Source organism: Yersinia sp. J1 (assembly GCF_050586585.1).
In the GTDB taxonomy this organism is placed as follows: Bacteria; Pseudomonadota; Gammaproteobacteria; order Enterobacterales; family Enterobacteriaceae; genus Yersinia; species Yersinia entomophaga.
Map to the genome: position 1 here is coordinate 230,687 of NZ_JBOBDP010000002.1, position 230,686 is coordinate 461,372.

Genomic DNA, 230,686 nt, shown 5'->3' on the forward strand with positions numbered 1-230,686 from the left:
TTTTCCGTTAACGTCCGAATTAGCTAAGTTGGCGCTTTTGCCTGTGAGGTATTGCGGTTATCGCTGGAACTGGCGATGGCAGAGGCGGCTGAGATGGTATTCGACATTTCTATTCTTCAAAACAGATAGGGAATAAGGCTTATTAGGGTTTCTGTCTTTAACGGTTGACGCGGCTTTTACACAATCCTTTCACTGACTGAACGCTGGCTTATCACACGGTATTATTGGGTTATATTTGATACCAGAGAATTGAACGTGCAAAAGGGCGGGTAGATGAGCGCGGGGAAAATCCCATAAAGCTGCAGAGTCCAAACGCAATAAAACCAGCCATAAGCTGGTTTACGCGTAAATGGGTGGAAGCGGGCTAATACGGCAGCCAGTCGAATTAAGCCTTAGACATAGATATTAATCTGATTGCCAGCGCGATTTTGCCCATCGTCAGCGCCGACGCGGGTTTTGTTGACGCTATCTACTGCGGTCAGGGCGGGTTTGTTACTCTGCGCATGGGTTGTTTTGATGGCGAGCAGATCGTCCTTACCCTTTTCTGCCTCTTTGGCCTGAATTCTGGCAATTTCTGCATAGAGGGCTTTGATCTGGTTGGAAATCAACTGCTGTTGCTTTTGTATTTCCTCTTTCGATAAGCCGGAGTCTTTTAGCTCGGACAATTTCTCCGTCAGATCCTGTATTTGCTGGTGCAGCGCTTTGATCTGAGATTGGGTGTCGCTACCGGTACCTGAGGTGCTCGCCTTGTTATGTTGGGCTATTTGCGGTAACGGGGCTGCTGTAGTAATAGTATTGGACATCCTTTTCTCCTAATAATCATGTGGGGATTAAGAGGTTTATCGGCATAATCAGCTGATTCTTTAGTCAGTTGTCGGATATTCATATAGCTTGAGACTGGCCGCTGTAGACCAAACGCAGTTTAGGCCAGAGGCTTAGCCAACCTTTATCGGTTACTCGCTGATGAAAGGTCGCCAGATCGCCGTTTTTATCATTGAAAGTAATCGTTGAGGTAAACAAAGCCTGTAAACCCAGAGGCGCAATCAAAGTGAGGCTATCATCCGCTTCCAGCCGCACTCCGATAGCGGTTTCGACCTCGACCCAATAGCTGATTGCGTCCGCGGTGTTCAAATAAGGGGGACGGTTGCTGCGCAAGTGCATACGCGCCTGATTTTTTACCGACCACGGCAGCGGAGATTGCATCAGAAGCTGCGCTTCTAACTCTTTATCGCGCTGTGGGTGAATGTTATAGCGGTCAAAGTAGACCAGATCGATATCATTCAGCGCAGTGCTGTCGGCATAATCCTGCAGCCGGTCCCATACCAGATTACGCACAAAACCGGCAGCCAAACACCATTGGCTTAATCCTAATTGACGGGCATGACGTAGGGCTTCCATGCGTTGGCTATCGGACTGTATCCACTCAATAATTTGCTGTTGCTGAGGCATAGAAATCCAAACTGATTTATCTGATGAATAAGCGAGAAATAGCATACCAGCCCGGAAGGGCGAATAGGTAGCGACCGGATCAGTTGTTTTTTGAATAGCAGAAAGCAAAAGACCGGCCATAGGCCGGTCTTTTAAATGGTGGTGGAGCTAGACGGGATCGAACCGTCGACCTCTTGCATGCCATGCAAGCGCTCTCCCAGCTGAGCTATAGCCCCACAAATGTGGTGTAGTACTGGAATTCATACTGAAAATTATTTGTACCGCCAATCAACCTTAATTGCATTCAATCAAGCGAAGTTTGGTGGAGCTAGACGGGATCGAACCGTCGACCTCTTGCATGCCATGCAAGCGCTCTCCCAGCTGAGCTATAGCCCCAATGTACACATAATAAATCGTGTGAACGGGGCGCATGATATGAAACCGCAGAAACAGTGTCAACGGCTAATTCCATTTCTGTGTTTAAGCGCTGAAAAAGCCGCCAAATCAGCATAAAAAGCACAGAATAATGGATGACGTATCACAGCTTTCACTTTTATAAAGATGAAAAAAAGCGGCCAATTCAGGCCGCTGTGAGACTCGAAAAAACGAAAGTCTTACTGTTGCGCTTCGCGTTGAGCGATAAATGCCAGCGCTTTATCGATACGAGATAGCGAACGTGACTGACCGATAGCATAAACGGTGACGTCCATGCCTGGGGACTGACCTGCACCAGTCACGGCTACACGCAGTGGCATACCGACTTTGCCCATACCTACGCCGAGGTCGTCTGCGGTGCTCTGAATCGCATGATGAACGTTTTCAGCTGTCCAATCGGTAATGGCAGCCAGTTTAGCGCGTACCGCTTCCAATGGCTGACGAGCAACTGGACGCAGGTGTTTTTTAGCCGCATCTGCGTCAAACTCGTCAAACTCTTCATAGAAATAGCGGCAGGATTCGGCCATTTCTTTCAGTGTCTTGCAGCGTTCGCCCAGCAATTTAACGATTTCAACCAACTCAGGGCCGTTGCGGGTATCAAAACCTTGCTGTTCGATATGCCAAGCCAGATGGACTGCCACCTGCTCCGGCGGCAGAGTATTAATGTAATGATGGTTCAGCCACTGTAGTTTTTCCGTATTGAAGGCGCTGGCGGACTTACTGATGGCATCCAGAGTGAAGAGTTCTTTCATTTCTTCAACGGAGAAAATTTCCTGATCGCCATGAGACCAGCCCAAGCGAACCAGATAGTTCAGCAAGGCTTCTGGCAGATAGCCATCATCGCGGTACTGCATAACGCCCACCGCGCCGTGGCGTTTGGACAGTTTTTTACCGTCGTCGCCCAGAATCATGGAAACGTGAGCATAAACTGGAACCGGAGCGCCCAGCGCTTTCAGAATGTTGATCTGGCGTGGTGTATTGTTGATATGGTCTTCACCTCGGATAACGTGGGTGATTTCCATATCCCAGTCATCAATAACAACGCAGAAGTTATAGGTCGGAGAACCATCGGTACGGCGAATGATTAGATCATCCAGTTCCTGGTTGCTGAATTCGATTGGCCCGCGGATTTTGTCATCAAAGATAACGGAACCTTCCTGCGGGTTACGGAAACGCACCACGCATGGCTCATCGGCGCTGTGGGTGCAATGGCTGTCGCGGCAGTGGCCGTCGTAGCGAGGTTTTTCGCCGTTAGCCATTTGGGTTTCACGCAGTTCGTCCAGACGCTCTCTGGAGCAGTAGCAGCGGTAGGCGGTGCCGTTTTCCAGCATTTGATCGATTACCGCGTTGTAGCGGTCAAAACGTTTAGTCTGGAAGTATGGGCCTTCATCCCAATCCAGGTTCAACCAGTTCATCCCGTCCATAATGGCGTCAATGGCTTCCTGAGTAGAGCGCTCCAGATCGGTGTCTTCTATACGCAATACAAATTCACCACCTAAATGACGAGTGAATAACCAGGAATACAAGGCGGTACGTGCGCCACCTACGTGGAGGTAGCCGGTAGGACTGGGTGCAAAACGGGTTTTGATTTTCATTGGGATCAAGTGCCTTATTACGCTACGCCTGTCGGCAGAGGCCGACGATTGCTCGGAATTTGAAAAAAGTAGGCCACATTCTATCACTCTGCCCCAATTCCTCAACGCCGTTCCGGAGTAGACTGATAGTATTCGTGGTGTTTATGGCTAAAGAAACGTCAACGTTGGTGATAAATATCGCATCCTGTTTAAAATTGCGGCGAACGATTGTTTTCGTTCTAAAAAGCGTTGACTCACTTCGAACTATCCCTATAATGCGACTCCAACAACACGGCGGGGCGATTAGCTCAGTTGGTAGAGCATCTCCTTTACACGGAGGGGGTCATCAGTTCGAATCTGGTATCGCCCACCAAACTCGACGTGTTAGCAGTAAGAAATAGAATGAGATAGATGAGGGCGATTAGCTCAGTTGGTAGAGCATCTCCTTTACACGGAGGGGGTCATCAGTTCGAATCTGGTATCGCCCACCACTCATCACTCATTGAGTTGTTCAGCAGTACCGTTGTAAGTAAGAAGTGGGCGATTAGCTCAGTTGGTAGAGCATCTCCTTTACACGGAGGGGGTCATCAGTTCGAATCTGGTATCGCCCACCACTTCTTAAGACTTCGGGTCGTTAGCTCAGTTGGTAGAGCAGTTGACTTTTAATCAATTGGTCGCAGGTTCGAATCCCGCACGACCCACCATCTCCTTCTCGCATCAGTAAACTCCCTAAAAAAATAACATACTGCACGATTCGTGTGGGTGAGACCTGCGTTCAGGCTCGAGCAAAGCACGCACCATTCCTATTTCCATTTTATCTCCGTCAAATTTCCCTAAAACCGCGGTTTTCAGCCATAACGCTTTTGCCTAGGTTCACTTATTGCGCTTCGTATCCTCTAAATAGCTTGCTGAAAAAACCTCGCTTATACGGGTAAATAGATTATTTCATGCGTATAAAGCCAGCAGAGAGGCTGACACAGCGTAGGTTAACGAGGAGTACGGAAATAAGCCGAGCTTTCTCATAAGGCGCAGGGAGCAGTAAGGGCGCTTAATTCAATTTAGGGGAAGTGCTGTGGCGTAGGATGTTACGGCTGCTGGGCGGCTGATAAGATGGCTGGGAAAAACGGCGTGACATGTTACTGATGACTGAAAGATTGAAGAAACTGTGGGCATAAAAAAAGGCGCCGCAGCGCCTTTTTCATCAACCGACTTAGATTAAAGCACCAGACCCGCAATAGAGGCGGACAGCACGCTAACCAGCGTTGAGCCGTACAGCAGTTTCAAGCCGAAGCGTGAAACCACGTTGCCCTGATGCTCATTCAGCCCTTTAATCGCACCGGCAACAATACCGATGGATGAAAAGTTAGCGAAAGAAACCAGGAATACGGACAGGATACCGACGCTGCGCGGAGACAGTTCGGAAGCCACTTTTTGTAAGTCCATCATGGCAACAAATTCGTTAGAAACCAATTTGGTTGCCATGATACTACCGACCTGCAGCGCTTCATGAGTTGGGACGCCCATAACCCAGGCAAACGGGAAGAAGACGTAACCCAGAATACCCTGGAAGCTAATACCAAATGCGAAGGTGAACAGGGCGTTAACTGCAGCGATCAGCGCGATAAAACCAATCAGCATAGCGGCAACGATAATCGCAACCTTGAAACCGGCCAGGATGTATTCACCCAGCATTTCAAAGAAGCTTTGGCCTTCATGCAGCGTACCTAGTTGTAGCTCTTCTTCTTCGCCCACTTTGTATGGGTTAATCAGTGACAGCACGATAAAGGTACTGAACATGTTGAGTACCAGCGCGGCGACAACAAATTTAGCATCCAGCATCGACATATAAGCACCAACGATCGACATGGAAACCGTCGACATCGCAGTGGCAGCCATGGTGTACATGCGTTTTTCAGACATCTTGCCTAAAATGTCTTTATAGGCGATAAAGTTTTCTGATTGACCAAGGATCAGCGAGCTGACGGCGTTGAAAGATTCCAGCTTACCCATGCCGTTCACTTTAGAAAGCAGGGTACCGATCAGACGAATAACCACAGGCAACACTTTGATATGTTGCAAAATACCGATCAACGCGGAAATGAAGACGATAGGGCAAAGCACTCTCAGGAAGAAGAAGGCCAGACCTTTGTCACCCATATTGCCGAAAACAAAATCGGTACCGGTCGCGGCGAATCCGAGTAATTTGTCGAAGAAGGCGGCGAATCCTTTCACAAAACCCAGGCCCACTTCCGAATGAAGGAAGAAGTATGCCAATAGCACTTCAATAACCAATAACTGAATGACAAACCGAATGCGGATGCTCTTGCGGTCTTTACAAATTAGCAGAGCCAAAATGGCTACGACGACCAAGGCCAACGCAAACTGCAGAATATGGGACATGTGTGCTCCAAACTTGAGGCAGGCTAGATTTCGGAGGTCATTTTATGTAACGCCAACATTAAAAACGAGACATTGATTGCAAATATAAAAAGTCACCTGAATATTTGCAATTAAATTAATAGGTTTCGTCACAAAACGACGCATGTTAAAAATTTTCTTTATTTGTAGCGTGATGGTGCTAATTTGTTGAGAATTCTTGCGCAAAAAGCCGCAGGGTTTAGTGAATACAAGCACAGATTTCCAGAAAGTAAAACCCGGCTATTGAAACAGCGATCTTGGCGGGTGGTTATTCAGAAAGATTGGCTATCAGAGAGATAAGTTTTACCAATTCAAATGCGCTTGATAATTATTATCATTTAGATAATATGAGATAGACATAATATCTCTAAGGGCAAAATTGATATGATGAATAGCCGCGCTACCGCTTCAGAGGGTCGTACATCAAGGAAGGTGAAGCTTTCCTTGATGGGGCCAGCATTTATCGCGGCTATCGGTTACATCGATCCCGGTAATTTTGCTACCAATATTCAGGCCGGAGCCTCATTCGGTTACACCCTGCTTTGGGTCGTGGTGTGGGCCAATCTGATGGCAATGCTGATCCAACTCCTCTCCGCAAAACTCGGAATTGCTACCGGTAAAAATTTGGCGGAACATATTCGAGATCGTTTTCCGCGTCCTGCTGTCTGGGCTTATTGGGTTCAGGCAGAAATTATCGCTATGGCAACAGATTTAGCCGAATTTATTGGGGCGGCTATAGGATTTAAATTATTGCTCGGGGTGACGTTATTAGAAGGCGCCATACTCACCGGTATTGCCACTTTCCTCATTCTGATGCTACAAAATCGCGGACAAAAACCCTTGGAGCTGGTCATTGGTGGCCTGCTGGTGTTTGTCGCCGCTGCTTATATTGTCGAACTGATCTTTTCCCAACCTGAAGTTAGCGCCTTGGCGAAGGGAATGCTGATTCCCGATTTACCAAACGGCGATGCCGTATTTTTAGCCGCTGGAGTCCTGGGGGCGACGATTATGCCACACGTTATTTATCTTCATTCCTCCCTAACGCAAACCGGTGGAAAGGAATCAAAAGCCGATCGTTATGCCTCGACCAAACTAGACGTAGCCACCGCCATGACGATCGCAGGCTTCGTGAATTTAGCCATGATGGCAACGGCGGCAGCCGCTTTTCATTTTAACGGTTATGGCAGTATCGCCGAAATTGAACAGGCTTATCTCACGCTGCAACCTTTATTGGGTCACGGGGCGGCGACAATCTTCGGTCTGAGTCTGGTTGCCGCCGGGTTGTCGTCTACCGTGGTAGGCACGTTGGCGGGACAGGTAGTGATGCAAGGCTTCGTCCGTTTCTATATTCCGATTTGGATACGCCGCTGTATCACTATGTTGCCATCATTTGTGGTGATTATGATGGGAATGGATGCAACCCGAATATTGGTGATGAGCCAGGTTTTGCTGAGTTTTGGCATTGCGTTGGCGCTAGTGCCTCTGCTGTCCTTTACTGGCAATCGGGAATTAATGGGAGAAATGGTTAATTCCCGTTTGGTTCAGAACATTGGGAAACTGATCGTCGTGGTTGTGGTGGGGCTAAATCTATATTTACTCATTAGTCTGGCTTAATAAAATTCGGATAACCGGCGGATTGTTAGTGAATACCGCCGGTATTGTTTTTAATCATCGTGGTCGTGATGATGGTGGCGACCATGATGTTTATTCTGTTGTTTTTTGTACTTTTTATACGCGTGCTTATCGTATTTCCAATAACGCCCATCGTGGTAATAGTAGTTTTTCTTCCACCAGTCCTTATCTCGCCAGCGATGGCCGTCCCAGTAATGGCCGCGTCGACTGCGTTCACCTACATCCTGCCCCTGATGCCCTTGCCACCATTGACGATCGCGCCAGTCATAACCATCCCAGTAGTTCCCATTTCTATCCTGTTCGCCGATCTGTAAAGAGACGCCAGGAAGGAGATTGATACTGACGGCCTGCGCCTGCTGTGCCAAAGGTAATGTAGCCAGCACGACAATCAGCAATAGGGGTTTTAACACGATAATTTCCTTCTTTATCTGTCGGTTGTGATAAAAACTGAGCCGACAGCGAGTCACGCAATATTAAGATATTAATAAAATAAATAGAATCTAGCGTTCAGATAAAACTGGAAAACAATGCTTTAGGAATTATCTGCCTGTTCATCATAAAGATGAAGGAGGGCGGATAATTCGCCCTCTGGTGATGTGTAAAGTGGGAAAGCGATTACAGCAGGATGGATTCTATACGCGCTATCTCCTCAACACTAAAGTGAGTATTAGTCAGGGCAGTTACCGCATCCTCAATTTGTGCCGTTTTACTGGCGCCAATCAGCGCGGAGGTCACTTTGCCCTCACGCAGCACCCAAGCCACCGCCATTTGCGATAACTTTTGCCCGCGATCCGCTGCTAGATCGTTGAGTTGGCGTACTTTTGCCAGTTTTTCCTCGGTAATTTGCGCTGGATTAAGGAATTTACTGCCGCTGGCAGCACGGGAATCCTGAGGAATGCCGTTGAGATAGCGATCTGTCAGCAGCCCGCCCGCCAGCGGTGAAAAGGCGATGGAGCCGACGCCAAATTCTGTCAGGACATCCTGCAAACCGTCCTCGATCCAGCGTTCGAACATAGAATATTTTGGCTGATGAATCAGGCAAGGCGTACCAAGGGCTTGCAGAATAGTCAAAGCCTGCTGCGCCTGTTCTGCGGGGTAGTTGGATAGCCCGATATACAGCGCCTTACCCTGTCGTACCAGCAAATCCAGCGCTTTCATTGTCTCCTCTAAAGGCGTCTGCGGATCGGGTCGATGGTGGTAGAAAATATCCACATAGTCTAATCCCATGCGCCGCAAGCTCTGATTCAGGCTGGCCACCAGATACTTCTTCGAACCCCAGTCGCCATAAGGGCCGGGCCACATGGTGTAACCCGCTTTAGAGGAGATAATCAGCTCATCACGATAAGGCTGCAGATCTTGCTGCAAGATTCGGCCAAAATTCTCTTCGGCTGAACCTGGCGGCGGCCCGTAATTATTCGCCAAATCGAAATGGGTAATCCCATGATCGAAGGCACAGTGAATCAGATTTCGGCTGTTTTCAAACAGTGTTGCATCGCCGAAGTTATGCCATAAGCCGAGAGAAATAGCCGATAGTTTTAAACCGCTGTGACCACAGCGCCGATACTCCATGTCTTGATAGCGGATAGGGTTAGCTTGGTAAACCATGACAATCCTTAAGAGGTATAGGGCAGATAAATGAGTGTAAGCCTTTTCACTCATTCGGTTCGCCAGCGGGATCACAAGGCCCATAAAGTCACGAAATATTTACAGTGCAGGATTGCTATTAATTCTAACGCATTAGATAAATTTAATTATTAGCTAATACTTTGCTTATGAACTTTTTATATGTTGGTTTTTTTCCTAAGGATCACGCGCGCTATGAAAAGTAGTGTTTATAAAGTTGCCGATTATTTGCTGGATCGCTTGGCGCAAATTGGAATCAAACACCTGTTTGGCGTACCGGGGGATTACAATCTCCAGTTTTTGGATAATGTCATCGCTCACCCGCAGATTGACTGGGTGGGATGTGCGAACGAACTCAATGCGGCCTATGCTGCAGATGGTTATGCGCGTACTCAGCCTGCTGCCGCGTTGCTCACCACCATGGGCGTGGGCGAATTAAGCGCTATCAACGGCATTGCGGGGAGTTTTGCCGAATTCTTGCCGGTGATCCACATCGTCGGGATGCCGGCACAGCACTCCCAGCAAAAGAAAGAGCTGATACACCACTCTCTCGGTGATGGTGATTTTAGCCACTTTTCGACTATGGCTGAAATGGTTAGCTGCGCTCAGGCCAATCTCACGTTGACCAACGCTGCCAGCGAAATAGATAGAGTAGTGGCAGCTGCGCTTGCTCAACGCAAACCGGTTTATTTACAACTTCCTTCCGATGTGGCAGAGATGCCGATCGACGCCAAACCCAATTCGCTGGCGTTTCAACAAGCGCCGTACTCATCTCAGTCATTGCGGGATTTTATCGACGCGGCGAGAGAGTCACTTGCTTCAGCTCGCCATGTGGCTGTATTGGCAGATTTTTTAGTGGATCGCTTTGGCGCTACCCAGCAATTAAGAAATTGGCTAAGCCAAACTCATTTACCCTATGCGACATTACTGATGGGGAAAGGTATTGTAGATGAATCTCGCGCAGAGTTTATTGGTACTTACAGCGCAGCACCCAGTGATGAGCGGATTAGATTAACGATTGAAGGAGCGGATGTAGTTATTACCGTTGGCGTATGGTTTGTCGACACCATAACCGCCGGATTTAGTCAGCAAATTTGTACGGAAAGACGCATTGATATCTGCCCTTTCGAAGCCAAAGTGGGTTCGCGTGTATTTAGCCAAATCCCGATGACTATAGCCATTGATGCGCTGGCAAAACTGAGCCTGGAATTACAGCATGAATGGATACAGCCCGATGTTTACCATTGCCCGTTGCCGCCTTCTTTAGCACAACATCTGGATCAGCAAACATTTTGGTATCACATTCAGACGTTTTTGCGGCCCTTTGATATTGTGCTGGCCGATCAGGGTACGGCTTGCTTTGGTGCCGCAGCTCTGAGATTGCCCAAGGATGCGATATTTATTACCCAATCGCTGTGGGGTTCCATCGGATTTAGCTTGCCGGCGGCCTATGGCGTGCAAACCGGCAATCCGCAGCGTCGAGTCATTTTACTGATTGGGGACGGTGCCGCTCAGTTAAGCATTCAGGAACTGGGATCAATGCTGCGGGATGGGTTAAAACCCATTATTCTCTTGTTGAATAACAATGGCTATACCGTAGAAAGAGCTATTCACGGCGAAAATCAACCCTATAACGATATATCTACATGGAATTGGACTCAGTTACCGCAGGCGTTTGGGGCGGGTAGCGAAGTCATATCCCTGAAAGTGAGTGAGCCAGAGCAATTACATAAAGCATTGCAATTGGCTGATCAAAACTCGCAGCTAGTATTTATCGAAGTTGTTCTACCGCAGATGGATATATCACCACTGCTGAGGAAAGTTACGGAATCTCTGCGAAACAGAAACGCCTCAACTTGATATCCGTGGTGATTGGCTGCCCGTAAGCTGTTCTAACAGCCAGAAACCGGCTGGTCCCGGCGGGTTTTTTTTCGACCATACCGCATCCAGAGAAATCATTTTTGGCCAACCAACCGCAGAGAGCTCAACCAATTGATTACGGCTGAATTGTTTCACCATCCAACGTGGCAGGATTGCCCAGCCAAAGCCCTGCTCCGCCATTTCTAACAGCATTAAATAGCTTGGCGCTGACCAAACCGGCCCTTGAGCCGTATTTTTATCTGTTTGCGCATAGGTGTTCAGACGCAGTTGCCGCACGGTGGCCAGTTGTTCAGGTTGGATTTGTTGGCACTGAGCTAGCGGATGATTCTGTTGGACAAACAGCGCCATACAGGACTGTTCTGGCAGAAGGCTGACGCCAATATCTGGCGGGTAATCTTTTTGGACTTCAACCATACCCAAATGAGCGCGACCATCTTGCAGTAACCCAATAACATCATCGGCCTCAGCAATCATGCATTCGAATTCAATATCAGGATAGCGCTGCTCAAAACGTTGCATTAGAGCTTCGTGGTGAGTGGGTTGATATATATCTGAGAGTACAAAACTAAGACGAGGCTCTACTTTATCCGCCAAGCGAATAGAAAGATGATCCAAACGCTCGCTGGCAGCCAAAATTTCCTGAACCTGCGCCAGAACGCGACGCCCGTGAGCCGTGAGCACCGGCTGGCGTGCTTGCCGATCGAACAAGACTAACCCCAAATCTGCTTCCAAATTGGCAATTGCAGTGCTGATGGTGGACTGACTTTTACGCAGTTTACGAGCGGCAGCAGAAAAAGATCCCTGAGATGCGGCTTCGACGAATGCAATTAACGCTTCCGGTGAATAGTGCATTATCTATCTACTTAATCGATGGCTTCTATTTTTAATCTATCCCAAAAAGCGATGATAATCACTCGGTAGTTTTTAATTCATCAAAAAAACAGGTCGATTTTATGCAAGCTAATCGTAAATCATTCGTTGAACGTATTATTCACGCCGTGGGGTTCGAAGTTATCGCCGTCGGCATTTGTGCGCCGCTGGGCGCTTGGTTATTAAACCGTTCGGTTCTGCAAATCGGGACATTAGCGGTAATGCTATCGACGGTCGCCATGCTGTGGAACATCATCTATAACAGTATCTTTGACCGAATCTGGCCTGTGAGCCGCGTAGCAAAGACGCTGGCGGTGCGTATCTGGCACGCTTTTGGTTTTGAGGCCGGGTTTGTATTGATCGGCGTGCCTATTGCGGCCTGGCTGCTGGGGATTTCCTGGGGACAGGCTTTTATGCTGGAGATCGGCTTCTTCCTGTTTTTCCTACCTTACACCATGGCATATAACTGGCTTTACGACACGCTGAGAGCGCGAGTGATTGCTTCTCGTCATCAGGCAAAAGAAAAAACGGCTGCGTGTCAGAGTAACGGTCAGGATTAAGGGGCGTAAAATGCGGGAAGCAAATGCGAAATTATGCGGTGTTTCTCCATGCTGAAACGTTTTTTTGTGATCCGTATCGCTAAAGACGCGGTGTTTAGCCCGTGGTGATTGTTGTTTTTCTGCCGTGATTTTACAGTAGGTGCAGTTAACTCAATTAGTTAAATATCCATTTAACGGAGAAGTATTTGATGACGACCTATGCTTTGGTGGGTGATGTTGGCGGGACTAATGCCCGTTTGGCGCTGTGCGCTGTAGCAACGGGCGAAATATCTCAGGCGAAAACCTATTCAGGGCTTGAATTTGACAGTCTCGAAGAAGTTATCCGCCAGTATCTGGCGGAGCATAATGTTGCGGTAGAAGACGCCTGTCTTGCCATTGCTTGCCCGATTACCGGTGATTGGGTGGCCATGACAAATCATACCTGGGCGTTTTCCATTGCCGAAATGCAAAGAAATCTTGATCTGAGTAAGCTGGAAATTATCAATGATTTTACTGCGGTATCAATGGCGATACCTATGCTTTCACCGCAGGATGTTATCCAGTTCGGTGGCAAAGATAAGCAGCCGGGCAAACCGGTAGCGGTATACGGCGCGGGAACAGGCTTAGGTGTGGCTCATTTGGTTCATGTCGATCGCCGTTGGTTGAGCCTGCCGGGAGAAGGCGGCCATGTGGATTTTGCGCCAAACAGCGAAGAAGAAGATTGCATTTTGGCGGTATTGCGGAAGGAATTAGGGCATGTTTCCGTTGAACGCGTGCTTTCCGGGCCGGGTTTGGTGAATTTATATCGCGGAATCGTGATTTCTGACCATCGTGTGCCGGAAAATCTGGCTCCGAAGGATGTCACCGAACGAGCGCTGGCAGATAGCTGTACCGATTGTCGCCGGGCGCTGTCGCTATTTTGCGTGATTATGGGACGTTTTGGCGGCAATCTGGCGCTGAATCTCAGCACCTTTGGCGGCGTTTATATTGCCGGAGGCATAGTTCCACGTTTTATGGAGTTCTTTAAAGCGTCGGGATTCCGCGGAGCGTTTGAAGATAAGGGGCGCTTTAAAGATTTTCTCGTCGATATACCGGTTTATATGATCACCCATCAACAGCCGGGCTTGCTAGGCGCCGGTGCCTATTTGCGCCAGACATTAGGTATGGAACTGTAGTTACATTAACAAACGCCTATTATTTGAAAGGTTAATAAGGCGTTTTTTTTAAAGTTCTGTTTAGCCATATTTTGGATAATGACGGTAACTGTAAAATTTTTTGCAGCTGCCGGTCTAGTTGCTGGCATTAATAACAGGAACTTTATCCATGACAATAAGTAACATAAATACCAGCAGCCCCTCCCCTCTAATGAATCTCCCGACAAAAAATAACTTATATAAAAGGATAGAAACGTTAGGTCAGGAAGTGAAGAAAATTAAAAATGAGTTGTCTACTATTAAAGTGCAGATTAATGAGGGGAAAAGGGCGATTAGGAGTAACAATATCCTGCTAAAAAGCCTCACGGGTATTTCAAACAAGCATGGCGATGATGTGAATGTGCGCTTGAAAAACGGCAGTGTAAAGTTCGGCCAAGGTAGCAATTTTTTGAAAAACTTTGTTTCTGGTAGCCGTTATCAAGCTGAGCGACAAGAAGCCGCTAAATATTTTGGCGCGGAGGGATGCGAAGTCTCTGCTGCTGATGGTATCTCTAAGCTTAACCAAAAAATTAATATTATAAAAAGTGCGCTGCTTGGGCTGGAAGAGAATAAAGGATTACAGGAGGCCAAACTTGAAGGAGTCAATGATAAGAAGCATCGGGTAGATCAACAATTACAACAAATTGTTGCGGCTGAGGCTAAGGTAAGAAAAGCCGATGAAGCTAATCAAAAAATCCGTAATGACTTTTCTATGGTTTATCAAAGTAATGCAGGCTGTAAGGCTTTAAATGTTGAGGCTCGCTACCAGTTCGGCCAAGGGCGCTCGCCCGGTAGTCTAAGCGGTAGTAAAGTCATTGCCGAGTATGAAAGAGTGCATGGTGATAATATCTTCGGCCGAGGCAACAAAAATCTTAAAACTACACTCAAATTTAATTGTTCGGATTTGGCTCAATTAGTCAAAACTGGAGCCAAAGCGTGGTATACGCCAACTAGCAAAAATATTATTACGCATCGTGGACAAGGAATAACCAGCGCAGGGATTAATAAATTAATTAGCCAATTCAATAGTGATAAAACTCAAAATCAAACCACTACTTATTCACTAGGGCAGTTCTTTTCTACCTCCGGTGATAAAAAGGTCGCACAAGATTTTGCCAACCGTAGCCAGGATAGTGAAAGAGTGATGTTTGAAGTTAAGGGCAACAGTGGTAGGGGCATTTTTGTATCCGGTGGTTTAGCATTCGAGAATAACGAGCACGAAGTATTGTATTCGCCATTAGCAAATTTCAAAGTGACGTCTATTACGCAAAATAATATGGGTACTTATCACGTTAAACTTAGCGAAGTTGAGCAAAATAAAAAAGCGAGATTATTACCTTACTAAGCTTGTCACTGATCAACGCTCTGATTCTGATAAACCCAAATGCCTACCAACTCTTAGGCTTTTCGCCAAGTATTGGTAGGCATTGATTTGGTCTCACTTAATTTTTATCAACCTATTAAGCATGGCTGCTGGCGGTAATACCCGTCGTTTCTTCTTTTGGCTCTTCCATCTGTTTTGCCGAACCTTTCGGTGGTTTGATAATGAGAGTTAACAGTAGGGAAAGCACTGACATCAGGGCAATCACGATAAAGGTGGCGTGGAATCCACCCAGACGGGCGGCGATAAATGAACCCGCCAGCGCCCCTAAACCAAAGCCTTGGTAGATAATGCCATAGTTTTTACTGTGGTTTTTCAGTCCGAAGAAGTCACCGACAATGGCCGGGAATACGGTGATGTTGCCGCCGAAACAGAAGGCAATGGCACCTACGCACAGGAAGAAGAGGGCGTGAGTCAAAGGAACGAAGCTTAGAACGCAAACTGCCAGCGTAGTGACTAACAAAGTGAAGGTAATCACTCGCATACGCCCGACTTTATCAGACAGCGCGCCCAGAATAATGCGGCCAGCGGTGTTGAAAATAGCGATGGCAGATACGGTATTAGCCGCGGTGGCTAAATCCATTCCCGCTAATTCGACGCCCAAATCCTTCACGATACCAATCAGATACAATCCACTCATACATGCGGTGAAGAAGATGATGAACAGGAAATAAGATTCTTTCACTGCCAGCATTTCTTTTACGCTGAAATCACGGCCATTCTGGCTGGCTTGCTGCATATTGGTTGGTTGTGGAGCGCTGACTTTTTCTTTCAGCAACAGGGAGCCTACGCCGACCAGAGCCATCACGATAAGACCCCAGTAGAAGAAGGCCAGAGAGACGCCCTGATTGGCAATCAGGCTGGCATTGACGTATTTGAATAGCAGGCTACCGGTACCGAATGCGCCAACGGAAATACCGGCTATCAGGCCCTTACGCTCAGGGAACCATTTAATTAGATTAGAAAGTGTTGTGATATATGCGGTGCCATCGGCAAAACCGACGACGACACCAGCCAGAAGATAAATCATGCCAAGGGAAGTGGCGAAGGAGCTGGCTATCAGCCCCAAACCCAGAATCAGGCCGGATATCAAAGTCAGATTGCGAATGCCGAAACGTTCCTGCAAGCGACCTGCAAATAGCGTGGCAATAGCCAAAGAGAAACTGGTGATTGAAAAGGTGGTGGCAACTGCGCCGAGTGACCAACTGAATTTTTCACCCAGCGGCTGGTTGAATAGGCTCCATGTATAAATAGTGCCCAAACCCATTTGGACAATGATAGTACCTACAACGATTAGCCAACGATTTACCGGTTTGCTGCTCATGCCGGACTCCTTAACATCAATACAACCTGGCCCGAATAATTCGGTCTGCCATAAAATTACGAGCTGATGATTGACGAAGGATTTGGATGTTAAGTCACTATCAGCCCGCCCAATGAAGCCAGTATACGGGCGGGTTTACCATGAAAGATCAAATGAGGAATGAGCTGCATTCAGCACGGAATGAAATGCATCTATAGGCGCATCAACTGCCTGAACTCTTTTACCTTGCTGCGGCTGACGGGCACTTCAAAATCCAAATCACTGAGACGCAGGATGTAAGTATTGTTAAACCAGGGCACGATTTCGCGAATTTTGGACAGGTTAACGCAGTAAGAACGGTGGCAGCGGAAGAAGTACTCCTCTGGCAGTCGGCTGAAGAATTCAGTGATATTCATCGGCATGATGAACTCTTCCCGGCGGGTGTAAACCAGAGTCACTTTTTCCTGCGCTGCGGCGTAATAAATATCGTTGATATCCGTCACTATGATGCGTTCGTCTTTCATCAGATTGATGGTATGAGCGCTGCGCGGTGCCAGACCGGTGGGTTGCTCGTTTTCCTGACGGTTACGCTTATGCAGCGCTTCCAGTTTTTGCAGCATGGTGACAATTCGGGATTCGTGATATGGCTTGAGAATATAATCAAATGCTTCTATTTCAAAAGCTTCCACCGCGTGCTCTTTATAGGCAGTGATAAAGATAATATGCGGTTTATGGGTAAATTTGCTGATATTTTGTGCCAGCAGCACGCCATCCAGCGACGGAATGTTTATATCCAGAAAAATAGCATCAACCTGATGATTTTGGAGATATTTTAATACATCTAATCCGTCATCAAAGGTTGCTTCTATGGTGATACCACTGTGCTGGCGAATGAGATAGCTCAGTTCTTCCTGAGCAAGAAACTCATCTTCCACAATAATGGCTTTCATGAATATTGCTCCGGGTAGACTGGCGGTGAAGTTGAATTATGCATGAACTTTTCCGCCATTTTTGCTGATAAAGAATGAAATCTCGGTGCCTGGCTCTAAACGTCGAATTTGTAAGCCTGCACCGTATAACAATTGCACACGGTGATGCACATTCAGTAGGCCTATTTTGTTACCTGGCATTTCATTATTGGCCACCCTGTCTATGGTCTCCTGATTAATGCCATTACCGGTGTCTTTAACTGAAATTTTAATTTGATCTCCATGATCTTTCACTGCAATAACGACCACGCCTTTGCCTTTGCAAGGCTGAATTCCATGCACAATGGCGTTTTCCACCAGAGGTTGAATTAACAGGCTGGGAATTCGCAGTGAAATATCATCGTCGATATCATAAATAACCGTCAGCTTGCTGCCGAAACGAGCCTGTTCAATAGCAATATAATCCTGTATCTGATGTAGCTCTTTGCGAATATCTATCTGTTCGTCATTCAGTTCGAGGTTATAACGCAAATAACGAGACAGATTGATGATCAACTGTCGAGCGGTATCTGGATTGATCCGAATCGAGGAGGAGATAGCATTCAGCGCATTAAACAGGAAGTGAGGATTGATTTTACTTTGCAATGCGCGCATTTCTGCTTTATTTGCCATTTCCTTCAGCTGTTCAATACGTGAGACTTCCATTTGCGTAGAGATAATTTGCGATAGGCCGACCGCCATCACTTTCAGTGAATAGGTAATTTTATGAGCATGGCAGTAATAAATTTTTAGCGATCCGGTTACTTCACCTTTTTCCCACAGAGGGATGATAATCAGCGAATGAATTTGCGGCGTACGGTGAACCTCATCGTTATTACGAATAGTAATTTTGCCACGCTGAATGCTCTCCTTAGTGATATCGCTAATAATTTCGTGTCCAATATCATAGGTCTCGGCACCGACGCCAACGTAGGCCAGAATATTGTGAGTATTGGTAATGGCTACCGCATCTGCTTTTATATCGGTGCGGATAATTTCACACACGGTGCTCAGTGATTCCCCGTTGATATTTCGGAAGTAGGGCAGCGTTTTATTGGCGATATCCAAAGCCAGTTTCGCCTGCCGAGCGGCAATCACCTCTTTTTCATCCTCAACGCTTTGTACCAGCAACACAATCAGGCCGATACACACTGCGCCTAAAATCATCGGAATCGCGATTTTCGATACAATATCGATACCCAGCGCCGTCGGTTTGGCCCATACCACAACCAAAAGCATAGTGAGCGATTCGCAGATCATGCCGCCGAGAATACCGATGCTCCATTGGCGTTCTTTTTTCACCTTCAAATTGATATAACCAGACATTAACCCGGCAATAATACTGGTGATAAGACAGGGAACAGAAGTAATGCCATCGATATCAATTAAATAGCGATGGCTACCGGCAATAATACCGGTGATGATCCCGACCCAGGGGCCAAATAGAATACCGCCAGACATTACGGCAATAACCCGAACGTTAACTAGCGATCCTTCGACGTTAATACCTGAGTAGGTACCAAAGATGGCGAACAGAGAGAAAATAGCGGTTACCGCGAGCAGTTCCAGCGGCGTGTGTTTCTCTTTTTGTAGTAGCTGACGGAACAGGCGGGTGCGGGTCAGGAAAAACAGGCAGATCAACATTAGCGCGGCGCGATCAAAAACCGCCAGCAACATTTCAAATATTTGGTGCACAACAGGCTCGTTTGCGGGTGAATATCGGCTCACTATAAGGAAAAACGGCTTTTATCGCTACTTTAACCGTGTTTTTTACCGCAGCAGAACTGAAGCAATTCAGTCGGAAAAACGAGTCTTCCGACTGATCATTATCTGGCGGGAGGATTATTGTTCGAAGCAGAGCTGTTGTTTTCCTAATGGCGTCAAATCTTCAACCGTGGCTCTGCCGATGAAATCGACTTCAAAATCATCAGCGGCGAAATCCGGTGGCGATTTACCGTCGATAAAGCTGGCCAGTTGACGCGGTAAATAAGTGGCATTTTTCTCACACCAGGGAGCCGCAGCGATATACATCACATTACTGTCAAATTCACCGTTGTGTTCATTTTCCACTGAGTGAATAACGTCGCAATGCCAGAACACCGTATCACCAGCCTCTAGATCGGGAATAGGGGAAATGGCTTCGAGTAAAAGAGGATGCCATTGTTCCGATGCTGAAAGCGCTCGACCCGGCATTGCACCGCATAAGTCATCTTCTGCGACATCATCTTGTAACGCGCGCAGCAGAATGTAGGCCATGGCGTTGGCAATCGGGATGACATTCAGCGTGCCTGCATGGGTTCGCTGCGGGGTTAACGCCGTCCACCCCTGAAAGGTTCGGAACATAGAGCACACTGCCGGCGATGGAAGCTCACGTACTTCCGGTCTGCCTTCTGCGGCGAAAGGATCATATTTTTGCCATTCGCCGGAAAATACGTGGCGGTAAACGTGGCGGAAATTTTCATCCAGCCAGCGCTCAATGGAGCCGCCGTCAACGTGAGGCGATAAGCCCAGTGAAGATGAATGCGGCGGCCGGCGGCGGGTGCGGTCGGCGTAAGTGACTACGCGGTCAGGATCAAAGTGATGTTTGCCGTTACTTTCGCTGTGCCATAGGTTATTGAGAAACACCTGAACCGCCTGCATCCGATGATCCTGTCGGGCTTCCACCTGAGGTTTGGACCAATAGATCCCATAAATCTGCGGCTTATTGGCCGCTAAAGTGCCGAAATAATTGTCTTCGGCGGCGTTTTTCAAACGCTCAACAAAGTTGTTTCGCTCTAAATACTGGCCGATTTCCCGATTCCAATTCTCGGCTTTTTCTCGTGGGAATACACCGTGAATGGCGCAGGTTCCCCGCTGTTTTATCAGTTTTTTTTGTTGCTCGGTCACGCGGTTATGGATGATATCGTCAGCGTGTAAGCGCGGCACCGGGTTTTCGCCCGCAGCTAAACTTTGACGAATAGTGTTTACCTGTTGACGAATGTTTTCCTCAACGGCGAGAAAAACTTGCTGATAATCAGGTAAATCCTGGCGTAGCTGACGTTTGACTAGCTTGATTGCCGCTGGAATATCATCTATTTGTAATGAAGACATATTTTATCTCTCCGACGTACTGAGACAGGGGAAACGGGGCAATAGGTAAATCTGGGAAAAATAAAGCCACCGAGATGTTCTACATTTGTTAAATTCATGTGGCTATTATTTCGGCAAAATAGAGAAGAATAAAGGGATGATGTTAGGAAAAAATCTCCCCTTTATTTTGTGATTTATCCCGACCAAACAGTTGAGAAAATAATGATTCATATCGCTACCGAACGATTAACGTTGAGCACGATGACAGAACAGGATTGGCCACTTTTTTCACGGCTATATCAGGACCCGGAGGTGATTCGCTATATTTCCGATCCGCAGGATCTCGTCACCATTCAGACGCGTTTTGCTGTTCGCGTGCAGCCTTGGGACAGGACTTCAGACCATTGGCTGTGTTTGGTTATTCGCGAAAAAGCATCGGGGCAACCTGTTGGTATCACGGGATTTTTACCGGAATGGCAGCCTTTTCAGCAAGCGGAGGTCGGCTATGGCTTATTACCTGAATTTACCGGCAAAGGTTATGGTCAGGAATCGCTGGTGGCGGTGCTGGAATTTGCTTTTCAGCAATGTCAGTTTCATAAAGTGAAAGCGACGGTAACGGTAGGTAATCAGCCTTCCCGCGCCTTGCTGGAGCGCTGTGGTTTTCAACTGGAAGGAACCTTAAGAGACAATTTCAGCCTCAGTGGGAAATGGTGCGATGACTGGGTACTGGGATTGCTGGCCGATGAGTTTGCCGCGAGAAAAAATGCGTTGTTACTTTGAGGTAAAATAATTTCGTTAGCCTCTCGACAGTATTTCAGCGCTGCGATATGTTCTTAAAAGACCCGTGATGGTCTGCGTCGCTCGGACGGTCCGGGCGCTAACGTATCCTCGAGGAAATTATGGCTGAATTACCATCCAAACGTCGTTTTACCCGCATTGATCGCCTCCCACCCTATGTTTTTAATATTACTTCTGAGCTAAAGATGGCTGCGCGCCGCCGTGGCGAAGACATTATTGATTTCAGTATGGGTAATCCGGATGGGCCAACGCCGCCGCATATTGTAGAAAAAATGTGTAGCGTTGCTCAACGTGAAGATACTCACGGCTATTCCACTTCGCGCGGTATTCCGCGTTTGCGTCGCGCCATTTCTCGTTGGTACGCCGATCGTTATCAGGTTGATATCGATCCGGAAAGTGAAGCTATCGTGACCATTGGTTCTAAAGAAGGGTTGGCGCATTTGATGCTGGCAACGTTGGATCACGGTGATACCGTTTTGGTACCGAATCCAAGCTATCCCATTCATATTTATGGCGCAGTGATTGCGGGCGCGCAGGTGCGCTCAGTTCCACTGACAGAGGGTATTGATTTCTTCGGTGAATTAGAAAGGGCGATTCGTGAAACCATTCCTAAGCCTAAAATGATGATTTTAGGCTTCCCATCAAATCCCACGGCACAGTGCGTCGAACTGGACTTTTTTGAGCGAGTGGTTGGGTTAGCCAAACAGTATGATGTGCTGGTGGTGCATGACTTAGCCTATGCAGATATTGTTTATGACGGCTGGAAGGCCCCTTCGATCATGCAAGTACCGGGTGCAAAAGACATTGCGGTAGAATTTTTCACCCTATCGAAAAGCTATAACATGGCCGGTTGGCGTATTGGCTTTATGGTCGGAAATCCCGAATTGGTCAGTGCGCTGGCGCGAATCAAAAGTTACCACGATTACGGTACTTTTACTCCGTTGCAGGTAGCTGCCATTGCTGCCCTGGAAGGGGATCAGCAGTGTGTGAAGGACATTGCCGAACAGTACCGTCAGCGCCGTAATGCATTGGTAAAAGGCCTGCATGAAGCTGGCTGGATGGTAGAAAATCCGAAAGCGTCAATGTACGTTTGGGCGAAAATTCCTGAGCCTTATGCGCATCTAGGTTCGCTTGAGTTTGCCAAGCGCTTGTTGTCGGAAGCGAAAGTCTGCGTTTCTCCGGGAATTGGCTTTGGTGATTATGGCGATACCCACGTGCGTTTCGCGCTAATCGAGAATCAGGATCGCATCCGGCAGGCGGTACGCGGGATTAAAAGTATGTTTCGCGTTGATGGCTTAATTAAACCGACTAAACTGGCCAACGGCGAATAAGATTAGCCACTCACTAGCCGGGCTGATTTTATTACCCGGTTAGTGTTTCTTGCTGCAAATATAGCTTTTTCAATAAGCTGAATGAGCCTCTTAAGGTTAACTTCATCAAAATTGCGCCATACTCTTAGCTAAATAGTTTTTGACGTAAGACTTTTGTGGAGCATCACAATGAAGAATCGCTATTCTCTGTCTCAAATTACTCTGCACTGGCTAACGCTATTAATGGTGATTTTGACCTATTCAGCGATATTGCTCAGCGACGTCGTTCCTGATGAAGATCGGACGCTAGTAAAGAATCTGCACTTTAATTTTGGCCTTAGTGTCTGGGTATTGATGTTATTGCGGCTTTGGCTACGCCAACGTAACTCTTCTCCGGTTGTTACTCCGTCATTACCAAAGTGGCAGGCTGTTAGCGCCCATGCATTACATTGGCTGATATACCTGATGTTTTTGTCGTTACCGATATTAGGCGTGCTGGCTCAGGCCTACGGCGGCAAAACCTGGTATTTACTGGGCTGGCAAGTGCCACAGTGGGTTATGCCTAATTCTCAGGCCAGATCGTTAATTAAACAGGCCCATGAGCTTATTGCTACTCTGGGATATTTTGTTATCGGACTGCATACGCTGGCGGCGCTATATCATCACTATATTCGGCGTGATGACACGCTACGTAGAATGATGCCGGGAAAATAAAATGACAAAGGGCGCGGATGCGCCCTTATATGCCGCAAAAGGCGGCGGGGTTACTCTACCATTAACATGAAGGTGCCAATCCAAACCACCAACATGAAAGAGATACCCATAAAGAAATATTTCACTGAACAACTCCCCTTGGAGCTACCTCGCCAGCAATGATCCAACTTGTTGTGCAGAGTCTGAAAAGTAGATAAGTATCGCCCCAGCCTAGTTGAAGCCGTATGGTTACCAAGACAGCTCACTCGCTCGGATCTATCTAAAATGCCGGTCTGTCACTTTGACTACGGCAGGATCGCGCTAATGTAATCCCATAACTAGGGAGATATCAATACTGTATTTTTATGCACCCGATCACAGTTATAGGATTTTTACACAATTTATTAAGGTTATTTATCTGAAACGTGATGGAAATAACGATTTTTTAAATTTTAGATAAATAACAAATTGTTACCTTCTTTCTTTTCAATCACTCTATAGATTCAATTTTTCTGACTACCACATGGGCTTCGTAGCCCAGCAAATACAAAGCCTGCTCCAGTGCCTCGACTTTAGATGCGTAGTCCACGTCTAACAAACGCTCCATCTGAGCAGCATTCAGGCCAAGTTTCCGCGCTAGATCGGCTTTGCGAGTGCCGCTGGCGATCATTCCGTTATGTAACTCGGCTTTTAATGTGACCAATATCGGTAAATGTACCGAAAATTCATTGTCTTCTGGCATTGATGGCGCGGGAATAGAGCGTCTTTCTTCCATTTCCACCGCAATCGCGGTTTTAAGACTATCTTGAGCTTCTAGCTCTACATCCTCAATAGAATAGGTAACGGACTGTACTTCAGGAAAATCGCGAAAATGAATTTGATATTCGCCGCTGGTTTCATCAAAAAGGTAACTGGCTGGATAACTGAACACGGCGCGTACTCCTGTAGAGAGAAGTCTATCTAACATAGAGTAGAAAGACTTCTTTCTTACGGTAATGGGAAAAATGCTATTTAGAATTATATCTTACAATCATCAAATATCTCACATAATGAGATGAGTTCAGATGTTTTTTTGTTAATAAAAAAGTCTAATCGCTCACCGGGTTTGGCTATCACAGTATTTGCTTTACCATTATGCATAACCCCGCCAAATTGTTGCCTAAATCCTACGTTCTCTATATCGCGATTATTCGTTATGTCAGATATTTTACTTAACGGGATACGGCTATTGCAAAATGCAGAGTCATTTGACGAATAAATAATAGTATCGTACTTTTCTTGCAATAAATTTATTCTTTGATCATCAAGTGATTCGTTCTCACATGTATCATAATTTATATTTTCTACTATTTTTTTTGAATTTTTGTCGTAAGCAAAGAATGTAACACCACGAAGTATAGGTGTAGGTGATTTTTCATATTTTATACCGGTTTCTCCCGATGAACTGACCGAAACACCAATGAATTCGTTATTAAATATAATGGACTTTTGCGGTTTTTCTTCTAACTTAATGGAGCCATCATAGCTAATGATTTTCTTCTTAATATTTTTATCTGATAGGATATACAGACATACTTTATTTTTAATGTTATTGACTGCCTCACATTGAGTCACATACATAAGTTTACTATTTTCTTTTACCGCATCGATTACATCGAGAGCAAATGTATTAAAATAAACACTTTTAATGTTATTTTTATTATCCAGACTAGCCAACATTGGCAGTTTGAATGAGCTGTTTGATATATTAATCACATTTCCATCAGAGGAAATACTACTATCTATATTAGGATAGGCCCACATATTTGCTGAATATGCAAGAAATGGATTTATATTATTGTTCTCATCATGATATTGATTAATCTCACTTCGTTCTTTTTTTAATAGGTTCCGACCAAAACCTACATCAGTGTTTTTTTCACCAGACACGGCAAGGATAGTTGGCCATACATCTAGCAATGTGCCCTGGTTAGTGATTTTTCTTCCAGAGATATCTTTTTTAATTATAATAAAATTATTTCTTCTATCGCTATCATGTCTGTTCAATATATGGCTAATATCATTAGCCATCATGTAATGATCTGAAACCAAAACAATAATAGTTTTGTCGGCATACTGGGATGACATAACTCTTTTTATAAATTGGCTTAGTAAATAATCAGAGCAAGATACTGCTTTTAACATGGGTTCAGTTATATTTTCAGAGATTTTCCCATCACATACAGGCAAAAATTGCCCTGACGGAGCATGGGTATTTACTGTTAAGAATGACAACATGAAATTCTGTTTTTCGGCTGAGAGCCTTTCAAACTCATTGTAAGCATGTTCAATAAGTATATCGTCATGAACTCCCCAGCCATTCATGAGTGTTTCGTCTGCAAGCCCGTTCTCTACGAAATATTCTTTATCAAATATGTTGTTCCAACCATGCTGACTCAAGAATTTATCGCCACCTGCGAATTCCTTATCACTCCCGCGAATAAACTCATTAGTATATCCTTTGCTTTGAAGATATTCACCTATGCAGCTTGCTGAGCTAAGAAACTTTGACATTGATGAAGCAGAATTACCTTGAGGCAGTGTGAATGGGATGCCACATTGAGTATTTACTAAACCCGCCATTGTCCAGCCGCTACCTTCATGTTGCCGGATATCGGTGAAATCTAGCGATTCATTGGCTATTTTTGTAATCTCAGGTAGATAATTAATACCATCAAGGTTTCTAAATGTATGTTCTAAGCTTTCAGCGTAAATAAATACAAAGTTGTATTTATTTCTTAATTCTGCATTGGGCTTTTTATAATATGATGTAGCGAATTCACTATCCCCATAATTAAGGTTTTTTAATGAGGATATTACATTTTTCGCAGATGTAGAGTTTGTGATAAAGAGTAATGTTCCAAAAGCAAACGCGACATCAAATAATCTACGTCTTGTTATTTTTCTTTTCTTTGAAATTATTGCAAATGTAATTATGGCTATAGGAGTAAAAGAAAGTAAAATAGCAAAGGCAATGTTTGACTTTATATCATTTAAAGATGTTCCTTTTACACCGCTAAGCAAATGGTAATAAACGGAGTCAGTTACACCGTTGCCAGTAAATCGGTCACAAACAAACCAGAATCCGAATATTATTACACATAACGAAAGTGCTATAGCTTTCGTTACGATGAAATTCTGAGATTTGAACATTAAAATTAGTAATGTAGATAATAAGATATAATCCATGTTGCCCACTAATATATTAAAAAGTCATATAGTAATATTTTTATATAATTTTTTATTTTAATTAATTAATAATAATTAGGCAACAATTAAGTTGTCATTGTTGAAGTTATTCTGATCACGACAATTAGAATCTTGAAATTAATGCCTTTAAAAAGTTATATTTATCAATGTGATAAGCAGGATTTGTTTGTGGTGGGCAGCTTGAGATGAGATTTTATGGCTGATGCTGAATGAATGAAATAAAGAAATGGTGGCCCGATTTTACAGGTTGTTCTCTATCCGAAAAATTGCTGCTCTCTAAGATACGGGGGTATATTGCAATTGCATGATTATTATGGTTTTTTTTGTTTTTTAAGGCAGGTTGTTTTCCCCCTTCGGTCAGGTTGGTTTTCTGTATCGGTAACTCAATTTCTATATTTATTTTTAAGCCTACCGGGGGGAATATAACTCAGAGCACGGCTTTGGAGCGTTCGCGCCCTTGGGTACAGGATAGCGTGGTGATATCGCTATGTTTACCAGCATGATAGATATTTCCTACTGGAAAAATGGCTGCTACAAATATGATTTTTAATCCCTTTCCCCATAGCACTAGAGCAATTGCGTAGAATCTGTATGCATTCTTCACCGTTCCAATCGTGCAGAATATATTTCAGCAAATAGAAGCCATGGCCTGATGGAATAGACTCAAAGAAATTTCCAGCGCCAATCGTGCATTGGGAAGCCATATTTTTGTGTCTGATGATTTTCGCGATTTTCTCAGCTACAGAAGGACTATAAAAAAATAAGCCCGACGGGATTCATGTTAGTTGCCAGGATGGTTAACATTAATGCTCCATTGCCGTCTCCGCTATCTATAATTCTATTGTAATCGTTAAAATTATAGACTGGAGTTACTTTCTGAACGAAATGTTGGGTCAGGTCAGCCATATCATTATTAAATTTCTCTGCCTGCTCGGGATACAGGTCGTAGTGTTACCATATGTCTAATTGATAATGTGGTTCCAGGTTACTTTTCTCTCGGTTATACCTTATTGAAACGAAGAGAAAACAAAGGATAATTCTCCCATCATTGCCAGCAGAAAAGGTTTAATGTTGCCAATAGTATTTTTATCTAAATCCGCCGCTGGGATAAATTAAAAAATTTTCTCGCTCATCATATTCCCGTTAACTTCCCAGAAAATGCCTCCGGCAGCCAGCAGCCTTAATCATCGATATGAATATTCTGATTTCACTCCGGTTATTTTGCCGGTTCGACAACGCTTTTAGGATATTAAAAGAGTCATTCTGCAACATTTAGTTTGGCCGTAACCTGAGCACGTGGGCTAATTGATAACCATATACGATTTCCCAAACCTGTTTGGATGACTCGGGAGAAAATCTTGGTTTCAGCATAATATTTTGGTCGCAGCAAGAGATAACACAAGTATAGTTAATGAATAGAGAGCGCTTCTGTGGGCGCTGCTCAGAATTTAGTTCTTTCAACGGAATATTTTGATCTTCACGTTAGCCCGCATCTTGGCAGTTATGTTCATATTTTGTGGCTTAGTCAGGTTTATCTGAAGCTGATAACATAATTTCATTCATGATTGGCTGATACCCATATGATTCCTGTTTGTTCGCGGCGAACAATGTCTTACCATAGCGATCACTTTTTCTTATATGACTGTGTGGATAACCGATGCGTTATTGGGCTGCTATTTTACCTATGCTTACTTTGCTGACCGCCTGTAGCAATCAACCGACACCTTTAGCCACGGCATCTCAGAAGGGAGGTTTTCTTCTGGAACCAGCGCATACAGGTCATATGCTAAGTGGTGATTTCGCGACTAACCCGGCGGCAAACCGTTTTGTCGATAAAATGGTGCGAGAACATGATTTTGACCGTCAGCAATTACATGATGTATTAGCTCAAGCTCAACAATTGGATTGGGTTATTCGTTTGATGGATAAACAGGCACCCACCAGCCGGCCACCGTCTGGCCCTAATGGTGCTTGGAATCGCTATCGCAACCAGTTTATTACACCGGATAACCTACAAAATGGCATAGCTTTCTGGAATCAATATCAAGATGCGTTGCAGCGAGCTTATGAAGTTTATGGCGTTCCTCCAGAGATCATTGTTGGCATTATCGGGGTGGAAACCCGCTGGGGTCGCGTAATGGGTAAAACCCGCATTATTGATGCTTTGGCTACGTTGTCATTCAGTTATCCGCGCCGCGCAGAATTCTTTAGCGGCGAGCTGGAAACCTTCCTGCTAATGGCGCGTAAAGAGGGTAACGATCCGCTTTCCCTGAAAGGGTCTTACGCCGGAGCCATGGGTTACGGTCAGTTTATGCCGTCATCTTTCAAGAGCTATGCGGTTGATTTTGATGAAAATGGCCATACCAATCTTTGGGATCCCGTTGACGCCATCGGTAGCGTGGCCAACTATTTTAAAGCCCACGGCTGGCAGAAAGGTGGCAAAGTTGCCGTTCAGGCTATCGGGCAGGCTCCTGGGCTAGATAATGGATTTAAAACCCGATATTCCGTTGCTACTTTAGCCGCAGCGGGGCTACAGCCAAGGGATTCTCTCGATGGCTATCAGGAGGCCAGCCTGCTGCGCCTTGATGTTGGCACCGGCTATCAATACTGGTATGGATTACCCAATTTCTACACCATTACTCGTTATAACCATAGCACTCATTATGCGATGGCCGTTTGGCAGTTAGGCGAGGCGGTTGGCCGCGCGCGCCAAGGCTATTAAGCTTATTGCTATCGGTTAACACGTTGAATATTGGGCTATTCATTACGTATTGACGAAGGTTTTATTGACTATTTGTGGGTCGCTTCGGCGACCCATTTTTATCTATTTAGCTCCAAGGTAATATGTATATCCGTACTCTTATTCATGTTTATTCGTGAGTTTGCTGGTCTCCGATAGGATAAAAAGTGTAAAATACAGGCTTACAAAGGTCATAGCCTTTAATTTAACGTATTTTAAAGTTTATTCTATTTAGTATTAAGGGGTTATCGTGACAGCATTACCTAATTGTCCAAAGTGTAGTTCCGAATTTACCTGGCAGAACGGTGAGCAGCTTAACTGCCCTGAGTGCGGCCATGAATGGTCTGAAAATGGCAATGTGGCTGAGGATGAAGAAGGCCTGGTTGTGCGCGATGCCAACGGTAATTTGTTGGCAGATGGCGATGCGGTAACCGTCATTAAAGATTTGAAAGTGAAAGGCAGCTCTTCAACTCTGAAAATCGGTACCAAAGTAAAAAGCATCCGTTTAGTTGAAGGCGATCATAATATTGATTGTAAAATCGATGGCTTTGGTCCGATGAAGTTGAAATCAGAGTTCGTAAAAAAAGCTGATTAACAGAGATTTAGAGTAATACGGCTGATAACGGGCAGTTTTTATGATTTATCGGCCATTTTCTTTAACCATTGGATAAAAACGTTAATTTTTGGCCACTGGCGTTCTGATAACGTCGAAATGTAATAGCGCTGTTCGCATACCACTTCCATCCCTGGGAAGGGCATAATCAACTCCTGATTTGCCAGACGACGCGCTACCAGTTTTTTTCTCCCCATGGCGATACCCACGTGGTTGATTGCTGCGAGAATGGCTAAATCAGAACGATCAAATCCCATACTGCGCTGTGTGGTATCCAGCGTAACTCCGGTTCGTCGGCTCCAATCCTGCCATTCACTGATATCCGAGTCCCGGCTCCATGCCTGTCGATCGTGTAGAAGCGTACATTGGCGTAGATTGATCAAATTTCCATAAAGCTGATGTTTTTCCGCATATTCTGGGCTACACACTGGCACCATTGACTCATCCATCAGGTGTTCATACGACAACTTTTCCGGCGTTTTATCATCGTAGTAAATGGCCAGATCTATGCCACCGCCGAGAAAATTGACGTTGTCATTTCCGGTCATAATATTCAGGTTGATGGCCGGATAATGATGAGCAAAATCAGCGAGTTTAGGCACCAGCCAGCATTGGGCAATCGACGGGCGAGAATAGACTGTAAGAGTGCCGGATAACTCCTGATTTTTAATTTCTAGAACTTCCTGATTAAGGTAATCAAGGGAGGATTTCAGCGCCCAAAATACCCGTTCGCCTTCACTGGTTAACTCAATTCTCCGGTGAAACCGCTGGAATAATTTAAACCCCAATTCATCTTCGAGGCCATTTATACGATGGCTTACGGCGCTGGGACTAATTGATAACTCATTGGCCGCTAAGGCAAAAGATTTATGCCGAGCCGCAACTTCAAACGTATAGAGTTTTGATAGCTGATAGCCATTAAGAAGTTGATTGCGGTGGATATAGGCGTTTTCCGGGTACATAGGGGATCTGCTCACTTTATTTTGTCTAAATATTATACCGATTTACATTTTCACTACATGATAAGGGTTAGTTAATGTGATTCAAATCGTACTTATATCGTAAAATATGACCTATTTGGCATATTTGATCCAATATGGCTCATCTGAAAGCGTTTTTTTATCGTTTGTCAGCCCCTATCAACTCTTATTCAATAAAGCCACAAGAAAACTATTGGTTGAGGTTGGATATGGACTCACAAATATGGGTAGTGGGGACGTTATTAACAAGTATCATCATTATTATATTCGCCATAGTAAAACTAAAGATTCACCCTTTTCTGGCGCTATTGTTAGCCAGTTTTTATGTCGGCCTGTTAATGGGTATGAACCCACTGGAAATGGTTAACTCCATTGAAAGCGGAATCGGCGGCACACTAGGATTTTTAGCAGCTGTTATTGGTTTAGGCACCATCTTAGGCAAGATGATGGAGGTCTCCGGTGCGGCTGAACGTATTGGCATAACTCTGCAACGATGCCGTTGGTTATCACCAGACGTCACTATGGTTCTGGTCGGGTTGGTGTGCGGTATTACCCTGTTTGTTGAAGTTGGGGTGGTATTACTGATTCCGCTGGCATTCTCTATTGCCAGAAAAACCAATACCTCATTGTTTAAATTAGCTATTCCTTTGTGTACGGCATTAATGGCCGTTCACTGTGTGGTTCCACCACATCCAGCAGCTCTTTATGTGACCAATGCATTGGGCGCAGACGTAGGAACGGTCATTGTTTACGGATTATTTGTAGGATTGGTAGCTTCATTAATTGGTGGGCCATTATTCCTGAAGTTCGTGGGTAATCGGTTACCGTTTAAACAAGTACCCGCTGAGTTCTCTGAATTTCAGGTACGTAGAGAAGAAGATCTGCCTTCGCTAAGCGCCACATTATTTACCGTATTACTGCCTATTATTCTGATGTTGATGAAAACTGCGGCAGAACTGAATATGGAAAAAGGTTCTTCGTTATATTCATTTTTAGAGTTTATTGGTAACCCAATAACGGCGATGTTTATTGCAGCTTTTGTGGCCTACTACACTCTAGGTATCAGACAAAATATGGGTATGACTACCCTGCTGAAAAAAACCGAAGACAGTTTTTCATCTATCGCGAATATTTTATTAATTATCGGTGCCGGTGGGGCATTTAATGGAATATTAAAAGCCAGTGGCTTGGCGGATACTCTGGCCGTGATCTTATCTAATATGGATATGCATCCAATTTTACTGGCCTGGCTGGTAGCGATTATATTGCACGCGGCGGTAGGTTCTGCCACCGTGGCGATGATGGGCGCGACGGCGATTGTTTCGCCAATATTGCCGATGTATCCCAATGTCAGCCCTGAAATCATTACGTTGGCGATTGGTTCCGGAGCGATAGGCTGCACTATCGTGACCGACTCATTATTCTGGCTGGTAAAACAATATTGTGGTGCAACGTTGAGTGAAACCTTTAAATATTATACCACGGCAACGTTTATCGCTTCGTTAATTGCCTTGGCGGCGACTTTTTTACTTTCTTACCTTATTTGATCAACAAAGAGATATTCCATGAAAAAGACAGAAATTGATAAATTAATTACCGACTACCCTTTAGTCAAAAATCTTATCAATCTGGAAGAGGTTACTTGGTTTAATCCTTTGTCCACCACGTTGGAACAGGGCTTGCCCTATGTAGGGTTGACGCAAGAAGATGTGGCTGAGGCGGAAGCCCGTTTACAGCGCTTTGCGCCTTATTTTTGCCAGGCGTTTCCTGAAACGCAAAAGACTCAGGGTATTATTGAGTCGGAGATCGTTGCGATTCCAGAAATGCAGAAAACTCTGCAACAGCGCTATAACTGTGAAATTACGGGCCGTTTATTGCTAAAGAAAGATAGCCATTTGCCTATTTCCGGTTCGATTAAGGCGCGCGGCGGTATTTATGAAGTATTAACACATGCGGAAAAATTAGCTAACCAGGCTGGTTTACTATCTGAAACTGATGATTATGCCAAACTGTTTTCCGAGCCTTTCCGCGAGTTTTTTGGCCGCTATAGGATTGCGGTCGGCTCAACCGGTAATTTGGGAATGTCTATTGGCATTATGAGTGCCAAGCTCGGATTTAGTGTCAGTGTGCATATGTCCGCCGATGCTCGGGAATGGAAGAAAAAGAAACTACGAGAACATGGTGTTAACGTAGTGGAATATGAGCAAGACTATGGCGTTGCCGTAGAACAGGGGCGTAAACAGGCAGAATCCGATCCCGATTGTTTCTTTATCGATGATGAGAATTCGCAAACTTTATTCCTCGGATATTCAGTGGCTGGAAATCGTCTGAAGCAGCAATTTGCCGAGCAAAATATCCTGGTTGATGAGGATCACCCGCTGTTTGTTTACCTGCCATGCGGTGTTGGCGGTGGCCCTGGCGGCGTAGCTTTCGGATTGAAATTAGCTTTCGGCGATAATGTACACTGTATTTTTGCCGAACCAACGCATTCTCCATGTATGTTACTGGGCGTGTATACCCAGCTACATGACAATATTTCAGTGCAGGATCTCGGCATTGATAATATAACTGCTGCAGATGGTCTGGCTGTGGGTCGCGCCTCAGGTTTCGTTGGAAGAGCGATGGAGCATCTATTAGATGGCTTCTATACCCTGAGCGATAGCGAAATGTATGACCTGCTCGGATTGCTAGCTCGTGATGAGGGAATCCAGCTAGAGCCTTCTGCTCTCGCAGGTATGCCAGGAGCGGCTCGGGTAACAAGTTCTCCAGATTATCTTAGCAAGCATGGTTTTAGCCCAGAGAAAATGAAAAATGCAATCCATTTGGTCTGGGCGACCGGTGGGGGTATGGTGCCAGCAGCGGAAATGAGTAAATATCTCGCTACCGCGAAAATTTAGGTTAGCTGCATTTAATCTCAGTTGACGTGAATAAATGATATTCAAGGGCCACCTTATTTTAGGTGGCCCCTGTTGTTAATGGTGTTAGCCAATTCATCGGCATCTTCATTGACCGATATATTTTCACACAGAGTTATCAGGCTTCTGGATGTCCGTCTATAGCTGCGGCTAAATCTCGATATTCTTCACATTCAGTACCGCATAGGTCTTTAATTGTCGCCAATTCGGCTTTAGCCAGATCGGGGCGACCTTTAATCATATAAGCCTCACCGAGATATTCGCGAACTTTAGGATAATGAGGATCAAGGGCAATTGAGCGTTGATAATAACTAATTCCTTCGTCTGTACGACCTAATTTTCGGGTGGCATAACCACGATAATTCCATGCTTCACGGGTATTTGGTTGTTTTAACGTATCCAATAGATCCAAAGCTTCCTGATAGCGGCCCGTTTTTGCCAAATGATATGCATACTGTGTTTTATCACTGTCGCTGACCATGCTGGTTTTTTCCACCACACAACTATTGGTTTTGGTGTCATAAACCTGGCCCTTTGGGCAATCCGGCGTTTTATTCGAATCATCTCCCATTGCATGAGTTAGTGTAGGGACCAGTAATAAACTGGCGAGCAAACATATCGACGGTAATTTTTTCATAGTATTAGAAGCCGGATGGCTTTTCATCATGATGTCCTGTTTTGAGGCAACATCGAGTGTCGCTGTTTTCACGGAGAGAGTAGCAACTGATGACCGCAGTGAGGATAAAAACTGGCTCAATAACTAGCCATACCCGCAGGGGCCACTCTCTAAGTAAATACTGAATCGCAGGATAATCAAGGTGGGTATGTTTATAAGAATAGGGGGGATATTCGTATTCTTAGGGCTTAGTGGTTAACGGGTGCTTTAACTAACTATTTAATAAGATTTTTTGGTTGGTTGCTATGATATTAGTTCTCGATCAGATTATTATCAGATACGAATTTGATGACGAAAATTAGCGATGCGGTCAACTCAAAATTGGTTAGGTTAATAAGAAGATAAATATATCTGTAATTATAGAGTACGTAGCCAGATACCGCCGCGTACTCCATTCTGGGGAAAAAACTTTGCAATCATCTATCATAGGCATGATAGGTTTTTGATTAGCGGTTTGGCGTAATATCCGATGCCAAACGGTCTATTAGCTCTACGACTTCATTACTTGCCGTCTCCATATGTTCAAGAGCCGACGTCATTGCATCTATATCGCTGTCAAAAAAAGCACTAAGCGCTAAACGGCCAGAATGATGAACTGCCGCATGAGGTTTTTCTAACAGTTGATAAGCAGAGTAATGGGCAAGATTACGGCCATCACCTGCTGCATACCATTTGCCTAAACGGCATTCCGTGTGCGAATTCACCTGAACACTATCGTTATTATCTAGCAATAGTTTATATATTTGTAATTTCCATATGACATGATCAATTTTAACAATGTTAAGAAACTGTAGGTTGGTAATGAATGCAATAATTGATTGCATATGAGAAGAACGGGTAATAACGATATTGATTGAATCTACGATATTAGAAATATCTTTCTTAATATGCTCAATTAATGGTTTTTGTTCTGATACTATGCTACAAACTTTGACTGTATTATCTTCAATAGATTTTGTTAACTGAAATATATCATCGGTACTTTCTTTGACTTCGCCAGACAATGATTTTATTTCCTTTGCTATCACGCTAAATCCGCGACCTTTGTTCCCTACATGAGCAGCTTCAATTGCTGAGTTTATTGCGATCAGATTAGTCTGGTTTGATAGTTTGTTTATTTCGGATACGCAACCTTTAATTTGGTCGATTGATTTTCTAAACTCAGTTAATGAATCGGTACTATGGTTAGCATTCGTCTCAATATGAACAATAAAGTTGACCAGTTTTTCCAGCGCTTGCTTTGCCTCGTCGTTTCTTTGATTGAGTTCGTCTATTGCATTTTGTTCGCGTTTGAGGTCGTTGCTGGAATTGAGCAGCGAGTCACGAACCATCTCTAGAGTTGAAACCCCGGTTAAAAGTTGCTGGCAAATAATCCTTTCGTAGGGCGTGCGTTGAGAGATACTCTCCGTGTTCGACTCCGTTGAATTTAAGGGGGTAATATCATGCTGTAAATTTGACTTAGTAGAGAATAACATCTGATTTATTTTTTTTAGCATAGTGAATATTCATATTGTTATATTGACGGAATATTTTATACTTTAGGTGTTCTTAAAATGGTGATCCAAGTCATATCAGTTAATATTTAATTTTTATTATAAAAATATGAGCGATTTTATAAAGAAAATGAAGGTTTATTATTGATGTTGATTCTCGGATACATATATGGAGAAAGGTAGGGGGCTGACGGCGATTAACTGTGTTGTTGAAAGGCTTAATGAGGGTGACCAACAAAAGCTATTTAAATTTATTATTGAAGTTATCTATACGGAACGTTAATTTTAAACTTTACATGTAAAAACGATGTTCACCGATTTTTTTATCAGTAAAATTTTCCGTTTGTTACACGGAAAAGAGCAACGGTGGACATGAATAGATTATTATGAGCGCTATTGATAGTAGCGGATTATAATTTCTAAGAATACAGCAGAAGTTAATTCATAATATGTTCGGTATATAATCAATTTAAACTGCGGTTATACTCTTTTTGCCTACTTCTTTATACACACTTTTTGGAATAAACGGCAGCCAGTCAGGTTGGGAGTCGAAGCCGCCGATCAGTTGCCATTGGGTGTTTACGGAAGCAGAGATTTCAATTAAGCGCATGACTATATGCTTACCGCAACGGATAAAGCAGGGAACTCCGCCACAGCTCAGGGTTCAGTCACGATTGATGCAATCGGTCCACACTTGACGTTGCAGATTTATTCGTCCAACGACATTTTTGTAGGAAATATTATCGGTAACGTTCGGCCGACTTTCTCTGGTCAGATGGAGCCGGGTATTCGTATTACCGTTTCTATTGCGGGGGGAACATATAATGTCATAGCGGATGAAGGAGGCGACTGGAGCCGCACAGTACCTGTTTCGCCAAGGATGACTCTTGGGATTACGAGAATATCGCCGCGGATGTTGCCGGTATTACCCGTCTGAACCGCCAATATTTAGAGCCGCTGGAATGAACCAAGAGGTATGGACTTTGTGCGTCGCTAAGTTTGTAGGGTTTGTCTTTTGATTTAGCGCCTCGGATAGCCGTATTGGTTAACGGCATGAGTGTTCCTTACAATGAAGGGGTACATTATTGTTCGAACCGATTATACCCTGTTTAGTACCCCGATAACGTTAGGCTGTAGCGGGTTTGAAAGGTCTGTTATGGGATGTGGTTTTAATTTAACTTGTTGTTTTAAATTGAATAAATTTTTTTTGGGATGTATTGGGAAGGTGTCGTGGTGTCCCCGACTGGAATCGAACCAGTAACTAGCCCTTAGGAGGGGCTTGTTATATCCGTTTAACTACGGGGACATGCCATGATTTTTGCTGTTGATAAAAGTAGCTGGGCGTCATTATACCTATTTTCACTCTGAAAATAAGCAGTTAGCGGTTTGTTTGTTTAAATTGTCGCCAGTTATCGCTTAAAAATGCTTATCTCCCAATGCGCCAGAGAATGCTGGCTCCGATCGGCGGTTAGATTTACTTTTTGTACAAATCCGTTTTTTTCTGGGTATTTCCTTTAGATTTTTTGGGTTTTCTCGTCATATCGCTGCGTATTTGGGCATGGCTTATCAGAGCAAATATAAAGGAACCACCGATGATATTGCCGGCAAGCGTCGGGATAGCGAAGGGGTAAATAAATTCCTGCCATGAAAGATTGCCGCTAAATACCAGATAGAAGATCTCTGCTGAGCCGACGACGATATGAGTGAGATCGCATAAAGCCACCAGATAGGTCATTAAGAAAATCACCCAGATTTTAGCCGCGCCAGCAGAGGGTAGCATCCACACCATGGTGGCGATAATCCAACCGGAGAGAATGCCTTTAGTCAACATTTCTGCTGGCGTATTTTCCATAATATCCTGAGCAATGCTGATAAAAGCGGCGTGCGTCGCGTCATCAAACAAGGGAATATGGATAAATGATCCCGCGGCCAAGGCGGTTCCAATTAAGTTTCCCAGCAACACTAATCCCCAAAGGCGAAATAAAATACTGAAATTCTTAATGCTGGGTTTTTGCATAATTGGCAGTACCGCAGTGACGGTGTTTTCAGTAAACAACTGCTGGCGAGCCATAATGACAATAATAAAGCCGAAGGTATAACCGATATTCTCGATAAAAAAGCTAGCGGGCGCATCGGATAATCTGGCGTGAAAAATGCCTTTCGCCATTAAAGATGCTCCCATAGATAAGCCCGCAGCAATGGCCGATAGCAATAGAGCCAAGCCGTCGCGCTCCAGTTCTTTTTCGCCTTCGACGCGAATTTGCTCGTGTATTGCGGCCGCGCGTGAAGGGAGATTTTTCTCATTAACATCAATCTCTTTTCCCTGCTTTTTCTCATTGCTTTCTACCTGAATATCGCCATCGTTGTTTTTATGGTCATTCATGTTTTTCTCCTGAGGAAACCGGATTAAATTTTCAAAGTTGATAGACGGGAGGTCCTCGATTCCATTATTAAGGATAGTGGCTTTTTTACGGCGAATATTGAGATGGGAAAGAAGCGATTATTGAGAAAGGAACCGAAACAGTCAGCAAAAGTCAGCTTTGGCTGTTTTTTCTACAGAATATTGATCTTATGCCGAATATTAACTCTATAAGGTTAGGTTTCGGGATAGGCCCATGCTACGTAAGGGTTAGGCCTTATGCTATTATTCCGGTTCCCGGTTGTTGAAAATCTTGCGGTTAAAAGACGAATCCCATGTTGGAAGCGAAAAATCTGAGTTGCATACGCGACGAACGAACCTTATTTAAGGGACTGAGTTTCTGTATCAAAGCGGGGGATATCGTGCAGGTGGAAGGCCCCAACGGAGCAGGAAAAACCAGTCTGCTGCGGATTTTGGCCGGTCTGGCGCAGGCCGATGCTGGTGAAGTTCACTGGCAGGGAGCGAATATCCTGCGGGATCGCGCGGGTTATCATCAGGATTTATTATTTCTGGGCCATCAGCCCGGAATAAAATCGGTGCTCACGCCTTTCGAAAACCTGGCTTTTTATCAATCTGCTCAGGGTGATTTTGACGAAAATGCCATCTGGCAGGCGTTAGAAAATGTGGGGTTGGTCGGCTATGAAGATTTGCCGGTTGCCCAGCTTTCTGCCGGTCAGCAGCGCCGCGTAGCGCTGGCTCGCTTATGGTTGAGTCAAGCCCCGCTCTGGATTTTGGACGAGCCGCTGACGGCGATTGATAAACAGGGCGTAAGTGAGTTGATCGCTTTATTTGAGCAACAGGCTGCGGCAGGGGGAATGGTGTTGTTGACAACCCATCAGGAGCTTGGCGGCGTGCGTCAGGGGGTAAGAAAAATCAGCCTGATTGACTCGGGGAAAAACTGATGTTTGTCAGCGTATTACGTCGAGAATTAAAGATTGCGTTCAGAAAAGGTGCGGAGATTGTTAACCCACTGTGGTTTTTTCTTATCGTCATTACCTTGTTTCCATTGGGCGTTGGTCCAGAGCCGCAGTTGCTGGCGCGTATTGCGCCAGGCATAGTCTGGGTCGCTGCTTTGTTGGCTTCATTATTATCGCTGGAACGGCTGTTTCGGGATGATTTTCTCGATGGGTCGTTGGAGCAACTGCTTTTATTACCTTCGCCGCTGCCGCTCACGATGTTAGGCAAAGTGTGTGCTCACTGGGTCGTGACCGGATTGCCGTTGCTAATTCTCTCGCCGCTGGTGGGCATGCTGCTTTCGCTGGATGTGAATACCGGCATCGCCGTAGCGCTGACTTTGCTGCTGGGGACGCCGACGCTGAGTTTTATCGGGGCTATCGGCGTCGCGCTTACGGTGGGATTGCGCAGAGGCGGAGTATTATTAAGTTTGCTGGTTTTACCTTTATATATACCGGTTCTTATCTTCGCCACCGCAGCTATTGATGCCGCCTCAATGGGGATGGCGATTGATGGATATCTGGCGATTCTTGGCGCGATGCTGGCCGGTAGCGCTACGCTGGCTCCTTTTGCCACGGCGGCTGCGTTGAGAGTAAGCATTCATTAATCCTATTTAAATTTACAGATTTTGTCTGATGAATTGGGGCGATATCTGGCGACCATGCAGTGACGCATCAGCTTGAAATAACATATTTTTTATTGAATGTGGTAGCCAACGCCATTTAGAGCAGATTGCGCACCGCAACCCGTATCGGCTTAGTTAGCAGGATAATTACCAAGACGATTACTGTCATTTTTATAGTGAGCAATGACCAACATGTGGAAATGGTTTCATCAATTTGCCCAGCCTGAAAGGCTGTACAGAGTCTGCGGTCGCTTTATTCCGTGGTTCGGCGCAGCGGCCATCATTTGTCTGGCTATCGGTTGGGGGGGAGGCTTTGGCTTCGCACCGGCTGATTATCAGCAAGGTAACAGTTTTAGGATAATGTACCTGCATGTGCCCGCGGCGATTTGGTCGATGGGCATTTATATGTCTATGGCGATAGCCGCCTTTATCGGGCTGGTCTGGCAGATGAAAATGGCGGATTTGGCCGTGGCGGCGATGGCTCCTGTGGGGGCGGTATTTACCTTTATTGCGCTGGCTACCGGTTCTGCCTGGGGAAAACCTATGTGGGGAACCTGGTGGTTGTGGGACGCGCGCCTGACATCCGAGTTGGTACTGCTGTTTCTGTATATCGGCGTGATTGCGCTGTATCACGCATTTGACGATCGAAAACTGGCCGGTCGAGCCGCCGGTATTTTAGTATTGGTTGGCGTGGTGAATATACCTATCATCCATTTTTCCGTGGTGTGGTGGAATACCTTGCATCAAGGCTCTACCGATATGCAGCAAACCATTTATCCGACCATGCGTACTCCGCTGCGTTGGGCAATCTTCGGCTATCTCTTCTTTTTTGCCACTCTTACGTTAATGCGTTTACGTAATCTTATTTTACATCAGGAGCGTCATCGCCCTTGGGTGGCGGAATTGTTAGGTAAGGAGCGCTCGCTATGACACCGGCATTCAACTCTTGGGCGGATTTTTTCGCGATGGGTGGTTACGCCTTTTATGTCTGGCTGGCGGTGGCCGTGACCTTGCTGTCGTTGCTTGGTTTATGGGCGCATACCCTGTGGATGAAACAAGGGTTATTGAAGAGTATTCGCCGCCAACGTAGACGCGATCAGCGAATTCGTCAGGCGCAGCAGCGGGAGAGAAAATAATGAACCCACGTCGAAAAAGCCGTCTGTATCTGGCCTTAGTGGTATTAATCGGCATAGGTTTGACCACCACGCTGGTGCTTTATGCCTTGCGAGCCAATATTGACTTGTTTTATACCCCAGGCGAGATTTTACAGGGGAAGGGGCCTAAGCACGAAAAACCTGAGGTTGGGCAGCGTCTGCGTATTGGTGGAATGGTGATGCCCGGTTCAGTAAAACGCGACCCGCAGAGCCTACAGGTTACTTTTAAGGTGTATGACGCGCGCGGTGCGATCGACGTGACTTACACCGGTATTTTGCCGGATCTGTTCCGCGAGGGGCAGGGTGTGGTAGCTCAGGGCGTTTTTGCTGAAGGGAATCGGGTGGATGCTAAAGAAGTGCTGGCTAAGCATGATGAAAAATATACGCCACCGGAAGTTGCTGAAGCGATGAAAGAAAATCACGTTCGTCCGGCGGCGGCTTATACCAACGGTCAGAACGAGGGGAACGCTTCATGATGCCTGAAATCGGCAATTTCCTGTTATGTCTGGCGCTGGCGATATCGCTGCTGCTGAGCATTTACCCCCAGTGGGGAGCGGCGCGGCAGGACGCGCGAATGATGGCTGTAGCACGACCATTGACCTACGGCATGTTTGTGACCGTCGCGCTATCGTTTATGTGTCTGGTCTATGCCTTTGTAGTGAATGATTTTACCGTTTCCTATGTTGCGGCTAACTCCAATAGCCAGTTGCCGGTGTATTACCGAATCGCTGCTACCTGGGGGGCGCATGAAGGCTCGCTATTACTTTGGGTGTTGTTGTTAAGTTGTTGGTCGCTGGCGGTGGCATTATTCAGCCGTCAAATGCCGCAGGACGCCGTGGCGCGAGTTTTATCCGTATTAGGCATGATTACCGGCGGTTTCCTGCTGTTTATCATCATGACTTCTAACCCTTTCACCCGAACTTTGCCTAATTTCCCGATAGATGGCCAGGATTTGAATCCGTTGCTACAGGATGTCGGGCTGATTTTCCATCCGCCGTTGTTATATATGGGATACGTCGGATTTTCCGTGGCGTTCGCTTTTGCCATCGCATCGTTGATGGCGGGGCGTTTGGATACCGCATGGGCGCGATGGTCACGGCCCTGGACCCAGGCGGCCTGGGTATTCCTCACTCTGGGGATCGTGCTGGGTTCTGCGTGGGCTTATTACGAATTGGGCTGGGGCGGTTGGTGGTTCTGGGATCCGGTAGAAAATGCGTCATTTATGCCGTGGCTGGCCGGAACCGCGCTGATTCACTCTCTGGCGGTGACGGAAAAACGCGGTACTTTCAAAGCGTGGACGGTGCTGCTGGCGATCACGGCTTTCTCCCTGTGCTTAATGGGAACCTTCTTGGTGCGTTCCGGCGTATTGGTTTCGGTGCATTCTTTTGCCTCCGATCCGGCGCGAGGTATGTTTATTCTGGCCTATCTGGTGATTGTGATCGGCGGTTCCTTACTGTTGTACGCGGTGAAAGGGGCGCAGGTACGCAGCCGTACTCAGCATGAAGTGTTCTCTAGAGAGACATTTTTGTTAGGAAACAACGTATTGCTGATCGCAGCCATGCTAGTTGTACTACTGGGGACTTTGCTGCCGCTGGTACATAAACAACTGGGGTTGGGGAGTATTTCCATCGGTGAACCCTTCTTTAATACCATGTTTACTTGGCTGATGGCACCGTTGGCACTGTTGCTGGGGATAGGGCCGTTGGTACGCTGGCGTCGGGATGAACCGAGCAAATTGTGGCGTCGCTTGGGCGTTGCCTTGGTGGCAACCACGTTACTGTCAATTTTAGTGCCTTGGTTAATGCAGGACAGTATCGCCGGAATGACGGTAGTGGGTTTGATGATGGCTTTCTGGGTCATTATTCTGACGCTAATGGAATTGCATGAGCGAGCAACCCATCGCCACGGTTTCTGGCGCGGCCTGACTCACCTTTCCCGCAGTCATTGGGGCATGGTATTAGGGCATCTGGGCGTGGCGGTTACGGTAATTGGCATTGCCTTTAGTCAGAATTATAGTGTTGAGCGCGATGTCCGAATGAAATCGGGAGATGGTATTGATATCCACGATTATCACTTTGTTTTCCGCGATGTTCACGACATTAAAGGACCAAACTACACCGGCGGCGTAGGTATCATCGACGTCACCCGCAACGGCAAACCCGAAGCGACGCTGCACGCAGAGAAACGTTATTACAGCACAGCTCGCTCCATGATGACCGAAGCGGCTATCGACGGTGGCCTGACTCGTGATTTGTATGCGGCGTTGGGGGAAGAGCTAGAGGATGGTTCCTGGGCGGTGAGGTTATATTACAAGCCTTTCGTCCGCTGGATTTGGTACGGCGGAGTATTTATGGCGGTGGGCGGTATTTTGTGTATGTTGGACCCGCGCTATCGGATGAGTAAGAAATTAACGCGCGGTATCGCACCGGAGGTACAGTAATGAAGTCTAAGTTATTGTTTATTCCGCTGGTGTTGTTCCTGCTGCTGGTGGTGGCATTTTTAGTGCAACTGAGCCGCAATGCCGGAGGGGAAGATCCTACGATGCTAGAATCGGCGCTGATTGGTAAACCCGTTCCGACCTTTAAGCTGGAATCTCTGGGTCAGGCAGGAAAAACCTACGATCAGGCGGTACTGCACGATGGTAAACCTATGTTACTTAACGTGTGGGCTACCTGGTGCCCGACCTGCCGCGCCGAGCATGAATATCTGAATAAACTGGCGGCGCAGGGAATTCGCGTGGTCGGGCTGAATTATAAGGATGACCGTGCCAAAGCGGTGAACTGGTTGAATACACTAGGGAATCCTTACGCGCTGAGCTTATATGACGGTGATGGAATGCTGGGATTGGATTTAGGCGTTTACGGCGCTCCGGAAACCTTTCTGATCGACGGACAAGGTATCATTCGTTACCGCCATGCGGGGGATCTTAACGATCGCGTCTGGCAGCAGGAAATTCTACCGTTATATAAAAAGTATCAGGAGGGCGCATGAGGCTAATCAGTCTGGCCCTCGGTATGTTACTGAGCTGGGGCGCGTTCGCAGCCATTGATACTTATCAGTTCAGTTCGGTTCAACAGGAGCAGCAGTATCGGGAATTAACCGAGCAGCTGCGTTGCCCCAAATGCCAGAACAACAGTATTGCGGATTCTAATGCCATTATTGCCGCAGATATGCGCAATAAAGTGTATGAACTGATGCAACAGGGTAAAACCAAACCTGAAATTATCGATTATATGGTGGCGCGTTACGGCAATTTTGTCACTTATGAACCACCGGTGACTGCCGCTACGCTCATTTTGTGGGTGGGGCCAGCGCTGTTTGTGCTGATCGGCGGGGCGGTCGTCATTTTACGCGGGCGTCGCCGTAACCAGATGCTTGCTGAAGACGAGTTACCGGAGCAGGAACGGCAGCGTCTGGCTGCCATACTGGCGCAGAATGAAGCGGAAAACCGGAATGTGGCAAATACTGACGGGAAACAACCATAATGGCTTTTTGGCTAATAGTAATCATTGCGCTGGCCGGAGCGGGTGCCCTGTTAGTGGTTCCTGCAATGAAACAAAGCAATAATAACCGCAAAACTACGCGGGATGATCTGAATAAAGCTTTTTATCAGGATAGATTAAACGAACTGGCAGAAGACGAAGCGCAGGGCGTGGTCACCGAGCGACCGGAACTGATCAAAGAGCTACAGCAGAATCTACTGACAGATATTCCCGAGCAACCGGCGGAACAATCCAGCCCGATCAGTCGTTGGGCTTTGTTGCCCGGCGTGGTGATTTTGGTATTGGTTGCCATAGGATTTTATGTCAAAACCGGTGGTTTAACCCAGTTGCACGCGTGGCGGGAAGTACAGGCGCAAATGCCGGAGTTACGTGCCAGAGTTGCCAATGAACGAGCAGAGCCGCTGACGATGGAAGAAGTGGCGCGCTTGGGTTTAGGGCTGCGCACCGCTTTGCAGCAAGACGATAACAATGTTAACGACTGGATGATGCTGGGCCGAGTGGGTATGGCGCTGAATAATGCGACTACCGCGACGCAGGCGTTTGAAAAAGCCTATCAGCTCGCGCCGGATAATATGGACGTGAAACTAGGCTATGCCGAGGTGTTAACCCGTTCTAACGATCCCCAAGATAACCAGAAAGCCACGCAAATGCTGCGTAGCATGTTGGCGCAGGATCACGGTAACCCGCGAGTGTTGAGTCTATTAGCATTTAATGCCTTTGAGCAGGGAGATTTCAAACAAGCCATTGGCGCGTGGGAAGTTATGCTAAAATTGCTGCCTGCCGGCGATTCCCGTGCTGAAGTAATAAAACGCAGTATTCAGCAGGCAAAAGCACAGTCCGGTCAGGAAACAGCTAAACTGGAAGTGACGGTTTCTTTGTCTCCCGATGCGGCTAAAAAATTACCGCAGCAAGGGACTCTGATTATTTCGGTCACTGACGGAGTGAGTCCGGTGCCTGTGGCCGTTAAACAGCTGCCGCTGAGCCGATTCCCACTGACGTTATCGCTGGATGACAGTAATGCGATGATGCCGGAATCGTTGCTTTCTGCTTTGCATCAGGTAAAAGTTCGGGTGCGTTTATCGCTGGACGGTACGGCAAATCCTCAGCGCGGTGACTGGTTTGGTGAAAGCGTGGTACAGGAATTCAGCGGTAACGGGCAGATTAGCGTCCAGATAAATAGACAGATCCCCTAAGCGCAGGGGCTGAACGTAATTTCATGGAGAAACATATGAATTTTCGCCTGACAGGGCTGGCTTTCGCGAGCGTATTATTGGTGGGTTGCGCCAGTTCTTCACCGGATCAGATGGAACAAGGCCGCTCCGATCCGTTGGAAGGTTTTAACCGGGCGATGTTCAACTTTAACTATGAGGTTCTTGACCCTTATGTAGTTCGCCCCGTTGCCGTAGCCTGGCGTGATTATGTGCCGCAGCCTGCGCGTAACGGCGTGAGTAACTTTATGGGTAACCTGGAAGAACCGGCGAGCATGGTGAACAGCTTCCTGGTCGGTGACCCGTACAAAGCGATGAAGCACTTTAACCGTTTCTTCCTCAACACTTTATTGGGTATGGGCGGTCTGATTGACGTCGCGGGTATGGCTAACCCTAAACTGGCAAAAGAAGTACCGCATCGTTTCGGTAGCACCTTAGGCTACTACGATGTGCCTTACGGGCCTTATGTGGTGTTGCCGGGTTATGGCAGCTTTACCGTGCGTCAGGAAGGCGGCGACTGGGCTGATAACGTCTATCCGGTGCTGAGCTATCTGACATTCTGGATGTCTGCGGGCAAATGGATGATTGAAGGGATTGAAACTCGTGCGCAATTGTTGGATTCCGATGGTCTGTTGCGTAATTCCTCCGATCCGTACCTGATGGTGCGTGAAGCTTACTTCCAGCGTAACGATTTCCTCGCCAGCGGCGGTGTGTTGAAACCGGAAGCAAATCCAAATGCTCAGGCAATTCAGGGCGATCTGGAAAGCATCGACTCAGCCAACTAATCAGTTTGATATATCAAAACGGGTTGATATATAAAAGCGGATTGATATGTGACAGATAAAAAAAGCGCCTTCAGGCGCTTTTTTGTTGCCGCGAATTCGTCAACTTCCCGATTCAGGGCGCACAGTCGGATAATCCACCCTACGGCGCATTATCCGGCTGATTTGGGGTTAGAACGCGTAGTTAAAGTTCACGCCGTACAGCATTGCCGTACCTTTGGAGTTGAACTCGTAGTTCGTGCCGCCCAATGCTGGTGGCGTTTTCTCGTTGATGGTCACGTTCTGGCCGTGCATGTAGGAGATACCCACGTCAACAGATGCGTCTTTGTTGAACGCATAGGTAGTACCGGCACTGATCCAGAAACGGTCCTGATCGGGGATCGAAATGGAGCGGTTTTGAGCTGGAACCGGGCTATCATCGAACGCGATACCGGTACGGAAGGTCCAGTTATCGTCGTAGTAATAGGTTGTACCCAGCGCGATACGGTATGCGTCTCTAAAGCCTTCGTGCTTCTCGAACAGTACCTTACCGTTGTTACCTGTGGCTTTCAGCTCCTGGAATTGGCTCCAGCTGGTGTAGGCCAGGCTATAGTGAATCGCCCACTGCGGTGCCACTTTGTTATAACCGGACACTTCCCAGACTTCTGGCAGGTTCAGTGTCAGAGCACCAGGAACGATTGCACCGCCAGTTCCGCCAAAGGCTACTGGTAGCTGGTTGCTGTAATCGCCATCAAAGTCGATTTTCACTTTAGAACGATAAGTGAAGCTGTAGCGATTTTCTTTATCGATTTCATAAAGCACGCCGGCGTTCCAGCCGTAGCCCCACTCTTTACCTTCCATATTGGCAACTTCGGTACGCGCTGGCAGACCTAAACGGCCACCCGCTTCACCAATGTGACGCACAATTTTCGCATCGGCATAAACGGCGTTGAAGCCCAGACCGAAGCTGAAGTTTTGGTTCAGACGATACGCAGCCGCCAGGTTCAGGTTAGCGGTTTTCAGATCGGTTTTACCGCCTAGTGAGCCGGCGATATAGTCTTCATTAAATTCGGTGGCTAAACCGTAGTTGGAAGTACCGGATGCGCCGATAGCCCATTGTTCATTCAGCGGCATAATGAAGTGGATGTTAGGAATCCACTCAGATGGCGCGATATTTTTAGCGTCGGTGCTGCGGCCTGTCAGCGGAGATTGACCGCTGATATCTACGTTAGGGTCAACGTAGACAAAACCGCCGGAGAATGAAGGACGGTCAAACATCGTCATAGCTGCTGGGTTGCGGCTACCTACGGATGCGTTGTCGGCGACGGCGCCTTCACCAGAGAAAGAACGGCCCAATGCAGCCGCTGAATATTCATTCAGCTGAAAACCGGCCGCAGAAACGTTCGAAGAAATAATTGCCACTGCAGCTGCCAGAGCTGATCGGGTAAACAGGTTTTTCTGGTTCATGACCAAAACCTCATTTTAATGTGTTTATTATTTAAACTATGTTACATAGCGTAACAAGAGAGCGCGGGATTGTAGGGTCCGTTACCAATCTGACAAATCAGACCAGTGGCTGAAGTATAGGTCTGACCTGTAGGAATGTTGCAAGAATGTTTTTGAAATTGATTGAAATTGATTGCAAAAAATAGATCCACTTAACAAAAAACTTACATGCCCATATCAATAAATCTATGACTTATTATTTTTGCGATGCTTTAACTGAGATTTTCGTCACTAAATAGGCACATAAACAGTAAGTTCTAGTGATGCGGGGTTTGCAGGAGTAAAATAGCGGCAGATATCGATTTTTGAGCCAGATCACAAATGGCAATTTGCACCTATTTGAAATGTCCCTTGAGGAGAATTGAAGATGTCAGATGCAATTAAACGCTGTAATGCAGAAGAAACCGCAGCCTGCTGCTGCGTAGATGTCGGTACTGTGATGGATAACACCGATTGTACCGCGTCCTACAGCAAGGTATTCGCCAGCCAGAGCGAAGCCGAAGCAATGCTAAACACCTTGATCGAAAAAGCGCGTTCCGTCGAATCCGACCCTTGCCTGATTGAGCCAAGAATCGAGACGGTAGCAGAAGGTGTTCAACTCAGCGTTGATTTTACCTTTGCCTGTGAAGCAGAAATGCTGATTTTCCAGCTGGGTCTGCGTTAATCTGGCCGTATTTAGCGCGGAGCTTTCGCTCCGCGCTATTTAATCACTGAATCTATTTCCTTATTATTCTTTCTCCCGTCTATTCGTTTTCCTCTTTCCCTATCTCTCTTTTTTATTCTGAAAGTTGCTCCTGCTCGCATTTTTGGCCTCAATAGGTTTGCCAAATGTAAACGTTTGGTTAACAATAATCGGATCAGGTCAGACCTGTTAACCTAGCATCCTAATAAATGCCAATTTATCTCTCAGGAGCCTTTATGAGTAAGCCACTTCCGTTAGTGACGCGTCAGGGCGACCGCATTGCGATTGTTAACGGCCTGCGCACCCCGTTTGCTAAACAAGCTACCGCCTATCATGGGGTTCCCGCTGTTGATTTGGGTAAGATTGTTGTCAGCGAGCTGTTGGCAAAAAGTGGAATTGCACCTGAGTTGATCGATCAACTGGTATTTGGGCAGGTGGTTCAGATGCCGGAAGCGCCGAATATTGCTCGTGAAATCGTATTGGGCACCGGCATGAGCGTACACACTGACGCCTATAGCGTCTCCCGAGCCTGTGCCACCAGTTTTCAGGCGGTGGCGAACGTGGCCGAAAGTCTTATTGCGGGGTCGGTGGGGATAGCCATCGCCGGCGGCGCAGATTCTTCCTCCGTTTTACCTATTGGCGTCAGCAAAGCGCTGGCGCGTACGCTGGTTGACGTCAATAAAGCCCGAACTTTGTCACAGCGTCTAAAACTATTCAGTCGTTTGAAATTCCGTGATTTATTGCCGGTTGCACCTGCAGTGGCGGAGTATTCCACCGGTTTGCGTATGGGAGATACCGCCGAGCAAATGGCTAAAACCTACGGTATCAGCCGGGAAGATCAGGATGCGTTGGCGCTGCGTTCTCACCAGCTGGCGGCGGAAGCCTGGCAAAAAGGCTATTTACAGGATGAGGTGATGACCGCTTATATCCCACCATACCGTGCGGCTATCAGTGAAGATAATAATGTGCGCAAAGATTCCACCATGGCGCAATACGCTAAGCTGCGCCCGGCATTCGATCGCAAGCACGGCAGCGTAACGGCGGCAAACAGCACGCCGCTGACTGATGGTGCCGCAGCAGTTATTATGATGAGCGAAGGGCGAGCCAAAGAATTGGGGCTGCAACCTCTGGGCTATTTACGCAGTTTTGCTTTTTCCGCTATCGACGTCTGGCAGGACATGTTGTTAGGGCCGTCTTATGCCACGCCGTTGGCATTAGATCGCGCTGGTATCACGCTGGCGGATCTGACGTTAATCGATATGCACGAAGCCTTTGCCGCGCAAACGCTCGCTAACCTGAAAATGTTTGCCAGCGATAGTTTTGCTCAACAATATCTGGGGAGAAGTCAGGCGATAGGCGAGGTTGATATGGATAAATTCAACGTCTTGGGCGGTTCTATCGCCTATGGTCATCCTTTTGCGGCAACCGGAGCGCGGATGATCACGCAAACGTTGAATGAGCTGCGTCGTCGCGGTGGTGGATTGGGCTTAACGACCGCCTGTGCCGCCGGTGGTCTGGGTGCAGCCATGATTGTAGAGGTGGAATAATGGAAAATCGCGTAGAACAGGGCAGGGGAGACGCCACAATGCCTTCGACCGAGTCGGTGTTTCAGCTCAGTATTCGGCCGGATAACATCGGGGTCATCACCATCAATGTCCCCAATGAAAAGGTCAACACCTTAAAGGCTGAATTTGCAGAGCAAATTGCCCAAGTGCTGCAACAAGCGCAGTCTTCGCCGCAATTACAGGGGCTGGTGATTGTTTCGGGCAAACCGGATTCATTTATTGCCGGAGCCGATATCACCATGATCGCCGCCTGTCGCACCGCGCAGGATGCCAGGGTTCTGGCGCAAAAAGGCCAGGCAACGTTAGCGCAAATTGCCGCGTTCCCGATCCCCGTTGTGGCGGCTATCCACGGAGCCTGCTTGGGCGGCGGTCTGGAGCTGGCTCTGGCTTGTCATGGCCGCGTGTGCTCATTGGATGATAAAACCGTTTTGGGGCTGCCTGAGGTCCAATTAGGGCTATTGCCGGGTTCCGGTGGCACGCAACGATTACCTCGATTGATCGGCGCGAGCAAAGCGCTGGATATGATGCTGACTGGCCGCCAGATTCGCGCTAGGCAGGCGCTGAAAATAGGGCTGGTGGACGATGCCGTTCCGCAGGATATCTTGCTGGAAGTGGCCGTTAGCCGTGCCAAAGCTGGTTGGGTGGATAAGCCAAGTCTGCCGTGGCAGGAACGCTTGCTGAATGGGCCGCTAGGAAAATCTATATTATTCAATATCGTGCGGAAGAAAACGTTGGCGAAAACCCAAGGCCATTATCCGGCGGCAGAACGCATTATTCATGTCGTTCGCCAGGGGCTGGATAACGGCGGCCCGAGCGGCTACGAAGCGGAAGCTCGGGCATTTGGCGAGCTGGCTATGTCTGCGGAATCAGCGGCGTTACGCAGCTTATTTTTCGCGACAACGTCATTGAAAAAAGAAAGTGGCTCAACGGCACAACCGCGCAAAATTAGTCGGGTTGGCGTGTTGGGCGGAGGTTTAATGGGCGGCGGTATCGCCAATGTCACTGCGACCCGAGCCGGTTTACCGGTGCGAATTAAAGATATTAATCCGCAAGGTATTAATCAGGCGCTGAAATATACCTGGGACGCATTGGGCAAACGGGTACGCAGTAAACGGCTGCGACCAACGGAACGGCAGCGCCAAATGATGCTGATTTCCGGCACTACCGATTACAGCGGCTTCGACAATGTGGATATCGTTGTTGAAGCGGTGTTTGAGGATCTGGCGCTGAAGCAGCAGATGGTGGCCGACATTGAGGCGCACGGAGCGCCTCATACTATTTTTGCCTCCAATACTTCATCTTTGCCTATCAGCCAGATAGCCGCCGAGGCTAAACGTCCAGAACAGGTTATCGGTTTGCATTACTTTAGCCCGGTGGACAAAATGCCGCTGGTGGAAGTGATTCCTCACGCTGGAACCAGCGAAGAAACTATTGCAACCACGGTGGCCTTCGCCCGCAAACAGGGGAAAACGGCAATTGTGGTCGGCGATCGCGCCGGATTCTATGTAAACCGCATTCTTGCTCCCTACATTAACGAAGGGGCGCGCTGCTTGCTGGACGGCGAGCCGATTGAGTCAATCGATAAGGCTTTGGTTGATTTTGGCTTCCCGGTTGGGCCGCTGAATTTACTGGATGAAGTCGGGATCGATGTGGGCACCAAAATCATGCCGATTCTAGTGGAACAGCTCGGCTCGCGCTTTGCCGCTCCGGCTTCTCTGGACGCAATTTTAAAAGATGGCCGTAAAGGGCGTAAAAATGGCCGTGGTTTCTATCTCTATCCGGCCAAAACTTCGGGCTTTAAGCTGAGGAAAAGCCCCGCTAAACAGGCCGATCCGAACGTTTATGGGCTATTAGGCGTCACGCCGAAAGCGCATATACAGCGCGAAGTTATTGCCCAGCGCTGCGTGATGATGATGCTGAACGAAGCGGTACGCTGCCTGGATGAAGGCATCATTCGTAATCCGCGTGATGGCGATATTGGCGCTGTTTTCGGCATCGGTTTTCCTCCTTTCTTAGGTGGGCCGTTCCGTTATCTGGATCGTCTGGGTCTGGATACTGCAGCCAGAACCATGAAGCTACTGGAACAGCAATACGGCGAGCGTTTTGCCCCCTGTGAGCGTCTGGTGGCGATGGCAGAGCAGAAGGCGGTGTTCTACCCGGAAACTGAGGTGCCAGCGGAAGAGTCTACTGCAGCAGAATGAGTGTAAATCCGAAGGCATTCTGCGTTCAGAATGCTTTTTGGTTAGAATGTGAGCGGGATCACCGCCTGTAACTCTGCTGTTTTTACCTGCTGTACAGGTGCCAGTGCTCGCGTTACCTTAGCCTTAATTTACTGGCTAAGATTTAATAAGCTTTTAAGTTAGTAGCTCTACATTGTGTAGAGAATAAATAATGGATTAAACTGTTGAGTAGGCTATTTATTAAACAGTAATGGTTGGCGGTGCGTTTTGTTGGTGTAAAAACAGCCGTTTTATTTACGTGGAGTTTCAGGCAAAATGCCCGGCCGCCATAGAGAGACGGCGCGTTATCGTGATGAAGTTGCTTTGTCTTAGGGCAAAGTTCTCGGCGGTACAGCACGCGTTGCGTTTCTGTATAGCGTTATTTTGTTAACAAAAGCGGTGCAATATGCAAGTTCTAATCATGCGTCATGGCGACGCGGCTCTTGACGCAGCCAGTGATGCACAGAGGCCTCTGACCCAATGTGGCAGTGAAGAATCACGGCAGATAGCCGCCTGGTTAAATAGCCAATCGGTGGATATTGAGCAGATACTGGTCAGCCCTTATCTGCGTGCGGAACAAACCCTTGGCGTGGTAAGAGAAGCGCTGACTCTGCCTGACGGGCAGGAAGTGATGCCGGAACTGACGCCGGGTGGGGATCCTGCGATGGTGGCCTGCTATTTGCAGGCTCTGGCCAAAGAAGGTTGCGCTTCAGTGCTGCTGATTTCGCATCTTCCGCTGGTGGGCTATTTGGTTGCCGAGCTGTGTCCGGGTCAATGTGCGCCGATGTTTGCGACTTCCGCGATGGCCTGTGTCGATTTAGACATGAACAGCGGAATGGGCAAGTTGGATTGGCAAGTGAGTCCCTCTCAGCTGATGGCCAAAGTCTGACGGCTTGTGAGGATGACCTGAAAACAGGTTAGCGGCTGCGGTGTGATACAAACTTCTGCCTTCTGCCCCAAAAGGCCAAAAGCACGATTAACCGGCATCATTAATAAAGGCGTGAACAGTTTTGCTGTCGCGCCTTTATTTTTTTGGCTAATTCATTATTGGGTTAACTTATTCGGCTAATTCGATCAAAACCAGCAAGGCGGCGGTGCCACCCCATTCTTTCGGAGCCTGATGAAACGCCAATACGTCCGGATGCTGCGCTAACCACAGCGGTGTCTGTTGTTTCAGAACGTGCTTACCGTGTCCGTGCATAACGCAGGCGCAGTGTACGTGTTCGCGTTTACAGGCTGCCAGCAAGGCACCCAGCTCTTGTTTGGCCTGCTTTTGCGTGAGCCCATGCAGATCGAGAAACATTTCCGGTGAGTAATCGCCGCGTCGCAGCTTTTTTACTTCAAAATGATCGACTCCGGGGCGCACATAGCGTGTGGGGCCTTCGTTATCGATATGCGGTTGGAATTCATCAGAGAAGTAATAGCTGGCATCGACCTGCTCTTGTAGCAGGCGTACCGGCGTAATTTTATGCGCTTTCTGTGGTGCCTGACGATGCAGGATGGTGTCCTGTTTGAGTTTTTTGGCTCCCGCGATCGATTCCCTGAAAAGTTGCAGCTCCTCATTGCTCAAGTGAAATTTATTTTTCATTATTTATTCTTAGTACCTAATCAATTTTCTCAGTTTACCTGCTGGATGTTATCTGTCTAAATAAATGTCGACAAAGTTTTGCACCCTTTTGGCATATTTTCATCGCTTGCGTATCATTCACATGTGTATAGCTGCTGATTTGTCGCGGGCTTCATGGCAAACTAGGCGCATAAACCTTGATTTTACGCATACCTGTTGGAGAATAAATTGGACAAAATTTTCGTCGATGAAGCAGTGAAAGAACTGCACACCATTCAGGATATGTTGCGCTGGGCTGTCAGCCGTTTTAACGCGGCTAATATTTTTTACGGCCACGGCACGGATAATCCGTGGGACGAAGCCGTTCAACTGGTCTTTCCAACTATCTATCTTCCTATTGATATTCCTGAAGATATGCGCAACGCCCGTCTGACATACAGCGAGCGCCATCGTATTGTTGAGCGGGTTATCCGCCGGGTTAACGAGCGCATTCCGGTCGCTTATCTGACCAATAAAGCCTGGTTCTGCGGGCAGGAATATTACGTAGACGAGCGCGTTCTGGTGCCTCGTTCACCGATTGGTGAACTGATTGAAAACCGTTTTGAAGCGCTGATTTCACATCAGCCAATCCATATTCTGGATATGTGCACCGGTAGCGGCTGTATCGCTATCGCCTGCGCCTACGCTTTCCCGGAAGCGGAAGTGGATGCCGTTGATATTTCAGCGGATGTACTGGCGGTGACCGAGCACAATATTCAGCAGCACAGCGTTGAACATCAGGTTACGCCGATCCGTTCCGATCTTTTCCGCGATTTACCACCGATTAAATACGATTTGATTGTGACAAATCCGCCGTATGTAGATGAAGAAGATATGTCCGATTTGCCGCAGGAATTCCGTTTTGAACCGGAATTGGGCCTGGCGGCAGGCTTTGACGGATTGACGCTGGCGCGCCGGATTCTGGCCTGCGCCCCTGATTTTCTTCAGGATGATGGCGTTCTGATTTGCGAAGTGGGTAACAGCATGGTGCACTTGATGGATCAGTATCCTGACGTGCCCTTTACCTGGCTGGAGTTCCACAACGGCGGTGACGGTGTGTTTATGCTGACAAAACAGCAGCTCATTGATTGTCATCACCATTTCAGCATGTATCGTGACTAAGCAGTAGACACGTTTGTGCCTGCTGTAATACTTGCCGGCGAGATCGCTCTCTGACCGGCAGACGGATTTTGACTCATGGGTAAGGAGCCGTGATGGCTGGGAATAGTATTGGGCAGTTTTTCCGCGTCACCACTTTTGGTGAATCTCACGGCATCGCGTTGGGATGCATAATCGACGGTGTTCCGCCGGGTATTCCAATCACCGAGGCGGATATTCAGCTGGATCTCGACCGGCGTCGTCCGGGGACTTCTCGTTACACTACTCAGCGCCGGGAGCCGGATCAGGTTCGTATTCTGTCCGGGGTGTTTGAAGGGGTAACTACAGGGACCAGTATTGGCCTGATGATCGAAAATACCGATCAACGCTCGCAGGATTACAGTGCGATCAAAGACGTGTTCCGCCCTGGCCACGCCGACTATACCTATGAGCAAAAATACGGCGTGCGTGATTATCGTGGCGGCGGTCGTTCATCGGCGCGGGAAACCGCAATGCGCGTCGCCGCAGGTGCCATAGCGAAGAAATATCTGCATCAGAAATTCGGCGTGACGGTGCGCGGTTATCTTGCACAAATTGGTGATATCAGCTGCGATCTGCTGGATTGGGATTTGGTTGAACAAAACCCGTTCTTCTGTCCGGATGCCAGCAAGCTGGAGCCTTTGGATGCGCTAATGCGCGAATTGAAAAAGGCCGGTGATTCTATCGGCGCGAAAGTGACGGTCGTGGCGGAACATGTGCCGGTTGGTTTAGGCGAGCCGGTATTTGATCGTCTGGATGCCGATCTGGCTCACGCGCTGATGAGCATCAACGCGGTGAAAGGCGTGGAAATAGGCGACGGTTTTGCCGTAGTCACTAAGCGTGGCAGCGAAAACCGCGACGAAATCACTCCGGAAGGTTTTCAGAGCAACCACGCAGGCGGGATTCTCGGCGGTATCAGCAGTGGTCAGCCGGTGGTTGCCCACCTGGCGCTGAAACCGACTTCCAGCATTATGGTGCCGGGGCAGACTATCAACCGTCAGGGAGAAGCCGTGGAAATGGTGACTCGCGGTCGTCACGATCCGTGCGTCGGTATCCGTGCGGTTCCTATTGCCGAAGCCATGATGGCGATTGTTTTAATGGACCACCTGCTGCGTCAACGCGCGCAGTGTGGCGATGTTAACTCTGACGTTCCGCGCTGGTAACTCAATGAAGAAAATAGGGATGTTGGGGGCTGCGGCCTGGTTCGCGTCCTCTTCAGTCATGGCTTTGACGCCGTGGCAACAAATCGATCATCCGGTTAGCGGTACCTCGCAGGCCATTGGCGGTTTCGCTAATGGTTGCGTCATAGGCGCGCAGCCTTTGCCGCTGGAATCGGCAAATTATCAGGTAATGCGTCCCGATCAACGCCGTTATTTTGGTCATCCGGATTTGCTGAATTTTATCCAGCGATTCAGCGAGCAGGCCAAACGGCAACAGTTGGGTTTGGTGTTGATCGGCGATATGGCTATGCCTGCCGGTGGACGCTTTAGCAGTGGCCATGCCAGCCACCAGTCTGGTCTGGATGTGGATATCTGGCTACAGTTGCCAACCCAGCGCTGGACTTCGCAGCAGTTGCTGAAACCTCAGCCGATCGATTTGGTGTCCTCGGATGGCAAACAGGTAGTACCGCGTTTATGGCAGCCACAGGTTGCCAGCATGATAAAACTGGCAGCGAAAGACAGCGAAGTCACGCGGATTTTCGTCAATCCGGCGATTAAGCAGCAGTTATGTATCAGTGCCGGAAGTGATCGTGATTGGTTGCATAAAGTCCGGCCTTGGTTCGGCCATCGGGCGCATATGCACGTGCGTTTGCGTTGCCCGGCGGACAGTTTGGAATGCGAAGATCAGGATTCACCGCCAGCGGGTGATGGCTGTGGTGCCGAGCTGCAAAGCTGGTTCCAGCCTCATCAGCCAAGCGCCAAACCGGGTAAAACTACGCCGCCACCATTACCGCCATCCTGTCAGGCGTTGCTGGATAACCACTTCGCAGGGAGATAGTCATTGGATTGGTTCACTCTTGGCCCTGAGGTTCTCGGGGTCTTGTTTTTAGTGGCGCTGCTGGCGGGATTTATTGATTCCATCGCCGGCGGCGGCGGGCTATTAACCATTCCGGCGCTATTGGCGGTAGGCGTGCCTCCGACCCAAGCGTTGGCCACGAATAAACTCCAGTCTGTGGGCGGTTCTTTCTCGGCCAGCCTGTATTTTATTCGCCGTGGAGCGGTTAATCTCAAAGAGCAAAGGCTGACTATTGCCCTGACTTTGGCCGGTTCAATGCTAGGGGCGATTCTGGTTCAGCATATGCAGGCCGATATCTTGCGACAGATTCTCCCTCTGCTGGTCATCGGCATCGGGGTGTATTTCCTGCTGACGCCGAGATTGGGAGAGTTGGATCGACAACGTCGACTGTCAGCGCTGCCTTTCGCATTAATCGCCGGTGGTGGCATAGGTTTTTACGATGGTTTCTTTGGCCCCGGCGCCGGCTCCTTCTATGCGTTGGCGTTTGTCACTTTATGCGGTTTTAATCTGGCTAAGTCTACTGCTCACGCCAAGGTACTGAACTTCACCTCGAATTTAGGTGGTCTAACCTTCTTTATTCTCGGTGGAAAAGTGTTATGGGGCATCGGCTTGGTGATGCTGGTTGGGCAGGTGCTGGGCGCGCGTTTGGGCGCACATATGGTGCTAACTCGTGGTCAGAAACTTATCCGGCCGATGATCGTTGTCGTGTCTTTGGTGATGAGTTGCAAGCTACTCTATGATAATCACGGCTCAGAAATTCAGGCGTGGCTGGCATTGCAGGGCATCGGCTAATGCTCGCTTGTTACGCGGCTTAATGGGATAATCCCTCTTTTTCCATAAGGGCATTATTGCTCACTGTATTGCCTCTGACGCCAACTTGGCGGAGGCGTAATTTGCGGCTTACCGGGTATACACAGCGTAATCATGTCAGAAAGTTTATCGACTCAAAACCATACTCATCACTATCAAGAACTTATCGATATTTTCAATCGCTGTTTCAGCGAAGAATTCAACACGCGGCTGGTGAAAGGCGATGACGAGCCTATTTATCTGCCGGCTGATGATCAGGTGGATTACAATCGCATTGTGTTCGCCCACGGTTACTATGCCAGCGGTATGCATGAAATTTCTCATTGGTGCATTGCCGGCGAAGAACGGCGCAAGCGGGTAGATTTTGGTTACTGGTACTGCCCGGACGGGCGCGATGCGCTCACCCAAAGCCAGTTTGAGGCGGTAGAAATCAAACCGCAGGCGCTAGAATGGATGTTTTGCGTCGCTGCGGGTTTCCCTTTCAACGTGAGTTGCGACAATCTGGAAGGTGACTGCGAGCCCGATCGCCTTGCTTTTCAACGTAAAGTTCGTGAACAGGTGCTGCGGAATTTGGAACAGGGAATATCCCCACGACCTGCGGGCTTTATTCGGGCGTTGCAATCGTTTTACAATACGCCCCCGCTGGCGGCGGAACACTTCCCTTATCCGGAAGATTTCGACTGATTGCCAGACTGACCAGAAAGTTTATTGAGGAAGAGTAATGATCGCAGAATTTGAATCGCGCATTTTGGCGCAGATTGATGACATGGTAGAGCACGCCAGCGATGATGACCTGTTTGCGGGCGGCTACCTGCGCGGTCACCTAACATTAGCAGTGGCAGAATCGGAAGAGCACGGCGAGCATTCTGCCGAGCAGTTACACGCTCGCGTTCAGCACAGTCTGGATAAAGCTATCAAAGCTGGCGAATTATCGCCGCCGGATCAGGTTTTGGTGTTGGGTCTGTGGGATCGCCTATTAGCAAACGCGCAGATTTCTCACTAGTTTTATCGCTGCCGTGACGCTTTAAGGCATCATGGCAGCTGCCTTTCATTCAGGGCGCGGTGGATTTTGTACCGGTCTGCCTTTCAGCAGTTTTCTAATCCAAAAACGATTCGGGTTTAATGCGGACAGCGTTGAATTATTCAGCGGCAACGGCTCGCCGAACATTTGACCAGCCAGAATCTCTGCTATCAGCGGCGCACTGCATAATCCGCGCGACCCTAAAGCTCCAGCCATAAACAAATCCGGATATACCGGCGCGGCTTCGATCGGATCGCCGTTTTTGATCTGCTGTTGTAACCTCTGGTATTGAGTCAGCGTGGCCTGATAGTCCGGCACTGCACCCACCATCGGTAAATGGTCGCGAATGGCGCAGCGCACGCCACAGCGCGCCTGATTATCTGAAACATTCACCTGCTGTACCCAATCCACCTGCGGTAAACAACGCATCAGACGATCGCGATTTTCTTGTTGCTCAGAGGCACTGAAAAGGGTGGAGGTTTCACCGCGCTGATAACTGGCTCCGATACAATGCTGCTGATTATTCGGATTAACCGGTGTCATATAACCGTCGTAGCAGAGTACGTTTTTCAATTTGCTGAGGGTTGGCGTGGTGGGAATATGGGAAACCTGACCACGTACCGCCGTCAGCGGTAAGAAACGAGTTTGTTCCCACTGGGGTAAGCGATGGCCGGCCGCCAGAATCACCGTGTGATGACGGGTATCTGGCTGATTGGCAAAAGTCAGCTGCCAGCGATTTTCTACCCGCGTCAGCTCGGTGACTTCATGCTGATAGTGGCAGTTCATGCCTTGTTGTTGTGCCAGAGCCATCAGCGCCGTGGTCAGTTCTGAAGGGCAAAGCCAGCCGCCGTTTGGATAATGAATGCCGTCATGCCCACTGTTCACACCCGCTCGCTCAGTTAGCTGGGCATGGCTCATGGATTCAGCAAATTCTTTCGGCCATTGCGTGCCTAAAATCTTATCGATTTTGCTACGGCTTTTTTCATCGTAAGCCAGCTGGCTTACGCCGCACCACTGATGGTCGAAGGCCATGCCTTGTTCGATCAATGCATCGTACTGGCGGCGGGCAAAGGTAAAGGCGCTGGTGTAAAAATCCTCTAACGCATCGCCTTTTCCGTTCAGTAACGGATAAATCGCCCCCTGACGATTGCCGGAAGCTCCTTGCGCCGGTTTTTCATCGGCGCAGTACAGGCTGACGTTGGCTCCGCGTCGCAGCAAAGAAAGCGCGGTTAGGGCGCTGACAATGCCGCCGCCGATAATGGCGATATCCTGAATGTCGCTGGCGACCGGGCGGGCATACCAAGGCGCAGGATGTGGATTCATGTGATTTTCCGGCAAAACCCCGGTCAGCATTTCCCTTTTTTGCCCAAAACCTTTGACTTTAGCAACCTCAAAACCGGCCTGCAGCAAGCCTCTACGCACGAAGCCTGCGGCGGTAAAGGTCGCGAAAGTCCCCCTTGGGCGAGCGAGTCGCGCCATGGCGCTGAACAGCAATTCGTTCCACATATCCGGGTTTTTGGAAGGCGCGAAGCCGTCCAGGAACCAGGCATCAACCTGATTATCCATGCTGGCGTCTAACTGAGGCAGCAGCGTATTCACGTCCCCGAACCATAAATCCAGCGTAATACGACCCTGATCCAACAAAATACGGTGACAACCCGCCAGGGGCATTGGCCACTGGGCGCGTAGCTGTTCGGAAAAAGCAGCCAGCTCAGGCCAGCGGCTGTGGGCGACGGCGAGATCTTTCAGGTTTAACGGATATTTTTCGAAGCTTATATAGTGCAGGTGCTGAAGCGATGCATCAGGTTGTTGCTGACGAAACTGCGCGAAACTTTGCCACAGTGTTAAAAAGTTTAGGCCAGTGCCAAAACCGGTTTCCGCGACCACGCAGCGAGTGGACGAATGCTCGATAAAACGCTGTGGAAAACCGTTTCCCTTGAGAAAAACAAAACGGGTTTCTTCCAGCCCATCCTGATTTGAAAAGTAGACGTCATCAAACTGTTCCGAAACAGGTGTACCCTGATCGTTCCAGCTGAGTGTGGCGGTTTGGATGGGGGTGTTATTCACGTAAGAAGACTCGTATCTCAAGGGGTAGAGGGATTTTAACGAGGTGTTACCTTGGGTGCAAATCGGAAGATAATCTGGTGATATTACGCTGATCGGACTTGTTCGGCGTACAACTGTACGCTAAAGTGCATTGCAAAATCCCGAAAGCTAAAAGTGGAAGAGGTATTAAATGAAGCGTGCAGTGATTACTGGCCTGGGTATCGTCTCCAGCATTGGTAACAATCAGCAGGAGGTCCTGGCATCTCTGCAGGAAGGTCGTTCTGGTATTACTTTCGCTCAGGAATTTAAAGACGCAGGTATGCGCAGCCATGTTTGGGGCGATGTAAAACTCCAGTCTGAGCCGAAAGATCTGATCGATCGCAAGGTGCTGCGTTTTATGAGCGACGCCTCGATCTACGCTTATTTGGCTATGCAGGAAGCAATTTCAGACTCTGGTCTGACCGAAGAGCAGGTTTCTAACTTCCGCAGCGGCTTGGTAGTCGGTTCTGGCGGTGGTTCGCCACGTAACCAGGTTGCTGGTTCCGATGCCATGCGTACTCCGCGCGGCCTGAAAGGCGTTGGCCCGTACATGGTGACCAAAGCTATGGCATCCGGCGTTTCCGCATGTCTGGCTACGCCGTTCAAAATCAAGGGCGTTAACTACTCTATCAGCTCCGCCTGTGCCACCTCTGCTCACTGTATCGGTCATGCGGTTGAACTGATTCAGCTCGGCAAGCAGGACGTAGTTTTTGCTGGCGGCGGCGAAGAGCTGTGCTGGGAAATGGCCTGTGAGTTTGATGCGATGGGCGCCCTGTCCACCAAGTACAACGAAACGCCAGAAAAAGCGTCTCGTACCTACGATAAAGACCGTGACGGTTTCGTTATCGCAGGCGGCGGCGGTATGGTCGTAGTTGAAGAACTCGAGCATGCATTAGCCCGTGGCGCACATATCTATGCTGAAATCGTCGGTTACGGCGCAACTTCAGATGGCGCAGACATGGTTGCTCCATCAGGCGAAGGCGCGGTGCGTTGTATGCAAATGGCGATGCAGGGCGTTGATACTCCTATTGATTATATGAACGTGCACGGTACTTCTACGCCAGTTGGCGATGTGAAAGAACTGGGCGCAATTCGTGAAGTCTTCGGTGACAATACACCGGCAATCTCTTCTACCAAAGCGATGACCGGTCACTCTCTGGGGGCTGCAGGCGTTCATGAGGCTATCTTTAGCTTGCTGATGGTTGAGCACGGTTTTATTGCGCCGAGCATCAACATCGAAAATCTGGACGAGAAAGCCGAAGGGATGAACATCATCACTGAGCCAACCAAACGTGAACTGACGACGGTTATGTCCAACAGCTTCGGTTTTGGTGGTACTAACGCCACTCTGGTGATGCGTAAATACCAGAAATAAGCCGTCCCGAGACTTATTACGCCATCATTTTTACAATGATTAAAATTGAATCCCGAACTGATTGCAGTTCGGGATTTTTTTTATCTCTTTATCTCTTTGGTTATTTTCTTAATCCATATCTATAGTTATTGAGGCTTTAGATCGGGAATGTCTTTTCATTCTAATTATTTGCATTACGGATAATGGAATAAGCCGCCGCTGATGTTACAACGTGCCATCAAGACCTTGTACGTTGCTATCGGGCTTTTTTAGCGATAAGCGCCGTATTCACATTCCTGCCGTAGGCTTAACTGCAAGGATGTATCCGGTGAAAACCCCCGCTGATTTGCCGCTAATGAAACTCGATGCTCAACAAGGGAATTAAGATCTAATCAGTATTTCTTGGGTCAGGCTCTGGTTAAAATTGCGGCGCTTGAAGGGATTCATTTTATTTCGTTATCACAACGCGATTCGCGGTTTTTCGTCTTAAAGCGAGAAGCTTAGGTTTTATAGAGCTCAAACGAACGGGTGCATTACAATGAAATATCTGTTTTTATTGATATTTATACTTTGCGTGCTTTACATTCATTACCGCGGACGAGCTCGCTATCCTTTTTGGCGACAGCTTTCTGATCACTCCACCTTTGTGGCACCGCTCAATGTGTTTATGTACCTTTTTTCTAAAGTACCGAACACGCCATATTTAAAACCCGAAACCTTTCCCGAATTACAGCAGTTACAGGCCAACTGGCAAAAGATTCGCGAAGAAGGTGAATCCTTGATGGCGATACAGCAGATTAAGGCTTCGGATAAATATAATGATGCCGGTTTTAACTCGTTCTTTAAAACCGGCTGGAAACGTTTTTATTTAAAATGGTATGAGGATAATCATCCTTCGGCGATGAGTCTGTGTCCGTTTACGACGGAACTACTGCGTGGATTACCTTCGGTGAAAGCAGCCATGTTTGCGGAATTACCTGATGGCAGCCGTTTGCCTCGCCACCGCGATCCCTATGCTGGTTCTTTGCGCTATCACCTTGGTTTGATTACGCCCAACGACGACCGCTGTTTTATTGAAGTGGACGGCGAACCCTATAGCTGGCGGGATGGGGAAGGGGTATTGTTCGACGAAACCTATCTGCATTTTGCCGAGAATAAAAGCGGCAAGAACCGGCTGATTTTATTTTGTGATATAGAGCGGCCGATGCGTTATCGCTGGGCGCAGCGGGTTAATCATTGGTTTGGTCGGAATTTAATGAGTGCGGCAACCGCGCCAAACAGTGATGAAGATCGTACTGGTGGGGTGAATCGGTTATTTAAATATATTTACGCGATACGTAAAGTGGGTAAACGATTAAAAGCCTGGAATCGACGAGTTTACTATCTGATTAAATGGGTATTATTTGGTGGTATCGCAGGATTGATTTTCTTCTCTTTATAACTGATTTTCGTGATGATAGACCAATAAAGTAAAACTAAGCTGGGGCAATCAGTTGCCCCATCGCTATTATCTTTTGCTTTTAGGGATCTTCGCGGCCAGTTATTAGCTTAACGCATATTTAGCGGCGGTTTGAGCATGAATGGCGGTGGTATCAAATACCGGTACTGAGGCATCTTCAGCGTTTACCAGCAGAGTGATCTCAGTACAGCCCAAAATAATACCCTTGGCGCCTTGTTGTTCCAGTTTGGTAATAATCCGGCGGTATTCTGCTCTGGATGTTTCGTTGATTTCACCTAAACAAAGTTCCTGATAAATAATCCGATTGACGATTTCCCGATCCGCATCGTCAGGCACCACGACCTCGATATTATGCCTTTCGGTTAAGCGCCCACGGTAAAAATCCTGTTCCATCGTATAGCGGGTACCCAGTAACCCAATTTTTTTCAACCCCTGTTGCTTAATCTGCGCCGCAGTAGCGTCGGCAATGTGCAATAACGGCAAGCCGCTGGCCGCCTCAATCTCATCTGCCACTTTGTGCATGGTATTGGTACATACCACGATAGTTTCGGCACCGGCTTTTTTTAAAGCCACTGCAGCATTAGCCAGCAGGCGAGCCGCTGCCTGCCAATCGCCAGATGATTGCATTTGCTCAACTTCATGAAAATCTACGCTATAAAGCACGATTTTTGCCGAATGAAGACCACCTAGATGTTGCTTAACATATTGATTAATCATCCGGTAATAAGGAATAGTGGATTCCCAACTCATTCCCCCGATCAGACCAAGAGTTTTCATCTATTTTCCTGCCAGTAGTAAAAGTGAAGCCGTTGCCAGCCAGATCGAATTTATCTTTTGATAAAGTCGGGCGTAATAAAACCAGGTGGACAGATAGCGCGGAGCAATTCGTAAAACTGTGATTAGGCTCCACCTTTGCCGCAAGTGCCGAACTATGATGGTCGTTGTAATATTTATATATAAATAAATAGCATTATCAAAACTATATAAATTAAACCTCGGAGCCTGGGATGATAAAAGTGAAAACCGCCGCATCGTTAACTTTGCTTGCCCTGTTATTACCAGCTGCAGAAGTGGCCTTAGCACAGGATCGGGGCAATAATGTTCGGTCTGAACAAAACGGTTATCAGTTGGAGCAGGTATTGGTAATGAGCCGCCACGGTATTCGTGCGCCGTTGGTTAACTATGGTGATATTTTGTCTAGCGCGACGCTGTTTCAATGGCCGAAATGGGAAACGCCCGGAGGATTGTTAACGCCAAAAGGCGCGGAAGTTGAGGCTATTTTCGGCGGTTACTTCCGCGAGTGGCTGGTGCAGAATAAATTACTGACAGCGCAGGGTTGCCCGGGAGACGGCAAGGTATTTACCTACGCCAATAGTTTGCCACGTACTATAGATACGGCTCAGCATTTCCTATTTGGGGCTTTTCCCGGCTGTAATGTACCGGTGCATCACCAAAAAGACATTGGCAAGATGGACCCGGTATTTAATCCCATAATTACCTTGGATGTGACGCCCGAATTTAAAGCTCAGGCATTAGCATCAATTAATCAGCACGCTGGCCCCGGTGGTATAGCAGGACTCAATCAGCGTTTGCAGCCAAATTATCAAATACTGTCACGGATATTGGATTTTAAAAACTCGCCGTCCTGTTTGCAGGATAAAAAATGTGATTGGAGCGAGCAACCCAACGTAATTTCACTGGTGCAAAACAAGGAACCGGGAATGACCGGGCCGTTGAAGTTGGGCACCGGCGCGTCTGACGCCTTTATGCTGCAATACTATGAGGGTTTCCCGCTAAAAGACGTGGCTTGGGGGCGAATTGCTTCGCCGGAAGAGTGGAAGCAATTGCAGGAGATAAAAAATCGATATCATGAAACCTTATTTGGTTCACCGGCAATAGCGGATAACGCCGCCGAGAAACTGGTTAATTTTATTCATGCTGCTTTAGATCCGGTGGGAGAGAAAACGCCAAATGAGCAATTGGCGCAGCAAGCTAAATTAGCGGTGCTGGTAGGGCATGATTCTAATATTGCCTCTTTGCTAGCCGCCATGAAAACCAAAGACTATCAATTACCTAATCAGTATGAGAAAACGCCGATCAGCGGAAAAGTAGTATTTGAACGCTGGAAAGACACAAAAAATAATAAAGATCTGATGAAGATTGAATATATCTATCTTTCAACCGAACAGATTCGCAATAAAACGCCGCTGAGTTTGCAAGCGCCGCCTGAGCGCGTCACGTTGGAAATTGAAGGCTGCCCAATTGATGCCCAAGGTTTTTGCTCTATGGACGATTTCCGACAGGCAATGAAGGAAAATACTCATATCTAAACGGCTATTCGCGGCAGGAGAGTAACTCCTGCCGTATTTTACTGCTCCGGCTCTCTCGGTTAAGCTGAGGCTAATTTCTTCTCAATGGTCAACGCTTTCTATGACTGGATCAATTTCTCTGCGTACCGGCCTGAATACGTTATTTAAACCTTTTTTACGCGATCGTCTGCTGCATATTTTACTGCTGGTGGGGATTGGGCTGAGTCTCTGGATGCCAGAGAAAATTCACGCTTTCCCTGATTATATCGATTGGACCACCATCATTACCTTGCTGGGACTTATGCTGTTGACCAAGGGCGTAGAGGTGAGCGGTTATTTTGATTTTATTGGCCGTAAGATAATTAATAAACTCCACACTGAACGGCATATGGCGCTGTTTTTGGTATTATCAGCGGCTTTGCTTTCCTCATTTCTCACCAATGATGTCGCTCTGTTTATCGTGGTGCCGCTGATTCTGACCTTAAAAAAAATGTCATCGCTGCCGGTTAGTCGGTTAATTATTTTTTCAGCCATTGCGGTCAATGCTGGTTCGTTGCTGACGCCGATTGGAAATCCACAAAATATCCTGCTGTGGAGTCAATCTGAGCTGTCATTTTTAACCTTTACGCAGCAAATGCTGCCTTTAGCTGCGGCAATGTTAATGACGTTATTTGGGCTGACTTGGCTGTTTTTCCCCGCTCGTCAAATCAGTAAGCGTCGTGATACTCCAGAATATCCGTATCAATCGGGTTTATTACTGAGTTGTCTGGTGCTGTATATTTTGTTTGTGGTTAGCGTCGATTTAGGCTGGGGTCTTTATGGGTTAATGGCGGTATCAATCGGGCTATTACTGCTGGCCAGACGGGTATTGCTTTATATCGACTGGAGCCTGATTTTTGTGTTTATGGCCATGTTTATCGATATTCGACTATTGACGGAATTACCGGCGCTGCAAAGCCTGTTTGGTGGTATCAGTACATTGCCACCATCGGGTATTTATCTGCTTGGAATCGGTTCTTCGCAGATCATAAGCAATGTGCCCGCGACGATCCTGTTATTAAATTACGTGCCTTCCAGTGCTTTGCTGGCTTATGCGGTCAATATTGGCGGCTTCGGATTAGCAATTGGTTCCATGGCAAATCTTATTGCCTTAAGAATGGCCAAAGAGCCTAGTATCTGGCTGAAGTTTCACGCATTTTCACTGCCGTTATTACTATGGGGAGCGCTGGTGGGCTGGGTGTTGCTGTAGCTGACTCAGGGGTAATCCTGAGCCAACCAATCATCAGATAAACAGTATAAATAATACGACGAAGGCGATAATCAAAGCGATAAAGGCCAACGAGGGCTTTTTCAGCAGTGGTTGCAACGGAGCAGGCAGTGCGGCGATAAACGGATTGTAAATCGGCTGAATCGGGCCTTGTTCGTCGCTGCGCTGTATCGTTATTGCGCGATCCAAGCGGTTGGAAAATAGCACGTTAATGACATCGTTAAGCTGAGCCTGAGTCAACGGCGTGGTTGGGCTGGCCTGAAAACGATGCTGAGCATAATCGGTTAACAGTTTCTGCTCAGTGCTATCTACCGGCTGTTTCAATGCGGCTTGCAGGCTTACTAGCGTTGGCGCGGCCTGCTGACTGAGGGCGACTTTGGTCTGTAAGAACTGGCTCATAAGCTGAAAATGACGAGCGGGAAGCGGATCGGTATGCTTAATACCAATCATCTCAAATAGCCCTTGCCAGATTTTAGCTGGCTGTTCACCGGTTGCAGCGCTGAGTTTGGTGACCAGCGATTGCAGGCTTTGGTGCTCGGCGGGTAATAGCGGGCGATCGGTTACGGCGGCAAGCTGCGGCTGCGGGATGGTCAGCGTACCGGATTGCAGTAGTACGAAGACTTGCTGTAATTGCTGATGGCTTAGCTGGCTGAGCACCGTATGGCCAAAGTTCTGCCGAATAAAGTCGCTGACTGCCTGACGGTTATTCCCTTGAGGTAGTAGTTCGGTCAACTGTTGGCGTAACTGGTGATTAGCGTGATTTTCCTGCGCCTGACCCAAACGGGTTTGCAGCAACTGTTCCGCCGGCTGAAAATGTCGTGCCAGCAGCTCTGCGGTATTAGTTAATGATAAATCGTGGCGTAGGGTAGCCCATATTTCCGCCGACTTTACCGGCGTGAGCGCCATAATTCGTACGATCAGCTTTTCCAGCGTAGTACGCTGAGCCGGAGTTAACGCCTGATCGTCACCGCTGTTCAACGGGCTGGTTTTGTTCGGCACAGCGGTTGTGGTGCGATCGCTGGCTATAGGGGCGCCGGAGCCGTTTAAAGGTTGCATTTCACCCGTCCTTCGCTAGGAATAAAATCATGGTTACCCGGCGATTGGCGCAGGCTGGGGCTATAATACCTGTAAATTTGTCCAATCAATACAGTCCGGCTTGGGTTTTATTAGATGAATGTTTATGTTGTGGGCATTGATAATCTTAATTATGTCGCTAAGATGAGTACACAACGAAAAATAGGGCTTAAATGGTTCATCAACAACGCATTGCAAAATGGTTCCTCTGTCTGGCTTGTCTGGTCGTACTAGTATGTATGACTCAGCGCATGGCTAGCATGCACGCGTTAGAACAAAATTTCGGCCTGACTTCCCTGAGCCAGACGGTTGACGACGAGCAAACGTCACAGGCACCTTGTGAGCTAAGTGCTAAATCTCTCTTGGCCGCGCCAACGGTGCTGTTTGAGCTGACGTATTTTGCTTTGGGATTATTGTTACTGTTATTGGTTCCAATCTCTCCGTGCGTGATGCGGTTTCCGCCGCGGCGCGCCATTTCACCCAGTCGATTAAGGGTGCACCTCCGATTTTGCATTTTCCGGGAATAGCGACTCCGCCAGTTGATTTGGTGTGATTAATCTATTTTTGGAGAAAAGTAATGCGCAATATTTTCAAGACAGCCTTGTTCTGTCTTTCGCTGCTATGGCTGCCCAGTCTGTGGGCTGCGGATAGCGGTTGGCTCATCAGTCCGCTCAATGACCATGCCAAGGTACGGCTGCGCGCTGAACCTACCGCCGAAGGCGATACGCGCCTATTGCTGTCGGTCGCGTTGGAAAAGGGTTGGAAAACCTATTGGCGTTCGCCGGGCGAAGGCGGTATTGCACCGTCGATACGTTGGGATCATGCGCCAGCCCAAGTGACATGGCACTGGCCAACGCCGCAACGCTTTGATGTATCAGGAATCTCTACGCAAGGCTATCAACAGCATGTCTCCTTGCCGATAGTGATTTCGGGTACGTCGGATTCAGTGCTATCGGGAACGCTGACCCTATCAACCTGTAGCAACGTCTGTATTTTGACGGATTATCCTTTCCGTTTGGATCTGAGTAAAACCGGCTCCAATCCGCGTTTTGACTACGATTTCGCGCAAGCCTTAGGGCAGGTGCCGATAACCAGCGGTCTGGTCGATGAGATTTCCGCCGGTTATGGTAACGGTGAAGTGCAGATTTTAGCTCAGCGCCGTGCGGGTTGGCAGCAGCCAGAACTGTTCTTTGACACTCTCGATGATGCTGATTTGGGCAAACCGGTGATTGCCATTTCTGGTGAGCAACTGGTGGTTCGGGTTCCGGCTAGCGATGGCTGGGGTGACAGCGCGCCGGATCTGCGTGGGAAAAATCTAACGCTGGTGATCAGCGACGGCGGCGTGGCGCAGGAAGCCACCGTTAAACTGGGGAATAGCGTTTCGCTGCCTAATACCGCCACCGCCTATTGGCAGTGGATTTTGATGGCGTTGGCCGGCGGGTTGATTCTGAACCTGATGCCTTGCGTACTCCCGGTACTGGCGATGAAGTTAGGCTCGGTTTTGCAGGTTGAAAACCAAAGCCGCGGTAGCGTGCGATTGCAGTTTATTTCCTCGTCGATGGGAATTCTTTTCTCGTTCTGGCTATTGGCGTTGCTGATGACCGCGCTACGTCTTGGCAACCACGCCCTCGGCTGGGGGATTCAGTTCCAAAGCCCGTGGTTTATCGGCTTTATGGTGCTGGTGACGGCGTTATTCAGCGCTAATCTGTTTGGTCTGTTTGAAGTGCGACTTTCTTCCTCGGCGACGACCCGCATTGCGACTCAGGGTGGCAACGGCTTGGGTGGGCATTTCTGGCAAGGCGCATTGGCGACACTGCTGGCGACGCCTTGCTCCGCGCCTTTCCTCGGCACGGCCGTGGCTTTTGCGCTCGCCGCTCCGCTTCCGGCACTTTGGGGCATTTTTACTGCGCTCGGGGTTGGAATGAGTCTGCCTTGGTTGTTGATCGCCGCCTGGCCGAAGTTGGCGTTGTGCCTGCCGCGCCCTGGCCGCTGGATGAACCATCTGCGGGGGATATTGGGACTGTTAATGCTGGCGTCCTGTTTGTGGTTAATCAGCCTGTTGAGCAGCCATATCGGCATCCTGTGGACCGGGATTATTGCCGGTATTTTCCTGTTGGCTTTGTTGCTGGCTATTGGGCGTCATTATGGTGTGCGTATTGCCGCTATTGTCAGTCTAATCAGCCTGTTAGTGATTGGCGTGGCGTTGCTGGTCGGCGCGTTAACCGCGGATCTGTGGCGTAAACCGCTGCACGATCGTGTGCCATGGCAACCGCTCAGTGAAACTGCGATTCAGCAGGCGCTGAAGGAAAACAAGCGGGTTTTCGTCGACGTGACCGCTGACTGGTGTGTGACCTGCAAAGTCAATAAAATCAACGTATTGATGCGCGATGACGTGCAAAAGGCTCTGATGGAGGATGACGTAGTCGCTCTACGCGGTGACTGGACGCGCCCTTCGCCAGAGATGACGGCGTTCTTACGTAAACGCGGCAGCGTTGCCGTGCCTTTCAATCAAATCTACGGCCCAAATAGCCCGCAGGGCGTGGTGCTGTCCCCTCTGCTAAGCCGTGAATCTCTGCTAGACGTTTTAGCCACCGCTAAAGGAAATAAATCATGAAAATCGTCACTCTGTTGGTACTTTCCCTGATAACTGCGCCGGTATTCGCGGCACCTTTTACTCCAGAGCAAGAGCTGCGTATTAAAGAATTGATCGGAGAAACTCTGATTTCTAATCCGGAAATTCTGGAAAAATCGGTTAATGCGTGGCAGCAAAAGGCTAACGATGAGCAAGGTAAGCAACTGAGCGCCTTGATTAAAGCCAATGAAAAAGATCTGTATCAGGACCCAGCTAGCCCGCGTTTGGGAGCGGAAAATCCGAAGTTAACGCTAGTTTCCTTTACCGATTACAACTGTCCGTATTGCAAAACCTTCGATCCACTGTTGGAAAAGATCGTTAAAACCTATCCTCAGGTGGCTTTAGTGATCAAGCCGTTGCCATTTAAAGGCGAAAGTTCAGTACGCAGCGCCCAGGTGGCTCTGACGCTGTGGCAACAGCATCCGGAGCAATTTTTACCGTTTCATCAGCGTTTGATGGCGAAAAAAGGTTTCCATGATGCAGCGAGCATCGCTGCTGCCGAGAAAAAAACCGGCGTAGTTGCGGTGGAACCCACGGAGCAGAGCCTGAACGTATTGCGGACTAACCTGCGTCTGGCCGATCAACAGGGTATTCAAGGGACTCCCGCCACGTTAATCGGCGACCAAATGGTGCCAGGGGCAATATCCTATGATCAACTAGAAGAAATTGTTAAAGCGCAACTGGCGCAGGCGGAAAAATGAGCCGACTGAAACGTTGGAGCCGTGAGCTGCTAATCCTGCTGGCGGTGGTGCTGGCGTTGACCGTTGCTATGGATTGGCTGCGCAGCCCGCAGGCGCCGCCGAGCTGGGCGGAGGAATCACTGGTCACTCTGGATGGGCAGCCGGTGTCTCTGAAAGCGCTGAGTGAGGAAAAACCGCTGTTGGTATATTTCTGGGCCAGCTGGTGTGGCGTATGTAAATTTACTACGCCTAGCGTGAACACCCTGGCTGCTCAAGGGGAAAATGTGATGACCGTAGCGCTGCGCTCCGGAGATAACCAGCAGGTAGAAAAGTGGCTGGCAAAGAAAGGTCAGCGTTTGGCGGTGGTAAACGATCCTTCGGGGCAACTCTCGGCCCAATGGCAGATAGGGGTTACTCCGACCATCGCAATTTTATATCGCGGAGAAATGGTCAGCAGCACCAGCGGCTGGACCAGTTTGTGGGGTATGAAACTGCGGTTGTGGTGGGCCAGTTTCTGATTAAATTAAGATAGTAAAAATCCGATAGTACATTGGACTGCATCTTATTCAGTTGGATATCCACTGAGTAAGGTGCAGTTTTTTATCCAATACTGGCGTAGCCTGAATAGACTTTGGTAACCGCCATTAATTAACAGCCCCCCATTCAGCCAATTTTGTATTCCATGCGGTATATTCTGGTGAGGGGAGTTTGAAGAAACCAATGGAATATCTTTCAGGCGTAGCCTGAAGCAATAGGGTACACACCAGATCCTGAAGCCAGGTCGTATTTTCCACATTTTCAAATTTCTGTATATCTTTAAGCTTATTTATTGATTCATATACATAAATCAATGAATCTCTTATGTTTTGATATTTCTCATTCTGAGCAGCGTGTTTGTTAGGGAAAATAAAACTTGCGACTTTCCACCAAAAACTTTTAGGGGAATTATGTATTTTTAAGTTGTTTACTGCATCTCTGATGATTGGTTGCAATCCTGTTTTACTGCTCAGTAATAGTGGTGGCTGGTTTTTTAATTCTAGCAATGCTACTGAATCAGCATCGAATTTGCTGAAGTGAGCGTTAGTATACTCGTCAATGGTTTTTTTGTTTTTTTCTAGTGTTTGGTAATCACCTTCAAGCATATCTGCTTTAGAAAGGGCTAATGTATGGTTGATTGTGTTGGTGTTTTTTATATCTGATTGGTAATTGCCATTAAGCCTTATGTTTAATAAGGTTTTAAAGATTTTACTGATTTGAGAACATGTTAAGTATAATTTATAACTATTCTCAATATCACTTTTCAATTTTTCAATGTCAGCTTGAGTTGGCACAAATTCTTTAATAATTAACTGCGGTTCTTCAATGGTTGATATTGGTAACGGATGCTTACGTACTTCTATTTTAATATTTCCACCCAGAAGTCTATTAAACGCTTTAGCTATTCTGGTAATTTTGAATATTCTGTTCAGTGCGCCATTTTGGTTTAAGATATCATCTAATTTATTAGAGAGAGTTCCACTACCGTGACCTTTTAATATTTGTTGAATTAGTTCGGCTATTTTTTCCGGTTCTGTCGGTAAATGCCTTACTCTGACTATGCTTTTCCCTGAAATCTCAGGTAGCTCTATATATTTATGAATATCTTTATTTTCATTATTAATTTCGCTTAACAGATAACCGATATGTAATTCTTGATTTTTAGGGGTGTCAATATACTCTTGCAACCAGTTTCTAATGTCGTTTCCTATAGCACTGATGGTTGCATCATCAAGTTTTTCGTTTATTTTTATTCTTGTTGGCAACGCGTCATCTATTGATGAAGTTGATGGTTGTTCAATTCTGTGTTTTTTGGCCAATGCATGGTAGTTATGAATTGACTTACTCATATTCCCAAGCTTGTTTTTCTTTGATGTATTAAATACATTGATTGATTTTATAAATATACTGTCTTTGTTCTTGTTTTGATTCTTTTGGGTTTTACTTAACAAGGAAGGTGTAGATGTTTGATTGATTTTTTGGAGCTTTGAACCAAATCCACTACGCACTTCATCGGAGAGAGGCTTTAATACCAGTTGTGTACTATTCGTTAAGTTTGTCACTTTTGGCATAGTAATCATCTCATATTTATTAGTGGAGATGATATTATTGCTAAATATTATTAACAACGCTTTCAAGAAGTGATTATTTTATTAGATAATTAACTAGTATATTAGATGTCTATGTTCAGGGTTGAGAGTGAAAATAATAGTATTGCAGAGAATTTCATTTGCTGACATTTCGCTAATGCGGAACAGTTTTCATTTATTGGTATTGCGAATGAAAATATGCCGTCCCAGCCAGAACAAAAATCGCTCCAGGCTGGAAGGCATGCACCGGTTTTTCAATCAGCTAGCTTTTATTCGTTTGCTGATTGGTGGTTGATTCAACCTTGATTTCAATAATTGGCGCTGGGGTTTTACGTAGTGGAATCCGCAGACGTTGCGCCAGAATGACACCGGCCAGTGTAATTCCCCCGCCAATCAGGTGATAGCTGTGTAATTGTTCGTGCAGGAAGCTTACGGCAATAATGGCGGTGAATACCGGAGTCAGATTCATAAAAATCGATGCGGTATTGGCACCTAAACGCATCACGCCGTGAATCCACAGGTAAGGCGCGATAATTGACGCAGGGATACCAGCAAATAGCACCAACGGAATATTTTGCGCGGTAAGCTGCACATCGCTTGCCAGCAGGAAATTAGGGATTAACAACAGCACACCAAACACAATCTGCATGTACAGAGATTGCCAGTTAGGTAGCTGAATATTCCAGCGTTTGGTGAGTACGCCGTACAGAGCGTAAGAGGTAGAGGCCGCCAGCATCATCGCCTCACCTTGACCAATACCGTGCTGTAGCAACTGCGCCGGATCGCCAGCGCTCACCAGCCACACCAGTCCACCCAGCGATAAAATACTGCCTAAAGCGATGCCTACTGTGGGAGCAACCCGCAGTACGACAATACTGATTAATACGGTTAACAACGGAATAAGCGAGCTGAGAATCCCCATAAACAGGGCGCTAACGCTGTGTGCCGCATAATAAGCCAGGCTTTGATACAACACCATTCCCAGTAGGCCCAGAATGAACAGTTTCCACCAGTAAACCTTAATCGCCGGCCAGTTGCGAATCACGCCCATGAGTAAAAAAGGGGTAAGGGTGATAAACGCCAGTAACCAGCGATAGAAAGAGATTGCCGCTGGGTCGATAGCCGTGGCAGAGATTTTACTGACCACGGCATTGACCGACCAAATGATCACCGCGAACAGAGGGAAAAGCACATTCATGATAACTATTCTCATTTAAACTAACTTGTACGCTAGTCTACTCCTGTCTGATTTATTATATATACTGATAATCGGACAAGATTCAGCGCAATTAAGACATTTGCTCGGTAGCGAACGCCTTAGCCACAACAATCTGATTAACCATGGTGTCTCAATGATGGCTTCTTCCTTGCTACCCAAGGCGCTGGCTGCGCCACCTAAAACCCTGTTGCTCCGTTGTGAGGAACTCAATGCTGATACGGAGTTTTTGCCGCATTCTCATCAATATGGGCAGTTAATTTGCGTCAAATCTGGCGTCGTTGCCATGAGCGTCGGTGGGCAGCGCTTCCTTGCTCCGCCAGAGTTCAGCCTATGGATACCTAGCGGAATGGAGCACTCTAGCTATAATCGGCGGCCAACCCAATATCGGGCCATAGATATTGCGTTGGATTTATGCAAAGAGCTGCCGGATTCTCCCTGTCTGATTAACTTTAGCCCGATCATTAATGTCATTCTGGAAGATTGCTTTACGCGCGGGATGTCTGCGCCGCAGACGCCGCAGGATCACCGTTTGGTGCAGGTGTTGATCGACCAACTGAAAATATCACCGATACAACGCACTTATTTGCCCACCTCGCAGGATAAACTGCTGGCACCCATTTTATCCGCGTTGGAGCGCTGTCCGTCAGACAATACGTCGTTATCTCAATGGGCTAAACGGGTTTACAGCACCGAGCGCACGTTATCTCGCCGCTGCCAGAGGGAATTAGGCATGCCTTTTAGCGAGTGGCGGCAAAGACTGAGGTTTTTACATGCTATTTCTCTATTAGAACAAGGAAAAACCGTAAATAGCGTGGCGTTGGAAGTGGGATACAGCTCGGCGTCGGCCTTTATTGTTATGTTCCAGCAAATTTCAGGCACCACGCCGGAGCGTTATCGGCGCGGACAATAGATTTTCCGAAGAAAGCCTCAGTTATAACGTTGGGTTCGAGTTCATTCAGTGGCAAAATAGCGCCCATCTTTTTCATCGGTATGGCAGCGCGCTGTCGGAGAGCAAAGTGAAAATTCTGGTTGATGAAAATATGCCTTACGCCAAGGACCTGTTCCAGCGTTTAGGTGAAGTGCAGGCGGTGCCGGGGCGACCAATTCCCCTTGAGGCTTTGACCCACGCGGACGCGCTGATGGTGCGCTCTGTCACTAAAGTCAACGCGGAATTGTTAGAAGGCACTGGCATCGGTTTTGTTGGCACCGCTACCGCGGGCACGGATCATGTGGATGAGGTCTGGCTACGTCAGCAGGGGATCGGTTTTTCGGCGGCTCCCGGCTGTAATGCTCTCGCGGTGGTGGAATACGTTTTTTCTGCCCTGATGATGATGGCGGAGCGCGATGGATTCCATCTGCGTGATAAAACCGTCGGAATTATTGGTGTAGGTAATGTGGGGGCGCGGCTTAATGCGCGCTTGCAAGCCTTAGGCGTTCGGACGTTATTGTGCGATCCCCCGCGTGCGGATCGGGGGGATTCAGAAGAATTCTGGCCGTTGGAAAAACTGGTGCGGGAAGCGGATGTGCTGACTTTCCATACGCCGTTAAACAAAAGTGGCCCTTATCAAAGCCTGCACATGGCGGAGGCCGAGCTGCTGGCCGCACTGCCGGATAACCGTATTCTGATCAATGCCTGTCGTGGTGCTGTCGTCGATAACGCGGCGCTGCTGAAGGCGTTGGAAAAAGGTAAAAAACTCAGCGTGGTATTGGACGTGTGGGAACCTGAGCCAGAGCTATCGCTGCCACTATTGGCGCGGGTGGATATTGGCACGCCACATATCGCCGGTTATACGCTGGAAGGCAAGGCGCGCGGCACCACGCAGGTATTTGAAGCTTTCAGCCGGCATATTGGTCAGCCGCAATCGGTGGAATTGTCCTCATTGTTACCTCAGCCGGAATTTAGCCATATTCGGTTAAATGGCGGGTTGGATGAAGGCAAATTAAAGCGATTAATGCACTTGGTGTATGATGTGCGCCGCGATGATGCGCCGTTGCGACAGGTTGCCGGTATTAAAGGCGAATTTGATCGGCTGCGTAAGCATTATCAAGAACGTCGTGAATGGTCATCGTTGTGCGTACAGTGCGACGATGAGGCCAGCGCAGAATTACTGCAAAAACTGGGCTTCACGACTCAGCTTTTGTAGGCATTTCAGTTTGTCAGCGAGTTAAACGCTGCAAATGACCTGAATTTAGATTATCAAGGCGGTATTGACCGCCTCTTTGTATTTGAACGAATTATTGTGGAGAAAACCAACATGTCTGACGGCTGGAATATTGCTCTGTTAGGAGCTACGGGCGCAGTAGGTGAAGCTTTACTGGAGCTGTTACAAGAGCGCCAGTTCCCGGTTGGTGAATTGTATCCTCTGGCCAGCGAGCGTAGCGCCGGAGCCACGGTGCGTTTCAATGGCAAAAGCCTGCTGGTGGAAAATGTGGCAGAGTTTGACTGGTCGCAGGCCCAGTTGGCCTTCTTTGTGGCAGGCAGCGAAGCCTCTGCGCTGTATGCGGAGGACGCCGGTAACTCCGGTTGTCTGGTGATTGATAGCAGCGGCCTGTTCGCCATGGAACCCGACGTTCCGCTGGTGGTGCCAAGCGTCAATCCGCAGGTTCTGGCCGATTATCGTAACCGTAATATCGTAGCGGTAGCCGATAGCCTCACTAGCCAGTTACTGACGGCAATCAAACCGCTGACCGAGCAGGCCGGTTTGTCCCGTTTACACGTTACCAGCCTGATTTCGGCTTCTGCTCACGGCAAAGCCGCCGTGGATGATTTAGCCGGTCAAAGTGCCAAATTGCTGAACGGTATTCCGGCTGAAGCTGCTATCTTCCCGAAACAGCTGGCGTTTAACGTCTTGCCACTGCTGGCGGACGAAGAGGGCAGCGTGCGTGAAGAGCGCCGCTTGGTCGATCAGGTGCGCAAAGTGCTGCAAGACGAAGGCCTGCCGATTTCCGTCAGTTGCATTCAGTCGCCGGTTTTCTACGGTCATGCACAAGTGGTTCATTTGGAAGCCTTGCGTCCTATCGCTTCTGATGAAGCTCGCAGTGAACTGGAAAGCTGTGAAGATATTCAGTTGACGGAAGAAGATGATTTCCCAACGCAGGTTAGCGATGCTTCTGGCAGCAACTATCTGAGTATTGGTTGTGTGCGTAACGATTACGGTATTCCTGAGATTCTGCAATTCTGGTCCGTTGCCGACAATATTCGCTTCGGCGGCGCGCTGATGGCAATCGAAACCGCAGAGCGCCTGTTGCAGGAGCAACTGTACTAATGTCTGAGCTTGAATTATCCCCGCAGCCGGAGCAGGCGGCGGGTCTGAAGATCGCGCTGGGCATTGAATACAACGGCAGCCGCTACTTTGGCTGGCAGCGTCAGCAAGAAGTGGCCAGCGTGCAGGCCTGTCTGGAAGCGGCGTTGACCCGAGTGGCCAACGAGCCTATCACCGTGCAGTGCGCCGGTCGTACTGACGCAGGCGTGCATGCAACCGGTCAGGTAGTACATTTTGTCACCTCAGCGGTGCGAAAAGATGCGGCCTGGACCATGGGCGTCAATACCCATTTGCCACCGGATATCGCGGTGCGCTGGGTAAAAACCGTCAGTGAAGATTTCCACGCGCGTTTCAGCGCTACCGCGCGTCGCTATCGTTATGTGATTTATAACCATCGCTATCGTCCGGCTATTTTGGCGCAGGGCGTGACCCACTGCTATATGCCGTTGGATGCGGAAAAAATGGCGCGCGCGGCGCAGGCGCTGTTGGGGGAAAACGATTTTACCTCGTTCAGAGCGGTGCAATGCCAGTCCCGCACGCCGTGGCGAAATGTAAAACATGTAAAAGTTTCCCGACAGGGCGCTTATATCGTGGTAGATATCAAGGCCAACGCATTTGTTCATCATATGGTGCGAAATATCGTTGGCAGCTTGATTGAGGTTGGATGCGGTAATCAAGACGAAAACTGGATTGCGGAGCTATTGGCGCTGAAAGATCGAACCAAAGCGGCGGCAACGGCGAAGGCCGAAGGGTTATATTTAGTGGCGGTAGATTATCCGGAACATTTTGATTTACCTCAGGTACCTATGGGGCCGTTGTTTTTGGCTGACGATGAGTTCTTAGCTGTGAAAAGCTTTTAGCTAAGCATGGTTTTTAGCTGAGAATAACTTTTGGCTAAGAAAGACTTTGGGTTGAGAATAGTGTCCGGGCGACTAGTCAATATATTTAGAGCAACTCATCTACCTGATTCAGGTGGGCGGCGGTGCGCTCGCTAATTGAGAGTGTTTATGGAATTCATACGGTTCGTTATTGATTTTATTCTGCATATTGATGTCCATCTGGCAGAGTTGGTAGCGCAGTACGGTATTTGGGTTTATGGCATCCTGTTTCTGATTTTATTCTGTGAAACCGGTCTGGTTGTGACGCCGTTCCTACCAGGGGATTCCCTGCTGTTCGTCGCTGGCACGCTGGCTGCATTGCCAACCAACGATCTCAATGTACATACCATGGTGGTTTTAATGGTGATCGCCGCAATTATCGGTGATGCGGTTAACTACACTATTGGCCGCGTATTTGGTGAAAAGCTGTTCAGCAATCCTGATTCGAAAATATTCCGACGCGCCTATCTGGATAAAACTCACCAGTTTTATGAGAAACATGGCGGGAAAGCGATTATTTTGGCTCGATTTGTTCCTATCGTGCGCACATTTGCGCCGTTTGTCGCCGGTATGGGTAAAATGTCCTATCGTCACTTTGCGGCGTATAACGTGATAGGGGCGTTGGTATGGGTGTTATTATTCACCTATGCTGGTTATATTTTCGGAAACGTGCCTTTTGTGCAGAACAATCTGAAATTACTGATAGTAGTGATTATTGTTGTTTCCATTTTGCCGGGTGTTATTGAGGTTTGGCGGCATCGCCGCGCGGCTACCCGCCAGAAAAATAAGTAAAAATGTTGCAGTAACCAAGGGTTCGACCAGTTTTTTATCCACAGTGTCGGGCCAATATGGTTTAATGTGTAACATTAATGGTCTGTTCCTGCGGACACTCCGAGAACCTGTGCCTAATCACGCTTCGTTGGCGTGGTGTTTGGGCACTTTTTGTTGGCAGTGTTTTCAGGGAGATGGTTACAGCATGAACAGCGGACTGGCATCGGCCAGGTTCAAACAGAAAGGTCATCGATGAGCTGGATTGAACGAATTCTTAACAAAAGCAACATCACGCAAACCCGTAAAGCGAGTATACCTGAAGGGGTGTGGACAAAATGCGATAGCTGTGGGCAGGTTCTGTACCGCGCCGAGCTAGAGCGTAATCTGGAAGTTTGTCCTAAGTGTGATCACCACATGCGTATGTCGGCGCGTCAGCGTTTACATACATTGTTGGATGCAGGCAGTGAAGTTGAACTGGGCAGCGAACTGGAGCCGAAGGATATCCTGAAGTTTAAGGATTCCAAAAAGTATAAAGATCGCCTTTCTGCAGCGCAGAAAGAAACCGGTGAAAAAGACGCATTGGTCGCAATGAAAGGCACTTTGTACGGTATGCCTATCGTTGCGGCTTCCTTTGAATTCGCTTTTATGGGCGGTTCAATGGCTTCCGTAGTGGGCGCACGTTTTGTCCGCGCGGTAGAACAGGCATTGGAAGACAATTGCCCTTTGGTCTGCTTCTCCTCCAGCGGCGGCGCCCGTATGCAGGAAGCGTTGATGTCATTGATGCAGATGGCAAAAACCAGTGCGGCGTTGGCAAAAATGCAAGAGCGCGGCTTGCCTTACATTTCTGTTCTGACCGATCCGACCATGGGGGGCGTTTCCGCCAGCCTGGCGATGCTGGGTGATATTAATATAGCCGAGCCAAAAGCGCTGATCGGCTTTGCCGGCCCGCGTGTTATCGAGCAGACCGTGCGCGAGAAGCTGCCACCGGGCTTCCAACGCAGTGAATTCCTGATCGAGAAAGGCGCGATTGATATGATCGTTCGCCGTCCGGTCATGCGTGAAACCTTGGCCAGCATTCTGTCTAAACTGACCAACCAGCCGCAGCCTATCGTGGCTGAAGCCAAAACTGTCGTAGTCGAAAACGACGATGCAGTAGAAGGCTAATTCGGCCTGCGGGCATCACTTTTACCGAGTGATGCCCGATTATCGCTGACAGAAATTGCGAGCTAAAGGTTGATTAACCACAGGGTAATTTAACCGGCGTCTGTCAGGCGTTCTGCCTGGCGAACACCATGGAATGAATCCAAGGCCAGTGACGGGACTCATGAATAATCATCAAATCCCCCAAGCCACGTCGCCTTTAGCCGCGTGGCTTTACTATCTTGAGCGTTTACATTTTCAGGCCATTGATATGGGTCTGGAGCGTATCAAACAGGTTGCCGAGCGGCTCGAACTGCTAAAGCCGGCGCCTATCGTTTTCACCATCGCCGGTACCAACGGTAAAGGCACCACTTGCTGTACGCTGGAAGCGATTTTACTCGCCGCCGGTTTACGAGTGGGCGTCTACAGTTCCCCACATTTGCTGGAATACACCGAGCGGGTTCGCATTCAAGGCCATGAGTTGCCTGAATCTGAACATAGCCAATCTTTTGCCTATATCGAAGCCGGTCGCGGCGACATTTCCCTGACTTATTTTGAATTCAGCACGCTATCCGCTTTGCATCTGTTTAAACAGGCAAAACTGGACGTGGTGATTCTGGAAGTTGGGTTGGGTGGGCGTCTGGATGCAACCAATATTGTGGATTCAGACGTCGCGGGCGTAACCAGTATTGCGTTGGATCATACCGACTGGCTGGGTGCAGATCGCGAAAGTATCGGTCGCGAGAAAGCCGGCGTATTCCGCGCCGGTAAGCCTGCGGTGGTCGGCGAGCCGGATATGCCAAACTCCATCGCCGCTGTAGCTAAAGAGTTGGGCGCGCATTTGTATCGCCGCGATGAAGCCTGGAAATTTAGCCAACAGGATTCTAGCTGGAACTGGCAGTGCGGAGCCTCTGAACTAAAGGATCTGCCGTTGCCAAACGTCCCCTTGGCTAATGCAGCCACGGCGTTGGCGGTATTGCACTATTCGCCGCTCCAGATCGCTGAGGAAGCTATCCGTCAGGGGCTGATCGCGGCGCAGTTACCGGGGCGTTTCCAAATTGTCAGTGAACGACCTATGCTGATTCTGGACGTTGCTCACAATCCTCATGCCGCCGGTTATCTCGCCGATCGCCTGTCTCAATTACCGGCGACTCAGGGTAAAGTTCGCGCGGTAGTGGGGATGCTGGCGGATAAAGATATCCCAGGTACGCTGGCGTGTTTAAGCCCGCAGGTTGATGAATGGTACTGTGCGCCGCTGGAAGGGCCGCGGGGAGCCAGCGCGGCAGCTTTGGCGCAGCATCTTGAAGCATCGCGGCAATTTACCGATGTGGCAACGGCGTGGCGTCAGGCCATGCAGGATGCGACAGCGGAAGACGTGGTTATCGTGTGTGGGTCTTTCCTTACCGTGGCTCATGTGATGGAAGCATTGAAAACGGGGAGTGTGAGTGGCCAGTAAATTCCAGAACCGTTTAGTGGGTACCGTCATTTTGGTGGCGCTGGGCGTCATTTTATTACCCGGTTTGCTGGATGGTAAGAAAAAGCATTATGAGGATGAGTTTGCCGCTATTCCATTAGTACCTAAGCCCGGCGATGCGGAAGAAATCGACGTGGTGCCGCCGGTGAACCAGCCTTTACCGACGCAGCCGCCAGAAGGTGCAGCGGAAGCCCTCGGAGCCAATAAAGGTGAAGAATCAGCCTCTCAGGCAGCTAACGATGCAGGTAGCGTTGCAACTCCGCCACTGGTCGTCAGTAAGCCTATTGAAACTAAGCCTGTACCGCCAAAACCGGTAGAGGTTAAGCCGATAGAAGTTAAACCGATAGAAGTTAAACCAATAGAGAAGAAACAGGCCGCGCCTAAACCGGTTGAGGTGAAACCTAAGCCTGAAGTTAAGCCGATAGAAACCAAACCTGAGGCGAAAGTGGAAGAAAAAGCGCCGACAGGACAGGCCTATGTGGTTCAACTGGGGGCGCTGAAAAACGCGGCCAAAGTGAATGAGATCGTAGCGAAGTTACGCTTATCGGGTCATCGCGCCTATACCGTGCCGGCTACGCCGGTTCAGGGTGAAATTACCCGCGTATTCGTTGGCCCGGATGCTTCAAAGCAGAATTTGCAATCGGCGTTGCCTGAACTGAATGCCCTAAGCGGCCTGAACGGGCAGGTTAAGGCATACAATACCGGCCGCTAAAGTGATTTACCCTTGTCCCGCCGCGGTAGAACGACGGCTGGCAAGGGGTTATAGCTAAGTTTGTGCGGCGATTGTTGTTTTTAAAATCGCCGCACTTTATTTATCGGAGCGCAGGAATTCCCCTACGCAAACGTTTTCTTTTTCTGTTAGAATTCGCCGCGAACAGGATGTAGGGGCGATTTCATCATTGGAATAGTCATGGTTTGGATTGATTACGTCATTATAGGAATTATCGGGTTTTCTGCTTTAGTCAGCTTGATCCGGGGTTTTGTCCGTGAAGCATTGTCACTTGTGACATGGGGATGTGCGTTTTTTGTTGCCAGCCATTTTTATGCTTATCTTGCCGTTTACTTCACGCGTTTTGAAGACGAACTCGTACGCAATGGCATCGCGATCGGCATCTTGTTCATTGCGACATTGATCGTCGGAGCAATTGTTAACTACGTGATTGGCTCGCTGGTTGAGCGTACCGGGTTATCGGGAACGGACAGAGTGTTGGGGATCTGTTTCGGCGCACTGCGAGGTGTGTTGATCGTTGCCGCCATGCTGTTCTTTCTGGATACCTTTACCGGCTTCTCACAAAGTGAAGACTGGAAACAGTCGCAGTTGATTCCGCAGTTCAGTTATATCATCAGGTGGTTCTTTGACTACCTGCAGAGCACGTCGAGTTTCTTGCCGAATCAATTACCGATTCGGAGCGGCTTATGAGGAAAGACACATGTGCGGTATTGTCGGTATCGCCGGTTTTACACCGGTAAACCAGTCGATTTATGATGCGTTAACGGTGCTTCAGCACCGAGGTCAGGATGCCGCAGGCATCGTCACCATTGATGCCAATAATGGATTCCGTCTGCGTAAAGCGAACGGTTTGGTGAAGGATGTTTTTGAAACCCGGCATATGCTCCGGCTGCAGGGAAATATGGGCATTGGTCACGTCCGCTACCCAACCGCCGGCAGCTCCAGCGCCTCTGAGGCCCAGCCTTTCTACGTTAACTCACCGTTTGGTATTACGCTGGCTCACAACGGCAATCTGACTAACGCTCACCAGCTGAGAAAGCAGTTGTTCGAAGTCTCCCGCCGTCATGTGAATACCACTTCTGATTCAGAAATTCTGCTAAATATCTTCGCCAGCGAACTGGATCGCTTCCAACATTATCCGTTGGAAACAGACAATATTTTTGCTGCCGTTGCCGCCATGCATCAGCTTATTCGCGGTGCTTATGCCTGCGTAGCGATGATCATAGGCCACGGTATGGTTGCTTTCCGCGATCCGAACGGTATTCGCCCTTTGGTGATTGGTAAACGCACCCTGGTTGATGGCCGTAATGAGTATATGGTTGCCTCTGAAAGTGTGGCGCTGGATACGCTAGGCTTTGAATTTCTGCGTGATGTGGCTCCGGGCGAAGCGGTGTATATCACCGAAAAAGGCCAGTTGTTTACTCGCCAGTGCGCAGAAAATCCTAAGTACAATCCTTGCTTGTTCGAGTATGTCTATTTTGCTCGCCCTGATTCCTTTATCGATAAAATCTCGGTCTACAGCGCCCGTGTACGCATGGGTCAGAAGTTAGGGGCTAAAATTGCCAAGGAATGGGAAGATCTGGATATCGACGTTGTTATTCCGATTCCTGAAACTTCCTGCGATATCGCGTTAGAAATCGCCCGTATTCTGGATAAACCGTATCGCCAGGGTTTTGTTAAAAACCGCTATGTGGGCCGTACCTTTATCATGCCGGGGCAGCAGGAACGCCGTAAGTCTGTGCGCCGTAAACTGAACGCCAACCGCGCCGAGTTCCGGGATAAAAACGTGCTGCTGGTGGATGATTCCATCGTGCGTGGCACTACGTCCGAACAGATCGTGGAAATGGCTCGCGAAGCCGGAGCGAAGAAAGTTTACTTTGCTTCCGCTGCGCCAGAAATTCGTTTCCCTAACGTTTATGGCATTGATATGCCGAGTGCCAATGAGCTGATTGCTCACGGACGTGAGGTTGACGAAATCAAACAGCTGATCGGCGCCGATGCCCTGATTTTCCAGGACTTAAGCGATTTGATTGACGCGGTAGGTGAAGACAATCCGGATATTACTCAGTTCGAATGCTCGGTATTTAACGGCATTTACGTCACTAAAGACGTCGATCAGAGCTATCTGGAATATCTGGAGTCTTTACGTAGCGATGACGCTCAGGCGTTGCGTAGTCAAAATGAAGCAGAAAACCTTGAGATGCATAACGAGGGGTAATTCTCCGCACGCTATTTCGCTGGTTCAGTAGCGTTGCAGCGTTAAGTGCCAAGGGGCTTTCTGGGTATTAAAAAGGTGCAACCGGCTAATCAAAGCGGTGCACCTTTTTTTGTCATATCTTGCTAATATTTCTGTGATACGGCACAGTTTGTCCCTATTCCATTATTTTTCCGCATTTTTCTTTGAATACGCGGCCAGTTTGAGGCAGTTCTTCATGAGGCGACTTATTATCGGTATTTCCGGCGCTAGCGGGGCGATTTACGGCGTTCGGCTATTACAGGTGCTGCAAAGCGTCGCTGATGTGGAAACCCACCTGATTATTAGTAATGCTGCCCGGCAAACTTTGGCGCTGGAAACGGATCTGAGCCTGCGAGATGTACAGGCGCTGGCCGACGTGGTTCACGATGCCCGAGACATTGCTGCCACTATTTCCTCCGGTTCCTATAAAACCACAGGCATGGTGATTCTACCGTGCTCGATCAAAACCCTATCCGGCATTGTACATAGCTATACCGACGGACTGCTCACGCGTGCTGCCGACGTTGTGCTGAAAGAACGCCGCCCGCTAGTCCTGTGCGTGCGTGAAACGCCGCTGCACTTAGGCCACCTGCGCCTGATGACACAAGCTGCTGAATTAGGAGCGGTTATTATGCCGCCGGTGCCGGCTTTCTATCATCGGCCAACCAGCGTACAGGATATTATCGACCAAACCGTTAATCGGGTAATAGATCAGTTTGATATCGAATTGCCTCAGGATCTGTTTGTTCGTTGGCAAGGCTCAAATTAACAATATTTCCCCAAATTGATACATTTGTGCAACATCGCACTAAAATTAAACAGATTATGCACCACAATGATCCTGCTTAGTTTCCTGCGTAGTTGGACGAATTTCGCATTTTGTCCTGTTTGCGGGCGCTGACGTCTTTCGAACTGTCGATTTTAGTGGTTATCGCGCTGATAATGGGACTGATGGAAATCCTTTCATTATTCGTCATTACTGGCACGATTACTGCAAATTGATTTACGAAAGCTCAGGGACGACAAAATAGCAACGTACTCCGTGGCATCGAAAATCAATTTGAGGGTAATGTATGAAAAAGCAGATATTGGCCATTTCTATGGTACTGGCTCTGGCAACCGCCAGCAGCGCCTTTGCTGCCATACCTAAGACGTTGAAAGTAGGCACCGATCCTACTTATGCGCCATTCTCGTCTAAAAATGCCAGCGGTGAGTTGGTGGGTTTCGATATTGATTTAGCGAAAGAACTCTGTAATCGCATTGATACTAAATGCACCTTTGTCGACAGCGATTTCGATGCGCTGATCCCCTCTCTGAAAGCGAAAAAAATCGATGCCATCATCGCATCCTTGTCCATTACTGAGAAACGACAGAAAGAAATTGCCTTCACTGACAAACTCTACGCGGCGAACTCTCGCCTGATTGCCCAGAAAGGCTCGACCATTCAACCCACGCTGGAATCTCTGAAAGGCAAGCGCATTGGGGTATTGCAAGGTTCAACCCAGGAAGCGTTTGCCAATGCTTTATGGCAGCCCAAAGGGGTAGATGTGGTGGCTTATCAGAATCAGGATCTGATTTATGCCGATCTGGCTTCTGGTCGTATCGACGCGGCCTTCCAGGATGAAGTGGCAGCTAGCGAAGGCTTCCTGAAGCAAAAAGGCGGCAAAGATTATGCCTTTGCCGGTCCTTCGGTAAAAGATGACAAATTCTTCGGCGTGGGTACTGGTATGGGCTTACGTAAAGATGATACCGAACTGAAAGCGGCGCTGGATAAAGCCTTTGCCGAAATGCGCAAAGACGGCACTTACGACAAGCTGGCGAAGAAATACTTCGATTTTAACGTTTACGACTAGTTTTACCGACAGGTTGCTCAGCCTCTGCCGCAATGGCAGAGGCAATTTCTGACAACCAACCAGACCCACACTCAGTGATAGCAGGAAAAACCGATGCTGGATGGATATTCCAAACTGATATTTGATGGTGCGCTGGTGACGCTGGAATTAGCGTTGTGCTCGGTGCTGCTGGCCTTGGTGATAGGCATGGTGGGCGCTGGGGGGAAATTATCCGCTAATCGCTTGTTGTCCAGCGTATTTGAGTGTTACACCACCCTGATTCGCGGGGTGCCTGATTTGGTCTTAATGCTGCTCATCTTTTACGGTTTGCAGATCATCTTAAATTCCATCACTGAATCTCTGGGATTCAGTCAGATCGATATTGATCCATTATCTGCCGGTATTATCACGTTGGGTTTTATTTACGGCGCGTATTTTACCGAAACCTTCCGCGGTGCCTATATGGCCGTTCCCCGTGGGCAAATCGAGGCGGCGACTGCTTTCGGTTTTTCCCACAGCAAGATATTCCGTAGGATTATGTTTCCCGCCATGATGCGCTACGCCTTGCCCGGCATTGGTAATAACTGGCAGGTGATCCTAAAAGCAACGGCCTTGGTCTCCATTCTGGGTTTAAACGATGTGGTTAAAGCCACGCAACTGGCGGGTAAAGGGACTTACGAGCCGTTCTTCTTTGCTATGGTGGCCGGTGCGGTTTATCTGATCTTCACCACGTTATCCAATGGTGTGCTGTGGTGGCTGGAACGCCGTTATTCTCAAGGTGTGAAGAGGGCTGAGCTATGATGGATATTCTGCATCAATACTGGCAGTCACTGCTTTGGAGCGATGGCTACCGTTTTACCGGCGTGGCGATAACGCTGTGGCTGCTGATTTCTTCGGTGGTGATGGGCGGGCTGCTGGCGATTCCGCTGGCTGTAGCGCGGGTTTCACCAAATCGCGCGATTAGCCTGCCGGTATGGTTCTTCACCTATATCTTTCGCGGTACGCCTCTCTACGTACAGCTTTTGGTGTTTTACTCCGGTATGTACAGCCTAGAAATTGTGCGCGGCAGCGAGTTTTTAAACGCCTTTTTCCGCAGCGGGCTGAATTGCACCATTCTGGCGCTGACGCTGAATACCTGTGCCTACACCACGGAAATCTTTGCCGGAGCCATCCGGGCGGTGCCGCAGGGGGAAATTGAAGCGGCGAATGCCTATGGTTTTTCCCGATTTAAGCTCTACCGCTGCATTATTTTACCTTCGGCGCTGCGTATCGCCTTACCGGCTTACAGTAACGAAGTCATTTTGATGCTGCACTCCACGGCGCTGGCTTTTACCGCCACCGTACCGGATATCCTGAAAATCGCGCGGGATATCAACGCCGCGACCTATCAACCTTTTTACGCTTTTGGCATCGCGGCGGCGCTGTATCTGATAATTTCATTTGGTTTGATCAGCCTGTTTCGTCAGGCGGAAAAGCGTTGGTTGGCACATATTAAGCCGCAGTCGACGCATTAAAGTTTTATCCCGTCGGGGCTACGGGATGGGGCATTTTAAATCAGGGATGCGCAGGCTCCCCGCTGGCGCCAAGTACGGAGAGAATGATGATAACAACATCCGAAACCAAATTAGCCGTGATCGAGCTGCATAAGCACTATGGCGAGCATGAAGTATTAAAAGGCGTATCGCTATCGGCGAAAGCCGGTGACGTGATTTCCATTATTGGATCATCAGGATCGGGGAAAAGCACCTTTTTACGCTGTATCAACTTTCTGGAAAAACCCAGTGAAGGTTCGATTAGCGTGAATAATCAAGACATAAAGTTAGTTCGTGATAAAGACGGGCAACTGAAAGTATTCGATAAAAAACAGCTGCAACTGTTGCGTACCCGCCTGACGATGGTATTCCAGCATTTTAATCTGTGGAGCCATATGACGGTGCTGGAGAACGTTATGGAAGCGCCAATTCAGGTGCTCGGCCTGAGCAAATCGGTGGCGAAGGAGAGAGCGATTCGCTATCTGGATAAGGTTGGCATTGATGAACGGGCGCGGCAAAAGTATCCGGTTCATCTGTCTGGCGGCCAGCAGCAGCGGGTTTCCATTGCGCGGGCGCTGGCGATGGAGCCGGATGTTTTGCTATTTGACGAACCGACTTCGGCGCTGGATCCTGAGTTAGTAGGAGAAGTGCTGCGAATTATGCAAAAACTGGCGGAAGAAGGGAAAACCATGGTGGTCGTGACTCATGAAATGGAGTTTGCCCGCCACGTTTCCAACCATGTGATATTTCTGCATAAAGGTGTTATTGAGGAAGAAGGGCCACCGGCCGAATTGTTCGGTAATCCGCAAAGTGCGCGCCTGAAACAGTTTCTTTCAGGCGCATTGAAATAATCAAAAAATGGATAATTAGAGGTGCGGACGAGGAAGCGGCTTTTGCAGCACATCTCGCAGCGCCTCTTCCAAATCAAAATAACGGAAACCGAAACCAGCCTCTTCTATACGTTTCGGCAATGCTCTTTGGCTGCCTAACACCAATACCGCGGATTCTCCCATCAGTAGCCGGATAACGGTGGCAGGGACGCGCATAAAGGCCGGGCGATTCAATACGTCCCCCAGCGTGGCGCTGAACTGCTCATTATGTACCGGATAAGGCGCAACCATATTGAACGGGCCGTGCAGCTCGTCGCTGGTTAGCAGGTAATGAATGCCATTGACCATATCATCCAGATGAATCCATGGCAGATATTGGCGTCCATCTCCGATAGGTCCACCCAAGCCCAGCCGGAAAATCGGCAACATTTTTGCCAGGGCACCTCCGTCGGCAGCCAGCACTACGCCGGTACGCAACAAACACACGCGCGTCTGCGGGCTTTCTGCCGCCAACGCCAGATTTTCCCAACGTTGGCAAAGCTGATGGGTAAATTCATCATGAGGAGTTTCTTCCTCAGTGACAAAAGAGTCGCCCTGATCGCCGTAAAAACCCACGGCAGAGCCAGAAATTAGCACTTTAGGCGGTTGCTGACCGGCTTTAATCAGATTGGCGATACGCTCGGTTATTTGCCAGCGGCTTTGGCACAGACGTTCTTTTTGCTGCGCCGTCCAGTGCTTATCTGCAATAGGTTCACCGGCGAGGTTAATTACCGCATCAAAGTCATCGAGGTTCTGTCGGTCATCTAGCGTAGACCAGCAGGTAACCTGTTGACCTAACACCCGTTTAGCGCGCTCGGGATCGCGGCTCAGCACGGTCACGGTGTGCGAGAGGCTTAGCAGTCGCTGGGTCAGGCTGCGGCCGATCAGCCCTGTTGCGCCGGTTATCAAGATACGCATGGTAAACCTCCGTTTATCTCTGGCCCAGTTTCACCCTCGGCGCAGTTCCTGATGATCTAATCATCACATCAGTTTGTCTGCGGAAAATCTGAGTAAAAAGTCTTTTTCGCGCTCTTTTAGCATAGGCGATCCGGGGCATTTATCCCACGATAGAGAGCACATCCTGAGTGAATTATTTCTAACAGGCTGCGGCGATAAATGGCCAGTAACCAAATGATATTTCGATTAATAAACCGCGAGGAAACGGATAAAACGAGGCATTCCAGAGAAAATCACTGGATTGCTCAAAATATTCGATTAATGACTTATCTCTTTACTTTCGCTGCCGATAACACTTTATAGGTATTGGCGAATGAGTATGAGCGAGAAAGCGATGAGCTGCCAGCGCGGTGAAATAGCAAGCCTGAGTTCGAAATAGAGCAGGCAACGCGGTCTGCGAAGTCATCAGCTTGCCAGTGTCTGTGTAGGGGATTTTCTGATATGAGGTATAAATGCCCCACTGCGGGGCATTGATGGCAACTTAGCTGGCTTTGGCTAGCTCATAGGCGCGTAGCGTTGCCGGGCGGCTGGCAATGCTCTGGAACCAGCGTTCGACGGCGGGATAGTCGGCCAAATCGATATTCTGATTTTTATGGGAAACAACCCAAGGATAAGTGGCGATATCGGCAATACTGTAATTTTCACCGGCCAGGTAGGCGTGTTTTTGCAGTTGGGTATCTAACACACCGTACAAGCGCTGGGTTTCTTTCTGATAGCGTTCAATGGCGTAAGGTATTTTTTCGGAAGCATAAATGCTGAAGTGATGATTTTGGCCGAGCATAGGGCCAAAACCGCCGACCTGCCAGAACAGCCATTGCAAGGTTGCCGTGTGTTCACGTAGCTCAGCGCTCAGAAATTTACCACTCTTTTCAGCCAGATACAGCAAGATTGCGCCGGATTCAAAAATACTGATGGGATCGCCGCCGCCGTCTGGACGATGATCGACAATTGCCGGGATCTTATTATTCGGTGATATAGCGAGAAAATCCGGTTTGAACTGATCGCCGGCGCTAATATTTATCCGGTGAAGATTATAAGGTAGTCCAGCTTCCTCTAAAAACAGGGTGATCTTGTGTCCGTTAGGGGTTGGGGCGTAATAGAGATCGATCATAACATTCTCCAAAGCGACATCAGACAGGGGGAAATAACGACTTCATTTGTTTTTTAACACCAAAACAGGCTCAGGCACATGGAAACAAGGTAACAAACTGAGAGTGAATAAGTGAAGATAAATTGATCTACGTATTGTCCACAAATCTACAGTAAATAAGAGAATTCAGTGTGACTTTGATAGGTTACCTGAATCAAAATCACTTCAACGCTGGGGCACAATTTAGCCATAAATATGACGAGTCCCCTTATTTATACTTGCTTGCAGGATTTCTGCTAGAGTGGAAACACTGTGTCGAGGGAGCTTAAGTACACATGAAACTCAATATTGAGATTAACTGCTCTTATGTATGTGAGCCGATATACAGGAAGGATGGCAGCCTACTCGCTGCTGAATTGCTCAGCCGTTTTACGACAAAGCCTTTGGATTTACCGATTAATCCGGAAGATTTTTTTAACGAGTTAGACAGCGAGGGGAAAGGAAAACTGTTCCGCGATCAGCTGTTGGCAGCGCAGAAGTATAGCCAGTGGTTTATCGATAATCAGGTACTGCTTTCCATCAATATTGATTTTGATACGGCAGGAATTATTGTCAGAGACAGCGAATTGCAGGCGTTACTAAATACCATGCCGTTTTTGCGTCTGGAATTAATGGAGACTTTCTCCAATTTATCCGATGGTAACAACAATCCGTTGCTGCGAGACTTGGTTAAACTCTATCCACTATGGTTAGACGATCTTGGACGCGGAGATTCCAGTCTGAACGCGGTGACGGCCAATATCTTCGAATATGTCAAAATTGATAAGCACTTTTTCTGGCAGCATAATAAGCACACCTTCCCAATTCTGATTAATAACGTCAAAAAATACTGCGAAGGCGTTATCGTTGTTGGCGTAGAAAATCAGATCGAATCCGAGCAATTGCAGGGCAGTAATATTGATGCCATGCAGGGTTATTTATTTAACTCTCTGACTTTGGATGAACTGACCCAAACACCCCGCTAACAGGTCGTTAAGTTATGCGGTTAACTTTCCTGCACCAACTGACGATTTTCTCTACGATAATACCGGTATTGCACAAATGAAGGCGCTGTTTTACTCAATGCGCTGGTAATAAGTCGTTTATTCTCGGAATAATCTCAATTATTGAATGTTAAACTAGGCCGTATTTATTAATGAGGGCTGAGACGGCGATAACCTGCCAGACGCCGTTGCTGATGATCAAAAATAAGGTGATGCCATGAAGTTAATGTTTGCTTCTGATCTACATGGTTCGCTTACTGCAACCGATAAAGTATTGGAAATTTTTAACCGTAGCGGTGCGCAGTGGCTGGTTTTGTTAGGTGATTTGCTCAACCACGGGCCGCGTAATGCTTTGCCGGAAGGCTATCAGCCGGCGCAGGTTGCCGAGCAACTTAACGCTTACGCTGATCGGATTATTGCCGTGCGGGGAAACTGTGACAGTGAAGTGGATCAGATGTTGCTCAACTTTCCGATGATGGCACCCTGGCAGCAGATTATTTTACCGGAAAGACGGTTGTTTTTAACCCACGGTCACCTTTATCATCCTGCGGAACGTCCTCCATTGCGTTGCGGGGATGTCTTGGTTTATGGTCATACACATCTGCCGCAGGCTCAGCTACAGGGTGATGTTTTTTGTTTCAATCCCGGCTCGGTCAGTATTCCTAAAGGCGGTAATCCAGCGAGCTACGGCATGTTGGATCAAGGTGAGTTGCAGGTTTTGACCCTACAAGATGATAAACCTCTTGCCCGGTTGGTTTTAACCGATGAGTTTTAAACGCCGAGGGTTATCGTCGGTTAAAAATACGCGTTTTACACATACTTATAATGTTGTTTTTGAAAAACACTTGATCAACAAATGCGCGCTTATCGTCGCGCCCAGATAGAAGGTTTCAGAGGATGGTGGAGCAAAATCCAACAGTGAGCACGGAATGGGTTGATATTGTTGATGAGCAAAATGAAGTGATTGCTCAGTCCAGTCGTCAACAAATGCGTGCTCAACGTCTGCGCCATCGTGCTACCTATATTGTGGTGCATGATGGTATGGGGAAAATTCTGGTACAGCGTCGTACTGAAAGTAAAGACTTCTACCCGGGTAAACTCGATGCAACGGCGGGGGGAGTGGTGCAGAGCGGTGAAAACTTCCTCGAATCCGCCCGTCGTGAAGCGGAAGAAGAATTGGGTATTGCCGGCGTGCCTTTTGCCGAGCACGGCCTGTTCTATTTTGAAGAGGAGTGCTGTCGCGTGTGGGGCGCATTATTTAGCTGTGTTTCTCACGGGCCTTTTGCGCTGCAAGCGGAAGAAATTGATGAAGTGCGTTGGATGTTGCCGGAAGAAATCACCGCTCGTTGTGATGAATTCACTCCGGATTCTCTGAAAGCGCTATCTTTGTGGCTGAGCCGCAATAACGAACAGGATTACGGTAAGATTACCGTTCGGGAAGATTAACTTCGCCGATAATCTCGCGGTTATCAATAAGTGTTGCTGGCAATGAATAACAAAAGGCTCCGAATAATCGGAGCCTTTTTCATATCGAATATGAGTAAAATCTTAGCGAACGATAATACCCAATAGAATGCCCAGCGCGCCGAAGTCAGCGTCGCTGAAGGTCGTATTGGCAAAACCAATATCACCCAGCACTGGCAGTAGGAATACCGGCAAGAAGGTAATCAGCAGGCCCTGGGCGAAAGCCCCCAGAATCGCCCCGCGACGACCACCGGTCGCGTTGCCGAACACGCCCGCAGCGGCACCTACGAAGAAGTGTGGAACGACGCCTGGGATAATCACCGTCATATTCAGTAGGTACAGGGCAAACATACCAATCAAACCGGCGGCGAAGCTGCTCAGAAAGCCGACCAATACCGCATTGGGTGCGTAAGGGAATACGACTGGGCAATCCAGCGCAGGTTTGGCGTTAGGTACCAGTTTGTCTGAAATGCCTTTAAATGCCGGTACAATTTCTGCAATCACCATGCGTACACCTTGCAGAATGATATAAACACCCGCTGCGAAGGTAATGGACTGCATGATAGAGAACATAAACCAGTTTTTGCCGCCGCTCAGTTCTTTCACCACATCGGCCCCGGCAAACAGGCAGGTTACCAGGAAGATAATGCTCATGGTGAAAGAGATGGCAACTGGCGTATCCCGCAGGAACAGCAGGCTTTTCGGCACGTTCATGTCTTCGGTCGAATGTTCTTTATTACCGAATTTGCTGCCGATAAAACCGGCCAGCACATAAGATAACGTCGAGAAATGGCCAATAGCCACGTCATCGGAACCGGTTACTTTTTTCATGTACGGATGAGCAATCGCAGGGAAGAACACCATTGCCACGCCGACGACCAATGAACCAACGGCTATCAGCGTAATACCGCTCATGCCCGCCGTTGCCAGAATCACTGCCACCATCATTGACATAAACAGCGTGTGATGACCGGTCAGGAAGATAAATTTCCATGGGGTGAAACGGGCGATCAGAATATTGATCACCATAGCGAAGAACATGATCATCGCCATTTCTTTACCGAAGCTTTTTTGCGCCACGGAGACAATGGCTTCGTTGTTCGGTACGACGCCCTGAATACCAAAGGCGTGCTGGAAAATGTTAGCGAAATCACCCAGAGAGGAAACCACCAGACCGGCACCGGCACCCAAAATCACAAAACCCATGATGGTTTTGACAGTGCCTTTAATACATTCGGTTACGGGTTTTTTCTGAGCGATTAGGCCGATTAAGGCGATAAAACCGACTAATACCGCCGGTTCGGACAACACATCGCTCATCAGAAAACGAAAGAAATCCATATTGACCTCCGCTTACAGCGCGCCTAATTCGGTTAATGCAACGGACAAACGCTCTTTCATGGCTTTTTTATCGATCATGTTATCCAGTGCGACAATTTTGCCCGTCACGGATTGCGCGATCAGCTGTTCGGCGATGTCTTTGGTGCCAACATAAATATCGCTCGGTGTGCCTTTGGCTGAGCCTAAATCCACATGATCGACTTCAGCGCTGACGGCCAGCTCTTTCAGAATGTTTTTAATACTGATTTCCATCATCAGGCTGGTGCCTAAACCGTTACCGCAAACCACTGTGATTTTCATTTTATTTCCCCTTGGAATTGGTGATCCCGATTGCTTCGGTGGTTAAACCTTCGCTAATCGCGGATTAATAGCGCGCAATGACAGATAAAATGTCTTGCGTCGTTTTGGCGTTTAACAGGCTGCTTACGTCATTATCGTTATCGAACAATTGAGCGAGTTGAGAGATAGCCTCAATGTGGCTATTGCTGTCCGTCGCGGCTAATACTATTAATAATTTTACCGGGTCGTTCTCTTCGGCATCGAAATTGACGCCGGAGGAAATGACCGTGAGCGCCAGTGAAAGCTTATTGACGCCTTCTTCTGGGCGAGCATGGGGCATGGCGATACCGGGGCCAACAACGTAGTAAGGCCCTATTGCCTCGTGAGAGCGATAAATGGCATCGACGTAGCGTGGTTCAACGGAGCCATTATCAATCAATGGCTGACATGAGATGGCGATAGCATCTCGCCAATCTTTGGCCTGTTCTACTACCTGAACGACATTCGCCGTTAACAATGTCTTTAACATGAGATGAGTCACTCCCGATAACAATTCACATGAGAGTAGATATTTCGCTCATTGATTAATGTGATGTTTATCGCATTTGATAGCGCTACCTGATAGCGCTATCAATAATTGTGATAGCGCTATCATTTAACCGATCCTGGTCTTTGGCTAAATCTGCCCCAGGCATATACAATGCGACTCGATATCTGCGCTGCTAATAGTAGGCGGAGCGCAACAGACAGGCTGAAAACGGTGAGTTTCAGCGGACAGGGAACCCAGAATGGAAAAAACGCGTAAGCGCCGTAACACCGGGAGAGTCACGCTGCAAGAGGTGGCCAACTACGCCGGTGTCGGAACCATGACCGTTTCTCGTGCATTGAGAACCCCGGAGCAGGTTTCTGACAAGTTACGGGAAAAGATAGAACAGGCAGTTGAAGAGCTTGGCTATATCCCTAATCGGGCAGCAGGTGCGCTGGCGTCTGGGCATAGCAATACCGTAGCGGTGCTGATTCCATCGCTGACAGATAAGTCCAGCTCGCGCTTTATGCAGGCTTTACAGCAGGTGCTGAATAAAAACGAATTTCAGCTGTTACTAGGCTGTCACGAACACAATCAGCACAAAGAAGCCGAAATTTTAATGACCTTATTGCAGAGTAATCCGGCTGCGCTGGTTATTTTTGGTTCTCAGCTGGCAGAGAAAACCTATCAAATTCTTGAGCGAGCAAATATTCCTACAGTGAATGTTGTTGGCTCGCGTTACAGCAAGGCTGAAATCACGCTGGAGGCGGCGTTTTTTGAAGCCGCGCATAAACTGACGGATCATTTGCTGGATCAAGGTTATCAGCATATTGGTTACGTGGGCGCGCATATGGATAACCGCTTGCAACGGCAATTGCTCAATGGTTGGCATAAAGCCATGCTGAGCCGCTACCAGAATTCAGATCAGATTGTGACGACTCCGGAAGCCGCCAGCCTGCAATTTGGCCGCTATGCGCTAACGGAAATGCTGTTGCGTCAGCCTGAGCTGGATGCGGTGATTTGTAGCCATGAAGATATTGCGTTGGGCATCATGTTTGAATGTCAGCGGCGTTTGCTGAAGATCCCCGGTGATATAGCCGTGGCTTGTCTGGATGGCTCAGACAGTTGTGACCAAACGCATCCTACCCTGACGTCTATTCGTATTGATTACAAAAAAATGGGGCGGGAGGCCGGGAAACTACTCATTGATATGCTCAATGATAGTGATGATGACGAAGAACCTCGGACGCAGACCTTCAGTTACCAGTTAGAGTTGAGACAAAGCAGTTAAGGCAGTTAAGGATAGGCGGGCAGATTTCACCGTTTAAACCATAAAAAACGCCAGCGCTAAGGCTGGCGTTTATCATTCAAACCGAAGCGTAAATTAAGACGCGTCGGCCTGAGCAGACTGAATAGCAGTCAGAGCGACGGTGTAAACGATATCGTCTACCAGTGCGCCACGGGACAAATCGTTAACCGGCTTGCGCATACCTTGCAGCATTGGCCCGATAGAGACCAGATCTGCTGAACGCTGTACCGCTTTGTAGGTGGTGTTACCGGTGTTCAGATCTGGGAAGATGAACACGGTAGCCTGACCTGCAACCGGAGAGTTAGGCGCTTTGGATTTCGCTACGTCAGCCATGATTGCCGCATCGTACTGCAACGGACCATCGATGATCAGATCTGGGCGTTTTTCCTGTGCCAGACGGGTCGCTTCACGCACTTTCTCAACGTCACTACCTGCGCCGGAATTACCGGTTGAGTAGGAAATCATCGCAACGCGTGGTTCGATACCGAAAGCGGCCGCCGAATCAGCAGATTGAATTGCGATTTCAGACAGCTGCTCTGCGGTTGGATCCGGGTTGATTGCGCAGTCACCGTAAACCAGAACCTGGTCAGGCAGCAGCATAAAGAACACGGAAGAAACCAGCGAGCTGCCCGGTGCAGTTTTGATCAACTGTAGCGGTGGACGAATAGTGTTCGCAGTGGTGTGAACCGCACCGGAAACCAGACCGTCAACTTCGCCTTGTTCCAGCATCAGCGTACCCAGAACCACGTTGTCTTCCAACTGTTCGCGGGCAACGACTTCGGTCATGCCTTTGCTCTTACGCAGTTCTACTAAACGTGGAACATAACGTTCGCGTACGGCAACCGGATCAACAATCTCGATACCTTTACCCAGTTCAACGCCTTGAGCGGCAGCCACTCGACGTATTTCGTCCGGGTTACCTAATAGCACGCACTCGGCAATGCCGCGTTCAGCACAGATTGCAGCCGCTTTTACGGTGCGTGGCTCGTCGCCTTCAGGCAGAACGATGCGTTTGCCGGCTTTACGTGCCAGTTCGGTCAGCTCGTAACGGAATGCCGGTGGAGACAGACGGCGTGAACGCTCGGAGGTGGCGCTCAGTGAGTCGATCCACTCGCTGTTGATATGGCTGGCAACGTAGTTTTGCAGCTTTTCAACGCGCTCATGGTCGTCCGCAGGCACTTCCAAATTGAAGCTTTGCAGGCTCAGAGAGGTCTGCCAGGTGTTAGTGTCAACCATAAATACTGGCAGGCCAGTCTGGAAGGCACGTTCACACAGCTGTTTGATTGGCTCGTCGATAGCGTAGCCACCGGTCAGCAGAATTGCGCCGATTTCAACACCATTCATCGCCGCCAGACAGGCTGAAACTAATACGTCTGGGCGGTCTGCGGAGGTGACCAGCAGAGAACCCGGACGGAAATGCTCCAGCATGTGAGGAATGCTGCGCGCACAGAAAGTCACGGATTTAACGCGGCGGGTATTGATGTCGCCTTCGTTGATAATACGTGCGTTCAGGTGTTTGCACATGTCGATTGCGCGGGTAGCAATCAGCTCGAAGCTCCATGGCACGCAGCCCAGAACTGGCAGCGGGCTGTTGGCAAACAGCTGAGTCGGATCGACTTTCGCTACGCTGGCCTTGGTGGAATCATCAAAGATTTCAGACAGGTCAGGGCGAGTACGGCCTTGTTCATCAACCGGGGCATTCAGTTTGTTAATGATAACGCCGGTGATGTTTTTGTTTTTGCTGCCGCCGAAGCTGGAACGAGCCAGTTCGATACGCTCTTTCAGCTGATCTGGAGAATCGTTACCCAGCGCCAGCACGAACACGATTTCTGCGTTCAGCGTTTTAGCAATTTCATAGTTCAGCGCGTTGGCAAACTGGTGTTTGCGGGTTGGCACCAAACCTTCAACCAGAACCACTTCGGCATCTTTGGTATTTTCGTGGTAACGCGCCACGATTTCTTCCATCAACACGTCCTGCTGGTTAGAACTCAGCAGAGTTTCCACGTAGTTCATATTCAGCGGCTCGGCAGCGGTGATGCTGGAGTTGGCGCGAATGATAGTGGTGGTCTGGTCAGGCGCATCGCCACCGGAACGCGGCTGGGCGATAGGTTTGAACACGCTTAAGCGGACGCCTTTTTGCTCCATGGAGCGAATGACACCCAGGCTGACGCTGGTCAGACCCACGCTGGTGCCAGTTGGGATCAACATAATTGTACGGGACACGGCTAAACCTCTTTACGGTTGCACTCAGGCGACGGTTCTCGCCTGCTGTCGGGCGAAAACAACACCGCCAGCCTTGGCTGACGGTGTTGAGGAGACTTATGCAGTCAGACGGGCTGCGTCTTGTGCGATAACAAACTCTTCGTTAGTTGGGATTACCATCGCCAGACGGCTGCCATCTTTAGTGATGGTGCCGGATTTACCGAAGCGAGCGGCCAGGTTACGTTCGTGGTCAATTTCGAAGCCCAGCAGACCCAGTTTATCCAGAGTCAGTTCACGTACCATAGCTGCGTTTTCACCGATACCGCCGGTGAAGATAACCGCGTCCAAACGGCCGTCCATCAGTGCAGTGTAAGCACCGATGTATTTGGCCAGGCGGTGGCAGAATACGTCCATCGCGCGCTTAGCGTCAGCTTTGGTGTCGTAGTTGTCTTCAACGTAACGGCAGTCGCTGGTGACTTCGGTCAGACCCATCAGGCCAGACTCTTTGGTCAGCATTTTGTTGATTTGATCAACGCTCATGCCCATTGCATCATGCAGATGGAAGATGATTGCTGGATCGATGTCACCGCTGCGAGTCCCCATGACCAGACCTTCCAGCGGGGTCAGACCCATAGAGGTATCGACACATTTACCGTTGCGAACTGCGGTAACAGAACCGCCGTTGCCCAGGTGGCAAGTGATCACGTTCAGTTCTTCCATTGGCTTGTTCAGAGCCTTGGCCGCTTCCTGGCTAACGAAGAAATGGCTAGTACCGTGTGCGCCATAGCGACGGATGCCGTGATCTTTGTACAGGCTGTACGGCAGGGCGTACAGGTAAGATTCTTCTGGCATGGTCTGATGGAATGCAGTGTCGAATACCGCGACATTTTTATTAGCCAGATTCGGGAAGGATTTCAACGCCTCAGCGATACCGATCAGGTGCGCTGGGTTATGCAGTGGTGCAAACGGGATCGAATCTTTGATACCCTGAATAACTTCATCGTCAATAATTACTGATGAAGTGAATTTCTCACCGCCGTGAACGATACGGTGGCCGACAGCAGTCAACTGGGCAGAAAGCTCTGGTTTTTGTGCCAGAATAGTATTAACAATGAAATTCAGTGCTTCGCTGTGCGCTGCACCAGCACCCAATGCTGCTTCTTGTTTGCCGCCATCCATTTTCCATTTGATGCGGGCTTCTGGAAGATGGAAGCATTCGGCTAAACCAGACAGGTGTTCTTCACCGTTGGTCGCGTTGATCACGGCGAATTTCAGGGAAGAACTACCGCAGTTAAGAACCAGTACTAGCTTACTCGACATGGAAGTACCTATTTATTGTCGTGTTTGCAATAAACACGTGGTTAATAAAACGTCAATCTGACCACAAGCGTAGCGCATAATGGTGATGACATTAATGATTAACATCATGCGATAAATGAAAAAGGCATGATGGTGGAAAAATCGCTGATCAAGTGTTTAAAACCTGGTGGTTAAAATGCATCAACGATTTAACAAAAATGATTAATTTGCTGCTAAAAGTTGACATATTGTGCGTCTTCTTCTAGCGGCCAAAAGGCCGGGCTAGGATACCGATAGCGCGCGCTAAAAACAAAATATATTTAATCCATCCAATTTATCATTGGTGGGTTGCAAGAAAATTTTAAATTTTGTCTTTGAAGTTGAGGTGAGCCATGACATCCAAACCTTCCGATTCCGTTAGCTGGTTTCAGGTCCTCCAGCGCGGGCAGCACTATATGAAAACCTGGCCATCAGACAAACGTCTGGCGCCGGTGTTCCCAGAAAATCGCGTAGTGAATGCGACGCGCTTCGGTATTCGCTTTATGCCGCCGCTGGCGATTTTCACGCTGACCTGGCAAATCGCGCTGGGTGGGCAGCTTGGCCCTGCGATTGCTACCGCACTGTTTGCCTGTGGTTTGCCGCTGCAAGGTTTGTGGTGGCTGGGCAAGCGCTCTATTACGCCGTTGCCGCCGACTTTGTTGCAATGGTTTCACGAAGTGCGCAATAAACTGGCTGACGCCGGGCAGGCGGTTGCGCCTATAGAGAAAACTCCGACCTATCAGTCGCTGGCTGAATTGCTGAAACGGGCGTTTAAACAGTTGGATAAAACTTTTCTCGATGATTTATAACTTTTGCAACGATAACTAAATACAAATCCGAGAGTCGGCAGCGGCTCTCGGTGAATCCTTTCACCAAACCCCCTGTCAAATCAAAGAATGGCCCGCTAGTAGTACCACTGAAAGATGCGCTATGCGATGATTTCACCATTAACTTGCCTTTCAGGAGATCATGATGGATATGACTAACGCCCAACGGCTGATCCTTTCAAACCAATACAAAATGATGACCATGTTAGATCCGGATAACGCCGAGCGTTATCGTCGTCAGCAAACCATTGTCGAGCGCGGCTTTGGTCTGCAAATGCGCGAGTTGGACCGTGATTTTGGTGAGTTAAGCGAAGAGACCTGCCGCACCATTATTAATATTATGGAGATGCACCACGCGCTACAGGTGTCTTGGGACAATCTGAAAGATAAGCAAGATCTGGACGGGCGCCGCATCGCTTTCCTCGGTTTCGATGCTGCCACCGAATCCCGCTACCTGAGCTACGTGCGCTTTATGGTGAATACCGAAGGGCGTTATACCCATTTCGATTCCGGCACTCACGGTTTCAATGCCCAAACCCCAATGTGGGATAAATATCAGCGCATGCTGTCTATCTGGCAGTCTTGCCCGCGTCAATATCATTTGAGCGCGGTTGAGATTTCGCAAATCATTAATGCCTGATTAATCACCCGCAAAGCCGCGACTGATCGAGCGAGACGAGGGGGAATAGGCCATTGGCTCGGTGGAGGTTTGTCCATTAAGGTGCCCATAGGTATATTAACCTCTCGTTGACCCGGCTCTGTGGCCGGGCTTGCCGTTAAACTCAATAAATAGCCTGATGATTTAGGTTTCAAGAGGATGTGCTTGTGGAGTGCAAAGGTTTTCTTTTTGACTTGGATGGAACGCTAGTAGATTCATTGCCCGCCGTGGAGCGAGCATGGATTGGCTGGGGAGCCAGGCACGGTATCGAATCATCGGTGGTATTGGACTTTATCCACGGGAAACAGGCTATTACCTCCTTGCGCCACTTTATGCCGGGGCAGAGTGATGAGGCTATTCAGGCCGAGTTTCTGACGTTGGAAAAAATCGAGTCGGAAGATACCGAAGGCGTCACCGCATTGCCGGGTGCAGTTGCGTTACTGGAGCGTCTGAATCAATTGGACATTCCTTGGGCGATTGTTACCTCGGGTTCCGTGCCCGTTGCGTCCGCCCGTCGCGCAGCCGCTCATTTACCGTTACCGGAAGTGTTTATCACGGCTGAACTGGTTACTCACGGCAAACCGCAGCCCGATGCCTATCTGCTGGGCGCGCAGCGTCTGGGGCTGAAACCGGAAGATTGCGTGGTGGTGGAAGACGCGCCCGCGGGGATTCTTTCCGGTCTGGCCGCAGGTTGTAAAGTGATTGCGGTTAACGCACCAGCGGACACGCCAAAACGGGATCAGGTTGATTTGATTCTGACCTCCCTTGAGCAAATCGCGATAGAGAAAACGCTCAACGGCGCGGTGATTCAGCGGGTTAAGTAGCTTTCCTGCTTATTCATTGAATCTGCGATAAAAACCAAGAGCGCCTTAAGGAGCTCTTTTTACGTTTACCGAGTCCCAGCTGCGACTTAACCGGCTGGAAGGGAAAAACTGGCCGCCAGACTCTCCAGATTTTGCGGTATCACCTTAATCACGCCGCCGCGCGGACTATCTATATCGGCAATCAACATAAACGAGAAAGAGATAACCAGCGGTAATATCAACAACATGATTTTTCGCCCTTTGCCGTTTTTAAAACCGTAGCCCACCAACGTGCAGCAGCAGATTGCAATAATACTCATCAACATCCATGCCGCCGGAGGAATACGGTTCCACCAAGCCGCTTGAGTGTAACTGGCTGAGTTCAATACATCGTTCATTCCAGCCAGTACCAGCGCCATCGGTGGCGTTGGCTGTTGCGCCGCAGGTTCAAGCAGCACAGTCCAGAGTTCATCCTGTAGCTGATTGGATTGCTGGTTAATTTCCAGCAGCCTGGCTTTATCGCGGGTGCGATAAAACAGAATTCGTTGATCTACGTAGCGTATCAGCAGGTCTTTGGTTTTATCTCGCGCGGCGGGCGAGAGCAGGTCGGCACGCAGATATTCAGTGCTAATAGCGTTGGCTTCCGCTTCTTCTTGATTTTTACGTAAATCGTAACGGCTGATAGCCATGGAAAAACTGAAGCCGATAATCAGCCCGAGTAGCGTCAGTGTCGCACCTTGAATAACGGTGAAGTTTTCCTGAGTGTTGCCATCCATGGTCTGTCCGCGACGAAAAAACGCCTGGCCGATAAGGGCGCAGCCCCACAGCACCAGAAAAGTCAGGAGAAACAGAACCAGCGGATAATTAGTGATATTAAGCATTTAGCGACCTTGCTCTTAGGGATAATTTCAGCGGTAACTGTCACGCGGCTGTTATACGGCCGCGTTTACGGAGTCACCCAAATCAGGCGGGTTGCCACCAATCTAGTATAGTCAGATGTTGCCCAAACCACCGATATGCTCACCATTAATATGGATATGTATCACTAACGAACAAACGACTCATTTCCGGCGAATAATCAGCAAATCGGCAATGAATTGGATAAAAATACGCCATAAAAACGGTATAAGACTGATAAGCGACAATTTTTTAATCAATATTGATCGCAGGCAGTTGAACTCGCGGCGTTTAATGCTTTACTGATAACGCCCAATCTTTGATTTCCGATTTGCCAGCGAGGCCATTTTGAATAGCGAACTATTGTGGGTATTAACTTTACTTCTGATAGCGATAGGACTGTTTACCACTAATAAATTGAGAATGGACGTGGTGGCGCTGTTGGTGATTATTGCCTTTGTGATGAGCGGCACGCTGACGCTGGCGGAGGCCACCAGTGGTTTTAGCGATCCCAACGTGATTTTGATTGCCGCACTTTTCGTGATTGGCGAAGGTTTGGTAAGAACCGGCGTGGCTTATCAGGTGGGGGATTGGTTGGTTAAGGTGGCAGGGCATAGCGAAACCAAAATGCTGGCTTTGCTGATGGTTACCGTAGCCGGATTGGGTGCCTTTATGAGTTCCACCGGCGTAGTGGCTATTTTTATTCCGGTGGTGCTAAGCGTTGCCAGCCGAATGAAAACATCACCCAGTCGTTTAATGATGCCCCTGAGCTTTGCCGGATTAATCAGCGGCATGATGACGCTGGTGGCGACGCCGCCCAATATGGTGGTGAACAGTGAACTGCTGCGAGAAGGCATTCAGGGTTTCGGGTTTTTCGGCGTCACGCCAATTGGCCTTATTATTCTGCTGTTGGGCGTAGGCTATATGCTGATTGCCCGCCGCTGGCTAGGCAGCAACGAACCGCGCTCAGATAAGGAAAAGTGGCAACGCCGAACTTTCCGCGATTTAATTCGGGATTATCGACTCACTGGCCGCGCGCGTCGTCTGGCAATTCGTCAACGTTCCCCACTGATAGGGCATACGCTGGACGAACTGCATTTACGCGCTCGCTATGGCGCTAATGTGGTTGGGATTGAGCGCTGGCGGCGTTTTCGCCGGGTGATGGTCAGCGCAACCGGTAACTCCGAACTACGAGAAGGGGACGTATTGTTGATCGATATGTCCGATTGTGACGTGGATTTACGCGAATTCTGTAGCGATCAATTGCTGGAACCGATGGTGCTGCGGGGGGAATATTTCTCTGAGCAGGCGCGAAACGTCGGTATGGCCGAGGTTTCTCTGATTCCTGACTCCACTTTGATCGGGAAAAGCCTACGGGACATGACATTCCGCAGTCGCTATGGCCTGAACGTGGTGGGAATTCGCCGTCACGGTAAAGCGATGGAAGGAAAGCTGGTGGATGAAAAACTCCAGTTCGGCGATATTTTGCTGGTGATTGGCGACTGGAAACTGATTCGCCAGCTTCAGTCTCAAACCAAAGATTTTATCGTACTCAGTTTACCGGCAGAAGTGGACGAAGTGGCTCCGGCTTTGTCACAGGCTCCTCACGCGCTGTTTTGTCTGGCGTTGATGGTCGCGATGATGCTGACCGACGAGGTGCCTAACGTGATTGCCGCGTTGATCGCTTGCCTGCTTATGGGACGTTTTCGTTGTATTGATATGGACAGCGCTTATCGCGCGATTCATTGGCCAAGTTTGATTCTGATTATTGGGATGATGCCCTTTGCGCTGGCGCTACAGAAAACCGGTGGGGTAGACCTTATTGTTCACGGCCTGATGGATGTCGCGGGCGGCGCGGGGCCTCGAGTAATGCTGCTGTGTCTGTTCGTGCTTTGCGCCACGATTGGGTTGTTTATCTCTAATACGGCCACGGCGGTATTGATGGCGCCCATTGCCATCGCGGCAGCGAGAGAAATGTCGGTATCACCACTCCCATTCGCCATGATTATCGGTATTGCCGCTTCCGCTGCCTTTATGACACCGGTTTCATCGCCGGTCAATACTTTGGTATTAGGCCCTGGTGGTTATAAATTTGGCGATTTTGTACGTATGGGCGTGCCGTTTACGCTGTTGGTGATGGCCGTTAGCGTGATGGTTGTGCCGCTATTATTTCCATTCTGATTAGCTTTCGTCCTTGGTGCCAAGAGAGGTTGGTGGCACTGACGTGAGCCAGCTCATTAGGATGGGTTCACGTCAGCGACGGATCGGGATTATTCCAAGGGATCGAGGCTGATTTCATCCAAAGACAGGCTGAAGCTAGGCACGAAGACTTCCATAAAGTAATCCATTTCCGGGCTTTTACGCAGGTCGAGAGTTTTCTCCAATCGCGTTTTTGCTTGGGTAAACTCGTGATTTCCCGCCGAAAGCTCTTCCAGACATTTCAGATAGGCGCACAGGGCATCAGCCTGTTTAACCAGCAGTTTCTCATCTTCACTGTAATAGTTTTCATCCAGCAAGCAGCGGAAATCATGCTGTAATTCGGTGGGTAACATTTCGATCAGTTTCTGCTGTGCCACTTTTTCGATTTTTTTATATTCGTGGGCAATCTGCGGATTGTAATACTTGATAGGCGTGGGCATATCGCCGGTAATCACTTCGCTGGCGTCGTGGTACATGGCTAACAGCGCGATGCGGTCGGCGTTCAGATTACCGTTGAATTTACGGTTTTTGATGATTGCCAGCGCATGAGCGACAAAGGCCACTTGCAGGCTATGTTCTGATACATTTTCCGTTCGAACATTACGCATCAGCGGCCAGCGATTAATCAGTTTCAGGCGGGATAGATGGGCGAAGAAGTGGCTCTGACTCATAATTTTCTCTCTTTGTTTTTTCTACGACGATAAATCGGTAATCAAACAGGGAGTCGGGGTAATTTTAGGTTTATAGCCTAACAGAAGAGGAGGCGGGTTTTGTAATTTCTCATCTGCGATAGCGATGATGTGACCAGATAACCTGGGTTGGGTTTTGAAAGCCTGACGGTTCAGTTGCTCCCCACTCGCGGAGACGGCGATAAAATGTCTCGAGCTATGCCGTAGCTTTCTGATAATTCGTATCGGATCAGGTTTGAAAGCCTTATTGTTCGGTTTTTCCCTCACTCGTCGTGGAGGCTTGCGAGCAGGGTTGACAGTCGCCCCCGCTCTGTACTTGGTGCGAAAGTGGGGTTCTGCGAATTTTCCTCGTACACTTTTCGTCCGGCGAGCCAGCGCTAGATTCAGCTGCGGGCGTTATCAGGATGCCATGCTTCCTGCCTCTGCGGCTCAAGGCGCGCTTTGAACAGCTGCCGGCCCACGTCCTGATTGCGCCTTATTAAAATCAAAACCATTTTTATGAATCGCTATTTGCCTTTCACCCTTGATAGGGTTTTTGACCCCAAGCTGGCCCTTTCACAGCACATGTGATCTGCCTAATGAAGAGCGAGTTGCGGCATTCCGCCAGCCGAAGCGATGAGCAAGAGAACCGACGCCGTGAGAAGGCGATAGGTACGGAGGTGCGGAGTGTTAAGACGTGGGGAATGGGGGGGCGCGTAGTCCCCCCAAATCAATTACTGATGGTATGTCTCTAGGAACCGGCCTAGCTTCCCGACCGCCATTTCTAACTCATCTACGCGCGGTAAGGTCACGATGCGCACGTGATCAGGGTACGGCCAGTTGAAGGCACTGCCTTGTACCAGTAACACTTTTTCTTGCAACAGCAAATCCAGCACTAGCTTCTGATCGTCTTTCAGATTGAAACGCTTGGCGTCGATACGCGGGAACATATACAGCGCACCGCGAGGCTTCACACAGGAAACCCCAGGGATCTGATTGATCAATTCCCAGGCGCGATCCCGCTGTTCATACAAACGACCGCCGGGCTGAATAAACTCACTGATGCTCTGATAACCTCCCAGAGCTGTCTGAATGGCGTGCTGCATCGGCACGTTGGCACATAAACGCATCGAAGCCAGCATTTCTAGGCCTTCAATATAACCTTTAGCGTGCTTCTTCGGCCCGTTAAGCACCATCCAGCCCTGACGGAAACCGGCTACGCGGTAAGTCTTGGACAAACCGTTAAAGGTCACGGTCAGCAAATCCGGTGCTAATGCAGCAATCGAATGGTGCTGCGCATCGTCATACAAAATTTTGTCATAGATTTCATCGGCAAAAATGATCAAATCATTCTGGCGGGCAATCTCAACAATCTCCAGCAACAGCTCTTTGCTGTATACCGCGCCGGTTGGGTTGTTCGGGTTGATAATCACAATGCCGCGAGTGCGCGGAGTGATTTTGCTACGAATATCATCCAGATCGGGGAACCAGTCAGATTCCTCATCACACATATAGTGCACGGCTTTACCGCTGGACAGGGAAACAGCCGCGGTCCACAGCGGGTAATCCGGCGCCGGTACCAGCATTTCGTCGCCAATATTTAGCAAGGCTTGCATGGATTGCACAATCAGCTCGGAAACGCCGTTGCCGATGTAAATGTCCTCCACCGTCAGATCGCGCATATCCCGCGCCTGATAGTGCTGCATGATGGCTTTGCGCGCTGAGTATAGGCCTTTGGAGTCGCAATAGCCTTGCGCCGTGGGCAGGTTACGAATGACGTCTACCAGAATTTCATCCGGTGCGTCGAAACCAAACGGGGCAGGATTGCCGATGTTCAGTTTCAGAACCTTATTACCTTCTTCTTCAAGACGCTTAGCTTCTTTTAGCACCGGGCCACGAATGTCGTAACAGACGTTGTCCAGTTTGCTGGATTTTTCAATGGGGGACATAAAACAGAGCCTTTTCACTGGTAAAAGCGTGTCCTGTTCCTGGAACACGGCAAGGTGTTCAATGTACTCCGCTGCCGCACATTTTTGAAGTTCTATACATCGCTTTACTGCAAATGTTTATCGAGGGTAACTGACTTATCATTTTTCCTGTTTCATTCATCATAAAAATCTTAATGATTAGATAAAATGAAGTGTTTGCTGTCTATTTTCTGATCGAAATGACGTGTTTCGGCGATAAAGCAACCGGTAACGCATAATATTCATCCAGCAATACTTATCAACTTAACGCGTTCCCTTACTATTTTTACAATAAAATATTGGCCAATTTCTTTTATATAATAAGTTGATAGCTAAATATTCATGTTTTTATCATACATATTGTAGATGCCAGTCTAAAAATGGCAGGGAAGCTAAAAACTATAAATAGGAAAACTATTAAGAACATTTAATGTAAGGGATTCATTCTCGCACTTTAGTAGAAAATCATTAGTTAAATCTTTTTGAAAAGATAAACCACCATCTCGGTGATAAGTTGTTTTTTTATATATAAAATAAGCGGCCATTAAGGTGAATTTAATTAAAAACAGTACATTAGAAGCATTAAATTTAGCGGCAAGAAATGGCGTTCCCCAGCATAAAAAATCTTCATTTATCGAAGATTTAGCGGTTTTTTGTGACGCTATTCATATAATTGGATGACTGGTTGGGAAAAGATGTTTTTGAAAAAGAGATAAAGATAACGAAATATAAGTTATTTTTTTGCCCTACTCTAATGAGTGGGGTACTGTCATACTTAACATTGTCTCATTTGATAATGTTGTTAGTTAAACACCAGGGTAGTTTGTAATTAGAATTCAAAAAAGTGAAGAATACACTATGACAAATGCAAATCGTCCGATAATTAATCTCGACCTCGATCTGCTTAGAACCTTTGTCGCTGTTGCTGACCTGAATACTTTCGCCGCCGCTGCTGCCGCAGTATGTCGAACGCAATCAGCCGTTAGCCAACAGATGCAACGGTTAGAACAGTTGGTTGGTAAAGAGTTGTTTGCCCGCCATGGGCGCAACAAGTTACTTACTGAACATGGTCTCCAGTTACTTGGCTATGCCAGAAAAATTTTGCGTTTTAACGATGAAGCCTGCACTTCTTTAATGTACAGCAATGTAGAAGGCGTGCTGACCATTGGTGCATCTGATGATACCGCTGATACGCTGCTCCCTTTTCTTTTGAATCGGGTGGCAACGTTGTATCCGCGTTTAGCCATAGATGTGCGGGTCAAGCGTGGGCCGGAAATTGCTGAGATGCTGAGCAGTGGTGAAGTTGATTTAGCGATCACCACGGCAGCAGTTGAAAGTCTTCCCCATCTGATGTTGAGAACCTCCCCAACGCTGTGGTATTGCTCTGCGGACTATCAGTTTGTCCCTGGAGAGGCCATTCCGCTGGTGGTGATGAATGAGCCAAGTCCATTTCGTGACATGGCAATAGAGCATCTGACACAGGCTGGTATTCCGTGGCGCATTGCCTACGTTGCTTCTTCGCTTTCGGCCATTAGGGCGGCGGTGAGGGCAGGGTTAGGTGTGACCGCCAGACCTATCGAAATGATGAGTCCGGACCTGCGGGTATTAGGCGAAACAGAAGGATTACCTCGGTTGCCTGAAACCCATTATGCGCTGTGCAAAGATGATGCATGTGAAAATGAGTTAGCATTGGCGATTTTTAGTGCCTTGCAAAATGGTTATCAGCCTTCATTGCTGACCGGAACAGAACCATCCCAGGGTTCCGAATTGTATATCGATAATTAATAAGAATTATTTAACATCTAGTGTTTCGTTAATCCCCTGTTTAAACAGGGGATTTTTCGTTTCTAAGACAGTAAAAACCTATTTATTACCGTTTTGTTGATATTTCGTGACTAAAGGCGCGTTTCCCACACTTATTTTGGGGTATAGCCCAAGACAGTCAGGCTGCAGTCTAGACTGATATCCATATAGCTCCCCGCAGTATTTTTTTTCTTTTCGTTAACACGTCTTCAATTGACTCAAAACGATGTTTCACTATTTTTAGTTTCAATAACAGCTTTTTATTTGTTAAGAAACTGCCTAATAACACTCAAAACGTGTTCTGGATCAAAAAAATACCCCTAGCTAGTGAGTGGAAGAACAGGTTATTCCTGCGACAATGGTATAGTAAAAACGAAAGATCCACGTTGCTTTATATGTGCATGATAGAACTCAACAAATGACTGACTCGATTTAGCTTTCGAGGTCGCACCAAATGTTAAGCAAGATCGTGCGTTTGTAAATTAATGTGTAGTTACTTTTGTCAAAGTTGACAAAAGGTTATTGAAAGGAGTAAAAAGCCCACAGTAAAACACTGGCTAAATAGTTGTAAAGACAGTGTCTTTGTGTGGTTATTATCCTTCCCTTGAATCGATGTGGTGCACAACTGCCGACACAAGAGCAGAACGTTCGACGCCACTTTTGATGAGTAAGCAATGAGTATGTCAACAACCACTGAAGTTATCGCTCATCACTGGGCGTTCGCTGTATTCCTCATTGGCGCTATCGGGCTGTGCGGTTTCATGCTGCTAGGTGCGTTCTTCCTGGGTGGGAGAGCTCGGGCCCGTGCCAAAAACGTACCCTATGAGTCCGGTATCGACTCGGTTGGCTCTGCGCGTATGCGCCTGTCGGCCAAGTTCTATCTGGTCGCCATGTTCTTCGTTATTTTCGACGTTGAAGCCTTGTACCTGTATGCCTGGTCGATTTCCATTCGCGAAAGCGGCTGGATAGGTTTCATCGAAGCCACCATTTTCATTTTGGTGCTGCTGGCTGGTTTGGTTTATCTGGTGCGCATCGGTGCTCTGGATTGGACTCCTGGGCGGTCGAACCGCCGCGTGAGCAAACCGAGCACGGTCACAAATTCCAAAGGTATTCCGCCCGATTTGCGCCAATAAATACAGCGAGGCATTAACATGGACTATACGCTAACCCGCATAGACCCCAACGGTGAAAATGACCGTTATCCCCTACAAACACAGGAAACCATCAGCGGCGATCCGCTCGAGCAAGACATCCATCGTAGCGTGTACATGGGTAAACTTGAGCACGCGATGCATGACATGGTGAACTGGGGACGTAAAAACTCACTTTGGCCGTATAACTTCGGTCTTTCTTGCTGTTACGTAGAAATGGTGACCTCGTTTACCGCTGTGCATGACGTGGCGCGTTTCGGGGCTGAAGTATTGCGCGCCTCACCGCGTCAGGCTGACTTCATGGTGGTTGCAGGAACCTGCTTCACCAAGATGGCTCCGGTTATTCAGCGTTTGTACGAACAGATGCTTGAACCGAAATGGGTTATCTCAATGGGTGCCTGCGCCAACTCCGGCGGCATGTATGACATTTACTCCGTGGTGCAGGGCGTAGATAAATTCCTGCCGGTGGATGTGTATATCCCAGGTTGCCCACCGCGTCCTGAAGCTTATATGCAAGCGCTGTTACTGTTGCAGGAATCCATTGGTAAAGAACGCCGCCCACTTTCCTGGGTTGTCGGCGATCAGGGCGTTTATCGCGCCAATATGCAGCCAGAACGCGAGCGTAAACACGCTGAGCGTATTGCGGTCACTAACCTGCGTACTCCTGACGAGATTTGATTCTGTCGATTTGACAGTCAATCTAGGTACGACAGCTAAATTCGCGGCGCACTGACCACGAAATGACCCCGGTAGTGATCAAAAAAGTTGTGGTGAAAAAAAATTATGACAGATCATACAACGACCGACAGCGCCCAGCCCGCATGGCAAACCCGCGATCATCTCGATGATCCGGTAATAGGTGAGTTGTCGAACCGTTTTGGGCCAGAGGCCTTTGTTGTTCAGGCGACCCGTACCGGCATGCCGGTAGTCTGGGTGAAGCGTGAACAATTGCTGGAAGTAATGTCGTTTTTAAGAAAACAGCCTAAGCCTTACGTTATGCTGTTCGATCTGCATGGGGTGGATGAGCGGTTGCGTACTCACCGCCAAGGTTTGCCTGATGCGGATTTCTCTGTTTTCTATCATTTGCTTTCTATTGAGCGTAACCGCGACATTATGCTGAAAGTGGCACTGTCTGAAAAAGACATGCACGTGTCCACAGCAACCAAGATTTTCCCGAATGCCAACTGGTATGAGCGGGAAACGTGGGAAATGTTCGGTATTACCTTTGATGGCCACCCGCATTTGACGCGCATTATGATGCCGCAAAGCTGGGAAGGTCATCCGCTGCGTAAAGACTACCCTGCTCGCGCCACGGAATTCGATCCCTTCGTGCTGACCAAGCAGAAAGAAGATATGGAGATGGAGTCTCTCACCTTCAAACCAGAAGATTGGGGTATGAAGCGTGGAACCGAAAATGAGGACTTCATGTTTCTTAACCTCGGTCCTAACCATCCGTCTTCTCATGGTGCTTTCCGCATTGTATTGCAGCTGGATGGCGAAGAAATTGTCGATTGCGTGCCAGACGTGGGTTATCACCACCGCGGCGCGGAAAAGATGGGCGAGCGTCAATCCTGGCATAGCTACATTCCTTACACTGACCGTATCGAGTATCTCGGTGGCTGTGTAAACGAAATGCCGTATGTGCTGGCCGTTGAAAAACTGGCCGGGATTAAAGTGCCGGAGAAGGTTGATACCATCCGCGTGATGCTGTCTGAACTGTTCCGCATCAACAGCCATCTGCTGTACATCAGTACCTTTATCCAGGACGTGGGTGCGATGACCCCGGTGTTCTTCGCCTTTACCGACCGTCAGAAAGTCTACGATGTGATTGAGGCGATTACCGGCTTCCGTATGCATCCAGCCTGGTTCCGTATTGGTGGCGTGGCTCACGATCTGCCACGCGGCTGGGAGCGTTTGCTGCGCGATTTCCTTGACTGGATGCCCAAACGTCTGGATTCCTACGTCAAAGCTGCTTTGCAGAACAGTATCCTGAAAGGACGTTCAATTGGCGTTGCTGCATACAATTCCAAAGAAGCGTTGGATTGGGGCGTCACTGGTGCTGGCCTGCGTGCCACCGGTATCGATTTTGATGTGCGTAAATGGCGCCCGTATTCCGGTTATGAAAACTTCGAATTCGAAGTGCCAATCGGTAATAACGGTGACTGCTATGACCGCGTAATGCTGAAAGTGGAAGAACTGCGTCAAAGCCTGCGAATTCTGGAGCAATGTTATAAAAACATGCCAGAAGGTCCATTCAAAGCTGACCATCCGCTGACTACGCCGCCGCCGAAAGAACGTACGCTTCAACATATCGAAACGCTGATTACTCACTTCCTGCAAGTTTCGTGGGGCCCGGTGATGCCAGCTAACGAGTCATTCCAGATGATTGAAGCGACCAAAGGGATCAACAGTTACTATCTGACCAGTGACGGCAGCACCATGAGCTATCGCACCCGGATACGTACCCCGAGCTATGCCCATTTGCAGCAGATCCCATCGGTAATCCGTGGCAGCCTGGTATCTGACCTGATCGTCTATCTGGGCAGTATCGATTTTGTAATGTCTGATGTGGACCGCTAATTATGAGTGATCAAAAAGAGACCCAGGATCATAAAGATCAACTTGATGTGGTGAACCTGGCTGTCGATGCAGCGCAGTCTACTGCCGTTGAGCGCTCTGTCGCTGAACAGCCGGCCACCGCACAAGAAGCCTTTGAATTGAGCGCGGAAGAACGCGATGCCATCGAGCATGAAAAGCATCATTACGAAGATGCTCGTGCCGCGTCGATTGAAGCGCTGAAAATCGTACAGAAAAAACGCGGTTGGGTGCCAGACGGTGCGATTCACGCTATTGCTGAGGTGCTGGGTATTCCGGCTTCCGACGTTGAAGGCGTAGCCACTTTCTACAGCCAGATTTTCCGCCAGCCAGTTGGTCGCCATGTGATTCGTTACTGTGACAGCGTGGTTTGCCACATTACCGGTTATCAGGGCATTCAGGCGGCTATCGAGAAAAAGCTCAGCATCAAGCCGGGTCAGACCACTTTTGATGGTCGTTTCACGCTGCTGCCAACTTGCTGCTTGGGTAACTGTGACCGTGGTCCGACGATGATGATCGACGACGATACTCACAGCTACCTGAAGCCTGAAGAAATTGAAAAGTTACTGGAGCAATATCCATGACAAATCCTTCAGGTTTTACTCGTGAAATTATCCGTACCCCGGAAATGCATCCGCTGACCTGGCGTTTGCGTGATGACAAACAGCCGGTATGGCTTGATGAGTACCGCAGCAAAAATGGCTATGTCGGAGCAGAAAAAGCCTTAAAAGGCATGGCTCCGCCGGACGTCGTCAATCTGGTCAAAGATGCGGGTCTGAAAGGGCGCGGCGGCGCAGGTTTCTCCACCGGTTTAAAGTGGAGCCTGATGCCGAAAGACGAAAGCATGAACATCCGTTACCTGCTGTGTAACGCCGATGAAATGGAGCCGGGCACCTATAAAGACCGTCTGCTGATGGAGCAATTGCCTCATCTGCTGGTGGAAGGGATGCTGATCAGCGCCTTCGCGCTGAAAGCCTACCGGGGCTACATCTTCCTGCGTGGTGAATACATCGAAGCGGCGGTGCATTTGCGTCGCGCTATTGCCGAAGCGACCGAAGCCGGTTTGCTGGGCAAAAATATTATGGGCAGCGGTTTCGATTTCGAGCTGATTGTCCATACCGGTGCCGGTCGTTATATCTGCGGGGAAGAAACCGCGCTGATTAACTCACTGGAAGGCCGCCGCGCTAACCCACGTTCCAAGCCGCCTTTCCCTGCGTCTTCCGGCGTGTGGGGCAAACCGACCTGCGTCAACAATGTGGAAACCCTGTGTAACGTGCCGGCAATTTTGGAGCACGGCGTGGATTGGTATCAGGGAATCACCGCTGGCAAAAGTAACGATGCGGGTACCAAGCTGATGGGCTTCTCTGGTCGGGTGAAAAATCCGGGCCTATGGGAACTGCCGTTTGGTATTTCTGCTCGTGAAATTTTGGAAGATTACGCCGGTGGTATGCGTGACGGTTTGAAATTCAAAGCCTGGCAACCGGGCGGTGCGGGTACCGACTTCCTGACCGCCGATCATTTGGATCTGCCTATGGATTTCGAAAACATCGGCAAAGCGGGCAGTCGTTTAGGTACGGCGTTGGCAATGGCGGTGGATCACGAAATCGGTATGGTTTCGCTGGTACGTAATCTGGAAGAGTTCTTTGCCCGTGAGTCATGCGGCTGGTGTACTCCGTGCCGTGACGGTCTGCCGTGGAGTGTCAAAATTCTGCGTGCGCTGGAACGTGGCGAAGGCCAACCGGGTGACATCGAAACGCTGGAACAGCTTTGCCGCTTCTTAGGGCCGGGTAAAACCTTCTGTGCTCACGCGCCGGGCGCGGTTGAACCACTACAAAGCGCGATTAAATATTTCCGGGACGAATTTGAAGCCGGGATCGCGACTAAGGACTATGGCAATACCCGAGCCATAGCCGGTATTCAGCCTAACCTGTTAAAAGCGCGCTGGTAGCACTGATGCCCTTGCTATCTATAAATCGTTATAAGTAGCAAACAGTTATAAGCAGCAAGGGTCAGAATTTTTTGATTAACGCTTGTAAAAAGAACGGTTTCAAGGTCGTCGTGAGCGACGGTCAAACGAGGCAGAAATCAGTAAGAAAGAGCATTTCGGGCTGATTTTTGACGAAGTATCACCGAGCGCAACAGACCTTGAATGTGTTCTGACGCAAGCCACTTGGAAGCATGCTGATATGGCTACGATTCATGTAGACGGCAAAGAATATGATGTAAACGGGGCCGACAACCTGTTACAAGCCTGTCTCTCCCTGGGACTCGATATTCCTTATTTTTGCTGGCATCCGGCGCTGGGAAGCGTCGGCGCTTGCCGCCAATGTGCGGTAAAGCAATACCAAAACGCCGATGACACCCGTGGGCGTTTGGTTATGTCCTGTATGACCCCGGCCACCGATGGCACCTTTATTTCCATCGATGACGGCGAAGCAAAGCAGTTCCGCGAAAGCGTGGTTGAATGGTTAATGACTAACCATCCACACGATTGTCCGGTCTGTGAAGAAGGCGGTAACTGTCACCTGCAAGATATGACGGTGATGACCGGCCACAGCTTCCGTAAGTACCGTTTCAGTAAACGTACTCATCAGAATCAGGATCTCGGCCCGTTCATTTCCCACGAAATGAACCGCTGTATCGCCTGTTACCGCTGTGTGCGTTACTACAAAGACTATGCAGACGGCACTGATTTCGGCGTATATGGCGCGCATGACAACGTATATTTCGGTCGTACCGAAAGCGGCACCTTAGAAAGTGAGTTCTCCGGTAATCTGGTAGAAGTTTGCCCGACCGGCGTATTCACCGATAAAACCCACTCCGAGCGTTATAACCGGAAGTGGGATATGCAGTTTGCCCCAAGCATCTGCCAGCAGTGCAGCGTCGGTTGTAACACCAGCCCAGGCGAGCGCTATGGCGAACTGCGTCGTATCGAAAACCGCTATAACGGCAGCGTAAACCACTACTTTATGTGTGACCGTGGCCGCTTTGGTTATGGCTACGTCAACCTGAAAGATCGTCCGCGTCAGCCGCAGCAACGCCGTGGCAACGATTGGATCGCTCTCAACGCCGAACAGGCCATGCAGGGGGCGGCAGATATCCTGCGTCAGGCGAAGAAAACCATCGGTATCGGTTCCCCTCGCGCCAGTCTGGAAAGCAACTTTGCGCTGCGTGAACTGGTGGGGGCAGAAAACTATTACACCGGCATCGCCGCGGGCGAGCAACAGCGTCTGCAATTGATGCTGAAAGTGCTGACTGAGGGCGGCATCCACACTCCGGCGCTGCGTGAAATTGAAAGCTATGATGCGGTACTGGTTCTGGGTGAAGATTTGACCCAAACCGGCGCGCGCATTGCGCTGTCTGTGCGTCAGGCTGTGAAAGGCAAAGCCCGTGAAATGGCCGCTGCGCAAAAAGTTGCCGATTGGCAAATCGCCGCGATCATGAACATTGGCCAGCATGCCAAACATCCGCTGTTTATCACTAACGTTGATAACACCCGTATGGATGATATCGCTGCCTGGAACTACCGTGCGCCAGTGGACGATCAGGCACGTTTGGGCTTTGCTATTGCCCACGCGCTGGACGAGTCCGCGCCGGCAGTGGAAGACCTGTCAAAAGATCTGAAAGGTAAAGTGGATATCATCGTGCAGGCATTGGCCGGCGCGAGAAAACCGCTGATTATTACCGGTAGCAGCGCGGGTAGCGATGCAATCATCGAAGCGGCAGCCAACATCGCCAAGGCGCTGAAAGGCCGAGGATCTGACGTAGGCATTACCTTCGTCGCGGCAGCAGCTAATAGCATGGGGCTGGCGATGGTCGGCGGCGGTTCGCTGGATCAGGCGTTGGCTCAGTTAGCCAGCGGCGAAGCTGATACCGCAATCGTGATGGAAAACGATCTTTATCGTCATGCGGCGGCGGATCAGGTTGACGCGGCGTTAGCCAAAGCGGAAAACCTGATCGTGTTGGATCATCAGCGCACCACTATTATGGATAAAGCCAGTTTGATTCTGTCTGCGGCCAGCTTTGCTGAAAGCGATGGTACGCTGGTGAATCAGGAAGGTCGCGCGCAGCGTTTCTTCCAGGTTTACGATCCAAGCTACTACGACGAAAACGTGGTGATGTTGGAAAGCTGGCGTTGGCTGCATTCTCTACATTCGACCTACACTAGCCGCCACGTAGACTGGACTCAGCTGGATCACGTGATTCAGGCCTGTGTCAAAGCATTGCCGCAGTTGCAGGGTATCGTGGAAGCTGCGCCAGACGCGACTTTCCGTATCCGCGGTCAGAAACTGGCGCGTTCACCGCACCGTTACAGTGGCCGTACTGCGATGCGCGCCAACATCAGCGTGCACGAACCGCGTCAACCGCAAGACATCGATACGCCGTTTGCCTTCTCAATGGAAGGGAACAACAGTCCATTGGCCGATCGTCAGCAAATTCCGTTTGCCTGGGCGCCAGGTTGGAACTCACCGCAGGCGTGGAATAAATTCCAGGCTGAAGTGGGTGGAAAACTGCGCTTTGGCGATCCGGGCGTGCGCCTGATCGAAGCTGGGGAGGGCAGCCTGGCTTACTTCACCGGCGTACCGGCAGCCTTTGCGGCAAATGCCGACGGCTGGCGTGTGGCACCTTACTACCATCTGTTCGGTAGCGAAGAAATGTCTCAGCGTTCAGCGGTGATTCAACAGCGTATGCCAGCGCCTTATGTGATGGTCAATCCATCCGACGCAGCGCAACTGGGGGTTAACCTCGGTATGTTGGTCGAGTTCAACTGTTCTGGTCAGACGCTGCGTCTGCCGGTGCGTTTGAGTGAAACTTTGGCTCAGGGTCAGGTCGGCTTGCCGCTTGGCTTACCGGGCATTCCACCTATATTGGTGGGTACCCGCGTTGAGAACCTGCGGGAGGCGGTGCTATGAGCTGGTTTACCCCTGAATTGATCGAGATCCTGATCTCCGTCCTGAAAGCGGTAGTGATTCTGTTGGTGGTTGTCACCTGCGGCGCGTTTATGAGCTTCGGCGAGCGCCGCCTGCTGGGTCTGTTCCAGAACCGATACGGACCAAACCGTGTCGGTTGGGGCGGCTCACTGCAGCTGGTGGCCGACATGATCAAAATGTTCTTCAAAGAAGACTGGGTACCGCGCTTCGCAGACCGGGTAATTTTTACTCTGGCACCGGTTATCGCCTTTACCTCGTTGCTACTGTCTTTCGCTATCGTCCCGGTCAGTCCGACCTGGGCGGTTGCGGACCTCAACATCGGCATTCTGTTTTTCCTGATGATGGCCGGTCTGGCGGTGTACGCGGTACTGTTCGCCGGCTGGTCCAGTAATAACAAATATTCTCTGTTAGGGGCGATGCGTGCGTCAGCACAAACCCTGAGCTACGAAGTGTTCCTCGGCTTATCGCTGATGGGCGTGGTAGCGCAGGCAGGCTCGTTCAATATGCAGGATATTGTTAACTCTCAGGAACACGTCTGGAACGTTATCCCGCAGTTCTTTGGCTTCGTGACCTTTGCCATTGCGGGCGTTGCGGTTTGTCACCGTCATCCCTTTGACCAACCGGAAGCGGAACAAGAGCTGGCCGATGGTTACCACATTGAATATTCCGGTATGAAGTTCGGTTTGTTCTTCGTTGGCGAATACATCGGTATCGTGACCGTCTCTGCACTGATAGTCACCTTGTTCTTCGGTGGCTGGCAAGGCCCGTTCCTGCCGCCATTTATCTGGTTTGCGCTGAAAACGGCTTTCTTCATGGTGATGTTCATTCTGATCCGTGCATCTTTGCCGCGCCCACGTTATGACCAAGTGATGTCATTCGGCTGGAAAATTTGCCTGCCGTTGACTCTGCTGAATCTGCTGGCGACTGCCGCGGTCATTTTGTACAACGCTCAATAAGGGGTGAATGAACCATGACGTTGAAAGAGTTAGTGGTTGGTTTCGGCACCCAAGTGCGCAGCCTGTGGATGATTGGCCTTCATGCCTTCCACAAGCGTGAAACCCAAATGTATCCGGAAGAGCCGGTTTACCTGCCGCCGCGCTACCGTGGCCGTATCGTGCTAACCCGCGATCCGGACGGCGAAGAGCGCTGCGTAGCCTGTAATCTGTGCGCCGTGGCTTGCCCGGTGGGCTGTATCTCTCTGCAAAAAGCTGAGCAGAAAGATGGTCGCTGGTATCCGGAATTCTTCCGTATCAACTTCTCCCGCTGCATTTTCTGCGGCCTGTGTGAAGAAGCTTGCCCAACGACCGCTATCCAGCTCACGCCGGATTTCGAAATGGGTGAGTTTAAACGGCAGGATTTGGTCTACGAAAAAGAAGATTTGTTGATCTCGGGTCCGGGTAAATATCCGGAATATAACTTCTACCGGATGGCCGGTATGGCGATTGACGGCAAGCAGAAAGGCGAAGCCGAAAATGAAGCCAAACCGATCGACGTTAAAGGTCTGATGCCTTAAAGGAGCCGTTGATCATGGAATTTGCATTTTATATAGCAGCATTGGTAGCGGTAGTGGCGACAATTCGCGTCATTACCCATACCAACCCGGTACACGCCTTGTTGTACCTGATTATCTCTCTACTGGCGATTTCCGCTGTGTTCTTCTCACTGGGCGCGTATTTCGCCGGTGCGTTGGAGATCATCGTGTACGCCGGTGCCATTATGGTGCTGTTCGTCTTCGTGGTGATGATGCTGAACCTGGGCAACGTCGATGCGCAAGAACGTGCTTGGCTGAAACCGAGCGTCTGGATTGGCCCCGGTTTGCTGGCGCTGGTGCTGTTATCGGTACTGATTTATGCCATCAGCAGCGTATCCGATCAGGGTATCAGCGGCGAGATGGTTGACGCAAAAGCCGTAGGTATCAGCCTGTTTGGTCCGTACGTATTGGCGGTTGAGCTGGCTTCAATGCTGTTGCTGGCGGGTCTGGTTGTTGCGTTCCACATTGGCCGGGAACATAAACCCGGTGATGTGCTGAGCAGCGGCGATTCAGCGAAAAGAAAAACGGAGGAACAAGCATGATCCCTCTACAACATGGCCTTATTCTGGCGGCCATTCTGTTTGTGCTAGGGCTGTCTGGGTTGCTGATACGCCGCAACCTACTGTTTATGTTGATCAGTTTGGAAGTGATGATCAACGCGGCGGCGTTGGCCTTTGTGGTCGCGGGCAGTTATTGGGGTCAGGCTGACGGACAGGTGATGTATATCCTGGCGATTACGCTGGCAGCGGCGGAGGCCAGTATTGGCCTGGCATTGCTGCTTCAGCTGTATCGTCGCCGTCATACTCTGGATATTGATACAGTCAGTGAGATGCGCGGATGAACCTATTATATTTAACAATTCTGCTGCCACTGCTTGGTTTTCTGCTGTTGGCATTCTCCCGCGGTCGCTGGTCGGAAAATACTTCCGCCACCGTCGGAGTCGGCTCCATTGGTCTGGCTGCGCTGGTTACCGCTTACGTTGCGGTTGATTTCCTCAGCCAGAAAGCCACGGGCGTTCAGGTGTTTAACCAAACCCTGTGGAACTGGATGTCCGTTGGCGACTTCAGTATTCCATTGACCCTGACGCTGGACGGCCTGTCGCTGACCATGCTGTCGGTAGTGACCGGCGTGGGCTTCTTCATCCATATGTATGCCTCTTGGTATATGCGTGGGGAAGAAGGCTATTCCCGCTTCTTCGCTTATACCAACCTGTTTATCGCCAGTATGGTGGTCTTGGTATTGGCGGATAACCTGCTGCTGATGTATCTCGGCTGGGAAGGCGTGGGTCTGTGCAGTTACCTGCTGATCGGTTTCTACTACACCAATCCGGCGAATGGCGCGGCGGCCATGAAAGCCTTTATCGTGACTCGCGTAGGTGACGTATTCTTGGCTTTTGCGCTGTTCATCCTCTACAACGAATTGGGTACGCTGAATATTCGCGAACTGATGGTACTGGCACCGCAGCAGTTGGAAATGGGCTCCACCGCCATTACCTGGGCGACCTTGATGCTATTGGGCGGTGCAGTAGGTAAATCGGCGCAGTTGCCGTTGCAAACCTGGCTGGCCGATGCGATGGCAGGCCCGACGCCGGTTTCCGCGCTGATCCATGCGGCGACCATGGTTACCGCCGGTGTGTATCTGATTGCTCGTACTCACGGTCTGTTCCTGATGGCGCCGGACGTTCTGCATCTGGTGGGAATTATCGGTGCGGTTACGCTGGTACTGGCGGGCTTTGCGGCGCTGGTGCAAACCGACATCAAACGGGTTCTGGCTTATTCGACCATGAGCCAGATCGGTTACATGTTCCTGGCGCTGGGCGTTCAGGCGTGGGATGCAGCCATTTTCCACCTGATGACTCACGCCTTCTTCAAAGCCTTGCTGTTCCTCTCCTCCGGTTCAGTGATTCTGGCTTGTCACCACGAGCAAAATATCTTCAAAATGGGGGGGCTGCGTAAAAAAATCCCTCTGGTTTATATCTGCTTCTTGGTGGGCGGCGCGGCGCTGGCAGCATTGCCAATCGTCACCGCGGGCTTCTACAGTAAAGACGAAATCCTCTGGGGCGCACTGGCTACCGGCCATATCAACCTGATGGTTGCCGGTCTGGTGGGGGCGTTCCTGACGGCGCTGTATACCTTCCGCATGATCTTTATCGTGTTCCACGGCGAGGAAAAAACCAAAGCCCATCCGGTTACAGGTATGACTCATAACCTGCCATTGCTGGTGCTGCTGGTGCTGTCTACCTTTGTCGGCGCGTTGATCACACCACCGTTGGCGGGCGTATTGCCAGAACTTCATTTAGGTGAAGAAGGCAAAATGCCGCTGGAGATCTTCTCCGGGGTGATTGTGGTGATCGGCATTCTGCTGGCTGCGGCACTGTATCTGGGCAAACGTCAGTGGGTGAACAGCATCGGGCAAAGCGCGATTGGCCGTTTCTTCACCGTCTGGTGGTTCCACGCATGGGGCTTCGATTGGTTGTATCACAACCTGTTTGTAAAACCTTATCTGTGGATTGCACGCTTGCTACAGCGCGATCCGCTGAACTCACTGATGAATACGCCGGCATGGATTGCACGCTTGGGTAATCGCGGTTTGACGTTCAGTGAGAATGGTCAGGTGCGTTGGTACGTTGCCTCAATGGGTCTGGGTGCAGTTGTCATACTGGCTCTGTTGCTTTTCGTTTAGAAGCCTGAATAGGCTCTTTAATTAGGGACACAAAACGCCATGCTATTACCTTGGCTAATTCTTATCCCCTTTATCGGCGGTCTGCTGTGCTGGCAGTTTGAACGCTTCGGTACCAAGGTACCGCGCTGGATAGCGTTAATCGCGATGGGGCTGACGTTGGTACTTTCCCTGCAACTGTGGTTGCAGGGCGGCTATTCACTGACTAATCCGGCGGGCATTCCGCAGTGGCAGTCGGAGTTCTCCTTGCCGTGGATTCCACGCTTTGGCATTGAGTTCCATTTGGCACTGGACGGTCTGTCACTGCTGATGGTGGTGCTGACCGGCCTGCTGGGCGTACTGGCGATTCTTTGTTCGTGGCGTGAAATTCAGCGCTATCAGGGTTTCTTCCACCTGAACCTGCTATGGATTCTGGGTGGCGTCATCGGCGTGTTCCTCGCCATCGACATGTTCCTGTTCTTCTTCTTCTGGGAAATGATGTTGGTGCCGATGTACTTCCTGATTGCCTTGTGGGGTCACAAAGCGTCAGACGGTAAAACGCGTATCTCCGCCGCGACCAAGTTCTTCATTTATACCCAGGCCAGCGGCCTGATCATGTTGATTGCTATCCTGGGTCTGGTATTTGTGCATTACAAAGCCACCGGCGTCTGGACTTTCAACTATGAAAATCTACTGAAAACGCCGATGTCCCACGGTGTGGAATATCTGTTGATGCTCGGTTTCTTCATCGCTTTCGCGGTGAAAATGCCGGTGGTGCCGCTGCACGGCTGGTTGCCGGATGCGCACAGTCAGGCTCCAACCGCGGGTTCGGTGGATTTGGCCGGGATTCTGTTGAAAACCGCTGCTTACGGTTTGCTGCGCTTTAGCCTGCCGCTGTTCCCGAATGCTTCCCACGAGTTTGCGCCTATCGCTATGTGGCTGGGTGTTATTGGTATCTTCTACGGTGCGTGGATGGCGTTCTGCCAGACCGATATCAAACGTTTAATCGCTTACACCAGCGTGTCCCACATGGGCTTTGTATTGATTGCCATCTACACCGGCAGCCAGTTGGCTTATCAGGGCGCAGTGATTCAGATGATTGCCCACGGCCTGTCAGCCGCGGGTATGTTCATCATCTGTGGTCAATTATACGAACGTCTGCATACCCGCGATATGCGTCAGATGGGCGGCCTGTGGGGACGGATTAAGTACCTACCAGCGCTTTCCCTGTTCTTCGCGGTTGCGACGCTGGGGATGCCTGGCACCGGTAATTTCGTCGGCGAATTTATGATTTTGTTTGGCAGCTTCCAGGTCGTACCGGTGATTACTATCATCTCTACCTTTGGGCTGGTGTTTGCGTCGATTTATTCATTAATCATGATGCAGCGCGCTTACTATGGTGCGCCGAAATCGGAAGAAGCCTTGCCGGGTATGAGCCTGCGAGAACTGTCGATCGTGTTGCTGCTGGTGGTATTACTGGTGTTGTTGGGCCTTTACCCGCAACCGATTCTGGATACCTCTCATGCGGCGATGAGCAATGTACAGCAGTGGTTTAACGCTTCATCACCACTAGTTTCACCAAACATAACAACAAGGCCGTAATTCGCCATGACAATAACTCCTCAACAACTGATCGCAATGCTACCGCTGTTGATCGTCGGATTGACGGTGGTGGTTGTGATGCTGTCCATTGCGTGGCGACGCGATCATTTCCTGAACGCCACCCTGACGGTTATCGGGCTTAACCTGGCGCTGCTGTCTCTGTATTTCGTCGGGCAAGTCGAGCCAATGGATGTCACGCCGCTGATGCGGGTTGACGGCTACGCGATGTTCTATACCGGGCTGGTGATTATCGCCAGTCTGGCCACGGCGACCTTTGCCTATCCGTGGTTGGCAGGGTATCCGGATAACCGCGAAGAATTCTACCTACTGGTGCTGATTGCCACCTTGGGCGGCATTCTGTTAGCCAGTGCCAATCATTTGGCTTCGCTGTTCCTGGGTATCGAACTGGTTTCTCTGCCGCTGTTTGGTCTGATTGGCTATGCCTATCGCCAGAAGCGTTCACTGGAAGCCAGTATTAAGTATATGTTGCTGTCTGCGGCCGCATCGTCCTTCCTACTGTTCGGTATGGCGCTGTTGTATGCGGAATCCGGTAGCCTGTCCTTCGCCGGTCTGGGTAAAAGCCTGAGCGATTCTGTTATCCATCAACCGCTGATTCTGGCCGGTTTGGGGATGATGATCGTCGGTCTGGGCTTCAAACTGTCGCTGGTTCCTTTCCAGCTGTGGACGCCAGATGTGTATCAGGGTGCGCCTGCGCCGGTTTCCACCTTCTTGGCTACTGCCAGTAAGATCGCCATCTTCGCCGTAGTGATGCGTCTGTTTATGTATGCTCCAGCGGCGGACAGCGAAGTGGTTCGTCTGGTACTCTCGATCATCGCCGTTGCCTCTATTCTGTTTGGTAACCTGATGGCGATCAGCCAGAGCAATATCAAACGTCTGTTGGGTTACTCTTCCATTGCGCACCTCGGTTACTTGCTGATTGCGTTGGTGGCGGTGCAGACTCATCAGTTGGCGCTGGAAACCGTCGGTGTTTACATGGCCGGTTACCTGTTCAGCAGTCTGGGCGCTTTCGGCGTCGTTAGCCTGATGTCCAGCCCGTATAAAGGGCCGGATGCGGAATCCCTGTTCTCTTATCGCGGTCTGTTCTGGCATAAACCGATTCTGTCTGCGGTAATGACGGTGATGATGCTGTCTCTGGCCGGTATCCCGATGACGCTGGGCTTTATTGGTAAGTTCTTCGTTATTGCGATGGGCGTTAGCGCTAACCTGTGGTGGCTGACCGGTGCTGTAGTACTGGGGAGCGCCATTGGCCTTTATTACTACCTACGCGTCACCGTGAGCCTGTTCCTCAGCCCACCGGAGAAACTGGTGCGCGATACTCCAAGCAACTGGGCCTTAACTGCCGGTGGCGTTGTGGTGTTGATTTCTGCGATTCTGGTACTGTTCCTCGGTATCTACCCGCAGCCGTTGATTACGCTGGTACAAATGGCTCAGCCGATGTTCTGAGTCCGGCAATAATCCGCCAAACGGTGGGTTAACATGCTGAGATAAAACCCCTTGCCGAATTTCTGGCAAGGGGTTTTGCTTTTTGGGGGGAATGTCTACATCTCGTCGATAAATTAAAACCTGATTGGGTTTTCCCGATGGCCGAAGGCTGAGAAATAACAGTCTCTTAATTTTTCTGTTTCAGAGAGTTGGCTGGCGGGTGTACGGCAGGTGCCCTGCCTCGAACGGAGTTTTCTGCTAGAGAATTCAGGACAGAAGAGGGCACGCTAACCGATGCGGCCAAACCTAGGTACCGCCGAGATAAAATGACGTTAAATCATGTTTATTAATATTCTTATGCCAGAATATGGTCGTATTTGATCAGCAATCTTTATTTTTCGGATAAAGAATGGAATGTGTTTTCGAGGCTATTGATCACCGCACGCACGCGTGCTGCCCGTTGTACGTCTGGATGTAAAACCAGCCAGATATCCACGGGATCCTGCCGTTCAGGCCAGATTCGTACCAGATCCTCATCGTTATCCGCCAGAAAACAGGAAAGCAGTGCAATGCCTAACCCTTTTTGCGTGGCGGAACGCAGTAATATTTGCGAGTTGCTTTGCAAGACGACATTGGGTTGAACCAGCGTTTCACCGCATAAACTTTGCCAGTGGCGAGGAACGTCTTGTTGAGGGAACAGCAAGAGATCGTGACCGCGAAAGTGTTCGCCGGGTCGAGGGACGCCTCGCACAGCAATATATTCATGGGCGGCATATAAACCCATATTGATCGTCGCCAGCCGCTTAATGATTAACTCATTATTTTCAGGTCTATCGCCGCGAATGGCCAGATCGGCGCCGTGATGCGCCATATTGGTGATGTTAATGCTGGTTGCGACGCTATAACTGATATCTGGATGCTGCTGACGTAGCAATTTCAACGCGGGAAGAACAAATACTTCGGCCAGCGTATCCGTGGTGACAAGAGAAACCGTGCCCTGTAACCGGTCGTCGCCGTTGGCCGCTTTACGATTAATCGCCTCTGCCGCCCTTTCCATAGCAACAGCATCGGTTAGAAGCTGCTCACCCAATAAGCTAAGAGTGAAATGTTTTGGTGTGCGAATAAATAGCTTTGAATTTAAGGCATGTTCCAACGCTGAAATTCTACGCCCGACGGTAGCCTGATCGACATGTAGCTCACGCGCTGCCTGGCGCAGAGTTCCGGCACGCGCCACGGCGAGAAAGAATCGTGCGTCATCCCAGTTCATCAACTTTTCCTTTCGGTATCAGTTCGTTTATGCCTGTAAGTTTAATGTATAAATGCATCAAGATGATGCATTTATGTCTGTTTTGATGCAATTTTGCAGGCGTATAATCCAGAGCTTCTTTTGTTGTCTGTGACAAGGTATTCCCTTGTTGTTTCACCGTTTTAGGAGCCATTTATGTCTGTGGGAGTTGCCCCTGCTGCCCGTTATTTCCCGGTGCTGTGCTTTCTGGCGTTGGCGCTGACTGCGGCATTACTGAATAGCAGCGCGCCAACGCCGCTTTACCCGCTCTATCAGCAGCAACTGGGGCTCAATTCGGTCAGTTTGACAATGGTGTACGCCGCTTATGCCGCTGGCGTATTGATTTCGCTATTGGCGGTAGGGAATTTAGCGGGAAAGATTCGGGACCTTCGAATGATGATTGTGCCTGCTCTGGTCACGGTACTGGCTGGAGCCTGGCTGTTTGCTATTGCTGATACTTTTGGTCGCCTGTTTGTGGCGCGATTGCTGGCTGGAATTGGCACTGGCGCGCTAACCGGTGCGGCGAACCTGGCGCTGATCCGTTTTTGTCCGCCGGATGGCGGCAAGCGGGCGGCGTTAATTGCCACGCTTTCTTTTACCGCTGGGTTGGCCTTGGGGCCGATATTTAGTGGTGTAGCGTTACAAACCCATTTTCATCCTACGGTGCTCCCTTTTATTTTGATTATTGCTATGGCCGCGTTGGCAGCGGCAGGACTCACATTGGGCTGGCCGGAAACACGCGCCTTGCGGCATAAGAACATAAAGCTAACTTGCGGGGCCAGTGGTGCAGTGAAACCTGCCGGCGGTTTACTCAGTGGTCTCACCGCTACGGGAATGCGGTTTTTCTTATGCGCCGGTGCACTGTTTGTCTCTTGGGTGGTTGCCGCCAGTATTCTGGCTATCGGCCCGGCGATTGCAAAGCAACTGTTGTATTTACCGGGGCAAGGCGGATTTGGCTATGTGATTGCGGTCTATCTGCTGATTGCGGGTATCTGTCAGTTGGTCAGCCGTAGTATTCCTAGCCGTATTTCCCTGTATACCGGCTGTCTGGCTCAGGCGGTTGCGGTGATGACCTTTGCCGCTGCGTTGTATTTTCATTCATTGCTTTTGGGTGGCATCGGCATGGTCGTGACCGGCTACGCCTTTGGCGCCATCTTTGTCGGCAGTGCCGCGTTGGTGAATTTAATTTCACCTAAAGCCAGCCATGCCCCCTTGCTGTCGTTATTTTATGTGATCGCATACACCGCTAACTGGGTTCCCGTTGCATTGGGATGGATGATAGATCGCCACGGATTATTATCAGCAGCTAATCTTCTGTTCTGTCTGAGTTCGCCGGTTTGTTTGTTGCTGGCATGGGGGATAAAACGCGCCGCGTTCTTCGCTCATGAGTGATTTTTTGTGATTCAAGTCACGATATGATTTATTTTATTGCATTGTTACCATAATAAGCGTGATTTGAATCGCTATAAAATTCACCGATTCGGGTAAAATGCGCTCATTGCTACCTCCCGTTTATTGAACCGAACTTTATCGCGAGTGAATCCTGATGAACATTATCCTGATGATTGCTATCACTACCGGCGTGCTTTCCGGCATTTGGGGCTGGGTTGCTGTCACCTTGGGTTTGCTCAGTTGGGCGGGTTTTTTGGGCTGTACCGCTTATTTCGCCTGCCCACAGGGTGGAATAAAAGGATTGATTATCAGTTTGCTGACCTGCGCTAGCGGCATCTTTTGGGCAATGATGATTATTCAGGGCAGCGCATTACGGCCAGAGTGGACGATACTTGGCTACCTGTTGACCGGCGTCGTCGCATTTTTAATGTGCATTCAGGCCTGCCAGCAATGGCTGTCTTTTGTACCTGGAACCTTTATCGGCGCCTGCGCGACTTTTGCCGGTGGCGGCGATTGGAAGCTAGTTTCAGCCTCATTATTAATTGGATTGATATTTGGCTATGCCATGAAGAACAGCGGGCTATGGCTGGCGGCGAAAAGAGAGAAACTAAAGAATGAAGACAAGCAGCCAAGGGCAATGGATATCGAGCCAGAAAGCTGAAAAGTCGGTCATCGGGGCAGTTAAAACAAAAGGGCGACTATCCGCCCTTTTTGCTGGAATTTACAGTAAATGATTTGCGACTTTGATCACCAGTTTACGCAGTGGTGCCGGTTCGCTTAAGGTTCCCATCGGGCGGTGAAGTTCTCCTGGGAATAGCATCACCACATCGCCGGGTGTCAGCGTCAGCAGGGTTTCTTGCGTGATACCTTCGAACAGGCCGTAATCTTTCTCGCAATCAAAATCCATAGTAGGGCGCTGCCCTTGCGTACCCGGCGCCGCCCCAATCACTTCGCTTCCTTCCAGCAGAATATGCAAATCAATGTAATAACGGTGCAATTCAGGCAGTTGCTGAGCCAGGGGCTTAGTCTGACCGATAATGTGATTGAGATAGATTTCGCGGCCTTCCAGATCCAATTCCCCAGCGGGTAGAGCCGCTAAATCCATCTGGCAGAGGCGGGTCAGCGTGCGGCGAATAACCGCCGGATAAAGCGGGTTATTGGCGGCACTCTTCAGTTCATCCAATATCATAATAAGCCTTCTTTTTAGTAATGTGAAATTCAGGCGTGGCAGTGGGCGGTGTCGGCCTACTCTAATGCTGTGATGCAGTTTTGCACGACGCCAGCCAACGGCGGGGTAATATCAATCTTGATGATGTCCCGCTCCGCGGCGCCTGGGGCTTCCAGAGTGGCAAACTGGCTCTGTAATAGACTTTCCGGCATAAAATGTCCGGCGCGCTGCCGCATTCTGGCCAGCACCAGCGAATAATCGCCGGTTAACCATAGAAATTGAATATCCTGATTGCCAGCGCGTAGTCGGTCACGATACTGCTTTTTCAGAGAGGAACAGACTAAAAAACCGGTTTCATTTTTCTGTTGCAGGCTGTAAGCCACGTCACTCAAACGTTCTAGCCAGGGAGCGCGATCCTGATCGTTGAGCGGCTGGCCCGAGGCCATTTTCTGGATATTGGCGCGTGGGTGTAAATCGTCACCATCGATGAATTTGGCATTCAGCCGTAAGGCCAGCGCCTGACCGACGCAGGATTTACCGGTTCCTGCAACGCCCATAACAATAATGCATTTGCCTGTCATCATTTTCCCCTGTCACTCATTCCCAGTGGCTTAGGCACCACCGCAAGTCACATTCACTGAGGCCAGTCGGCTTAAACCGCGACCAGCATACCGCCGTCGATGAAAAGTAAATGACCGTTGACGAAATCGGAGGCTTTGGACGACAGGTAAACCGCCGCGCCAATTAGTTCTTCCGGATTTCCCCAACGGGCGGCAGGAGTGCGTTTACACAGCCAGTCGGTAAAGGCTTTGTCTTCCACCAAGGCTTTAGTCATATCGGTTTTGAAATATCCCGGAGCAATGCCATTCACCTGAATATTATGACGAGCCAACTCCACGCACATGCCGCGGGTCAGCATTTTCACTGCGCCTTTAGACGCTGCGTAAGGCGTAATAGTGTCGCGGCCTAATTCACTTTGCATTGAGCAAATATTAATGATTTTTCCGCTTTGGCGTTTGACCATATAACGAGAAACGGCCTGAGAAACCAGAAATACTGATTTTTGGTTGACCGCAATGACGTCATCCCAGTCTTTTTCCGGAAATTCGGTAAAAGCATGACGGCGTTGAATTCCGGCATTATTAATTAATATATCGATAGCACCTATCTGATTTTCTATTTGCTCAATGGCCTGATTCACCGCATCGTGGTCGGTGACGTTAAAGGCTGCGGCGTGGGCAATGAAACCGGCGTCACGCAGCTGCGCCACGGCGCTTTCAGCGCGCTCCGTAGTAATATCGTTAATAATTATCTCAGCACCAAATTCGGCTAACCCTTTAGCTAATAAAAAACCAATGCCTTGGGCGGAACCGGTGATTAACACCTTACGATTTTCCAATGAGAATAAGTTTTTCATGGTGCATTCCTGATAGCGCCGTGAGCGCGATTATTCGGTAAAGGGTTTCGCCAACGGTGAGGTTGAGTAACCGGTTTTATTTTTCTGGTAAATAGACAGAAAGTTTTTGTTAAATTATCCGTAGCCGTGAATAAGTTGATTTATATAAATCAACGCGGCCTGCCTTCAGGCGACATTATTATTCACAGTTCGGTATTGTTTTAGCTCAGTATTGTTATTTGACCTGAAAATTGAATTCCTTTCATTTGACCAAGGTATTTATTTATCTGGTGATGGTTTGAAATCTGTCATCATCAAACCGTTTTTTAGCAGGGTAAACCGTGATTAAGATCACTTTAAATTATGTTACGCCGAGCTGTTACTCTTTACGTGAGCTTTATCCCTTTTGGCTAAACAAAAAGGCTGGAAAGATAAGGATTGAGGAAGGGAAGATGGTGGGTAATGAAACTAACCTATTGATAAAACGTTGGCTTAATAATAAAAATCCTATCTGTTATGCCATTTTAAGCCAGTAACATGCTTTTCATTACCCCAGCTAACAGGGCATAATCGATTCAACTCCATTCGCCTTATTCCGTCAGGTATCTCCCATGAAAAATCAGCGTGTTACGTTACAAGACATTGCGTTACTGGCAGGAGTGACGAAAATGACCGTTAGCCGTTACCTGCGCACGCCGAAAAAGGTCGCGCCTGAGACCGCTGCCCGCATTGCGCAGGTCATGGTTGAAGTGAACTATGCCGATGGTCATGAAGGCGAGGGGCGCGCTAACCAGCATAATCCTCGCATCGGTATTTTGGTACCTTCCTTTAATAACCAGATTTTTTCCGATTTACTGGCGGGTATTGAATCTGTCACCGCCGGAAATGGCTATCAAACGTTGGTGGTTAACTATAACTATAATAAAGATCGTGAAGAAGAACAGATCATCAACCTGCTTTCCTGCCAGATATCCGGCCTGATTTTGACTGATTCTGAACATACTTTACGTGCAGATAAATATTTGAATGCTGCTGAAATTCCTATTGCGCAGGTGATGGATTTAGAGCCTCAACCTAATCGAATTACAGTTGGTTTTAATAATTATCAGGCCGCCTATGATATGACTTCCACGCTCATTGCCAGTGGTAAACAGCATATTGTCTGGTTTGGTTCGATGTCGGATGTACGTGATCGTAAACGTTATCAGGGATACAGCCAGGCGATGGAAGACGCGCAGCTATCACCTTTGCATATCACTCCTAACAAAGTGTCATCGGTATCTATAGGTTCTGGCATGTTGGCATTGGCGCGACAAATGTATCCGCAGATGGATGCGATCTTTTGTACTAACGATGATATGGCGGTTGGCGTGTTACAGGAATGCCTGAAGCTGGGTATCGCGATACCGGCTGAAATGGCGATTTCCGGCTTTCACGGGTTGGATATTGGTCAGGCAACTACGCCCGTTTTGGCCAGCGTGACTACTCCGCGCTATGAAATGGGTAAAGTAGCCGCAGAAATCTTAATCAAGAAAATCAAAAGTATTCCTACTATCGAACAGGTGGATCTTCATTATCGCATTTCTCTGGGTGGGACTATTTGATATCCGCGATAATCATTGCTGCCTGAACCCGTTAAATGCTTTCAGTCCGAATCATGTCCGATAACCGTGGGTATGTAGTGGTATCGCCACGTTGGTTATTGGCTACTGATTATCTGGCAATTGATAATATTGCAAGCGAATAAATTGATTTATGGTTAAAGGAATTCGTTGAATGGAAATATTATACCGACGCAATGATAGCCAGCTCACGTTGCAGGTAACACGTTTTCTTAACATGATTTACAGTGACCAGTATCACAAAATAAAGTATTGAAAAAAGGTTTTATAACGGCATCGACAAAATAAACGGAACAGAAAGAAATTAGCCGTGGATGATTAAAAACATTAAGAACAGCGATGTAATTAAATCATCCAATCATTGTTTAATAATGGCTAACTGCTTCGGTTATTTTTTATTTTATTTTACTGTCAGGTGCTCAATGATGAAAAAAAACCAACCGGCCGTGCTGATTATTGCTCCAGTAATGGATTATCTGACCGATAAACTGGACGCTAACTTTACCGTTCATAAACTGTATCTATTGGATGATGCCGCCAGTTTTCTGCGTGAACAGGGAGGGAATATCAAAGGTGTGGTAACCCGCGGTGATATTGGAATAAGCAATGAAGTTATGGCGCAACTGATTAATTTAGAGATTATCTCAATCTTTGGCGTCGGTACTGATGCCGTCGATTTGGAATATACTCGCGAGCGAAATATTATTGTGACCAATACGCCGGGCGTGCTGACTGATGACGTCGCAGACACCGCTTTGGGGCTGATTATCACCACCTGCCGCCGTTTCTGTCAGGCCGATAAATTCCTGCGTGCTGGGCAGTGGCCGAAAAGCAGTTTGCCGCTGTCGACAAAAGTAACCGGCAAGCGCCTGGGGATTTTTGGCATGGGACGCATAGGCCGCGCTATTGCGCGCCGTGCCGCCGGTTTCGACATGCAAATTGCCTATACCGATAATACTCACGATCGTGAATTGCCTTATCAGTTTGTGCCCGACCTGATCGATTTAGCGCGTCAAAGCGATATTTTGGTGATTGCCATTTCCGGAGGGAAAGACAGCGGCGGTCTGATTGATGCCAAAGTGTTTGCCGCCATGCCGGAACATGCCATTCTGATTAATATTGCCCGTGGCAATATGGTGAATCAGGATGATCTGATTGCGGCGCTACAGCAAAAAACTATCGGCGGAGCCGGATTGGATGTGTTCGCTAACGAACCTCATGTGCCGCAGGCATTAATCGAGTTGGAAAACGTGGTGCTATTGCCACATATTGCCAGCGCCACCGTTGAAACGCGTATGCAAATGAGCGACATGGTATTTTCTAATATCTCTGCTTATTTCTCTGAGCAACCGGTACCGACGGCGATTAAGTATTCATTAGTTTGAGTTGATTCGTATCAGGGTTAATTAATTTAGCCCTCTCGAAATAATAATAAAAATAAATTATCACATCGTGCATTTTAAAATAACTGGCAAATTAATTCTAATTTGCTGACGGTATTCTCTGCGCCAGCCATCCGAATCGCAGAGTAAATATTGCTATAGAAGAGGCGTGTTCAATATGGACAGTAAGATTCCTAATGCCCGTTGGTTCCGCATTATTGTTCCCATCATGATTGCCTGTATTATTTCCTTTATGGACCGGGTTAATATCAGCTTCGCATTACCCGGTGGAATGGAAAGCGACCTGGGTATTACCAGCCAGATGGCTGGTTTAGCCGGCGGCATCTTCTTTATTGGTTATTTATTTCTGCAAGTCCCTGGAGGGCGTATTGCGGTACACGGCAGCGGGCGTAAATTTATCGCTTATTCCCTGTGCGCCTGGGCGGTCGTATCCATTCTGACCGGATTTGTGACCAATCATTATCAGTTATTATTCCTACGCTTTGTTCTGGGCGTCTCTGAAGGCGGCATGTTGCCAGTGGTACTGACCATGGTGAGTAATTGGTTTCCCGAGCGTGAAATTGGCCGAGCTAACGCTTTTGTGATGATGTTTGCACCTATCGGCGGCATGTTCACCGCGCCGCTTTCTGGCTATATCATTAATATATTGGACTGGCGCTGGTTATTTATTCTGGAAGGCACGCTATCCGCTATTGTATTAGTGATGTGGTGGTTTGTGATTAGCGATCGCCCGGAAGAGGCTAAGTGGCTCTCTGAAAAAGAGCGTGATTATCTGGTGACTGAATTAGCCCGTGAACGCGCCGAAAAGATGCATAATAAACTGGTCACCCATGCGCCGCTGAAAGCCGTATTTCAGAATAAAGGTCTAATGAAACTGGTGGCACTTAATTTCTTTTACCAAACCGGTGATTATGGTTATACCCTGTGGTTACCTACCATATTAAAAAATCTGACCGGTGGAAATATGGCGTCGGTTGGCGTATTAGCCATATTGCCTTTTATTGCGACAACTTTAGGTATTTACGCTATTTCCTATCTATCGGATAAAACCGGTAAGCGCCGTTTGTTTATTATGCTTTCCCTGTTCTGTTTTGCCGCTGGATTAATCACGTCGGTCATATTCCGCCATAACGTGATGGTGTCCTATCTGTCCCTGGTGTTCTGCGGTTTCTTCCTTAAAGCCGCGACCAGCCCGTTCTGGTCTATCCCCGGCCGAATTGCTATTCCGGAAGTGGCCGGTGGGGCGCGTGGAGTGATTAATGGTTTAGGTAATTTGGGGGGATTCTGCGGCCCGTATCTGGTGGGCGTCGTGATGTTTTTCTACGGTCAAAGCGCGGCGGTTTGCATGCTGGCGGGGTCGCTGGTCATTGCCGGTTTGATTACGCTATCCCTGCCAAAAGACTGCGATTTGAATGTGGCTCCCAAGGAAAAAAAACCTGTCGATAGCGCGTTAGCTAAAGTGAAAACCGTTTGAATCAGGCGGATTGGGCGCTGAGAGTGCCCAACCTGCTGCCGGAGATGACTATGAACTTATCCCAACAAATTGCCTTATGTCAGCAACACTTACAGGTACTGCAGTTTTCCCATTTCAACCATCAGCTAGCCTGGTCGCTAGGCGAAAGCATCAGGCAACGCGCCGAGCGGCAACATCTTGCGCTGGCGATAGAAATCAATGTGAATCATCAGTGTATTTTCAGTTATGCCATGGCAGGAACCACGCCGGAAAATCAGGACTGGCTGCGCCGGAAACGGAATGTGGTGGAGTTACTGAATATCAGCTCTTACGAGGCCGGGCTGATGTTGCAACAGCGGCAAACCACGCTTAGCGAGCGCTACGGCGTTAATCCACGGGATTATGCCGCACTGGGTGGTGGTTTTCCCTTGCAGATTAGGCAATCGGGCGTGATTGGCAGCATCAATGTATCGGGCGCCCCGCATCTGGATGATCATGAGTTCCTCCTGCTGACGCTATCTGAGTTTATCGGTTTGCCTGCGGGCAGCGTGGAATCCCTCCGCGAGCTGGACAATACGCTATGACGATAAATCCAACGGTGGAACGAGTTACTCAGCGAATTGCCGCTCGCTCTCTGGCTACCCGAAGCGCCTATTTGCAGCGCATAGCGGCGGCAAAGGAGTGCCGAGTACGCCGTTCTCTGCTGGGCTGTGGCAATCTGGCTCACGGTTTTGCAGCCTGCCAGCCGGAGGATAAAACTGCGCTAAAAAATCAGCTAAGCAGCGATATCGCCATTATTACGTCTTATAACGATATGTTGTCCGCCCATCAACCTTATGCCGATTACCCGAGTCAGATCAAAGCTGCTTTGCATCAGGTGGGTGCGGTGGGGCAGGTGGCGGGTGGCGTACCGGCGATGTGTGATGGCGTCACTCAAGGGCAGGATGGCATGGAGCTTTCCCTGATGAGCCGGGATGTGATTGCCATGTCTGCTGCCGTGGGGCTTTCTCACAATATGTTCGATGGCGCACTGTATCTGGGGGTGTGCGATAAAATTGTGCCTGGTCTGCTGATGGCGGCGTTGTCTTTTGGTCATCTGCCAGCGATTTTTGTCCCGGCGGGGCCGATGGGAAGCGGTTTACCGAATAAAGAGAAAGTGCGTATTCGCCAGCTCTACGCCGAGGGGAAAACGGATAGACAGGCTCTGTTGGAAGTTGAGGCGGCGTCTTATCACGGTGCCGGTACCTGTACCTTTTATGGTACTGCTAATTCCAATCAGATGGTGATGGAGGTTATGGGGCTGCATTTGCCTGGGGCGTCTTTTATCCAGCCGGACGATCCTTTGCGCGAAGCCTTGACCGCAGCGGCGGCACGGCAAATTACGCGACTAACCGAAGTCAGCGGGCAGTATTTACCATTGGGAAAATTGGTGGATGAAAAGGTTATCGTCAACGGCATTGTGGCTTTGTTAGCGACCGGCGGGTCGACAAACCACACCTTGCATTTGGTGGCTATGGCGCGGGCGGCGGGGATCATCATTAATTGGGATGATTTCTCCGATTTGTCGAACTGTATTCCTCAGCTTTGCCGAATTTATCCCAATGGCCCGGCGGATATTAATCATTTTCAGGCTGCAGGTGGCGTCGCGCTTTTAGTGCGGGAACTACTGCAGGGCGGTTTGCTGCATCCTGACGTTGAAACCGTGGCGGGCTTTGGCCTACGGCGTTATACCCAAGAGCCTTATCTCTCCGCGGGAGAACTGTTTTGGCGTGAAGGTGTGGCAAAATCTCTGGATCGAGCGGTGATTGCTGACTTATTGCAGCCTTTCGCCATTCACGGTGGTACCAAGGTGATGAGCGGTAATCTGGGAAGAGGGGTGATGAAAACCTCGGCGGTTCCTGCGGAATATCAGGTTATTGAAGGGCCAGCGCTAGTATTTGATAGTCAGCATCAGGTACAGCCTGCCTTTGATGCGGGATTGCTCAATCAGGATTGCGTGGTGGTGGTGCGTTATCAAGGGCCAAAAGCGGTAGGAATGCCGGAATTACATAAATTGATGCCACCGCTGGGCGTGTTATTGGATCGCGGCTTTAAAGTGGCTTTGGTGACCGATGGTCGATTGTCTGGCGCATCCGGGAAAGTCCCTGCGGCGATTCACGTTACGCCGGAGGCCTACTGTGGCGGACTGTTGGCAAAAATCCGCAGCGGCGATCGAGTACGAGTGAACGGGCATACCGGTGAGCTAACGCTGTTGGTCGATGAATCCGAGTTGGAGAGACGCCAACCCGAGGAGCCAGATTTATCCCGCTTTCATCTTGGCTGCGGGCGCGAGCTGTTCGGTGCGTTACGGGAAAGCTTATCCGGTGCCGAGCAGGGAGCCTGTTGTATTCGGTTTTAGCAATAAAAAACGGCGAGTGCGCGTTATCACCTTCGCCGTTTTGCCGTGGTCGCAGCTGATTGCCCGTCACGCATGGCGAGCGTTAACGGATTGTTATTCAATGCGAAACAGCTTTATCTCTGTCCTGATGTGGTTATTTTGTGATTTTGCGTTTTCGGCCTAATACAAAAATCAGCGCGATTAACACCAATACGCCCACAACCATAGCCGGGGCCATATAAGGCTGTAGTTTCGCCAGCAGCGGAACCGGCCCACCGGCGCGCAACTCAGCGACATCAGCCTCGCTAACGCTCACCTGCGGATTGCCGTAATTCTGTAAAACGTAATTGGCAATCAACGCAATCTCTTTGTCATTCAAATAATTGACGTAGGATTCCGGGCCAAAGTTAGGCATCAACACATGTTCATTTCCCACTTTTCGATCGACACCGAATAACATGGCAGAAATCAGGTTCGCCGGATTGCTGGAACCGGTAGCGGTGTTATTGAACAGGGATGGATAAGCCTGATTTTTGCTGCCGCTACCGTCCGGTTGATGACAACTGGCGCAGTTACCGCTAAATAATGCCGCACCGGTATCCTGCGTATGATTGGCGGTCGCCGGATGCAGGCCGCGCAATCCTTCCTCCACATTAACCGGTTGGCCAAACTGGTCTGCCGCCTGCTTATCCAGCGGGTCGCGTACCGGCTTGGTACTTTTCAGGTAAACCGCAATCGCCAGCAGGTCTTCTTTGGGTAAATATTGCAGGCTGTTTTGTACCGCTTCCGCCATGCCACCCGCCGCCTGATTTTTACCCTTGGTGCGACCGGTAGCCAAATATTCCACGAGCTGCTCATTGCTCCAGCCGCCAATACCACTCACTGGATCTGAAGTAATATTTGGCGCATACCAAGGCCCAACCATGCCACCGGCGAAAGCTTTGCCGTGGTTTTCGCCCATCAGCAGATTACGAGGCGTATGGCAGGTGTCACAGTGGCCGGGGCCGTTCACCAGATAAGCGCCGCGATTCCATTGTTCACTTTGGCTAGCGTCAGGTTCAAAACGGCCTTTGTCGAGGAACATCATGTTCCAGCCGATCATGGCAAAGCGCATATTGAACGGGAAAGGCAATTCCGTCGGGATATTTTCCTCATCCACCGCTGCAACGCCGTGCATAAAGTAGGCGTACAGCGCCTTAATATCCTCGCCGCTCAGGCGTGTGTAGGAGGTATAAGGCATGGCGGGATACAAATGACTACCGTCAGACCGAATGCCGTCGCGTACTGCTCGGGCGAACTGTTCTTCGGTGTAGTTGCCAATACCGGCAGCTTTGGACGGCGTGATATTGGTGGAGTAAATCACGCCCATCGGCGAGCTGATACCGTAGCCGCCGGCGTAAGGTGTACCGCCTTCGGGCTTGGTGTGGCAAGCCTGACAGTCAGAGGCAATGGCGACTTGCTCGCCCTTGTGAATCCATTCCTGCTGGCTGAGAGAAGCATTGTCCGCTGCCAGCGCCGCTGCGCTGATGAAAGAGAGAGAAAGCAAGAAAGCGCCGATTCGTTTTTTCATCATTTGCCCGCCATTGAACGAGCCATATCGTCGGCTGCTTTCAAACCCAGCGCCGCCATAGTCAGGGTGCTATTTACCACGCTGGCAGAGGGAATGGCGCCACCGCCCGGTAACCATAGGTTGGCGTGATCGAAGGTTCGACAGTTTCCATCCACTACCGAATCCTTCGGATCGCTGCCCATAATTGTTCCACCCATAATATGGTTGTTGGCATTCAGACTGGTGGTGATTTTGAATTCATCGGCTTCAAACAGTTGGCCGATATGCTCCAGCTGTTTGTGCGCAGCCTCGGCACCCTGACGTACGTAGTCACCGACATCGTAATAAATATCCGGGCACGGCAAGCCGTGGGCATCTGTGCGGGTTTTGCTCAGTGTCAGACGGTTTTCCGGATCGGGCAGCGGTTCCAGGCTGATCGACAAATCAGCGCCGTAAGCCGCTCGGCGGCGGATTTCCTCATCCAGTTCCTTGCCGACTAGGCCCATCTCCAGCGCTTGCTGAGTCGCAGGCAAAACCCGGTTGATATTGTTGAGAATCATCTTGTTGGCCGAATAATCTTTACGGAACTCGCCGTCCCGTGGGCCAACCAGGCAACTGCTTTGCGCCGGGCCGCGGCCTAGCCACAGCGGTTCTTTGGCCAAAAACGTACAGTGAAAACCGGAGTGGTCCATCATGTTGCGGCCGACCTGATCGGAAGAGTTGGCGATACCGTTCGGGTTTTTCTCATTCGCCGCGATCAGCAGTAGTCGGGGCGTTTCAATCCCGTTACAGGCTAATGCGAAGGTTTTCCCCGTGGCTTTATGAGATTGTTTCTGGTTATCCAGCCAGTGTACGGCGGTAACCTGATTATCCTCATCGGTATCAATTTTGTAGACCACCGCTTCCGCCAGTACCGCCGCGCCTTTCATTTCTGCGCGTTCGATGTGATGGATACCGTTATACATGGCACCAATTGGGCAGATCGGTTGGCAGTTATTGTTACCGCAGCAGGTCGGGCGGCCTTCCCACGGGCGGGTACTGCGTCCCTGCGGAATGGGCACCGAATTATAGCCGTGAGGGTTAACCACTTCGGCAAAGCGAGTATCGCCGTAAGCCCAAGGCACACTATCCATCGGATAAGGTTTACTGCGTTCAGACGGAGATTGTTTAGCCGGATCGTTCGGCCCGGCTACGCCAATTTCGTCTTCTGCACGGCAATAGTAGGGTTCCAGTTCGTCATAAGAAATCGGCCAATCGCGCCCCACGCCGTATAGCGTTTTCATCTGGAAATCGTTGGGAACGTGACGCCAGCAAGATGCGGCCCAATGCCAAGTGGTGCCGCCGACGGTGCGTAAATAACCTTGTTTAAAGCTACCGGCGCTTGGGCCGCTGAGTTCGACGTAATTATTTTCCGGGAAATACAGCGGCGCGGTGGCATATTTTGACTGCGGATAAAGCCCTTGATAATCCGAGCCAGCACGGTTATCAAACGGCATATTACGCCAGTTTTCTACGGCCTGACCGCGGCTGATGCGCAGACCGGCTTCCAATACTAATACCGAGTAGCCTTGGCTGACTAATTGGTCGGCCATCATGCCACCGACAATACCGGAGCCAACGATGATAACGTCGGCAGAGGCGTCACCATTGGCGCTAAAAATAGGTTTTTTCATTAGGAATGGCTCACATTGTCAGGCTTAGGCAAATTGATATCAGGTGGGGCGGCGGTCCACCACAGAGGACCGTTACCGCAGTAGGTTGGCACGATCAGGCCATCGCTGGCAGGGCGGTACATCAGCGCATCTTTGTAGGCGATTAACACCGCCTGCTGGCCGTGTCCTACGGTGCCGGTGTACCAGGCTGCCATGATGTTACTGACCACTTTTTGCAGATTATGGCCACTAGCCGCAGCCAACAGTTGCTGGGCGCGTTGTTCTGGCTGCATCAATGTGGTGAGCTGGATTATTTGGTCGGCAAACTGGGCGTCACTGTTGTGTAGTGCGGTAAAAATCCGTGCCGACATACCTTGATCGATATCTTTATGTTCGGTCAGTGCCTGAGACAATTTGAAGAAGCGAGCGAAAGCCAGTGGGTTGGCAGCGGCGGTGGCCTGTTCGGCTTTAGTCAAAAATGGGTAACCTAAAAGTGAGGTTGCCACCATCGCGGAGGCCACGCCAAACAGCAGTTCCCGGCGGGTGAAACCGGTTCCATTTTTTTCCGGCTCAATAACATTGCGAGATGAAATCTTTTCCATCGAGAGTCTCTCTTGGATCGGGTGTGGTGCTGAACGTCAGCTTTGAAAATGAATTATTGTTATTTTATGTAGCGTTTTTTTAGAGGTTATATGGCCGCAGAGTGGGCAAATACAGTGTGAGAGTGTCATTCACCAAGGAAATCATCACTCTTCAATGAGCGGTAAATTAACAAGCTATTAAACAATTTTCAATAAAATTGATTAGGTGTCTAACTATTTGTTGATAATTTGCACGGTTTTTAACAATCCTAATTCGTGGCGCGTCGGTGAGGGAATTTAGTGCCAATCTTCATCAGGATCAAAATGGTAAGCCCGATTATAAGCTATGGTTAGTAGGGAAAGGTTATAGGGTGTAATTGATTTTTTAATCACGGAGAAGTCACATGAGCAGAGTAAATGACCCTCAACAAACCTCGTTAGATGACGACTTGAGCATGTTGACCGACACGCTGGAAGAGGTGTTGCGGTCATCCGGCGATATGGGTGACGATGGTTATCAGATTGTGAAAGCCCGGGCTGAAAATGCGCTGAAAGCAGTAAGAGATCGCCTGAATGGCACCACTGATTGCTATATGGAACGCGCCAAGCAGGCGGCCTGTCGTACCAATGAATACGTGCGCGAAAAACCCTGGCACGGCGTGGGTATCGGCGCTACCGTTGGCCTGATCGTCGGATTGTTATTGGCTCGTCGCTAGCGATAAATCTGATGGAGTGACTCAACGGCTCATTTATGTATGAGCCGTTTTTTTTGGCCAGCATATTGCGTTTTTTCAGTCAGAAATCCCTGGAAATAGTTACGTGTGCGACTAATGATTAGTTTTTCATGTGTTATTTTTACCAGGGCAACATAAATCATATTACTATTATCATCTTATGTATTTAGGTTTGTTTAATTTCATCTATAACAATGATTAATAGGTTTGTGGCGATTATATAAACTAAATATTGTAATTTATTAAGACGCTGTAATTCATAGGTATGAGTTTATTTTTAAAATGTATTATTTTTTTCTAGCGGATGAGCCGTTTTGTTTTCTTTAAAATTAATAGATATTTTTATTGGCTCATAACCTACTGATCAGTTGGAGGAATTCGGAATCGTCAATTATTTTGCGATTTTAAAAGTGTGATGAGCGTCACGCTAAATGGAAAAAACAAAAAAACGTATTTGAAGGCTTGAGTATATAAACTAACCTTAATCTTACTTCCGGAATACTAATGAAATGGCAATTAATGTATTCACTGGAAATGTTGAATTAATTTTATTATCTCTATGTAAATATTGATTTTTTTCTTTACTTTCTCATGTGGTTCAGGGGCTGGTCTTCGCTAATTTTTTTCACCCATATTATTTTCTTTTGTTTTGTTGACGTTTTCACTCTTATTTATTCTTGTAATTAAAATAGAGATTTTATTTTTGACTTTAAATCTTGGGTCGGTGTTGATTGCCGATATCGAGACGTAGCAATGCAGTTTGTTTTATTTTTTTATTTTACACACAGCGCTTTATCTAAAGCGAAAAACTAATGTTGGAAGGATATATATTATGCCGAAACAAATATTAATTAAAGTGTCTCAGGAATTTAGCGATTTCTGTAAAAGCAATAATTTCTCACTTGCTGCATTCCGTGGAGCAAGTGCCAGTAATACTAATGGGGTTCCGGTTGTTTGGTTTAACGTGGCTAATACCAATATTGTTCCGAATAATCCGATAAACGTTACTTTTGATCCTTCTTATCAGGTTTATGACTCTTTGGTGGATCAGGTAATTCCTGATGGCAGTGTTACCGTAGGGCAATCCATGTCGGCGAAACTAAGCGACAGCTTTGGTATTGTGGCCAAACAGCTAACAAAACTGTCCGGTGGTGGTATTCCTACGGGGATCCGTATCATCAACCAAACTCCCGGGGTGAATATTGTGGCCGGTCTGGCAGGGGATAATGGCGTACCTATTGCAGCCTTTGTGTGTAATCCGAATGTTAATTTATTCCTGGAGCCCTTACAGACCGTAACGATTTCGCTAATCGGATCAGCCTTTGGCGTTGGTACTGCGATTGTTAAAGCGACCGGGCCATCGGTATTATTGGATCTTACCAGCAATAATGTGGCCAACATTGAATATAATGTTTTAATGGGCGAATGGGACTTATCTGTAGGTTCACCGACTGTACCTTTAACTCAAATTCCTGCGGATACGGCAATGCAGCCATTTGTATTGCCAGGAATGAACAGTGTAAAACTAAAACAGTTAGCGTCTCTGAATGCCGAGGCAGTGAAATAACGTAATGGATATTGAAAATCACTGAATACCCGCTTCTGGCGGGTATTTTTTTAGGGATAATCTTAGCTTAATGTAGGCCAATGTTGTTTATGGCATCCGCGGTATCCGGTGCTAAGTGTGTAATAGAACTTCTTTTCTGATGTTCACTCCGTATAATCACATTCTTTATGTTGATATACCGAGGTGCGCGTGACACAACTCTCTGATTTGCTGGAAGAATTACGGCACCTTTTGGATGCTGACTTTCCCGATCGGGCCGGTGTCCGACAGATCGCTTTGCCAGCCCCTGCCGTGCTTGGCAGTCAATTGCTGGAATGGTTGGCAACGCAGCCTGTTTTTCCGCAGTTTTACTGGCGTCACCGCGATGGACATGAAGAGGCTGCGGTATGTGGTCAGGTGCGTTTATTCCGTGATATGTCTGCCGCCGATGAATTTATCCGGCAATATAAAAATCATGCCGGATTACGTATTTGGGGGCTGAATGCCTTTGAACCCTTTCCGGCTATCGCCAATGAAACAGACATTTCCTCCGCTTTCTTTTTTCTACCGCGATTGCAATTGCTGCGTCGCGGTGGAGAAATTAGCCTGACGCTCAATTTAGCCAGTGAAACCTCCCTGCAACAGGATGTTTGTCTGGCGCTGGATTTCATCGAGCAATTACTCGCTCCGCGGCCAATTCCTGAACTGACGGTCAGCGTTGAAACTCTTGTTCACCAGCCCGATCAAAAAGGCTGGTGCCAACTGCTGGAACAGGCATTACGGGCCATTGCCAACCAGCAGATGGAAAAAGTGGTACTGGCGCGCATGACTCATCTGACCCTGCGGGAAACCTTATTCAGCCCGGCATTTATGGCCGCCAGTCGTCAGGTTAATCACCAGTGTTTCCACTTTATGCTGCGTTTTGACGATCGGCGGGCGTTTCTGGGCTCCAGTCCGGAACGTCTGTATCGCCGTCAGCAATCACAGTTGGAAACCGAGGCGCTGGCGGGAACCGTGGCGAATGATAAGGATGATGCCAAAGCCGCGTGCTTAGCCCATTGGTTAGCCGGTGACGATAAGAATCAGCGGGAAAACCTGCTGGTGGTAGACGATATCTGCCAGCGCCTGCAAGGCGGGGTTTCAGCGGTGGATGTGATGCCTGCCGAGGTGATTCGTCTGCGCAAAGTGCAGCATTTGCGCCGTCGGATTCGGGCGCAATTACAGCCGAATGTCACTGATGCCGATTGTCTACAGCGTTTGCAGCCCACGGCAGCAGTGGCGGGATTGCCACGTGAACCGGCGCGGTTGTTTATCCTCGATGCAGAGCCGTTTTCTCGCGGCTGGTACGCCGGTTCCTCAGGCTATTTTTCATTGGCGCAATCGGAATTCGCGGTGGCGCTGCGCTCGGCGCAAATCGAGGGCGATCAGGTTCAGATTTATGCTGGCGCTGGCATCGTCGCCGGTTCTGACCCATTAATGGAATGGCAGGAAATCGAAAATAAATCCGCTGGATTACGCAGTCTGTTGGAAAAATAAGCCCTTAGTCGATAACCACTAACTAATAGTGGGTAATTACCCCTACCGCCTATGAGGGCGGATTGTGGCGTTGATTCGGCAGGTGTAAACTATATCGCCGTTATTCATCGGTAAAACTTTGGCCTAGCGCAGGGCTTTTCCTTCGCTGCCGAGTAAAAATATTTATTTAGGCTATCAGCCTGTTAACTGACTGTTGAGCGAACCATGTCGACAAGCGTCTTTAACCGCCGTTGGGCGGCCTTGCTACTGGAGGCATTGACCCGCCACGGTGTGCGTCATATCTGCATTGCCCCAGGGTCTCGCTCTACGCCCTTAACGCTGGCTGCGGCGGCGAATCCGTCGCTGGTTTGCCATACCCATTTTGATGAACGCGGTTTGGGGCATTTGGCGCTAGGGCTGGCTAAGGCTTCGGCTCAGCCGGTGGCGGTGATTGTCACTTCCGGTACGGCGGCGGCCAATTTGTATCCCGCGCTGATAGAAGCCGGGCTGACCGGCGAGCGTCTGGTCTTTCTGACGGCGGATCGCCCGCCAGAACTAATTGACTGCGGCGCAAATCAGGCGATTCGTCAGCCCGGTATGTTCGCCAGCCATCCCAATGCGAGTCTCAATCTGCCGCGCCCTACGCCGGATATTCCCGCAAGTTGGCTGGTTTCCAGCCTGGATAACGCGATGGCGCAGTTACAGCAAGGGGCATTGCATATCAATTGTCCTTTTGCCGAGCCATTGTACGGCGGTGATGATAGCCAATATGCCGAATGGTCCGCGGCGCTGGGAGACTGGTGGGAACGCCGCGAGCCTTGGTTAAAATCCTCATATCCTGTTAGCCATGCCGTTCAGTCTGATTGGTATTTCTGGCGCCAAAAACGCGGCGTTGTTATTGCCGGACGCATGAGCGCAGAAGAAGGTATTCAGGTTGCTGAGTGGGCGCAGCAATTGGGCTGGCCGCTATTGGGGGATGTGCTATCTCAAACCGGCCAGCCGCTGCCCTGTGCGGATTTATGGCTAGGGCATCCGCAGGCGCAAAAACTGTTACAGCAGACGCAGGTGGTGGTGCAATTCGGCAGCAGCCTGACGGGCAAACAGTTATTGCAATGGCAGGCTCAGTGTCAACCGGAAGAATACTGGCTGGTGGATCATTTAGCGGGTCGCCTCGATCCGGCTAACCACCGCGGGCGGCGGTTGTTAGCCAATATCGACGAATGGTTGGAGCTACATCCGGCGCAGCCGCGAGCCCCTTGGGCCGGAGAGCTGGCTTTGTGGTCCGACAGCGCCGAAGGCTGCGTGGCAGAATATCTGAACGACAAATTTGGTGAAGCCACGGTGGCCCATCGACTGGCGGAATTACTGCCGGAAAACGGGCAGCTTTTTGTCGGTAATAGCCTGATCGTGCGTTTAGTAGATGCGCTAGGCCAGCTTCCCGCTGGCTATCCGGTTTACAGCAATCGCGGCGCCAGCGGCATCGACGGCCTGCTTTCCACCGCCGCCGGTGTGCAGCGCGCTACCGCCAAACCGACTCTGGCTATCGTCGGCGATCTTTCTGCGCTCTACGATCTGAACGCCCTGGCGTTACTGCGCCAATGCTCGGCTCCGACGGTACTGTTAGTGGTGAACAATAACGGCGGACAGATTTTCTCCCTGTTGCCAACGCCGGAAGAAGATCGCCAGCGCTTCTACTGCATGCCGCAGAACGTCAGTTTTGATCATGCTGCCGCTATGTTTGGCCTGCGATATGCCTGTTTGTCCAGTTGGGAGAAACTGCACGAAGAGGTGCAGCAAAGCTGGCAACAGGGCGGTATGACGCTGATTGAGCTAAAGGTTCCGGCTAGTGAAGGGGCGGAAACGTTGCAATATCTGGCGCAGCGGGTGGCGGAACTGTGACGCTGGCCTGCCGCACCGTCAATTCGCACACTGGCACGAAACCCTGGCTGGTCTGGCTGCACGGTCTGTTGGGCAATGGCGAAGATTGGTCAGAGGTAGCCGGGCGCTGCACCGAATTTCCCTCGCTGTTTGTCGATCTTCCGGGCCACGGCGGTTCGGTTGCTCAAGCGCCCGGTGATTTTGCCGAGGTCAGCCGTCAGCTAAATGCGACATTGGCGGCGCAAAATATTCAGGATTATTGGTTGATAGGCTACTCGCTGGGTGGGCGCATTGCCATGTATCACGCTTGCTGCGGTGAACATACCGGGCTGCGTGGTTTGTTGGTCGAAGGGGGAAATCCCGGCCTGGAAAACGAAGAACTGCGGCGAGCGCGTTTGCTACGTGATACCCATTGGGCGCAGCGTTTTCGTCAGGAACCCATGACGCAGGTTCTGGTTGACTGGTATTTACAGCCGATTTTCGCTGATTTAACCGCCAGTCAGCGGCAAGAGTTCATAGATTTGCGCTCGGTCAATCAGGGTTTCACAGTAGCTGCTATGCTTGAATCCACCTCTTTGGGTCGCCAGCCTTATCTGCTGCCTGCACTGCACCAGTTGGCTATACCTTTTGCCTACCTGTGCGGTGAGCGAGACCTTAAATTTCAGCAACTGGCGCGCCAGAACCGGTTGCCGTTACACACCCTTGCCGGAGCTGGCCATAATGCCCATCGGGCCAATCCCGATGCTTTTGCCGAGCAGGTGCGTTTATTCTTATCACTCTCCCGTTAAAGGAATGCTTAATATGCTGTATCCGAGCGAAGAACAATTGTACGCCGCCATTGAATGGCAGGACTGCTCAGCCGGGTTTGAAGATATTCGTTATCATAAATCCCGTGATGGTATCGCCAAGATCACCATTAACCGCCCTCAGGTACGCAATGCGTTCCGTCCTCAGACGGTCAAAGAGATGATTCAGGCGCTGGCCGATGCCCGTTATGACGATCATATCGGCGTGATTATTCTGACAGGCGAAGGGGATAAAGCCTTCTGTTCCGGTGGCGATCAGAAAGTGCGCGGTGACTACGGCGGCTATCAGGATAACAGCGGTGTGCATCATCTGAATGTGCTCGATTTCCAGCGCCAGATCCGCACCTGTCCAAAACCAGTTGTGGCCATGGTTGCAGGCTATTCCATTGGCGGTGGACATGTATTGCATATGATGTGTGATTTGACCATAGCCGCAGACAACGCCATTTTTGGTCAGACTGGCCCGAAAGTCGGTTCTTTCGACGGCGGCTGGGGCGCGGCCTATATGGCACGTATCGTAGGGCAGAAAAAAGCGCGTGAAATCTGGTTCCTGTGCCGCCAGTACGATGCTAAACAGGCGTTGGACATGGGGCTGGTTAACACCGTGGTGCCTTTGGCCGATCTGGAAAAAGAAACCGTACGTTGGTGTCGTGAGATGCTGGAAAACAGCCCAATGGCGCTGCGCTGCCTCAAAGCGGCGCTGAATGCTGACTGCGACGGTCAGGCTGGTCTGCAAGAGCTGGCGGGTAACGCCACCATGCTGTTCTACATGACAGATGAAGGTCAGGAAGGGCGTAACGCGTTCAACGAAAAACGCCAGCCGGACTTCAGCAAATTCAAGCGTAATCCGTAATGCGTCGGGCGAGTTTATATCGCTTTAGTCTGCCTATGGAGGCGGGCGTGATTCTGCGCAACCAACGGCTGAAAAGTCGCGATGGGCTATTGGTGGAATTGAGCGAAGGTGAAAACAGCGGCTGGGGGGAAATCTCCCCACTGCCGGAATTCAGTCAGGAAACGCTGGCCGAAGCCGAAGCGGTGACACAGCGATGGTTACAGGCTTGGCTGGGCGGAGAGCAACCGGCGGAAAGTCCTTTGCCTTCAGTGGCTTTTGGCCTGAGCTGTGCGCTGGCTGAGCTGAATCAGACGTTGCCGATACAGGCGGATTATCGTAAAGCCCCGTTGTGTAACGGCGATCCCGATGAGCTTTTTGACGTACTGATGGCGTTGCCCGGTGACAAAGTGGCGAAGGTCAAAGTTGGGCTATATGAAGCCGTGCGCGATGGGATGATCGTCAACGTATTGCTGGAAGCCTTGCCGGATCTCACTTTGCGTCTGGATGCCAATCGAAGCTGGACGCGTGCCAAAGCCGACGGATTTGCCAAATACGTTAATCCCGGATTGCGTTCCCGCATTGCTTTTCTGGAAGAACCGTGCAAAACCCGCGACGAATCCCGCGCTTTTGCTCGTGAAACCGGTATTGCCATTGCTTGGGATGAAAGCGTGCGCGAAGCCGATTTTCAGGTGCAGGCCGAGCCGGGCGTTGCGGCAATCGTGATCAAACCAACGCTGGTTGGCAGTATCAACCGATGCCGACAATTGGTGCAACAGGCTCATCAGGCGGGGTTGGTAGCGGTAATCAGTTCCAGCATTGAATCCAGTCTGGGGTTATCGCAATTGGCTCGGCTCGCCAGTTGGCTAACGCCGGATACGGTGCCGGGGTTGGATACGCTGGATCTGATGCAGGCGCAGCTATTACGCCCGTGGCCAGACAGTCAATTGCCGCTGATTTCGCTGGAACAACTGGATCGCATATGGCGCGGCTAAACCAGTGGCCATGGCGGCACTGGGCGGAGTTGCAACCGCAGAAAGAGGCGCTGCGGCTGGAAGGTCGGTCTATCAGTTGGCAACGGCTGGTGGCGGATATCGACGCCGTGGCGGCCAGTTTTCATCATCAGGGCGTGGCGGCAGGCCGTGGCGTTGCGGTCAGAGGGAAAAACAGCTATGGCTTGCTGCTGGCCTATCTGGGCGCTTTACAGTGTGCCGCTCGCGTCCTGCCACTCAATCCGCAGTTACCTGAAACTTTACTGCATCAGCTGCTTCCGGGGCTGGATATCGATTTTATTTTCGATTCTCACGGGAGCGACTTGGCTGGCTTAGAGCTAACTTCTCTGACCGACAGCGCGGCGTCGCCTGTAACGCCGCAACCTTGGGACGGGCAACGTCTAGCGACGCTAACTCTGACCTCAGGCTCCTCTGGTTTGCCCAAAGCGGCAGCACATCAACTCGATGCTCATTTGGCTAGCGCGGAAGGGGTATTGAGTCTGATGTCTTTCCATACTGACGATAGCTGGCTGTTGTCATTGCCGCTGTTCCATGTTTCCGGGCAGGGCATTATTTGGCGCTGGCTTAGCGTGGGTGCCACGTTAGTTATTCGGCCAATGCAGTCATTATCTGCAGCGCTGGCGGGATGTACTCATGCGTCACTGGTGCCGACCCAGCTTTGGCGTTTGTTGACTCAACCTTCGGAAAAACTGAGCCTGACGGACGTATTGTTAGGTGGCGCTATGATTCCGACTGAATTGACCGAGCAAGCCGAAGCGCGTGGTATTCGCTGCTGGTGCGGTTATGGTTTGACGGAAGCGGCTTCCACGGTGTGCGCCAAGCGAGCCAATGGCAACGCCGGAGTGGGCGTGGCGCTTTCAGGGCGACAGGTGAGGTTGGTGGATCAGGAAGTGTGGGTGAAAGGAGATTGTCTGGCCGCAGGTTATTGGCAGCGGGGCAAATTACTTCCTTTGACTGATGAGAACGGCTGGCTGCACACCCGCGATCGCGGTCAGTGGTTTGAGGACGAACTGCATATTCTTGGGCGGCTGGATAATCTGTTTTTCAGCGGTGGGGAAGGGATTCAGCCGGAAGATGTTGAGCGCATTTTGCTGCGGCATCCTCAGGTTTATCAGGCATTTATTTTGCCGGTGAACGATAGCGAGTTTGGCCAGCGTCCGGTCGCGGTGATCGAAAGCGATCCCCAGCTTTCATGGTCAGAACTGGCCGATTGGCTAGCACCGCAGGTCGCGCCATTTCAGCGCCCAGTGGCTTTCTATCGCTTACCCGATGAATTGAAGAATGGCGGAATTAAGATCTCGCGGCGTTCGGTGGGGGAGTGGTTAAGGTGATGTTTTTGTTTGCGGGTATTTTCGCTACCGGAAACCAAGATTGAGTCGGGTTTCGAAAGTGTAACCGTTCGGCTTTTCCTTAACTCGGTTGGGCTGGGAAGTGATGTATTCACTAAACTAATATCAACCGAAACTGGATGCAGTTTTAGATATGAATTGGCTTTGACTTTAAAGCACGTATTTGAGCTTTCTCACGTCAAGATTGGAGCCGGTTTCGCAAGCCGAATAGTTCGGTTTCTCCTCGCCTCGGTTGAGGCTGGGAAGTGAGGTATCACCAAACTAATATCAACCGAAACCGGAGCCGGTTTCGTAAGCCCAGCAGTTCACTGTCTCCTCACTTGCCGTGGAGGCTTCCGAGCAGGGTTGGCGCGAAAGTGGGGTTCTGCGAACGTCCCTCGGGCGCGCTTGTCAGGCAAGCCAGCGCTAGATTCGCCTGCGGGCGTTATCAGGATGCCATGCCATCCTGGCCCTGCGGCTCAAGGCGCGCTTTCAACAGCTGACGGCTGTTCACTCTTGGCCTCATCCCTGCTCGGCCCACTTCCTGATTGCGCCTGTTGAGTGCAAAACCAGTGTTCTTACGAATCACAATTTGCCTTTCGTTTTTGATAGGGCTTTTGACCTTGAGTTTGATTTTTCAGAGCACATTTGAGCGGCTGAGACGATGAGTGAGGGAACCCACTTAGTGGGCAGGCGATACGTGCGGAGGCGCGGATTGTTAAGGCTCGCGCTTACGAGCCTTAACTCGGTTGAGGCTGTTGAGGTGAGATATTCACCAAGCTAATATCAACCGAAACCAGATGCGGTTTTAGATATGAACTTCTACCATAACGCTTTTTAGCCGCGCGATATTAGCTTAGCCCCAGTGCCTTTTTCACACCTATTCCATAGTCTGGATGTACTTGCTCAAACAGCGCTATCTGACGGCGTTGAATCTCTTCTGGCACCTGCGAAAGTTCCCCAGCAATACGGGTAAACATGCGCTGATGTTCTTCTTCGCTCAACAGGTTAAATAAGGCCCGTGGCTGACTAAAATAGTCATCGTCATCGCGGTGATTCCAGTGATCCGCCGCACCGGTCAGCGTCAACGGTGGCTCGCTAAAATCAGGCTGCTCCTGGAATAAACCGAAGCTGTTCGGCTCATAGGTGGCGGTATTGCTGCTGTTTCCGTCCACGCGCATTGCGCCATCACGATGATAGTTGTGGAACGGGCATTTGGCGCCGTTAACCGGAATCTGATGGTGATTAACGCCTAAACGGTAACGATGCGCATCGCCGTAGGAGAACAGGCGACCTTGCAGCATTTTGTCTGGAGAGAAGCTAATGCCCGGAACCACGTTGGCCGGGTTGAACGCCGCTTGCTCCACTTCAGAGAAATAGTTCTCTGGGTTACGGTTCAGTTCGAAATATCCGACGTCAATCAGCGGATAGTCACCGTGTGGCCAAACTTTGGTTAAATCGAACGGATTGTACGGAACTTCCGAGGCTTCGTGCTCCGGCATAATCTGCACTTGCAGAGTCCAACGAGGGAAATCACCGCGCTCAATGGCTTCGTACAAATCGCGCTGAGAACTTTCCCGATCGGAACCGATCAGTTTTTCCGCTTCATCATCCATCAGGTTTTCAATGCCCTGCTGGCAACGGAAATGGAATTTCACCCAATAACGCTCGTTCTGATTGTTGATAAAGCTAAAGGTGTGGCTGCCGAAACCGTGCATATGACGGTAGGATTTTGGTAGGCCGCGATCGCTGAAATCGATAGTTAACTGGTGAAGTGATTCAGGAAGCTGAGAGAAGAAATCCCATTTGTAGGTTGGGTTACGCAAGTTGGTTCGCGGATCGCGTTTGACCACATGGTTCAAATCCGGGAATTTCAACGGGTCGCGCAGATAAAACACCGGCGTATCGTTGCCCACTAAGTCCCAGTTACCTTCTTCGGTATAAAACTTCATGGCAAAACCGCGAATATCCCGCTCTGCGTCAGCAGCGCCGCGTTCACCGGCTACCGTTGAAAAACGCACGAACATATCGGTTTTCTTACCGATCTGAGAGAAAATCTTAGCGCGAGTATACTTGGTTATATCGTGAGTAACGGTAAAGGTACCGTAAGCGCCAGAGCCTTTGGCGTGCATCCGGCGCTCAGGGATCACTTCCCGATCAAAGTGAGCTAATTTCTCAAGAAACCAGACATCTTGCAGTAACATCGGGCCGCGAGGGCCTGCGGTCACCACGTTATTGTTGTCGACAACGGGTGCGCCTGCTGCCGTAGTTAGTCCTTTCTTTTTGCTCATCATGTTCTCCAGTATCGCTGTTGAATTGACTGCGGGTGTTGAAATGAGTCTGAGTGAGAGACTCTGTTAAAAATTGGACTTATTGCCAGATGACAAAGAATGACTTTAGCGAATCGCCGCTGACTGTTCTTTGATCCCCCCACTAGTTGTAGCTGTATAGGTCACCTTCGGCAAATAGATATAGGTTATCGCTGGGATTAAATCTACGGCGGAACGATTCATCGCATTTAGTTACAATCATATGAAATGATGAGTTATTTATTCGGTTTTTTCTGGCTTGTTATGGGAAGCTTTTCGGTTAAACTCATGGCGGGAAAGCTCTGTCGGCAAGTTGCGCGGCAGATAATTGAATAATAACGAGAGATTATATGAGAAAGACACTTATTGCCTGTGCAGCAAGTTTGCTGTTTGTAGCAGGTTCAGCCAGCGCGATCAGCGTCACCGCAGAAGCAGGACGTCATTACACTAACCTCGGTGTCGGTATGGGCACCAACAGCGGCGGCCTGGCTGTGAGCGGTAACTGGGCGCGTAGCGACCACGACGGTGACATGGGCAGCTTAGGTCTGGGCTTCAACCTGCCAATTGGCCCATTGATGGCGACCATTGGCGGTAAAGGTATCTATATGGCACCTGAAGACGGTAAAAACGGCGGCGCAATTGCCGTTGGCGGCGGGTTGAGCTATCCGATAACCAAATCATTCACTTTATACGGTGAAGGTTATGTAGCGCCAGAATCCCTGACCAGTGGGATGAAATCCTACACCGAAGCGAACGCCGGTGTGCGTTGGAGCGTGATTCGCCCGTTGACGGTAGATGTTGGTTATCGTTACATCAATATGGAAGGGAAAGAAGGCCGTCGGGATAACCGTCTGGCGGATGGCATGTATATCGGTGCCGGTCTAAACTTCTGATTTCATGCGTTGAAAACAAAACGGGCGCTGGGTGTGATACCCGCGCCCATTTTTTTATGTAGAGATACTCGGTTTCTATGTGGAGATACTAGGTATAAAACCTGTTATTTCAGTGTATTAACCCACTGCGGGTAATACCCCGGCGACAATACCGACCTGAATCGCAATCACGGTTACACCGCAGGTAAATACCAGTGCCAGAGCTGGTTTACCGCCCCAAACACGATAGTTTTTACCCTGATGCATCTGGCGCGCTTTCCAGGCCAGTAACGAAGGCAAAATCAGCGCCAGCACCGATAGGGCAACGGCGGCAAAGCCCAGCGCCATGACAAATCCGCGTGGGTAAAACAGGGCGAACAGCAGCGGTGGTAGGAAGGTTATTACGCCGGTTTGCAGTCGACCGCGCACCGTATTACGACGCTTAAATAAATCTGCCAGATAATCGAATAACCCTAAGGCTACGCCGAGGAATGAGGTCGCCAGCGCCAGGTCGGCAAACAGGTGTACCGCCAGTTCAACGTGCGGTGAGGCGACGACTTCACGCACGGCCTGTAATAAACCGTTCAGACCGGCCTGCTGCGCCAGAATACCGACAAAGGTATGAGAAGAAATCGCGCCCAGCGTCGCTAATTGCCAGAAAATATAAGCGATTAATGGAATGGCGCTGCCGATGATAAACACCCAGCGCAGTTTGCGAATATTACCGCCCATATAATTGACGATACTTGGTACGCTGCCGTGGAAGCCGAAAGAGGTGAAAATCACCGGAATGGCAGACAGCGCCAGCCCTTGCTCCAAGGGTAAGGTCAGCAGGTTGGCTTTTTCCACGTGCGGCATCATTAATGCCAGCATTACCACGAGGAAAATAATTTTCGCGCTGAATAAAATTCGGTTAAATAAATCGACTGAATGGGTGCCAATGCACACAACTCCACCGGCTATCAACGTGAATAGCAGTACGCCGAGATAGGTCGGGAAGCTCTGCTCTGTCCATTGGCTGATACTGGTTGCCAAAAGCTCACCGGCGCCGCTGATATAGGCAGAGGTCAAGGCGTACATCAAAAACATCATGCTAAAGCCGGTTAACCACTGACCACGGCTGCCTAGATAGCGTTTGGCCAAAGTGCCCAGACCGGTATCAGCCGCTTCGTGTTGATATACTTCAACCAATAATAATGCGGTGTAGCACATCAATAGCCAAAGGGAGACCAGAAGGGTCAAGGTTACGCTGAAACCCACGCCAGCGGCAGCAAGCGGCATCGCCAGCATCCCTGCACCAATTGTGGTTCCCGCCACGATAAAAATACTGCCAAGAGTGCGATTCTTCACGCTTTCCTCTGCTAACCGACATTTTATTGAAATTATTGAGTGCAGCAGAGTAGATGATCCCATTAATTCTGTCAAATCGACGTTACAATTGATGTAAAATTATGTTTACACTCGGTTGTTGTTTGATTTATCAGGTTTTATTTTAAAGTTGTTGCGGGCGCGGTGGAAAGAGTAGAAAAGATTGTGTTTCACCGAGGCTGTTCTTAAAGTGTGAGTAAGGGAATTTGCGGAGAGAAAAATGCTGAGAATTGAGATGTTAAGCACCGGCGATGAAGTATTGCACGGGCAAATCGTGGACACCAACGCCGCCTGGTTGGCGGAGTATCTGTTTACTCAAGGATTGCCGATGAGCAGCCGGGAAACGGTAGGTGACGATTTGGAAGCGCTCATCGCCGTACTGCTAGAACGCAGCCATGTAGCCGATGTTCTGATCGTCAACGGCGGGTTGGGGCCGACCAGCGACGATTTAAGCGCGCTGGCGGCAGCACGAGCCTGCGGGGTGGAACTGATCGAACATCCACAGTGGATTGCCCGTATGGAAGCGTTTTTCGCCGAGCGCGGAAGAGTGATGTCCGCCACTAATCGCAAACAGGCACACATACCGGCCAACGCTGAAATGCTGGATAACCCCGTGGGAACTGCCTGCGGTTTTGCGTTCCAACTGAATAAATGTCAGATGTTTTTCACTCCGGGCGTGCCTTCTGAATTCAAAGTGATGGTGGAGCAGCAGATTGTGCCGCGTTTACGGGAAAGTTTTCCGCAGATTGCGCCACCGCTTTGTTTACGTATGACCACCTTTGGCCGTTCGGAAAGCGATTTGGCGATGGAGCTAGACCCGCTGCCGCTGCCGGAAGGCGCGGTGCTAGGTTATCGTTCTTCCGCCCCTATTATTGAGCTGAAACTGACCGGCCCGGCTTCACAGCGTTCGGCGATGGAAGAAGTCTGGCAGCAGGTGCGTCAGGTGGCCGGTGAAAGCCTGATTTATGAAGGCACAGAGGGATTACCCGCGTTGGTTGCCGGGCAGTTGAATCAGCGCGGATTAACGCTGGCGCTCAGTGAGCAATTTACCGGCGGGCTGATCAATTTACAGCTACAAAGCGTGCAGGCACCTTTAGCCGGTGGGGAATTGCTGCCGTTATCCTGTGTGGAAACTTTGCCTGAGCTTGCCGCCCGCGCTCAGTCGTTGGCTGCCCTGTGCGGTGCGCCGTTGGTATTGGCGGTTAGCGCAATGAAAGGTGAAAATCTTAGCGTAGCCTTACATACGCCAAACGGTACTTTCGGACAGACGGTTCGCTCTCAGGCCAGCCGTCACGGGTTAAGAATTCGACAGGAAACGAGCGCGATGCTGGGCCTGGAAATGCTGCGTCGCTGGCTGGCAGGAGGCAAAGTCTGCGGTCAGCACGGCTGGCTGACGGTGATTGAAATGCTGTGATATCACGGCGCAAACAAAAAAGCAGACAGTGCCATCACTCTGTCTGCTTTTTATCTATTTCGTCGATTTTTATTGCCGCCGCGGATTATTTTTCCTGCGCGCTGTGTACTTCCTTACTGGCTTCCCACAGACGATATTTCACTTCCACGCCTTGAGGCACGTATACCACGATTGGCAGGCGGCTGTTATAACGCTGCATGGTATAGTTACCCAGATTGGCGGTAACAAATGCCGGATGTTTAGCGCTTTCTGGGCAGGCCATCTGGGTTGATAAAACTCCAGAAATTTCATTCATTACCAGATAGTCATAACCCCAGCCATCCAAAGTATGGGATTCTAACTTGCCGCCCAACATATGGTGGTTACAGTCAACTTCCAGATTTTTGCCAATCAACAATTCAACTTTAAAGCGATCTTCATCAGGCCGCTGCGGCAGATAAATAACATGGCGGCTCATACCTGTTTCAGCGGCTGGGAAGGGCGCGATTTTTTCCAGCGGCTGCTGTTCTGGTGCCGCATTGTCTGCGGCGATAGCTCCGGCGGAGGCGGCAAGCAGTAAACCGGCGATCAGGGAAAATGTTTTATTCATATTGATTTCTCCTTGCGATTAATGCCGATAATTTTAACACAAAAGTATCATAAGGTTAGTATATGCAATTGGCTATAATCATATTATTCATAGATGATTATAGCCCTGATTTTTTGTTAAAATGCTGAATATAATTTTACAATGCTCGTTTTATAAAATGAAAAACTAAATTTTGTCTTATTATACCTCCTCATAGTACAAGGTATGTATGTGCCCAATGATTCCAAGGGTACGTGATTCCATATTTCTATTCATTATTGTTAATGAATGAATATTTTTTATATATTGATTTACTGTAATTGTAATAAGGAGAGGCTATGAATGTTGGTATGACATCAGGCGTTTATCAGATTAATAATTCAATGGAAAACGTCGCTGAAATTAAACGTGGTTCTCAGTTCACTCATTCGTTGGCTAAACTTTTAACTAAAGTAAAAAATGTCTACATTTCACTTGTTACCTCGGTGAGGTCATCAGCAGTATCGAAAGGGGAAGATAAAACTTCCCCTGAAGTGAAATCAGAAGGACGGTTACAAAAATTGCTAACCGGAATTAAACAATTATTTGGCTCTTTATCCACATCCTTTAATATCGACAAATCAAAATCATCAGCAGCGAGTTTTACGTTACACAGTCTATTTGATATTAAGGAGGTAGAGCGCGGCGATGGGATTGAAAAACTTTGTAAAAAAATAAAAGAGACTGCAAAGCATGAAGATATTCTTACTATGTTTAGGACGTCACCGTCGAGCGATGATGCACAAGAAATAAAACAAAAAAGGTTTGGCTTCGAACAATTTTGTTCAAGTCAGAATTGTACTCCTGAGGTTTTGTCCTCAATTTTCAAAAAAGAGATGAGTCATCTTTTGCCTAAATTAGATAATAATGATTTTAAGCGTCTTCCTGATATTCATCCCGAAAATAAACAAACGCTTGATGATTGCAAAAACGCGGTACGGAATGTCTTGATAGAGAAAATTAATCAGATGCCTGCGGATAAAATAAAACTTGTGGTTATGATGCTCAATACGCTAGCAGAAGTTAAAAAAGTGGCAATAGATAAAGAGGACCATACTCTAAGAGACATCAATGGACTTAACCGCTATGTGATTCCCCATTTGATTGGTGATGATCTTGAATCTCGCTATTTAGAAAAAATACCCGGTACCAATAAGATGATGAAAGATGATATTGAAGCTAAGTTAACTACGCCATTTAATCACTGGCAACATCTATCTATAGCGCAATCTGGTTACGTACAGGTATTTAACTGAGATAAAAGTTGGGTGGTGATATGTTTAATAAAAAACCGCGCTAGGGGCGCGGTCATCAGTAGTTTACTTTGTTTTATCTGTCTGCCTGAAAAAGTGCGTTGCAGACTAAATTTCCAGCTCAATATCACCCACCGGTTGGCAGCAGCAGGGGAGAATTTCCCCGTCTTGTACAAAGGCCAGCGGTTGCTGGGCGTAGCAAACTTCGCCTTTTAGCAAACGGATACGACAAGAACCGCAATAGCCCGAGCGGCATTGGTATTCGACCTGAATCTGATGCTGCTCCAGCACTTCCAACAGGTTGGATTCATTATCGGGATAGGGCAACTGCGTACCTGAAGTACGCAGATTGATAATAGATTTTTCCATGCAATTAAAGCTGGAAATCACTCAAATCGTCGGCGCTGACTTCGGAATCAATCTGACCGACCAGATAGGAGCTAACTTCCACTTCCTGCGGGGCAACCTGCACGTTGTCTGACACTAACCAGGAGTTAATCCATGGAATCGGGTTGGTGCGGGTTTTAAACGGAATGCCTAAACCTACGGCCTGCATACGGATATTGGTGATGTATTCCACGTATTGACACAGAATATCTTTATTCAGGCCGATCATCGAACCGTCGCGGAACAGGTATTCTGCCCATTCTTTTTCTTGCTGCGCGGCTAGTACGAATAGGTCGTAACACTGTTGCTGACATTCTTCGGCAATTTCAGCCATTTCCGGATCGTCTGCACCGGAGCGCATCAGGTTAAGAATATGTTGAGTGCCGGTCAGATGCAGAGCTTCGTCGCGGGCAATCATTTTGATGATCTTGGCATTGCCTTCCATCAGTTCGCGCTCGGCGAAGGCGAAAGAACAGGCGAAGCTAACGTAGAAGCGAATCGCTTCCAGCGCATTGACGCTCATCAGGCACAGATACAGCTGCTTTTTCAGCTCGCGCAGGTTAACGACCACGGTTTTACCGTTGACCTGATGGGTGCCTTCCCCCAGTAAATGGTAATAGCTGGTCATTTCAATCAGATCATCGTAATAAGCCGAAATATCTTTAGCGCGTTTCAGAATTTCTTCATTTGTCACGATATCGTCAAATACCACCGCCGGATCGTTCACGATATTGCGAATAATATGGGTGTAAGAACGAGAGTGAATCGTTTCCGAGAACGACCAGGTTTCTACCCAGGTTTCCAGTTCAGGAATGGAAATCAGCGGCAATAAAGCCACGTTCGGGCTACGACCTTGAATGGAATCCAGCAGCGTTTGATATTTCAGATTGCTGATAAAAATGTGTTTTTCGTGTTCCGGCAACGCGTTGTAATCGATGCGATCGCGGGAAACGTCAATTTCTTCAGGGCGCCAGAAGAAAGAAAGTTGCTTTTCAATCAGCTTCTCGAAAATTGGGTGTTTCTGTTGGTCGAAACGTGCCACGTTAACGGACTGACCAAGAAACATGGGTTCGAGTAACTGGTTGTTTTTGTTCTGAGAAAAAGTGGTATAGGCCATGATGTCCTCGAGGATATCGCAAAAGGCAAAAAGAAATGGCCCTCAGGATGACTCGATTTTTGCGCGGCCGAAACGGCAGGGCGCAAAATGATCAACCGCCAGCCAATCGCTGAATGGATTGTCCGGCGGGAGGGCCTTAACTAAAAATCAAATCTTACACGCACCGCCTTCGCAGTCGTCGTCTCCGGGCTGACCCTGAATGTCTTCCTGCACATCGTCAGCCCCGTCGCGGGTGTTTTGATAATACAGTGTCTTCACACCAAATTTATAGGTGGTCAGCAGGTCTTTTAGCAATTGCTTCATCGGCACTTTGCCTGATGGGAAACGAGCCGGATCGTAATTGGTATTAGCTGAAATGGCCTGATCGACGAATTTCTGCATTAAACCGACCAATTGCAGGTAGCCATCGTTATTTGGCATTTCCCACAGCAGTTCGTAAGCCTCTTTCAGGCGTTCATACTCAGGAACAACCTGACGCAAAATACCGTCTTTCGAGGCTTTGATACTGACATAGCCGCGCGGTGGCTCAATACCGTTGGTGGCATTGGAGATCTGCGAAGAAGTTTCTGATGGCATCAGGGCAGACAGCGTGGAGTTACGCAGGCCGAATTCCTGAATATCTTTACGCAGCGTTTCCCAATCGTAGTGCAGTGGCTCATCGCTGATCGCGTCCAAATCTTTCTTATAGGTATCGATCGGCAGAATACCTTGAGAATAAGTGGTTTCGTTAAACCACTGGCATGCGCCTTGCTCACGCGCTAACTGATTAGACGCTTTCAGCAGGTAATACTGAATGGCTTCAAAGGTACGGTGAGTCAGGTTATTTGCGCTGCCATCGGAGTAACGCACGCCGTTTTTCGCCAGATAGTAAGCGTAGTTAATCACGCCGACGCCCAGAGTACGACGACCCATAGCGCCACGGCGAGCCGCTTCGATCGGGTAATCCTGATAGTCCAACAAGGCATCCAGCGCGCGAACGGCCAGAATAGCCAGGTCTTCTAATTCATCCAGGCTATCAATTGCGCCGAGGTTGAAGGCAGACAGCGTACAAAGCGCAATTTCACCGTTCGGATCGTTGATGTCGTTCAGCGGTTTGGTCGGCAGCGCGATTTCCAGGCACAGGTTGGACTGGCGTACCGGCGCAATCTTCGGATCAAACGGGCTGTGGGTGTTGCAATGGTCAACGTTCTGAATGTAGATGCGGCCAGTTGATGCACGTTCCTGCATCATCAGGGAGAACAGTTCCACCGCTTTGACGCGTTGCTGACGGATGCTGCTGTCCTGCTCGTACTGGGTATACAGACGTTCGAATGCTTCCTGATCGGCGAAGAAGGCGTCATACAGCCCCGGTACGTCGGACGGGCTGAATAAAGTGATGTCGCCGCCTTGCAGCAGACGTTGATACATCAGCTTGTTGATTTGTACGCCGTAATCCATGTGGCGAACGCGGTTTCCTTCCACCCCACGGTTATTTTTCAACACCAGCAGGCTTTCAACTTCCAGATGCCACATCGGGTAGAACAGGGTGGCTGCGCCGCCGCGAACGCCGCCCTGCGAGCAGGATTTCACCGCGGTCTGGAAATGCTTGTAGAACGGAATACAGCCGGTGTGGAAAGCTTCGCCGCCGCGAATTGGGCTACCCAGCGCACGGATACGACCGGCGTTGATACCGATACCGGCGCGTTGAGAAACGTATTTCACAATGGCGCTAGAAGTGGCGTTGATAGAATCCAGGCTGTCGCCGCACTCGATCAGTACGCAAGAGCTGAACTGACGGGTAGGAGTACGTACGCCGGACATAATCGGCGTCGGCAGTGAAATCTTGAAGGTGGACACTGCATCATAGAAACGCTTGATGTAATCCATGCGGGTATCACGCGGGTAGCCGGAGAACAGGCAGGCCGCAACCAGGATATACAGGAATTGGGCGCTTTCGTAGATTTCACCGGTAACGCGGTTCTGTACCAGATATTTCCCTTCCAACTGCTTAACCGCAGCGTAGGAGAAGTTCATATCGCGCCAGTGGTCAATAAAACCGTCCATCTGCTCGAAGTCTTCAGCGGTGTAGTCTTCCAGCAGATGCTTATCGTATTTGCCCATGTCGACCATTTTGCTGACGTGGTCAAACAGTTTTGGCGGCTCAAACTGGCCGTAGGCTTTTTTACGCAGATGGAAAATCGCTAGACGCGCGGCCAGATATTGGTAATCCGGTGCGTCACGGGAGATCAAATCCGCTGCGGCTTTGATAATAGTTTCATGGATATCGGCGGTTTTGATGCCATCATAAAACTGGATGTGAGAACGTAATTCTACTTGAGATACTGAGACGTTATGTAAACCTTCCGCGGCCCAGTCGATGACTCGGTGGATTTTATCAAGGTTGATGCGCTCTTTGCTGCCATCGCGTTTAGTAACAAGTAGACTTTGGTTCATGTGTTCTTGACCTTTTTTCCCCTGTTCAGCCTACATAAAACACAAGTCTATGCTCTCCTTGATTGCAGTAATCATTGAGGGCAGTAGTGCATTGTTCAGTATGTAAACACTATATGTGGGGGTAGTATGTTGGTGAGATAACAAGATAGTGAGAAACGACGATTTTAGCAAGTGAACAAAACCGACGAATTGTGTGGATAACTTGGGGGTGAAATGTTACCAACGGCTTACAACCTGCGTCAGCACTGGAGATCTTGCTCCCTCAGTCTGGGGGATAAGATTTTACCGAAAATCTTAAAAATTTGATTGTTTGACGCTTTATTAAACGTTAGAAAAAAACGCGATAAGGTCTCTGTTTTAATGTCAAAAAAAGCGGCTTGGATCGCATTTTTCTGTTGACGGCGCATAAATCAACGTATTTCGGATAGAAGCTGATCAATCTGATAAAAATTCGGGCGACGCGCAGTTGGCCGCCATCGCCCTTAAAGCTATGAACTATTCAACGCTACCCATTAAGACTCTCTTGATCCCTTTGGGTGTGCAGCATGTAGTTGACGTCTACGTTGCGACCGAGCTTAAAGTGATCGGTCAGAGGATTATAATGCAGGCCAATAATTTGCTTTTCTCGTAGCGGAGTTTGGTCGATCCAACCGATCAATTCTGACGGACGAATGAATTTTTTCGAGTCGTGAGTGCCTTTCGGTACCATTTTCAAAATGTATTCAGCGCCAACTACCGCCATCAGCCAGGATTTGGTATTGCGGTTAATGGTAGAGAAGAATACGTGGCCGCCGGGTTTGACCAAACGGGCGCAGGCGCGAATCACCGAAGCCGGGTCTGGAACGTGCTCAAGCATCTCCATGCAGGTCACTACATCGTACTGCTGCGGATGCGCTTCAGCGTGAGACTCGACGGTTTCTTGTACGTAATCGAGCTTGACGCCGGTTTCCAAGGCGTGCAAACGAGCCACTTGCAGCGGCTCGGTGCCCATATCCAGCCCGGTGACTACTGCGCCTTCCCGCGCCATACTTTCCGCCAAAATGCCGCCGCCGCAGCCGACATCCAGAACTTTCTTACCGAAAATACCGTCTGCGCGTTGCAAAATATAGTTCAGTCGCAACGGATTTATCCGATGAAGGGGTTTGAATTCACCTTCTAAATCCCACCAACGGGAGGCGACGGCCTCGAACTTGGCGATCTCGCTTTCATCAACGTTAGGGCGGTTTGCTGGGGTTTCTGCACGCATGGCTGAATATCACTCCTCTATCTCTTTGCGCGGATTATACATGCTCCCCGCAGATTGGCGCAGTTTTGTATCGTCAGCCTAAGTTTCATCGGAAGCTTGTGGAACAGGAATTCGAGGATAAACTTGGCATATTCACGTCTGTAGTTTCCCCAAAATCTGCGGTTTGTGATATAGTTTCGTACCTTTGAATCCGGTAATTAGTAGAGGGATAGCGGCTCAATGAGCGACCTTGCCAGAGAAATAACACCGGTCAACATCGAAGAAGAGTTGAAAAACTCCTATTTGGATTATGCGATGTCCGTGATTGTGGGACGTGCGCTACCAGATGTTCGAGATGGATTGAAGCCGGTACACCGTCGCGTTCTGTTTGCGATGAATGTACTGGGTAACGACTGGAATAAACCATACAAAAAATCGGCCCGTGTAGTTGGGGACGTTATCGGTAAATATCACCCGCATGGTGACAGCGCGGTCTACGACACAATTGTGCGTATGGCTCAGCCGTTCTCACTGCGCTATATGCTGGTGGATGGGCAGGGCAACTTCGGTTCCGTTGACGGCGACTCCGCCGCGGCGATGCGTTATACCGAAGTGCGCATGTCAAAAATTGCTCACGAACTGCTGTCGGATCTGGAAAAAGATACCGTCGATTACGTGCCTAACTACGATGGCACCGAGCAGATTCCTGCCGTCATGCCAACTCGCATACCGAACCTGCTGGTCAACGGCGCGTCGGGTATTGCCGTCGGTATGGCAACCAACATTCCGCCGCATAACCTTTCTGAGGTTATCGATGGCTGTCTGGCGTATATCGAAGATGAAAACATCACCATTGAAGGGTTGATGGAACACATCCCAGGGCCAGATTTCCCAACGGGCGCCATTATCAATGGTCGCCGTGGTATTGAAGAAGCTTATCGTACTGGCCGTGGCAAAGTGTATGTCCGCGCCCGTGCTGAAGTGGAAGCTGATGCTAAAACCGGTCGCGAAACCATCATTGTTCACGAGATTCCGTATCAGGTGAACAAAGCGCGGCTGATTGAAAAAATCGCCGAGCTGGTGAAAGAGAAACGCGTCGAAGGCATTAGTGCGCTGCGCGACGAGTCTGATAAAGACGGTATGCGCATCGTTATCGAAGTGAAACGCGACGCGGTTGGGGAAGTGGTTCTTAACAACCTGTATTCTCTGACTCAATTGCAGGTCACTTTCGGTATGAACATGGTTGCCTTGTCTCAGGGCCAGCCAAAATTACTGAATCTGAAAGATATTCTGGTGGCATTCGTGCGTCACCGCCGCGAAGTGGTTACACGCCGGACTATCTTTGAACTGCGTAAAGCCCGCGACCGTGCTCATATCCTGGAAGCGCTGGCGATTGCACTGGCTAACATCGATCCGATTATCGAACTGATTCGCCGTGCGGCAACGCCTGCCGAAGCAAAAGCCGGTTTAATTGCCAATCCGTGGGAACTGGGTAACGTTGCTTCCATGCTGGAACGTGCTGGCGATGATGCTGCGCGCCCGGAATGGTTGGAACCAGAGTTTGGTATCCGCGACGGCAAATATTACCTCACCGAGCAACAGGCTCAGGCGATTCTGGATCTGCGTTTGCAGAAACTGACCGGTCTGGAGCATGAGAAACTGCTGGATGAGTATAAAGAACTGCTGACTTTGATCGCTGAGCTGATCTTTATTCTGGAAAACCCAGAGCGCTTGATGGAAGTGATTCGCGAAGAATTAGTGGCGATCAAAGAACAGTACAGTGACGCACGTCGTACTGAAATTACCGCTAATACTTCCGATATCAACATCGAAGACCTGATCAGTCAGGAAGACGTGGTTGTGACGCTATCCCATCAGGGTTACGTCAAATACCAGCCGCTTTCTGATTACGAAGCGCAGCGTCGCGGCGGTAAAGGTAAATCAGCAGCCCGTATCAAAGAAGAAGACTTCATCGATCGCCTGCTGGTTGCCAATACCCACGACACTATTCTGTGCTTCTCCAGCCGTGGTCGTCTGTACTGGATGAAGGTGTACCAATTGCCAGAAGCCAGCCGCGGTGCTCGTGGTCGCCCAATCGTTAACCTGCTGCCGTTAGAGCCGAATGAGCGTATTACCGCTATTCTGCCGGTGCGGGAATACGAAGAAGGGCGTCACGTCTTTATGGCAACCGCCAGCGGTACCGTGAAGAAAACTGCGCTGACCGAATTCAGCCGCCCTCGCAGCGCCGGCATTATTGCCGTCAATCTGAACGAAGGCGATGAGCTGATCGGCGTCGATCTGACCGATGGTAGCAACGAAGTCATGTTGTTCTCCACCGAAGGTAAAGTGGTTCGTTTCCCAGAAGAACAGGTTCGTTCGATGGGTCGAACCGCGACCGGCGTGCGCGGGATTAACCTGAATGGCGATGACCGCGTCGTGTCACTGATTATCCCTCGGGGTGACGGTGAGATTCTGACGGTGACAGAGAACGGCTACGGTAAACGTACTGCGGTAGAAGAATATCCTACCAAGTCTCGTGCAACGCAGGGCGTTATCTCCATCAAAGTCAGTGAGCGTAATGGTAAAGTGGTCGGTGCGGTTCAGGTTGCGCCAACTGACCAAATCATGATGATCACCGATGCCGGTACTTTGGTGCGTACTCGCGTTTCAGAAGTCAGCATTGTGGGCCGTAATACCCAGGGTGTGACGTTGATTCGTACTGCTGAAGACGAGCACGTTGTCGGCCTGCAACGAGTTGCAGAGCCAGAAGACGACGATGAGGATGAAGCACTTGAAGGTGAAGAAGGCAGCGCAGAGAACTCTGAGCTGCCAGCAGCACCGGAAGATGATGCCAACGACGCGCCGGAAGACGACAACGCATAATGTTAAAACAGGTGCGGAAAATCGCGCCTGTTATTGACTGCTGTGATGAAAAGACAAGCCAGCCTCAGTGCTGGCTTTTTTATGTGTTATCGGTAGTGTATTCTGTTAGCAGAACTGCCCATCCGGCAACGTTTTCACCATGGTATCCGATTGAAATATCTTTCTTCTTTTCGAACAACGCTAAAAATATCCCGCTATTTATTCCGGGTACTTGCCGTTATGCTGTGGTCGCTAGGCGCACTGCTGACCACCTTCTATATCCTGAATATTCTGAATGAGAAAAAATCGGATATTCGTCAGGAATATAATACCAATTTCGAACAGGCGCAGAATTACATCCGGCATTCTGCTGATATTATCCGTGATATCAGATATATGGCGGAAAATCGCCTCAGCGAGCTCAGTAATTCCGTCGAGATACGCAGCAATGGCATGGCGCATAAAGCCGGTGAGCCAAAATATTATCCGCTTAATGTCAACGCTGAATGTGGCGATCTGCGTTCTTCGTACCATTCTTCGCTGGAATCGCTGAGCGATCTGATTCTGTACTGGAAAGAGAACTTTGCCGCTGCGTACGACCTTAACCGGATCTTTTTCGTTGGCGCTGAAAGCCGCTGTCTGGTTGATTTCAATATACGTAATACGCCGTTGGATCAGAAAAACCTGCTTTCCGCTCTGCATGAACATATGCAGAAATATATGGATGCGAAAAATCAGGATAAAGACAACACTCTGTATTTTGTGGTGCCCGGCGCGCGCTCAGATACCGGTTATCTTTATGTGCTAACGCCGGTGTTTATTGGCAATAAGCTGGAAGCGTTGATTGGTACTGAGCAGACGATTCGTCTGGAGGACTTTATCTCAGCGGGAACCTTGCCGATTGGCGTTACTTTGCTCGATCAGAATAATGAGCCGGTGCTTCGTCTGGCTACCGGCGAACGCTATGCCTCTATGCTGGATGAATATCCGGACTCACCCTCCTATTTTGGCTATGCAGATGATTATAACGACCTGATCCTAAAGAAGAATTTACTGCCTTCATCGCTTAGCATTGCTTATTCATTGCCGGTGAAAACCGTGGTTGAACGTTTTAAGATGTTGATTTTTAACGCGCTGCTACTCAATGCTTTGTCTGCGGTTGTGATTTTTACTTTAGCCTGGGTATTTGAACGCAAAATGTTCCGCCCGGCAGAAAATAACGCTTCGCAGCTGGAAGAACACGAGCAATTTAACCGGAAAATCGTAGCTTCCGCGCCGGTGGGGATCAGCATTTTGCGGCTCAGCGATGGGACTAATATCCTGAGTAATGAGTTGGCTCATAACTATATTAATTTGCTGACCAACGAAGACCGGGAACGCATTACGCGAATTATCTGCGATCAGCAGGCTAATTTTGTCGATGTGATGACCAGTAATAACAATAATTTGCAAATCAGCTTCGTCCATTCCCGCTATCGTAATGAAGACGTGGCGATCTGTGTACTGGTGGACGTCAGTTCGCGGGTCAAAATGGAAGAGTCGTTACAGGAAATGGCCGCCGCCGCCGAGCAGGCTAGCCAGTCCAAGTCCATGTTTTTGGCTACGGTTAGCCACGAATTGCGCACGCCGCTGTATGGCATTATCGGCAACTTGGATTTACTACAAACCAAGGAGCTGCCGCCGGGCGTGGACCGCTTGGTCACGGCGATGAATAACTCTTCCGGTTTACTGCTGAAAATCATCAGCGATATTTTGGATTTCTCCAAAATCGAGTCAGAACAGCTAAAAATCGAGCCTCAGCCCTTCTCCTGCGTGGAAGTGATTACTCATATTACTGCGAACTATTTGCCGCTGGTGGTGAAAAAACGGCTTGGCCTGTACTGCTTTATTGAGCCTAACGTTCCGGTCATGATGAACGGCGATCCGGTGCGTTTACAGCAGGTCATATCCAACTTATTGAATAACGCCATTAAATTCACCGATACCGGCTGCATTATTGTGCAGGTCAGGCTGCACGGTCTGTATTTGGAATTCCGCGTACAGGATACCGGCGTTGGTATTAATGCGAAAGAAATCAATCAGTTATTTGATCCCTTCTTTCAGGTCGGTACTGGCGTACAGCGCCACTTCCAGGGAACGGGGTTGGGGCTGGCGATCTGCGAAAAGCTGATCAATATGATGGATGGCGATGTTGAGGTGAATTCCGAACCGGGTATCGGCAGCGTATTTTCAATCCGAATTCCGCTATATAACGCGACGTTACCGACGCCTCCGACTGGCAAATGCTGGAAGGGGAAGACTTTGCTGATGGAAGTGCGGAACGCCCGCCTCGAATCTTATCTGACCAGCCTGTTTTGCAGTTACGGCGCAGATATTCAGCGTTACAACGGTCAGGCAACCCGTGGGGATGAGGTGCTGATTACCGATTACATTCCGCAAGTCGCCACGCCGCTGTTGGCGCGAATTCATTTTTCTATCGAACATATTGGTTTACCGCAGGAAACCCGGCCAGGCTACTGGGTGGTCAGCACTTCAACGCTGCTGGAAGCCGTTCCTCTGTTGCATCGAATTTTGCTGGATGTATCGATTATGACGTCCACGCCGCTGCAATTACCGGTGCCGGATAAAGATAATCAGGTAGATAATAGCGATATGCGTATTCTGGTGGTAGATGACCATCCGATAAACCGTCGTTTATTAGCTGACCAGCTAACGTCCTTAGGTTATCAGGTGCTTACGGCTAATGACGGCATTGATGCATTGACGGTATTGGGTAGCAATCCTATTGATATCGTGTTGACAGATGTCAATATGCCAAATATGGATGGTTATCGCCTGACCCAATGTTTGCGCGAACAGGAGCTGCATTTCCCAGTGATTGGTGTAACGGCTAATGCGCTGGCGGAAGAGAAGCAACGCTGTCTGGATGCGGGAATGGATGACTGTCTGTCTAAGCCGGTGACGCTGGATACGCTGCGACAAATGCTTAATCACTACAGTGAAAAGGTGCGGCAGGGGCGGTGAGTGGATTTGAAATAATAAACCCGACGCGAGAAAGCCGGGTTTATTGGTAGGAAAACCGCTTTATTACCCTTTATATTACTCTTTATCAACCTGGCTGATGCTGACGGAAGACAGGTAATTTAGCAGGGCAATATCGTTATCCACACCCAGTTTCAGCATGGCTGATTTTTTCTGGCTACTGATGGTTTTGATGCTGCGGTTCAGTTTCCGGGCGATCTCTGTCACCAGGAAGCCTTCGGCAAACAGGCGCAACACTTCGCTTTCTTTTGGAGAAAGACGTTTGTCGCCGTAGCCGTTAGCGCTGATTTTTTCCAACAGTTTAGCCACGCTTTCCGGGGTGAATTTTTTCCCTTTCTGCAATGCGGCCAAGGCTTTGGGTAAATCGGTCGGCGCACCTTGTTTGAGCACAATCCCATCGATATCCAGATCCAAAACGGTGCTGAGAATCGCCGGGTTATTATTCATGGTCAAAACAATAATGGCCAGATGCGGAAAATGACGCTTGATATATTTGATCAACGTAATCCCGTCACCGTACTTGTCTCCAGGCATGGAGAGGTCGGTAATCAGAACGTTGGCATCAAGTTTTGACAAGCTGTTTATCAGTGCAGTGGAGTCTTCAAACTCACCGACTACATTTACCCATTCAATTTGTTCTAGTGATTTCCGAATGCCAAACAAAACGATTGGATGGTCATCTGCAATAATTACATTAAGGTTGTTCATGTTATGGGTTACCTTGCTGCAACAGCCTACTGACGAACGAATCAATCTGGCTGATGCTAGTTTCGATCTTCAACTGATCGCCGTTTGCGATATGCTGTTCTAATGTTTCACACAGTTGCTTGCCGAGAACCAGATTCAACATAGCAAACACGCCTTTCAATCGGTGCGCGGTCTGCGAGAGCGATATAAAATCACGTTGCTGGGCCTCAGTATACAGTTTCTTCAAATCTACCGGTACTGTCTCAACAAACAGCGCATAATAGTCACTAGATTTTAACTGTTGCTCATATCCGGAAATATTATCCTCGACAGGGTTTTCTTCCGCTGTTTCCACGCTATGAGCGGACTCATAGGAAGAAATCTGCTGCTCTATCAGTAACAGAATGGCGTCTATCACCGCGCTGCCAAGGTTGTAGTTAACCCGAATATAGTTCTGTTGCAACTGTTGTAAACCCGGCTCGTCTGAAGTCAGTAAGAGGGTATAAGGCGCATAGTTTTGCGGGTTATCCGTTAACATTACGTCATACTCCCTGCCCGGCAGACGATCGTCTGCAATAATACAATTTGCACCGAACGCATTCAGTAGCGTAGTCACGATGGATTTCACTTCATCTGAAGTAATATCCAGCATCACGGTTACGCCATCTAGTAATTTCTCCTCTTCATCTTCTTGATTTTCGTGCAATCCCATAGCAACGCGGACGGTGTAACGGGTACCGATGTCCACTTTACTGCGGATTTCCAGCTGCCCGTTCATTTTTTTGCATAACTGATTGCACAAAAAGAACGTCAGACCAGAGCCCTGACTATAGCGATCAACCAGCGTTTGGCTTAGGAACGGATAGCTGAGATTACTGATTTCTTCGTCTGAAATACCGGCACCGGTATCCACAATCTGAATAGTCAGTAACTCTGGATGCTCAGGTTCATGTTTCACCGTTAAGGTAATTTTACCGTAGCTGGTGGTCACAATGGCATAGTTCAGCAACAACGCTAGCACTTTACGCAATGCACGTTCATCACCGATATAGGTTTTGTCTACATCTGCCAAATAATGGTTGAATAAACTCAATCCTTTTCGGTTTATGGACGGCAAAGCTTGCAGCAATAGCTCATCGATCAGTCTGGATAGCGAGAAATTCTGCTGTTCCGGTTGCCAATCCTGCGTTTCCAGACGGGTGAGCAGAGTGATGTTATCGATGAGCGTTAGCACGCTATCTGAATGCTGAACCAACTCGTTGACTAGAGACTCACGTAACTCTGGATCGGTGTCCGGATGCTGTAGCAACCGGTGCGCTAGCTGATTTAACATGCTAACCGGTTGATTCAGCTCGATGCCCAGATTATGCAACATCAGCTTCCGCGCCTGTAGATTCTTATCGTATTCGCGCCGCGCCATTTGCAGTTTTTTGTTCACCAGTACTTCTTTATCCTGATCGTGCAGCAGGAAAAGGTAAGTTTTTGGGGATAATCGACTGCGGAACATTCGTATTTCATATACTTCGTTGTTAACCGTTCCCTGAATGACCCCGTGATGCTGTTCTGCCATATGGGCAATTTTTTGCAAATTAAGATGAGGCAGCAAGTGCTCGGCAATTTTGTTGCTGGCCACCAGCTTACTGGTCGCAAAGTTATATACCAGTAATCCTAAAGGCAGGCTGGCAATAATTTCCTGATTCAGAGACTTCTGTGCTTCCAATTGCTCGGCCATATCTTCACCGGGGCGAACATACTGATGGCGAATCAAATAGATGCACAGCAGCGTCAGGCCGAATAAGAACAGATTAGTTAAGATCAGCCAGGAATTATTGCGCGCCAGATCGAGGGCCAGACCGGTCAAGGGAACGCGATACACTACTTTGAGCGAGGCATTGGCCAGCGGAGCGGCAAACTCCAGCCATGAACCGTTAATGGCTACCGAGGCGGTAGCCAAATCTTCCGGAGCCATCCCGCCATCGCCAATTGGCGTGTTGTCCGGCTGGAGCAGGAAGCTGGAGCGCGCCATATTGACTGGAATCAGATCGTTAATCGGCAAATCAAAGGCGATAACCGTCGCCAGATGGCCGGGATGGTTGAAGGTGGTTCTGAGCGTAAAATAATAGGCATTTTGAAAACGCTGTTTACGTAACGGAGAAAAACTTTCCCGCTCATCCAGCGTATTGGCCTGTTGCAGCATTTCCGCCCGGCGAGACTCAGCGGACGCTGTCAGGTAGGTTTCCTTAAAGCGGGTGGTGAGCTCTTTTAGCGACTGAGTCGTAATCAGAATCAGGCTGTTATCCTGCCCGTTCAGGTAGTACATGGAAAAGGTGTCGCTCTGTGAACCCCAGCGGCTATCCAGATAGTTTGACATACGCAAAGTCATGCCCAGCGTGGCTCTATCATGATTACCGAAAATCACCGCATCAGTTTTAGCTCTGGGTTTTTCAATGAAATAAACATCAGGCCGCAGGCGGGTTTCTTCTACACCCGCGGGTAGCACCTCATCGGCATCATTGTAGGCGGGATTGGTCGCCAACTCGTAAATCTGATAGGTATTGTAGCGATAATCATCAATACGCTGCTGCAAGCTGGTAGCGATATTATTCAGAGCAAACTTTTTTTCTGCCAGATATGCGTTGGTATAGTTGTAGCCGTAGAGACCCACGGCGATCAGCAATAGCAGGATAAACAGCCAAAAACAGCGGGCGATATTGGTCAGGCTAAGAGGTAACGAATTATTTTGCATAGGGATAACGCTGATTCCTTGATTAACGCGTTACTGTCCGGGCGCTGGCCGTTACGCTGAGTAACAGAACCGCTACGCACCCGAAGGCAAAGGGCAAACTACTGAGCTGTGCGATAAAACCTATCAGCGCAGGACCTGCCAGAATACCGGCGTAGCCAATGGTTGTCATTGAGGCAATGGCTAAATTCGTTGGCATAACCCGCTGATTGCCCGCAGCGGTAAACAGAATCGGTACCACGTTCGAAGCCCCCAACCCGACCAGCATAAAACCAGCCATAGTTGCCGTAGGATTATCAAAGCTGATAGCAATAATAAAACCGGCGGCGGCAAATAGGCTACCGCCCAATAATACGGCATAGCGGCCTAGTTTATTCACGATACGATCGCCGTTCAAACGCCCCATCGTCATAGCGATGGCAAAAATAGCGTAGCCCATGCCGGCCTGAGAAGGTTCGATACCGCGTAAGCTAGTGAGAAACAATGCGCTCCAGTCCAACATTGAACCTTCAGCCAAAAACATCACGAAACACAGGAAACCGAGAAACATCACCCAGCCTTTAGGGCGTACAAACAGCGGGCCATCGTGCGGTTCTCCGCTGCCTGCCAGCAGGTTTCTGTTCGCCATCGCCAGCAAGGCAATAATGACTATTACGGTAATCAACACCGCGACTAAAGGAGAGAGACCTAGCCACAGTAGCGCACTGACTCCGCCAGCACCGGCGATACCGCCAACGCTGAACAGGCCGTGGAATCCTGACATCATGGCGCGACCGCTGGCCTTTTCGACAATCACCGCCTGAATATTCATTGCTACATCAATTACCCCGATAGCAGCCCCAAATAGCAGCAATGCCACGGCCATGCTGATGGGAGTATCCATCAGTACCAGCAGCGGTAAATCCAGACACAAAAGGGCACCGGCAATCAAAATAACCCGGCGACAGCCCCATTTCGCCGTCATTACGCCGGTCAACGGCATAGCCAGCAGGGATCCAACGCCAATACACAGTAGCAGTAACCCTAATGACGCATCATTAAGAGCAATTCTGGCTTTGGCGAAGGGGACTAGCGGCGCCCAGGCGGCCATTGCCAAACCGGCAATAAAAAAGGCCAGGCGGGTAGCGATCTGTTGAGGAACGCCGGGCAGTTCGTGTTGTTGCTCTATTTGGGTGCTCATGTTGATTTTGGCTTGTCGTGAGGGTGAATAACTAAAATTGAGACTTGTTTCTATCACAAAGCGAAATCCGGGTCGAAGATATTCACGGCTTCGGACGGATTAATCGTGGGTTAGCGTGCTGGGTTGATAAGGTCTGGGTCGTTTCATTGGGGGGTAATTCAGCCTGTTATTATTTTCTCTGGATTTTTTAATGATTAAAAAAATTTAATAATATGGTTTGGCGGTGATTCTTCCAGTGATTATCTATTTTTATCATATAAAAAAATTCATACACATCGTCAGGGACAAAAAAACCATAAAACAACGATAGGTCAATTGGCGAACTGCTTGATTAAATGTAAAGCCATTGCAATTAGTTAGTTAACTTTTTGTCACCCCGAATGACCCTTTAAGGTTCGCCCCGTCATTGATTCCCCTACTTTTTATCATGATTAGTATTCACTCAAATAATGAAAATATTTTTGTACAAGCGTTGAAATATCTACTTATATCTAAGTATTAGCTTTTGAAGTAACTACGCGAAATTTTAACAAAATAAATGTATTTATCGTGCCTTGGTTCATTTTTACGTTGTCATCAACACCGAAAACAAGCTTAAACCCAGATTAACAAGGTTTACTTTACTCTCCTGCGTCTGACTACCCGCCCTGGGGTGGTTTTACGTGGAGGTCGCGTCCTGCTTGCTTTGTGAGGTTACCTATGGCGAACACCGCTGCCGGCTCAGTTGATATCATTTCCCGCCTAAATGGCAAACAAATCACCCATGTTGCCAGTGGCAATCAAATTGTGGTGCTTAATGAACCCAGCGTGGTGCGTATCCATGCGGCTACGGATAGCGTTGTTCGCTATGAGCGTCAAGGTAACGATCTGATTTTACATATGAAAGATGGTAGCACCGTACGCTATCAACACTTTTTCAAGGCAGATGCAGAAGGCCACTACAGTGAGCTGGTGTTTGATGACGGCTTGCATCAACCGGTCTATGCCGTCTTCCCTCCGACGCTGTTGGCCGCAGGGGGCGAAACCGTTGCTCTGGTGCCGGAATTTGCCGCCATCGATGGGCTATCCAGCCTGGTCTTAAGCGACGGTATTGCCTCCAATGCTGTGCTGGCTGGCGTTTTAGGCTTTCTGGCCATCGGTGCCGGGATTGGTATCGCAGCGGGTAGCAGCGGCGGTGGTGGCAGCGGCGGCGGTAATCCCAATACGCCGACTTTGACGGTAAATCCGTTGACCGGTGACAACCGTTTGAACGCGAACGAAACCCATGCATCACAGGTATTGAGCGGCGAGACAACCTTTATTGCTGCGGGTCAGACAGTTACATTGATTTTGAACGGCGTAACCTATACCACCACCGTCGGTGCCGATGGTAAATGGAGTTTCAATCTGCCCGCTTCGGTACTAGAGGGTCTGCAAGACGGCCGCTATAGCGTGATTGTCAAAGTGACCACGCCAGGCGGACAGACGCTGGAAAAAGATTTCACGCTGGAAGTGGATACCGTTGCGCCAGCGCTCACGGTTTCACCTTTGGCTGGCGACGGTATTCTGGAAGGCGCGGAACTGACTCAGCCGCTGGTGGTGAATGGTACCGCGTCGGCTGGAGATGCAGGACAAACCGTAACCGTTGGCTTTAACGGACAGACATATACCACCACGGTAGGATCTGATGGCAGCTGGAGCGTGACAATTCCGCCTTCGGCCTTGACCGGTATCAGCGTGGGTTCTCATCCGGTCACGGTGACCGTTTCCGATGCGGCGGGCAATACTACCACGGTAACTCAACCCTTGACCGTCGCGGGCAATGCTTCGCTGACTATCGGCGATTTTGCGGTGAATAATATTCTGGATGGAGCGGAACAGCAGCTTAATCAAACCATTAGTGGCAGTACCAAAGGCATTACCACCGGGCAAACTGTAACTGTAACTTTGAATGGTAAAACCTACACCGCAACCGTGGATACGAATGGTAATTGGAACCTGTCCGTACCCGCCGCCGATCTGGCGTTGCTGATGAATGGCACTAGCACCATTCATGCCTCGGTTAACGATCCGGAAGGGCGTCAGGTCACCGGCAGCCATGATTTCATGGTGAATAACAACTTCAGCGCCATAGCTATCAGCCCGGTGTCCGGCGATGGCCTGATTAATGCGACCGAAGCGCAAAGCGATATGACCGTCAGCGGCAGTACCAGCAATGTTGCTGCCGGTACTCAATTGACGCTGACTTTAAATGGCAAAACCTATACTGCGACCGTTGGCCTCAACGGCAGTTGGAGCGCGCAGATTCCGGCGGCGGATCTGGCATTGCTGGCCGATGGCAACATCACATTGACTGTAAGCGGCACTGATGCCGCCGGTAATCCGGTCAGCGGATCGCAGCAACTGGGCATTTATATCCACGATCTGCCGTCAGCTAGCCTAACCTTGCCTTTTGGTGATGGTTCATTGAACGGCGTTGACGTGCAGGGGAATCAGACATTAAGCGGTTCGACCGGAGTCAGCGGTGCGGGGCAAACCGTGAGCGTCACCATTGGTGGCATGACTTATCCGGCAGTGGTAGCAGCGGACGGCAGCTGGTCTGTCAGCATTCCGACTTCTACCTTACAAGGTTTGGGGCAAGGCCCGCAGCCGATCTCGGTGACGGTGAGCGATATCGCAGGTAACACCAATACCCAAGTCACGCCGGTATTGGTGGATACTTTCGCGCCGACCATAACCCTTTCCCCTATTGCTGGCGACGGAACAATTAACGCAGCCGAAGCCGCGTTACCGGTTGCCATTAGCGGTACTTCTTCTGAAGCGGGCTCGACTATTACGGTGAGTTTCAACGGCGGCAGCTATATCGGCGTGGTGCAAAGCGACGGTACCTGGAGCGTGAATATACCTGCAAGCGCCTTTGTCGGTCTGCCGGATGGCCCGGCATTGGTTAGCGTGACGGTCACTGACGTCGCAGGCAATACGACGACGGTCAATAAAACCGTCATTATGGATGCCGCTCCGGCTAATTTGCCAACGTTGGATATCCATAACTTTGCTGGCGACAACGTACTGGATGGCGCCGAGCAAAAAGTGAATCAAACCATCAGCGGGAGTACGACTCATATCGAAGCGGGTCAGGTTGTGACCATTACTTTGAATGGGAAAACCTACACCGCGACGGTGGATGGAGTGGGGAACTGGAGTACTCAGGTGCCTGCTGCCGATTTGGCGTTGCTAGCCAATGGAACAACCACCATCAATGCTCAGGTTGGCGATGTCAGCGGTAACCTGGCGTTTAAGAGCGAAATTATTGACGTTGATAGCACCAAGGGGGGGCTGGCTATCAACACCATCGCTGGTGATAACTTACTGAATATTCAGGAAGCGTCCGCCTCTATCAATATTACCGGTACTTCTGCCAACGTAGCCGTGGGGACGCTGTTACAGGTGACGATCGGCGGGGTGCCTTATTTTACTACGGTTCAGGCCGGCGGCGTTTGGAGCGTAACCATCCCATCGGTTAGCCTGTTCGTGTTGCCTGATGGTAGTACTCCGGTCACCGTTTCCGGGGTCGATCTAGGGGGGAACCCGGTTTCCAGTACTCTGGACTTAGGCGTATTCATACATAATCCACCCAATATTTCGGTCGATCCGCTGTTTATCGATGACAGGCTGAACGCTGCAGAAGTAGCGGTCAATCAGACGATTACCGGTTCTACCGGGATTACCGGCCCTGGCCAAACCGTGGCTGTGACTTTTGGCGGTGTCACTTATCAGGGTAATGTGGCTGTGGATGGTAGCTGGAGCATAACGCTGCCCAGTGCGGCGTTACAGGCTCTGGGGCAAGGTCTGTTGCCTTTCAGTATCATCGTTAAGGATATTGCGGGTAACGAAGGATTCTTTGCGACCAGTATTCTGGTGGATACCGTTGCGCCAACGTTAGCCGTGAACCCGGTTGCCGATGATGGCATTATCAATCTGGCGGAAGCCACTGCAACGGTAGTGATCAGCGGAACCAGTTCGGAAATTGGGGCGCAGATCAGCGCGACGCTCAACGGAAAAACCTATTTTGCAACAGTATTGTCTAACGGTACCTGGCAGTTCAGCGTGCCGCCGGCAGATCTGGTGGGGCTGGCAGAGGGCAACTATTCGCTATCTGTTATGGTAAAAGACGGCGTTGGCAACACGACAACGGTTTCACAGAATCTGACGATCGATGCCGATCCGGCCAATTTACCAACGCTGACCATCAATCCCTTTGCGGGTAACAATATTCTGGACGGTGCCGAGCAACAGGTCACGCAAAGCATCAGCGGTGTCACCACTGGTATTGAAGCGGGTAAGAGCGTGACCGTGACTTTAAACGGTAAAAGCTATACCGCAATCGTAGCCGGTGACGGCAGTTGGAGCACGCAGGTTCCCTCCGCAGATTTGGTGTTACTGGCGAATGGCAGCGCCACTATTACTGCTAGCGTCAGCGATGCAGCCGGTAATCCGGCGGTAGGCTCGGAAACTATTACGGTAAATAACCAGTTAGCCGGGCTGAGTATCAATCCGGTCGCTGGCGATAACCTGATTAATGTGGCTGAGGCCGCCAGTAATATTACCGTGAGTGGCGCCTCGACCAATGTCAATGTCGGGCAAATTGTCACTCTGACGCTCAATGGCAAAACCTATACCGCGACGATTGGAGCGGGCGGCGTATGGAGTGCGCAAATACCAGCGGCTGATTTGGCTCTGCTGGCTGATGGAACAATGACCCTGACTGCCAGCGCTACCGATGCAGGGGGTAACCCGGTTTCTGGTTCAGTAGATTTGGGTATTTATATCCACAACCTGCCGGTCGTTAGCGTCGGTCCTCTGTTTGGCGATGGTGTGGTGAATATTGCCGAAGCGGCGGTAAATCAAACCATTACCGGTAGCACTGGCATTAACGGCGCGGGGCAGAAAGTATCCATCACCGTTGGCGGCGGAACCTATACCGGAATCGTGGCGGCGGATGGTAGCTGGAGCGTCACGCTGCCAAGTGCGGCGCTGCAAGGATTGAATCAAGGCAGTCAACCGCTGATAGTGACGGTTTCCGATGCCGCCGGTAATACCAACAGCCTGAGCACGCCGATTACGGTAGATACCCAAGCTCCGTTACTGACTCTGGCACCGATCGCTGGCGACAACATTATTAACAACCCTGAAGTTCAAGGCGTAATTACGCTAAACGGGACTAGCTCAGAGCTGGGCGCTACCGTTTTTGTCACGATCAATGGACAAACCTATACCGCGGTAGTTCAGCCGGGTGGTAACTGGAGTTTGTCATTGCCAGCGGGCGCGCTGTCTGGCCTGAGCGATGGTAACTATGCGTTCACGGTGAAAGTGACGGACGCGGCGGGCAATCCGACCACGGTAACGCAAAATGTCGCCGTTGATGCCGACCCGGCTCATTTACCAACTCTGAGTATTCATGTTTTTGCGGGGAATAATATTGTTGATGGTGCTGAGCAGCAGGCCGCGCAAATCATCAGCGGTGTCAGTACCGGATTAGAAGCTGGACGTATCGTTACCATTACCTTGAATGGCAAAACCTATACCGCCGCGGTCGGCAGTGACGGCAACTGGAATACGCAGATTCCGGCGGCAGATTTGGCTCTGCTAAGTAACAGCCCGTTCACCATGACCGCCAGCGCCACGGATATTAGCGGCAACCCAGCTAACGGTAGCCAAAGTATTACGGTAGATAACACCGCTAGCGGTTTGTCCATTAGCCCGCTAACCGGTGATAACCTGATTAATGTGGATGAAGCTCTGGCCGGTGTTACGGTTAATGGTACTTCCAGCAATGTGAACGTGGGTCAAAGCGTGGTTATCACGCTGAATGGCAAAATTTATACCGCGACGGTTCAGGCTAACGGTAGCTGGAGCACCACGATCCCGACCGTTGATTTAGGGTTACTGGCCGACGGAAACATTACTTTATTCGCCACCGCTACCGATGCTGCGGGCAATTCTGTTAGCAGCAGCGCCGATCTGGGCATCTATCTACACAGCCTGCCAAACCCACAGATCAACACGCCATTTGGTAATGGCACATTAGATGCGAGTGAGGCGGCGGTTACTCAAGCTATTACCGGTACAACCGGCGTCAGTGGGTTGGGGCAAACGGTGACAGTGACTATCTCTGGCGTCGAGTATCAGGCGCAGGTTGGTACCAATGGTCAGTGGGCGCTCAATCTGCCGAGTAGCGTTTTACAGGGGATCGGCCAGGGGGCGCAGACCATTGATGTGACTGCTACCGATGCCGCCGGTAACTTCGCTAGCCATTCAATCCCAATTTTCGTCGATACCGTGCCGCCAACGCTGACTGTAGGCAATATTTCCACCGATAACGTTGTGAATGCGTTGGAAGCAACAGCCATTATACCGATTAGCGGCACGACGTCTGAGCTGGGCGCGACCGTTAGCGTTACCATTAACGGCATCACCTATACCGGCTTAGCCAATGGTTTAGGCGTCTGGACCGTCAATATTCCGGCCAACATCTTGAATCAATTACCGGATGGGACTTATCCGGTACGAGTTAGCGTCGCGGATGCTGCGGGCAATACTACCGTGGATACCCAGAATATTAAGCTGGTGACTCAAGGCGTGCCGGTTCCATTCATGAATACGCCGTTTGGCGACGGATATTTAAACGCCGCCGAAGCGGGAACCAGCCAAATTCTGACTGGCAGCACCGGCGTTTCCGGTAGTGGTCAAAGCGTCACGGTAAACGTCGGCGGTACGCCTCACTTGGTCAGCGTGGACAGCACCGGGAACTGGCAGTTGGTGCTGCAAAGCAGTGAACTTTTGGCATTGCCAAACAGTCACGTGGCGATTGTCGTTACCGCGACCGATTCATACGGAAATAGCGTGGTGTTGAACGGATCTGCGGTGGTAGATAAATTGGCACCGACGCTGAATATTGCCCCGATTACCGGCGATAACATAATCAACGCCGCAGAAGAACTGGCACCTTTGGCCGTCACAGGGACGACAGATGTTAGCGAAGCCGGACGTACGGTTTCCGTGGTATTGAACGGGATAACTTACACCGGTCTGGTGCTGAGTGACGGTAGCTGGAGTGTGGCGCTGAGCAATTCGGCGGTGCAGGCATTGGCCGATGGCAACTATACCTTGACCGTTAGTGTGCAGGATCTGGCGGGTAACCAAACCTCGGTAGATCGGGTGATTACCATTGATGCTAACCCGGCTAATTTACCGACCATCACCATCGGCGCGATTTCCGGTGATAACTATATCAGTCGGGCTGAGTCAACACAGGACGTATTGATAAACGGTGTAACTGAACGCGTCGAGCAAGGTCGTCAGGTCACCGTTGTGTTAAATGGGAAAAGCTATTTCGGTACGGTGCAGCCGAACGGCAGTTGGTCGGTAACGGTACCGGCCGCAGACGCTACGCTGTTGCCGGAAGGGCCACTCACGGCGCGTGCCAACGTTAGCGATTTGGCCAATAACCCAGCCTCGGATGTTCATCAAGTCACGGTCATTGCGTCGCTGGCGGATCAGCCTTCTCTGACGGTTGGAACCGTGGCTGGCAACGATATTATTGATTTGCAGGAAAGTCACTCGCCGCTGATTATTTCAGGGACCAGCCAGCGGGTTCCGGCTAATCAAACGGTGACCGTGACGTTAAACAGTAAAACCTATACCGCGCAGGTTCAGGCCGACGGTAGCTGGCAGGTCAGCGTGCCTTCTGCCGATGTGAAAAACTTGCCGCAGGGCAGTAATACCATTGAAGCCAGCGTGAACGATGCGGCGCAGAACCCGGCTAATGCGACTCACCCTGTTAGCGTGGATACTCAGGCACCGCTGCTGGTGGTGGACGTGGATACCAGCATTAACGGCGTGCTGAATCTGGCGGACGCATTGCTGGGCTTGGTGGTTCACTGCACCTGTGTTGGCGATACGGGCCTACAGGTGACCGTTACCGTCGCGGGCAAACCTTATCAGGCGACGGTGCAGAATGACGGCACCTGGACTTTAACCATCCCAACGGCGGATTTACTGCTGCTGGGCGATGGTTCGTTGGTCGGCGGAATGAATGTAAGCGTCACTGATGCCGCCGGTAATAAATCCGAACAGGTGGTAGATTTGACCGTCGCGGTGCATCAATTACCGACGCTAACCTTCGACCCGCTGTTCACCGATGGCATTCTGAATCATGCCGAAGCTGCTGTAAGCACCACTTTGACCGGTGTCAGCAGTGGGCTGGACGTGGGGACACCGGTAACCTTAACCCTTAATGGTGTAGGTTATCTGGGCAGCGTGACCTCGTTGGGCGTGTGGCAGGTGAACGTCAATGCATCGGTACTAACCGGTTTGGCTGACGGCACGCTGCAAGTTTCGGTTTCCGCTACGGATCCGACTACCGGCAACCCGGCCAACGGTTCGGCCAGTCTGGATGTGCTAACGCATAATATTCCGAATGTCACTTTCCCAACCTTGCCGTTTGGCGACGGCCTTATCAGTAAAGCGGATTCCGATTTAACCCAGTTATTAACCGGTCAAACCGGCGCTACCGGTGCTGGACAGACAGTTTCCGTCAATATTAACGGTGTGGACTATCTGGCTAATGTGGCATTGAATGGTACCTGGACGCTGTCAGTGCCGAGTCTGATCCTCACCGGTTTGACCGACGGTTCACACACTATTACCGTCACGGCAACCGACCGCGCGAAAAACGTGAGCGTGGAAAGTGTAGACTTCACCTCGATTATCAACAGCATGCCAGTACCGACCATCAGTTCCGTCAGTTTTGGCACCGAGCTGAATGCGACCGAGGCGCTTTCTCCAGCGCTATTGACCGGTACTGTGGGAACCCCCGGGACTTTTGGCAATGTGCAGGGTGTCACGGTCTTTATCAACGGTTTTGGCTATACCGCCACGCTACCGAATCCGCAGGATGGCACCTGGTCTCTCAGCGTACCGTCAGCAATATTGAAGGCCTTGCCGGACGGTTCATGGCCGATTCAGGTGGTGACCACCGATGCGGCGGGTAATACAGGTTCTGTGACTGGCTCGGTCGATGTACTGATTCACGGTCTGCCAAATCCGACCTTCAATCTTCCGTTTGGCGATGGCATTTTGACGTACGCGGAAGGCGCACTGACGCAAAATCTGACCGGTACCACCGGCGCGCTCGGGGCGGGGCAAACGGTGACCGTCGTCATTGACTCACTGGCGGGGTTAACCTTTAGCGTTACTGCGAATGCGGACGGCACCTGGTCGCTGCCTCTGAGTTCCAATGTGTTGCAGTCTCTGGCTGGTGGAAACCATACCCTTAGCGTCACCGTCACCGACCGGGCGGGCAATGAAGCCACTATCACGCCGCCGCCGTTTTTATCGCAGCAGCAATTGCCTTTGCCAACCATCGATACTCTGTCGTTTGGCACCAGCCTGAACGCATCGGAAGCCGCTGGTCTGATTATTATTCGCGGGACTACCGGATTGAGCGGTTTGGGCCAGAACGTTTCTCTGAAAATTGATATTGCTGGCGTAAGTTACCCCGGCATTGTTGATTCAGTCGGCGGCTGGTCGGTGAACATTCCTGCCGGTGCGTTAGGTGGTTTACTCAACGGTTCCCATTCTGTCAATGTCACCGCGACCGATTCGGTGGGCAATAGCGGCAGCATCAGCACGCCGTTCGATAGTTATGTTGTGTTACCTGTTCCAACGATCAATACGCCAATCTTTGGCGACTATCTGAGCGCCAACGAATCGAACGCTGGAGTCACCTTTACCGGAAACTCCGGCACTTTAGGTGCGGGTCAAAGCGTGAAGTTTTACATCAATGGCTCAGAATATACGGCGACCGTTAACCCATTGACCGGATTCTGGACTGCGCCTGTTAGTTCTCCTGACTTAAAACTGTTGGTGGATGGCGTACAAACCATGAACGTAGTGGTGACGGACGCTGGCGGTAACGTTGTGAATACGACCCAAGAATTCACCTCCGTTATTCATAATTTGCCGACCATCACCGTTGGAGCTTACAGCTTCGGTAGCGAGCTGGACTTTAGCGAGAGTCATACTAATCAGACAATTAGCGGAACGACCACCCACATCGGTATTGGTCAGCAAATTACCGTGAATGTCGGCAGTCTGGGGCCGCTAACGGCTACCGTTGGTGTGGGCGGAATCTGGTCACTGACGTTAACGCCGGTTCAAATGACGGCGGCAAGCTTGGGCGCCAGCCCGGTACATGTTTCTACATCTTATACGGATATGGCCGGTAATCCGTCCACGGGCACCGATCTGCCAGACTTCACCCTGAGCCTGACGCCGCCGGCGGTTAACCTAACGATCAACGCGGTTGCTGGCGATAACGTCATTAACGTTGCGGATAATTTACAGGGTTTACCTACTGACCTTATTACCATTAGCGGCACCGTTACTGGTGCGAACCCCTTATTACAAACCGTTACGGTATTGATTAACGGCGTGCCGGTTTCCGTATCGTTACCGATTACCAGTAATACCTGGACCACTCAGGTATTGGCCTCGCTGTTTGCCAACAACGCGACAACCACCGTTGAAGCAACGCTGGTGGGCATTGGCAGCCCGGCTTCGGCCACGGTATCCGTTATCCGTGATACCACGGCTCCAACGCTGACGCTGGCTGATTTTGCGGGTGACAACATATTGACCATCGACGAATCTCAAAGCAGCAAGACAATCAGTGGCACCGCCTCACTGGATGTGGTTGGGCAGGTGGTTACCGTCACGCTGGGAGCCAAAACCTACTTTGCAGAGGTATTGGCGGGTGGCACTTGGAGCGTGACGGTGTCGCCTACCGATCTACAAGCGCTGGCGCAGGGGAACGTCACTCTGTCAGCCTCGGTGAAAGACAGTGTGGGTAACGTGGGTGGCGCGAGTGAAACCATTGTGGTTGATACCGTAGCGCCGCTTATTTTGCTGGATGTCGGTACTAATCTGTTGAATAACCTCGGCGGATTGTTATCAGGTACGGCGACCGGTGCGGAAGGTAAAACTTTGACCATTACGCTGGGGAGCAATCCGGCAAACGTGATCAACGTAGTGGTGGGATCCGATGGTAAATGGACGGCCAATATCGATCCCTCCAATCTGGTTGGTCTGATTAACGGTCCGCTGGTGGCGGATATTACCGTGACCGATGGCGTAGGTAATACCGCAGATACCCATGTGACTCTTAGCGTGGCGCTCAACAATACGCTGGCGCTGGTGGTTGACCCGCTGTTTAACGGTGGCTACCTGAACGCCGCCGGAACTTTGGTTTCGCAGGTTATTTCCGGCGTTGCCACCGGAGCCGGTTTAGGGGCCAAGGTGAATCTAACCCTCGGCGGTGTGTCGCTGGAAGCAACGGTGGGTAGCAATGGTAAATGGAGTCTGACGATTCCGAGTGCCCAGTTAGGTAACCTCAGCGACGGTTTGGTTCACTTGGATCTGGTGCTGACCGATGCTAACGGTAACATCACCAATAAAGTGGTGGATCTGAACGTACTGAGTCACTTGCTGCCGAGCTTTGGAACCACCAGTCAGGTGTTTGGCCCCGATGGCATTCTGAGCGCGGCGGAAGCCTTAACCACTCAGACGCTGAGCGGTGTAATTAACAACGTTGCGCCGGGGGCGTTAGTCACGGTAACCGTAGGCAGTGCCTTGCTGTACACCACGGTCGGCGCTGGCGGTGCCTGGAGCATCAATCTATTACCAGCGTTGCTGGGTGGATTACAGGATGGTTCGTTGCAAATTGGCGTTTCGGTGAAAGATGTGGCCGGGAATATTGTTAATTCGGCGCTAAATCTGAATGTTTTAACTCACAACCTGCCAAGCATTACCCTGAACCCGATCTTTGGCGATGGAATCCTGAATCTGGCGGATGTATCGCTGGGGCAGGTCATCAGCGGTGTGACCAAGAATCTACCGGCTGGATCGACCGTCAATATTCTGTTTGGCAGTACGCCACTCAGTGCCATCGTTGGGGCGGACGGTACCTTCTCCGTACCGGTTCCGGCGGGCTTGCTAAGTGCGCTGACCAACGGCACGGTGAATGTGACCGCTAACGCCAGCGATGCGGCGGGCAACCCGACATCGTCAACCGGTGTGCTGAATGTCAGCGTCACCTTACCGCAAATTACCTTGCCAGCACTGTTTGGTGATGGATCCCTGAGTTTGGCGGATACCGCAGTGGCTCAGTTGATATCCGGTACGGTGAGCGGTGTAGCCGCCGGAACTCAGGTTAAAGTGAGCCTAGGGGGGAAAGATTTCTTCGGCGTTACCGCAGCCAACGGCAGCTTCAACATTACTTTGCAACCGGCCGATCTGAAAGCGCTGGCGGACGGTAATCTGTCTGCCATTGTCTCGGTGACCGATGCGGCAGGCAACACCGGCACCGCCAACGGCGCGCTGAATGTCATTATCAACAACGTACCGAAACTGATACTCAACCCAATCTTCGGCGATGGTCTGCTCAGTCTGGCCGATTCCTTACTGCCGCAGATTATTAGCGGGCAGGTGGTCAACGGTGTGGTTGGCTCGCAGGTTCAGGTGACGGTGGGAGCCACGACGCTGTATGCAACGGTCGGAGCCGGTGGAATTTGGAGCCTGCCTGTGCTGCCAGGAATTCTCTCCGGATTACTGGACGGTACGCAAAACATCAGCGTTTCTCTCACTGATAGCGTCGGTAACACCAGTAGCGCCAGCGGCTCGGTAAAAGTGCAAATCCATGCACTGCCAACCCTGACGGTGCAACCGATCTTTGGCGACGGCGTTCTCAGCGTGGCGGATCTGTTGACGGCGCAAACCATCAGCGGGACGTCGACCAACGTGGCCGTGGGAACGCAGATCAGTGTCACGCTGAATGGAAAAACCTACCTGACTACGGTGGGGACCGGCGGTGGCTGGAGCGTGGCGGTACCACCATTGGATCTGAAAGCGATTCTGACCGATGGCAGCATATCGGTTAACGCGAGTCTGACGGATGCAGTGGGCAACCCGGCAACGGTTTCCGGCTTGCTGAATGTTATTTCTAACGCGCTGCCGAGCCTGACGTTAGACCCCATCTTTGGCAACGGTTTGCTGAACGCGACGGAAGCGGCGCTGACTCAAACTATCAGCGGGCAAACCACCAACGCGGTGGGTTCAACGGTGAATCTGACCGTAGGCGGGCTACATTTCAGTACCACCGTGGGCGCGAACGGCAGTTGGAGCATCGCCATACCGCCGACCAGTTTGTCCCAGTTGCTGGATGGCACTATTGGCGTTAGCGCCAACCTAGTGAACGCCGCGGGTAATAGCGCGGGCGCGGCAGTCAATGTGACGGTGGGCATTCACAACCTGCCTACTTTAAGTCTGGGCACCTTCTTTGGGACGGACCACTACCTGAACGCCGCCGAAGCGTTGGCCGCGCAGGTAATCTCCGGCACCAGTACTCATGCGGCGGGGGGGACCGTTACCATTACCTTGGGCGGCGCTACGCTGACGGCTAGCGTCAATCTGGATGGCACCTGGAGCGTGCCAATCACGCCATCGGTGCTGACCGGATTACTGGATGGTACTGCCAACATTGGCGTGACACTGACCGATGCCGTGGGCAATAGCATCACTGATAACTCCTCCTTTACCGTTAAAACCCATGCGTTACCGCTGCTGGGGATTAACCCGGTTACCAGCCTATTGGGGATATTGCTAAATGGTCTGGTGGTTTCCGGTAGCAGTAAAAACGTCAGCCCGCCTGCGCAAGTCAGCGTGACCTTGCTGGGCCAGACACTACAGGGCGATATTGCTCCAGATGGTAAATGGAGCGTGAAATTCACCGGTTCCATTCTGAATCTACTGAATCTGGGCAACCTGCTGACTACGCTGGTCAACGTCGCGGTTACTGATGAAGCCGGCAACCATAAAGAGTTAACCGTCGGCTTGGGCGTGGGGTCTGTGCTGCCGCTTTCTCTGTCGGCAGAATCAGAGGCTCAGGCCACCAGCTTTATGCTGACCAGCGATACTGACACCAGCCACACCACCACGTCAGATCAGCATCAAACGGCGGCGATTAATGGTGAAAGTACCGATACCGGATTACACACTGCGGCTGCGGCGAATACGGTACAGGCGGAATCCACGTTGGTCGAACCATTGGCGCAGCAAATCGATAGCATCCTAATCACGGATGTGACCGAGGGCGGCTACACCATCGGCGGCGTTACGCTGAATCTAGCGGATGGCACCGTGCTAAGCGGTGAGTCGCTGACCGGTAGCGTCGAGAACGATGAGTTCATTCTGAATACTATGGACTTTACTCATATCGACGGCGGTTTGGGCACCGATACCTTGTTGTTGGGCGGTCTGCATCAGGTGCTGGATCTCACCAGTCTGGGGCTGAAAGTAGAACATATCGAGGTTATTGATTTAGGCACCAGCGGGACTAACAGCATTGTGCTTAATCTACATGATGCTTTAACCATCACTGATAAACCGCAGGACGACCTGCTGATTAAAGGTGCGGAAGGTAGTCAGGTTACGTTGAGTCATACCGAAGGCGGCGTCTGGAGCAGCGTGAGCCAGCGTATCGTTGATGGGCAAACCTTTGACGTATACCACAACTCGTCATTAGACAGCAGCAATACTCTGGGTGATGTACTGGTGCAGCACGGTTTGCAGGTGCATCTGGCCTGAGGCTAAACGGCGGCGAGGTGACGGCATGTCCCTCGCCGTATTTTTATAATAAATCAGATGGTTAAACGCTGGATTCATCAGCGCGAAATACGAGGTTGGGAAGTATCGGAATGGGTGCCTGGGAGCGCCTTTTTCGCAGGGCGCAAAGCCAGTCGGCGTGACTGGCTGATACATCAGTACAGCAACATGATTCTAATAAAGAATCTCGGCAACGGAGTCGTGTCGGTGATGAAAAAAACACAGCAGCACCTTCTGCCCTGGCGCATTGTGGGCAACTTGTTGGCAGTAGGTATTTTTTCAATTGGAATTAATGCCGCTACGCTGGCTGAAAATGTGCCACCGGCGGCAGTTTTTAACTGGCAGGCGGCACCCAGCGAGGAAGCCCTTGCTGAACTCAGTCTGCGGGAAGCCATTCTGCGGGCTTTTGCACGTAATCCGCAAATCGCTCAGGCGTCCGCGCAAATTCGGGTGGGACAGGGGGATTTGGACGTCGCTGAAAGTGCCTGGTATCCGCAAATTTCTTTACAGGGAACGGCGGGGAAATCCCATCAAACTGATTCTGCCGGTAGCCTGAATAGCAACGCTTCTGCTGGTGTGATGCTCAGTCAGTTGTTGTATGACTTCGGGAAAACCGGAGGCAGCATTGATGAACAGAAACAACTCTCCGACGCCTATCGCTATGAATTGTTTAACACGATGACCGCCGTGGGGTTAAGCACTTTACAGGCCTATTTACAGGTCAAACGCTATCAGGCGCTCACCGCCGCGGCCAGAGACAATCTGGCTTCTCTAGAGCGAGTCAGAGACATTGCCCAACTGCGGGCGGATGCCGGTCTCAGCTCTCAGTCCGACGTATTACAGGCCGGAACCCGCATTGCCGGTATGGTGGCGACGCTGGAGCAATATCGGGCGCAGCAGCGCTCGGCTCAGGCGCAGCTTACGGTTCTTACCGGTGTGGTTTCCGACAATCTGCCGGATCTGCCTAAAACGCTACTCAATCAGAAAATTGCTCTAAACGCGATTCCTTATGATGCCAGCAGCGCGGTGCGGGGGGCGGAATCCAAGCAGCAGGCGGCAATGGAACGGGTACGACAAAATCAGGCGCAGCACTGGCCGACGTTTAAAGTACAGGCGGGGCGTACTCGCTATGAAAATGACTCACGATCTTACTGGGACGATCAGGTTCAGTTGGCAGTGGAAGCGCCTCTGTATCAAGGGGGCGCGGTCAGCGCACGAGTACGTTCTGCCGAAGGAGCCAGAGCTGCTGCGCAGGCTGAAGTGGAAAAAGCCAAGCTAGATGTGAACCAACGTGCCTCAACCGCTTATGCCGACATGATTGGGGCTCAGCAGCGCCAGCTCGCCGGCGAGCAGCAGTTACAAAGCGCGCGTCATACCCGCGAGGTTTATCAGGATGAATATAAGCTCAGCAAGCGCAGTCTGAACGATTTGCTCAGCGTGGAACAGGATGTATTGCAGGCCGATTCAATGCGTCTGATGGCGCTGTATGACGGCTGGGATGCCACCGCGCGTTATGCCGCTGCGGTAGATAATCTGGTCGATATGTTAGGAATTGATCGTGTGGCCCAGAGCGGTGAAAAACTCCCCGCTCTCTGATAACCGCCCCTTACGCGATTGAGGTAAGGATGAGGTGTTTAATTGACCGTTTCTGATGAGGCGACAGGGGTAACATGACAGTACAATCAACGCCAACGGAGGTTTGGATCACTGCAATGGCAAGGGTTGCCAGCCGCTATGGTCAACCGGCCGATATCCATTTCCTCGGCCAGCAAATGCGCTGGTATGAACAACTCAGCTGGCCACGCCAGTTGGAGCGACTCAGTAGTTTGCTGGGATTACAGGTAACGCTGGTTCCGATCAGCAAAGTCCATTGGCGCAATGAATTAATGCCGGTGCTGCTAGAGCTGGAACCGGGCAGCGTAGCGGTAGTCGAAGGCATCACTGAAGCAGGCCTCGCCAATTATTGGTTGAGCGACGGCGGCGATTTGGTGCGAGAAGCGGAGCTGACAGAGCTGCTGGCGCGCAGTCCGGGCATGGCCATTATGGTTGGCATTGCCGCCCGAGGCCGTGACCAGCGCATTGATGAATTTGTGCAACCTTACCGCAAACATTGGTTTTGGCGACATTTTCGCGGTGCCGGACGCAAAATTGCCGAAATTTCGCTGGCGTCAGTCATAGGTAACGTACTGGCGCTGGGGGGAATTCTCTTCTCCATGCAGGTCTACGACCGGGTGATTCCAGCACAGTCTTATTCGACGCTGTGGGTGCTGTTCATTGGCGTACTGCTGGCGGCGGCGATGGAGTATGTCATTCGACTGACCCGCACGCAGGTTTCGGATCTGATGGGGAAAAGCATCGATCTGAAAGTGTCCTCCATGCTGTTTGTGCGTGCGATGGCGATTAAGAACGAAGCGCGTCCGAAATCTACCGGTTCTTTTATCTCACAACTGCGTGAAATCGATCAGGTACGAGAGCTGCTGACGTCCACTACCGTGGGCGCGGCGGCGGATATGCCTTTTGTGCTGTTGTTTTTAGCGATAATGGCGTTTATCGGCGGCCCGTTGGTGATTATTCCGCTGCTGGCGATCCCGCTGATTGTGATTCCCGGTTTACTGATTCAATGGCCGATGGCCAAGCTGGCGAAAGAAGGGATGCGCGAAGGCGCATTGCGTAACGCCATTTTAGTCGAAACTATCGAAGGCATCGAAGACATAAAAGCGTTGCAGGCTGAGCCGTATTTCCAGCGTCAATGGGAACAAACTCATGAAGTCAGCGCTGCAGTAGGGATGAAACAGCGTCTGTGGGGCGCCCGCCTGACCGGTTGGGCATCAACGGTACAGCAGCTAACCTACGCCGGTATGCTGGTATTCGGTACTTATCTGGTTTTGGCCGGAGATATCACCACAGGTACGCTGGTCGCTAGCAGCCTGCTTTCCTCGCGAACTATTGCGCCGTTGATGCAATTAACCATGGTGTTTTCCCGTTGGCAACATGCCAAAAGTGCCATGACCGGTCTGGACGAATTGCTGAAAAAACCGCTGGATCGGCCAGAAGATGGCGAACTGGCGCATTGTCCGGTACTCAACGGCCACTATTTGCTGCGCAACGTGCAATACACCTACGATGCGGAGAAAGGGCAAAATGTTATTGGTATCGGCTCGCTGGAAATCAAACCCGGAGAGAAAGTGGCGATTCTTGGCAAAGTCGGTGCGGGGAAAACCACTTTACTGAAGCTATTAGCCGGTCAGGCTAGCGCCAGCAAAGGCAAAGTTATTATTGATGGCGTGGATATGCAGTGCATTGAACCCGCCGACTTGCGTCGCCAGTTGGGCTTTCTCTCGCAGGATTCCCGTCTGTTCTTCGGCTCCTTGCGCCAAAACCTGATGCTTGGTCATCCGCACGCTACTGAGCAGGAAATGCTTCAGGCGCTGCGTATCAGCGGTGCGCTCAGTTTGGTACAGCAGGACGCCGCCAGCTTGGATCGCATTATTAATGAAGGGGGACGCGGTTTGTCCGGCGGCCAGCGCCAAATGGTATTGCTTAGCCGAATGATATTGCGTAACCCGCAGGTAGTTCTGATGGATGAGCCTACCGCTTCTATGGATGAACAGCTAGAAGACTATGTTATTCGCCAAATGAATGCGTGGCTCACCGGGCGCACCTTAGTGCTAGTGACTCATCGGCCAGCGCTGCTGAAATTGGTTGACCGCATTATCGTGATGGAGGGGGGACGGGTGATTGCCGACGGCCCGCGCGACCAGATTCTCAATGCGGTATCCGCGGCAGAAAAATCCAGACAGGGTGCAGCGTAAGGGGAATTAGCATGGCAAATTTAGGCTTGCAGCAAGAAATGGCCCAACAGGAACGGCGGATTTCCGCCATTATCTGGTTTACGCTGGTGGGGATGGTGGTGATGTTTGTCTGGGCATATTTTGCCATTCTGGATGAAGTGACGGTGGGGGTAGGGAAGGTCACGCCCTCCAGCCGTGCGCAGCTGATTGAAAGTCTGGACGGCGGTATTATCGATGAGCTGTTGGTGCATGAAGGTGCCATTGTCAGTAAGCAACAGGTGCTGGCTCGTCTCGATCCCACGCGTTTTCAATCCAATTATGGCGAAGCTGCTGCGCGGGTGACGGCTTTGCGTGCTTCTTCAGAGCGTTTACGGGCGGAGCTGACAGGAGAGAAACTGGTTTTCAGCGCCAAAACCTTAAAAGAACCGGCTTTAGCAGCGCGAGAAATGCAGCTTTACCTCTCACGGCGACAAAATATGATGGAAACTGTCAGCAACCTTCAGCAGTCTCTCAAACTGGTTCAGCAAGAGCTGCAAATGACGGAGCCTCTGGTTGCGAAAGGTGCGGCCAGCCAGGTTGAGGTGATCCGACTACGGCGGCAAGTGAGTGAGATCCGCGGCAAAATCGATGATGCTCGCAACCAATATGCGGTCAGGGCGCGTGAAGAGCAGGTGAAAAACAATGCCGATCTGGATGCCCAGCTTCAGGTGGTTGCCGGCAAAGAAGATCAGCTGACGCGCACCACCTTGATATCGCCGGTGCGCGGCATAGTAAAAGATATTCAGGTTTCCACTGTGGGCGGCGTGTTACAACCCGGCGGTAAGCTGATGGAAATCGTTCCTATAGAAGAACAGCTCTTAATTGAAACGCGAATCAACCCGCGTGATATCGCCTATATTCGCCCCGGATTACCGGCCACGGTAAAAATTACTGCTTACGATTCATCAATTTATGGAAATCTTACCGGAGAGGTAGAGTCTGTATCGCCAGACACATTACAGGACGAAGTGCGGCGCGATCAGTTTTACTATCGCGTGTATGTACGCACCGACAGGGCAGAGTTAACCAATAAAGCCGGTAAAGCTTTCCCGATATTACCAGGAATGGTTGCTAGCGTAGAAATAAAAACCGGGCAAAAATCGGTGATGGATTACTTGATAAAACCGCTTAATAAAGTGAAGGAGTCTCTGCGGGAACGCTAATTATTTACTGAGAATCCTCAGTCTACGCTCAAAATAAACCCCCAAACCCTTTCTTGTTGAAGGATTTTATTTCGTTTGTTAGGCGGGGAATTCACTCGGTAATCTGAGCTTTACGTGCTGAAATAAATTAATGAAACTATACATCTCAATAATTATCACGTGTAACTATTTAGCAAACAGCAGAAACAAATATCCTCAATCTCTCCTTAATTGTGATAAATAAAAAAGCCGATCAAGAGATCGGCCGTTAAATAAACGTATTTATAGAGATGCTTTAATCCGAAATGTGGGTAATAGCAAAAATAATGATGATAGCGGAATTATTATATCGTGATGGCTTACGGTGTTTCTTATCAATTAGTGCTAAAAATGAACTACAGTTAATTCTTTGATTTTAATGTATTTTTTATTTTATCTTGATTTTTTGTGCTATAAATAATGTATTTTATAGTTCTGTGAAAGTTCGCTCGTATTTACATTATGAAACCCTTAGTTGCTGTATTGAAACATGTTCGGCTATTTAGTAGCATTTTCTGTATAGATTAATATTATTCTTATTACCACAATAGCAATACCCAATTGGGATAAATTGCTCGTCAGAGCAGTGGCGATAATAAGACATAATTACCGAGGATAATAACGATGAAACTTCGAGTTCTTTCTCTGCTGGTTCCAGCATTATTAGTAGCGGGTACCGCAGGCGCAGCTGAAATTTACAACAAAGACGGTAATAAACTGGATCTGTACGGAAAAATTGATGGCCTTCATTATTTTTCTGATAACAACGGTGTGGATGGCGATCAGTCTTACATGCGTTTTGGCCTGAAAGGCGAAACCCAAATTAGCGATCAACTGACTGGTTACGGCCAGTGGGAATATCAGGCAAACCTGAACAAAGCTGAAAGTGAAGATAACAAAAACTTCACTCGTGTCGGCTTTGCCGGTTTGAAGTTCGCTGACTTCGGTTCACTGGATTATGGCCGTAACTACGGCGTGGTTTATGACGTCACTTCCTGGACTGACGTACTGCCAGAATTCGGTGGCGACACTTACGGCCCGGATAACTTCCTGTCTCAGCGTGGCAACGGCATCCTAACCTACCGTAACAACAATTTCTTCGGTTTGGTTGATGGCCTGAACTTCGCTATGCAGTATCAAGGCAAAAACGGCAGTGGCACCGAAACCAATAATGGCCGTGATGTTCAGGGTCAAAATGGCGACGGCTACGGTATGTCCGTGTCCTACGATCTGGGCTGGGGCGTAAGCGCATCTGCGGCGTTCGCTAGTTCGAAACGGACTGACGACCAGAACGCTCCAGGTATCTATGGTCACGGCGACCGTGCGGATGCCTATACCGGTGGCCTGAAATATGACGCGAATAACGTTTATCTGGCGGCAAACTACACCCAAACTTACAACTTGACTCGTTTTGGTGATTTCAAAAACACCAGCGCTGACGCGGCTTACGGCTTCGCTAACAAAGCGCAAAACATTGAGTTAGTGGCTCAGTATCAATTTGATTTTGGTCTGCGTCCTTCCTTGGCTTACCTGCAATCCAAAGGTAAAGACATGGGTAACTACGGCGACCAGGATTTGGTTAAGTATGTTGACGTCGGCGCGACCTACTTCTTCAACAAAAACATGTCTACCTACGTTGATTACAAAATCAACCTGTTGGATGACACTGCCTTCACCAAAAATGCCGGTATCAACACTGATGATGTCGTCGCGGTTGGTTTGGTTTACCAGTTCTAATCCCGATGGTTCTGGGCAAGATCTGATGCAGAACGCGGCCAAATGGCCGCGTTTTTTACATACGCGCTCGGTGAGTCGGATTGGTTGAGGACATGCGTTGGGGCTGTAGGCGAAAATTTGGGGATAAACGGGTTCTTCAGCGCATTTTTATCGTTCCCGCTAAGATTTAGTCCGGTTTTGAACAAGATGGAATAAGTAAAAGAGTGAAGCGCTGCAACAGCAACGGGTTCAGTCACAAAAACAGAATTAATTTTGTTCAATCTGACTTTTTTTAATCAGATTCAGAACGAAGTTTGACCAAACGAATTAAATTCCCATTTTTTTTAAATGAAACACTAGACATATCATCGCGCTAAGATGATAATGCCGCCCATTGGAAGGATGGCTGAGTGGTTTAAGGCAGCGGTCTTGAAAACCGTCGACTGTAACAGGTCCTAGAGTTCGAATCTCTATCCTTCCGCCAAATTCGCCGGCATAGCTCAGTTGGTAGAGCAACTGACTTGTAATCAGTAGGTCCCGAGTTCGACTCTTGGTGCCGGCACCAGCAGTAAGAAAAAAGACATCTTCGGATGTCTTTTTTTTCGCCCAAAATTCACCTCCTGACCTTTGCCAACCTTCGGCTCTATCGAGCTAATCTCGGAAAGTCTTTATACTGAGCCATCGCCTATCGTGGGCATTATGCGGAATCACCTATGTTTCCCCCGTTAAAGACTCAGCGTTGTCGATTGCGAAAAATTCGCCCTACGGATATTAAACAGGTTTTTGCCGCACTGTCTGATCCGGCGGTAATTACCCACTACGGCGTGGCTTATTCCTCTCTGGCCGCCACGCAGATTCAGATGGATTGGTTTAGTAATATCTATGCGCAGCAGAGCGGTATCTGGTGGGGCATTTGCATTGCCGGAAACGATCGGGAAATTATCGGAGCCTGCGGGTTTAATCAATGGAATCACGACGTTCGCTCGCTGGAACTGGGCTATTGGCTACTGCCAGAATACTGGGGGCAGGGATTGACTCGCGAGTGCGTCAATATCATTTCCAGCCATGCCTTTACAGAAATGGGGATTCATCGTATTGAAGCCGTGGTCGAGCCGGAAAACCGCGCCAGTTGGCGACTATTGGAAAAATGTGGCTTTCATCATGAAGGCACGCGGCGGGAGTGCGAAATCAAAGATGGCAGGTTTATTAGCCTGAAAATTTACAGTCGCCTGGCAACCGATGAATATCCGGTAGGATTGCCCTGAGAAATGAAACGAAAGCATTGCTCGTTGTTGAACGCTGTATAAAGAAACTAAACATAACAAATTAATCATAAAAAACTGATCATAAGAAACTGAAGCCGCGAGCAGCCGTTTTAGCGATGCTGTCCTCGCAGATATGAAGCAGTCCGATCATTGATGGATTTTTGCTAATGAGTAAAAAGGGCATCGGTGAGATGCCCTTATGCCTACGAGTTATTGATCCGATAATGATTGGATCGTGATTTTAGCGACCATTGCTGGCTAAATCGGCTACCAGCTGGTTCACACCATCACTCATATTGGTGAATTTGGTCAGCTGTGTGCGCGTTACCACGACGAAAACACCGATGTTTTTTTCAGGAATCATCGCCATATAGGTAATAAAACCGCCGCCGCCGCCGGTTTTTTGAATAATTCCCGGCAAGCCATTTCTCGGAGCCATATACACCCAGCCTAAACCCAAGGCATCAGCCTGACCCGGTACGTCCATTCCTTTTAATGAAACCAGCTCATGCCGCTGGAAATACATCTTTTGTTCACGTTTCGCCGTGGCTTTTCTTGGACTGTTTTGCGTAGACAGGAACTGCTGCATCCAGCGTTGCATATCTTCTGGAGTGGAGTAAATTCCGCCGCTGCCTGCCGCCGCCGTAGTATTACGACAGGCACTTCCACCAACGCCAACCATCAGTCGAGCGCATTGTTCAGCCGTCGGCGTCAGGGTGGTATTTTTCATACCCAGCGGGCCGGTGATTTTTTCTCGCAGCAGCGTGGTGTAAGGTTTTCCAGCCGCTTTAGAAAGCGCATCCGCCAGCAGGTCATAGGCCAGATTTGAATAAGCCGCCCGGACACCCGGCGGTACCGTAACTTTGGCGGTTTTCAGCCATTGCCAACGGTCGCTCTTAGTCGGCCAGGTAAATACCGGCCTTTTTTGCGGGCCACCGGGCTGTTCACGAGGAAATCCACTGGTGTGGCTAGCTAAGCTCAACAAGGTGACCGGCTGTTTAGCGTTATAGCCGGGGACATAGGTGCCTTTTGGGGCATATTTTTTTAGCGGATCGGTGAGCTTCAGTTTCCCTTCTTCAGCCAGTTTCACCATGATTTCGCTAGTCATTAATTTTGTAATAGAAGCAATACGGATCAGTGAGTCCTGACGTGGGCGGATGTTATTGCCCGGTCGGGTTTCGCCAAAACTACGATTGACCACCTGATTGTTATCTATCACCACCAGCGCCATTCCCATTGCGCCACTGTTATAAAAAATATGCTCGGCGTGTTGATCCACAACTTGTGCCGTTAAACGTTCCGTTTGTGCATAACTGTGTACCGGCAGAGTGAACAGAGCCGCCACCAGTAAGGAAGTAGAGAAAGCTTTCAACTGTTTTTATCCATTTTCAAAAGCAGAAGGGAAATTCACCCTGCTATATTAGTCAGTTATTGTCAGAAGAAAATGAAGAAAGGTGCAGTAGCGCAATATATTTATCGTGGTTGAATATATAGAAAGTCGGCAATGGCCATGTCACCCGAGCTTTTTTTACTGCAAATCAACACAACATGTTGATATTAAATAAATAAAATTTTAAAGGCCTGTGTTCAGTTCTGAAAACGGTATCGGATTTTATTCGCACCATGAGCGCGCTGGTGTTTACCCGCAGAATTTACTTCAACGAAGGGAAGGGCGTTATCAAGGAGGAAACTTTGTACTACAGCCGGTTAGGCCGGAAGAATATACCGTATTGCTGAATGACCATGGTTCCCGCCTGTGGTGGCATCAATGGCCGCACCTGATTTCGACAAGAGGCCGGTATGGCTAACGGGTTCGTAAGCCCCTCATTCTTTAGGATGAAAGTCACCGCCCTTAATCAGCGACGGTTATCCTTGTGTCATTGGCTTTCCGCTATCGGTTTAATTAATATTGCGGCCGTTTCTTTAACACCCAACGGATTATTCCCCCAGCATTGCTCATATTGCCAACCGGTAAGCTCTTCAGCCACCGCGCGAGCGTGGGGAGGAATATCGGCTATAGCGCCACCGGCTTTGATGCGGGCAATCTCTTCTAACAAGATAGCGTGGTTTTTTCCTGTCTAATTTCATTTGCGTGGTATAAAAAATGGCGACCAACGCTAGCGCAATCACTCCAACAGCAAATACCCCAACAATGGCCTGAACCGCGATTTCTGGTTGTTCTGATTGGCCGGAAACAAAGCCGAAACTGCTGAGCCTCCAGCCCATGGAAAACACAATCACCGAACGCACCATCTTGCCGGCAAAAGTCATGGCACCGGCGTAAATCCCCTCGCGGCGGCGTCCGGTCAGCACTGCATCTACGTCGGCTAAAAAGGTATAAACCGTCCACGGAATGTAGTAAATGCCACCGGTACTCAGGGCGAATACGGCGGTAATGGCGAACAATACAACCACCGTGGTGGTTTCGGACCAACCGGTAAAATACAGCGCGGCGTAGGCGATTACGCTAACAATCACAACCCGTAATGCGATACGGAAAGGGCGGGCAAAGCCGATTTTGACGCAAACACCGATAAATATGGCGGTTGATATCAGTTGCATAATCGAACTGAAACTGTTGAGTTGAGAAACCAGTGTGGCATCTTGCCCCAGACCAAAAATAATAAAGTAGGTAAATGCTGAAGCGAATAACCATTCTGCACCGAAGCCAAACAGATACATTCCTAAATGCTTGCGGAAAATGCGCAGATGGACAGTGGACGCCATATCAACGCAGAGTTTTTTCAGCGCTTGTCCCAAGCTATTGGTGGTTTCTCTAAGAACTTCACTGGCCGGTCGTTCCCAGGAAGAAGAATACAGCGGGATCATTGCACTACACATAATCAAACCGTAGGCGATACCGGTATAAAGAAACGGCGTTGGCGAATCTTTCCCGTAGATAGCAATAAACTGGCCGGGGATAAAAGCCGACAGAAAGTTGGCCACTTTGCCAAAAATTGCTTTAGAACCAGTGAGTTTGGATCGTTTGGCAAAATCTGTCGTCATTTCGGTAGCCAGCGTTTCATAAGGCACCATAATTGAGGTATAGATAAGCTCGAACAGCGCGTAGGTCAGCAGGTAATACCAGAAACCAAAACCGCTCATCCACAATAAGGGATAAACCAATACTAGCGGGATACCGAGCAGGATAAAAAAGCGACGGCGGCCAAATAGACGACCCAGACGAGTGTTATAGAAATTATCCGTGATGTAGCCCATAACTGGGTTACTAATGGCATCCAGAATGCTGGCGATGGAGAAAATCGTCGCTGCTTCGACCACCGTTAACCCACAGAATATGCTATAGAAATACATCAACCAAGCGCCGCTTATAGCCAATGCGCCGCTGCCTAAGAGGTTGGCACTGCCGTAAGCCAAGGTATGCCGCGCTGAAATTTGTCTGTTCATTCTTATCGTCGAAAAAAATAAAACAATATTTTATTTATAGTGTTTTATTGTTTCTTTTATATGAGTTTACTTTGGTCAAAAATGAGTCAAGGATCACGAAACAGTGTTTTGAGTTTGAAAGAGACGAGTAACCTGATAAAAGTCAACCTAGGCTATAGGCATGAAAAACATGGGTGACATCATATCGATGTGCCCAACGCGGCGTTAGAAAAGTACAGGCTAATGAGTGATGGCTATTTTTTCGCCGCAATACGGTGATGAACGCGGTAATTTTGAGAAATTGGATCGTGATTTTTAGTCAGGTTCCAATTAGCCAACCGATGGTTGGAGCGGGTAGAAATAACGTTAGCTGACGCTGCCTATGAGGCTGTAAGCCACATTTGAGGAAAGACATGGCCAGAAAAAATCCGTATTACGATGCCAGCAAGCCGCATCACACCGAATTCGGGTTTCAGAATCTGGAGCCGGTGGCCCATCATTCGCGGGATCTCAAGCGTTGGCGCGAAGAACGGAAACGTCAATCATTGCCTAAGCCGCCGTCACAGGGGTATCCGGCGTTTATTGCCCAATGGTGGCAACAGGCCGAGTTTAGTGGTGAAGATGATGCTGCGTGGTGGTTAGGTCATGCCTGTGTCTTATTGCGTATCGGTGGGCGGACAGTGCTGTTTGATCCAGTGCTGTCATCGAGAGCCTCCCCACTGCATTTCTATGGCCCACATCGTAAAACGCCAGTCCCGACCAAGGTTGAAGGATTACCGAATATTGATGTGATTGTAATTTCGCATAATCATTACGATCATCTGGATGCCAGAACTGTCGCCCAGTTATTAAGACATTCTCCGCAGGTCAGTTTTATGGTTCCTCTAGGTTTAAAACCTTGGTTGCTGAATCACGGTGCCAAAATTATTCATGAATTGGATTGGTGGGAAAGTTATCAAATCGCCGATACCGAGTTTCATTGTGTTCCGGCTCGCCACTGGAGTATGCGCACGCCTTGGGATCGCAACCATTCGTTATGGTCTGGCTGGGTAGTGAAACAGCAGGGGATTAATTTTTACTTTTCTGGTGATACCGGCTATTGCCCGCAGTTGGTTGAAATTGGTGAACGGCTTGGTCCTTTTAACTATGCGGCTTTACCGATTGGAGCCTATGCGCCGAGATGGTTTATGCTGGCGCAGCATATGGATCCGCAGCAGTCGGTTCAGCTTTACCAGCAATTAAACGAACCTGTTACCATTCCAATTCACTGGGGCGTTTTTGAGTTAGCCGACGAATCCTTAGATGAACCGCCGGAACAGTTAGCGTTGGCGCTGGCTGCCGCTGATTGTGATAAAGACCACTTTAAACCGATTAAAATTGGCGGCCGTATCCCGTTAATAGCCTAACTCATTGAGGTCATAGCCAATGGCTTAGCGCGCTGTGGTTCCTTCAGATAACCAGGGTGAAGCAGTACTCCAGAAAATTACATTCGCACCTAAATAGTTCTCTGCATAATCGGTAAACTCAGCTTTGGTAAAGGGTTTGCCGGTTTTAGCATTGGTGTAGGTGAGGGTGGGTTCCTGGACGGCCATTCCAACCAGACTAAGCTTGCCTTTGTATTGATTAAAGAACGGATAGGCATTTTTCATCTGCGCTTTTTTATTTGGTACGATATCTGGCCCGCCCAGCCCCACCTTGTTTTTCGCAGCGAATTCAAACAGGCGTGACATGTATTGATGATCATTATTCCATTCACAAGGCCAAAAATTGACGTATTGCACCACATGAGATTTAGAGAAGACTTTACGGGCAAAGGCCATATTCTCCATCTCTGCGGCAAAGTATTTATCGCAGCTAAAGCCGGATTTATCCCTTTTAATATCGGGGTCAATGGCGGTTTCTGGCAGATTGACGCCAAATACCCGGCCGTCGAATTTTGTAGCTAATGCCGCCAGTAGTTTTTGATAGCGTTGTTGTACCGCCGGATTCCACTGCTGGGTTACCCAACCTGAACCCGCAGGCTTATTTTCGCCGGGATTATCATATTGCGGTACGATACCGCCGTTATAGCGCGGATCTTTCATTAGATAGGCAGGAACGTTTTTAGCTTGAGGCTCAAAGAAACGATCCTGAATTTGAATAAAAAGTTTCTTATTTAAACTATTAAGGTAGGCAAGGTCACGCTCGATCTGTGAAAAATCATACTGATCTTTGTCGGTTTCTAGCGCCTTCCAATTATAGACAATTTGTACTCCGCCAATATCAGGCCGCTGAATCAGAGAGGAAATAGTCGTTAAATCGTCTGAACCGGTATACAGAAAGTTTTGCGGTACAGCGCCAGTGGCAGCATAGGAAAATAACGTTATTAGCAGACCGGCGTGTAATAAAATATTTCCTGCTAGTTTCATATTCTTCCTTAAATAAGTTGGGCTAATTATTTTTCGCGAGTTAACGGCGATAACATTCGCAGCAATACATTCGCAGTAATAAATGTAACGCAATTAAACACAGAGTAATTAAACGTAAAGTAATAAAACTGGCTGATAGCGTACACGGCTAGGTACCGGTATTCAGCCCTCGTAGCGCTCGAATAGCCTTAGGCTCAAGATAGACTACTGTTCTATGACTGCTAATAATACGGCTTACAATGACGTTGCGTGGCCCGGTTTGCCACGCCTCGCTGCGGTAGAACTGTGCCTGTTTGCGCTCAAGCTCTGCGAGATTGGCGTATGAGCGAATCAGATAATAACTGTCTTCCAGTTCTACGCCTTTGCCATAAGCCACTACGTCCATACCGGCTTTCTGATGCAGTGGAATACTAATATCCTGCATAACCCGATGGAATATATTGCCGCTATCGGGCTGTAATTTATATAGAAGAATTTCGACCGTTCGATACATGTCTATCTCCGGATAGATGCAGATCGACGGAGATTAGCTTTCCATAGTCAGCCATTCGTCCGCTTCTTCAAACATCTCTTCGATCAATCTGTTCAGAGCAGATTTTTCCAACTTGGTCACGCCCGATACGTTGAGACCGTTGGCCTGCATGGCCTTAACGTGGACGTCAGCCTCTGGATGAATCCGATGCACACGTTTGGTCAACTCTTCTTTGATCAAATCAGTGGCGTTGGTCAGACCGCCGACGTTTCTTTTGTCATAAATCAATTCAATACGCATATCTTCCCCTAAAAATGTCAGGATAACCCATTCAAAAACAACTGGGTTAATATACAGTATTGGCGCGTTGACACCAAGCCGGTTTTTTCTGCTGCCAGGAATTTAGGACAGTATGTAAGACTGAACCTAGCGATATGTCAGGGTAAAACTCGCTACGCTATTGGCCGCCCCCGGCGTGATTTTGACCCCGGTTTGGTAATAACGAGCAGTCATCGGGATTTCATTAGCTCCAACCGTGGTGCTATCGAGTAAATTCGTGGGCGCGCCCAGCGGAAGGGGATTGCCATCATACAGGATCTGAATTCCCAGACCGCTAGCCACCTGTTCTCCTGTATTGCCGTTTAACGGCAATACATTGTCGCTACTGCCGGAAGTCCCCAGAGTGAGTGAAACTTTGGTGTCAACTTGGCAGTCCAGCCCGATGGTAAATGGGACGGAGCGGCCATAGCTGCCGGGGCCGGAGAAAGAATGACTATTGACGGTACCCATAGGAACCTGAATGGACGGCGTGGTGGTGTTACAGCCGTTGACCTGAATATCTACCGCTGGGAAGGATATTTGACCTAAACCCTTGCCATTTGTGATACCCAGACAGGTGTAACTCACACTGACCGGGTTATATGCCGGCAACGTGCCAGAGGTTATATCGGCATATTTCACCAGGAAATATTCCAGATTGGTGCGCATCAAATAGCCTTCATAGGTGTACTGTGGTGCGTAAACATCTAGCAATCCGTCTCTACCGTCGGTTCTGTACGCGATGCCGACGCCTTCCTTTGAAGTTTTATACACTGGCATTGAATCGTAATAGATGCCCGTCCATTTAGTGGATGTTCGTGGTTGAAGAACGAAGTTCCCCGGTGCGCCGAACGAGTTGTTTTTTACTACTTTTACCGCATAGCTATAAACGCCAGAGGCAAGTAATGAGCCTATCGGGGCATTCATTGGAACGGTAACGGGTCCCTGGCTGGTACTGGGGTAGATATCCCACACCGCCCAGCATTCAGCTTCGGCATAACTTTTGGGTGTGAAAACCAACGTCAGCAGAAGAATGAGATAAATCCCTTTTTGTCTTATGGACAACATTTTCAATCTATTCAGCATAAATTTCTCCTGCTCCATGAGAGAGTTTCCCTCATTAAGATAACGGGGGAATAGTGGTTAGCGTTTTCTTTTCCACTTAACCTTCCCCGTTATCTCTCCATTGTGGCCAATAAATATTATAAATTTCAATCAATTAGTTTTTTTGGCCGGATTTTAGCCAGCTTATCCAGTCGCGTATATTCCGGATTTAAATATCAATAATGGCGGCTTATTTTTCGCTGCGGCTGAAACTCTGGATCGGGCTGATGAGTAATACGGTTACGAATATCTCTTCTGAATATTTCGATAGTCCACATCCACACCACGTGACCGAACGTTTCGGATAAAAGCTCTTCAAAAGGCAGGTGCCACAGCGGTGGGCCCCAGCCGAAAAGTGGTAACAGCACGCCGTGGAAACCTAAAGTGACCAGAATGGCAAAAGCCGCGCCCTGCCAGAGTTTGATCGTCGGGAATATTTCAGCCACTAAGCAATAGAACAGGGCAAACAAGATGGAAAATAGCTGATGAACGCCCGCCACGCCCCAGTTAATAATATGGCCTGAATATTGATAGATCATATCGTTGACCTTGAAACCCAAATCTTGCAGCATCTCCGCCGGCGGAATGGCTCTGTCCGCTGTCCTTGGGGGAAAAGGGATCTCCGCTCCCCATTTGACGAAACTGGCAATATTCCCGCCTAAAAAACCGGCCCATAGGGCGGCGCTATAGTTCCTGTATTTTTTCTGTGTAGTAGCAAAACGTAATTCCATAAATATTCCTTGTTTAAAACGGCCAATACTTCGGTTTTTAGGCTGAATATTTTATTAAATTATATAATTTAATAAGTTAGAGCCTGTTGAATCACCCTTATTTAGAGAAAAGCGAAGATCGCCGGATGAGAAATAGTGTTCCGAGTGATGAAAAAATCGCTTTTATCTATCATCTTTTATCTATCATGCTGTGTTGCTCCTGTCCTCAATTTCCCGAAATGACAATATCTATCTGAAAAATATGAACTTTATATCAGTAATTCTCTCGTAGTGATTGACCAATCATCTGCTACCTGTAATTCAGCGTAATATTGGCCGTGCTGCTGGCTCGACCTGCGTTGATAAACTCTTCTTTCTGGTAATAACGGGCGGACAGTAGAATCTGCGCGCAGCCTGTTTCCGAGAATGAAATACCGCTAAACAGGTCCCCTAACGTGATAGGTTGCCCGCGGTATAACAGTTGAATGCCTATTCCTTGCGCCGTACCATTGCCGCTATCTAATGCCAGCAGGTCAGGCGAACCTTCAATGCCAGCGCCGCCGATCGCTATTTTGATTTTGTCCGTGGCGGTACAGTTGAGTGGGATTGAAAACGCCACTTCATTTGCAGTGCTATTCAGGCCGGAAAAGGCGCTTATTTTTACCCGTTCCAAAGGAATATGTAGCTTTGCCTTCTGAACGCCACAGGCTCGTACTCGAACTGAAGCCCCGTACATCAACCCATTCCAGTCGTAAAGGCCGTTTCCCCCGCTGGCGAAGCAGGAATAACCGATGTTGAATATTTTATGGCGTAATAGCTTTCCCCCCGAAATTGGCCCGTACTTAACCAGGTAATAATCAAGATTTGAGGATATGGCATCGCCCCTCAGGTTTTTACTGTTATGGGTTATTTGCCGCGTTTCGGCGCCACCTTTTGTTGGCGTCACGGTATAGGCCACGCCAACGCCCTCCAGATTGGTTTTAAATACACTGATTCCGCGATATTTAAGCCCGGTAAACTGAGTTAGCGGATTGATAGTGATAACAAAATCTCCCGCTGAACCCGCATACGAATTATCCATAATACGCGCCGCAATATGGGTTTGCCCTTGAGCCAGCAGGCTGCCTATGGGCGCACTTTTATCCACGTATACCGGTTTGGGAAAAACCAGAATCGGGGCGTGAGTGAGGAAAGAACGACATCCGGCCGCTCCCTCCCGCATTTCCCACATCATCAACATGAAAAATAAGGTGATATAGCCTAAATAGCGCGGTAATCTCCGAGCCCTCATCCTTGCTCCTTGCCTCAAAATGGCGGCCGCATACGTTTGACCGTCCTTTACTTAGCTATGTCATTACCGCTTTACAGCTGGCCTGTAGGGTCAGTACCGATGAACCGTTATCGTCAGAAGTTTCTGGTAGGATGTAGTCCGCCACGCACTTCTGCGGTGTGCCGTTGCTGTCCCATTCCACCAGTAAACTTCCCTTATCAGGGATACCGCTCAAATAAACCTCCGCATTATTGGCGACAATTCCGCTATTGATTGATAGGTCGTCATTATGTTTTAGCGATGCGTTGGCGCCGAACGGAATGGTTTTTCCATCGAAGTTCAGTTTGATTAACGCTCGTTTTCCCACGCGGGTTTTGAAATCAGCCAGTACAACGGCACCTTTGGTCGGCACCACGGTTTTGACACTGGTATCAATATCAATGTTTTCGCCCAAGGTTTGGGTGTCCAGCGCAATTCGGTTTTTACGATAAGTACTGACATAAGGAACGACCGCGTACCCTCGCCAGTCGGTATAGACGCCGCTGCTATTTTGCACCTTCACTCCGCTGGCTCCCGGCGCTTTAACCAATGCCAGTGTCTCACCTTGGGATTGCGAGAAAGTGACACCGAATGGATGCGCAACCACGCCTCCGCGCAGGTTATAGTTCAGGCGGCGGGAATCGTTGTCATAGCTGTAACCAGAGCCGATTTCGCCATAGGTGCCGCGATAGTTGGCGTTAAGGTTGCCGCTGGCACCGTTGCCCTGATTAGTATAATTCTGCTGAATGTTGTAATTCAGGTTGTTGTCCGCCAGCGCGGTGCCGCTCAAACCGAGCTGCTGGGTGGTACGCCCGGATTTGCTGTGGTTGACGTTGTAGGTAGACCAGCTGTTAGCTAACCAACGATCGAGAGGAACCTGCACGCTGAAAGCTAACACACTGTCGCTATTACCTACGCCCGGTGTCTGGGTGTGGCTATATGACAGACTGTAGTTAATGCCTCTATGATTCAGGTTATAACCGGTGCTGATATTGCGTTCATAACCAGATTGCCACCAATAATCCTGCTGATACCCAGAGATATAAAGATGACCGTATCCGCCCATAGACTGATTAAGGTTGAGCTGTATTTTGCTGCGTTTATTGTAGTTTGGGCGCCAGCCGTTGACATTTTCCCGATATTCATTAGCTTCACTTAAGGTATAAAAACCTTCAGTGGAATAGCGATAACCCGCCAAAGTAAAATTGGTATTAGTGGTACTAATATCTTTGGAATACTGGAACCGATAAGACTGCCCCTGGGTTTTTTTTCCTCCTCTATGAGAAGTATTAGCCTGAGTGGCATCGAGAGATATCGATCCTATATCGCCGAACCCATGACCGACTCCGAGCACGCCGGACGTGTATTTCTCTGCAGCCAATACTCCCCCGTACAAAGTGGTGTCTGCGGGCAACCCGTAAATCAGGGTTGACTGGGCAAAGTTCGGCGTTGCCGCAAAAGGGGTGGTAGTGCGATATTTCCCTGCCGTAACGGCATATTTCAACTGGCCTTCGCGCTGCATAATAGGCACGGCGGAGAAAGGCTGCACAAAGCTACGCTCAGTACCATCCGCTTCCCGAATAGTGACGTCCAACCCACCGCTGGATGAGGTTGGGTAGAGGTCGGTAATGGCAAAACTTCCGGGAGGAACATAGGTTTGGTAGATGATATAGCCGTTTTGTCGAATGATGACCTGAGCGTTACTCTGTGCGATACCGCGGACTACCGGGGCAAAACCGCGGCGGCTATCTGGCAGCATATTGGTATCGGAGGCTAACTGGACTCCGCGAAATTGAACGCTATCAAATACTTCGCCGGGCGTCGAACTGTCACCCAGGGTCAGTGCGCCTTTCAGCGGCTGAATATCCCGTTGTACGTAGGTATTAATGTTCTTCCACTCACGCCCACTCTTATTATTATCGGTGTAGGTGGAGTAGTTACGTAACCGCCAGGCACCTAAATTGGCTCCGCTACGCAAGTTAAGATAATAGTTACTGTTAGTCCCTTCACTACGCGAATCCCAGGTGTTAGAACCGGTAAAGCTGTAGTTAACCAGCGCGGCGGGAATCCCCTGATTCCATAACTTTGGGTCAATGGCATCGCGCGCTTCATTATTAAGCGCCGCTTGTGGAATGCTGATATCCAACCGCTGGCGGTTAAAGTTGAAACGAGTGAACGCTTCGGGAATATGTTGATCTAAATTGCTGAATGCTTGGGTCGGCGGTAACGTTTTAAGTGATGAAAAAGCCTCAATATTGACACCCATCGCAGCCAATTCTTTTGTGGTTAATTCCGGCAGAAGCTTGCCGTTACGATCCACAAAGGTCACCGAGCGTTCATCGACTTTGCTGTCGTTTAGGTAAATATCCACCCGATAGGTTCCGGGAATTTGCGAACCGGTGGTAGAAAACTGACCCAGACTGACGTTCTGAGGTGTACCTTCTTTCAATTCAAGCGCATAAGGATTGAAATAGTCTGCTGCCGAAACGTTGACTATCGGTGCAGCAGACGCGACAGAGACTAGAGTCCAAAGGATATGCCGGGTGAGTCCCGCTGGCTTGCAATGTTTTTCCATAACAAAATTCCTCCATTTGGGGCCGAAAAAAGCGTACGGATACCCCTTACCCGGTATGGATGGGCAAGATGTCATTTCAGTCAGGATTAGGTTTTGCGAATTAGAGAGAAACGGTCTCTTTGGCTGAAATGCCACCGTAATCGGTAATCGCCTGCCAGCTTATCTGCCCTGATGCGCCTGAAGGTAACGGCCAGCTGCGGCTGCTTTTCGGAGCGATCATATCCGCTTCTTTTATCTCTGATTTCCCAACGTTAAGTTCATAGAACGAAACGTAATAGGGCGTGGGATTAACCACTTCCAATTGATTACCTTTACGCTTGAACTGGAGAGATTTATAGGCATTTGCAGCCTGATTTCTCAGCAGCCCGGTTGGACGATAAAATAATTTGATACGCGATTGAACCGTGATTTGTAGCTGATTCTCATCGGTTTTATGCGTTGCCGGGATAGATTTAACGCTGAGCCAGAATACCGACTCGCGATCTTGCGGTAAGTTACCGCCGGCCCGAACAATACGCAGCGTATTCTCTTGCTCGGCATCCAATCGAAACAATGGTGGAGTGACGATAAAGGGAATCTTAGTCGTGTTTGATGCATCCAGATTATCGATCCAGGATTGAATCAGGTAAGGCCGATCCTTTTCCGGGTTGGTTACTGATAAAGAAGCCTCTTTTTTACTGCCATCGTATATGACGCGTGTGCTACCTATAACAATCCCAGCCTGAGCCTGATAGGTAATCGTTAGCAGGCAACATACAGAAATAAAAGAACGTATCCATGACATATCAGAATTCCTCATAACTAACTGCCCAGCAGATTCTCTGCCGGTAAAGATATTTTTCATGTAAAAATAAGCATCCTTGCCTCGCCCTTGAAACATGGGTGATCCTTTTGTTTGTATTTTTTAAATTTAATTAACCCTAACTAAAGCAGCGCTATTAGTTATAGGAAATACTAAACTGAGTGACTGCATTAGCTGGGCCGGTCGTGACAGTGGCATTGGTTGACATATATTTGGCAATGTAGCTAAAGACGGGATTCACACCTTTCGTCACGGCTTTTTGCGCGGAAGGAGCCGTCATGGGAATCAGAGTTGTACCGTCTGCTTCATAAATTGCGATACCCAACCCAGTAGCTACGCCAGTTTCAGTGGTCAACGCGAGCAGATTGGTATTATTTTCTGCAAAAGGACCATCAAACTTTACCAAGGCCTTTGTCACTGAATCTGGACAAGAGGTCAGGGTGATATCGAATTTTGCCGGCATGGCAGTGGCACCGACCGCTGGGAAAGCCTTGGCGCTGACATTACCTAAAGCAACCGTCTGGCTGGCGCTCGCTGTGCTAACGGTACAAGCTTCAGCAATAACTGTACCGGTGAAATTGATGGTGCCGTCTGCTGCATTTGCAGCATGAGAGAAAGAAGCAAATGCTGCGCTAGCGAGTAAAATAGTTGCGCGTAATTTAGTGTTCATAAAGGTCTCTCCATTTAAATAAATCACCCTAATTTACATCCTAATTTAGGGGCATTTTCTCAGCATTTAATCTCAGTGAAATAATAGGAGCCTTGTCTACTTAATAGTATTTGTAATAAAAATACTATTAATTTTTTTTGACTACCTATTCTCCGACTTACGTTGATATGACTCTGCGTAGGGTAGTTTCCATTTTCTCACGACGTAACATTTTTAACAATCACGTCACATTTGCAGTGTCATATTAACGGAGCATAGGTTTACACAAAAGATCAAAATGTAAAAACTTTATATCTTTTTTAAGTAAAATTAAGAATAAAAAACTGTTTTTATCAAATAACGCTGTTCCAATGAGGTCTCACACAGTTACATTTTGAAATATTGAGGTGATTATTCTGACTTAATTCAAATAAGCATTATTTATTAACGAATTATTATTAAATATTTCTCATTCCGATTGAATGAATTTATGGCGAATATTTAGACACCATGCAAAAAAAGTCTTAATGGATTTTAGTGGATTTAATGAACTTAAAAGAATAATTCCCCGTGCAGAGATCTCCGTTCTGATTAATTGATTTCGTATCTTAGCGATATAAAAACGGAGGAACTTGAGAATAAGATGTGATCTCAATTCTATTTTCCATAGCATGCTTTTCTGCCTAAAACTATTAAATAAATCATCTTGTTGATTTAATAGATAGGAGTGGGTTGTTAGTCATATATTTTGAATATTCTTCAAAATACCGAACTTAACAGGAAAAAAAATGAGTATGGGCGGATGAGTTAATCCAATGTCATTCGTAAACAGAGTTATGTGATTTTGAGTTTACAGGATGTTTGTCTCAATGAGAGTCGTTTTCATTGCAACCGATTATTTACACAAAGAGAGTATGGTTATCGTTCGCTTTTTCTAAGATTAATCTTAGGTATCTATATAAAACAATCGCCATATTTAATTAATTCAATTAGTTACATTAATGAGCGTTAATTCAAAGGTTACAGGGATGGCAATCCAGCCCAATCAGAAGAATCGGCCATAATATTGCTGCATAATCAGCACGATTGCCCAGATAATTTGATTGGATAAATATGCACTACGCAAAATGACCTCAATAGCTTGCCATCTTAAAGAAACCGGTTTCGGTAATTTCAATCGTCAGCGACTCACTATTGAATAGAAGTCGTTTACCAGTGCCTGAATCGGAGGCTGAGTGCATCATTTGACTGAAATGTAAGGTTACGGATGCCGAATCGCTCGCAGTAGCATGTTCTTTTCATCACACAAATAAACCTTGGGTAAAATGCGTTTTTTTTATACATTTCTGCTCTGTTGAATTGCTTCTGGTAGAAGTGAGGAAGTCGGCGCGAGATTCTGTCCGATACGGGTGCAAACCCTCAGATGAGGGAGTGTTAGCTTAAAAATTGTTCTACGTAGGCTTAACGCTGGCGAGAGGTTGTGAAAAAATCAGCAAACCAATCATCAAAAAGTTATTTGGCTAAGTCTCCTGTAGAGGCTGAAAAGCGCGTAGGCGAGTTTTGGCAAAATCTGCGTGTAACTTCTGCCAATCTTCTCCCAGATTCTTCGTAACGTCACCGGTGATAAAAGTGCTTACATATCAATACTTTAATTTATTTTTTCGACTTTATCTTGTCGCGTTTATCTAAGGTTTAATAATTTATGTTAAGAGTTGGCAAATTTTTTAGCACTAAATTCTGCTAAATATAGATTCATAGTTTATTTGACTGGCATGTTAAGTAACGGCTAATCGGGGTGTGTTTAGTAGCCACCGAGAGGGCTTATTCACTACGGGAACATTTAGGAGCCATAGAGATTTTTCTAGCTCCATAAATGTGGGCTTCGGATAAAAGGTTGTTTTTCTCTACTTCTCTATAAAAGTTCAAAAAACCATTGTCTGGTTTAAAACCGGTGTAAATAACTACCTGAACATGTATTGGTGGTTTTATCACTTTATCTCTAAAATGAGATGTAGCGCATCGTATTGGCCTTGACTGAGTGTGGTTAATGCGAAACGGATAAGTCTTGAAAGTATCTTATGTGGGCTTAGAGGCGCTGTAAGCGAATGTTTGGCTGGTATTCACTCAAGCTCTGACTATCAAAATACCTTTTTAAGGTTTTGCTAATGAATGTGGGGAAATGAGAACTTATTTCTCTTAGATTAAAAAGTATATTAGCACCACCATGGCGAATATTTGTTCATTTTCAGCGCGTTAACGTTCGGTTCTGATTGCACTGAAGCTCTAAAAGCGAAAATAGCAGCGAACTTGTTAGATTGCTTTATTTTACCGTCTCGGTAGCGGTTATTTATTACCCGTCTATGGCCAGTGTTATACACAGGGAAAATAGAAGAACAGAATGTAGACATACCTGCCCGGAACTGAATATTGCGCGGCTATGCTCTGCTATTGTGAAGGTTTGTTATTTTTGTGGCGTATTGTGAGTATCCCAGATCCACAGGTGATCATGGGAATCTGGCTAATGACTGATGCAGCGGCTAGACGTGTGGCGTGGGTTGTCTATTGATGCTGACCTGAAGTTGGGGGCGTTATCCTACTCGCCATCTGAAATTTACATCGGTGTCTGGTTGCTAATTTCTTTGGCTGGCGGGCAAATTCTGGCGGCCATACTAACCTAACTGGGCACCTAGTGGCGGTGGGCATTACCTTTACGATTTTAGCGATTACTGGTTGTATCCTGCGGATCGTATCCAGAAGCTATTTTATCGTCGACCATCTTTAAGCCTAGGCAACTTTATCGTTCAATATCAATAGTGGGGATGAGGTGCAGGTAGAGTATTTCGCGTTACTGGATTCGGTCATTCCAATGTTTAAGTCTGATCAAACAGATCTTTTGCCGGTTGAACAGCCAGAGATTAAGTCATCATTAACTGGGGAGGGGCACGGTATAATTCAGAATGTCTGATGAAGGTTGGTTGACTCTCCATGACGAGAAATTGCAGGGATAGCGAGCGAATACCGCTATTTTACCCGCAGTATTGACCGGCGTTATTTGTGAAAGGCGTAAAAAAACCAACCACAATGGGTTGGTTTTAAAAGGATTCTTTGGTCGGCATGAGAGGATTTGAACCTCCGACCCCCGACACCCCATGACGGTGCGCTACCAGGCTGCGCTACATGCCGACGCAGTAAATTTATACTACATTTTCTCTCCGATATTGCAAGAGTCGGGCGTAACGTTCGCTTGATTATTAATCGGTTAGGCTAATGTCACCTAGTTGGCAATAAAGCGTTTTACGTCGGTTAGCACCTGCAATAACAGCGCCAGCTGCGGTTTCTCATCTTTCACTTCATGGCCTTGCAGGTCAAAGGTTCGATAATTTCCACTGTTGTCGAGCACAATAGTTTGGGTTGGCGTAGTAATAACCAGCATGCCGTTTTCACCGGTAGCAAGCCAATTATGAATCCGCTGAGCGGCAAATAAATCCTCACCCTGCGAGTAATCTTCTGGCGAAGTGCGTACATGCAGTAAACGCTGCATCAGCGTCGTCATCACATCTTCATGGCTGGTCAGTTTATTCACTTTTTGTGCTGGAGTACTCGGCCAGTGAATAATCAGCGGAACCTGTAATTGGTGACGGTTAAAGTTGCTGCCAGCCCCCCAATCACCGTTGCCACTATCATTAAATTCTACGCCGTGAGACGCGGTGATCACCACCACGGTTTTATCCAGCAACCCTTTGGTTTTCAAGGTATCAATGATAGTCGCAATTTGCTGATCGACGTTTTTGGCACCGTCCTGATAATGGCTGATAAAGTCATTTGGCGCGGTCGGACTGCCACCTTCCACCGGGTCCTGCGATTCTTGTGAACCAATCAGGTTAACGTAGGAGAACCAAGGCGCCGGGCTGGATAAATTATTCAACCATTGTTGCCATTCCAGCGTTGTCGCGCTGTCGCTCTGACGTTTTGGCTCCGGTAACGAAAAATCGGACAAAAGAGCCTGGCGATAGAGCGCCGACTGGAAGCCGTCAGAGGAGAACAGGCCGAACTGGTAGCCTTGATTACCCAAGGCATTAATAAAGGCCGAAGGTTCACGGGCGGCCAAAATGCCGTCCAAATACGTCGGGGAAATCCCGTAAAACAGACCAAATAGGCCGGTTTCTTTCCGGTTTCCCGCGCTGTAATGACGATTGAACTGAATATTATATTGAGCAAAATCATTCAGCGCTGGCATGTCCTGCTTCAAACTATCAGGGCGAATCCCGTCCACGACGATCATCAGTAGGTTATAGCCGCTGCCCTTATCGCTAAAGGTAATGGTATTGAGCGGATATTCCACGGTAACGGCTTCGGGATTTCCTTGTTCGATAATGCGGCGTTGATATTCCTGTTGATCCAGCAGGCCGTGTTTCTCCAGAAACTTACGCGCCGTCATAGGATAGGAAAGCGGCAGATTTGCACGCTGCATGGTGATTGGCCGATAGAAATTGGCGTCCGCCCAGATATAAATCAGGTGGGAGGCGAAAAACGCAGAAATAAACACGGCAACCAGCGGTTTAACGAACTTTTGCCGGTTCAGGCTACGCAGCTTTTGCCAGCACCAGGTGCCAAAAAGCATCTCAACCAAAAAGATAATAGGCACAGAAACAAAGATTAACTGCCAGTCCCTGGCCAACTCGCTTTGATCGGGGTTAACCACCAGCTCCCACACCACCGGATTGAGGTGCAAGTGGAAACGGGTAAAAACCTCACTGTCCACCAGTAATAGGGTCAGACCTGTAGTGGCAAATGCGGCGGAAAGGAACCTGAGTAACCGCTGCGACATCACGACAAAGGTGAGTGGGAAAATCACCAATAGATAGGCAGCGAATACGATAAAACTGAAATGCCCTAGCCAACTGACCAGGGCATAGGTACGGCCAACCAAAGAGGCTGGCCAATCGGAAACAAATAGATAGCGGCTGCCCAGCACCAGGCTAAACAGAATATTGAATAAGGCGAACCAGTGCCCCCAACTGATCATTTGGGACACTTTTTCACGATAGCGCTGACGATTTGTCACCATATAGAGATAGCAGTCTTAATTAAGTAATTAATGAGCTTTATCTTCACGTACCGAAGCCTGAAGAGCCTCGGCGAAAGATCGCGCCAATACCTTGCGTTGCGCTGGGGCAATGCTGGTATTGAGCAGATTTGTAACCATATTCCCCAAAACCATCAAGGAAAGATCGGTTGGGGTGCGGTGTTTTTCCAGTACTTGAACCAGTTCAGAAAGCAACTGTTCAACGTGTTCGTCACTGTAACGAGATGATTGTGGCATAAAAAGTGTGCTCAACGCCTGACAAAGTCCCACATCTTACCGTATAGAGCCGCGCTTTTCCGCTACTTTATAGCATTAAGAATCAATTGCAGAGGATTCGGCGTTCACGCCGCTTTTGAGTTGCGGCATCAGAGCATCGGTGTTTGAATACGCCCCTAGCTAAAAGGAGTATTTATCATGAGCCTTGATATCGACCAAATTGCTTTACATCAATTGATCAAACGTGACGAACAGACCCTGGATGTGATGTTGCGGGACTCTTTACTGCCGACTAATGCGGTAGTTGAAGAAATGATGACGGAACTGCATCGTGTTTATAGCGCCAAAAGCAAGGCGTATGGTTTGTTTAATGAGCAAAGCGAGTTGGCCGATGCCTTAAAACGCTGCCGTAAAGGAGACGAAGATTTTCTCGCCTTTAGCCGCGCGGCTACCGTGCGTCTGCGGGATGAATTGGCGAAATATCCTTTTGCCGAAGGCGGCGTGGTGTTGTTTTGTCAGTATCGCTATCTGGCGGTTGAGTATTTATTGATCTCAGTGCTAAGCAGTTGCAACAGCATGCGGGTTGATGAGCAGCTAGATTTGAGCACAACTCATTATCTGGATATCAATCGCGCTGATATTGTGGCTCGCATTGATCTGACCGAATGGGAAACCAATCCGGAGTCCAGCCGTTATCTGACCTTCCTGAAAGGGCGCGTTGGTCGTAAGGTTTCTGACTTCTTTATGGATTTCCTGTCTGCCGCCGAAGGCCTGGACACCAAGGCGCAAAACCGCGGTTTACTGCAAGCCCTTGATGACTATTGCGCCGATGCGCAGTTGGATAAAAATGAGCGTCAGGCATATCGTCAACAGGCTTATAGTTATTGCAACGAACAGTTGCAGGCCGGCGAAGAAATTGCGTTGCAGGAACTGGCTCAGGAATTGCCTAAACTGGGTGAGAAGGACTTTAAAGAGTTCTCCACCGAGCAGGGTTATGCGCTGGAAGAGACGTTCCCTGCCGATCGTAGCACTTTGCGACAGCTGACCAAATTTTCCGGCAGCGGCGGTGGTTTAAGCATTAACTTCGATGCATTATTGCTGGGCGAACGTATTTTCTGGGATCCGGCCACCGATACGTTAACGATTAAAGGCACGCCGCCGAATTTACGCGATCAGTTACAGCGGCGTTTGAGCGGCGGCGACAAATCCTAAAATAGCCGCTCACTGCTCAAGTGTTATCGACGTAACGCCACGGAGTCTGGAAACCTTTAACATTGGTTTCTAAACTCGGTGGCGTTATTTTTTTATTACATATCCATGAGGTGAGTTTATTGTTTGTTTTCTATGGTTAAATTTAAGTGAGCTTAAATCTTTATTATTACTTTTCATTAAATCCTATTAGTTAATAATTTTATTGGTGGCTTTATGGTAATTCCGGATGCCATTGTTTATTTATTCTAATTTGTTTTTTATTTCACTCAAGCATAGTCTTATTGCTCACCATGGTGATGTTTATTTTCATTTAACTTAATTTAATTACCGAGGATTTAAATATGAAGACAATTGAAGCTACTGAGTTAAATCTTATTTCAGGCGCAGTAAACGTACCCACTCAGCCGATGGATATGACAATTGCTATCACCACGGCGACTGCGGCCGGTGCTACAACTGGCGCATTGTTTGGGCCGATTGGTGTAGCCATTGGCTCTGCAATTGGTGCGGCAACTGGTGCTATTGCATCAATGGGATGGTAACAGTTTTATTAAAATACTTAATGCTATTGTTTTTTAAATAGACATTTAGTTTGTTAAACCGGCTTCTCTGTTATTTATAGCAGAGAAGCTTTAATGCATGTAAAAATAATAAATCAGAAGTGAGGTAAATATTGCCTATTGGCTGATCTTTCGGGTGGTGTAGTATTTATTTCTTGAGTAGCACGCTATTTTAATTGGCTTTGTATGTGTTTTCGATCGAATCATTAATAGCCAGCAGCAGAAGGTAATAAAAATAGCAGCTAATAAAAATGCCAGTCAGAGTAAACCGACTGGCATCTCCCATCGCATCAGCGATGCTTTCTCATTTTCGGCGTCCCGAAATATCGATATCGCAGATTAAACGCGAACGAAATCGATATGAGTCAGTTTTGGTTTGAAAGCGTGACGCTGAACAGCCTGAACCTGAACTTTAACTTCTTTACCATCGATAACCAAAGAGATTGGCTCGTTGTAAAAACCTGGTTTGACTTCCATGTTTTTAGTGGTGTCATGGTCCAGAGCGATAGAAACCGCTGCTTCCTCGCCACCGTAAACGATAGCTGGGAATTTATTTGCTGCACGCAGGCGGCGGCTCGCACCCTTACCCTGGTCGTTACGTACTTCTGCATTGATAGTGATCATTTTGTTTTCTCTTAAAAGAAAATTTACCCTGCTACAGGCGACCCAGCAACAGGTTCGATAGTCGGCTTACTTTGGGCGAACCCAGAGTAAAGCGGGCGGCATTCTAGCGAAATATCGACCAGACAGCAAACAAAACCGCAAATAACTCAGGGCAGGAAGGCGCTAGCCAAGGGCGTTTGCCAGGCGAAAACGCCCCTGATAATCAAAAACCTTTTCGCGAATTTGCCACCCTTGGCCCCGTTTCCGGGCAACGACAAAATCGGGGTGACGCAGTAGCGCCTGCTGGGCGATCACGTCCGTCGCCGTTTGCCATTTTAAGGGGATTCCCGGCGCGCGTTGATGGGGACGCAGAAATATTTGCTCAAAGGCCATACGCTGTGCGGACGTGGTGAGGCGAAAGCGTTCGGTGGTACTGGTGCCGTCTTCATCGTAATAAGTGATTTTCAGCCATTCTCCTTTGGCATCCTTGCCTGATTCCAGCGCCATTCCTCCACAGCGCAGAACCAGTGCATCTTTCAGTCTTAGCGCGGCTTTGAGCATATCATCGGGATCGACCAGCACTTCCTGGCACTGATGACAGCGTCGGGCGGCAATGTCATTTTCTGCTCCGCAATGTGGACAGCTTTTAAACCGGAAACGATAGTCACATTGAGCGCGCTGGCCTTCATCATCTTCAAACCAGCCCTGACAGCGGCGGCCATAGTGTTCGATAATATCGCCGGATTCAGTGCATTTCCCCCAAAATACATTGGCAAAACCGCAGTCTGGGCAAAAGACCTGTACCGGCTGGCTGTCGCCATGAGGTTTACTGGTACCCACTTCGGGAGTGAACAGATCGTGTGGATTACCGGCGTAGTCGAGAATCAAGCAGTCTTCCTTTCCCGGTGATAATCGTAACCCGCGGCCGACGATTTGCTGATACAGGCTGACGGATTCGGTTGGGCGCAGAATGGCGATCAAATCCACGTGGGGCGCGTCAAAACCGGTAGTCAGTACCGCCACATTCACCAGATAACGTAATTCTTGTTGTTTAAACGCATTAATTAACGCGTCGCGTTCGGCGGCGGGGGTGACGGCGCTAATCAATGCCGCCTGTCCCGCGGGGAGCAGCCCGTACACCTCTTTAGCGTGCTCTACCGTAGCGGCAAAAATCATCACGCCTTTGCGAGTGGCTCCATATTCGACGATTTGGCTGACAATATGCGGCGTAATACGGCTTTGCTGTTTGATTTCCCGATCCAGGTCTTCCTCGCGAAACAGACCCTTGCTATTACTGGTCAGACGGCTGAAATCATACTGCACCACCGGCATATCCAGCCGTTCTGGCGGTACCAGGAAACCGTTTTTGATCATGTAGCGCAGGGGCAATTCATAGATGCAATCGCGGAATAAACTATTTTCATCACCACGGGTAATGCCGTGATAGTGGAATTGATAAATCCAGCCTTTGCCCAGACGATAGGGCGTTGCGGTCAAACCCAGTAGGCGAAGCTTCGGATTGTTTTTCCGTAAATGCTGAATGATTTGCTGATATTGGCTGTCGTCTTCATCGCTGATTCGATGGCATTCATCAATGATTAACAGGGAAAAGGCACTATCGAATAGTGAGAGATTACGTGCTACGGACTGCACGCTGCCAAAGACGACTTTGCCTTCGCTTTGTCGTTGCTGTAAACCTGCGGCAAAAATATCGGCATCCAGACCGTAAGCACAATATTTAGCGTGGTTTTGTGCCACTAGCTCTTTAACGTGGGCCAGAACCAATACTCGCCCGCGAGCCAGTTTAGCCAGCTCGGCAATGACCAAACTTTTACCCGCGCCGGTGGGCAGCACAATCAGAGCCGGTTCCGGGTGGCGGCGAAAGTGAGCAATAGTGGCGTCAACCGCTTCTTGCTGATAGGGGCGGAGTGTAAAAGCCATTGCTTAGGCTCCCCCAAGCGGAACGGTGGTCATTTGCAACATATCCTTAAGGTTTTTAGCGAAATCTATCCGGTTAAACTCGACATTATTTTCTATTATTATGCCTTTTCGGTGCCATAGGTGCGAGAACCTCTCGGTCGGGTGTAACTGTTCCTAGGATGATAGGACAACCCCCGTTATACTGATGTGTCTCATAGGCAGCAAATGATGTTCCTCCTACACGATTTTTACTGCTTCATTTAATTTCCAGCGTTGCTACACCTCAAAGTGGCAAGGCAACGTGTTGATTAGCAACACGACCAGACAAACAGGCAAAGTAGATTCAATGCGATTGGACAAGTTTTTATCTCAGCAATTAGGGGTTAGCCGTGCGTTGGTTGCGCGCGAGCTACGGGCAAAACGTGTGACCGTGGACGGCGAAATCGTCAAAACCGGCGCGATGAAGCTGACGCCAGAACAGGAAGTGATGTTTGATGGCAATCTGCTGCAACAGCAGGTGGGGCCGCGTTACTTTATGCTGAACAAGCCTCAGGGCTATGTCTGCTCCACCGACGATCCCGATCATCCAACCGTGCTGTATTTCCTCGATGAGCCGGTGGCCTATAAATTGCATGCGGCGGGGCGTTTGGATATCGACACCACCGGTTTGGTTTTGATGACTGACGATGGTCAATGGTCACATAGAATTACCTCACCAAAGCACCACTGCGAGAAAACCTATCTGGTGACGCTGGAGCATCCGGTGGCTGAAGATACCGCCGAGCAGTTTGCCGTGGGCGTACAATTGCATAACGAGGCTACCTTGACCAAACCGGCGCAGCTGGAAGTGATAGAGCCGCAATTGGTTCGTTTAACGATCAGTGAAGGGCGTTACCATCAGGTAAAACGCATGTTTGGTGCGGTAGGTAATCGCGTAGCCGCGTTACACCGCGAACGTATTGGTGCCATTGTGATGGATGAAGATCTGGCACCCGGCGAATACCGCCCGTTGACTGAAGAAGAAATTGCCAGCGTTGGCGCTCCGCATCTGAGTTAACAGCGCCATCGTTTATCAAAGCGATTATGTGTGAACCTAAGAGGGAATCCCTTGATTTTAGGGATTCCCAACGTCTCGGGCGTTGCCAAAACGAACCATTTCCCCCGCCATCGTGGTACGACTGCTCTGTTCGATCTGAATAATTTATTTGGAACGAACGGCTGTTGAAGGAGTTGCAAAGCGTGCAAGAAAAACGAACATCTCATATTGGTTTGATCTTAATTCTGGGTTTGCTTTCCATGCTGATGCCGTTGGCCATCGATATGTACTTGCCCAGTATGCCGATTATCGCCAGAGAGTTTGGCGTGGAGGATGGTCGCGTACAAATGACGCTGAGCGCTTATGTGCTCGGGTTTGCTATTGGTCAAATGTTCTATGGCCCGATGGCAGACAGTATTGGCCGTAAGCCGGTTATCCTGTGGGGAACGGTAATTTTTGCTCTGGCAGGCGTAGCCTGCGCCATGGCGCAATCGGTAGAGCAACTGGTCAATATGCGCTTCCTGCACGGTTTATCCGCCGCTGCGGCCAGTGTCGTGATCAACGCATTGATGCGAGATATGTTCACGAAAGATGAATTCTCTAGAATGATGTCATTTGTGGTGTTGGTGATGACCATCGCGCCGCTATTGGCACCAATTATTGGTGGCGCTTTGCTGGTGTGGTTTAGCTGGCACGCCATTTTCTGGAGTATGGCCGGCGCTGCGCTGGTTGGTGCGGTGCTGGTAGCGTTCTTTATTAAAGAAACGCTACCGCGAGAACGGCGACAAAAGTTCCACCTTCGCACCACAATTGGCAACTTTGGTTCACTGTTCCGTCATAAACGCGTACTGAGCTATATGCTGGCCAGCGGATTTTCCTTCGCCGGTATGTTCTCTTTCCTCAGCGCCGGGCCTTTTGTTTACATTGATCTTAACGGTGTGTCCCCGCAGAACTTCGGTTATTACTTTGCGCTGAATATTGTCTTTCTATTCCTGATGACGTTGATCAATAGCCGAAATGTGCGGCGCGTCGGAGCCATTAAGATGTTCCGTTTCGGCCTGTTTGTGCAGTTGGTTATGGGCATCGGTTTAGTGGCCGTGTCAGCTTTGGGACTGGGATTCTGGGCGCTGGTGTTGTGCGTGGCAGCCTACGTGGGCTGTATCGCAATGATTACATCCAACGCCATGGCGGTCATTCTGGATGATTTCCCGCACATGGCAGGGACGGCTTCATCTCTGGCTGGCACCTTGCGTTTTGGTATCGGTGCGTTGGTCGGAACCATTTTGTCATTGGCTCCTTCCCGCAGTGCCTGGCCAATGGTTAGCTCAATGGCTTTCTGTATCATTGCGGCAGTATTCTTCTATCTGTACGCCAGTCGTCCGGGCAAAAAGGCGGCCTGATTTGGTTTATCACGCTGCCGGTTGTTTCGCCGGCAGCGCAATGACCCACTTTACCTCAATGATTTTTCCCCGCTCGGCTTTCCCTTTTTTGTTCTTCTGCACCAAATATTTATTTTACTGATAATTTTATATATTCAATCACCTTCTGAAATGACCCAATCAGAAATAAGGTGATATTAGTAAGCGCGCTTATTATCATGTTGATTACTTGTTAATGTTGGCTTGAAATAAGTTAAAATAAGGAAAATAACATTTCGAAGAATATGCGGTTTTCGCGATTATTTTCCATGCATTAAATCCTCACTTAATAATATATTTATCAATGAGATGTCGGTGTTTTCTTCCTGGTTTTCGGCGGGGAGGTGTTCCTTATTTGTAAAATATTAACGAAAAGTAGGTAACCGACTTGCAAGAAAAATGGTTGAGAAGACATGCGGAAAGGTATACATATAACGAAAAAATGAGATCTAAATCTCAAACTCGCTTTTTGGGTTAGTGTAGGGAAGCGGGAAAGACGTCAGAAATGGCCAAATAAATAACCTTGTTAGTGATAGGTTTATGTATTGTTATAAATTTACACTTTGATGAGGTTCTAATCAGGCATAATGGCGCTTTAGCGGCTATAACTTAGTTAGCATGTGACTTTGTTGTGCTTTTGTAATAGTTATTGTTAATTTTTTACTAGGAAAGACGCGTGAATAATATTCAACTTTCGGTGGTTCATCGCCTGCCGCAAAGTTACCGCTGGCTGTCAGGCTTTACCGGTGTCAAGGTTGAACCGATTCCGCTAGCGACGATAGATGAAAAGAACAACCTGATGGGGTTGAAATTACTGAGTCATGACGGTAGCGCCGCCAGGCAGGTAATGCAGCGCCTGCACCTTTCGTTGCAAGAAATTCAGGTTGATTCTGCTATTGTCGAATGGGAAGGGGAGCCTTGCCTGTTTGTACACTGTCATGATGAAAGCGCCGCTATGTGCCGCTTGAAAAATGTCGGTGTTGCCATCGCAGAAAAAATGACAGCTCTCTATCCTTTCTAATCCTCCGCGGCAGAACTGTCTCTGAGAAACTTTTGCATGCTCAAGGTTCCTGCGGCTTTTAATCGGCTAGTTGCAATAACTGTCGGGTATAAGGCTGCGCCGGTGCGGTGAGTACCCGTTGGCAATCCCCTTGTTCTATCACTTCTCCCTGTTTCAGTACGATCAGCTGGTGGCACAGTGATTTCACTACCTGCAAATCGTGGCTGATAAACAGATAGCTTAATTGATACCGTTGCTGAAGCGATTTGAGTAGCGCCAGAATCTGTGCCTGCACCGATTTATCCAGCGATGAGGTTGGTTCATCGAGAATCAATAGCTGAGGCTGCAATATCAGCGCTCTGGCAATGGCAATGCGTTGACGTTGCCCGCCGGAAAACTCAGTGGGATAGCGGTGGCGAGTGGCCGGGTCTAATCCCACTTCTTCCATGGCGGCAATCACACGCTGTTCCCGCTCGGCGGCGCTGAGCTTCTGATGAACCTCCAGCCCTTCAGCGATAATTTGCCAGACCGCCAGACGGGGATTGAGCGCCGAGTAAGGATCCTGAAATACCACCTGAATACGGCTGCGGAAAGGCAGCATCTGCTTGTTATTAAAGCTATGTAGTGGTTGACCGTCGAAACAGATCTCCCCGCTGGACGGTAATAAACGCAGCAATGCCAGCCCAGTGGTGCTTTTTCCCGATCCTGACTCGCCGACCAAACCGAGACTTTCCCCCGGACGTAAATCAAAGCTGATACCTTTCACCGCGTAGTGATGGCCAACCGTTCGACGCAGTAACCCTTTTTTGATAGGAAAACCTACCTGAAGATTTTTGACGCGCAGCAGAGGCGCTGCCATCGGCGGTAGCGGTATTGGCTCGCCTTGAGGCTCGGCGTCGAGCAATTGCCGTGTGTATGGGTGCTGAGGGTGACTAAACAGCGTCTGGCGGTCACTCAGCTCCACTCTGCGCCCTTCGCGCATCACCGCCACGTTATCGGCCAGACGGCGCACGATATTCAGGTTATGAGTGATAAACAGCAAACTCATTCCCATTTCTTGCTTTAACTCTTTCAGCAAACTTAAAATCTGCGCCTGTACCGACACGTCGAGGGCGGTAGTGGGTTCATCAGCAATCAACAGCTTAGGCTGGGTGAGTACCGCCATAGCGATCATCACTCGTTGCTGTTCGCCCCCGGAAAGTTGATGAGGGAAATCTCCGAGCCGCCCTTTGGCATGGCGAATACCGACGCGATCCAGACAGCTGATAATCTCTGCACGCGCGCTTTCCCGCCCCATTCCGCGGTGGAGGGACAACACTTCCGCCAGCTGTTTTTCGATAGTATGCAGCGGATTCAGCGAGACCATGGGTTCCTGAAAAATCATAGCGATCTGGTTACCGCGAATTTTGCGCAGCGTATTTTCATCGGCATGGAGCAGCGATTGACCGGAAAATAGAATGTCTCCGCTCGGATAAACCACCGGCGGTGAAGGTAGTAAACGAAGTACCGACAGGGCGGTGACGCTCTTGCCCGATCCGGATTCGCCGACCAGTGCCAGAGTTTCACCAGCTTCTACCTGCAGGGAAAGCTGGCTGACAACCTGACGTTCCTGTTGGTTCTGGCGGAAAGCAATACTGAGATCCTGAATATCCAGCAGAGGAGTCGCCATATCAATACGCCTTACTTGGGTCGAAAGCGTCACGCACCGCTTCGCCGATGAAAATTAATAGGGAAAGCAGCATCGCCAACGCGATAAATGCGGTTAATCCTAACCAAGGGGCTTGCAGATTGTTTTTCCCTTCCAACAAGAGCCCTCCCAACGATGGTGAGCCGATCGGCAGGCCAAATCCGAGAAAATCCAGTGAGGTTAGCGTGGTAATAGACCCACAAAGAATAAACGGCAGGAATGTCAGAGTTGCTACCATCGCATTTGGTAGCATATGGCGCGACATAATCACCCGATCGCGCACGCCCATCGCGCGGGCTGCCCGAATATAATCGTAGTTGCGGGCACGTAAAAACTCGGCGCGCACCACGCCAACCAGCGCCATCCAGCCGAATAAAACGGTAATCGCCAGCAGCCACCAGAAATTGGGTTGAATAATGCTGGACAGCAAAATCACTAAAAATAACGTTGGCATACCTGACCAAACTTCAATAAATCGTTGCCCCCATAAATCGATTTTTCCACCGTAATAGCCCTGCACCGCCCCGACGCAAATGCCTATCACGCTGGAAAATAGCGTCAGGGTTATGCCAAACAGCATGGAAATACGAAAGCCATAGATAACCTTAGCCAATACGTCACCGCCGTTGCTGTCCGTGCCTAATAAATTGTGGCGATCGGGCGGAGAAGGGAAGGGAACCTGCGTGGAGAAGTTTATGGTGTTATTACCAAAGCGAATCGGCGCCCATATTGCCCAGCCGTGGTCTTCGATACGGCCTATTACGTAAGGGTCTTGATAGTCGGCGGCGGTAGTTAGAATACCGCCAAAGGCGGTTTCATCGTAGTTCACCATAAAGGGCATATAGAGTTTGCCCTGATAGCTGACCAGCAGGGGCTTATCGTTAGCAATAAGTTCTGCGAATAAACTGATGATAAACAGCGTCAAAAAAATCCACAGTGACCAATAACCGCGTCGGTTGTGTTTGAAACGCGCCCAACGGGCACGATTGATGGCGCTGAGTGGTTTCATTGGCGGCCCTCGAAATCAATGCGTGGGTCAACCAGCGTGTACGTAATGTCACTGATAATATTCAGTAATAAGCCAATTAGCGTGAAAATATACAGAGTGCCAAACATGACCGGATAATCTCGTTGTAGCGTGGCGTCGTAGCCCAGTAGGCCCAGACCATTCAGAGAAAACATCACTTCTATCAATAGTGAACCGGTGAAGAACATACTGATAAAGGTGGCGGGGAAACCGGCGATAACTAATAACATCGCATTGCGGAACACGTGACGATACAGAATTTTATCTTCGCTCAAACCTTTGGCGCGAGCGGTTACCACGTACTGCTTTCGAATTTCATCCAGAAAGGAATTCTTGGTCAACATGGTCAGAGTCGCAAAGCCGCCGATCACGGTAGCCAGCACCGGCAGTGTGATATGCCACAGATAATCAGTAATCTTCCCGTACCAGGGTAGGGTATCAAAATTACTGGATACCAGGCCGCGCAGCGGGAACCAATCGAAATAACTACCGCCGGCAAATACCACGATCAGCAAAATAGCGAACAGGAAGGAGGGAATGGCATAACCGATAATAATTAGCGTGCTGCTCCAAGTATCGAAGGCCGATCCGCTGCGCACCGCTTTTTTAATTCCCAACGGAATGGATACCAGGTAAATAATCAGGGTGCTCCATAACCCCAGGGTTATCGACACGGGCAGGCTGCTTTTTATCAACCCCATCACGGTTTCGCCGCGAAACAGGCTGTCGCCAAAATCAAAGCGGGCATAGCGCCAGAGCATATCGAAATAACGTTCATGCAGAGGCTTATCGAAACCGAAGCGCTGTTTAATTTCCGCTATGACTTCTGGGTCGAGTCCGCGTGAGCCGCGATATTGTCCTTCCCCTAATGGCCCGGCGTTCACGCCGACTTTCGCGCCGCCCAGATTCCCGTCTGAAGCACTGTTCAAACCGCTGTGCTGGCCAAATTCGATATTAGCTATGGCCTGATCCACCGGCCCGCCGGGAGCGATTTGCACAATAAAGAAATTGATAGTGATGATCGCCCACAGCGTTGGGATAACCAATAATAAACGACGTAATAAATAAGCGCCCATATGTTGCTCCTTAGCGCCGTTCAGCCGGCAAATGAGCCGCTTTATTTACGTCGAACCACCAGCTATCAAAGCCCAGAGAATAGGTTGGGCGCACCGCAGGCATAGAGAATTTATCCCAATAAGCAAAACGGGTGTGATTGGAATACCACATAGGAATCATAAAGTTATTCCATGTCAGCACTCGATCCAGCGCGCGACCAAGGGAGAGTAGGGCCTCCGGTTGCCCCTGATGGCTAATAATTTGCTGAATCAGAGAATCAATAGCCGGATCGCTGACGCCCGGACGGTTATACGTAGAATCAATATATTCTGAGCTCCAATATAGCCGCAGATAAGTGCTTGGGTAAGTGAAGGCGGGATAAACCGCCGGGAGCATATCGAAATCGCGGCTGCGCAGGCGGCTAAGGTACTGTGAACTATCTACCTCGCGAATATTCATGGTGATGCCCAAACGTTGCAGGTTATGTTTGAACGGCAGCACGTATTGGAAATTGCTGCCGCTGAGTAACAGCATTTCGAAGACAAAAGGTTGCCCCGTTTTGCTATTAACCAACCGCTGGTTTTTCACTTCCCAGCCGGCTTGCTGCAAGAGTTCGCGCGCTTTCAGCAGGTTATCCCGATCGTTGCCACTACCGTCGCTGGAAGGTGGTTGATAGATTTTGCTGAAAACTTCGTCGGGTATCTTGCCTTTTAGCGGTGCTAGCCAGGCTAATTCCGCGCTATCGGGATAACCGGTAGCCGCATAGTCGGTATTTTGGAAAAAACTGTTGGTGCGTTGGTAACTGTTGAAATAGAAAGCTTTATTCATCCAGTCGAAATCAAAGGCTAGGGTGAGCGCCTGACGTACGCGCCGATCGCTAAATAGCGGACGTTGGATATTAAAAGCCATCCAACGGGTATTTTGTGCCGATTTATCCTCTAAATCCTGCTTAATGATGTAGTTTTTGGCGAAATTGCTACCAACATACTGCGATGCCCAGCTTTTGGGCGACGTTTCTTCCCGCAGGTCAAAGGCACCGGATTTAAAGGCTTCCAGTGCGACTTTATCGTCTAAATAATAATCGTAACGGATGGAGTCAAAATTATACATTCCGCGATTGACGGGCAAATTGGCCGCCCAATAGTCGCGCACTCGTTGATAGGTAATATATTGGCCAATGCGGTAATCGCCAATGCGGTAAGGGCCGCTGCCTAGCGGCGGCTTGCTTAACGGC

181 protein-coding genes, 10 tRNA genes and 5 pseudogenes (2 of these 196 cut by a window edge) are annotated in these 230,686 nt (G+C 49.2%); 117 read left to right on the plus strand and 79 right to left on the minus strand.

Annotated elements, in window-relative coordinates; genetic code table 11:
* From ACQ4OC_RS05705 to gltX, 6 genes and pseudogenes are all read right to left on the minus strand, one after another.
* A pseudogene (locus tag ACQ4OC_RS05705) lies at nt 1-107 on the minus strand (FlxA-like family protein); it reaches 238 nt to the left of the window's first position.
* A 285-nt stretch (nt 108-392) separates the two neighbouring features.
* The gene (locus ACQ4OC_RS05710) at nt 393-803 is read right to left on the minus strand and encodes a FlxA-like family protein (RefSeq protein ID WP_064517045.1); all 411 of its coding nucleotides are present in this window, start codon (nt 801-803) and stop codon (nt 393-395) included.
* Between the two features lie 79 nt (nt 804-882).
* Entirely contained in the window at nt 883-1,449 is a 567-nt protein-coding gene (locus ACQ4OC_RS05715; protein WP_430971012.1) for a nucleotidyltransferase family protein, read from the minus strand.
* A 139-nt stretch (nt 1,450-1,588) separates the two neighbouring features.
* Nucleotides 1,589-1,664 (minus strand) — tRNA-Ala (locus tag ACQ4OC_RS05720).
* Between the two features lie 84 nt (nt 1,665-1,748).
* A tRNA-Ala gene (locus tag ACQ4OC_RS05725) sits at nt 1,749-1,824 on the minus strand.
* Between the two features lie 218 nt (nt 1,825-2,042).
* The gene (gene gltX, locus ACQ4OC_RS05730) at nt 2,043-3,458 is read right to left on the minus strand and encodes a glutamate--tRNA ligase (RefSeq protein WP_064517047.1); all 1,416 of its coding nucleotides are present in this window, start codon (nt 3,456-3,458) and stop codon (nt 2,043-2,045) included.
* Nucleotides 3,459-3,734: 276 nt separating this feature from the next.
* On the opposite strand from gltX, the gene ACQ4OC_RS05735 reads away from it, so the two are divergent.
* From ACQ4OC_RS05735 to ACQ4OC_RS05750, 4 genes are all read left to right on the plus strand, one after another.
* Nucleotides 3,735-3,810: transfer RNA gene (locus tag ACQ4OC_RS05735), tRNA-Val, on the plus strand.
* 42 nt (nt 3,811-3,852) lie between these two features.
* Nucleotides 3,853-3,928: transfer RNA gene (locus tag ACQ4OC_RS05740), tRNA-Val, on the plus strand.
* 47 nt (nt 3,929-3,975) lie between these two features.
* Nucleotides 3,976-4,051, plus strand: a tRNA-Val gene (locus ACQ4OC_RS05745).
* Between the two features lie 14 nt (nt 4,052-4,065).
* Nucleotides 4,066-4,141 (plus strand) — tRNA-Lys (locus tag ACQ4OC_RS05750).
* Between the two features lie 511 nt (nt 4,142-4,652).
* Here the strand turns inward: ACQ4OC_RS05750 and ACQ4OC_RS05755 are convergent.
* Complete coding sequence (locus ACQ4OC_RS05755; RefSeq protein WP_049596937.1) at nt 4,653-5,837, minus strand: NupC/NupG family nucleoside CNT transporter; 1,185 nt, start codon at nt 5,835-5,837, stop codon at nt 4,653-4,655.
* A 396-nt stretch (nt 5,838-6,233) separates the two neighbouring features.
* Between ACQ4OC_RS05755 and ACQ4OC_RS05760 the strand changes: the two genes are divergently transcribed.
* The gene (locus ACQ4OC_RS05760) at nt 6,234-7,469 is read left to right on the plus strand and encodes an Nramp family divalent metal transporter (protein ID WP_276148113.1); all 1,236 of its coding nucleotides are present in this window, start codon (nt 6,234-6,236) and stop codon (nt 7,467-7,469) included.
* 50 nt (nt 7,470-7,519) lie between these two features.
* Here the strand turns inward: ACQ4OC_RS05760 and ACQ4OC_RS05765 are convergent, their stop codons facing one another.
* Together ACQ4OC_RS05765 and mgrA are read right to left on the minus strand one after the other, a co-directional pair.
* Nucleotides 7,520-7,897 carry a DUF2502 domain-containing protein gene (locus ACQ4OC_RS05765; protein WP_064517050.1) on the minus strand — a complete coding sequence of 126 codons (378 nt, stop codon included), beginning with the start codon at nt 7,895-7,897 and terminating at the stop codon, nt 7,520-7,522.
* Between the two features lie 205 nt (nt 7,898-8,102).
* Nucleotides 8,103-9,092: an L-glyceraldehyde 3-phosphate reductase gene (mgrA, locus tag ACQ4OC_RS05770; RefSeq protein WP_064517052.1), complete on the minus strand. Its 990-nt coding sequence runs from the start codon at nt 9,090-9,092 to the stop codon at nt 8,103-8,105.
* A 213-nt stretch (nt 9,093-9,305) separates the two neighbouring features.
* Here mgrA and ACQ4OC_RS05775 point away from each other — a divergent pair, with 213 nt between their 5' ends.
* A complete protein-coding gene (locus ACQ4OC_RS05775; protein ID WP_430971013.1) occupies nt 9,306-10,970 on the plus strand; it encodes an alpha-keto acid decarboxylase family protein in 1,665 nt (554 codons plus the stop codon).
* On the opposite strand, the gene ACQ4OC_RS05780 is transcribed toward ACQ4OC_RS05775, so the two are convergent.
* Entirely contained in the window at nt 10,962-11,843 is an 882-nt protein-coding gene (locus ACQ4OC_RS05780) for a LysR family transcriptional regulator (RefSeq protein WP_064517056.1), read from the minus strand. The genes ACQ4OC_RS05775 and ACQ4OC_RS05780 overlap by 9 nt on opposite strands.
* A 101-nt stretch (nt 11,844-11,944) precedes the next feature.
* Here ACQ4OC_RS05780 and ACQ4OC_RS05785 point away from each other — a divergent pair, with 101 nt between their 5' ends.
* From ACQ4OC_RS05785 to ACQ4OC_RS05795, 3 genes are all read left to right on the plus strand, one after another.
* Nucleotides 11,945-12,421 carry a multidrug/biocide efflux PACE transporter gene (locus ACQ4OC_RS05785; RefSeq protein WP_064517058.1) on the plus strand — a complete coding sequence of 159 codons (477 nt, stop codon included), beginning with the start codon at nt 11,945-11,947 and terminating at the stop codon, nt 12,419-12,421.
* Between the two features lie 188 nt (nt 12,422-12,609).
* Complete coding sequence (gene glk, locus ACQ4OC_RS05790) at nt 12,610-13,575, plus strand: glucokinase (protein WP_064517060.1); 966 nt, start codon at nt 12,610-12,612, stop codon at nt 13,573-13,575.
* Nucleotides 13,576-13,723: 148 nt separating this feature from the next.
* Complete coding sequence (locus ACQ4OC_RS05795; RefSeq protein ID WP_162493039.1) at nt 13,724-14,938, plus strand: ADP-ribosyltransferase domain-containing protein; 1,215 nt, start codon at nt 13,724-13,726, stop codon at nt 14,936-14,938.
* Nucleotides 14,939-15,053: 115 nt separating this feature from the next.
* Here ACQ4OC_RS05795 and ACQ4OC_RS05800 read toward each other — a convergent pair whose 3' ends face one another.
* The 4 genes from ACQ4OC_RS05800 to ACQ4OC_RS05815 form a co-directional block, all read right to left on the minus strand.
* A complete protein-coding gene (locus ACQ4OC_RS05800; protein WP_430971014.1) occupies nt 15,054-16,298 on the minus strand; it encodes an L-lactate MFS transporter in 1,245 nt (414 codons plus the stop codon).
* 191 nt (nt 16,299-16,489) lie between these two features.
* Complete coding sequence (locus ACQ4OC_RS05805) at nt 16,490-17,227, minus strand: LytR/AlgR family response regulator transcription factor (RefSeq protein WP_064517064.1); 738 nt, start codon at nt 17,225-17,227, stop codon at nt 16,490-16,492.
* 36 nt (nt 17,228-17,263) lie between these two features.
* A complete protein-coding gene (locus tag ACQ4OC_RS05810; RefSeq protein ID WP_120805854.1) occupies nt 17,264-18,940 on the minus strand; it encodes a sensor histidine kinase in 1,677 nt (558 codons plus the stop codon).
* A 147-nt stretch (nt 18,941-19,087) separates the two neighbouring features.
* A complete protein-coding gene (locus tag ACQ4OC_RS05815) occupies nt 19,088-20,335 on the minus strand; it encodes a DUF1479 domain-containing protein (protein ID WP_064517068.1) in 1,248 nt (415 codons plus the stop codon).
* A 201-nt stretch (nt 20,336-20,536) separates the two neighbouring features.
* Between ACQ4OC_RS05815 and ACQ4OC_RS05820 the strand changes: the two genes are divergently transcribed.
* From ACQ4OC_RS05820 to ACQ4OC_RS05830, 3 genes are all read left to right on the plus strand, one after another.
* A complete protein-coding gene (locus tag ACQ4OC_RS05820) occupies nt 20,537-21,094 on the plus strand; it encodes a GNAT family N-acetyltransferase (RefSeq protein WP_064517070.1) in 558 nt (185 codons plus the stop codon).
* Between the two features lie 119 nt (nt 21,095-21,213).
* Nucleotides 21,214-22,443 (plus strand): alanine transaminase, encoded by a 1,230-nt coding sequence (alaC, locus tag ACQ4OC_RS05825; protein ID WP_120805857.1) that lies wholly within the window; start codon nt 21,214-21,216, stop codon nt 22,441-22,443.
* 168 nt (nt 22,444-22,611) lie between these two features.
* A complete protein-coding gene (locus ACQ4OC_RS05830; RefSeq protein WP_064517072.1) occupies nt 22,612-23,136 on the plus strand; it encodes a cytochrome b in 525 nt (174 codons plus the stop codon).
* Nucleotides 23,137-23,186: 50 nt separating this feature from the next.
* Here the strand turns inward: ACQ4OC_RS05830 and ypdK are convergent, their stop codons facing one another.
* The 4 genes from ypdK to ACQ4OC_RS05850 all read right to left on the minus strand — a co-directional run bounded on the left by ypdK (nt 23,187) and on the right by ACQ4OC_RS05850 (nt 27,140).
* Nucleotides 23,187-23,261, minus strand: a complete 75-nt coding sequence (ypdK, locus tag ACQ4OC_RS05835) for a membrane protein YpdK (protein WP_120805928.1) — start codon at nt 23,259-23,261, stop codon at nt 23,187-23,189.
* Between the two features lie 344 nt (nt 23,262-23,605).
* The gene (locus ACQ4OC_RS05840) at nt 23,606-24,046 is read right to left on the minus strand and encodes an antitoxin HicB (RefSeq protein ID WP_064517074.1); all 441 of its coding nucleotides are present in this window, start codon (nt 24,044-24,046) and stop codon (nt 23,606-23,608) included.
* 86 nt (nt 24,047-24,132) lie between these two features.
* Complete coding sequence (locus ACQ4OC_RS05845; protein ID WP_430971015.1) at nt 24,133-26,343, minus strand: phosphoglycerol transferase I; 2,211 nt, start codon at nt 26,341-26,343, stop codon at nt 24,133-24,135.
* 512 nt (nt 26,344-26,855) lie between these two features.
* The gene (locus ACQ4OC_RS05850) at nt 26,856-27,140 is read right to left on the minus strand and encodes a methyltransferase (protein ID WP_120805861.1); all 285 of its coding nucleotides are present in this window, start codon (nt 27,138-27,140) and stop codon (nt 26,856-26,858) included.
* Nucleotides 27,141-28,021: 881 nt separating this feature from the next.
* Between ACQ4OC_RS05850 and mltB the strand changes: the two genes are divergently transcribed.
* Nucleotides 28,022-29,086 (plus strand): lytic murein transglycosylase B, encoded by a 1,065-nt coding sequence (gene mltB / locus ACQ4OC_RS05855; RefSeq protein WP_064517079.1) that lies wholly within the window; start codon nt 28,022-28,024, stop codon nt 29,084-29,086.
* Between the two features lie 268 nt (nt 29,087-29,354).
* Entirely contained in the window at nt 29,355-29,699 is a 345-nt protein-coding gene (locus tag ACQ4OC_RS05860; protein ID WP_064517080.1) for a zinc ribbon domain-containing protein YjdM, read from the plus strand.
* Between the two features lie 38 nt (nt 29,700-29,737).
* On the opposite strand, the gene dsdC is transcribed toward ACQ4OC_RS05860, so the two are convergent.
* Nucleotides 29,738-30,679: a DNA-binding transcriptional regulator DsdC gene (dsdC, locus tag ACQ4OC_RS05865; protein WP_064517081.1), complete on the minus strand. Its 942-nt coding sequence runs from the start codon at nt 30,677-30,679 to the stop codon at nt 29,738-29,740.
* A gap of 227 nt (nt 30,680-30,906) precedes the next feature.
* Here dsdC and dsdX point away from each other — a divergent pair, with 227 nt between their 5' ends.
* Both dsdX and ACQ4OC_RS05875 read left to right on the plus strand, forming a co-directional pair.
* Nucleotides 30,907-32,244, plus strand: coding sequence for a D-serine transporter DsdX (gene dsdX, locus ACQ4OC_RS05870; protein ID WP_064518503.1), 1,338 nt, complete (start codon nt 30,907-30,909; stop codon nt 32,242-32,244).
* An 18-nt stretch (nt 32,245-32,262) separates the two neighbouring features.
* The gene (locus tag ACQ4OC_RS05875; protein WP_120805865.1) at nt 32,263-33,594 is read left to right on the plus strand and encodes a D-serine ammonia-lyase; all 1,332 of its coding nucleotides are present in this window, start codon (nt 32,263-32,265) and stop codon (nt 33,592-33,594) included.
* 136 nt (nt 33,595-33,730) lie between these two features.
* Here the strand turns inward: ACQ4OC_RS05875 and ACQ4OC_RS05880 are convergent, their stop codons facing one another.
* The 3 genes and pseudogenes from ACQ4OC_RS05880 to ACQ4OC_RS05890 form a co-directional block, all read right to left on the minus strand.
* Entirely contained in the window at nt 33,731-34,249 is a 519-nt protein-coding gene (locus tag ACQ4OC_RS05880) for a tetratricopeptide repeat protein (protein WP_120805930.1), read from the minus strand.
* 485 nt (nt 34,250-34,734) lie between these two features.
* A complete protein-coding gene (locus ACQ4OC_RS05885) occupies nt 34,735-35,784 on the minus strand; it encodes a methyl-accepting chemotaxis protein (RefSeq protein WP_120805867.1) in 1,050 nt (349 codons plus the stop codon).
* A 487-nt stretch (nt 35,785-36,271) separates the two neighbouring features.
* A pseudogene (locus ACQ4OC_RS05890) lies at nt 36,272-36,391 on the minus strand (SRPBCC family protein); the annotation flags it as partial.
* Nucleotides 36,392-36,397: 6 nt separating this feature from the next.
* On the opposite strand from ACQ4OC_RS05890, the gene ACQ4OC_RS05895 reads away from it, so the two are divergent.
* Nucleotides 36,398-36,718 (plus strand): hypothetical protein, encoded by a 321-nt coding sequence (locus ACQ4OC_RS05895; RefSeq protein WP_430971046.1) that lies wholly within the window; start codon nt 36,398-36,400, stop codon nt 36,716-36,718.
* Here the strand turns inward: ACQ4OC_RS05895 and ACQ4OC_RS05900 are convergent.
* From ACQ4OC_RS05900 to ACQ4OC_RS05910, 3 genes and pseudogenes are all read right to left on the minus strand, one after another.
* A pseudogene (locus ACQ4OC_RS05900) lies at nt 36,714-36,836 on the minus strand (integrase arm-type DNA-binding domain-containing protein); the annotation flags it as partial. The gene ACQ4OC_RS05895 and the pseudogene ACQ4OC_RS05900 sit on opposite strands and share 5 nt — an antisense overlap.
* A gap of 176 nt (nt 36,837-37,012) precedes the next feature.
* A tRNA-Arg gene (locus tag ACQ4OC_RS05905) sits at nt 37,013-37,087 on the minus strand.
* 168 nt (nt 37,088-37,255) lie between these two features.
* Nucleotides 37,256-38,164: a formate/nitrite transporter family protein gene (locus tag ACQ4OC_RS05910; protein WP_064517096.1), complete on the minus strand. Its 909-nt coding sequence runs from the start codon at nt 38,162-38,164 to the stop codon at nt 37,256-37,258.
* 311 nt (nt 38,165-38,475) lie between these two features.
* On the opposite strand from ACQ4OC_RS05910, the gene ccmA reads away from it, so the two are divergent.
* The 10 genes from ccmA (at nt 38,476) to mlaA (ending at nt 46,429) form a co-directional block, all read left to right on the plus strand.
* Nucleotides 38,476-39,102: a cytochrome c biogenesis heme-transporting ATPase CcmA gene (gene ccmA, locus ACQ4OC_RS05915; protein WP_064517097.1), complete on the plus strand. Its 627-nt coding sequence runs from the start codon at nt 38,476-38,478 to the stop codon at nt 39,100-39,102.
* Nucleotides 39,102-39,761, plus strand: a complete 660-nt coding sequence (gene ccmB / locus ACQ4OC_RS05920) for a heme exporter protein CcmB (RefSeq protein WP_064517099.1) — start codon at nt 39,102-39,104, stop codon at nt 39,759-39,761. The genes ccmA and ccmB overlap by 1 nt, the downstream gene beginning before the upstream one ends.
* A gap of 210 nt (nt 39,762-39,971) precedes the next feature.
* On the plus strand, nt 39,972-40,709 hold the full coding sequence (locus ACQ4OC_RS05925; protein WP_064517101.1) for a heme ABC transporter permease: 738 nt from the start codon (nt 39,972-39,974) through the stop codon (nt 40,707-40,709).
* Nucleotides 40,706-40,915 carry a heme exporter protein CcmD gene (gene ccmD / locus ACQ4OC_RS05930; RefSeq protein ID WP_064517103.1) on the plus strand — a complete coding sequence of 70 codons (210 nt, stop codon included), beginning with the start codon at nt 40,706-40,708 and terminating at the stop codon, nt 40,913-40,915. Before ACQ4OC_RS05925 ends, ccmD begins: the two co-directional genes overlap by 4 nt.
* Complete coding sequence (gene ccmE, locus ACQ4OC_RS05935) at nt 40,915-41,409, plus strand: cytochrome c maturation protein CcmE (protein WP_064517105.1); 495 nt, start codon at nt 40,915-40,917, stop codon at nt 41,407-41,409. The genes ccmD and ccmE overlap by 1 nt, the downstream gene beginning before the upstream one ends.
* Nucleotides 41,406-43,373: a heme lyase CcmF/NrfE family subunit gene (locus tag ACQ4OC_RS05940; RefSeq protein ID WP_064517107.1), complete on the plus strand. Its 1,968-nt coding sequence runs from the start codon at nt 41,406-41,408 to the stop codon at nt 43,371-43,373. Before ccmE ends, ACQ4OC_RS05940 begins: the two co-directional genes overlap by 4 nt.
* Nucleotides 43,373-43,924: a DsbE family thiol:disulfide interchange protein gene (locus ACQ4OC_RS05945; RefSeq protein ID WP_064517109.1), complete on the plus strand. Its 552-nt coding sequence runs from the start codon at nt 43,373-43,375 to the stop codon at nt 43,922-43,924. Before ACQ4OC_RS05940 ends, ACQ4OC_RS05945 begins: the two co-directional genes overlap by 1 nt.
* Nucleotides 43,921-44,418: a cytochrome c-type biogenesis protein gene (locus ACQ4OC_RS05950; RefSeq protein ID WP_064517111.1), complete on the plus strand. Its 498-nt coding sequence runs from the start codon at nt 43,921-43,923 to the stop codon at nt 44,416-44,418. The genes ACQ4OC_RS05945 and ACQ4OC_RS05950 overlap by 4 nt, the downstream gene beginning before the upstream one ends.
* Nucleotides 44,418-45,629, plus strand: a complete 1,212-nt coding sequence (ccmI, locus tag ACQ4OC_RS05955) for a c-type cytochrome biogenesis protein CcmI (protein ID WP_064517113.1) — start codon at nt 44,418-44,420, stop codon at nt 45,627-45,629. Before ACQ4OC_RS05950 ends, ccmI begins: the two co-directional genes overlap by 1 nt.
* Nucleotides 45,630-45,664: 35 nt before the next feature.
* Nucleotides 45,665-46,429 carry a phospholipid-binding lipoprotein MlaA gene (mlaA, locus tag ACQ4OC_RS05960; protein WP_064517115.1) on the plus strand — a complete coding sequence of 255 codons (765 nt, stop codon included), beginning with the start codon at nt 45,665-45,667 and terminating at the stop codon, nt 46,427-46,429.
* A gap of 168 nt (nt 46,430-46,597) precedes the next feature.
* Here the strand turns inward: mlaA and fadL are convergent, their stop codons facing one another.
* Complete coding sequence (gene fadL, locus ACQ4OC_RS05965; RefSeq protein ID WP_064517117.1) at nt 46,598-47,872, minus strand: long-chain fatty acid transporter FadL; 1,275 nt, start codon at nt 47,870-47,872, stop codon at nt 46,598-46,600.
* A 406-nt stretch (nt 47,873-48,278) separates the two neighbouring features.
* Between fadL and ACQ4OC_RS05970 the strand changes: the two genes are divergently transcribed.
* The 4 genes and pseudogenes from ACQ4OC_RS05970 to sixA all read left to right on the plus strand — a co-directional run bounded on the left by ACQ4OC_RS05970 (nt 48,279) and on the right by sixA (nt 53,266).
* Nucleotides 48,279-48,575: a YfcZ/YiiS family protein gene (locus ACQ4OC_RS05970; protein WP_072080590.1), complete on the plus strand. Its 297-nt coding sequence runs from the start codon at nt 48,279-48,281 to the stop codon at nt 48,573-48,575.
* A gap of 254 nt (nt 48,576-48,829) precedes the next feature.
* A complete protein-coding gene (gene fadI, locus ACQ4OC_RS05975; protein WP_064517119.1) occupies nt 48,830-50,140 on the plus strand; it encodes an acetyl-CoA C-acyltransferase FadI in 1,311 nt (436 codons plus the stop codon).
* Between the two features lie 56 nt (nt 50,141-50,196).
* Nucleotides 50,197-52,359, plus strand: a pseudogene (fadJ, locus tag ACQ4OC_RS05980) (fatty acid oxidation complex subunit alpha FadJ); the annotation flags it as partial.
* Nucleotides 52,360-52,783: 424 nt separating this feature from the next.
* On the plus strand, nt 52,784-53,266 hold the full coding sequence (sixA, locus tag ACQ4OC_RS05985; RefSeq protein WP_064517122.1) for a phosphohistidine phosphatase SixA: 483 nt from the start codon (nt 52,784-52,786) through the stop codon (nt 53,264-53,266).
* Nucleotides 53,267-53,434: 168 nt separating this feature from the next.
* On the opposite strand, the gene smrB is transcribed toward sixA, so the two are convergent.
* Nucleotides 53,435-53,965: an endonuclease SmrB gene (gene smrB / locus ACQ4OC_RS05990; RefSeq protein ID WP_064517124.1), complete on the minus strand. Its 531-nt coding sequence runs from the start codon at nt 53,963-53,965 to the stop codon at nt 53,435-53,437.
* Nucleotides 53,966-54,172: 207 nt separating this feature from the next.
* Between smrB and prmB the strand changes: the two genes are divergently transcribed.
* The 6 genes from prmB (at nt 54,173) to ACQ4OC_RS06020 (ending at nt 58,949) form a co-directional block, all read left to right on the plus strand.
* Entirely contained in the window at nt 54,173-55,105 is a 933-nt protein-coding gene (gene prmB / locus ACQ4OC_RS05995; RefSeq protein WP_430971016.1) for a 50S ribosomal protein L3 N(5)-glutamine methyltransferase, read from the plus strand.
* A 92-nt stretch (nt 55,106-55,197) separates the two neighbouring features.
* On the plus strand, nt 55,198-56,283 hold the full coding sequence (aroC, locus tag ACQ4OC_RS06000; RefSeq protein WP_049596979.1) for a chorismate synthase: 1,086 nt from the start codon (nt 55,198-55,200) through the stop codon (nt 56,281-56,283).
* Between the two features lie 19 nt (nt 56,284-56,302).
* A complete protein-coding gene (gene mepA / locus ACQ4OC_RS06005) occupies nt 56,303-57,118 on the plus strand; it encodes a penicillin-insensitive murein endopeptidase (RefSeq protein WP_120805873.1) in 816 nt (271 codons plus the stop codon).
* Between the two features lie 3 nt (nt 57,119-57,121).
* Nucleotides 57,122-57,928 (plus strand): sulfite exporter TauE/SafE family protein, encoded by an 807-nt coding sequence (locus ACQ4OC_RS06010; RefSeq protein ID WP_064517129.1) that lies wholly within the window; start codon nt 57,122-57,124, stop codon nt 57,926-57,928.
* Between the two features lie 132 nt (nt 57,929-58,060).
* Nucleotides 58,061-58,630 (plus strand): elongation factor P hydroxylase, encoded by a 570-nt coding sequence (locus tag ACQ4OC_RS06015; RefSeq protein WP_064517132.1) that lies wholly within the window; start codon nt 58,061-58,063, stop codon nt 58,628-58,630.
* A gap of 37 nt (nt 58,631-58,667) precedes the next feature.
* On the plus strand, nt 58,668-58,949 hold the full coding sequence (locus tag ACQ4OC_RS06020; RefSeq protein WP_049596983.1) for a YfcL family protein: 282 nt from the start codon (nt 58,668-58,670) through the stop codon (nt 58,947-58,949).
* A gap of 45 nt (nt 58,950-58,994) precedes the next feature.
* Here the strand turns inward: ACQ4OC_RS06020 and mnmC are convergent, their stop codons facing one another.
* Nucleotides 58,995-61,034, minus strand: coding sequence for a bifunctional tRNA (5-methylaminomethyl-2-thiouridine)(34)-methyltransferase MnmD/FAD-dependent 5-carboxymethylaminomethyl-2-thiouridine(34) oxidoreductase MnmC (gene mnmC / locus ACQ4OC_RS06025; RefSeq protein ID WP_064517134.1), 2,040 nt, complete (start codon nt 61,032-61,034; stop codon nt 58,995-58,997).
* A 169-nt stretch (nt 61,035-61,203) separates the two neighbouring features.
* Here mnmC and fabB point away from each other — a divergent pair, with 169 nt between their 5' ends.
* Nucleotides 61,204-62,427 (plus strand): beta-ketoacyl-ACP synthase I, encoded by a 1,224-nt coding sequence (gene fabB / locus ACQ4OC_RS06030; RefSeq protein ID WP_064517136.1) that lies wholly within the window; start codon nt 61,204-61,206, stop codon nt 62,425-62,427.
* Between the two features lie 517 nt (nt 62,428-62,944).
* Nucleotides 62,945-63,847 (plus strand): lipid A hydroxylase LpxO, encoded by a 903-nt coding sequence (gene lpxO, locus ACQ4OC_RS06035; RefSeq protein WP_064517138.1) that lies wholly within the window; start codon nt 62,945-62,947, stop codon nt 63,845-63,847.
* A gap of 102 nt (nt 63,848-63,949) precedes the next feature.
* Here the strand turns inward: lpxO and ACQ4OC_RS06040 are convergent, their stop codons facing one another.
* Nucleotides 63,950-64,642 carry an aspartate/glutamate racemase family protein gene (locus ACQ4OC_RS06040; protein ID WP_064517140.1) on the minus strand — a complete coding sequence of 231 codons (693 nt, stop codon included), beginning with the start codon at nt 64,640-64,642 and terminating at the stop codon, nt 63,950-63,952.
* A gap of 230 nt (nt 64,643-64,872) precedes the next feature.
* Here ACQ4OC_RS06040 and agp point away from each other — a divergent pair, with 230 nt between their 5' ends.
* A complete protein-coding gene (gene agp / locus ACQ4OC_RS06045; protein ID WP_430971017.1) occupies nt 64,873-66,195 on the plus strand; it encodes a bifunctional glucose-1-phosphatase/inositol phosphatase in 1,323 nt (440 codons plus the stop codon).
* Nucleotides 66,196-66,295: 100 nt separating this feature from the next.
* Nucleotides 66,296-67,423 (plus strand): SLC13 family permease, encoded by a 1,128-nt coding sequence (locus tag ACQ4OC_RS06050; RefSeq protein WP_120805879.1) that lies wholly within the window; start codon nt 66,296-66,298, stop codon nt 67,421-67,423.
* Between the two features lie 33 nt (nt 67,424-67,456).
* Here ACQ4OC_RS06050 and flk read toward each other — a convergent pair whose 3' ends face one another.
* Entirely contained in the window at nt 67,457-68,497 is a 1,041-nt protein-coding gene (gene flk, locus ACQ4OC_RS06055) for a flagella biosynthesis regulator Flk (RefSeq protein ID WP_064517146.1), read from the minus strand.
* 191 nt (nt 68,498-68,688) lie between these two features.
* Here flk and ACQ4OC_RS06060 point away from each other — a divergent pair, with 191 nt between their 5' ends.
* The 4 genes from ACQ4OC_RS06060 to ACQ4OC_RS06075 are packed head-to-tail and all read left to right on the plus strand — an operon-like array spanning nt 68,689 to nt 72,345.
* The gene (locus tag ACQ4OC_RS06060; protein ID WP_071925607.1) at nt 68,689-69,042 is read left to right on the plus strand and encodes a copper resistance protein; all 354 of its coding nucleotides are present in this window, start codon (nt 68,689-68,691) and stop codon (nt 69,040-69,042) included.
* A gap of 50 nt (nt 69,043-69,092) precedes the next feature.
* On the plus strand, nt 69,093-71,129 hold the full coding sequence (locus tag ACQ4OC_RS06065) for a protein-disulfide reductase DsbD family protein (RefSeq protein WP_064517148.1): 2,037 nt from the start codon (nt 69,093-69,095) through the stop codon (nt 71,127-71,129).
* Complete coding sequence (locus ACQ4OC_RS06070; protein ID WP_430971018.1) at nt 71,126-71,848, plus strand: DsbA family protein; 723 nt, start codon at nt 71,126-71,128, stop codon at nt 71,846-71,848. The genes ACQ4OC_RS06065 and ACQ4OC_RS06070 overlap by 4 nt, the downstream gene beginning before the upstream one ends.
* Nucleotides 71,845-72,345: a protein disulfide oxidoreductase gene (locus ACQ4OC_RS06075; RefSeq protein ID WP_430971019.1), complete on the plus strand. Its 501-nt coding sequence runs from the start codon at nt 71,845-71,847 to the stop codon at nt 72,343-72,345. Before ACQ4OC_RS06070 ends, ACQ4OC_RS06075 begins: the two co-directional genes overlap by 4 nt.
* Before the next feature lie 126 nt (nt 72,346-72,471).
* Here the strand turns inward: ACQ4OC_RS06075 and ACQ4OC_RS06080 are convergent, their stop codons facing one another.
* Entirely contained in the window at nt 72,472-73,935 is a 1,464-nt protein-coding gene (locus ACQ4OC_RS06080; protein ID WP_430971020.1) for a hypothetical protein, read from the minus strand.
* 280 nt (nt 73,936-74,215) lie between these two features.
* Nucleotides 74,216-75,151, minus strand: coding sequence for a DMT family transporter (locus tag ACQ4OC_RS06085; RefSeq protein WP_064517157.1), 936 nt, complete (start codon nt 75,149-75,151; stop codon nt 74,216-74,218).
* Nucleotides 75,152-75,308: 157 nt separating this feature from the next.
* Between ACQ4OC_RS06085 and ACQ4OC_RS06090 the strand changes: the two genes are divergently transcribed.
* The 15 genes from ACQ4OC_RS06090 to hisP all read left to right on the plus strand — a co-directional run bounded on the left by ACQ4OC_RS06090 (nt 75,309) and on the right by hisP (nt 89,879).
* Nucleotides 75,309-76,082 carry an AraC family transcriptional regulator gene (locus tag ACQ4OC_RS06090; protein WP_128821785.1) on the plus strand — a complete coding sequence of 258 codons (774 nt, stop codon included), beginning with the start codon at nt 75,309-75,311 and terminating at the stop codon, nt 76,080-76,082.
* 106 nt (nt 76,083-76,188) lie between these two features.
* Nucleotides 76,189-77,316: a 4-phosphoerythronate dehydrogenase PdxB gene (gene pdxB, locus ACQ4OC_RS06095; RefSeq protein WP_064517161.1), complete on the plus strand. Its 1,128-nt coding sequence runs from the start codon at nt 76,189-76,191 to the stop codon at nt 77,314-77,316.
* Nucleotides 77,317-77,427: 111 nt separating this feature from the next.
* A complete protein-coding gene (locus ACQ4OC_RS06100) occupies nt 77,428-78,438 on the plus strand; it encodes an aspartate-semialdehyde dehydrogenase (protein WP_064517163.1) in 1,011 nt (336 codons plus the stop codon).
* Nucleotides 78,438-79,295 (plus strand): tRNA pseudouridine(38-40) synthase TruA, encoded by an 858-nt coding sequence (truA, locus tag ACQ4OC_RS06105; RefSeq protein WP_064517166.1) that lies wholly within the window; start codon nt 78,438-78,440, stop codon nt 79,293-79,295. Before ACQ4OC_RS06100 ends, truA begins: the two co-directional genes overlap by 1 nt.
* 147 nt (nt 79,296-79,442) lie before the next feature.
* Nucleotides 79,443-80,105 (plus strand): DedA family protein, encoded by a 663-nt coding sequence (locus ACQ4OC_RS06110; protein ID WP_064517168.1) that lies wholly within the window; start codon nt 79,443-79,445, stop codon nt 80,103-80,105.
* Nucleotides 80,106-80,336: 231 nt separating this feature from the next.
* On the plus strand, nt 80,337-81,248 hold the full coding sequence (gene accD, locus ACQ4OC_RS06115) for an acetyl-CoA carboxylase, carboxyltransferase subunit beta (protein ID WP_064517170.1): 912 nt from the start codon (nt 80,337-80,339) through the stop codon (nt 81,246-81,248).
* 160 nt (nt 81,249-81,408) lie between these two features.
* Nucleotides 81,409-82,680, plus strand: a complete 1,272-nt coding sequence (folC, locus tag ACQ4OC_RS06120) for a bifunctional tetrahydrofolate synthase/dihydrofolate synthase (protein WP_120805883.1) — start codon at nt 81,409-81,411, stop codon at nt 82,678-82,680.
* On the plus strand, nt 82,670-83,410 hold the full coding sequence (gene dedD, locus ACQ4OC_RS06125) for a cell division protein DedD (RefSeq protein ID WP_064517173.1): 741 nt from the start codon (nt 82,670-82,672) through the stop codon (nt 83,408-83,410). The genes folC and dedD overlap by 11 nt, the downstream gene beginning before the upstream one ends.
* Nucleotides 83,411-83,608: 198 nt before the next feature.
* Nucleotides 83,609-84,118 carry a colicin V production protein gene (cvpA, locus tag ACQ4OC_RS06130; RefSeq protein ID WP_120805887.1) on the plus strand — a complete coding sequence of 170 codons (510 nt, stop codon included), beginning with the start codon at nt 83,609-83,611 and terminating at the stop codon, nt 84,116-84,118.
* Between the two features lie 10 nt (nt 84,119-84,128).
* On the plus strand, nt 84,129-85,646 hold the full coding sequence (gene purF / locus ACQ4OC_RS06135; protein WP_064517177.1) for an amidophosphoribosyltransferase: 1,518 nt from the start codon (nt 84,129-84,131) through the stop codon (nt 85,644-85,646).
* A gap of 214 nt (nt 85,647-85,860) precedes the next feature.
* Nucleotides 85,861-86,433 (plus strand): UbiX family flavin prenyltransferase, encoded by a 573-nt coding sequence (locus ACQ4OC_RS06140; RefSeq protein WP_049597006.1) that lies wholly within the window; start codon nt 85,861-85,863, stop codon nt 86,431-86,433.
* Between the two features lie 304 nt (nt 86,434-86,737).
* Complete coding sequence (argT, locus tag ACQ4OC_RS06145; RefSeq protein WP_064517179.1) at nt 86,738-87,517, plus strand: lysine/arginine/ornithine ABC transporter substrate-binding protein ArgT; 780 nt, start codon at nt 86,738-86,740, stop codon at nt 87,515-87,517.
* Between the two features lie 93 nt (nt 87,518-87,610).
* Nucleotides 87,611-88,297, plus strand: a complete 687-nt coding sequence (locus tag ACQ4OC_RS06150; RefSeq protein WP_430971021.1) for a histidine ABC transporter permease HisQ — start codon at nt 87,611-87,613, stop codon at nt 88,295-88,297.
* On the plus strand, nt 88,294-89,010 hold the full coding sequence (locus ACQ4OC_RS06155; protein ID WP_064517182.1) for an ABC transporter permease: 717 nt from the start codon (nt 88,294-88,296) through the stop codon (nt 89,008-89,010). Before ACQ4OC_RS06150 ends, ACQ4OC_RS06155 begins: the two co-directional genes overlap by 4 nt.
* 83 nt (nt 89,011-89,093) lie before the next feature.
* On the plus strand, nt 89,094-89,879 hold the full coding sequence (gene hisP, locus ACQ4OC_RS06160) for a histidine ABC transporter ATP-binding protein HisP (RefSeq protein WP_064517183.1): 786 nt from the start codon (nt 89,094-89,096) through the stop codon (nt 89,877-89,879).
* 15 nt (nt 89,880-89,894) lie between these two features.
* Here the strand turns inward: hisP and ACQ4OC_RS06165 are convergent, their stop codons facing one another.
* Both ACQ4OC_RS06165 and ACQ4OC_RS06170 read right to left on the minus strand, forming a co-directional pair.
* Nucleotides 89,895-90,815, minus strand: a complete 921-nt coding sequence (locus ACQ4OC_RS06165) for a TIGR01777 family oxidoreductase (protein WP_064517185.1) — start codon at nt 90,813-90,815, stop codon at nt 89,895-89,897.
* 520 nt (nt 90,816-91,335) lie between these two features.
* Nucleotides 91,336-91,965, minus strand: a complete 630-nt coding sequence (locus ACQ4OC_RS06170) for a glutathione binding-like protein (protein WP_064517187.1) — start codon at nt 91,963-91,965, stop codon at nt 91,336-91,338.
* Nucleotides 91,966-92,279: 314 nt separating this feature from the next.
* Here ACQ4OC_RS06170 and ACQ4OC_RS06175 point away from each other — a divergent pair, with 314 nt between their 5' ends.
* The 3 genes from ACQ4OC_RS06175 (at nt 92,280) to yfcD (ending at nt 94,433) form a co-directional block, all read left to right on the plus strand.
* The gene (locus tag ACQ4OC_RS06175) at nt 92,280-92,969 is read left to right on the plus strand and encodes an EAL domain-containing protein (RefSeq protein WP_064517190.1); all 690 of its coding nucleotides are present in this window, start codon (nt 92,280-92,282) and stop codon (nt 92,967-92,969) included.
* Nucleotides 92,970-93,204: 235 nt separating this feature from the next.
* Nucleotides 93,205-93,762 carry a phosphodiesterase gene (gene yfcE / locus ACQ4OC_RS06180; protein WP_064517191.1) on the plus strand — a complete coding sequence of 186 codons (558 nt, stop codon included), beginning with the start codon at nt 93,205-93,207 and terminating at the stop codon, nt 93,760-93,762.
* Between the two features lie 122 nt (nt 93,763-93,884).
* Nucleotides 93,885-94,433 (plus strand): NUDIX hydrolase YfcD, encoded by a 549-nt coding sequence (yfcD, locus tag ACQ4OC_RS06185; RefSeq protein ID WP_064517193.1) that lies wholly within the window; start codon nt 93,885-93,887, stop codon nt 94,431-94,433.
* A gap of 102 nt (nt 94,434-94,535) precedes the next feature.
* Here the strand turns inward: yfcD and ACQ4OC_RS06190 are convergent, their stop codons facing one another.
* From ACQ4OC_RS06190 to ACQ4OC_RS06200, 3 genes are all read right to left on the minus strand, one after another.
* Nucleotides 94,536-95,792, minus strand: a complete 1,257-nt coding sequence (locus tag ACQ4OC_RS06190; RefSeq protein WP_049597016.1) for a PTS ascorbate transporter subunit IIC — start codon at nt 95,790-95,792, stop codon at nt 94,536-94,538.
* A gap of 12 nt (nt 95,793-95,804) precedes the next feature.
* A complete protein-coding gene (locus ACQ4OC_RS06195; protein ID WP_049597017.1) occupies nt 95,805-96,092 on the minus strand; it encodes a PTS sugar transporter subunit IIB in 288 nt (95 codons plus the stop codon).
* 64 nt (nt 96,093-96,156) lie between these two features.
* Nucleotides 96,157-96,600 (minus strand): PTS sugar transporter subunit IIA, encoded by a 444-nt coding sequence (locus ACQ4OC_RS06200; protein WP_064517194.1) that lies wholly within the window; start codon nt 96,598-96,600, stop codon nt 96,157-96,159.
* A 259-nt stretch (nt 96,601-96,859) separates the two neighbouring features.
* Between ACQ4OC_RS06200 and ACQ4OC_RS06205 the strand changes: the two genes are divergently transcribed.
* A complete protein-coding gene (locus ACQ4OC_RS06205; protein ID WP_064517197.1) occupies nt 96,860-97,888 on the plus strand; it encodes a LacI family DNA-binding transcriptional regulator in 1,029 nt (342 codons plus the stop codon).
* 93 nt (nt 97,889-97,981) lie between these two features.
* Here ACQ4OC_RS06205 and pta read toward each other — a convergent pair whose 3' ends face one another.
* Nucleotides 97,982-100,114 (minus strand): phosphate acetyltransferase, encoded by a 2,133-nt coding sequence (gene pta / locus ACQ4OC_RS06210; RefSeq protein ID WP_064517200.1) that lies wholly within the window; start codon nt 100,112-100,114, stop codon nt 97,982-97,984.
* Between the two features lie 111 nt (nt 100,115-100,225).
* Nucleotides 100,226-101,428 (minus strand): acetate kinase, encoded by a 1,203-nt coding sequence (ackA, locus tag ACQ4OC_RS06215; RefSeq protein ID WP_064517203.1) that lies wholly within the window; start codon nt 101,426-101,428, stop codon nt 100,226-100,228.
* Nucleotides 101,429-101,799: 371 nt separating this feature from the next.
* Here ackA and yfbV point away from each other — a divergent pair, with 371 nt between their 5' ends.
* From yfbV to ACQ4OC_RS06230, 3 genes are all read left to right on the plus strand, one after another.
* The gene (gene yfbV / locus ACQ4OC_RS06220) at nt 101,800-102,255 is read left to right on the plus strand and encodes a terminus macrodomain insulation protein YfbV (RefSeq protein WP_064517205.1); all 456 of its coding nucleotides are present in this window, start codon (nt 101,800-101,802) and stop codon (nt 102,253-102,255) included.
* A gap of 163 nt (nt 102,256-102,418) precedes the next feature.
* Nucleotides 102,419-102,913, plus strand: coding sequence for a YfbU family protein (locus tag ACQ4OC_RS06225; protein ID WP_064517208.1), 495 nt, complete (start codon nt 102,419-102,421; stop codon nt 102,911-102,913).
* 185 nt (nt 102,914-103,098) lie between these two features.
* Nucleotides 103,099-103,755 carry a sugar phosphatase gene (locus ACQ4OC_RS06230; protein WP_064517209.1) on the plus strand — a complete coding sequence of 219 codons (657 nt, stop codon included), beginning with the start codon at nt 103,099-103,101 and terminating at the stop codon, nt 103,753-103,755.
* 86 nt (nt 103,756-103,841) lie between these two features.
* Here the strand turns inward: ACQ4OC_RS06230 and ACQ4OC_RS06235 are convergent, their stop codons facing one another.
* Entirely contained in the window at nt 103,842-104,615 is a 774-nt protein-coding gene (locus ACQ4OC_RS06235) for a hypothetical protein (RefSeq protein ID WP_064517212.1), read from the minus strand.
* A gap of 361 nt (nt 104,616-104,976) precedes the next feature.
* Here ACQ4OC_RS06235 and ACQ4OC_RS06240 point away from each other — a divergent pair, with 361 nt between their 5' ends.
* A complete protein-coding gene (locus tag ACQ4OC_RS06240; protein ID WP_306423362.1) occupies nt 104,977-106,812 on the plus strand; it encodes an SLC13 family permease in 1,836 nt (611 codons plus the stop codon).
* An 89-nt stretch (nt 106,813-106,901) separates the two neighbouring features.
* On the opposite strand, the gene yfbR is transcribed toward ACQ4OC_RS06240, so the two are convergent.
* Together yfbR and ACQ4OC_RS06250 are read right to left on the minus strand one after the other, a co-directional pair.
* Complete coding sequence (gene yfbR / locus ACQ4OC_RS06245) at nt 106,902-107,501, minus strand: 5'-deoxynucleotidase (RefSeq protein WP_064517217.1); 600 nt, start codon at nt 107,499-107,501, stop codon at nt 106,902-106,904.
* Nucleotides 107,502-108,232: 731 nt separating this feature from the next.
* A complete protein-coding gene (locus ACQ4OC_RS06250) occupies nt 108,233-109,447 on the minus strand; it encodes a pyridoxal phosphate-dependent aminotransferase (RefSeq protein WP_049597027.1) in 1,215 nt (404 codons plus the stop codon).
* Between the two features lie 876 nt (nt 109,448-110,323).
* On the opposite strand from ACQ4OC_RS06250, the gene rovM reads away from it, so the two are divergent.
* The 14 genes from rovM to nuoN all read left to right on the plus strand — a co-directional run bounded on the left by rovM (nt 110,324) and on the right by nuoN (nt 127,200).
* The gene (gene rovM / locus ACQ4OC_RS06255) at nt 110,324-111,250 is read left to right on the plus strand and encodes a virulence transcriptional regulator RovM (protein ID WP_049597028.1); all 927 of its coding nucleotides are present in this window, start codon (nt 110,324-110,326) and stop codon (nt 111,248-111,250) included.
* Between the two features lie 692 nt (nt 111,251-111,942).
* Entirely contained in the window at nt 111,943-112,401 is a 459-nt protein-coding gene (gene nuoA / locus ACQ4OC_RS06260) for an NADH-quinone oxidoreductase subunit NuoA (protein ID WP_049597029.1), read from the plus strand.
* A gap of 18 nt (nt 112,402-112,419) precedes the next feature.
* Nucleotides 112,420-113,097 carry a NuoB/complex I 20 kDa subunit family protein gene (locus ACQ4OC_RS06265; protein ID WP_049597030.1) on the plus strand — a complete coding sequence of 226 codons (678 nt, stop codon included), beginning with the start codon at nt 112,420-112,422 and terminating at the stop codon, nt 113,095-113,097.
* Nucleotides 113,098-113,202: 105 nt separating this feature from the next.
* Nucleotides 113,203-114,999, plus strand: a complete 1,797-nt coding sequence (gene nuoC / locus ACQ4OC_RS06270; protein ID WP_064517220.1) for an NADH-quinone oxidoreductase subunit C/D — start codon at nt 113,203-113,205, stop codon at nt 114,997-114,999.
* 2 nt (nt 115,000-115,001) lie between these two features.
* On the plus strand, nt 115,002-115,598 hold the full coding sequence (gene nuoE, locus ACQ4OC_RS06275; protein WP_235600984.1) for an NADH-quinone oxidoreductase subunit NuoE: 597 nt from the start codon (nt 115,002-115,004) through the stop codon (nt 115,596-115,598).
* Nucleotides 115,595-116,962 (plus strand): NADH-quinone oxidoreductase subunit NuoF, encoded by a 1,368-nt coding sequence (gene nuoF, locus ACQ4OC_RS06280; RefSeq protein WP_064517223.1) that lies wholly within the window; start codon nt 115,595-115,597, stop codon nt 116,960-116,962. Before nuoE ends, nuoF begins: the two co-directional genes overlap by 4 nt.
* Before the next feature lie 238 nt (nt 116,963-117,200).
* Nucleotides 117,201-119,927 (plus strand): NADH-quinone oxidoreductase subunit NuoG, encoded by a 2,727-nt coding sequence (gene nuoG / locus ACQ4OC_RS06285; protein WP_120805893.1) that lies wholly within the window; start codon nt 117,201-117,203, stop codon nt 119,925-119,927.
* Nucleotides 119,924-120,901: an NADH-quinone oxidoreductase subunit NuoH gene (nuoH, locus tag ACQ4OC_RS06290; RefSeq protein WP_064517229.1), complete on the plus strand. Its 978-nt coding sequence runs from the start codon at nt 119,924-119,926 to the stop codon at nt 120,899-120,901. The genes nuoG and nuoH overlap by 4 nt, the downstream gene beginning before the upstream one ends.
* Nucleotides 120,902-120,915: 14 nt before the next feature.
* Nucleotides 120,916-121,458: an NADH-quinone oxidoreductase subunit NuoI gene (nuoI, locus tag ACQ4OC_RS06295; protein ID WP_049597035.1), complete on the plus strand. Its 543-nt coding sequence runs from the start codon at nt 120,916-120,918 to the stop codon at nt 121,456-121,458.
* 14 nt (nt 121,459-121,472) lie between these two features.
* On the plus strand, nt 121,473-122,018 hold the full coding sequence (gene nuoJ / locus ACQ4OC_RS06300) for an NADH-quinone oxidoreductase subunit J (RefSeq protein WP_049597036.1): 546 nt from the start codon (nt 121,473-121,475) through the stop codon (nt 122,016-122,018).
* A complete protein-coding gene (gene nuoK / locus ACQ4OC_RS06305; RefSeq protein WP_038244227.1) occupies nt 122,015-122,317 on the plus strand; it encodes an NADH-quinone oxidoreductase subunit NuoK in 303 nt (100 codons plus the stop codon). The genes nuoJ and nuoK overlap by 4 nt, the downstream gene beginning before the upstream one ends.
* Nucleotides 122,314-124,158 carry an NADH-quinone oxidoreductase subunit L gene (nuoL, locus tag ACQ4OC_RS06310; protein ID WP_064517232.1) on the plus strand — a complete coding sequence of 615 codons (1,845 nt, stop codon included), beginning with the start codon at nt 122,314-122,316 and terminating at the stop codon, nt 124,156-124,158. The genes nuoK and nuoL overlap by 4 nt, the downstream gene beginning before the upstream one ends.
* 39 nt (nt 124,159-124,197) lie before the next feature.
* A complete protein-coding gene (gene nuoM / locus ACQ4OC_RS06315) occupies nt 124,198-125,736 on the plus strand; it encodes an NADH-quinone oxidoreductase subunit M (RefSeq protein ID WP_064517235.1) in 1,539 nt (512 codons plus the stop codon).
* A gap of 6 nt (nt 125,737-125,742) precedes the next feature.
* A complete protein-coding gene (gene nuoN / locus ACQ4OC_RS06320; protein WP_049597039.1) occupies nt 125,743-127,200 on the plus strand; it encodes an NADH-quinone oxidoreductase subunit NuoN in 1,458 nt (485 codons plus the stop codon).
* 370 nt (nt 127,201-127,570) lie between these two features.
* On the opposite strand, the gene ACQ4OC_RS06325 is transcribed toward nuoN, so the two are convergent.
* Nucleotides 127,571-128,449, minus strand: coding sequence for a LysR family transcriptional regulator (locus tag ACQ4OC_RS06325; RefSeq protein WP_064517239.1), 879 nt, complete (start codon nt 128,447-128,449; stop codon nt 127,571-127,573).
* Nucleotides 128,450-128,620: 171 nt separating this feature from the next.
* Here ACQ4OC_RS06325 and ACQ4OC_RS06330 point away from each other — a divergent pair, with 171 nt between their 5' ends.
* Entirely contained in the window at nt 128,621-129,856 is a 1,236-nt protein-coding gene (locus ACQ4OC_RS06330) for an MFS transporter (RefSeq protein ID WP_064517245.1), read from the plus strand.
* A gap of 154 nt (nt 129,857-130,010) precedes the next feature.
* A complete protein-coding gene (locus tag ACQ4OC_RS06335) occupies nt 130,011-130,517 on the plus strand; it encodes a DUF1097 domain-containing protein (RefSeq protein WP_120805899.1) in 507 nt (168 codons plus the stop codon).
* A gap of 60 nt (nt 130,518-130,577) precedes the next feature.
* On the opposite strand, the gene ACQ4OC_RS06340 is transcribed toward ACQ4OC_RS06335, so the two are convergent.
* The 3 genes from ACQ4OC_RS06340 to idnO all read right to left on the minus strand — a co-directional run bounded on the left by ACQ4OC_RS06340 (nt 130,578) and on the right by idnO (nt 132,441).
* The gene (locus ACQ4OC_RS06340) at nt 130,578-131,045 is read right to left on the minus strand and encodes a YhcH/YjgK/YiaL family protein (protein ID WP_430971022.1); all 468 of its coding nucleotides are present in this window, start codon (nt 131,043-131,045) and stop codon (nt 130,578-130,580) included.
* 56 nt (nt 131,046-131,101) lie between these two features.
* Nucleotides 131,102-131,605, minus strand: coding sequence for a gluconokinase (locus tag ACQ4OC_RS06345; RefSeq protein WP_120805903.1), 504 nt, complete (start codon nt 131,603-131,605; stop codon nt 131,102-131,104).
* A 71-nt stretch (nt 131,606-131,676) separates the two neighbouring features.
* Nucleotides 131,677-132,441, minus strand: coding sequence for a gluconate 5-dehydrogenase (gene idnO / locus ACQ4OC_RS06350; protein WP_064517256.1), 765 nt, complete (start codon nt 132,439-132,441; stop codon nt 131,677-131,679).
* A gap of 590 nt (nt 132,442-133,031) precedes the next feature.
* Here idnO and ACQ4OC_RS06355 point away from each other — a divergent pair.
* From ACQ4OC_RS06355 to edd, 5 genes are all read left to right on the plus strand, one after another.
* The gene (locus ACQ4OC_RS06355) at nt 133,032-134,024 is read left to right on the plus strand and encodes a substrate-binding domain-containing protein (RefSeq protein ID WP_120805905.1); all 993 of its coding nucleotides are present in this window, start codon (nt 133,032-133,034) and stop codon (nt 134,022-134,024) included.
* A gap of 443 nt (nt 134,025-134,467) precedes the next feature.
* On the plus strand, nt 134,468-135,427 hold the full coding sequence (locus ACQ4OC_RS06360) for a 2-hydroxyacid dehydrogenase (protein ID WP_064517261.1): 960 nt from the start codon (nt 134,468-134,470) through the stop codon (nt 135,425-135,427).
* 175 nt (nt 135,428-135,602) lie between these two features.
* Nucleotides 135,603-136,919, plus strand: coding sequence for an MFS transporter (locus ACQ4OC_RS06365; protein ID WP_064517264.1), 1,317 nt, complete (start codon nt 135,603-135,605; stop codon nt 136,917-136,919).
* Nucleotides 136,920-136,969: 50 nt separating this feature from the next.
* Entirely contained in the window at nt 136,970-137,482 is a 513-nt protein-coding gene (locus ACQ4OC_RS06370; RefSeq protein ID WP_064518509.1) for a heme-degrading domain-containing protein, read from the plus strand.
* Nucleotides 137,483-137,484: 2 nt separating this feature from the next.
* The gene (gene edd, locus ACQ4OC_RS06375) at nt 137,485-139,296 is read left to right on the plus strand and encodes a phosphogluconate dehydratase (protein ID WP_201030834.1); all 1,812 of its coding nucleotides are present in this window, start codon (nt 137,485-137,487) and stop codon (nt 139,294-139,296) included.
* A 133-nt stretch (nt 139,297-139,429) separates the two neighbouring features.
* Here the strand turns inward: edd and ACQ4OC_RS06380 are convergent, their stop codons facing one another.
* Genes ACQ4OC_RS06380 through ACQ4OC_RS06390 form a run of 3 tightly spaced genes read right to left on the minus strand, consistent with a single transcriptional unit; the run spans nt 139,430 to nt 143,078 of the window.
* Nucleotides 139,430-140,845, minus strand: coding sequence for a c-type cytochrome (locus ACQ4OC_RS06380; protein ID WP_430971045.1), 1,416 nt, complete (start codon nt 140,843-140,845; stop codon nt 139,430-139,432).
* Nucleotides 140,845-142,497: a GMC family oxidoreductase gene (locus ACQ4OC_RS06385; RefSeq protein WP_120805913.1), complete on the minus strand. Its 1,653-nt coding sequence runs from the start codon at nt 142,495-142,497 to the stop codon at nt 140,845-140,847. The genes ACQ4OC_RS06380 and ACQ4OC_RS06385 overlap by 1 nt, the downstream gene beginning before the upstream one ends.
* The gene (locus tag ACQ4OC_RS06390; RefSeq protein WP_064517272.1) at nt 142,497-143,078 is read right to left on the minus strand and encodes a sorbitol dehydrogenase family protein; all 582 of its coding nucleotides are present in this window, start codon (nt 143,076-143,078) and stop codon (nt 142,497-142,499) included. The genes ACQ4OC_RS06385 and ACQ4OC_RS06390 overlap by 1 nt, the downstream gene beginning before the upstream one ends.
* A gap of 383 nt (nt 143,079-143,461) precedes the next feature.
* On the opposite strand from ACQ4OC_RS06390, the gene ACQ4OC_RS06395 reads away from it, so the two are divergent.
* The 8 genes from ACQ4OC_RS06395 (at nt 143,462) to menE (ending at nt 152,709) form a co-directional block, all read left to right on the plus strand.
* A complete protein-coding gene (locus ACQ4OC_RS06395; RefSeq protein WP_064517275.1) occupies nt 143,462-143,773 on the plus strand; it encodes a DUF883 domain-containing protein in 312 nt (103 codons plus the stop codon).
* Between the two features lie 850 nt (nt 143,774-144,623).
* Complete coding sequence (locus ACQ4OC_RS06400; protein ID WP_064517277.1) at nt 144,624-145,358, plus strand: hypothetical protein; 735 nt, start codon at nt 144,624-144,626, stop codon at nt 145,356-145,358.
* A gap of 189 nt (nt 145,359-145,547) precedes the next feature.
* The gene (menF, locus tag ACQ4OC_RS06405; protein ID WP_064517280.1) at nt 145,548-146,873 is read left to right on the plus strand and encodes an isochorismate synthase MenF; all 1,326 of its coding nucleotides are present in this window, start codon (nt 145,548-145,550) and stop codon (nt 146,871-146,873) included.
* A gap of 204 nt (nt 146,874-147,077) precedes the next feature.
* Nucleotides 147,078-148,751, plus strand: coding sequence for a 2-succinyl-5-enolpyruvyl-6-hydroxy-3-cyclohexene-1-carboxylic-acid synthase (menD, locus tag ACQ4OC_RS06410; protein WP_064517283.1), 1,674 nt, complete (start codon nt 147,078-147,080; stop codon nt 148,749-148,751).
* Nucleotides 148,748-149,518, plus strand: coding sequence for a 2-succinyl-6-hydroxy-2,4-cyclohexadiene-1-carboxylate synthase (gene menH / locus ACQ4OC_RS06415; RefSeq protein WP_430971024.1), 771 nt, complete (start codon nt 148,748-148,750; stop codon nt 149,516-149,518). Before menD ends, menH begins: the two co-directional genes overlap by 4 nt.
* A gap of 13 nt (nt 149,519-149,531) precedes the next feature.
* Complete coding sequence (gene menB / locus ACQ4OC_RS06420) at nt 149,532-150,389, plus strand: 1,4-dihydroxy-2-naphthoyl-CoA synthase (protein ID WP_049597052.1); 858 nt, start codon at nt 149,532-149,534, stop codon at nt 150,387-150,389.
* Complete coding sequence (gene menC, locus ACQ4OC_RS06425) at nt 150,389-151,360, plus strand: o-succinylbenzoate synthase (protein WP_064517289.1); 972 nt, start codon at nt 150,389-150,391, stop codon at nt 151,358-151,360. The genes menB and menC overlap by 1 nt, the downstream gene beginning before the upstream one ends.
* A complete protein-coding gene (gene menE, locus ACQ4OC_RS06430) occupies nt 151,348-152,709 on the plus strand; it encodes an o-succinylbenzoate--CoA ligase (RefSeq protein WP_064517292.1) in 1,362 nt (453 codons plus the stop codon). Before menC ends, menE begins: the two co-directional genes overlap by 13 nt.
* Nucleotides 152,710-153,557: 848 nt before the next feature.
* Here menE and katA read toward each other — a convergent pair.
* Nucleotides 153,558-154,997 carry a catalase KatA gene (katA, locus tag ACQ4OC_RS06435; protein ID WP_064517295.1) on the minus strand — a complete coding sequence of 480 codons (1,440 nt, stop codon included), beginning with the start codon at nt 154,995-154,997 and terminating at the stop codon, nt 153,558-153,560.
* Nucleotides 154,998-155,365: 368 nt separating this feature from the next.
* Here katA and ACQ4OC_RS06440 point away from each other — a divergent pair, with 368 nt between their 5' ends.
* On the plus strand, nt 155,366-155,908 hold the full coding sequence (locus tag ACQ4OC_RS06440; protein WP_064517297.1) for a YfaZ family outer membrane protein: 543 nt from the start codon (nt 155,366-155,368) through the stop codon (nt 155,906-155,908).
* Nucleotides 155,909-156,025: 117 nt separating this feature from the next.
* Here the strand turns inward: ACQ4OC_RS06440 and tyrP are convergent, their stop codons facing one another.
* Complete coding sequence (gene tyrP / locus ACQ4OC_RS06445; protein WP_064517300.1) at nt 156,026-157,237, minus strand: tyrosine transporter TyrP; 1,212 nt, start codon at nt 157,235-157,237, stop codon at nt 156,026-156,028.
* A 238-nt stretch (nt 157,238-157,475) separates the two neighbouring features.
* Between tyrP and ACQ4OC_RS06450 the strand changes: the two genes are divergently transcribed.
* Nucleotides 157,476-158,669: a nicotinamide mononucleotide deamidase-related protein YfaY gene (locus ACQ4OC_RS06450; protein ID WP_430971025.1), complete on the plus strand. Its 1,194-nt coding sequence runs from the start codon at nt 157,476-157,478 to the stop codon at nt 158,667-158,669.
* A gap of 85 nt (nt 158,670-158,754) precedes the next feature.
* Here the strand turns inward: ACQ4OC_RS06450 and eco are convergent, their stop codons facing one another.
* Nucleotides 158,755-159,258 carry a serine protease inhibitor ecotin gene (eco, locus tag ACQ4OC_RS06455; protein WP_120806311.1) on the minus strand — a complete coding sequence of 168 codons (504 nt, stop codon included), beginning with the start codon at nt 159,256-159,258 and terminating at the stop codon, nt 158,755-158,757.
* A gap of 317 nt (nt 159,259-159,575) precedes the next feature.
* Between eco and ACQ4OC_RS06460 the strand changes: the two genes are divergently transcribed.
* Nucleotides 159,576-160,532: a hypothetical protein gene (locus tag ACQ4OC_RS06460; RefSeq protein ID WP_064517308.1), complete on the plus strand. Its 957-nt coding sequence runs from the start codon at nt 159,576-159,578 to the stop codon at nt 160,530-160,532.
* A 105-nt stretch (nt 160,533-160,637) separates the two neighbouring features.
* Here ACQ4OC_RS06460 and yfaE read toward each other — a convergent pair whose 3' ends face one another.
* The 4 genes from yfaE to ubiG all read right to left on the minus strand — a co-directional run bounded on the left by yfaE (nt 160,638) and on the right by ubiG (nt 165,712).
* Entirely contained in the window at nt 160,638-160,898 is a 261-nt protein-coding gene (yfaE, locus tag ACQ4OC_RS06465; RefSeq protein ID WP_064517309.1) for a class I ribonucleotide reductase maintenance protein YfaE, read from the minus strand.
* A gap of 4 nt (nt 160,899-160,902) precedes the next feature.
* Nucleotides 160,903-162,033: a class Ia ribonucleoside-diphosphate reductase subunit beta gene (gene nrdB, locus ACQ4OC_RS06470; RefSeq protein WP_049597061.1), complete on the minus strand. Its 1,131-nt coding sequence runs from the start codon at nt 162,031-162,033 to the stop codon at nt 160,903-160,905.
* 147 nt (nt 162,034-162,180) lie between these two features.
* Nucleotides 162,181-164,466, minus strand: coding sequence for a class 1a ribonucleoside-diphosphate reductase subunit alpha (gene nrdA / locus ACQ4OC_RS06475; RefSeq protein ID WP_064517312.1), 2,286 nt, complete (start codon nt 164,464-164,466; stop codon nt 162,181-162,183).
* A gap of 505 nt (nt 164,467-164,971) precedes the next feature.
* On the minus strand, nt 164,972-165,712 hold the full coding sequence (ubiG, locus tag ACQ4OC_RS06480) for a bifunctional 2-polyprenyl-6-hydroxyphenol methylase/3-demethylubiquinol 3-O-methyltransferase UbiG (protein ID WP_064517315.1): 741 nt from the start codon (nt 165,710-165,712) through the stop codon (nt 164,972-164,974).
* 219 nt (nt 165,713-165,931) lie between these two features.
* On the opposite strand from ubiG, the gene gyrA reads away from it, so the two are divergent.
* Together gyrA and rcsC are read left to right on the plus strand one after the other, a co-directional pair.
* The gene (gyrA, locus tag ACQ4OC_RS06485; protein ID WP_430971026.1) at nt 165,932-168,574 is read left to right on the plus strand and encodes a DNA topoisomerase (ATP-hydrolyzing) subunit A; all 2,643 of its coding nucleotides are present in this window, start codon (nt 165,932-165,934) and stop codon (nt 168,572-168,574) included.
* A 150-nt stretch (nt 168,575-168,724) separates the two neighbouring features.
* Nucleotides 168,725-171,577, plus strand: coding sequence for a two-component system sensor histidine kinase RcsC (gene rcsC, locus ACQ4OC_RS06490; RefSeq protein ID WP_064517320.1), 2,853 nt, complete (start codon nt 168,725-168,727; stop codon nt 171,575-171,577).
* A gap of 75 nt (nt 171,578-171,652) precedes the next feature.
* Here rcsC and rcsB read toward each other — a convergent pair whose 3' ends face one another.
* The 3 genes from rcsB to ACQ4OC_RS06505 are packed head-to-tail and all read right to left on the minus strand — an operon-like array spanning nt 171,653 to nt 176,205.
* Entirely contained in the window at nt 171,653-172,303 is a 651-nt protein-coding gene (gene rcsB, locus ACQ4OC_RS06495; RefSeq protein ID WP_064517323.1) for a response regulator transcription factor RcsB, read from the minus strand.
* Nucleotide 172,304: 1 nt separating this feature from the next.
* Entirely contained in the window at nt 172,305-175,028 is a 2,724-nt protein-coding gene (rcsD, locus tag ACQ4OC_RS06500; protein WP_430971027.1) for a phosphotransferase RcsD, read from the minus strand.
* A 22-nt stretch (nt 175,029-175,050) separates the two neighbouring features.
* Nucleotides 175,051-176,205: an MFS transporter gene (locus ACQ4OC_RS06505; RefSeq protein ID WP_064517327.1), complete on the minus strand. Its 1,155-nt coding sequence runs from the start codon at nt 176,203-176,205 to the stop codon at nt 175,051-175,053.
* 699 nt (nt 176,206-176,904) lie between these two features.
* On the opposite strand from ACQ4OC_RS06505, the gene ACQ4OC_RS06510 reads away from it, so the two are divergent.
* From ACQ4OC_RS06510 to ACQ4OC_RS06545, 8 genes are all read left to right on the plus strand, one after another.
* The gene (locus ACQ4OC_RS06510) at nt 176,905-190,887 is read left to right on the plus strand and encodes an Ig-like domain-containing protein (protein ID WP_430971028.1); all 13,983 of its coding nucleotides are present in this window, start codon (nt 176,905-176,907) and stop codon (nt 190,885-190,887) included.
* Nucleotides 190,888-191,115: 228 nt separating this feature from the next.
* Nucleotides 191,116-192,501, plus strand: coding sequence for a TolC family outer membrane protein (locus ACQ4OC_RS06515; RefSeq protein WP_084414386.1), 1,386 nt, complete (start codon nt 191,116-191,118; stop codon nt 192,499-192,501).
* Between the two features lie 74 nt (nt 192,502-192,575).
* Entirely contained in the window at nt 192,576-194,717 is a 2,142-nt protein-coding gene (locus ACQ4OC_RS06520; protein WP_430971029.1) for a type I secretion system permease/ATPase, read from the plus strand.
* A gap of 11 nt (nt 194,718-194,728) precedes the next feature.
* Nucleotides 194,729-195,898 (plus strand): HlyD family efflux transporter periplasmic adaptor subunit, encoded by a 1,170-nt coding sequence (locus tag ACQ4OC_RS06525; protein WP_064517335.1) that lies wholly within the window; start codon nt 194,729-194,731, stop codon nt 195,896-195,898.
* Nucleotides 195,899-196,540: 642 nt separating this feature from the next.
* Nucleotides 196,541-197,653 (plus strand): porin OmpC, encoded by a 1,113-nt coding sequence (gene ompC, locus ACQ4OC_RS06530; protein ID WP_064517338.1) that lies wholly within the window; start codon nt 196,541-196,543, stop codon nt 197,651-197,653.
* A gap of 375 nt (nt 197,654-198,028) precedes the next feature.
* Nucleotides 198,029-198,116: transfer RNA gene (locus tag ACQ4OC_RS06535), tRNA-Ser, on the plus strand.
* Nucleotides 198,117-198,121: 5 nt separating this feature from the next.
* Nucleotides 198,122-198,197: transfer RNA gene (locus ACQ4OC_RS06540), tRNA-Thr, on the plus strand.
* A 148-nt stretch (nt 198,198-198,345) separates the two neighbouring features.
* The gene (locus ACQ4OC_RS06545) at nt 198,346-198,897 is read left to right on the plus strand and encodes a GNAT family N-acetyltransferase (protein WP_064517342.1); all 552 of its coding nucleotides are present in this window, start codon (nt 198,346-198,348) and stop codon (nt 198,895-198,897) included.
* 241 nt (nt 198,898-199,138) lie between these two features.
* Here the strand turns inward: ACQ4OC_RS06545 and ampH are convergent, their stop codons facing one another.
* Nucleotides 199,139-200,269, minus strand: coding sequence for a D-alanyl-D-alanine-carboxypeptidase/endopeptidase AmpH (gene ampH / locus ACQ4OC_RS06550; RefSeq protein ID WP_430971030.1), 1,131 nt, complete (start codon nt 200,267-200,269; stop codon nt 199,139-199,141).
* A gap of 505 nt (nt 200,270-200,774) precedes the next feature.
* A pseudogene (locus ACQ4OC_RS06555) lies at nt 200,775-202,305 on the minus strand (MFS transporter).
* Nucleotides 202,306-202,697: 392 nt separating this feature from the next.
* Here ACQ4OC_RS06555 and ACQ4OC_RS06560 point away from each other — a divergent pair.
* Nucleotides 202,698-203,690, plus strand: a complete 993-nt coding sequence (locus ACQ4OC_RS06560; protein WP_064517347.1) for an MBL fold metallo-hydrolase — start codon at nt 202,698-202,700, stop codon at nt 203,688-203,690.
* 24 nt (nt 203,691-203,714) lie between these two features.
* Here ACQ4OC_RS06560 and ACQ4OC_RS06565 read toward each other — a convergent pair whose 3' ends face one another.
* From ACQ4OC_RS06565 to ACQ4OC_RS06605, 9 genes are all read right to left on the minus strand, one after another.
* Entirely contained in the window at nt 203,715-204,692 is a 978-nt protein-coding gene (locus ACQ4OC_RS06565; RefSeq protein WP_064517350.1) for a hypothetical protein, read from the minus strand.
* A 148-nt stretch (nt 204,693-204,840) separates the two neighbouring features.
* Nucleotides 204,841-205,185: an NIPSNAP family protein gene (locus tag ACQ4OC_RS06570; RefSeq protein ID WP_064517353.1), complete on the minus strand. Its 345-nt coding sequence runs from the start codon at nt 205,183-205,185 to the stop codon at nt 204,841-204,843.
* Nucleotides 205,186-205,218: 33 nt separating this feature from the next.
* The gene (locus tag ACQ4OC_RS06575; RefSeq protein ID WP_049597078.1) at nt 205,219-205,464 is read right to left on the minus strand and encodes a DinI-like family protein; all 246 of its coding nucleotides are present in this window, start codon (nt 205,462-205,464) and stop codon (nt 205,219-205,221) included.
* 126 nt (nt 205,465-205,590) lie between these two features.
* The gene (locus ACQ4OC_RS06580; protein WP_158513770.1) at nt 205,591-206,568 is read right to left on the minus strand and encodes a fimbrial protein; all 978 of its coding nucleotides are present in this window, start codon (nt 206,566-206,568) and stop codon (nt 205,591-205,593) included.
* A 194-nt stretch (nt 206,569-206,762) separates the two neighbouring features.
* Entirely contained in the window at nt 206,763-207,317 is a 555-nt protein-coding gene (locus ACQ4OC_RS06585; RefSeq protein WP_064517359.1) for a YagU family protein, read from the minus strand.
* A 289-nt stretch (nt 207,318-207,606) separates the two neighbouring features.
* Nucleotides 207,607-208,587 (minus strand): fimbrial protein, encoded by a 981-nt coding sequence (locus ACQ4OC_RS06590; RefSeq protein WP_120806300.1) that lies wholly within the window; start codon nt 208,585-208,587, stop codon nt 207,607-207,609.
* A 55-nt stretch (nt 208,588-208,642) separates the two neighbouring features.
* Entirely contained in the window at nt 208,643-211,180 is a 2,538-nt protein-coding gene (locus tag ACQ4OC_RS06595; RefSeq protein ID WP_120806298.1) for a fimbria/pilus outer membrane usher protein, read from the minus strand.
* 100 nt (nt 211,181-211,280) lie between these two features.
* Nucleotides 211,281-211,964, minus strand: a complete 684-nt coding sequence (locus tag ACQ4OC_RS06600) for a fimbrial biogenesis chaperone (RefSeq protein WP_064518520.1) — start codon at nt 211,962-211,964, stop codon at nt 211,281-211,283.
* Between the two features lie 154 nt (nt 211,965-212,118).
* Nucleotides 212,119-212,652, minus strand: coding sequence for a fimbrial protein (locus ACQ4OC_RS06605; RefSeq protein WP_064517373.1), 534 nt, complete (start codon nt 212,650-212,652; stop codon nt 212,119-212,121).
* A gap of 2,507 nt (nt 212,653-215,159) precedes the next feature.
* Here ACQ4OC_RS06605 and ACQ4OC_RS06610 point away from each other — a divergent pair.
* Nucleotides 215,160-215,309: a hypothetical protein gene (locus ACQ4OC_RS06610; protein ID WP_158513771.1), complete on the plus strand. Its 150-nt coding sequence runs from the start codon at nt 215,160-215,162 to the stop codon at nt 215,307-215,309.
* 428 nt (nt 215,310-215,737) lie between these two features.
* Here the strand turns inward: ACQ4OC_RS06610 and ACQ4OC_RS06615 are convergent.
* The 3 genes from ACQ4OC_RS06615 to ACQ4OC_RS06625 all read right to left on the minus strand — a co-directional run bounded on the left by ACQ4OC_RS06615 (nt 215,738) and on the right by ACQ4OC_RS06625 (nt 217,954).
* A tRNA-Pro gene (locus ACQ4OC_RS06615) sits at nt 215,738-215,814 on the minus strand.
* 91 nt (nt 215,815-215,905) lie between these two features.
* On the minus strand, nt 215,906-217,699 hold the full coding sequence (gene yejM, locus ACQ4OC_RS06620) for an LPS biosynthesis-modulating metalloenzyme YejM (protein ID WP_430971031.1): 1,794 nt from the start codon (nt 217,697-217,699) through the stop codon (nt 215,906-215,908).
* A gap of 27 nt (nt 217,700-217,726) precedes the next feature.
* On the minus strand, nt 217,727-217,954 hold the full coding sequence (locus ACQ4OC_RS06625) for a YejL family protein (RefSeq protein ID WP_049597085.1): 228 nt from the start codon (nt 217,952-217,954) through the stop codon (nt 217,727-217,729).
* A gap of 177 nt (nt 217,955-218,131) precedes the next feature.
* On the opposite strand from ACQ4OC_RS06625, the gene yejK reads away from it, so the two are divergent.
* Together yejK and ACQ4OC_RS06635 are read left to right on the plus strand one after the other, a co-directional pair.
* A complete protein-coding gene (yejK, locus tag ACQ4OC_RS06630) occupies nt 218,132-219,145 on the plus strand; it encodes a nucleoid-associated protein YejK (protein ID WP_049597086.1) in 1,014 nt (337 codons plus the stop codon).
* 341 nt (nt 219,146-219,486) lie between these two features.
* Nucleotides 219,487-219,687: a hypothetical protein gene (locus tag ACQ4OC_RS06635; protein WP_430971032.1), complete on the plus strand. Its 201-nt coding sequence runs from the start codon at nt 219,487-219,489 to the stop codon at nt 219,685-219,687.
* A gap of 357 nt (nt 219,688-220,044) precedes the next feature.
* Here ACQ4OC_RS06635 and rplY read toward each other — a convergent pair whose 3' ends face one another.
* Nucleotides 220,045-220,329: a 50S ribosomal protein L25 gene (rplY, locus tag ACQ4OC_RS06640; protein WP_064517383.1), complete on the minus strand. Its 285-nt coding sequence runs from the start codon at nt 220,327-220,329 to the stop codon at nt 220,045-220,047.
* Nucleotides 220,330-220,491: 162 nt separating this feature from the next.
* The gene (locus ACQ4OC_RS06645) at nt 220,492-222,249 is read right to left on the minus strand and encodes a DEAD/DEAH box helicase (RefSeq protein WP_430971033.1); all 1,758 of its coding nucleotides are present in this window, start codon (nt 222,247-222,249) and stop codon (nt 220,492-220,494) included.
* A gap of 325 nt (nt 222,250-222,574) precedes the next feature.
* Here ACQ4OC_RS06645 and rsuA point away from each other — a divergent pair, with 325 nt between their 5' ends.
* The 3 genes from rsuA to ACQ4OC_RS06660 all read left to right on the plus strand — a co-directional run bounded on the left by rsuA (nt 222,575) and on the right by ACQ4OC_RS06660 (nt 225,703).
* Nucleotides 222,575-223,285 carry a 16S rRNA pseudouridine(516) synthase RsuA gene (rsuA, locus tag ACQ4OC_RS06650; RefSeq protein WP_064517389.1) on the plus strand — a complete coding sequence of 237 codons (711 nt, stop codon included), beginning with the start codon at nt 222,575-222,577 and terminating at the stop codon, nt 223,283-223,285.
* A 182-nt stretch (nt 223,286-223,467) separates the two neighbouring features.
* Nucleotides 223,468-224,664, plus strand: coding sequence for a Bcr/CflA family multidrug efflux MFS transporter (locus ACQ4OC_RS06655; RefSeq protein ID WP_064517392.1), 1,197 nt, complete (start codon nt 223,468-223,470; stop codon nt 224,662-224,664).
* Nucleotides 224,665-225,358: 694 nt separating this feature from the next.
* A complete protein-coding gene (locus tag ACQ4OC_RS06660) occupies nt 225,359-225,703 on the plus strand; it encodes a YejG family protein (protein ID WP_064517396.1) in 345 nt (114 codons plus the stop codon).
* Between the two features lie 58 nt (nt 225,704-225,761).
* Here ACQ4OC_RS06660 and yejF read toward each other — a convergent pair whose 3' ends face one another.
* The 4 genes in view from yejF to ACQ4OC_RS06680 are tightly spaced (at most 10 nt apart) and all read right to left on the minus strand, a layout consistent with a single transcriptional unit that may run on beyond the window.
* A complete protein-coding gene (gene yejF / locus ACQ4OC_RS06665; RefSeq protein WP_120806296.1) occupies nt 225,762-227,351 on the minus strand; it encodes a microcin C ABC transporter ATP-binding protein YejF in 1,590 nt (529 codons plus the stop codon).
* Nucleotide 227,352: 1 nt separating this feature from the next.
* Nucleotides 227,353-228,378 (minus strand): ABC transporter permease, encoded by a 1,026-nt coding sequence (locus tag ACQ4OC_RS06670; RefSeq protein ID WP_064517402.1) that lies wholly within the window; start codon nt 228,376-228,378, stop codon nt 227,353-227,355.
* A complete protein-coding gene (locus ACQ4OC_RS06675; protein ID WP_064517405.1) occupies nt 228,375-229,472 on the minus strand; it encodes a microcin C ABC transporter permease YejB in 1,098 nt (365 codons plus the stop codon). Before ACQ4OC_RS06675 ends, ACQ4OC_RS06670 begins: the two co-directional genes overlap by 4 nt.
* A 10-nt stretch (nt 229,473-229,482) precedes the next feature.
* Nucleotides 229,483-230,686, minus strand: the 3' portion of a protein-coding gene (locus tag ACQ4OC_RS06680) for an extracellular solute-binding protein (RefSeq protein WP_120806295.1). 605 nt of this gene lie beyond the right edge of the window; only the last 1,204 of its 1,809 coding nucleotides appear in the window; its start codon lies off the right edge, out of view; the stop codon is at nt 229,483-229,485.

Coding starts and splice junctions, on each gene's coding strand:
- ACQ4OC_RS06515 (WP_084414386.1), top strand. CDS start 191,116: ATGAAAAAAACACAGCAGCACCTTCTGCCCTGGCGCATTGTGGGCAAC.
- rovM (WP_049597028.1), top strand. CDS start 110,324: ATGACAAATGCAAATCGTCCGATAATTAATCTCGACCTCGATCTGCTT.
- ACQ4OC_RS05795 (WP_162493039.1), top strand. CDS start 13,724: ATGACAATAAGTAACATAAATACCAGCAGCCCCTCCCCTCTAATGAAT.
- yfcE (WP_064517191.1), top strand. CDS start 93,205: ATGAAGTTAATGTTTGCTTCTGATCTACATGGTTCGCTTACTGCAACC.
- ACQ4OC_RS06675 (WP_064517405.1), bottom strand. CDS start 229,472: ATGGGCGCTTATTTATTACGTCGTTTATTATTGGTTATCCCAACGCTG.
- fadI (WP_064517119.1), top strand. CDS start 48,830: ATGAGTAAGCCACTTCCGTTAGTGACGCGTCAGGGCGACCGCATTGCG.
- fabB (WP_064517136.1), top strand. CDS start 61,204: ATGAAGCGTGCAGTGATTACTGGCCTGGGTATCGTCTCCAGCATTGGT.
- ACQ4OC_RS06075 (WP_430971019.1), top strand. CDS start 71,845: ATGAGCCGACTGAAACGTTGGAGCCGTGAGCTGCTAATCCTGCTGGCG.
- ACQ4OC_RS05950 (WP_064517111.1), top strand. CDS start 43,921: ATGAGGCTAATCAGTCTGGCCCTCGGTATGTTACTGAGCTGGGGCGCG.
- ACQ4OC_RS06265 (WP_049597030.1), top strand. CDS start 112,420: ATGGACTATACGCTAACCCGCATAGACCCCAACGGTGAAAATGACCGT.
- ACQ4OC_RS06360 (WP_064517261.1), top strand. CDS start 134,468: ATGAAAAAAAACCAACCGGCCGTGCTGATTATTGCTCCAGTAATGGAT.
- menB (WP_049597052.1), top strand. CDS start 149,532: ATGCTGTATCCGAGCGAAGAACAATTGTACGCCGCCATTGAATGGCAG.
- ACQ4OC_RS05800 (WP_430971014.1), bottom strand. CDS start 16,298: ATGAGCAGCAAACCGGTAAATCGTTGGCTAATCGTTGTAGGTACTATC.
- ACQ4OC_RS05815 (WP_064517068.1), bottom strand. CDS start 20,335: ATGTCTTCATTACAAATAGATGATATTCCAGCGGCAATCAAGCTAGTC.
- sixA (WP_064517122.1), top strand. CDS start 52,784: ATGCAAGTTCTAATCATGCGTCATGGCGACGCGGCTCTTGACGCAGCC.
- nuoC (WP_064517220.1), top strand. CDS start 113,203: ATGACAGATCATACAACGACCGACAGCGCCCAGCCCGCATGGCAAACC.
- ACQ4OC_RS06345 (WP_120805903.1), bottom strand. CDS start 131,605: ATGACAGGCAAATGCATTATTGTTATGGGCGTTGCAGGAACCGGTAAA.
- ACQ4OC_RS06015 (WP_064517132.1), top strand. CDS start 58,061: ATGTCAGAAAGTTTATCGACTCAAAACCATACTCATCACTATCAAGAA.
- yfbR (WP_064517217.1), bottom strand. CDS start 107,501: ATGAGTCAGAGCCACTTCTTCGCCCATCTATCCCGCCTGAAACTGATT.
- ACQ4OC_RS06605 (WP_064517373.1), bottom strand. CDS start 212,652: ATGAACACTAAATTACGCGCAACTATTTTACTCGCTAGCGCAGCATTT.
- ACQ4OC_RS06065 (WP_064517148.1), top strand. CDS start 69,093: ATGCGCAATATTTTCAAGACAGCCTTGTTCTGTCTTTCGCTGCTATGG.
- ACQ4OC_RS05715 (WP_430971012.1), bottom strand. CDS start 1,449: ATGCCTCAGCAACAGCAAATTATTGAGTGGATACAGTCCGATAGCCAA.
- pta (WP_064517200.1), bottom strand. CDS start 100,114: ATGTTGATCCCAACTGGCACCAGCGTGGGTCTGACCAGCGTCAGCCTG.
- ACQ4OC_RS06370 (WP_064518509.1), top strand. CDS start 136,970: ATGAACTTATCCCAACAAATTGCCTTATGTCAGCAACACTTACAGGTA.
- ACQ4OC_RS06635 (WP_430971032.1), top strand. CDS start 219,487: ATGAAGACAATTGAAGCTACTGAGTTAAATCTTATTTCAGGCGCAGTA.
- ACQ4OC_RS06505 (WP_064517327.1), bottom strand. CDS start 176,205: ATGAGCACCCAAATAGAGCAACAACACGAACTGCCCGGCGTTCCTCAA.
- ccmI (WP_064517113.1), top strand. CDS start 44,418: ATGGCTTTTTGGCTAATAGTAATCATTGCGCTGGCCGGAGCGGGTGCC.
- nuoL (WP_064517232.1), top strand. CDS start 122,314: ATGAACCTATTATATTTAACAATTCTGCTGCCACTGCTTGGTTTTCTG.
- ACQ4OC_RS06040 (WP_064517140.1), bottom strand. CDS start 64,642: ATGAAAACTCTTGGTCTGATCGGGGGAATGAGTTGGGAATCCACTATT.
- ACQ4OC_RS05845 (WP_430971015.1), bottom strand. CDS start 26,343: ATGGATTATATCTTATTATCTACATTACTAATTTTAATGTTCAAATCT.
- menE (WP_064517292.1), top strand. CDS start 151,348: ATGGCGCGGCTAAACCAGTGGCCATGGCGGCACTGGGCGGAGTTGCAA.
- ACQ4OC_RS06050 (WP_120805879.1), top strand. CDS start 66,296: ATGACTGGATCAATTTCTCTGCGTACCGGCCTGAATACGTTATTTAAA.
- yfbV (WP_064517205.1), top strand. CDS start 101,800: ATGACATCCAAACCTTCCGATTCCGTTAGCTGGTTTCAGGTCCTCCAG.
- nuoH (WP_064517229.1), top strand. CDS start 119,924: ATGAGCTGGTTTACCCCTGAATTGATCGAGATCCTGATCTCCGTCCTG.
- ACQ4OC_RS05830 (WP_064517072.1), top strand. CDS start 22,612: ATGAAGAATCGCTATTCTCTGTCTCAAATTACTCTGCACTGGCTAACG.
- ACQ4OC_RS06335 (WP_120805899.1), top strand. CDS start 130,011: ATGAACATTATCCTGATGATTGCTATCACTACCGGCGTGCTTTCCGGC.
- ACQ4OC_RS06020 (WP_049596983.1), top strand. CDS start 58,668: ATGATCGCAGAATTTGAATCGCGCATTTTGGCGCAGATTGATGACATG.
- ACQ4OC_RS05970 (WP_072080590.1), top strand. CDS start 48,279: ATGTCAGATGCAATTAAACGCTGTAATGCAGAAGAAACCGCAGCCTGC.
- ACQ4OC_RS06450 (WP_430971025.1), top strand. CDS start 157,476: ATGCTGAGAATTGAGATGTTAAGCACCGGCGATGAAGTATTGCACGGG.
- ACQ4OC_RS06200 (WP_064517194.1), bottom strand. CDS start 96,600: ATGTTAAAGACATTGTTAACGGCGAATGTCGTTCAGGTAGTAGAACAG.
- smrB (WP_064517124.1), bottom strand. CDS start 53,965: ATGAAAAATAAATTTCACTTGAGCAATGAGGAGCTGCAACTTTTCAGG.
- truA (WP_064517166.1), top strand. CDS start 78,438: ATGTCTGAGCTTGAATTATCCCCGCAGCCGGAGCAGGCGGCGGGTCTG.
- ACQ4OC_RS05820 (WP_064517070.1), top strand. CDS start 20,537: ATGATTCATATCGCTACCGAACGATTAACGTTGAGCACGATGACAGAA.
- mgrA (WP_064517052.1), bottom strand. CDS start 9,092: ATGGTTTACCAAGCTAACCCTATCCGCTATCAAGACATGGAGTATCGG.
- yfcD (WP_064517193.1), top strand. CDS start 93,885: ATGGTGGAGCAAAATCCAACAGTGAGCACGGAATGGGTTGATATTGTT.
- aroC (WP_049596979.1), top strand. CDS start 55,198: ATGGCTGGGAATAGTATTGGGCAGTTTTTCCGCGTCACCACTTTTGGT.
- ACQ4OC_RS06460 (WP_064517308.1), top strand. CDS start 159,576: ATGAATGTTGGTATGACATCAGGCGTTTATCAGATTAATAATTCAATG.
- rsuA (WP_064517389.1), top strand. CDS start 222,575: ATGCGATTGGACAAGTTTTTATCTCAGCAATTAGGGGTTAGCCGTGCG.
- ACQ4OC_RS06355 (WP_120805905.1), top strand. CDS start 133,032: ATGAAAAATCAGCGTGTTACGTTACAAGACATTGCGTTACTGGCAGGA.
- purF (WP_064517177.1), top strand. CDS start 84,129: ATGTGCGGTATTGTCGGTATCGCCGGTTTTACACCGGTAAACCAGTCG.
- ACQ4OC_RS06110 (WP_064517168.1), top strand. CDS start 79,443: ATGGAATTCATACGGTTCGTTATTGATTTTATTCTGCATATTGATGTC.
- yejF (WP_120806296.1), bottom strand. CDS start 227,351: ATGGCGACTCCTCTGCTGGATATTCAGGATCTCAGTATTGCTTTCCGC.
- eco (WP_120806311.1), bottom strand. CDS start 159,258: ATGAATAAAACATTTTCCCTGATCGCCGGTTTACTGCTTGCCGCCTCC.
- menD (WP_064517283.1), top strand. CDS start 147,078: ATGTCGACAAGCGTCTTTAACCGCCGTTGGGCGGCCTTGCTACTGGAG.
- ACQ4OC_RS06070 (WP_430971018.1), top strand. CDS start 71,126: ATGAAAATCGTCACTCTGTTGGTACTTTCCCTGATAACTGCGCCGGTA.
- lpxO (WP_064517138.1), top strand. CDS start 62,945: ATGAAATATCTGTTTTTATTGATATTTATACTTTGCGTGCTTTACATT.
- ACQ4OC_RS05875 (WP_120805865.1), top strand. CDS start 32,263: ATGAAAAAGACAGAAATTGATAAATTAATTACCGACTACCCTTTAGTC.
- ACQ4OC_RS05910 (WP_064517096.1), bottom strand. CDS start 38,164: ATGAATGACCATAAAAACAACGATGGCGATATTCAGGTAGAAAGCAAT.
- ACQ4OC_RS06165 (WP_064517185.1), bottom strand. CDS start 90,815: ATGCGTATCTTGATAACCGGCGCAACAGGGCTGATCGGCCGCAGCCTG.
- fadL (WP_064517117.1), bottom strand. CDS start 47,872: ATGAACCAGAAAAACCTGTTTACCCGATCAGCTCTGGCAGCTGCAGTG.
- ACQ4OC_RS06575 (WP_049597078.1), bottom strand. CDS start 205,464: ATGCGTATTGAATTGATTTATGACAAAAGAAACGTCGGCGGTCTGACC.
- ACQ4OC_RS06235 (WP_064517212.1), bottom strand. CDS start 104,615: ATGCTTAATATCACTAATTATCCGCTGGTTCTGTTTCTCCTGACTTTT.
- ACQ4OC_RS06150 (WP_430971021.1), top strand. CDS start 87,611: ATGCTGGATGGATATTCCAAACTGATATTTGATGGTGCGCTGGTGACG.
- idnO (WP_064517256.1), bottom strand. CDS start 132,441: ATGAAAAACTTATTCTCATTGGAAAATCGTAAGGTGTTAATCACCGGT.
- ubiG (WP_064517315.1), bottom strand. CDS start 165,712: ATGCGTGCAGAAACCCCAGCAAACCGCCCTAACGTTGATGAAAGCGAG.
- ACQ4OC_RS06225 (WP_064517208.1), top strand. CDS start 102,419: ATGGATATGACTAACGCCCAACGGCTGATCCTTTCAAACCAATACAAA.
- katA (WP_064517295.1), bottom strand. CDS start 154,997: ATGAGCAAAAAGAAAGGACTAACTACGGCAGCAGGCGCACCCGTTGTC.
- nuoG (WP_120805893.1), top strand. CDS start 117,201: ATGGCTACGATTCATGTAGACGGCAAAGAATATGATGTAAACGGGGCC.
- ACQ4OC_RS06175 (WP_064517190.1), top strand. CDS start 92,280: ATGAAACTCAATATTGAGATTAACTGCTCTTATGTATGTGAGCCGATA.
- nrdB (WP_049597061.1), bottom strand. CDS start 162,033: ATGGCCTATACCACTTTTTCTCAGAACAAAAACAACCAGTTACTCGAA.
- ACQ4OC_RS06085 (WP_064517157.1), bottom strand. CDS start 75,151: ATGAATGTGCTTTTCCCTCTGTTCGCGGTGATCATTTGGTCGGTCAAT.
- ACQ4OC_RS06250 (WP_049597027.1), bottom strand. CDS start 109,447: ATGTCCCCCATTGAAAAATCCAGCAAACTGGACAACGTCTGTTACGAC.
- nrdA (WP_064517312.1), bottom strand. CDS start 164,466: ATGAACCAAAGTCTACTTGTTACTAAACGCGATGGCAGCAAAGAGCGC.
- nuoN (WP_049597039.1), top strand. CDS start 125,743: ATGACAATAACTCCTCAACAACTGATCGCAATGCTACCGCTGTTGATC.
- ACQ4OC_RS06190 (WP_049597016.1), bottom strand. CDS start 95,792: ATGGATTTCTTTCGTTTTCTGATGAGCGATGTGTTGTCCGAACCGGCG.
- dsdC (WP_064517081.1), bottom strand. CDS start 30,679: ATGTACCCGGAAAACGCCTATATCCACCGCAATCAACTTCTTAATGGC.
- gyrA (WP_430971026.1), top strand. CDS start 165,932: ATGAGCGACCTTGCCAGAGAAATAACACCGGTCAACATCGAAGAAGAG.
- yfaE (WP_064517309.1), bottom strand. CDS start 160,898: ATGGAAAAATCTATTATCAATCTGCGTACTTCAGGTACGCAGTTGCCC.
- ackA (WP_064517203.1), bottom strand. CDS start 101,428: ATGTCGAGTAAGCTAGTACTGGTTCTTAACTGCGGTAGTTCTTCCCTG.
- ACQ4OC_RS06590 (WP_120806300.1), bottom strand. CDS start 208,587: ATGAGGGCTCGGAGATTACCGCGCTATTTAGGCTATATCACCTTATTT.
- ACQ4OC_RS06510 (WP_430971028.1), top strand. CDS start 176,905: ATGGCGAACACCGCTGCCGGCTCAGTTGATATCATTTCCCGCCTAAAT.
- nuoK (WP_038244227.1), top strand. CDS start 122,015: ATGATCCCTCTACAACATGGCCTTATTCTGGCGGCCATTCTGTTTGTG.
- rcsB (WP_064517323.1), bottom strand. CDS start 172,303: ATGAACAACCTTAATGTAATTATTGCAGATGACCATCCAATCGTTTTG.
- ACQ4OC_RS06390 (WP_064517272.1), bottom strand. CDS start 143,078: ATGGAAAAGATTTCATCTCGCAATGTTATTGAGCCGGAAAAAAATGGA.
- rplY (WP_064517383.1), bottom strand. CDS start 220,329: ATGATCACTATCAATGCAGAAGTACGTAACGACCAGGGTAAGGGTGCG.
- mlaA (WP_064517115.1), top strand. CDS start 45,665: ATGAATTTTCGCCTGACAGGGCTGGCTTTCGCGAGCGTATTATTGGTG.
- dsdX (WP_064518503.1), top strand. CDS start 30,907: ATGGACTCACAAATATGGGTAGTGGGGACGTTATTAACAAGTATCATC.
- ACQ4OC_RS05710 (WP_064517045.1), bottom strand. CDS start 803: ATGTCCAATACTATTACTACAGCAGCCCCGTTACCGCAAATAGCCCAA.
- argT (WP_064517179.1), top strand. CDS start 86,738: ATGAAAAAGCAGATATTGGCCATTTCTATGGTACTGGCTCTGGCAACC.
- ACQ4OC_RS05945 (WP_064517109.1), top strand. CDS start 43,373: ATGAAGTCTAAGTTATTGTTTATTCCGCTGGTGTTGTTCCTGCTGCTG.
- ACQ4OC_RS06600 (WP_064518520.1), bottom strand. CDS start 211,964: ATGTCATGGATACGTTCTTTTATTTCTGTATGTTGCCTGCTAACGATT.
- ACQ4OC_RS06330 (WP_064517245.1), top strand. CDS start 128,621: ATGTCTGTGGGAGTTGCCCCTGCTGCCCGTTATTTCCCGGTGCTGTGC.
- ACQ4OC_RS06610 (WP_158513771.1), top strand. CDS start 215,160: ATGCAGCGGCTAGACGTGTGGCGTGGGTTGTCTATTGATGCTGACCTG.
- ccmE (WP_064517105.1), top strand. CDS start 40,915: ATGAACCCACGTCGAAAAAGCCGTCTGTATCTGGCCTTAGTGGTATTA.
- yejM (WP_430971031.1), bottom strand. CDS start 217,699: ATGGTGACAAATCGTCAGCGCTATCGTGAAAAAGTGTCCCAAATGATC.
- mepA (WP_120805873.1), top strand. CDS start 56,303: ATGTTGGGGGCTGCGGCCTGGTTCGCGTCCTCTTCAGTCATGGCTTTG.
- ACQ4OC_RS06595 (WP_120806298.1), bottom strand. CDS start 211,180: ATGGAAAAACATTGCAAGCCAGCGGGACTCACCCGGCATATCCTTTGG.
- ACQ4OC_RS06525 (WP_064517335.1), top strand. CDS start 194,729: ATGGCAAATTTAGGCTTGCAGCAAGAAATGGCCCAACAGGAACGGCGG.
- ACQ4OC_RS05755 (WP_049596937.1), bottom strand. CDS start 5,837: ATGTCCCATATTCTGCAGTTTGCGTTGGCCTTGGTCGTCGTAGCCATT.
- ACQ4OC_RS06195 (WP_049597017.1), bottom strand. CDS start 96,092: ATGAAAATCACAGTGGTTTGCGGTAACGGTTTAGGCACCAGCCTGATG.
- ACQ4OC_RS06395 (WP_064517275.1), top strand. CDS start 143,462: ATGAGCAGAGTAAATGACCCTCAACAAACCTCGTTAGATGACGACTTG.
- ACQ4OC_RS06580 (WP_158513770.1), bottom strand. CDS start 206,568: ATGCTGAATAGATTGAAAATGTTGTCCATAAGACAAAAAGGGATTTAT.
- ACQ4OC_RS06560 (WP_064517347.1), top strand. CDS start 202,698: ATGGCCAGAAAAAATCCGTATTACGATGCCAGCAAGCCGCATCACACC.
- agp (WP_430971017.1), top strand. CDS start 64,873: ATGATAAAAGTGAAAACCGCCGCATCGTTAACTTTGCTTGCCCTGTTA.
- gltX (WP_064517047.1), bottom strand. CDS start 3,458: ATGAAAATCAAAACCCGTTTTGCACCCAGTCCTACCGGCTACCTCCAC.
- nuoI (WP_049597035.1), top strand. CDS start 120,916: ATGACGTTGAAAGAGTTAGTGGTTGGTTTCGGCACCCAAGTGCGCAGC.
- flk (WP_064517146.1), bottom strand. CDS start 68,497: ATGCAACCTTTAAACGGCTCCGGCGCCCCTATAGCCAGCGATCGCACC.
- ACQ4OC_RS05785 (WP_064517058.1), top strand. CDS start 11,945: ATGCAAGCTAATCGTAAATCATTCGTTGAACGTATTATTCACGCCGTG.
- mltB (WP_064517079.1), top strand. CDS start 28,022: ATGCGTTATTGGGCTGCTATTTTACCTATGCTTACTTTGCTGACCGCC.
- ccmB (WP_064517099.1), top strand. CDS start 39,102: ATGTTTGTCAGCGTATTACGTCGAGAATTAAAGATTGCGTTCAGAAAA.
- folC (WP_120805883.1), top strand. CDS start 81,409: ATGAATAATCATCAAATCCCCCAAGCCACGTCGCCTTTAGCCGCGTGG.
- ACQ4OC_RS06080 (WP_430971020.1), bottom strand. CDS start 73,935: ATGCCAAAAGTGACAAACTTAACGAATAGTACACAACTGGTATTAAAG.
- ccmD (WP_064517103.1), top strand. CDS start 40,706: ATGACACCGGCATTCAACTCTTGGGCGGATTTTTTCGCGATGGGTGGT.
- ACQ4OC_RS05885 (WP_120805867.1), bottom strand. CDS start 35,784: ATGCTAAAAAAAATAAATCAGATGTTATTCTCTACTAAGTCAAATTTA.
- alaC (WP_120805857.1), top strand. CDS start 21,214: ATGGCTGAATTACCATCCAAACGTCGTTTTACCCGCATTGATCGCCTC.
- ACQ4OC_RS05925 (WP_064517101.1), top strand. CDS start 39,972: ATGTGGAAATGGTTTCATCAATTTGCCCAGCCTGAAAGGCTGTACAGA.
- rcsD (WP_430971027.1), bottom strand. CDS start 175,028: ATGCAAAATAATTCGTTACCTCTTAGCCTGACCAATATCGCCCGCTGT.
- ACQ4OC_RS06570 (WP_064517353.1), bottom strand. CDS start 205,185: ATGTATCGAACGGTCGAAATTCTTCTATATAAATTACAGCCCGATAGC.
- ACQ4OC_RS06060 (WP_071925607.1), top strand. CDS start 68,689: ATGGTTCATCAACAACGCATTGCAAAATGGTTCCTCTGTCTGGCTTGT.
- menC (WP_064517289.1), top strand. CDS start 150,389: ATGCGTCGGGCGAGTTTATATCGCTTTAGTCTGCCTATGGAGGCGGGC.
- hisP (WP_064517183.1), top strand. CDS start 89,094: ATGATGATAACAACATCCGAAACCAAATTAGCCGTGATCGAGCTGCAT.
- ccmA (WP_064517097.1), top strand. CDS start 38,476: ATGTTGGAAGCGAAAAATCTGAGTTGCATACGCGACGAACGAACCTTA.
- nuoM (WP_064517235.1), top strand. CDS start 124,198: ATGCTATTACCTTGGCTAATTCTTATCCCCTTTATCGGCGGTCTGCTG.
- ACQ4OC_RS05805 (WP_064517064.1), bottom strand. CDS start 17,227: ATGAAAGCCATTATTGTGGAAGATGAGTTTCTTGCTCAGGAAGAACTG.
- ACQ4OC_RS06440 (WP_064517297.1), top strand. CDS start 155,366: ATGAGAAAGACACTTATTGCCTGTGCAGCAAGTTTGCTGTTTGTAGCA.
- ACQ4OC_RS05880 (WP_120805930.1), bottom strand. CDS start 34,249: ATGAAAAAATTACCGTCGATATGTTTGCTCGCCAGTTTATTACTGGTC.
- ACQ4OC_RS06400 (WP_064517277.1), top strand. CDS start 144,624: ATGCCGAAACAAATATTAATTAAAGTGTCTCAGGAATTTAGCGATTTC.
- ACQ4OC_RS06170 (WP_064517187.1), bottom strand. CDS start 91,965: ATGATCGATCTCTATTACGCCCCAACCCCTAACGGACACAAGATCACC.
- ACQ4OC_RS06100 (WP_064517163.1), top strand. CDS start 77,428: ATGTCTGACGGCTGGAATATTGCTCTGTTAGGAGCTACGGGCGCAGTA.
- ACQ4OC_RS06625 (WP_049597085.1), bottom strand. CDS start 217,954: ATGCCACAATCATCTCGTTACAGTGACGAACACGTTGAACAGTTGCTT.
- ACQ4OC_RS05780 (WP_064517056.1), bottom strand. CDS start 11,843: ATGCACTATTCACCGGAAGCGTTAATTGCATTCGTCGAAGCCGCATCT.
- glk (WP_064517060.1), top strand. CDS start 12,610: ATGACGACCTATGCTTTGGTGGGTGATGTTGGCGGGACTAATGCCCGT.
- ACQ4OC_RS06205 (WP_064517197.1), top strand. CDS start 96,860: ATGGAAAAAACGCGTAAGCGCCGTAACACCGGGAGAGTCACGCTGCAA.
- ACQ4OC_RS06365 (WP_064517264.1), top strand. CDS start 135,603: ATGGACAGTAAGATTCCTAATGCCCGTTGGTTCCGCATTATTGTTCCC.
- cvpA (WP_120805887.1), top strand. CDS start 83,609: ATGGTTTGGATTGATTACGTCATTATAGGAATTATCGGGTTTTCTGCT.
- ACQ4OC_RS06670 (WP_064517402.1), bottom strand. CDS start 228,378: ATGAAACCACTCAGCGCCATCAATCGTGCCCGTTGGGCGCGTTTCAAA.
- ACQ4OC_RS06140 (WP_049597006.1), top strand. CDS start 85,861: ATGAGGCGACTTATTATCGGTATTTCCGGCGCTAGCGGGGCGATTTAC.
- ACQ4OC_RS05895 (WP_430971046.1), top strand. CDS start 36,398: ATGCTTACCGCAACGGATAAAGCAGGGAACTCCGCCACAGCTCAGGGT.
- nuoA (WP_049597029.1), top strand. CDS start 111,943: ATGAGTATGTCAACAACCACTGAAGTTATCGCTCATCACTGGGCGTTC.
- ACQ4OC_RS06090 (WP_128821785.1), top strand. CDS start 75,309: ATGGCTTCTTCCTTGCTACCCAAGGCGCTGGCTGCGCCACCTAAAACC.
- accD (WP_064517170.1), top strand. CDS start 80,337: ATGAGCTGGATTGAACGAATTCTTAACAAAAGCAACATCACGCAAACC.
- ACQ4OC_RS06565 (WP_064517350.1), bottom strand. CDS start 204,692: ATGAAACTAGCAGGAAATATTTTATTACACGCCGGTCTGCTAATAACG.
- ACQ4OC_RS06380 (WP_430971045.1), bottom strand. CDS start 140,845: ATGAAAAAACGAATCGGCGCTTTCTTGCTTTCTCTCTCTTTCATCAGC.
- ACQ4OC_RS06585 (WP_064517359.1), bottom strand. CDS start 207,317: ATGGAATTACGTTTTGCTACTACACAGAAAAAATACAGGAACTATAGC.
- yejK (WP_049597086.1), top strand. CDS start 218,132: ATGAGCCTTGATATCGACCAAATTGCTTTACATCAATTGATCAAACGT.
- nuoF (WP_064517223.1), top strand. CDS start 115,595: ATGACAAATCCTTCAGGTTTTACTCGTGAAATTATCCGTACCCCGGAA.
- ACQ4OC_RS06155 (WP_064517182.1), top strand. CDS start 88,294: ATGATGGATATTCTGCATCAATACTGGCAGTCACTGCTTTGGAGCGAT.
- ACQ4OC_RS06520 (WP_430971029.1), top strand. CDS start 192,576: ATGACAGTACAATCAACGCCAACGGAGGTTTGGATCACTGCAATGGCA.
- nuoE (WP_235600984.1), top strand. CDS start 115,002: ATGAGTGATCAAAAAGAGACCCAGGATCATAAAGATCAACTTGATGTG.
- ompC (WP_064517338.1), top strand. CDS start 196,541: ATGAAACTTCGAGTTCTTTCTCTGCTGGTTCCAGCATTATTAGTAGCG.
- ACQ4OC_RS06385 (WP_120805913.1), bottom strand. CDS start 142,497: ATGAAAAAACCTATTTTTAGCGCCAATGGTGACGCCTCTGCCGACGTT.
- ACQ4OC_RS06645 (WP_430971033.1), bottom strand. CDS start 222,249: ATGGCTTTTACACTCCGCCCCTATCAGCAAGAAGCGGTTGACGCCACT.
- ACQ4OC_RS05940 (WP_064517107.1), top strand. CDS start 41,406: ATGATGCCTGAAATCGGCAATTTCCTGTTATGTCTGGCGCTGGCGATA.
- nuoJ (WP_049597036.1), top strand. CDS start 121,473: ATGGAATTTGCATTTTATATAGCAGCATTGGTAGCGGTAGTGGCGACA.
- ACQ4OC_RS06340 (WP_430971022.1), bottom strand. CDS start 131,045: ATGATATTGGATGAACTGAAGAGTGCCGCCAATAACCCGCTTTATCCG.
- ACQ4OC_RS05775 (WP_430971013.1), top strand. CDS start 9,306: ATGAAAAGTAGTGTTTATAAAGTTGCCGATTATTTGCTGGATCGCTTG.
- ACQ4OC_RS06545 (WP_064517342.1), top strand. CDS start 198,346: ATGTTTCCCCCGTTAAAGACTCAGCGTTGTCGATTGCGAAAAATTCGC.